Origin of the sequence: Opitutus sp. ER46 (assembly GCF_003054705.1) — a bacterium.
GTDB lineage: Bacteria > Verrucomicrobiota > Verrucomicrobiia > Opitutales > Opitutaceae > ER46.
In genome coordinates this window covers 519,044-749,729 of sequence record NZ_QAYX01000025.1, presented here as the reverse complement: position 1 = coordinate 749,729, position 230,686 = coordinate 519,044, and the positions used below count along the sequence as shown (strand labels likewise).

182 protein-coding genes, 2 tRNA genes and 1 other RNA gene (2 of these 185 cut by a window edge) are annotated in these 230,686 nt (G+C 66.3%); 115 read left to right on the top strand and 70 right to left on the bottom strand.

Annotation, left to right across the window (positions count from 1 at the left end; genetic code table 11):
- From DB354_RS21345 to DB354_RS21330, 4 genes are all read right to left on the bottom strand, one after another.
- On the bottom strand, positions 1-1,703 hold the 5' portion of the coding sequence (locus tag DB354_RS21345) for a CHASE domain-containing protein (protein WP_107837656.1). The gene continues 1,351 nt to the left of window position 1, outside the view; 1,703 of the gene's 3,054 nt are visible here — the first part of the coding sequence; the start codon lies at positions 1,701-1,703; its stop codon lies beyond the left edge, outside the window.
- Positions 1,704-1,810: 107 nt separating this feature from the next.
- A complete protein-coding gene (locus DB354_RS21340; RefSeq protein WP_107837655.1) occupies positions 1,811-3,760 on the bottom strand; it encodes a phospho-sugar mutase in 1,950 nt (649 codons plus the stop codon).
- A gap of 101 nt (positions 3,761-3,861) precedes the next feature.
- Positions 3,862-5,307, bottom strand: a complete 1,446-nt coding sequence (locus tag DB354_RS21335) for a UDPGP type 1 family protein (RefSeq protein WP_107837654.1) — start codon at positions 5,305-5,307, stop codon at positions 3,862-3,864.
- Positions 5,308-5,389: 82 nt separating this feature from the next.
- Positions 5,390-5,671 carry a septum formation initiator family protein gene (locus DB354_RS21330; protein ID WP_158277656.1) on the bottom strand — a complete coding sequence of 94 codons (282 nt, stop codon included), beginning with the start codon at positions 5,669-5,671 and terminating at the stop codon, positions 5,390-5,392.
- Between the two features lie 125 nt (positions 5,672-5,796).
- On the opposite strand from DB354_RS21330, the gene DB354_RS21325 reads away from it, so the two are divergent.
- Together DB354_RS21325 and DB354_RS21320 are read left to right on the top strand one after the other, a co-directional pair.
- Positions 5,797-6,612 (top strand): AAA family ATPase, encoded by an 816-nt coding sequence (locus DB354_RS21325; RefSeq protein ID WP_107837652.1) that lies wholly within the window; start codon positions 5,797-5,799, stop codon positions 6,610-6,612.
- 34 nt (positions 6,613-6,646) lie between these two features.
- Positions 6,647-7,369, top strand: coding sequence for a hypothetical protein (locus DB354_RS21320; RefSeq protein WP_107837651.1), 723 nt, complete (start codon positions 6,647-6,649; stop codon positions 7,367-7,369).
- Between the two features lie 9 nt (positions 7,370-7,378).
- Here the strand turns inward: DB354_RS21320 and DB354_RS21315 are convergent, their stop codons facing one another.
- The 6 genes from DB354_RS21315 to trpD all read right to left on the bottom strand — a co-directional run bounded on the left by DB354_RS21315 (position 7,379) and on the right by trpD (position 12,397).
- On the bottom strand, positions 7,379-7,741 hold the full coding sequence (locus DB354_RS21315) for a hypothetical protein (protein ID WP_107837650.1): 363 nt from the start codon (positions 7,739-7,741) through the stop codon (positions 7,379-7,381).
- Between the two features lie 210 nt (positions 7,742-7,951).
- Positions 7,952-8,506 carry a DUF2911 domain-containing protein gene (locus DB354_RS21310; protein ID WP_107837649.1) on the bottom strand — a complete coding sequence of 185 codons (555 nt, stop codon included), beginning with the start codon at positions 8,504-8,506 and terminating at the stop codon, positions 7,952-7,954.
- A gap of 83 nt (positions 8,507-8,589) precedes the next feature.
- The gene (locus tag DB354_RS21305) at positions 8,590-9,039 is read right to left on the bottom strand and encodes a response regulator (protein WP_107837648.1); all 450 of its coding nucleotides are present in this window, start codon (positions 9,037-9,039) and stop codon (positions 8,590-8,592) included.
- 408 nt (positions 9,040-9,447) lie between these two features.
- Positions 9,448-9,864 carry a nucleoside-diphosphate kinase gene (ndk, locus tag DB354_RS21300; RefSeq protein WP_107837647.1) on the bottom strand — a complete coding sequence of 139 codons (417 nt, stop codon included), beginning with the start codon at positions 9,862-9,864 and terminating at the stop codon, positions 9,448-9,450.
- A gap of 57 nt (positions 9,865-9,921) precedes the next feature.
- Positions 9,922-11,259: a phosphoglucosamine mutase gene (glmM, locus tag DB354_RS21295; protein ID WP_107837646.1), complete on the bottom strand. Its 1,338-nt coding sequence runs from the start codon at positions 11,257-11,259 to the stop codon at positions 9,922-9,924.
- A 91-nt stretch (positions 11,260-11,350) separates the two neighbouring features.
- The gene (gene trpD, locus DB354_RS21290) at positions 11,351-12,397 is read right to left on the bottom strand and encodes an anthranilate phosphoribosyltransferase (protein ID WP_107837645.1); all 1,047 of its coding nucleotides are present in this window, start codon (positions 12,395-12,397) and stop codon (positions 11,351-11,353) included.
- A 162-nt stretch (positions 12,398-12,559) separates the two neighbouring features.
- On the opposite strand from trpD, the gene DB354_RS21285 reads away from it, so the two are divergent.
- From DB354_RS21285 to rpe, 7 genes are all read left to right on the top strand, one after another.
- Positions 12,560-13,561 (top strand): undecaprenyl-diphosphate phosphatase, encoded by a 1,002-nt coding sequence (locus tag DB354_RS21285; protein WP_107837644.1) that lies wholly within the window; start codon positions 12,560-12,562, stop codon positions 13,559-13,561.
- 147 nt (positions 13,562-13,708) lie between these two features.
- A complete protein-coding gene (gene rpmF, locus DB354_RS21280; RefSeq protein ID WP_107837643.1) occupies positions 13,709-13,888 on the top strand; it encodes a 50S ribosomal protein L32 in 180 nt (59 codons plus the stop codon).
- Between the two features lie 33 nt (positions 13,889-13,921).
- On the top strand, positions 13,922-14,995 hold the full coding sequence (plsX, locus tag DB354_RS21275; protein WP_107837642.1) for a phosphate acyltransferase PlsX: 1,074 nt from the start codon (positions 13,922-13,924) through the stop codon (positions 14,993-14,995).
- A 45-nt stretch (positions 14,996-15,040) separates the two neighbouring features.
- Complete coding sequence (locus DB354_RS21270; RefSeq protein WP_107837641.1) at positions 15,041-16,033, top strand: beta-ketoacyl-ACP synthase III; 993 nt, start codon at positions 15,041-15,043, stop codon at positions 16,031-16,033.
- A gap of 101 nt (positions 16,034-16,134) precedes the next feature.
- Complete coding sequence (locus tag DB354_RS21265) at positions 16,135-17,196, top strand: tetratricopeptide repeat protein (RefSeq protein WP_107837640.1); 1,062 nt, start codon at positions 16,135-16,137, stop codon at positions 17,194-17,196.
- 126 nt (positions 17,197-17,322) lie between these two features.
- Positions 17,323-17,871, top strand: coding sequence for an LPS assembly lipoprotein LptE (gene lptE, locus DB354_RS21260; RefSeq protein ID WP_158277654.1), 549 nt, complete (start codon positions 17,323-17,325; stop codon positions 17,869-17,871).
- Between the two features lie 41 nt (positions 17,872-17,912).
- Complete coding sequence (gene rpe / locus DB354_RS21255; protein WP_107837638.1) at positions 17,913-18,587, top strand: ribulose-phosphate 3-epimerase; 675 nt, start codon at positions 17,913-17,915, stop codon at positions 18,585-18,587.
- Positions 18,588-18,635: 48 nt separating this feature from the next.
- Here the strand turns inward: rpe and DB354_RS21250 are convergent, their stop codons facing one another.
- Positions 18,636-20,294 carry an extracellular solute-binding protein gene (locus tag DB354_RS21250; RefSeq protein WP_107837637.1) on the bottom strand — a complete coding sequence of 553 codons (1,659 nt, stop codon included), beginning with the start codon at positions 20,292-20,294 and terminating at the stop codon, positions 18,636-18,638.
- Between the two features lie 11 nt (positions 20,295-20,305).
- The gene (locus tag DB354_RS21245) at positions 20,306-21,376 is read right to left on the bottom strand and encodes an ABC transporter ATP-binding protein (RefSeq protein WP_107837636.1); all 1,071 of its coding nucleotides are present in this window, start codon (positions 21,374-21,376) and stop codon (positions 20,306-20,308) included.
- Positions 21,377-21,584: 208 nt separating this feature from the next.
- On the opposite strand from DB354_RS21245, the gene DB354_RS21240 reads away from it, so the two are divergent.
- Both DB354_RS21240 and hpt read left to right on the top strand, forming a co-directional pair.
- Positions 21,585-21,965, top strand: a complete 381-nt coding sequence (locus DB354_RS21240; RefSeq protein WP_107837635.1) for a hypothetical protein — start codon at positions 21,585-21,587, stop codon at positions 21,963-21,965.
- 67 nt (positions 21,966-22,032) lie between these two features.
- Complete coding sequence (gene hpt, locus DB354_RS21235; protein ID WP_199226902.1) at positions 22,033-22,614, top strand: hypoxanthine phosphoribosyltransferase; 582 nt, start codon at positions 22,033-22,035, stop codon at positions 22,612-22,614.
- A 24-nt stretch (positions 22,615-22,638) separates the two neighbouring features.
- On the opposite strand, the gene uvrB is transcribed toward hpt, so the two are convergent.
- Both uvrB and DB354_RS21225 read right to left on the bottom strand, forming a co-directional pair.
- Complete coding sequence (gene uvrB / locus DB354_RS21230) at positions 22,639-24,675, bottom strand: excinuclease ABC subunit UvrB (RefSeq protein WP_107837634.1); 2,037 nt, start codon at positions 24,673-24,675, stop codon at positions 22,639-22,641.
- A gap of 100 nt (positions 24,676-24,775) precedes the next feature.
- The gene (locus DB354_RS21225) at positions 24,776-26,218 is read right to left on the bottom strand and encodes a hypothetical protein (RefSeq protein ID WP_107837633.1); all 1,443 of its coding nucleotides are present in this window, start codon (positions 26,216-26,218) and stop codon (positions 24,776-24,778) included.
- A 242-nt stretch (positions 26,219-26,460) separates the two neighbouring features.
- Here DB354_RS21225 and DB354_RS21220 point away from each other — a divergent pair, with 242 nt between their 5' ends.
- Entirely contained in the window at positions 26,461-28,686 is a 2,226-nt protein-coding gene (locus DB354_RS21220) for an NADP-dependent isocitrate dehydrogenase (RefSeq protein ID WP_107837632.1), read from the top strand.
- Positions 28,687-28,911: 225 nt separating this feature from the next.
- Here DB354_RS21220 and DB354_RS21215 read toward each other — a convergent pair whose 3' ends face one another.
- On the bottom strand, positions 28,912-30,831 hold the full coding sequence (locus DB354_RS21215) for an ATP-binding protein (RefSeq protein WP_107837631.1): 1,920 nt from the start codon (positions 30,829-30,831) through the stop codon (positions 28,912-28,914).
- Between the two features lie 629 nt (positions 30,832-31,460).
- Between DB354_RS21215 and DB354_RS21210 the strand changes: the two genes are divergently transcribed.
- Positions 31,461-32,564, top strand: coding sequence for a hypothetical protein (locus DB354_RS21210; RefSeq protein ID WP_107837630.1), 1,104 nt, complete (start codon positions 31,461-31,463; stop codon positions 32,562-32,564).
- 139 nt (positions 32,565-32,703) lie between these two features.
- On the opposite strand, the gene recN is transcribed toward DB354_RS21210, so the two are convergent.
- Complete coding sequence (gene recN / locus DB354_RS21205) at positions 32,704-34,365, bottom strand: DNA repair protein RecN (protein WP_107837788.1); 1,662 nt, start codon at positions 34,363-34,365, stop codon at positions 32,704-32,706.
- 425 nt (positions 34,366-34,790) lie between these two features.
- On the opposite strand from recN, the gene DB354_RS21200 reads away from it, so the two are divergent.
- From DB354_RS21200 to DB354_RS21180, 5 genes are all read left to right on the top strand, one after another.
- Positions 34,791-35,417 carry a TetR/AcrR family transcriptional regulator gene (locus DB354_RS21200; RefSeq protein WP_107837787.1) on the top strand — a complete coding sequence of 209 codons (627 nt, stop codon included), beginning with the start codon at positions 34,791-34,793 and terminating at the stop codon, positions 35,415-35,417.
- Positions 35,418-35,471: 54 nt separating this feature from the next.
- Positions 35,472-36,566, top strand: coding sequence for an HlyD family secretion protein (locus tag DB354_RS21195; protein WP_107837629.1), 1,095 nt, complete (start codon positions 35,472-35,474; stop codon positions 36,564-36,566).
- Between the two features lie 4 nt (positions 36,567-36,570).
- Entirely contained in the window at positions 36,571-38,109 is a 1,539-nt protein-coding gene (locus DB354_RS21190; protein WP_107837628.1) for a DHA2 family efflux MFS transporter permease subunit, read from the top strand.
- Positions 38,110-38,415: 306 nt separating this feature from the next.
- On the top strand, positions 38,416-39,579 hold the full coding sequence (locus DB354_RS21185) for a hypothetical protein (RefSeq protein WP_107837627.1): 1,164 nt from the start codon (positions 38,416-38,418) through the stop codon (positions 39,577-39,579).
- A 178-nt stretch (positions 39,580-39,757) separates the two neighbouring features.
- Complete coding sequence (locus tag DB354_RS21180; RefSeq protein WP_158277653.1) at positions 39,758-41,131, top strand: PRC-barrel domain-containing protein; 1,374 nt, start codon at positions 39,758-39,760, stop codon at positions 41,129-41,131.
- Positions 41,132-41,286: 155 nt separating this feature from the next.
- Here DB354_RS21180 and DB354_RS21175 read toward each other — a convergent pair.
- The 8 genes from DB354_RS21175 to DB354_RS21140 all read right to left on the bottom strand — a co-directional run bounded on the left by DB354_RS21175 (position 41,287) and on the right by DB354_RS21140 (position 50,169).
- A tRNA-Val gene (locus tag DB354_RS21175) sits at positions 41,287-41,363 on the bottom strand.
- A gap of 242 nt (positions 41,364-41,605) precedes the next feature.
- Positions 41,606-42,562: a riboflavin biosynthesis protein RibF gene (gene ribF, locus DB354_RS21170; protein WP_107837625.1), complete on the bottom strand. Its 957-nt coding sequence runs from the start codon at positions 42,560-42,562 to the stop codon at positions 41,606-41,608.
- A 54-nt stretch (positions 42,563-42,616) separates the two neighbouring features.
- Complete coding sequence (gene truB, locus DB354_RS21165; protein ID WP_107837624.1) at positions 42,617-43,342, bottom strand: tRNA pseudouridine(55) synthase TruB; 726 nt, start codon at positions 43,340-43,342, stop codon at positions 42,617-42,619.
- A gap of 78 nt (positions 43,343-43,420) precedes the next feature.
- On the bottom strand, positions 43,421-44,443 hold the full coding sequence (locus tag DB354_RS21160) for a bifunctional oligoribonuclease/PAP phosphatase NrnA (protein ID WP_233256722.1): 1,023 nt from the start codon (positions 44,441-44,443) through the stop codon (positions 43,421-43,423).
- A gap of 16 nt (positions 44,444-44,459) precedes the next feature.
- Positions 44,460-44,822 carry a 30S ribosome-binding factor RbfA gene (gene rbfA / locus DB354_RS21155; protein WP_107837622.1) on the bottom strand — a complete coding sequence of 121 codons (363 nt, stop codon included), beginning with the start codon at positions 44,820-44,822 and terminating at the stop codon, positions 44,460-44,462.
- Positions 44,823-44,897: 75 nt separating this feature from the next.
- A complete protein-coding gene (infB, locus tag DB354_RS21150; RefSeq protein ID WP_107837621.1) occupies positions 44,898-47,561 on the bottom strand; it encodes a translation initiation factor IF-2 in 2,664 nt (887 codons plus the stop codon).
- A gap of 27 nt (positions 47,562-47,588) precedes the next feature.
- Positions 47,589-48,812, bottom strand: coding sequence for a transcription termination factor NusA (gene nusA, locus DB354_RS21145; RefSeq protein ID WP_107837620.1), 1,224 nt, complete (start codon positions 48,810-48,812; stop codon positions 47,589-47,591).
- A gap of 136 nt (positions 48,813-48,948) precedes the next feature.
- Positions 48,949-50,169: a DUF2851 family protein gene (locus tag DB354_RS21140; RefSeq protein WP_107837619.1), complete on the bottom strand. Its 1,221-nt coding sequence runs from the start codon at positions 50,167-50,169 to the stop codon at positions 48,949-48,951.
- 167 nt (positions 50,170-50,336) lie between these two features.
- On the opposite strand from DB354_RS21140, the gene DB354_RS21135 reads away from it, so the two are divergent.
- The 3 genes from DB354_RS21135 to rimO all read left to right on the top strand — a co-directional run bounded on the left by DB354_RS21135 (position 50,337) and on the right by rimO (position 54,646).
- Entirely contained in the window at positions 50,337-51,647 is a 1,311-nt protein-coding gene (locus tag DB354_RS21135) for an SAM-dependent methyltransferase (RefSeq protein WP_107837618.1), read from the top strand.
- A gap of 183 nt (positions 51,648-51,830) precedes the next feature.
- Positions 51,831-52,961 (top strand): small ribosomal subunit Rsm22 family protein, encoded by a 1,131-nt coding sequence (locus DB354_RS21130; RefSeq protein ID WP_107837617.1) that lies wholly within the window; start codon positions 51,831-51,833, stop codon positions 52,959-52,961.
- A gap of 272 nt (positions 52,962-53,233) precedes the next feature.
- Complete coding sequence (gene rimO / locus DB354_RS21125) at positions 53,234-54,646, top strand: 30S ribosomal protein S12 methylthiotransferase RimO (RefSeq protein WP_107837616.1); 1,413 nt, start codon at positions 53,234-53,236, stop codon at positions 54,644-54,646.
- A gap of 278 nt (positions 54,647-54,924) precedes the next feature.
- Here the strand turns inward: rimO and DB354_RS21120 are convergent, their stop codons facing one another.
- A complete protein-coding gene (locus tag DB354_RS21120) occupies positions 54,925-55,674 on the bottom strand; it encodes a response regulator (RefSeq protein ID WP_107837615.1) in 750 nt (249 codons plus the stop codon).
- Between the two features lie 184 nt (positions 55,675-55,858).
- Here DB354_RS21120 and DB354_RS21115 point away from each other — a divergent pair, with 184 nt between their 5' ends.
- Both DB354_RS21115 and DB354_RS21110 read left to right on the top strand, forming a co-directional pair.
- Positions 55,859-57,844, top strand: a complete 1,986-nt coding sequence (locus DB354_RS21115; protein ID WP_107837614.1) for an ATP-binding protein — start codon at positions 55,859-55,861, stop codon at positions 57,842-57,844.
- Positions 57,845-58,009: 165 nt separating this feature from the next.
- On the top strand, positions 58,010-59,605 hold the full coding sequence (locus DB354_RS21110) for a response regulator (RefSeq protein WP_107837613.1): 1,596 nt from the start codon (positions 58,010-58,012) through the stop codon (positions 59,603-59,605).
- On the opposite strand, the gene mpl is transcribed toward DB354_RS21110, so the two are convergent.
- Both mpl and DB354_RS21100 read right to left on the bottom strand, forming a co-directional pair.
- Positions 59,556-61,031, bottom strand: a complete 1,476-nt coding sequence (mpl, locus tag DB354_RS21105; protein ID WP_107837786.1) for a UDP-N-acetylmuramate:L-alanyl-gamma-D-glutamyl-meso-diaminopimelate ligase — start codon at positions 61,029-61,031, stop codon at positions 59,556-59,558. The two genes, DB354_RS21110 and mpl, sit on opposite strands and share 50 nt — an antisense overlap.
- An 82-nt stretch (positions 61,032-61,113) precedes the next feature.
- Positions 61,114-62,964, bottom strand: coding sequence for an ATP-binding protein (locus DB354_RS21100; protein ID WP_107837612.1), 1,851 nt, complete (start codon positions 62,962-62,964; stop codon positions 61,114-61,116).
- A 384-nt stretch (positions 62,965-63,348) separates the two neighbouring features.
- Here DB354_RS21100 and DB354_RS21095 point away from each other — a divergent pair, with 384 nt between their 5' ends.
- The 4 genes from DB354_RS21095 to DB354_RS21080 are packed head-to-tail and all read left to right on the top strand — an operon-like array spanning position 63,349 to position 68,202.
- Complete coding sequence (locus DB354_RS21095; RefSeq protein ID WP_158277652.1) at positions 63,349-64,557, top strand: efflux RND transporter periplasmic adaptor subunit; 1,209 nt, start codon at positions 63,349-63,351, stop codon at positions 64,555-64,557.
- Between the two features lie 7 nt (positions 64,558-64,564).
- Positions 64,565-65,794, top strand: a complete 1,230-nt coding sequence (locus DB354_RS21090; protein WP_107837610.1) for an ABC transporter permease — start codon at positions 64,565-64,567, stop codon at positions 65,792-65,794.
- 49 nt (positions 65,795-65,843) lie between these two features.
- Entirely contained in the window at positions 65,844-67,301 is a 1,458-nt protein-coding gene (locus tag DB354_RS21085; RefSeq protein ID WP_158277651.1) for a hypothetical protein, read from the top strand.
- A 4-nt stretch (positions 67,302-67,305) separates the two neighbouring features.
- Positions 67,306-68,202, top strand: coding sequence for a sugar phosphate nucleotidyltransferase (locus DB354_RS21080; protein WP_107837608.1), 897 nt, complete (start codon positions 67,306-67,308; stop codon positions 68,200-68,202).
- 60 nt (positions 68,203-68,262) lie between these two features.
- On the opposite strand, the gene priA is transcribed toward DB354_RS21080, so the two are convergent.
- Positions 68,263-70,500: a primosomal protein N' gene (gene priA / locus DB354_RS21075; protein WP_107837607.1), complete on the bottom strand. Its 2,238-nt coding sequence runs from the start codon at positions 70,498-70,500 to the stop codon at positions 68,263-68,265.
- A 160-nt stretch (positions 70,501-70,660) separates the two neighbouring features.
- Here priA and DB354_RS21070 point away from each other — a divergent pair, with 160 nt between their 5' ends.
- Entirely contained in the window at positions 70,661-71,125 is a 465-nt protein-coding gene (locus tag DB354_RS21070) for a transcriptional repressor (protein WP_107837606.1), read from the top strand.
- Positions 71,126-71,133: 8 nt separating this feature from the next.
- Positions 71,134-71,511, top strand: coding sequence for a hypothetical protein (locus DB354_RS21065; protein WP_107837605.1), 378 nt, complete (start codon positions 71,134-71,136; stop codon positions 71,509-71,511).
- Between the two features lie 4 nt (positions 71,512-71,515).
- Here the strand turns inward: DB354_RS21065 and DB354_RS21060 are convergent, their stop codons facing one another.
- From DB354_RS21060 to hemW, 3 genes are all read right to left on the bottom strand, one after another.
- Positions 71,516-72,526, bottom strand: a complete 1,011-nt coding sequence (locus DB354_RS21060) for a M23 family metallopeptidase (protein WP_107837604.1) — start codon at positions 72,524-72,526, stop codon at positions 71,516-71,518.
- 5 nt (positions 72,527-72,531) lie between these two features.
- Positions 72,532-72,903: a hypothetical protein gene (locus DB354_RS21055; protein WP_146180361.1), complete on the bottom strand. Its 372-nt coding sequence runs from the start codon at positions 72,901-72,903 to the stop codon at positions 72,532-72,534.
- Positions 72,904-73,052: 149 nt separating this feature from the next.
- Positions 73,053-74,243 carry a radical SAM family heme chaperone HemW gene (hemW, locus tag DB354_RS21050; RefSeq protein ID WP_107837602.1) on the bottom strand — a complete coding sequence of 397 codons (1,191 nt, stop codon included), beginning with the start codon at positions 74,241-74,243 and terminating at the stop codon, positions 73,053-73,055.
- 43 nt (positions 74,244-74,286) lie between these two features.
- On the opposite strand from hemW, the gene DB354_RS22565 reads away from it, so the two are divergent.
- Entirely contained in the window at positions 74,287-75,207 is a 921-nt protein-coding gene (locus tag DB354_RS22565; RefSeq protein ID WP_107837601.1) for an IPT/TIG domain-containing protein, read from the top strand.
- Positions 75,208-75,283: 76 nt separating this feature from the next.
- Here the strand turns inward: DB354_RS22565 and DB354_RS21040 are convergent, their stop codons facing one another.
- A complete protein-coding gene (locus DB354_RS21040; protein ID WP_158277650.1) occupies positions 75,284-76,210 on the bottom strand; it encodes an endonuclease/exonuclease/phosphatase family protein in 927 nt (308 codons plus the stop codon).
- A gap of 74 nt (positions 76,211-76,284) precedes the next feature.
- On the bottom strand, positions 76,285-77,532 hold the full coding sequence (locus tag DB354_RS21035; protein WP_107837599.1) for a M48 family metallopeptidase: 1,248 nt from the start codon (positions 77,530-77,532) through the stop codon (positions 76,285-76,287).
- Positions 77,533-77,951: 419 nt separating this feature from the next.
- On the opposite strand from DB354_RS21035, the gene xseB reads away from it, so the two are divergent.
- From xseB to DB354_RS21015, 4 genes are all read left to right on the top strand, one after another.
- On the top strand, positions 77,952-78,230 hold the full coding sequence (xseB, locus tag DB354_RS21030; RefSeq protein ID WP_107837598.1) for an exodeoxyribonuclease VII small subunit: 279 nt from the start codon (positions 77,952-77,954) through the stop codon (positions 78,228-78,230).
- A gap of 20 nt (positions 78,231-78,250) precedes the next feature.
- Positions 78,251-80,185, top strand: coding sequence for a 1-deoxy-D-xylulose-5-phosphate synthase (gene dxs, locus DB354_RS21025; protein ID WP_107837597.1), 1,935 nt, complete (start codon positions 78,251-78,253; stop codon positions 80,183-80,185).
- A 295-nt stretch (positions 80,186-80,480) separates the two neighbouring features.
- Positions 80,481-81,980 (top strand): hypothetical protein, encoded by a 1,500-nt coding sequence (locus DB354_RS21020; protein WP_146180360.1) that lies wholly within the window; start codon positions 80,481-80,483, stop codon positions 81,978-81,980.
- A gap of 178 nt (positions 81,981-82,158) precedes the next feature.
- Positions 82,159-82,232 (top strand) — tRNA-Gly (locus DB354_RS21015).
- A gap of 14 nt (positions 82,233-82,246) precedes the next feature.
- Here DB354_RS21015 and recR read toward each other — a convergent pair.
- The 3 genes from recR to DB354_RS21000 form a co-directional block, all read right to left on the bottom strand.
- Positions 82,247-82,843 carry a recombination mediator RecR gene (recR, locus tag DB354_RS21010; protein WP_107837595.1) on the bottom strand — a complete coding sequence of 199 codons (597 nt, stop codon included), beginning with the start codon at positions 82,841-82,843 and terminating at the stop codon, positions 82,247-82,249.
- A 26-nt stretch (positions 82,844-82,869) separates the two neighbouring features.
- A complete protein-coding gene (locus DB354_RS21005; RefSeq protein ID WP_107837594.1) occupies positions 82,870-83,178 on the bottom strand; it encodes a YbaB/EbfC family nucleoid-associated protein in 309 nt (102 codons plus the stop codon).
- Positions 83,179-83,321: 143 nt separating this feature from the next.
- Complete coding sequence (locus DB354_RS21000; protein ID WP_107837593.1) at positions 83,322-84,344, bottom strand: NAD-dependent epimerase/dehydratase family protein; 1,023 nt, start codon at positions 84,342-84,344, stop codon at positions 83,322-83,324.
- 151 nt (positions 84,345-84,495) lie between these two features.
- Between DB354_RS21000 and DB354_RS20995 the strand changes: the two genes are divergently transcribed.
- The 30 genes from DB354_RS20995 to DB354_RS20850 all read left to right on the top strand — a co-directional run bounded on the left by DB354_RS20995 (position 84,496) and on the right by DB354_RS20850 (position 115,924).
- Positions 84,496-85,038: a DJ-1 family glyoxalase III gene (locus tag DB354_RS20995; RefSeq protein ID WP_107837592.1), complete on the top strand. Its 543-nt coding sequence runs from the start codon at positions 84,496-84,498 to the stop codon at positions 85,036-85,038.
- A 162-nt stretch (positions 85,039-85,200) separates the two neighbouring features.
- Complete coding sequence (locus DB354_RS20990; RefSeq protein ID WP_343205592.1) at positions 85,201-86,088, top strand: ABC transporter permease; 888 nt, start codon at positions 85,201-85,203, stop codon at positions 86,086-86,088.
- Positions 86,085-87,368 (top strand): ABC transporter ATP-binding protein, encoded by a 1,284-nt coding sequence (locus DB354_RS20985; RefSeq protein ID WP_107837590.1) that lies wholly within the window; start codon positions 86,085-86,087, stop codon positions 87,366-87,368. The genes DB354_RS20990 and DB354_RS20985 overlap by 4 nt, the downstream gene beginning before the upstream one ends.
- Entirely contained in the window at positions 87,361-88,095 is a 735-nt protein-coding gene (locus DB354_RS20980; protein WP_107837589.1) for a class I SAM-dependent methyltransferase, read from the top strand. The genes DB354_RS20985 and DB354_RS20980 overlap by 8 nt, the downstream gene beginning before the upstream one ends.
- Before the next feature lie 122 nt (positions 88,096-88,217).
- Positions 88,218-89,057 (top strand): GNAT family N-acetyltransferase, encoded by an 840-nt coding sequence (locus DB354_RS20975; protein ID WP_158277648.1) that lies wholly within the window; start codon positions 88,218-88,220, stop codon positions 89,055-89,057.
- A 55-nt stretch (positions 89,058-89,112) separates the two neighbouring features.
- Complete coding sequence (locus DB354_RS20970) at positions 89,113-90,270, top strand: DegT/DnrJ/EryC1/StrS family aminotransferase (RefSeq protein ID WP_107837587.1); 1,158 nt, start codon at positions 89,113-89,115, stop codon at positions 90,268-90,270.
- On the top strand, positions 90,260-91,492 hold the full coding sequence (locus DB354_RS20965; protein ID WP_107837586.1) for a glycosyltransferase: 1,233 nt from the start codon (positions 90,260-90,262) through the stop codon (positions 91,490-91,492). Before DB354_RS20970 ends, DB354_RS20965 begins: the two co-directional genes overlap by 11 nt.
- Complete coding sequence (locus DB354_RS20960) at positions 91,489-92,562, top strand: glycosyltransferase (RefSeq protein ID WP_107837585.1); 1,074 nt, start codon at positions 91,489-91,491, stop codon at positions 92,560-92,562. Before DB354_RS20965 ends, DB354_RS20960 begins: the two co-directional genes overlap by 4 nt.
- Positions 92,563-92,590: 28 nt before the next feature.
- Positions 92,591-93,496, top strand: a complete 906-nt coding sequence (locus DB354_RS20955) for a glycosyltransferase family 2 protein (RefSeq protein ID WP_107837584.1) — start codon at positions 92,591-92,593, stop codon at positions 93,494-93,496.
- Between the two features lie 25 nt (positions 93,497-93,521).
- On the top strand, positions 93,522-94,562 hold the full coding sequence (locus DB354_RS20950; protein WP_107837583.1) for a glycosyltransferase: 1,041 nt from the start codon (positions 93,522-93,524) through the stop codon (positions 94,560-94,562).
- Complete coding sequence (locus DB354_RS20945; RefSeq protein ID WP_107837582.1) at positions 94,559-95,461, top strand: hypothetical protein; 903 nt, start codon at positions 94,559-94,561, stop codon at positions 95,459-95,461. The genes DB354_RS20950 and DB354_RS20945 overlap by 4 nt, the downstream gene beginning before the upstream one ends.
- Positions 95,458-96,603 carry a hypothetical protein gene (locus DB354_RS20940; protein WP_107837581.1) on the top strand — a complete coding sequence of 382 codons (1,146 nt, stop codon included), beginning with the start codon at positions 95,458-95,460 and terminating at the stop codon, positions 96,601-96,603. Before DB354_RS20945 ends, DB354_RS20940 begins: the two co-directional genes overlap by 4 nt.
- A complete protein-coding gene (locus DB354_RS20935) occupies positions 96,600-97,607 on the top strand; it encodes a glycosyltransferase (protein ID WP_233256719.1) in 1,008 nt (335 codons plus the stop codon). The genes DB354_RS20940 and DB354_RS20935 overlap by 4 nt, the downstream gene beginning before the upstream one ends.
- Before the next feature lie 35 nt (positions 97,608-97,642).
- A complete protein-coding gene (locus tag DB354_RS20930; protein WP_107837579.1) occupies positions 97,643-97,828 on the top strand; it encodes a hypothetical protein in 186 nt (61 codons plus the stop codon).
- 8 nt (positions 97,829-97,836) lie between these two features.
- Positions 97,837-99,072 carry a glycosyltransferase gene (locus DB354_RS20925; RefSeq protein WP_107837578.1) on the top strand — a complete coding sequence of 412 codons (1,236 nt, stop codon included), beginning with the start codon at positions 97,837-97,839 and terminating at the stop codon, positions 99,070-99,072.
- Positions 99,073-99,124: 52 nt separating this feature from the next.
- Entirely contained in the window at positions 99,125-100,021 is an 897-nt protein-coding gene (locus DB354_RS20920; protein WP_146180358.1) for a glycosyltransferase family 2 protein, read from the top strand.
- Positions 100,018-100,569, top strand: a complete 552-nt coding sequence (locus tag DB354_RS22425) for an acyltransferase (RefSeq protein WP_158277647.1) — start codon at positions 100,018-100,020, stop codon at positions 100,567-100,569. The genes DB354_RS20920 and DB354_RS22425 overlap by 4 nt, the downstream gene beginning before the upstream one ends.
- A gap of 2 nt (positions 100,570-100,571) precedes the next feature.
- On the top strand, positions 100,572-101,468 hold the full coding sequence (locus tag DB354_RS20910; protein ID WP_107837576.1) for a glycosyltransferase: 897 nt from the start codon (positions 100,572-100,574) through the stop codon (positions 101,466-101,468).
- Between the two features lie 83 nt (positions 101,469-101,551).
- Positions 101,552-102,343: a hypothetical protein gene (locus DB354_RS20905; protein ID WP_107837575.1), complete on the top strand. Its 792-nt coding sequence runs from the start codon at positions 101,552-101,554 to the stop codon at positions 102,341-102,343.
- Between the two features lie 98 nt (positions 102,344-102,441).
- On the top strand, positions 102,442-103,617 hold the full coding sequence (locus DB354_RS20900) for a glycosyltransferase family 4 protein (RefSeq protein ID WP_158277646.1): 1,176 nt from the start codon (positions 102,442-102,444) through the stop codon (positions 103,615-103,617).
- Positions 103,614-105,014 (top strand): O-antigen polymerase, encoded by a 1,401-nt coding sequence (locus tag DB354_RS20895; RefSeq protein WP_146180357.1) that lies wholly within the window; start codon positions 103,614-103,616, stop codon positions 105,012-105,014. Before DB354_RS20900 ends, DB354_RS20895 begins: the two co-directional genes overlap by 4 nt.
- A complete protein-coding gene (locus DB354_RS22855; protein WP_107837572.1) occupies positions 105,014-106,114 on the top strand; it encodes a glycosyltransferase family 4 protein in 1,101 nt (366 codons plus the stop codon). The genes DB354_RS20895 and DB354_RS22855 overlap by 1 nt, the downstream gene beginning before the upstream one ends.
- Complete coding sequence (locus tag DB354_RS20885) at positions 106,095-107,240, top strand: glycosyltransferase family 4 protein (protein ID WP_158277645.1); 1,146 nt, start codon at positions 106,095-106,097, stop codon at positions 107,238-107,240. The genes DB354_RS22855 and DB354_RS20885 overlap by 20 nt, the downstream gene beginning before the upstream one ends.
- Before the next feature lie 98 nt (positions 107,241-107,338).
- Positions 107,339-108,268 carry a glycosyltransferase gene (locus DB354_RS20880; RefSeq protein ID WP_233256730.1) on the top strand — a complete coding sequence of 310 codons (930 nt, stop codon included), beginning with the start codon at positions 107,339-107,341 and terminating at the stop codon, positions 108,266-108,268.
- 5 nt (positions 108,269-108,273) lie between these two features.
- Positions 108,274-108,810, top strand: a complete 537-nt coding sequence (locus DB354_RS20875; RefSeq protein WP_107837569.1) for a putative colanic acid biosynthesis acetyltransferase — start codon at positions 108,274-108,276, stop codon at positions 108,808-108,810.
- A gap of 24 nt (positions 108,811-108,834) precedes the next feature.
- Positions 108,835-110,469 (top strand): exosortase/archaeosortase family protein, encoded by a 1,635-nt coding sequence (locus tag DB354_RS20870; RefSeq protein WP_107837568.1) that lies wholly within the window; start codon positions 108,835-108,837, stop codon positions 110,467-110,469.
- Positions 110,470-110,489: 20 nt separating this feature from the next.
- Entirely contained in the window at positions 110,490-111,887 is a 1,398-nt protein-coding gene (locus DB354_RS20865) for an O-antigen ligase family protein (RefSeq protein ID WP_158277643.1), read from the top strand.
- Complete coding sequence (locus DB354_RS20860) at positions 111,887-113,083, top strand: glycosyltransferase family 4 protein (protein ID WP_107837566.1); 1,197 nt, start codon at positions 111,887-111,889, stop codon at positions 113,081-113,083. The genes DB354_RS20865 and DB354_RS20860 overlap by 1 nt, the downstream gene beginning before the upstream one ends.
- A gap of 24 nt (positions 113,084-113,107) precedes the next feature.
- Positions 113,108-114,478, top strand: coding sequence for an exopolysaccharide biosynthesis polyprenyl glycosylphosphotransferase (locus DB354_RS20855; RefSeq protein WP_107837565.1), 1,371 nt, complete (start codon positions 113,108-113,110; stop codon positions 114,476-114,478).
- 6 nt (positions 114,479-114,484) lie between these two features.
- Complete coding sequence (locus DB354_RS20850) at positions 114,485-115,924, top strand: NAD(P)/FAD-dependent oxidoreductase (protein ID WP_107837564.1); 1,440 nt, start codon at positions 114,485-114,487, stop codon at positions 115,922-115,924.
- Positions 115,925-115,952: 28 nt separating this feature from the next.
- On the opposite strand, the gene DB354_RS20845 is transcribed toward DB354_RS20850, so the two are convergent.
- Entirely contained in the window at positions 115,953-116,966 is a 1,014-nt protein-coding gene (locus DB354_RS20845) for a hypothetical protein (RefSeq protein WP_107837563.1), read from the bottom strand.
- 313 nt (positions 116,967-117,279) lie between these two features.
- Complete coding sequence (gene hisA / locus DB354_RS20840) at positions 117,280-118,002, bottom strand: 1-(5-phosphoribosyl)-5-[(5-phosphoribosylamino)methylideneamino]imidazole-4-carboxamide isomerase (protein ID WP_107837784.1); 723 nt, start codon at positions 118,000-118,002, stop codon at positions 117,280-117,282.
- A gap of 64 nt (positions 118,003-118,066) precedes the next feature.
- On the opposite strand from hisA, the gene DB354_RS20835 reads away from it, so the two are divergent.
- Complete coding sequence (locus tag DB354_RS20835) at positions 118,067-119,137, top strand: M42 family metallopeptidase (protein ID WP_107837562.1); 1,071 nt, start codon at positions 118,067-118,069, stop codon at positions 119,135-119,137.
- A 62-nt stretch (positions 119,138-119,199) separates the two neighbouring features.
- Here the strand turns inward: DB354_RS20835 and DB354_RS22125 are convergent, their stop codons facing one another.
- From DB354_RS22125 to tig, 5 genes are all read right to left on the bottom strand, one after another.
- Positions 119,200-119,763 (bottom strand): hypothetical protein, encoded by a 564-nt coding sequence (locus DB354_RS22125; protein ID WP_146180355.1) that lies wholly within the window; start codon positions 119,761-119,763, stop codon positions 119,200-119,202.
- Between the two features lie 367 nt (positions 119,764-120,130).
- The gene (locus DB354_RS20830; RefSeq protein WP_107837561.1) at positions 120,131-123,271 is read right to left on the bottom strand and encodes a glycoside hydrolase family 2 TIM barrel-domain containing protein; all 3,141 of its coding nucleotides are present in this window, start codon (positions 123,269-123,271) and stop codon (positions 120,131-120,133) included.
- 125 nt (positions 123,272-123,396) lie between these two features.
- Positions 123,397-124,689 (bottom strand): ATP-dependent Clp protease ATP-binding subunit ClpX, encoded by a 1,293-nt coding sequence (gene clpX / locus DB354_RS20825; protein ID WP_107837560.1) that lies wholly within the window; start codon positions 124,687-124,689, stop codon positions 123,397-123,399.
- 65 nt (positions 124,690-124,754) lie between these two features.
- Entirely contained in the window at positions 124,755-125,378 is a 624-nt protein-coding gene (locus DB354_RS20820) for an ATP-dependent Clp protease proteolytic subunit (protein ID WP_107837559.1), read from the bottom strand.
- A 27-nt stretch (positions 125,379-125,405) separates the two neighbouring features.
- Positions 125,406-126,728: a trigger factor gene (tig, locus tag DB354_RS20815; protein WP_107837558.1), complete on the bottom strand. Its 1,323-nt coding sequence runs from the start codon at positions 126,726-126,728 to the stop codon at positions 125,406-125,408.
- 166 nt (positions 126,729-126,894) lie between these two features.
- Between tig and DB354_RS20810 the strand changes: the two genes are divergently transcribed.
- From DB354_RS20810 to DB354_RS20795, 4 genes are all read left to right on the top strand, one after another.
- The gene (locus DB354_RS20810; protein ID WP_107837557.1) at positions 126,895-127,533 is read left to right on the top strand and encodes a peptidase M22; all 639 of its coding nucleotides are present in this window, start codon (positions 126,895-126,897) and stop codon (positions 127,531-127,533) included.
- Positions 127,530-128,684, top strand: coding sequence for an alanine racemase (gene alr, locus DB354_RS20805; RefSeq protein WP_107837556.1), 1,155 nt, complete (start codon positions 127,530-127,532; stop codon positions 128,682-128,684). Before DB354_RS20810 ends, alr begins: the two co-directional genes overlap by 4 nt.
- A 90-nt stretch (positions 128,685-128,774) precedes the next feature.
- A complete protein-coding gene (locus DB354_RS20800) occupies positions 128,775-130,265 on the top strand; it encodes a DUF1800 domain-containing protein (protein ID WP_107837555.1) in 1,491 nt (496 codons plus the stop codon).
- A 14-nt stretch (positions 130,266-130,279) separates the two neighbouring features.
- A complete protein-coding gene (locus DB354_RS20795) occupies positions 130,280-131,557 on the top strand; it encodes a DUF1501 domain-containing protein (RefSeq protein ID WP_107837554.1) in 1,278 nt (425 codons plus the stop codon).
- Positions 131,558-131,581: 24 nt separating this feature from the next.
- Here the strand turns inward: DB354_RS20795 and DB354_RS20790 are convergent, their stop codons facing one another.
- From DB354_RS20790 to DB354_RS20765, 6 genes are all read right to left on the bottom strand, one after another.
- A complete protein-coding gene (locus DB354_RS20790; RefSeq protein WP_107837553.1) occupies positions 131,582-132,958 on the bottom strand; it encodes a UDP-glucose 6-dehydrogenase in 1,377 nt (458 codons plus the stop codon).
- Between the two features lie 215 nt (positions 132,959-133,173).
- On the bottom strand, positions 133,174-135,183 hold the full coding sequence (gene ftsH, locus DB354_RS20785) for an ATP-dependent zinc metalloprotease FtsH (protein WP_107837552.1): 2,010 nt from the start codon (positions 135,181-135,183) through the stop codon (positions 133,174-133,176).
- A 53-nt stretch (positions 135,184-135,236) separates the two neighbouring features.
- The gene (tilS, locus tag DB354_RS20780) at positions 135,237-136,292 is read right to left on the bottom strand and encodes a tRNA lysidine(34) synthetase TilS (RefSeq protein ID WP_107837551.1); all 1,056 of its coding nucleotides are present in this window, start codon (positions 136,290-136,292) and stop codon (positions 135,237-135,239) included.
- Positions 136,293-136,359: 67 nt separating this feature from the next.
- On the bottom strand, positions 136,360-137,631 hold the full coding sequence (serS, locus tag DB354_RS20775; protein WP_107837550.1) for a serine--tRNA ligase: 1,272 nt from the start codon (positions 137,629-137,631) through the stop codon (positions 136,360-136,362).
- A gap of 135 nt (positions 137,632-137,766) precedes the next feature.
- On the bottom strand, positions 137,767-138,729 hold the full coding sequence (locus DB354_RS20770; RefSeq protein ID WP_158277642.1) for a glycosyltransferase family 9 protein: 963 nt from the start codon (positions 138,727-138,729) through the stop codon (positions 137,767-137,769).
- 206 nt (positions 138,730-138,935) lie between these two features.
- Entirely contained in the window at positions 138,936-139,589 is a 654-nt protein-coding gene (locus DB354_RS20765) for a cation transporter (RefSeq protein WP_233256717.1), read from the bottom strand.
- Positions 139,590-140,107: 518 nt separating this feature from the next.
- Here DB354_RS20765 and DB354_RS20760 point away from each other — a divergent pair.
- The 4 genes from DB354_RS20760 to DB354_RS20745 are packed head-to-tail and all read left to right on the top strand — an operon-like array spanning position 140,108 to position 146,413.
- Positions 140,108-142,105, top strand: a complete 1,998-nt coding sequence (locus tag DB354_RS20760) for a TonB-dependent receptor (protein WP_146180354.1) — start codon at positions 140,108-140,110, stop codon at positions 142,103-142,105.
- Positions 142,106-142,122: 17 nt separating this feature from the next.
- Positions 142,123-142,686: a YfiR family protein gene (locus DB354_RS20755; protein WP_107837547.1), complete on the top strand. Its 564-nt coding sequence runs from the start codon at positions 142,123-142,125 to the stop codon at positions 142,684-142,686.
- Positions 142,687-142,688: 2 nt separating this feature from the next.
- Positions 142,689-144,689, top strand: coding sequence for a CHASE sensor domain-containing protein (locus tag DB354_RS20750; RefSeq protein ID WP_107837546.1), 2,001 nt, complete (start codon positions 142,689-142,691; stop codon positions 144,687-144,689).
- A complete protein-coding gene (locus DB354_RS20745) occupies positions 144,686-146,413 on the top strand; it encodes a response regulator (RefSeq protein ID WP_107837545.1) in 1,728 nt (575 codons plus the stop codon). Before DB354_RS20750 ends, DB354_RS20745 begins: the two co-directional genes overlap by 4 nt.
- A gap of 10 nt (positions 146,414-146,423) precedes the next feature.
- Here the strand turns inward: DB354_RS20745 and nudC are convergent, their stop codons facing one another.
- Complete coding sequence (gene nudC / locus DB354_RS20740) at positions 146,424-147,245, bottom strand: NAD(+) diphosphatase (protein WP_107837544.1); 822 nt, start codon at positions 147,243-147,245, stop codon at positions 146,424-146,426.
- 152 nt (positions 147,246-147,397) lie between these two features.
- Between nudC and DB354_RS20735 the strand changes: the two genes are divergently transcribed.
- The 5 genes from DB354_RS20735 to DB354_RS20715 all read left to right on the top strand — a co-directional run bounded on the left by DB354_RS20735 (position 147,398) and on the right by DB354_RS20715 (position 156,311).
- Positions 147,398-149,800: a serine hydrolase gene (locus tag DB354_RS20735; RefSeq protein WP_107837782.1), complete on the top strand. Its 2,403-nt coding sequence runs from the start codon at positions 147,398-147,400 to the stop codon at positions 149,798-149,800.
- 42 nt (positions 149,801-149,842) lie between these two features.
- Positions 149,843-151,381 carry a hypothetical protein gene (locus tag DB354_RS20730; RefSeq protein ID WP_107837543.1) on the top strand — a complete coding sequence of 513 codons (1,539 nt, stop codon included), beginning with the start codon at positions 149,843-149,845 and terminating at the stop codon, positions 151,379-151,381.
- A 67-nt stretch (positions 151,382-151,448) separates the two neighbouring features.
- Positions 151,449-153,500: a dihydrofolate reductase gene (locus tag DB354_RS20725; protein ID WP_107837542.1), complete on the top strand. Its 2,052-nt coding sequence runs from the start codon at positions 151,449-151,451 to the stop codon at positions 153,498-153,500.
- Positions 153,501-153,622: 122 nt separating this feature from the next.
- On the top strand, positions 153,623-154,318 hold the full coding sequence (locus DB354_RS20720; RefSeq protein ID WP_107837541.1) for a response regulator: 696 nt from the start codon (positions 153,623-153,625) through the stop codon (positions 154,316-154,318).
- Positions 154,319-154,661: 343 nt separating this feature from the next.
- Positions 154,662-156,311, top strand: coding sequence for a methyl-accepting chemotaxis protein (locus tag DB354_RS20715; RefSeq protein ID WP_233256716.1), 1,650 nt, complete (start codon positions 154,662-154,664; stop codon positions 156,309-156,311).
- A gap of 148 nt (positions 156,312-156,459) precedes the next feature.
- On the opposite strand, the gene DB354_RS20710 is transcribed toward DB354_RS20715, so the two are convergent.
- Complete coding sequence (locus DB354_RS20710) at positions 156,460-156,696, bottom strand: hypothetical protein (RefSeq protein WP_107837540.1); 237 nt, start codon at positions 156,694-156,696, stop codon at positions 156,460-156,462.
- Between the two features lie 166 nt (positions 156,697-156,862).
- Between DB354_RS20710 and DB354_RS20705 the strand changes: the two genes are divergently transcribed.
- Positions 156,863-157,777 (top strand): Gfo/Idh/MocA family oxidoreductase, encoded by a 915-nt coding sequence (locus tag DB354_RS20705; protein ID WP_107837539.1) that lies wholly within the window; start codon positions 156,863-156,865, stop codon positions 157,775-157,777.
- Between the two features lie 56 nt (positions 157,778-157,833).
- Here DB354_RS20705 and DB354_RS22120 read toward each other — a convergent pair whose 3' ends face one another.
- Complete coding sequence (locus DB354_RS22120; RefSeq protein WP_146180353.1) at positions 157,834-158,109, bottom strand: hypothetical protein; 276 nt, start codon at positions 158,107-158,109, stop codon at positions 157,834-157,836.
- A 588-nt stretch (positions 158,110-158,697) separates the two neighbouring features.
- Between DB354_RS22120 and DB354_RS20690 the strand changes: the two genes are divergently transcribed.
- From DB354_RS20690 to DB354_RS20680, 3 genes are all read left to right on the top strand, one after another.
- A complete protein-coding gene (locus DB354_RS20690; protein WP_107837536.1) occupies positions 158,698-160,245 on the top strand; it encodes an adenylosuccinate synthetase in 1,548 nt (515 codons plus the stop codon).
- A 100-nt stretch (positions 160,246-160,345) separates the two neighbouring features.
- The gene (locus DB354_RS20685; protein ID WP_107837535.1) at positions 160,346-161,080 is read left to right on the top strand and encodes a tRNA-uridine aminocarboxypropyltransferase; all 735 of its coding nucleotides are present in this window, start codon (positions 160,346-160,348) and stop codon (positions 161,078-161,080) included.
- Positions 161,081-161,398: 318 nt separating this feature from the next.
- Complete coding sequence (locus DB354_RS20680) at positions 161,399-162,880, top strand: MFS transporter (RefSeq protein WP_233256715.1); 1,482 nt, start codon at positions 161,399-161,401, stop codon at positions 162,878-162,880.
- 200 nt (positions 162,881-163,080) lie between these two features.
- On the opposite strand, the gene DB354_RS20675 is transcribed toward DB354_RS20680, so the two are convergent.
- Positions 163,081-164,466 carry a trehalase family glycosidase gene (locus DB354_RS20675; protein ID WP_107837534.1) on the bottom strand — a complete coding sequence of 462 codons (1,386 nt, stop codon included), beginning with the start codon at positions 164,464-164,466 and terminating at the stop codon, positions 163,081-163,083.
- Positions 164,467-164,785: 319 nt separating this feature from the next.
- Positions 164,786-166,222, bottom strand: a complete 1,437-nt coding sequence (locus DB354_RS20670; protein ID WP_107837533.1) for an FAD-linked oxidase C-terminal domain-containing protein — start codon at positions 166,220-166,222, stop codon at positions 164,786-164,788.
- A 172-nt stretch (positions 166,223-166,394) separates the two neighbouring features.
- Here DB354_RS20670 and DB354_RS20665 point away from each other — a divergent pair, with 172 nt between their 5' ends.
- Positions 166,395-167,375, top strand: coding sequence for a phosphoglycerate dehydrogenase (locus tag DB354_RS20665; protein WP_107837532.1), 981 nt, complete (start codon positions 166,395-166,397; stop codon positions 167,373-167,375).
- A gap of 120 nt (positions 167,376-167,495) precedes the next feature.
- Positions 167,496-168,590 carry an Ldh family oxidoreductase gene (locus tag DB354_RS20660; RefSeq protein ID WP_107837531.1) on the top strand — a complete coding sequence of 365 codons (1,095 nt, stop codon included), beginning with the start codon at positions 167,496-167,498 and terminating at the stop codon, positions 168,588-168,590.
- A gap of 175 nt (positions 168,591-168,765) precedes the next feature.
- Here the strand turns inward: DB354_RS20660 and DB354_RS20655 are convergent, their stop codons facing one another.
- Entirely contained in the window at positions 168,766-169,458 is a 693-nt protein-coding gene (locus DB354_RS20655) for an ERCC4 domain-containing protein (RefSeq protein ID WP_107837530.1), read from the bottom strand.
- Between the two features lie 351 nt (positions 169,459-169,809).
- Between DB354_RS20655 and DB354_RS20650 the strand changes: the two genes are divergently transcribed.
- Entirely contained in the window at positions 169,810-171,933 is a 2,124-nt protein-coding gene (locus DB354_RS20650) for a hypothetical protein (RefSeq protein WP_107837529.1), read from the top strand.
- 57 nt (positions 171,934-171,990) lie between these two features.
- Here the strand turns inward: DB354_RS20650 and DB354_RS20645 are convergent, their stop codons facing one another.
- The gene (locus DB354_RS20645; RefSeq protein ID WP_107837528.1) at positions 171,991-173,058 is read right to left on the bottom strand and encodes a LacI family DNA-binding transcriptional regulator; all 1,068 of its coding nucleotides are present in this window, start codon (positions 173,056-173,058) and stop codon (positions 171,991-171,993) included.
- A gap of 287 nt (positions 173,059-173,345) precedes the next feature.
- Here DB354_RS20645 and DB354_RS20640 point away from each other — a divergent pair, with 287 nt between their 5' ends.
- Both DB354_RS20640 and DB354_RS20635 read left to right on the top strand, forming a co-directional pair.
- Positions 173,346-175,610, top strand: a complete 2,265-nt coding sequence (locus DB354_RS20640) for a tetratricopeptide repeat protein (protein WP_158277641.1) — start codon at positions 173,346-173,348, stop codon at positions 175,608-175,610.
- Between the two features lie 314 nt (positions 175,611-175,924).
- A complete protein-coding gene (locus DB354_RS20635; protein ID WP_158277640.1) occupies positions 175,925-179,161 on the top strand; it encodes a TonB-dependent receptor plug domain-containing protein in 3,237 nt (1,078 codons plus the stop codon).
- 106 nt (positions 179,162-179,267) lie between these two features.
- On the opposite strand, the gene DB354_RS20630 is transcribed toward DB354_RS20635, so the two are convergent.
- Positions 179,268-179,675, bottom strand: a complete 408-nt coding sequence (locus tag DB354_RS20630) for a response regulator (protein WP_107837525.1) — start codon at positions 179,673-179,675, stop codon at positions 179,268-179,270.
- Between the two features lie 185 nt (positions 179,676-179,860).
- Positions 179,861-181,303: a glycogen synthase GlgA gene (gene glgA / locus DB354_RS20625; RefSeq protein WP_107837779.1), complete on the bottom strand. Its 1,443-nt coding sequence runs from the start codon at positions 181,301-181,303 to the stop codon at positions 179,861-179,863.
- Positions 181,304-181,381: 78 nt separating this feature from the next.
- Here glgA and DB354_RS20620 point away from each other — a divergent pair, with 78 nt between their 5' ends.
- The 4 genes from DB354_RS20620 (at position 181,382) to DB354_RS20605 (ending at position 187,670) form a co-directional block, all read left to right on the top strand.
- The gene (locus DB354_RS20620) at positions 181,382-183,619 is read left to right on the top strand and encodes an RNB domain-containing ribonuclease (RefSeq protein ID WP_107837524.1); all 2,238 of its coding nucleotides are present in this window, start codon (positions 181,382-181,384) and stop codon (positions 183,617-183,619) included.
- Positions 183,620-183,862: 243 nt separating this feature from the next.
- Positions 183,863-184,396, top strand: coding sequence for a DUF5069 domain-containing protein (locus DB354_RS20615; RefSeq protein ID WP_107837523.1), 534 nt, complete (start codon positions 183,863-183,865; stop codon positions 184,394-184,396).
- Between the two features lie 515 nt (positions 184,397-184,911).
- Positions 184,912-185,448: a (2Fe-2S)-binding protein gene (locus tag DB354_RS20610; protein ID WP_107837522.1), complete on the top strand. Its 537-nt coding sequence runs from the start codon at positions 184,912-184,914 to the stop codon at positions 185,446-185,448.
- Positions 185,445-187,670, top strand: a complete 2,226-nt coding sequence (locus DB354_RS20605; RefSeq protein ID WP_107837521.1) for a molybdopterin cofactor-binding domain-containing protein — start codon at positions 185,445-185,447, stop codon at positions 187,668-187,670. The genes DB354_RS20610 and DB354_RS20605 overlap by 4 nt, the downstream gene beginning before the upstream one ends.
- Before the next feature lie 434 nt (positions 187,671-188,104).
- On the opposite strand, the gene DB354_RS20600 is transcribed toward DB354_RS20605, so the two are convergent.
- On the bottom strand, positions 188,105-188,428 hold the full coding sequence (locus tag DB354_RS20600) for a nucleotide pyrophosphohydrolase (RefSeq protein WP_107837520.1): 324 nt from the start codon (positions 188,426-188,428) through the stop codon (positions 188,105-188,107).
- Positions 188,429-188,530: 102 nt separating this feature from the next.
- Here DB354_RS20600 and DB354_RS20595 point away from each other — a divergent pair, with 102 nt between their 5' ends.
- Positions 188,531-189,001, top strand: a complete 471-nt coding sequence (locus DB354_RS20595) for a hypothetical protein (RefSeq protein ID WP_146180352.1) — start codon at positions 188,531-188,533, stop codon at positions 188,999-189,001.
- Positions 189,002-189,016: 15 nt separating this feature from the next.
- On the opposite strand, the gene DB354_RS20590 is transcribed toward DB354_RS20595, so the two are convergent.
- The 4 genes from DB354_RS20590 to ssrS form a co-directional block, all read right to left on the bottom strand.
- Positions 189,017-190,618 carry a glucosyltransferase domain-containing protein gene (locus DB354_RS20590; RefSeq protein ID WP_146180351.1) on the bottom strand — a complete coding sequence of 534 codons (1,602 nt, stop codon included), beginning with the start codon at positions 190,616-190,618 and terminating at the stop codon, positions 189,017-189,019.
- A 238-nt stretch (positions 190,619-190,856) separates the two neighbouring features.
- Positions 190,857-193,046 carry a DNA polymerase domain-containing protein gene (locus DB354_RS20585; protein WP_107837517.1) on the bottom strand — a complete coding sequence of 730 codons (2,190 nt, stop codon included), beginning with the start codon at positions 193,044-193,046 and terminating at the stop codon, positions 190,857-190,859.
- A gap of 148 nt (positions 193,047-193,194) precedes the next feature.
- Positions 193,195-193,542 carry a hypothetical protein gene (locus DB354_RS20580; protein ID WP_107837516.1) on the bottom strand — a complete coding sequence of 116 codons (348 nt, stop codon included), beginning with the start codon at positions 193,540-193,542 and terminating at the stop codon, positions 193,195-193,197.
- A gap of 58 nt (positions 193,543-193,600) precedes the next feature.
- Positions 193,601-193,779, bottom strand: a non-coding RNA gene (gene ssrS / locus DB354_RS20575) — 6S RNA.
- A 184-nt stretch (positions 193,780-193,963) separates the two neighbouring features.
- Between ssrS and coxB the strand changes: the two genes are divergently transcribed.
- The 10 genes from coxB to DB354_RS20525 all read left to right on the top strand — a co-directional run bounded on the left by coxB (position 193,964) and on the right by DB354_RS20525 (position 206,203).
- On the top strand, positions 193,964-194,896 hold the full coding sequence (coxB, locus tag DB354_RS20570) for a cytochrome c oxidase subunit II (protein ID WP_107837515.1): 933 nt from the start codon (positions 193,964-193,966) through the stop codon (positions 194,894-194,896).
- A gap of 28 nt (positions 194,897-194,924) precedes the next feature.
- The gene (gene ctaD, locus DB354_RS20565; protein WP_107837514.1) at positions 194,925-197,138 is read left to right on the top strand and encodes a cytochrome c oxidase subunit I; all 2,214 of its coding nucleotides are present in this window, start codon (positions 194,925-194,927) and stop codon (positions 197,136-197,138) included.
- Complete coding sequence (locus tag DB354_RS20560) at positions 197,135-197,944, top strand: cytochrome c oxidase assembly protein (protein WP_107837513.1); 810 nt, start codon at positions 197,135-197,137, stop codon at positions 197,942-197,944. The genes ctaD and DB354_RS20560 overlap by 4 nt, the downstream gene beginning before the upstream one ends.
- A gap of 47 nt (positions 197,945-197,991) precedes the next feature.
- Entirely contained in the window at positions 197,992-198,219 is a 228-nt protein-coding gene (locus DB354_RS20555) for a hypothetical protein (RefSeq protein WP_146180350.1), read from the top strand.
- Entirely contained in the window at positions 198,197-198,742 is a 546-nt protein-coding gene (locus tag DB354_RS20550) for a ubiquinol-cytochrome c reductase iron-sulfur subunit (RefSeq protein ID WP_107837511.1), read from the top strand. The genes DB354_RS20555 and DB354_RS20550 overlap by 23 nt, the downstream gene beginning before the upstream one ends.
- Positions 198,743-198,767: 25 nt before the next feature.
- The gene (locus DB354_RS20545; RefSeq protein WP_107837510.1) at positions 198,768-200,243 is read left to right on the top strand and encodes a cytochrome b N-terminal domain-containing protein; all 1,476 of its coding nucleotides are present in this window, start codon (positions 198,768-198,770) and stop codon (positions 200,241-200,243) included.
- A 75-nt stretch (positions 200,244-200,318) separates the two neighbouring features.
- Entirely contained in the window at positions 200,319-200,852 is a 534-nt protein-coding gene (locus tag DB354_RS20540; protein WP_107837509.1) for a BON domain-containing protein, read from the top strand.
- 178 nt (positions 200,853-201,030) lie between these two features.
- Positions 201,031-203,829: a DNA topoisomerase III gene (locus DB354_RS20535; protein ID WP_107837508.1), complete on the top strand. Its 2,799-nt coding sequence runs from the start codon at positions 201,031-201,033 to the stop codon at positions 203,827-203,829.
- 207 nt (positions 203,830-204,036) lie between these two features.
- Positions 204,037-205,065 carry a hypothetical protein gene (locus tag DB354_RS20530; protein WP_107837507.1) on the top strand — a complete coding sequence of 343 codons (1,029 nt, stop codon included), beginning with the start codon at positions 204,037-204,039 and terminating at the stop codon, positions 205,063-205,065.
- 187 nt (positions 205,066-205,252) lie between these two features.
- Positions 205,253-206,203, top strand: a complete 951-nt coding sequence (locus DB354_RS20525; RefSeq protein ID WP_107837506.1) for a ketose-bisphosphate aldolase — start codon at positions 205,253-205,255, stop codon at positions 206,201-206,203.
- A gap of 205 nt (positions 206,204-206,408) precedes the next feature.
- Here the strand turns inward: DB354_RS20525 and DB354_RS20520 are convergent, their stop codons facing one another.
- Together DB354_RS20520 and DB354_RS20515 are read right to left on the bottom strand one after the other, a co-directional pair.
- Positions 206,409-206,984, bottom strand: coding sequence for a GNAT family N-acetyltransferase (locus DB354_RS20520; protein ID WP_107837505.1), 576 nt, complete (start codon positions 206,982-206,984; stop codon positions 206,409-206,411).
- Positions 206,985-207,515: 531 nt separating this feature from the next.
- The gene (locus DB354_RS20515; RefSeq protein ID WP_146180349.1) at positions 207,516-209,591 is read right to left on the bottom strand and encodes a hypothetical protein; all 2,076 of its coding nucleotides are present in this window, start codon (positions 209,589-209,591) and stop codon (positions 207,516-207,518) included.
- A 135-nt stretch (positions 209,592-209,726) separates the two neighbouring features.
- Between DB354_RS20515 and cysS the strand changes: the two genes are divergently transcribed.
- On the top strand, positions 209,727-211,106 hold the full coding sequence (cysS, locus tag DB354_RS20510) for a cysteine--tRNA ligase (RefSeq protein ID WP_107837503.1): 1,380 nt from the start codon (positions 209,727-209,729) through the stop codon (positions 211,104-211,106).
- Positions 211,107-211,145: 39 nt separating this feature from the next.
- Here cysS and DB354_RS20505 read toward each other — a convergent pair whose 3' ends face one another.
- On the bottom strand, positions 211,146-211,913 hold the full coding sequence (locus tag DB354_RS20505; protein WP_158277639.1) for an arginase family protein: 768 nt from the start codon (positions 211,911-211,913) through the stop codon (positions 211,146-211,148).
- A 256-nt stretch (positions 211,914-212,169) separates the two neighbouring features.
- Between DB354_RS20505 and thrS the strand changes: the two genes are divergently transcribed.
- Positions 212,170-214,083 carry a threonine--tRNA ligase gene (gene thrS, locus DB354_RS20500; protein WP_107837502.1) on the top strand — a complete coding sequence of 638 codons (1,914 nt, stop codon included), beginning with the start codon at positions 212,170-212,172 and terminating at the stop codon, positions 214,081-214,083.
- 130 nt (positions 214,084-214,213) lie between these two features.
- On the opposite strand, the gene DB354_RS20495 is transcribed toward thrS, so the two are convergent.
- On the bottom strand, positions 214,214-215,767 hold the full coding sequence (locus DB354_RS20495) for a hypothetical protein (RefSeq protein ID WP_146180348.1): 1,554 nt from the start codon (positions 215,765-215,767) through the stop codon (positions 214,214-214,216).
- A 182-nt stretch (positions 215,768-215,949) separates the two neighbouring features.
- Here DB354_RS20495 and DB354_RS20490 point away from each other — a divergent pair, with 182 nt between their 5' ends.
- The 8 genes from DB354_RS20490 (at position 215,950) to DB354_RS20455 (ending at position 223,531) form a co-directional block, all read left to right on the top strand.
- Positions 215,950-216,564, top strand: a complete 615-nt coding sequence (locus DB354_RS20490; protein ID WP_107837500.1) for a peptidylprolyl isomerase — start codon at positions 215,950-215,952, stop codon at positions 216,562-216,564.
- A 352-nt stretch (positions 216,565-216,916) separates the two neighbouring features.
- Positions 216,917-217,900 carry an ABC transporter ATP-binding protein gene (locus tag DB354_RS20485; RefSeq protein ID WP_158277638.1) on the top strand — a complete coding sequence of 328 codons (984 nt, stop codon included), beginning with the start codon at positions 216,917-216,919 and terminating at the stop codon, positions 217,898-217,900.
- A complete protein-coding gene (locus DB354_RS20480) occupies positions 217,884-218,882 on the top strand; it encodes a hypothetical protein (protein WP_107837498.1) in 999 nt (332 codons plus the stop codon). The genes DB354_RS20485 and DB354_RS20480 overlap by 17 nt, the downstream gene beginning before the upstream one ends.
- A gap of 20 nt (positions 218,883-218,902) precedes the next feature.
- Entirely contained in the window at positions 218,903-219,871 is a 969-nt protein-coding gene (locus DB354_RS20475) for an ABC transporter ATP-binding protein (protein WP_146180347.1), read from the top strand.
- On the top strand, positions 219,868-220,668 hold the full coding sequence (locus tag DB354_RS20470; RefSeq protein WP_107837496.1) for an ABC transporter permease subunit: 801 nt from the start codon (positions 219,868-219,870) through the stop codon (positions 220,666-220,668). The genes DB354_RS20475 and DB354_RS20470 overlap by 4 nt, the downstream gene beginning before the upstream one ends.
- 56 nt (positions 220,669-220,724) lie before the next feature.
- Positions 220,725-222,260 (top strand): hypothetical protein, encoded by a 1,536-nt coding sequence (locus DB354_RS20465; protein ID WP_107837495.1) that lies wholly within the window; start codon positions 220,725-220,727, stop codon positions 222,258-222,260.
- A gap of 54 nt (positions 222,261-222,314) precedes the next feature.
- Positions 222,315-222,914 carry a sigma-70 family RNA polymerase sigma factor gene (locus DB354_RS20460; protein WP_158277637.1) on the top strand — a complete coding sequence of 200 codons (600 nt, stop codon included), beginning with the start codon at positions 222,315-222,317 and terminating at the stop codon, positions 222,912-222,914.
- On the top strand, positions 222,911-223,531 hold the full coding sequence (locus DB354_RS20455) for a hypothetical protein (RefSeq protein ID WP_146180346.1): 621 nt from the start codon (positions 222,911-222,913) through the stop codon (positions 223,529-223,531). The genes DB354_RS20460 and DB354_RS20455 overlap by 4 nt, the downstream gene beginning before the upstream one ends.
- A gap of 206 nt (positions 223,532-223,737) precedes the next feature.
- Here DB354_RS20455 and DB354_RS20450 read toward each other — a convergent pair whose 3' ends face one another.
- Positions 223,738-224,046 carry a helix-turn-helix transcriptional regulator gene (locus tag DB354_RS20450; protein WP_107837492.1) on the bottom strand — a complete coding sequence of 103 codons (309 nt, stop codon included), beginning with the start codon at positions 224,044-224,046 and terminating at the stop codon, positions 223,738-223,740.
- A gap of 257 nt (positions 224,047-224,303) precedes the next feature.
- Between DB354_RS20450 and alaS the strand changes: the two genes are divergently transcribed.
- Positions 224,304-227,024 (top strand): alanine--tRNA ligase, encoded by a 2,721-nt coding sequence (gene alaS, locus DB354_RS20445; protein ID WP_107837491.1) that lies wholly within the window; start codon positions 224,304-224,306, stop codon positions 227,022-227,024.
- Between the two features lie 259 nt (positions 227,025-227,283).
- Here alaS and DB354_RS20440 read toward each other — a convergent pair whose 3' ends face one another.
- Positions 227,284-227,859 (bottom strand): protein-L-isoaspartate(D-aspartate) O-methyltransferase, encoded by a 576-nt coding sequence (locus DB354_RS20440; RefSeq protein WP_199226901.1) that lies wholly within the window; start codon positions 227,857-227,859, stop codon positions 227,284-227,286.
- Positions 227,860-228,307: 448 nt separating this feature from the next.
- Between DB354_RS20440 and DB354_RS20435 the strand changes: the two genes are divergently transcribed.
- Both DB354_RS20435 and ispH read left to right on the top strand, forming a co-directional pair.
- Positions 228,308-228,559 carry a hypothetical protein gene (locus DB354_RS20435; protein ID WP_107837489.1) on the top strand — a complete coding sequence of 84 codons (252 nt, stop codon included), beginning with the start codon at positions 228,308-228,310 and terminating at the stop codon, positions 228,557-228,559.
- Positions 228,560-228,655: 96 nt separating this feature from the next.
- A complete protein-coding gene (gene ispH, locus DB354_RS20430; RefSeq protein WP_233256712.1) occupies positions 228,656-230,380 on the top strand; it encodes a 4-hydroxy-3-methylbut-2-enyl diphosphate reductase in 1,725 nt (574 codons plus the stop codon).
- A gap of 210 nt (positions 230,381-230,590) precedes the next feature.
- Here ispH and DB354_RS20425 read toward each other — a convergent pair whose 3' ends face one another.
- Positions 230,591-230,686: the end of an MFS transporter gene (locus tag DB354_RS20425; RefSeq protein WP_107837488.1), read on the bottom strand. 1,242 nt of this gene lie beyond the right edge of the window; only the last 96 of its 1,338 coding nucleotides appear in the window; its start codon lies beyond the right edge, outside the window; it ends in the stop codon at positions 230,591-230,593.

The following is a 230,686-nucleotide window of genomic DNA, read 5'->3' as shown; positions in this document are numbered from 1 at the left end:
GCGTCGCCCTCCACGGCGTGCTCGATCGTCTGCCGGTCGATCTGCGGGGACACGACCGGCACCCCCATGCGCGCCGCGGCGGCGAGGTTGTGCTGGCCGCCGATCGGCAGTGCCAGCAGGTCGAGATTGGCGTGCAGCTCCCGCTCGATCGCCTCGTCGACATGGGCCACCGCGGTTGCCCGGAGCTTGCCGTCCTCCGCCCGAAACAGCACCGCGAGGTCGGCCACCCGGGGCACCGCCAGGTGTACGATGCCGCGCGTGGTCGTCTCAAAATCCATCGAGGAGATCAGCAGTTGCCCGCAGTCGGCCACGAAGCGCGCCGCCTCCTCCGCGCGCTTGTGCACCGTCAGGTCGGAGGTGAGCGCGTACACGCCCACGATGTGGCCGGCCGGTCCGCGGTGGGGCACGTAGATTGTGCCGAGATAGCGCGCCCCGGCGCCGGGGATCCGCTGCCAACGCTCGAACGACACGCCCTCTCCCGCCAGCGCCCGGCGCAGGTGGGTCTCAACTTCCTGGTTGCCTTCGAGCCCCACCGCATCGCCGACGCGCCGTCCAACCAGCGCCCCGGGCGACACGCCAAACCAGTCCGCGTAGCGCCGGTTGCAGACGCGCAGGATGCGGTTCTGGTCGATGTACGACACGAGCGCGGGCACCGCGTCGACGAGCAGCGCCAGTTCCCCTTCGCGTTCCCGCGTCTCGGCCTCGCTCCGGTGGGCCTCGCGCCGCGCGCGCTCCAGCCCCCGCACCAGGAACGCCACCCCGCCAGCGGCGATGAAGCCCGCCAGGGTCACGGCGAGCGGCGCCAGCAAAATACCGCGCTCCGAGGTGTAGACGAGCGTCCACGGCCGGTCCGCCATCCACAGTGTGCGGACGCGCGACACGCGCAGCCAGTCCGCGGCCGCACCCGTGCGATACAGCAAGTTATCCGGGGTGGGCATGCCGTCGTACACCGCGACGCCGCCGCGCGTGCCGCCGGGGCCGAGGAGCGCATTGATGAAGTCGCCCGCCCGGATTGGCGAATAGGCGTAGCCCGCCAGCCGTTCGCGGCGCGCGGTGACGGTCGCGGGCAATCCGCCGCCGAGGTAGAAGGGAACGTAAATCAGGAAGCCGGCCTGCTTGGCCGTGTCGATCTCCTGCACCAGCGTCACCTTCCCGGTCGCGGCCGGCTGCCCGGTATCCCGCGCGCGATCCATCGCGGTGCGACGCACGACATCGGTGTGCATGTCGTAGCCGAGCGCCGCCCGGTTGCGGACGTTGTCCGGCTCGAGGTAGACGATCGTGTGGTACTCCGGCCGAGGGTCCATCGGCCAGATGCGGAAGTCCGCCCGACCCTCCGCGCGCCGGCGCGCCGCGAAACCCGCCGCCTCGGCCGGCGCCAGCCGCAGCGTGTAGCCGACGCCCTGGAGTCCGGGATAGTTGCGGGCGACATCCACCTGGCTGAAGTAGCGCGCAAACTTGTCGGGCGTGATCCAGCCCTCGGTGCTGAAGAAACCCGCCGCGCCCCGGAGGAGCGCGAGGTACGCCCAGAGCCGCGAGTCGATCTTGGCGCCCAGGTCGGCGGCGTATTCGTCGGCCCGATAGGTGAGCGCCGCCCGCGCCCGCAGGTGCAGCACGGTCCCCGCCAGCAGGCTGAGCCCGCAGCCGACGATCAGGACCCGTCGCGGCAGGCGGGAGCCGAGGAAGGGGAAGCGCGCCGTGGACATGGCTGTCGTCGCCTAGACTCGGCCCCCGGGGCGCGGTTCACGGGGTGCAGACCCCGCGGCGGCGGCGGGAGCAGGCCGCGCCCCCGGTCCGCGTGCCGCCGGGGAGATCATCCCTCTGCGCGGGCCCGCGCATCGGCTTCGATGGCGTGGTTGAGCTGGTCGAGGGTGGCGCGCACCCGGGCTTTCACCGCCGGCAGTTCCGCCACGGACGAAACGTTCTCCTGCGCAAAGATGTAGAACTTCATCTTCGGTTCGGTGCCGCTGCCGCGGGCGGCGAAGCTGTAACCGTTGGCAAGGGTAACGAAGTAGAGATCCTGCGCCGGCACCTTCTCGCCATCGGCATCGATGATCGTCTCGCGCCCGAAGTCCTGGAAGCGGGTGACGCCCACGTCACCGAAAGTCTTCGGCGGCTGGCTGCGGTACGTCTCGAGGATGCGCTTGATCTTCGCGCTGCCGCTGGCGCCCTCGTAGTAGATGTTGATCACGCCCTCGAGGAAGAATCCGTAGCGGACGTACAGCTCGTCGAGGTACTCCGGCACGGTCAGGCCGCGGCCCTTCACCCAGGCACAGACCTCGGCGAACATGAGACAGGCCGAGTTACCGTCCTTGTCCCGGAGGAAGTCGTTCGGCAGGTAGCCGTAGCTCTCCTCGGTGCCGAACGCGTAGAAGGTACTGTGCAGCTGGAGCAGCCGCGCCCGCTCGCGGAACGGCGTGGCGTCGTAGTCGAAGTCCGGCCCCATGGCGGCCCGGAGCTTGTCCTCGTACCCGCGCATCTTCGCGGCGATCCACTTGAAGCCCGTGAGGGTGTTGATGACCTTCACGCCGTGGCCGCGGCCGACCGCGTCCTGGAGCTGGGTGGTGACGAAGGTCTTGATGATCGCGACGTGACGGGAACCGTCGCGCGGAATCCAGCCGAGCTCCTTGTACTTCATCAGCCGATACTCGGCGAGCAGCGCGCCGATCTGGTTGCCGGTAAGCAGTTCCATCCGGCCGTCGCGCGTGCGGACCGCGCAGCCCATGCGATCCGCATCGGGATCGGTGGCGAGCACGACATCGGCGCCGTTCTTTTCCGCGAGGGCGACCGCGCGGGCGAGCGCCGCGGCGTTCTCCGGGTTCGGGGACTTCACGGTCGGGAAGCGCGCGTCGAAATCGAGCTGCTCCGACACGGGATTGACGGTGCAGCCGGCGTGCAGCAACAGCGGCAGCGAATGAACCGCGCCGGTGCCGTGGATGTTGGTGAAGACGACGGAGAGCTTGGTCTTCCGGAAGACCTCGGGGTCGAGCGCCGCCTGCGCCGCGACGGCAAGGTAGGCGTCGTCCGCGTCGCGGCCGAGCGTGGTCACGCCGTCGAGCTTCACGTTGAGAAACGCCCCCAGCTCCGCGAGCGGGACCGCATTGACCTCCTGCACAATGCCGCGGTCATGCGGCGGCACGACCTGCGCGCCGTCATCGAAGTAGGCCTTGAAGCCGTTGTCGTGGGAGGGATTGTGGCTCGCCGTGATGACCACGCCCGTGTGGGCCTTGAGCCAGCGCACAGAAAAGCTGAGCTGCGGCGTCGGGCGCGGGCCGTCGAAGATCCAGGCCTGCCCGCCGAGCTGCGTCCACGTCGAGGCGGCGAGCTCGCAGAAGCGGCGCGAGAAGTGGCGCACGTCGTGCGCGATGACGAGGCGCGGGGCCACCTTGCTGCCCTGGCGCTCGAGGTGGGCCCGGGTGTAGCGGAAAAGGCCGATCGTGGCGCGGATCAGGGTGAAATCGTTGAGCATGTTGCTCCCGATCGCCGCGTGTTCCGGCGAACCTTTGGCGTCGACCTGGCCCGTCTCGGCGCTCGCCGGCCGCGCACCGATGGTACGCCCGCGCATGCCGCCGGTCCCAAACTCGAGATACCGATAGAACCGATCGTTCAGTTCCGGCCACGCCTCCGCCGCGACGAGTTCCTCGATGCTGGCTTCGGCCCAGCGGGGCAGCTTGGCGCCCAGGAAGGCGTGGAGGTTTTCGACGGCTCCGGGCAGCAGTTGTCCTGCGCGCCCGGCGGTGGAGATCCGATCATGCGTGGTCATGGGTAAGGCAAGGAGGGTGGAGTTGGAACCGGGCCGGCACGGTCGCGGCGGAGCCTCCGGGCTCACGCCGCGCGCGACGGAGAAGGCAGCTTAGCGGGCGATCACTCGAGGTACAGCCCTTCGGTGATCGCGGGCTTGGCGGCCAGCTTGCGCCACGCGTCCGCGAAGGAGTCCTCGTCGTAGCCGAACAGCGGGGACACCTCGAGGCTCACCGCGGGGAGGCCGGTGGCATCGGTGGTGACCGTGGCGGCGTTGGCCTTCAGCCAGCGGGCGAACTGCCGCAGCTGGTCGTCGCGACAGGTCTTGGGTGAGTCCACGCCCTCGGCGTTCTTCACCGGGGAGAAGTCGTCCTCGCGGCGGGTTTCGATGATCACGGGTTGGCGCGCGAACGGCAGCGCATCGAAGACGAACATCTCGAACTTCACGCCGTTCGGCTTCTCAGGTTTCACGGGCCGGCCCGTGGCATCGAGCGTCGGGATCTTTTTGTCGGCGCGATGGAAGGGCAGCGTCGGCGCGTTGCCCTCGGCCACCCCCGGCTGCACCCGCGCCATGCGCCGGACGAACTCGCGATCGAGGAGGTGAATCGCGATGCTGCCGGCCAGGTAGCGGAGCTGGCCATCGGGTCCCTTCTCACGCTGCATCGCCAGCGGCAGATCGGAATACTCGATCACGACGCGCCGACCCTGTTGCACGCAGAAGTGCCCGACCTTTTCCTCCGGGAACGCTTTCGGCACCATCTTGCTCGACATCTCGGATGCGCCGAGCACGTGCCAGCCGATGAACGCCGGGTCGATGATCCGGATCAGCGGGTTGTCGACCTGGAAGTAGCTCAGGATGTCGACGCCCTCCCGCTGCATGAGATCGAGCGCGCCGCTGCGCTCAAGCGCGCGCAACGAGCCGCCATGGCCGTCCGGCGAAAGCGCGATCGTCCCCTTCCCTTCGAGCAGGATCTTGCCGTCAAAACCCACCGCCGGCATCCGGCCCTGGCGGAAGAAATGCACGTGGTCGCGGTCGAGGCCGAAGCACTGGTTGGCGGTGAAGAACGCCTCGGTCGCGGCATGGTTCACGTGGCTGGTCATGATGAACCAGTGCAGCGGCTTGCCGTAGCGGACGCCGGCCGCCCGGATCTTCTCGGCAAACACCTGGAACAACGTCTTCCGGCGCACGGGCGTCACCGGGAACGTGCCCTTGGGCCCGTCGTAACCCAGCCGGGTGCCCTGCCCGCCCGCGACGGTGAAGGCCGCAACCCGGCCGGCCCGCAAGGCGGCCTCGCCCGCCGCTTTCGCCTTCGCCCAAGCCGCGGCATCGCCGCCGTGCTCGGGCCGCTTCTCGTAGGGCGCCGGCGTGAGGCCTTCCAGATTCACGCCCGCCGCCGCGCCTTTCGCCAGCAGCGTGCGGCTCAGCCGCTCGACTTCCGCGAGGTCAATCTCCGCGGCCTCGGCCAGCAGTTGTCGCTGCGCCTCCGGGCTCAGTTCGTCGAAATAGGCGAACACCTGGCCCTGGCCGGCCTGCTGAAACTTCTCAATCAACGGATGATTCGTAGCCATGGATGAATGCGAAAATGGTCAGGCGGCGGCGGAATTGGTTCGGCGCCACCGCCGCAAAAGGACGCCGGGGCCGCCCGCCCGTTCAGTCCGGAAAGCGGAAGATCGTCTCCCCCGGTTTGCCGTACATGTGGCGCCGCCGCAGCGTCCGCTCGACGAACTCAGGATCGGACTTCAAGCGCTCGAGAATCGTTTCCTGCTCCTTGAGCCGCGCCTGCGCCTCCACCAGTTCCTGCCTTTTCAGCAGCTCGATCTCCTTGAGCCGCCGCAACTGGGCGCGGGCGTCGACGTACACCGCGCCGCCGGTCACGCTGAGTGCGGCGAGCACAACGGCATAGGCGGTGATGATGATGCGGCGGAGGTTCACAAAGGCGCTGGAGATGAACCAACAGGCCCGCCCGCGAGTAAAGGGAATTTCAAAGCCGCCCGCCGGGGCGCCCGGGCGTGTTTTGGCGTGCGTTTGCCCCCCGACGCCGCCAGCGTCGCGCTTTCATGTATCAGAGCTTTTACGGCTTCCGCGAGATGCCCTTCAACATCACGCCGGATCCGCGATTTCTCTACCTCAGCCCAACCCACCAGGAAGCCCTCCAACACCTGAAATACGGGGTGCAGGAGAAGAAGGGCTTCATCGTCCTCGTGGGCGAGGTTGGCTGTGGCAAGACCACGCTCTGCCGCCGCTTTCTCAACGAGATCGATCCCGCGCACTACGACACGGCCCTGATTCTCAATCCGCGGGTCACCGAGACGCAGATGCTCAAGGCAATCCTCACCGAACTCGGTGAGACGAAGCTCGCCCGCAGCCAGGTCGACCTCGTCGCCCAGATGAACCGCGTGCTCCTGGAACGGATCGAGAAGGCTCGCGATATCGTGCTGATCATCGACGAAGCCCAGAATCTCAGCTTTCACGTCCTCGAGCAGATCCGCCTCCTCTCCAACCTCGAGACCGACAAGCAGAAGCTCCTGCAGATCGTCCTCATGGGTCAGCCGGAGTTCAAGGAGGTGCTCGCCCGCGACGAGTTGCGGCAGCTTCGCCAGCGCATTCTCGTGCATTACGAGTTGCATCCGCTCTCCGCGAACGACGTCGCGCACTACGTGCGGCACCGGCTCGCCCTCGCGGGCAGCGAAGGCCGGCCGTACTTCACCCGCTGGGCGCTGCGGATGGTCTTCCGCTACAGCGGCGGGATTCCGCGCATCGTGAACAACCTTTGTGACCGCGCGCTGCTCGCGGCCTTCATCCGTGGCTCGGACGAGGTCAGTTTCTGGGACGTCCGGCGCGCCGCCAAAGACATGGCCAACCTCACCGATTGACGCCATCCTGCTTCCACCGTCCGATTACCTCGCGATGAGTCTGATCAATGAAGCGCTGAAGAAGGCCCAACGGCTTCGCCACGAGGGGCCAACCGGGGACACCGCCGGCGCGGGTGGCCCCATCGCCAAGCGTCCACAACCCAAGAGCGCCACCTCCATCTTTCTCATCGCCAGCGGCGCCGTCATCCTCGTGGTCGCGTCGATGGTGCTCACCGCGCTCTGGCTGACGCGCCCCGCTTCGAAGCCCGCGGCCGCCCCGGTGGCAGCCAAGGCCGACCCCAAACCCGCCGCGGCCCCTTCCGTCGTGCTCCCCAAGTTGCCGGCACCCGTCGCACCGGGCACCACATCCGAGCCAGTCGTGACCGCGCCCAAGGCGGCTCAACCCGAGGCTCCGCAAGCCGTCGCCACCACCCCGCCACCCGCGGCGACGGGCCCGGCGTCCGCCTCACCCACGACGGCCACCAGCACCCCTGCCTCGGTTGCAGCCGCACCCGATGCGCTTCCCTTGACGCCCGCGCCCGCACCGGCGGCGAAAGCCCCGGCGCGGCCCGACGAGCGCGTCCATCAGTTCATCGATACGCTGCGCGTGACCGGCATTCGTTCCTCCGGCGCCGAGAGCAAGGTTCTGATGAACGACCGCGTTTACCGGGTGAACGACATCGTCGACCGGACACTCAATCTGCGGCTGACGAAAGTTTCGACCGACAGCCTCACCTTCACCGACGCGAACGGTATCGCGTACGTGAAGTACTTCTAGCGCTGCGACTCAGAGTCGGCGGAAGCGGGGGTTCAACTTGTGGCGGAGTTCCTGCACCGCGATCGCGCGGCGGTAGGCATCGGTCAGGCTCGGATGCACCGTCTGGAACGGCCGCCCAAGTTTGACCGCCACGTGCGTGATCATCACGCGGTGCTTCGTCCACAGCTCGTCGATCTGCAGCCGGCAGGCGTCGAGAAAGTCGTCGACATAGTCGACGAACAGGACGCGCTCCCGGGGTGCGGTGGCGCCCCCGCGGCGGCCAAGGAGGACATAGAACCCGCTCTGGGAAGGGCGGAAAACGTCACCGAGCTTCCGCTTCGGCACGACCCTGAAACCGGGAATTCTCGTGGAGACGAGGGCGGTCGTATTCATCGCAGGGAAAGGATGGCGGGCGCGCGGTCCATGGCGACCTCAACCCAGCGCACAAAACGAGGAAAAAACCATGGGGAAAATCCGGCGGCGAAGCAGCCACGTGCGCCCGCGATGGCAACTCCTTTCGCCGGAAACTTATTCACGCGTAATTCACCGCGCCGAGGGCGAACCGAACCGGAGGAGGCCGCGCCCCAACCCGGAATGGCGGCGCTACTTTCGCACCCGGAACGGCACGGAATACTGCACCTTCTCCCAACTGAAGGAGAGCACCCCGCCCGCCGTCGAACCGTTGTCGATCGCGATGGTAAACTGGTCCACAGGCGTCGCCAGTTCCTGCCGTTGGAGCGGCACGCGCGCGATCTCGGTCGCGCGGTCGTAGGGGTCGACGCCCCATTGCCCGATCTCGCGGTTGATGAGCAACTCGGCGGAGCCGTCGGCCGCCGGCAACATGAACAGCGTGTACGCCCCCGCCGGAATCTCGGCCTGGCCGAGCAGGAGCGGCTGCTGGGTGATGAAGAGCGTCGCCTCGTCGGCGCCGAGTCGCCAGATCTTCCCGAACGGCACCAAGCCGCCCCAGATCTTGCGCGGCGCGTTCGTCTGGGGATGCCGCGTGTACGGGCGCCCATAAACGATCGTCACCCGATTGTTCTGCACCAGGCGGCTGATCGTCTCGTGCGGACTCTTGCGCGCCTGTTGCGCCGACAGGGGCGCGGTCAGGCCGAACGCGAGGACGACGGTCGCCAGGACAAGAACGATTCGCTTCATACGGGGTGGCGGGAGTGTCGAAACCGGGCTGCGACCGGGCGAGCAAAAACCAGCAGGGACGATTGCCGCCGCCAATCTGGTCCTTAGGTCGGGCCGGGCTCGTTGGGCGGCACGTTGAGCCGGAGCCAGTAGTTGCGCAACTCCACCGCGAGTTCACGCAGTGCGTTCACCGTCGTCGGCTTGACCAGGTACGAATTTGCACCGGCGCGGTAGGCGGCCGCGATGTCCCTGGGCTCGGACGACGAGGTAAAGACGATCACGATCAACGAGTGCAGGACCGGATGCGTCCGGATCCAGCGCAGCACCTCGAGGCCGGAGACCAGGGGCAGCTTAAGATCGAGCAGCACGAGCGCAGGGAGCGGCACGGTGCGCTTTTTCGCGTCGATGGCGTTCGTGAGGTACTCCATCGCCAGGGCGCCGTGCGACACACGGTGAACCGGGTTTAGAAACTGCGCCTTGCGGAAGGCGTTCTCGAGCAGCACGACCGAGTCCTCCTCGTCCTCGACGACCAGAATGGTGGGGGCATTCGTCATCGCGGCGGAGCTTCGGGTCGCGGGATTGGAACCGCAAGGCTTTGCTCCCGCGGCCACGGGCACGCCACGGCGAGGGATCACCCCCGCTTCCGACGGCGGTGTCGCGGCCATGGCGCTAGCGCCGGATCAAGGCGGAGGCCGGGATCCCGGACCCTCCGCGGGCGGGCACCGTGGCCTCCCGCCAAACCGTGAGGCCCGCGGCCAGCACCGCGAGAATCGCAAGCATGGTGAACGCCAGCTTCATCAAGCTGCCATGGTAGGGCGCAGGCTGAATCATCCTGTGGCCAAGATAGCGTTGCCCCACGTCATTTGCCATGGGGTAACGACCTAATCCCGCCCCGGGGTGCCGCCTGAGGCGACCGCCAACCGGGGCAGCGCAGGCGCGCCGGAACGCGCGCGGGGGATGCCTTACTCGAAGATCTCGCCGGCCTTGAAGAACCGCGCGAGTTCGACCTTGCCGTTCTCCACGCTGTCGGAGGCGTGCACGATGTTGCGCATCATGTCGGTGCCGAAGTCGCCGCGGATCGTGCCCTTGGCGGCCTTCTTCGAATCCGTCGGCCCGAGCAGATCGCGGACGCGCTGGACGATGTTCTCGCCGCGCAGCGCCATCATGATCACGGGACGGGAAGCCATGAACTGCTCGATCTCCGGGTAGAACGGCTTGCTGGCGACGTGGGCGTAGTGCTCGCGCAGGACCGCCGGATCAAGGCGGGCCATCTTGCAGCCGATCACGTCGAAGCCTGCGGCCTCGAACCGGCTGAGCACACTGCCGACCACGCGCTTCTGCATGCAGTCGGGCTTAAAGATAATGAAGGTCTTTTCCATAAAGCGGCGGAACCTAGGTTGCTTCGTGGGATTGGAAAGCCCGGATTGCAGATTTTCCTACACCACGGCGAGTTCGGCGCGGGCGGCAGCTTCCAGCCGGTTGATGCCCTCCCGCACCACCTGCTCGGTCGGCCCCTCCACCAAGAGGCGAAGCTTGGCTTCGGTGCCGGACCAGCGCACGAGCACGCGACCGTTTACGCCGAGCTCCTTTTCCAGCGTGGCGGTCGCCGAGCGAACGCCCGGGAGCTGCTCGAGCGGCTTCTTCTCGCGGACTTTCAGGGCCATGGTCGCCTGCGGAAATTTTACCAGCACCCGGCGCAGGTCCGACAGCGGCAGCCCGGTGCTGACCATGACTTCGATCACCTTGAGCGCCGCCACCAAGCCGTCCCCCGTGGGAGAGTACTGCGGGCAGATGATGTGGCCGGACGATTCGCCGCCCAGGCTGGCGCCCTCCGCGAGCATGCGCTCGATGACGTAGCGGTCGCCGACGGAGGTCCGCAGGACGCGGCCGCCGGCCGCGCTTACAACGGCGTCCACCCCCAGGTTGCTCTGCACCGTGACCACCAGGGTGCGTTTCTCGAGTTTGCGGCAACGAAGCGCATGAAGCGCCAGGATCGCGAGGATCTCGTCCCCGTCGAGGATCGCCCCCCGCTCGTCGCATAGCACGCAGCGGTCACCATCGCCGTCGTGGGCGATACCGATGCGGGCATTCTCCGCCGCGACACGGGCCGCCAACGCCGCGGGGTGCTCGCTCCCCACGCCAAGATTGATGTTCCGGCCATCGGGCGCGTCGCCGATTCCGAGAACCTCCGCCCCGAGCCCGCGCAACACGCGGGGCGACGTGCCGCAGGTGGCGCCGTTGGCGGTATCGAGCACGATCCGCCAACCGGCCAAAGCTCCCGAAGGAAGCACCGCCGTCATCGCGCTGACGTAGTCGGATACCGCATCGAGCGTGGGCAAAGGCGCGGGCAGCCCCGCCACCGTTTCCGGCAGCGCCGCCTCGATCGCACTCTCGTCGGCATCGGTCAGTTTCACGCCGCGCGGTCCGAAAAACTTGATGCCGTTGTCCTCGGCCGGATTGTGCGAGGCCGTGATCACCACGCCGAGCGCGGCCTTCTGGCGGACGACGGATCGGGCGACCGCCGGAGTGGGCAGCACGCCCAGCGAGACGGGTTCGGCCCCGGCGGAACGCAGGCCGCGGGCAACGGCCGCCTCGAGCGCCGCACCCGACGCGCGGGTGTCGCGGCCAATCAGCACGCGGAGCGGACCCGTGCAGCCAGTCTGGCGCAGCCATGTCGCCGCCGCGCAGCCGAGACGGGCCGCAAAGGTCTCATTGACGACGGGGCCACCATAGGGTCCACGCACGCCATCGGTGCCGAAGAATTTTCGGTTCATGTAAAGGGAGAGAAGGACGCCCGCGTGGTGCAGCCGCGAAGCCCCGGTCCGGGACGCGGCAGTCGGCGGGTAACCGGGCGGGAGCGCACGTTCACGAGCGGAAGAACTCCCGGGTGTCGGCAATCTTCTGCTTCACCGCGCCGCCCAGGAGGAGCTCACGGGCGAGTCCGATGCCGTCCCGCACACTCGGCTGCCGGCCGACGATCCACATCGAGACAGCCGCGTTGAGCGCCACGGTGTCCGCGAGCCCGGCGGGACCACGGCCATCGAGCAGCGCTTCGACGATGCCGAGATTGGTGGCGACATCACCGCCCACCAGATCGGAGAACGGCGACACCTTCAGGCCGAAATCCGGGGCATTCCATTCCCCGTCGACCGCCTCAAGCCGGCCGAAGCCCCGCACCCGGTTGGGCGATGCGGTCGTGAGCTCATCGATGCCGCGATCGAGTCCGAGGACGCCGTGCACCGCGATGCCGGCCTTGGCGCCGAGCGCCTGCAACGCTCCCGCCAGCTTCGGCACGAGCGCCGCCGAATAGGCGCCGAGCAGCACGTGCGCCGGGCGCCCCGGGTTGATCAGCGTCCCGAGAATATTGAACACGGTCCGCTGCCCGCGCGCCGCGAGTGCCTTCCGAACCGGCGCGATGTGGCGGAACGTGGGGTGGTACGCCGGGGCGTAGAAAAAGACAAAACCCAGTTCCTGCAGCGCCCGCTGCAGCTTCTCCGGCGCCGCCTCAAGATCGACGCCCAAGCCGGCGAGCAGATCGGCGCTCCCGCATTTCGACGTCACACCGCGATTGCCATGCTTCATCACGGGCACGCCCGCGGCGGCCAGAACGAGCACGACCACGCTCGAGACGTTGAAGCCGCCCGCGTGATCTCCCCCCGTGCCGACAATGTCGATCGCCAGCTCAGACCAGGCGCCGACGCCCGGATCAATCGCCCGCTTGCGGAATGCCGCCGCGAACGCCGCGATCTCGCCCGGGGTCTCTCCTTTTTTCGCCAGCGTCTCCAGAAACTCGGCCTTCAATCCGTCCGGAATCTCGCCCGCCGCCAGCGCCGCAGCAGCAATCTCCACCTGGTCGGCCGTGAGTTCGCGGCCCAACCCCAACTGCGCAGTCATCTCCGGAAGCGTGGACATGCGTTCGCAATAGGCACGATCCCCGCCCGGGTGAGCAAGTCAGAATCCTGTCTGAAACGCGTGACGGTCCGGCATTCATCCCCCGGTCCGAATCCCCGGATTGGGGACCACACCCACCACAAAAGTCGTTGCCCGATCCCGACAAAGCTGAAACCAAGCCGCGTGCGAACTCTCCTGCGCCTCACTCTCGCCGTGTGGATCACCTCCCTCGCCTGCGCGCAACCCGCAGAATCCGCCAAAGCCCCGCCGGTCGCCGCGCCCGCCGCCGAACTCGCGTTGAGCGACGCCATCATCCTTGGCGTCATTGAGGGCGTCACCGAGTACCTGCCCGTTTCCTCCACCGGTCACCTCATCATTGCCAACCGTTTCCTCGGCCTGGAGTCCGACGCCCCGCTGCTCGGACGCGATGGCGAGCCGCTGTGGTACAAGAAGCCCTCCGCCAAACACCCCGCGGGAGAACCGCTGTCCGTAAAGCTGGCGGCCGACACCTTCACCGTCGTGATCCAGTTCGGTGCCATCGCGGCCGTCGCCCTGCTCTACTGGGCGCAGATTGCCGCCATGATTCGCGGATTGCTGGGCCGCGATCCCGCCGGGCTTCGACTCCTGCTCGCGGTGACACTGGGGTTTATCCCGACCGGGGCGATCGGCTTCCTCCTGCGCGACCACCTCGAGAAGCTGTTTTCGGTGGGGGCCGTGATCATCGCCCAAGTCGTCGGCGCCGGCTTGATGTTCGCCGCCGAAGCCTGGCGAAAGCGTCGTGAAGCGTCTCAAGTTAAGACGGTTACAGAGGTATCGCCCAAGGCTGCCGTTGGCATCGGCCTCCTGCAGTGCCTTTCGATGTGGCCGGGCACCAGCCGGTCGATGACCACCATCGTCGGCGGATATTTTGCGGGGCTCGATCCACGCCGGGCGGCAGAGTTCAGCTTCCTGCTTGGCTTCGTCAGCCTCAGTGCCGCCTCCATCTACAAGAGCGCGCGCAGTGGCGCCGCGATGATCGAGGTTTTCGGGTGGGCCCACGTGCTCGTCGGTTGCGTCGTCGCCACCGTCACAGCCGTGATCTGCGTCCGATTCCTCGTCCAGTGGCTCACCCGGCATGGGCTTGGCCTCTTTGCCTGGTACCGGCTTGGTGTTGCCGCCGTCCTGGCGTTCATCTTTTACCGCTGATCGCGACGGCCGCGGGCACCGCAAGCTGAGCCGTTTGCGCCCGGCAACGAAGGCGCTTGACGCGTCCGAAGCCCACCCTTTACTCCGACCCTTTCAATCGAACCGGCGGGCGTCCAACAACCGGCGCACGCGTAACCTTTTTCTCCCATGGCCAATCCGAAACGCAAACAGTCCAAACGTCGCAGCGCCAATCGTCGTGCTGCCAACGCCTTCAAGGCGCCTGAGTTCGCTAAGGATCCGACCGATGGCAGCACCTTCCGCCCTCACCGCGTGAACCCGAAGAACGGGATGTACCGCGGCCGCCAGGTGCTCAACGTCTCGGTCTGAGGCTAACGCCTCGCCCCCACGCCATCCCTCGCGATGGTCACCCATTCCGCTTCCGCGGGCCGCATTGCTGTCGACGCAATGGGCGGAGATCTCGGCCCTGCCGAGGTCGTTGCTGCCGTTAAGCTTGCGGTCACCCAGTACCACTCGCTCAACCCGATCACGATCGTAGGAGACCAGGGGATACTTGATCCGCTCCTCCGCGATTGCGGGCTGCATCGACACCCGCGCATTGCGGTCCTTCACGCTTCGGAGGTCGTCACGATGGACGACAAGCCCGTCGCCGCGCTGAAGAAGAAGAAGGACTCGTCGATGGTGCGCGCGATCGAGCTGGTGAAAAACCACGAGGCAAGCGCCGTCGTGAGCTGCGGCAACACCGGCGCCCTCATGGCGACCGGCACCATCCGGCTCCGGCCGATGGAAGGCGTCGCTCGTCCGGCGCTCGGCGCCATCTGCCCCCGCGAGGGCGGCCATTTCGTCCTCATCGACGCCGGCGCCAACCCCGAGGCCCGCCCCGAACACCTCGTCCACAACGCGATTCTCGGCAGCCACTACTGCCGCGTCATGCTCGGGGTTAAGTCGCCTCGCGTCGGCCTCATGACCATCGGGACCGAAGAGGGCAAAGGGAACGCCCTCATCACCGAGACCAACGACATGTTGCGTCGGGTGAACGACTTGGTAAACTACACCGGCCCGATCGAGGGCTTCAACGTTTTCACCCGGCACGACGAGTTTGAGCCGGTGGATGTCGTGATCTGCGACGGTTTCGTCGGCAACATCATGCTCAAGAGCTGGGAGTCGCTGGTGAAGTTCTTCAAGTCGGTCCTCAAGGAAGAACTCGGCGCCAACCCGCTCCGCGCCACCGGTGCGCTGCTCTCCCAGGGCGCTTTCAACGCCCTCAAGGAACGCGTCAATCCCGAGCGTTACAGCGGCGCCCCGCTGCTCGGCCTCAACGGCAACATTCTCAAGGCCCACGGTTCCTCCAACCGGCGCGCGATCAAGTCCGCCATCCACGCCGCTCACGAGATCCTCAAGGCCGACATGAACCAGCGCATCGAGGCGGACATCGCCCGCGTCAACGAGCGCCTGGGACCTGCTTGCGTCGCGTGACGGTGGGGCTGCACCGGCCCCCGCCCCGCCCTTCTGTTTCCCCGCATGCCACACCGCCCAACTGTCGTGCTCGGCACCGGCTCCTACGCCCCGGCCCGAGTCATGACCAACGATGACCTGTCCAGGATCGTCGAAACCTCAGACGAGTGGATCCAGTCCCGCAGCGGCATCCGCGAGCGCCGCATCGCCGCTGACGACGAACTCTCCTCGGACCTCGCCGTCCGCGCCGCCCAGAGCGCGCTGGAAAACGCGGGGCTCACCGCTGCCGACATTGATCTCCTGATCATTGCCACCGTCACGCCCGACCTGCCCATGCCGGCCACGGCCTGCATCGTGCAGCACAAGCTCGGCATCCCCACCCACGCCGCCTGTTTCGACCTCAACGCCGCCTGCAGCGGCTTCCTCTACGCCCTCGACACCGCCAGCGCGATGATCAGCTCCGGACGGCGCCAGAAGGCGCTCGTCATCGGCGTGGAAAAGCTCTCCTCCGTCGTCGACTGGAAGGACCGCACCACCTGCGTGCTCTTCGGCGACGGCGCCGGCGCCGTGGTGCTCGGCGCCGGGGATGACCCCACGCGCGGCGTGCTCGGCGTGAACCTCGGCGCCGATGGTTCCAACACCGACCTGCTCTACATCCCAAGGGCCGTCCCCGCCACGCCAGCCAACGCGGCGAGCCCTGAGCAGCCGACGAGTTGCATCCGGATGAAAGGCAAGGAGGTATTCAAGATCGCGGTTCGGGCCATGGACGAATCCGCCCGCGATATTTTGGAACAACACAAAGTCACCGCTGATCAGATTTCGCTCGTTATCCCGCATCAGGCGAATCTCCGCATCATTGCCGCCATTTCCGAGTACCTCGAGCTCCCCATGGACCGCTTCTTCGTCAACGTGGACCGCTACGGCAACACCTCCGCCGCCTCGATCCCGCTCGCGCTCGACGAAGCCCGGCGCGCCGGCCGGATCCAGCCCGGCCAGTTGATCCTGCTGGTCGCATTCGGGGCGGGCTTGACCTACGGAAGTGCCCTGATTCGCTGGTGAGCCCTTTTGCGAGTGAACGTTGAGCGAGACGTCTTCCCCTGCGCCGAGCTTTCCTTCGTTCTTCCGACCCTCAACTTCACTTTCCTCTTCACCTTTCCTCGATGCGTTGTCTTACCGGCCGCCCCGTGCGCCTAGTTTCGATCCTGTTCTCCTTTCTCTGCCTCCTGACCGCCGCGGTGCGCGCAGACTTGGTCTGGAGCGCTGAAACCGGCTGGCGCGTGGAGGGCGGCGCCCTTTCCGGACTCGCCGGCGCCGAGGGGCGCAAGGCGCTGGACTTGATGAACAAGGCCCGCCGCAACGAAGAGGGCGGTCACCTTCGCTCGGCCATCAAGGCCTACAACAACGTCAGCAAGCGGTACCCGAATTCCATTTACGCTCCCGAGGCGCTCTACCGCGTCGGCCAGCTCGAGCTCAAGCGACACGGCTACGTGAAGGCGTTCGACGCCTACCAGCAGGTGCTTTCGCGTTATCCGAATACCCGCCGGTTCAACGAGATCGTGGGTGAGCAGTACCGCATCGCCAGCGCTCTTCTCGACGGCGCCCGCGGTCGCATTCTCTGGGGGCTCCTACCCGGCTTCCGCCAGCGCGAGAAGTCGATCGAGTTCTTCGAGACCGTCGTCGGCAACGCGCCGTACAGCGACTACGCCCCCCTCTCGCTGATGAACGTCGCCCGCGGCTACATCTACCTGAAGGAGTCCGCCGCCGCAATCGACGCCCTCGACCGGTTGATCAACAATTACCCCCACAGCGTCCTCACCCCCGACGCCTACATGAAGATCGCGCAGACCTACTCGCAGCTCGTGGATGGCCCGTACTACGACCAGGCGGCCACCAAGGAAGCGATCACGTACTTCACCGATTACATGCTCCTCTACCCCGGCGATAACAACATCGGGAACGCAGAACAGGGGCTCGACGGGATGAAGACCATGCTCGCGGAGAGCAAAATCAAGATCGGCGACTTCTACTTCTACAAACGAAGCAATTTCAAAGCCGCCCGGGTTTTCTACAACGAGGCGATCACCGCCTACCCCGAATCCAAGATCGCGAACAGCGCCAAGGCCAAGCTCGCCGAACTCGAGGTGGTCGCCGCCAAGAATGCCCCGCCCGCCGAGGGCGCCGCTCCCGCCCCCGCCAAGAAGAAGCGTTTCTGGTTCTTCTAACCCTTTCTCCAGCGGGCGTTCTCGCCCGCTTTTTTGTTTGTCACGCCGCGCCCTAACCGCGAATCCAGCAGCCTCATGACTCCGCGTCGGCAACCCGGTCAGACCCTCTCCTCATCCGCGTTTTTCGTGACGACGCTACGCATGTTGCTGCACCGGGCCCGCGCGTCTGCCGTGGTCCTTCCCGCCCTCGCGGTGCTCCTCACCATTGGCCTGTTCACCGGCTGCTCCCACTACCGGCTCGGCACCGGCGCCACGCCTCCGTTCCGCACCCTTTACGTCGAACCGGTCGCCAACACGACCCTCGTTCCCCAGGCTCGCGAGATCGTCAGCGCCCGCCTGCGCGAGGCTTTCATCCGCGACGGACGCATCGCGATCGCGAACTCGCCCGGCGAAGCCGATGCCACTCTCATCGTCGTCATCACCGGCTACAACCGCACCGTCGCCGCCGTGCGCGAGGGCGACACCGGCCTCGCCCGCAAATTCGACCTGACCCTCGGCGTCGACTGCACGCTCCGCCAGCGCGACGGCACCGTCCTCTTCGAGCGTCGCCACATCACCGCCACGCGCGCCTCCTTCACGGACCGCGGACAACTTCAGTCCGAACTCCAGACGCTCCCGTATCTCGCTGACGCCCTTTCGGACAAGATCACCCACGCCGCCCTCGACGTCTGGTGATCCGCCGTCCGCCGCGGCCATCCGCTTTCCCTGCTTCTGTCATGGCATCGCTTCCCGCCCCGCTCCTCGCCCCGTCTCTGCTCGCCGGCGATCACGCCAACCTCGCCGCCAGCGCCCAGCTTGTCGCCAACGCCGGACTGAGCTGGCTGCACTGCGATATCATGGACGGGCACTTCGTTCCCAACCTCTCCTTCAGCCCGGAGACGCTGGCCGCGCTGCGCCGTGCCGGGAACAAGCTCTACTTCGACACCCACCTGATGCTCGATGAGCCTCACCGCTACATCGAGGCGTTCGCCAAGGCCGGCGCCAATCTCATCAGCATCCACATCGAGCCTGCCTACGATCACGCGGCGACGCTCGCCCGCATCCGCAGTCTCGGCTGCCAGTGCGGCATCGTGCTGAATCCCGGCACCCCGGCCACCGCCATCGAACCTTTCCTGAGCCTGGTTGACCTGGTTCTCGTCATGACGGTCCAGCCCGGCTTCGGCGGCCAGTCGTTCCGCCGCGACATGCTCCCCAAGATCCAGCAGATCGACACCTGGCGCCGCGCCCGCGCACTCGGGTTTCGCCTCGAGGTCGACGGCGGCATCGATCTGGCCACCGGCCGCGAGTGTCACGCCGCCGGCGCCGACACGTTTGTTGCCGGCACGTCCTTCTTCCGCGCCGCCGACAAGCCAGCCTTCGTCGCTGGCTTCGCCAGCCTCCCCGTCCGCTGATCCGCCCCCGAGGCCTTCCGGCCGGCGTGGCGTCGATTCGCCGCGCCGTCAGCGGCCCTCGGCCACGCGTCGCGCCTCCGCGTACTGCGCCCGGAAATGCGCGCCGAGTTCGCTGGCCAGCCGCACCTCCTCGACGCGGTCGCGGGCATTGAGCCGGCGACGGATCTCCGTCTCCGCCCGCTCATAGTCCACGGCCGCCACATCCTGCAGCACGGACAGCGCGCGAGCGCGCGCCGGCTCCGGCGCCTGCTGAATCGCGCGCCAGGCAGCGACGAGTTCGGCATGCGTATCCTGACACAGGACACGGGTGATGAATCCGATTTCGCGAAACAGCGCCCCCGTCCACACCGGTCGATAGACGAACACCTGCGAAGTCCCGTATGGCGCATCCTCCGGATCGCTGCGCCACGGTTTCCAATCCTCGTGTGCATAGAAATCGCGCCGCACCGGCATTCGCCGCAGCGCGTACCGCTCCGGTCCGCCGGGTGTGCCGACCCGAAAGGACCAGACCTTCTGCCCCTCCGGCGAGAGCACGAACTCCATGAACCGCATCGCCACCTCGCGGTGCGGCGCGCCGCGCAGCAACCCAATCGGGTCCGTCGTGGCGGCCGAGCCGGCCACCGGGGTCACATAGCCCACGCGTTCCTGGTCACCGCGCCGCCGCGTCGCCTCCTGCTGCTGCCGCCCGTAAAAATCGATGCACAGCCCGGCGGCGCAGTCGCCGTTCGCCACGTCCAGCGGCGGTTTCTGCGAGCTGTCGGTGAAGTACCGGGCGTTCGCGCCGAGTCGCTGGATCAGGCGTAGTCCGGCAGTCCAGCCTTCCCGCACCGCCCGGCGTTCACGCCCTTCCGCGGAAAGCTCGGGCGCCTCGCGGGCCAGCGTCGTCAACCGCTGCTGCATCTGCTGCTGCAGGATCGCCTCAAATGCCTCGCACACCGACCCGCTCTTCGTGGGATCCGCCAAACCGATTTCCCCAACCAGGCGCGCATCCGCCAGGTCCGGCCATTGCGTTGGCTCCCGCTCCAAGCCCAGCCGCCGCCAGCTATCCCGGTTGAAAATGATGCCGTACGAGCTCAGGACCACGCCGTACCAGCGGCCGTCCGCATCCCAAAACGGCGCTCCGCCATGCACCCGCGGGATCACCTCCTCGCCAAACCATCCCGGCTGCCGCGCCCGCATCCCGCCATCCACCAGCCGTCCCGCCCGCGCCTCCTTGTCGAACTGGTACGCGTCGCCACCGAAAAAGAGGTCGATGCCGCAACTGACGTCCGACGCCAGAAACGCCGTGCGCGCCGCCCGCGCCTCGGCAGAGGCATCTGCCGGCAACCGCGCCGACTGGAAGGTCGCCTGCACCTCCGCACTCCAGTTCTTCCCCTGCGGTCCGGTCCAGGCGTTGCGAAACGCATTCACGTAGGCGGTTTCGAGTAGACGCGAGATGTCGCTCGTCCCGCCGACGACGCGCCAGTCGATGGTCACCGTCCGTCCCGTGCGCGCCCGGTACCACACCGGAAACGCCCGGCCAAACTCGTAACGGATCGCCTCGTTGTGCGGCGAGATGATGACCACGGTGTCCTGCGCCGCCGCGCCCCGCCCGCGCGGGGGACGCAGCGCAAACGGCAGCGCGAGCAGCGCCAGCAGCGCGGCGATAATGAGCCAGCGCCCGAGGCCCGCCCCACCCGGCCCGCCCTTTGCGTTGCCGCCTGCCATGGCTCGCGCCCTCAGTTCAGCAGCACCACCACGTCCTCCGGCGCCGCGCTCGCATAGACGTCCTGTCGCGCACCCGCCTCGAGAAAACGGGGATTCAGTTCCAGGACCTTCAGCGTCTGCCGCGGCACCACGAGTTCGTATTGCGCCAGTTCGCCCAGATACACCGCCGCGCCAATCCGTCCCACGACGGTGTTCAACGCCGCCGGGGTACGCTCCAGCCGCCAGCACTCCGGGCGGACCGACAACGTCACCGCGGTCCCGCTGGCGGGGGCCTCCGCGCCTTGTCCCAGCACGCCGCGGAACTCGCCGAGTTCCGTATCCACGATCGCGTGACCACCCTCGCTCCGCCGATACCGGCCGGGGATGAAGTCCGTTTCGCCGATGAACGCCGCCACCGTGCGACAACTGGGCCGGCGATACACGTCCCGGGGCGATCCCACCTGCAGGACCCGGCCCCGCTCGAGGATCGCCATGCGGTCCGAAACCGAGAGCGCCTCCTTCTGGTCGTGCGTCACATACACGGTCGTCAGGTTGTACTCCTTGCAGACCCGGCGAATCTCCGCGCGCATGTCGAGCCGCAGCTTGGCGTCCAGGTTGGACAGGGGCTCGTCCAGCAGCAGGCACCGCGGCCGGATCACCAGCGCCCGGGCCAGCGCCACGCGCTGTTGCTGCCCGCCTGAAAGCTGATTTGGCCGGCGTTCCTCGAAGCCCGCCATGTGTACCGATTCAAGCGCCTCTGCGACCCGACGCTTGATCTCGTCCCGCCCCACCCGCCGCTCCTCCAGGCCGAAAGCCACATTCTGCGCCACCGTCAGGTGTGGCCAGAGAGCGTAGCTCTGGAACATCATTCCCGTATTCCGCTTGTGTGGAGCAAGTTCCGTGACATTCTCGTCCGCGAACCAAATTGTACCTTCGTCCGGGGTATGAAACCCCGCGAGGCTGCGCAGCAGCGTGGTTTTGCCGCATCCGCTGGGACCCAGCAGGAAGAACAACTCTCCCGCCTCGATCTCCAGATCGAGGTGGTCCAGAGCGACAACCGCGCCGAACCTTTTGGTGAGTTGCTGGATGCGAATGGAGGTCATCGCCGGCCGGTGGCGGCCGAGGCAAGATTCCACCACCGCCCGAGTCAAAGGCATTCTCCCCCAGCGCCCTCCCACAGTCGGGCCTGCCGACGGCTCCGGATTGCCGGCGCATGCATAACCGTAATGACACACGATGTTTCCAACTACGTATCTTCCCCCTTTACATTAGGGAATATTACCTAGTACCTATCCCTAGCCTGCCCCCCTGATGCAAACCCTGGTCGAGTTGTATTGCGCGCGACATCGCTGCACCGCCGACGAGTTCCGGCGCCGGCTTTTCTGGGAGATGCTGCCTCCGCACACGCGCTGGCTCGCGGCACTGCTCGGTGGCTACAACGCAGATTGCTTCGATGCCGATCGCGATTTCATCGCGGCCTTGTCGGCCCTGCACTCCTATGGCGGGCTCCACGAGGAACTTCGCGACTTCGCCCTCGATGCCCGCAATGAAACCTGGCTCCGGCGGCACCTAAAGGTCCGCATGTCGTGCCGGCGCGTGAAACAATTCGCCAAACTCTACCTGCCCGACGCCCGCGATTCCATCGCGCCTTTCCCCGCGTCGCCTGAGCCGCCGACTCCCGCCTCCGGTTGAATCCGATCGTTTGCGCGAACCGATAGATCGGGTTGCGTCCCCCGCCGCGGTTTGTCTCCCTCGGCGCATGCCTGCTGCCAAGAAGACTGCCATGCATCCCGACCTTGCCGAGGTGTTGCTCACCGAAGCCCAGATCAAGGCGCGGGTGCGAGCCGTCGCCCAGGAGTTGAAGGCGGTGTACGGTGAGGGCGAATTCACCATCATCTCCCTGATCAACGGCGCCGTCATGTTCACCGCCGATCTCATGCGCGAGATCGACAACCCCATCCGCCTCGACTGCATCCGCGTCTCGAGTTACGGCAGCAAGACCAAGTCCATCGGCTCGCCGCAGGTCATCTACAGCCTGACGCTCGACATCAAGGACCGGCATGTGCTCGTGATCGATGACATCCTCGACACCGGCAAGACCCTCTCGCTCGTCAGCAAGCTCGTCCGCGACCTGAAGCCCGCCAGCCTCCGCACCTGCGTCCTCCTCGACAAAAAGGAACGTCGCGAGGTCAAGATCGAGGCCGACTTCGTCGGCTTCGACATTCCGAACAAGTTCGTCGTCGGCTACGGCCTCGATTTTGCCGAGCGCTACCGCAACCTGCCCTGCATCGGCGTCCTGAAGCCGGAGCGCCAGAACGCCGCCTCCTGGTCGGCGAGCTAAGCGACCGCCCCGCCGGCGCGGGCCCTACCGCCGCGCCGCCCGACTCCGCCCGGGTTTCCCTCCGCGATACTTCGCCGGCTTCGGCGGGGTGACCGCCTTGCGGTAATCCCCGCTCTTCAGCGCGTTGATCTGGTCGCGCAACACGGCCGCGCGCTCGAACTCCAGGCGCCCTGCAGCCTCCTGCATCTCGTCCTCGAGCTCCGCGATCACGCGCGCGACATCGTCGACGTTTTCCGCGACCGCCGGCTCCTCGTCGCCGGTCCCCGTGCCGTCGTAGACATGCAGGCTCGCCTGCGCCGCCCGCTTCACGCTCCGCGGCGTGATTCCGTGTTCCTGGTTGTACGCGAGCTGTTTCTCCCGCCGGTACTTCACCGTCTCCACTGTCCGCCGAATCGATTCGGTGATCTGGTCCGCGTAGAAGATCACGCGGCCCTTCTCATGACGCGCCGCGCGCCCCGCCGTCTGGATCAGGCTCGTCTCGCTGCGCAGGAACCCCTCCTTGTCCGCATCGAGAATCGCGACCAGCGCCACTTCCGGCAGGTCCAGCCCCTCGCGCAGGAGGTTGATCCCAACCAACACGTCGAAGTTGCCCAGCCGCAGGTTGCGCAGGATCTCCACCCGCTCGATCGCATCGATATCCGAGTGCAGGTACTCCACGCGAATCTTCGCCTCGCGCAGATAACTGGTCAGGTCTTCCGACAACCGCTTCGTCAGCGTCGTCACCAGCACGCGCTCCCCCGCCTGCGCCGCGGCCTTGATCTCGCCGATCAGATTCTCGACCTGCCCCTTGGTGGACCGGATCACGATCTCGGGATCCAACAGCCCGGTCGGGCGGATCAACTGTTCGGCGACCACCGCGGAGCGCTTCATTTCGAACTCCGCCGGCGTCGCCGACACGTACAGCGTCTGCCCCGTGACGGCATCGAACTCGTCGAAGCTCTGCGGTCGGTTGTCCAACGCCGAGGGCAGCCGGAAGCCAAAGTTGACCAGCGTCTCCTTGCGCGCCCGGTCGCCGTTGTACATGCCGCCGATCTGCGGCACCGTCGCGTGGCTCTCGTCGATCATCAGCAGGAAGTCCTGCGGGAAGAAATCGATCAGGCAGAACGGCCGCTCTCCCGGCTGCCGCCCCGTCAGGTGCCGCGAGTAGTTTTCAATGCCGCTGCAGAATCCCATCTCCTGCAGCATCTCCAGATCGTAGTTCGTCCGCATCCGGATCCGCTGCGCCTCCAGGTACTGTCCCTTTCCCTCAAAGTACGCGACGCGCTCGTCCAGCTCCCGCTTGATCGCGGCGATCGCCGGCTCGAGTTTGCCACGGCTCGTGACGTACTGGTTTGCCGGATAGAGATCGAACTGGTCCAGCGCCCGCCGCACTTCGCCCGTCAGGGGATCGAACTCGCTCAACGCCTCGATCTCATCGCCGAAGAATTCAATCCGCAGCCCGTGCTCCAGGTACGCCGGCATCACGTCCACCACGTCGCCCCGCACCCGGAAGCGCCCCGGTTTCAGCTCGTAGTCGTTTCGCTCATAGATGTTGTCCACGAGCTTCTCCAGGAACCGCTGCCGGCTCAGCACTCCGCCGCGGCGCAGCGGAATCCGCATCTCCGAAAACTCCTGCGGCGAGCCCAGGCCGTAGATGCAGGATACGCTCGCCACCACGATGACGTCGCGCCGCGACACCAGCGAACTCGTCGCCGAGATGCGCAGCCGCTCGATCTCCTCGTTGATCGAGGAATCCTTCTCGATGAACGTGTCGCTCGAGGGAATGTACGCCTCGGGCTGGTAGTAATCGTAGTAGCTGACGAAGTACTCGACCGCGTTCTCCGGGAAGAAATTCTTGAACTCCGAGTACAACTGCGCCGCCAGGGTCTTGTTGTGGGAGATGATCAGCGTCGGCCGCTCACACCGCGCGATCACGTTCGCCATGGTGAACGTCTTGCCGGAGCCGGTGACGCCCAGCAGCGTCTGGTGCCGGTTGCCCGCCTGGATGGACGCCACGAGCTTCTCGATCGCCTGCGGCTGATCGCCCATCGGTTGATACTCTGAATTCAGTTTGAAAAGCATGGTCCTGGCTCCGCGCCTCCCGGGCGGAAAACCAGTAATCAGGCCCAATTCCGGCGACATGCAACCGCCGACTCGGCGCCCCCCCCGGCGGCCAAACGCGCTACAGCCCGAACACCTTCAACACCGCGCCCCAGACCGCCGCCCAGATCCCGCGCGCCTGCTTCGCCTCTCCTTCCGTCGCCACCTGCTGGCACAGGAAGATGCCGCGGCCGGAAAACAGGTCGTCAAAGAGCGGATTCTTCCCGCGATAGTAGCTCCAGAACGTCTCCGCCCGCGCCGGCTGGTAGTCGAGGTTCGGCGTGAAGCCCACGGTCGCGTCCTGGTTCGTGCGGCGCGCCGGCGTCGCCTCGCCGGCGCGATTGAGCAGGTTCTCTGCGCGAATGCCGCGGCTGCCCGCCAGAATCAGCCGGCATGGTCCGACGAACTCGAAGAACCGGAACTGGAGCGTCACCCACGCCTGGAACCGCAGCAGTTGCCAGCGTCGCCGGATCACCAGCCGGTCTCCGGCCGCCGTGATCGCTCCCGCGAGGAAGCTGGGCCGCAGCACGAGCGACGCCCCCTCCGGCAACGTCACCACCGCAAGCTCCGTGTGCGGGTCCGCCTGATACGAAAGCGTCACGCGCTGCTCTCCCGCCGCACCCCGCCGGTTCGCCAGTTCGATCAGTTCCGTCAACCCCGTCGCCACGCAGGTCAGCGGGATCCGCCAATCGAGCAGGAAACGCGTCTTCCGCTGGAGGCCCTCGTCCGAGGCCTGAAGAAAGCTCTCCTTCACCCACAACCTTTCGCCGGGGTGCAACGTGAGCTCCGCCGCGACCCGGTTCGCCCCGATCTCCGGCATCACCGCCATCGTCTGCGCCAGCCGCACCGGACGTCCCCGCACGATCGGCCCCGCCACGAGATAGTACATCGCCAGCTTGCCCAGCGACGGCCCCAGGAAATATGCGCCCAGCACGAACGCCACCCACCAGCGCAGCGGCCAGCGCAGCCAGCCCCGCCCCACCTCGTAGTTCCACGTGGCCTCCACCACGTGCATGAACTGCGAGCGTTTCGCCTCGACCTGCCGCAACTGCACCTCGAGGCGGCCCAACGCGATCTCCAGCCCGTCCCGCGTCCAGGTTTTGTGCGTAAACTCCTCCTGCAGGTGTCCGATGCGCGCCACCATCTCGGCCCGCTGCGCCGTGACGCTCGCCAGGCGCGCATCGTTCTTCTGCTGCCGCTCGCGATCCCCGACCACGCGGTCCCACGTGCTGTCGAGCTCCTTCAGCCCGGCGATCACCTTGTCCGCCTGCTGGATTTTCTGCTGCTCGGCCGTGATCGCCGTTCCGATCTCCGCCAGTTCGCGGTGCACGTCGGCCAGCGCCGCCCGCAGCTTCGTGCGCTCGCCCGTGATCAGCCCCAGCGTGTCCTTCCGCCACACTTCCAGGTCCACCTTGTCCCGCAGGAACAGCCACAACCCGCACGCGCCGAGCAGCACGCCGACCATCAGCGCGCCGGTCGCGAGCTTCTGCGCCACCCACTGCAGGAACTTGAACACCCTCAGCATCGCCGCCGACCGTGGCAGTTTTTCGCGCCCTCGGGCAGCGCAAAATCCAGCCCCACCCCGCGCTTGCGTCGCCAACGCGTGCTTCCGCGAATCCCGTCCGCGACTTGCGCGCCGCGCCGGAATCCATCCCTTACGTCTTTCCAGCCGCCATCGCTCGTCCGGATCTTCCGCCCGCCTTTCGCCTTGGACCGTCCGGGAGGCGCAGCTTAGCTGGCACGTCCCCTTTTTACTGGACCACCACCATGCCTGAGATTCCCACCATCATCTACACGAAGACTGACGAGGCGCCCGCGCTGGCCACCGTTTCCCTGCTGCCCATCGTGCAGGCGTTTACGAAGCACGCCGGGATCCGCGTGACGACCCGCGACATCTCGCTCGCCGCGCGCATCCTCGCGCAGTTCCCCGAGCGACTGACGCCCGCGCAGCGCGTGGAGGATGATCTGGCCTATCTCGGCGGGCTCACGCTCCAGCCCGACGCCAACCTCATCAAGCTGCCCAACATCAGCGCCTCCGTGCCGCAGCTGAAGGAAGCCATCGCCGAGCTGCAGGCCCACGGTTACGCCCTGCCCGACTACCCCGAGGCCCCGGCCACCGACGCCGAACGCGAGATCAAGGCCCGCTACGACAAGGTGAAGGGCTCCGCCGTCAATCCGGTCCTCCGCGAGGGCAACTCCGACCGCCGCGCCCCCAAGGCCGTCAAGGACTACGCCCGCAAGCACCCGCACTCGATGGGCGCCTGGTCGCCCGCGTCGCGCACGCGCGTCGCCACCATGGCCCAGGACGACTTCTACGCCAACGAACAGTCCGTCACGCTCGGCGCGGCCGCCAGCGCCCGCATCGAGTTCGTCGCCGCCGACGGCTCCGTCCGGGTGCTCAAGGACAAGCTCCCGCTCAAGGCCGGCGAGATCCTCGATGCGACCGTCATGCGCCTCCGCGCCCTGGATGCGTTCTACGCCGAGCAGATCGCGCGCGCCAAAGCCGACGGCGTCCTGTTCTCCCTGCATCTGAAGGCCACCATGATGAAGGTCTCCGACCCCATCCTGTTCGGCCAGGCGGTGCGCGTGTTCTTCCGCGACGTGCTCCAGCGCCATGGCGCCACTTTCGCCCGCCTTGGCGTCGACCTGAACAACGGTCTCGGCGACCTCGTCGACAAGCTCCGCCAACTGCCGGACGCCGAACGCAGCGTCATCGAGGCCGATCTCAAGGCGGCCTTTGCCGCCGGCCCCGGCGTCGCCATGGTCAACTCGGACCAGGGCATCACCAATCTCCACGTGCCAAGCGACGTCATCGTCGACGCCTCCATGCCCGCCATGATTCGCGCCGGCGGCAAGATGTACGACGCGCAGGGCAAGCTCCAGGACACCCTCGCCGTCATCCCCGACAGCTCCTACGCGGGCGTGTACGCCGCGACGATCGACTTCTGCCGGCAGCATGGCGCATTCGATCCGCGCACCATGGGTTCCGTCCCCAACGTCGGCCTCATGGCGCAGGCGGCCGAGGAGTACGGTTCGCACAACAAGACGTTCCAGATCGCCGCGCGCGGCACTGTTCGCGTCGTGGACGAGACCGGCAAGGTTCTCCTCCAGCACGCCGTTGAGGCAGGCGACGTCTGGCGCGCCTGCCAGACGAAGGACGCCCCGGTGCAGGACTGGGTGAAGCTCGCCGTCAACCGCGCCCGCCTCTCCGCCACGCCCGCCGTCTTCTGGCTGGATGAAAATCGCGCCCATGACCGCGAGATCATCGCCAAGGTGAAACGCTTCCTCGGCCAGCTCGACACGACCGGGCTCGACCTGCGCATTCTCGCCCCCGCCGCCGCCTGCACGTTCACCCTCGAGCGGCTCAAGGCCGGACAGGACACGATCAGCGTCACCGGCAACGTGCTCCGCGATTACCTGACCGACCTGTTCCCGATCCTCGAGGTCGGCACCAGCGCCAAGATGCTGTCGATCGTCCCGCTCATGAACGGCGGCGGCCTCTTCGAAACCGGCGCGGGCGGTTCCGCCCCCAAGCACGTCGAGCAGTTCCTCTCCGAGAACTACCTGCGCTGGGACAGCCTCGGCGAATTTTTTGCCCTCGCCGCCTCACTCGAGCACCTTGGCATCACGTTCAAGCACGTCCGCGCCAAGGTCCTCGCCGAAACGCTCGATGCCGCCAACGGCAAGTTCCTCGAGCACGACCGCTCGCCCGGCCGCAAGCTGGGCACGATCGACAATCGGGGCAGCCACTTCTACCTCGCGCTCTATTGGGCGCAGGAGCTCGCGGCCCAAAACAAGGACGCGGAACTGCAGCGCCTCTTCCGGCCCGTCGCCGAGCAGCTTGCCGCCCAGGAGAAGCAGATCGTCGCCGAGCTGCTCGCCGTCCAGGGCAAGCCGGCCGACATCGGTGGCTACTACCAGCCAAACGAGGCGAAGGCCGCCGCCGCCCTCCGTCCGAGCGCGACACTCAATCGCATCATCGACGGAATCTGAGCGCCCCGCCGCCGCCCGACCGCTACTCTCGATCTCCTCCGGGCGGCCTCACGGCCGCCCTTTTTCGTGCCCGCGCGCTCCCTCCGCGCCCGCCCGCCGGAGCCGCTCGCATTCATTCCATAGTGTGAACTCGCACGGTCGCGGCCTGCGCTTCGCGTTCTCCCGGTCGCTCCGGAATCCGGCGCGATGCCTGAAATGGGGTGAGAAAGCCCGGCGCTGGCGGGGTCAGACGACCGGCGGCTTGGTCTGCCCCGCCTCCTTGCCCGGCGTCACGCCGTACTCCGCCACGGCGGCGCGCAGGGCGCGGGCGAGTTCCCCGAGTTTCACCGGCTTGGCCAGAAAGTCCGTCATTCCCGCGTCGCGGCAGCGGATTCGTTCCTCCGGGAAGGCGGCCGCGGTGAGCGCGATGATGGGACGCGCCGCCGCGAGGCGTTCGTACGCGTCGGCGGAATTCGACCAGGTGCGAATCCGGCGCGTCGTCTCCCACCCGTCCAGCTGCGGCATGTGGCAATCCATCAGAATCACATCCGGCAGCTGACCCGAGCGCAGGGTCGTCAGCACCTCCTCACCGTCGCACGCGACGGTGTAGGCGCAGCCAAGCTGCTCCAGTTGCCGCCCCAGGACGAAGCGGTTCACCGCGTTGTCCTCCCCGATCAATATGCGGAGATTCAGCGGGCGCATCGCCAGTCCGGTCACCTCGCCGACTGGTTCCGGAAGCGCCGCCAGCGACATCAGCGGGAGCGTGAAGCTGAAGGTCGAGCCTTTGCCCGGCGCCGTCTCCACCTCGAGCTTGCCGCCCATCATGCCGACCAGGCGCGCACTGATCGCCAGGCCCAGGCCGGTCCCGCCATAGCGCCGCGTGGTCGAGGAGTCCGCCTGCGTGAAACGTTCAAACACCCGTGCCGCGGTCGCGGCGTCCATCCCGATGCCGCTATCCCGCACCTCGAACCGGACCGGCGTCGGCTCCGCCGCGGGCGCCGCCGTCGACACCACCACCTCCGCGCGGCCATATCGCGGGGTGAACTTCACCGCGTTCGAGACCAGGTTCAGCAGGACCTGCCGCAGGCGGTAGCTATCGCCGTCGAAATACGCCGGCAGTTCCGGCCCCAGCTCGTACCGCAGCGTCACCTGGTTGGCCGCCGCCCGCTGCGCCATCAGGCCCACGGTGTCCGCCACCACCGCCTTCAGCGCAAAGGGGTGCCGCTCCAGCCGGACCTGTCCGGCCTCGATCTTCGAAAAATCCAGGATGTCGCTGAGGAGCTTCAGCAGCAGGTCGCCCGACTCCGAGATCAGTCGACTCTGCTCCCGCGCGTCCTCGCTGAGGTCGGGCCGGCGCATCAGCAGGTCCGCCGAGCCAATGATCCCGTTCAGGGGCGTGCGGATCTCGTGGCTCATGTTGGCCAGGAACTCGCTCTTCGCCCGGGAGGCCTGCTGCGCCTGCTCCGTCGCGCGCGCGAGATCCCGCGTCCGTTCCGCCACCCGCTGCTCCAGGTTCTCGTTCGCCCGCCGCGATTCCGCCAGCGACAGCTCACTCCGCCGTTGCGCGGCTTCGATCATGTGCATCAGGGCCAGACCGAGACCGCTGAGCAGCCCCAACGCCAGGAGCGAGTCCCGCAACAACACCGCCGCCGCGTACCGGTCCGCCAGCGTCGCGATGTTCGGCCGCAACACCACGAGGTGGAACGCCACCTGCGCCGCGGCGATGACCATCACGCAACCCGTGGCCACCTGTCGTGAGGCGAACACCACGGCAAACAGCAGGAACACGATGTTGTAGGCGACCGCCTGAAAGCCGACCGCCAACGGGTTCAGCGCCGGCAGGAAGCTGCCTCCCACCAGCATCACGGCGTTTGGCACCGTCGCCGCACAGATCGCCAGGACGTTGCCCGCCTTCTCCAGCTCGCCGCGCAGCACCGCGCGCACGCACCAGAGGCACGGCGCCACCATCGCGAGATTCAACCCGATCCGCAGCCCCGGCCAGGGCGGTTGCGTCCAGAGCGTCTTGGCAACGTTCAACGGCACGAATCCCAGCCCGAGCAGGACCGCAAACAGCAATAGCTTCGCCTTGAGTGCGGTGAAATACGGTCGCCCCTGATACGCCGTGTCGAGGCGACGACGCAGGAAGTTGGGTAGCTGGATGGCCATGTGGGAGCCGGGCCGCAGATAAGGACGCAAACTTTCGCCCGGCGCCAGTGCAAAGGTCCGCCCGGCCACTGCGACACGGGGCCCGTGTCACTCCGGCCAGACTTAGTGCTGATCCGGTGCCCCCCGGTCACCGACGGCCGAATACTACGTACGGTTTGCGGCCGGCGGGCCCCGGACGCGAACCGCGCAACGGAGCATGGGGAATCCGGCTCCTGATCACCGCCAGTTTTCCCCCAAGCTGCGCGCCACCGCGAACCACCCACGCAGGTGGGTGGTCAGGTGCCCGATCAGTCCAGGCCCGCCTGGCTCTCGCGGGCCGGACCGGGTCACCGGCTTCGACGCGTCACATCCCACGCAACGCTCGAAAAATCCGAATCATGAAGACAACCCATACTCTGATCACGTGCGGCACCGCCGCACTTTTCGCGGCCGCCCTCGGCCTGCAGGCACAAAGTGGCGGATCAGGCGGATCCGGTGGCGGATCCGCCGGCTCGGGTGGCTCCAGCGGCGCCTCCGGCACGGCGGGCAGTGGCGCGGCCACCTCCGCCAACGCGCCATCCACCACCTCGCCAACCGCGGGCGCTGGTTCCAGCCAGCCGTACGGCTCAAGCTCTTCCCCTGGTAGCTCAATGAGTTCCCCCGGCGCCTCCTCGACCGCCTCGCGCGGGCTCGGCCAGGCCAGTCCTTCAGGCGTCGGCGGTTACGGCCAATCCGGCAGCACCAACCCGGCCACCCCGTCGTCCACGCCCAACGCGTCCTCATCGCCGGGTTCCAGCGGCTACAGCTCCGACGCGTGGACCACCCCGCGCGGCACGGGCGCCGGCGCCTCGAGCTCGTCGAGCAGCGCCAGTTCCTCGTCGTTCGGGACCGCCACCACCGACACGATTCCAGGCGCCACGACGAACTCCCTCCCCGGCGCCACGAACCGTCCGGGCAGCACCGGCCAGATGACCGGCCGCACCGCCGCCGACAGCGGCAGCGTGGCCTCGTCGACCACGACCGAGAGCGATACGCAGGTCACGTCGGTCGTGCATCAGCTCGACGCGCAGGGCCCGGCCATCGTTGAACGCATCACGACCCAGGTCGGCGCCATCGCCGGCTCGTCGGCGAACGTGCGCAACCTGGTCGAGTCGCTGCACCACGGCACGCCGGTCACGTTGACAACCCAGGTGGAGGGACAGACGAAAACCGCCACGTTCACGCCCGTTGGCACGCCGCTCTCGTACGGTGAGGCCGCGATCGCGGTGGCGCTGGCCGCCGAGCAACTGCGTAATGCGGGAGTCACTACCGCGACACCCGAGCAGTGGCAGGCCGCCCTGATCGGAGGTTCCGCCGGTTCCTCCAGCAGCACGATGACCGGAACGAACAGCACGAGCGCCAGCAGCCGCAGCTCCACCGGCACCGCGCCCTCTCCCGGCACCATGTTCCCCGGCATTCTCACGCTCCGCGCCCAGGGCCAGGGCTGGGGTCAGATTGCCCAGACCACCAACGTCCGCCTCGGCCAGGTCGTGAACTTCCTCAATCCGGGCGCCCCGACCGCGACGGGGTTGTCCTCCGCGGAGATGAACCGCAGCCGCACGTCGCCGGGCTCGACTTCGCCCAGCGCCCCGTCGCCCTCGGAGTCAACGCAGGCCACGCCGTCGATGCAGGACCCCGATGCGCTGCGCGACCACCGCAAAACCCCCGACAAGGAGCCAATGCCCGAAGAGCCCACGACGCCCCCGGAACGCTGAAGCGTCCGTCAGAAGCCGGAAACCGGAGGCCGGAAGCCGGAGGCCGGAGGCCAGAAAAGGCAGACGGATCAGCCCGATGTAACTCCGTCTTCCGTGGCCGGCCTCCGGCTTCCGACCTCCGACCTCCGGCTTCCGGCCCTCACCGCCCGAGCAGTTCCTCGGCGTGCGCCTGGGCGCTCTTCGCGGTACGGTCGCCGAGCATGCGGGCCAGCTCGCTGACGCGCGCCTTGCGGCTCGCCTGGATCGCCTCGATCTCAACCACCGCGCGGTCCTTCGACTGGTCCTTGGTCACGACGAGATGACACGTGGCCTGCGCTGCCACCTGCGGCAGATGCGTGACGCACAGGACCTGGTGATTTTGCGCGATGCCGGCCATCTTCTCCCCCACCACCCGGCCGATCTCACCGCCGACGTTGGCGTCGACTTCGTCGAACACCAGCAGAGGCACATCGTCGAGGTCGGCGAGCACGGTTTTCAGCGCCAACATCACGCGCGCCAGTTCACCGCTGGACGCGATCCGCTGCAGCGGGAGCGCCGCCTCACCCACATTGGGCGAGAAGAGAAACTCAACCTCGCAATCGCCCGCCGGCCCCAGCTGCGACAGCGGCACGATCTTCACCTGAAAATCGGCCTTCTTGAACCCGAGCTGCGCGATTCCCTTGGCCGCAGTCCTCGCAAGTTCCTTTGCCGCCTTCTCACGGCGGGCACGCAGTTCCTGCGCCGCCTTCCGCGCCGCCCGCTCCGCCGTCGCGATCTCCTGGTCGAGCCGTGCAAGTGTGCCTTCCAGATCGCCCTGCACCTCGAGCCGGCGGCGCATGTCGTCGCGCGCGGCGATCACTGCCGCCACGTCGCGGCCATGACGCCGCTTGAGTTCGAGCCACGTGTTCATCCGCGCCGTGATGGTCTCCGCCTGTTCCGGGTCGAACTGCAACTGTTGGCCCAGGGACGAGAACTCGGCGCCCAGGTCGTTCAATTCCACCGAGACCGACGCGAGTCGGTCCGCCAGCGGCTTGCTCGCGGCGTCGATGCCTTCGAGCTGGCGCGCCACGCGGAGCAGCTCCGCCACGCGCGTTTCGACACCATCCTCGCCCGCCAGCCCGTCGGACAGCGTCGACGCCAGGTCGATCAGCTCCTGCGCCCGATTCATCCGCTGAAAATCACGCTCCAAGCTGTCGATGGCCTCATCGGTCAGCTCCAGCTCCTCGATCTTGGCGAGCTGGGCCCGCAAAAACTCCACCTGGTCCGGCGACAGCTTCGTCTCCTCGGTGATGCGCTGACGCTCCGCGACACGCTCCCGCCAGCGGCGATACTGTTCCTGGTAGGCCGCGACTTCGGCGCCAGCCCGGGCAAACAGGTCCAGCAACTCCAGCTGGCAGTTCGTCTTGAGCAGCCGGCGCGGCTCGCTCGGACCGTGGAAATCGATCCAGTGCTCGCCCAACCGCTGCAGTGCCGCGAGGGTCGTGAGGCTGCCGTTGACGCTGATGCGGGGAGCCCTTTCGCGCGGGAGGCTGCGTTTGAGAATCACGAGCCCGTCCTCCGAGGGCGGAAGCTCCAGGCTGGCGAGGACGGCGTCGATCTTCCGCGGCGACTCGAAGTACAGCGACGCCTCGACCTCACAGGCCGGCGCGCCCTGGCGAATGACCGTCTTGTCCGCCCGCTCCCCCGCCAGCAGACTCAAGGCCCCGAGCAGGATGCTCTTGCCCGCACCGGTCTCGCCGGTCACCGCGGTGAACCCCGCCTCGAAATCGAGCGACACTTCCTCAAGCAGCGCGAGATTACGGATCCGGAGGGTCTGGAGCATGCGAGCGATGAGGCCAAAATCCGGCGCGCTTTCAAGCGCCGCGGCAACCAAAGCCGCCCGAGCGTGGTCGCGGCGGGATGGGCCGCGCGGTCGCGTTGCTGTAATGGACTCTGGATACCAACTGGATTCCGGCTGCGACCTCTGCGCGCCACGTTTTTGATTCCCCAACACTCGCGCATTTGCCCGTCATTTGGTCGTTTACGTGATTTCTAGTGCCTTTGCTCACCCGCCTGCCACTCCCCGGAGGCGTGCCGCCCTCGGACCCGCGCACGGCGGGCCCCCACCCCGCCACGCGCAGGTTTCAGACCGTCAGCGTTTTCAGGACCGACCGCCCCCGCCCAACCTCCGGCTTATAGCTGAGCCGCCGCCAAGAATTCTCTCGTGGCCGCTTGCGGCCGCGGGCATCGATGCAAGTGTTCACTTGCATGCCTGCCTCCATCCATCGTCCTGCCTCGCCCGCCGACACCCGCAACCGGCTCATTGCCGCCGCGGCGCGGGTGTTCGCCCGCCAGGGGCTCGCAGGGGCGACAACGCGCGCGATCGCCGAGGAGGCCGGGGTCAATGAGGTCACCTTGTTCCGCCACTTTCAGTCCAAGGACGGCGTGCTGGCCGCGGTCATCGGCCAGAATTTTGGCGACGACCAGCCGGAGCCCGATGTCGCGCCGCCGGCCACGGCCGATCTGCGCGCCGACCTTTTGGCGCACGCCCGCCGCTACGAAAAGCTGCTCAAGCATAACCTGCCGCTCGTGCGCACCATGCTCGGCGAGATCCAGCACCGCCACCGCGACCAGGAAAAACAGGTCTTCCGCGGGATCTTCGCCCCGGTGAAAACCGCCCTGCTCGCCCGGCTCGAGGCGGCGCAAGCCGCCGGCGAACTCCGCCCGGACCTGCCATCCACGCTGCTGGCCGACCTGTTCGCCGGCATGATCTTCACCGGCGTGCTGCGGCGCGCGAACGCCGACCACCGTCTGGAGTACAGCGCCCAGCGTTATCTCGAGGCTGCCGTCGACCTGGTCGCACACGGCGCCTCCTTGCCGGCCACGCGCGGCTAAACGCCCGCCGCGGGCCCCTCCCGGTCCGGCCACCGCCCACCGCCTTCCCTTTCCATGTCTACGCACGCTCCCACTTCCAAATCACCCGCCCGCTCGCGCGGCTCGCGCCTGCGCCGGCGGATCCTGCTCGTCGCTGGACCGGTCGTCCTGCTTGCCGGCGGACTCTTCGCCTATCTGCACGGCGGCCGCGTCGTCACCAGCGACAACGCCTACGTACGCGCCGACAAGCTCACGGTCACCGCCGAGATCGCCGGCGCGGTGAAAGAGGTCTCCGTCCGCGACAACCAGCACGTCACGCCGGGACAGGTCCTCTTCCGGCTCGACGACGAGCCCTACCGCATCGCCGTCACCCAGGCCCGCGCCCAGCTGAGCGCCGTGCGCCTCGAGCTCGCCACCCTCCGCGGCAGCTACCGCCAGAAGCTCGCCGCCATCGACGAGGCGCGCGAACAGGCCGCCTTTGCCCAGCGCGAGCTCCAGCGCCAGGAAGCCCTGAGCGCCACCCACGTCGCGCCCGACGCCGACGTCGACCGCGCCCGCCACGCGCTCGACGCCGCCACGCGCCGCATCGCTGTCCTCGAACGCGACGCCGCCACCACGCTCGCCTCCCTCGGCGGCGCGGACGCCGCCGATGAACAGAATCCCCGCGTGCTCGCCGCCCAAGCCCAGCTCGCCAAGGCCGAGCGTGACCTGCGGCACACCGTCGTCGTCGCCCCAATCGCCGGCGTCGTCGCCAACGTCAGCAATCTGCCCGTCGGCCGCTACCTCCAGCCCGCCCAGGCGGCCTTCGCCCTCGTGGCCACCGACCACGTCTGGATCGAGGCCAACCTCAAGGAGACCGAGCTCACGTATTTGAAATCCGGTGACCCGGTCGACATCGAGGTCGACACCTACCCGCATTTTCACTGGCAGGGCCACGTCGCCGACGTCGGTCCGGCCACGGGCGCGGAGTTCGCCCTGATCCCGACGCAGAACGCCTCGGGCAACTGGGTGAAGACCGTGCAGCGGATCCCCGTCCGCGTGCGCCTCGACACCTCCGATCCCGCCCACCCGCTGCGCGCGGGCATGAGCGCGGAAGTCAGCATCGACACCGGCCACCTGCGTTCGCTGCACGACCTGACGCAGCTGTTCGGCGCCGACCGTCGCGGCTGAGCCGATGCACGCCGCCGCTCCCGCCAGCGCCGCACCCTCGCACCGCGGCGCCATCACGCTCTGCGTGATGCTCGCGACCATCATGCAAGCGCTCGACACCACGATCGCCAACGTGGCGCTGCCTTACATGCAGAGCAGCCTCTCGGCGTCGCAGGACCAGATCAACCTGGTGCTCACGTCGTACATCGTGTCGGCCGCAATCATGATGCCGGCGACCGGCTGGCTCTCGGCGCGGCTCGGCCGCAAGAACCTGTTCCTGGTTTCGGTCGTCGGCTTCACCCTCGCCTCCGTGCTGTGCGGCCTGGCGATGTCGCTCGGGCAGATGGTGTTCTACCGCCTCCTGCAGGGCGTCTTCGGCGCCACGCTCGTGCCGCTCTCGCAGGCCGTCCTGCTGGACGAGTATCCGCGCGAAAAACACGGCGCCGCCATGGCGATGTGGGGCGTGGGCGTGATGGTGGGCCCGATCCTGGGGCCGACCCTCGGCGGCTGGCTGACCGAGACCTACAACTGGCGCTGGGTGTTCTACATCAACCTGCCGGTCGGCATCCTCACCTTCCTCGGGCTCTCGGCCTACCTGCACCGCGGCGAACCCAAGCGCGGGTTGTACTTCGACTGGTTCGGCTTCCTCACGCTCGCGCTGGCAATCGGCTCGCTGCAGATGCTGCTCGACCGCGGGGAACAGCTCGAGTGGTTCGACTCCCCCGAGATCGTGATCGAGGCCGCGCTGTCGGTCCTCGGCGCCTACCTGTTCGTGACGCACAGCCTGACCGCCGAACGCCCCTTCCTCGACATGCGGCTCTTCCGCGACCGGAACTTCGTCACGGGCATGGTCTTCATCTTCGTCGTCGGCATCATTCTCCTGGCCACGCTCGCCCTCCTCACGCCGTTCCTGCAATCGCTCCTGCAGTACCCGGTGATGCGCGCCGGCATGCTCCTGGCGCCGCGCGGCATGGGCACCATGCTCGCGATGATGCTCGTCGGGCGCCTGGTGACGCGCGTCGACCCGCGCGGACTCGTGGCGGTCGGGCTGCTGCTCACCGCGCTCGCGCTCTGGCAGATGAGCCGGTTCTCACTCGACGTGACGTCCACCATGTTGATCACGAGCGGCGTAATCCAGGGTCTCGGGCTGGGCTTCCTCTTCGTGCCCTTGAGCACGATGACGTTCGCCACGCTGCCCGCCGACCTCCGGACCGCCGGCACCGCGCTCTACAGCCTGTCGCGCAACCTCGGGTCGAGCATCGGCATCTCGGTCGTGATCTTTCTCCTGGGCCAATACGCCCGGCAATCGCACGCCACGCTGGCGGAGCATATCTCGCCCTTCCGGCTGCCCATGCAGCAGCTGCCGGCCACGCTCGATGTTACGACCGACACCGGCCGCGCACTGCTGGACCGGCTCGTCACGCAGCAGGCGACCCTCCTGGCTTACCTCGCTGATTTTCGCGTGATGCTCGTCGTCGCGCTCGCCGCGCTGCCGCTGGTGCTGCTGATGCGCCATCCGAACCATCGTTCGGGCGACACCGAACTCAGCGCCGCGATCGAATAGCGTCGTCGCAGGGTTGCCGTCGGTGTGGGCCCCGCTGCGTCCACGGGCGCCAACAGCGGAAGCAGACCAGCCCCGCGGCAAGGGATGCTGCCTGAGATAACTAGCCAAATCTGGCTAGTTATCGCCTGTAACTAGCCAGATTTGGCTAGTTATCTCCGTTTCGGTACCCACCGAACGGGCGCCGGCCGCCGTGTTCAGAGCTCGTGAATCGCGCAGGTGGCCTCGCCTTTCGCGTCGTCGGCACCCGCTATGGCCGCCAAGAGTTCCGGCGTCGCGGCCTAGGTTGGGCCGCGCCGTTCCCAGCTCATGCGTCCTCTTCGTCGAGTCCTGCTCCTCTGCGCGCTGCTCGCGCCCTGCCTCGGGCGGGCGGACGTCGCGCTCGGCGATTCGGAGGCCCAGGTTCTGGCGGAGCTCGGCGCGCCCACGGGCTCGATCGTCGCGGGCCCGCGCAAACGGCTCACCTTTCCCCAGGGCGCGATCACGTTTCGCGACGGCAAGGTCGCCGAGTTCGACCGGGCCATGGCGGAGTGGCTCGAGCGCCGGCGCCGGGGCGAGCCGTCCAGTACTCCCGCGACCGCGCCGGAGTCCCCGGAGCCGTTGTCGAACTCCGCCCTGCTTGCGCCCGCCGCCACGCGACGCGGCGCCCGCCCCGAACCGCTGCTCCAGCCGCTGGGCGCGCCGGCTGTCGGCATCGTGCCGCAGCTCCGGCTCACCACCCGGCTCCACTCGAATCTCGCCGGCTACTTCACGGGCGACGCCCGTCGCGCCTGGGCAGCCTATGCGGCGCAAGACAAGACCGAACCCGTCGAGCCCGCCCTCGCCCTGGAGTACGCGCCCGGAACCCAGGCGGCGTTCCTGTACGTGCCGCCCGCCTACACGGGCCGGGAGGCGTTTGGTGTCTGCGTCGACGTGCGTCCCGTGGCGGCCGGCGGCTTTCCCCGCGAGTACGCCGCGGTCTGCGATGAGCGCCGGCTGATCTGGGTTTCGCCCTATCGCGCCGGCAACGACGCGCATTCGGTGCGCCGCTGCCTCCTCGCCCTCGATGCGCTCACGACCGTCCGGCAGCTCTATCGGATCGACGAGCGCCGCATCTACGCCGGCGGCTTCTCGGGCGGAGCCATGATCGCCGCCGAGCTGGCGCTCCTCTTTCCCGAACTGTTCCGCGGGGCCGTCATCCGCAGTCGCGGCGTTTACCTTCTGCCCGTACGCACCGCGGACCATCGCCGCTGGGCCAGCGAGCTCCCGTTCCTGGCGGAGCCGCAACTCCGGCTGCTCGCCGGCAGCGGCCTGCGCATCGCGTTCGTGAGCGGCACGCGCGACCCGAATTTCGTCCATGTGCAGCGCTCGGTCACCCAATGGAATGAGCTCGGGTTCGCGACGAAGGGGTTTGAGGTTCCCGAGCTCGGCCACGATGAGACGCCGGCGGCCACGTTCGCCGAGGCCCTTCGCTGGCTCGACGGCAGCCCGTAACCGGGTTCCCGGCGCGGCCCAACTCGCGTAACCTTCGAGAGCGCAGTCGCCCGGCGGAATTCTCGCGGCGCGGCCGGCACCAAGCCGCCGAGCGCCTGACGATGGCAACGCCAGCGGCCGGCGCGGTCCCCAGCGGGAGAGCATGGGGTGCCCAGCCATGGTCCGCGGCGCTCGAATCATGAAAACTCCCTCCGTTTCCCTCGTCGGCAGTCTCGCCGCGGCCGCCCTGGCGGTCTTCGTCGCGTCCGCTGCCGCCCAGTCCTCCACCCCACCTTCGTCTTCGCCGCCGTCGTCGTCTGCCTCGCCTCAGGCGCAGGGTCCGACCTCCGGCCGGTCACCGTCCGCAGTACCTGCCGATCCTGCCGCCGACGGCCAGGTTCGTCCCAATGACGCGCCGCTCACGGCCGCCGAGCGGGTAAGCCCGGCGGATCCCGCCTTTCAACCGACCAACCAGTCGCTCCGCGTCGCCAGCGACGACGACCGCAAGTGGTCCGCCGACAAGCTCGCCGGCCGCAAGGTCCGCAGCCGGGACGGCGACGAAATCGGCACGTTGAAGGACTTCCTCATCGAACCGGTCTCCGGCAAGGTGCGTTTCGCGGTGATCTCCACCGGCGGCGCCCTCGGCATCGGCGACACGCTCCATCGCGTGCCGTTCGAACAGTTGAAACCCGCCTCGAATCCCGACGACGGCTACACCCTGCCCCTCGCGCGCGCCGACCTCGACCGACTGCCGAAGATCGATGAGGAGCAGTTCGAGGAGGACAAAGTTGTTTCCGCCGACGGCGCCGCGCGTTCGCCGTACGACGCGGTGGTCCGCGCCACGAAGCTCAAGGACCGCAACGTGCAGGCCGGCGGCAACGTGATCGGCAACATCGAGGGCGTGCTCGTGCCCCAACACGGCAGCACCGCCGCCCTGCTGATGAAGACCGAGAACAGCGATCCGACCGACCCGGTCTTCGCGGTCTCGCTTGAGCGGGTGACCATTCCAACCGGCACCAAGGCCGCGCTCGTCGCCGATCTGCCGCCCGGCGACCTGCGGAAGCTCACCTTCGCGAGCCGCACCTACACCGGACGAATCTCGACCGCCCCCGATGCCGCGACCCTCGTGGAAAGCAATCCCACCGCTCCGTCCCCGCTCGGCGCGCCATCTGCCTCCAATGGGAGTCGCGCGCAGGACTCGAGCGCGTCAGCGGCCGCGTCAACCGCCAGCGGCCACACCGCCGCCGCGGGTAGCGTGGCGTCCACCACGCCCCACAACAGCGCCGCGGCCGACCTCGGCACGCAAACGCCCGGGCTCACTCCGACCGGCCAGACCAGCGCCGACCAGACACCGCCCGGAGAGCCCTCCCTCATCAAGAGCGTCCAAGCCGTGCGGCAGGCCCTCGACTCTGATCCCGAACTCGCACGCGTCGACGTCACCGTCGCGCCCGAAGACGGGAAGGTCTTCCTCCGCGGCCACGCGCCCAACGAGTCCGTGCGCGACGCCATCGTGAAGAAGGCCCAAGCCGCCGCCCACGGCGCCGACGTCGAATCGCGCCTGCGACTGCAGTAAGCCCGCGCCGATCGCCTCCGGGGACAGGGCCATCTCCACCGGGGGAAATCAGGCAAATCCACCGGTCGCGATGACGATTTTCCAACGTCGCGGCGACGCGTAACCCAGAAAACAGCAAAGCCGCTAACCTATTTATGTTAGCGGCTTTAGGCGAATGGTGGACCCTACTGGACTCGAACCAGTGACCTTTTCCATGTCAAGGAAACGCTCTAACCAACTGAGCTAAGGGTCCGGGAGAATTTGAGCTGGCAACTAAGCACGAGCAGGCCGGGGCTCCGCAAGGAAAATTTCCTCAGGAATTCGCGGCGGATATTGCCCCAAATCTGCGCTCGGAAATCAGCGCCAACAGTCCGCTAAAGCCGCGTTGCCCGGCGACGCGACGCTCTCCCGGGACGCCTCGGCTCCTTGGTCCCGGCTCCGGCGGCGCATCCGGTCGGCCCGCGCATCCGCGGGACACCCGCCCGCAAGTCGTCGTTACGCCGGCCGCGGCGCTAGCAGGCGCTCCGCCTCCGTACGATCCGCGGTGATCTGGGCGCGCAGCGCATCGAGCCCGGCAAACTTCATCTCGGGCCGGAGAAAATGCCGCCACTCGACCGTGATGCGGTCGCCGGCATCGTACGGACACGCGCCGAGCAGATGGACTTCGAGCTTGGGTTCCGTCGCGTTTTCGACGGTGGGTCGCAGGCCGTAATTGGCGACGCCGGGCAACCGCGCTTTGCCGTCCGGGCCGACCACCTCCACCGCATACACGCCGAAGCGCGGCCGCAGCTCCGGTGACCACGTGAGGTTGAGCGTGGGAAAGCCGAGTGTACGCCCGAGCCGCTTGCCGGTCGCCACCACGCCGCGCGCGAAGTAGCGGTAGCCGAGCAAGGCGTTGGCGGCCTCGATTTCGCCCGCCGTCAGGTGCGAGCGGATACGGGTGCTGCTCGCCGGCTCGTCATTCACCGTCAGGCGCCGTGCGGTGTGCACCTCCAGGCGCAGCGCCGCGCCAGAGCGCGCCAGCAACTCCGCGTTGCCGCGGCGGCGATGCCCAAACTGGAAGTTCTCGCCCACGTAAACCGCCACCAGCGACGGCAGTCGCTGCTGCAGCCACGGCAGAAATGCCTCGGCCTCGAGCTGGGCAAACTCCGTCGTGAACCGCTCGGTGATGACGGCGTCGATCCCGATCGTCGCGAGGACCTCCGCTTTCGTGGCGGGATCCTGGATCAGGCGGGTTGGGTCCTGCGGACGAAACAGCGCGCTGGGGTGCGGCCAGAAGGTGAGCACAGCGGCCACGCCACCGGTCGCGCGCGCGGCGCGCACAGCCGGGCCGATCACGGCGCGATGGCCGAGGTGCACGCCGTCGAACATGCCAATGGCGAGATGCAATGGGCCAGCCGGCAGCCGGGCGTCGCCCACTCCCTCAAATTGCAGCGGCAGGTTCGTTTGCATCCAAGCCTCTCTCCGGCGGCAGAAACGCGTGGCTCCGCGGCGGACCCTTGCGCGCTAGAGCACGAAGCTCGGCACCGCGTCGCGCGGCGCGATCAGGCGCGCCTCGATCTCGGCGGGCTTCATGGCCTGCAGTTGCTCAAGCGTGACGGCCTGCGACACGTGAAACTTGGACGTCGCGGTGCGCCGCAGGGCCGCGAGATGCGCGCCACAGCCGAGCTTCTGGCCCAGGTCGTGCGCGAGCGTCCGGACGTACGTGCCCTTGGTGCAGCTCAGCCTGAAGTCGAACTGCGGCAGCGCGAACCGGGTGATCTCCCAGTTCATCACGCGGATGAAGCGCGGCTCGCGGACGACCTCCTCGCCCTTGCGGGCGGATTTGTAGAGCGGCACGCCGTCGATCTTGATGGCCGAGTACATCGGTGGCGTCTGGTACTGGTCGCCCAGGAAACCCTTGATCGCGGCCTGCACCTCCGCCTGCGTGAGCGGCGGCACCGGGCGCGTCTCCATCATCTCGCCGTCGGCATCCTGCGTGTCGGTCACCTTGCCGAGCTCGACCGTGCCCTCGTACTCCTTGTCGAGGCTGATCAGGTACTGGGAAATGCGCGTGGCCTTTCCAACCAGGATGATCAACAGCCCGGTGGCCATGGGATCGAGCGTGCCGGCATGGCCGACGCGCTTCATCTTCAGGATCCCGCGCAGCCGGGCGACCACGTCGTGCGACGTGTGATCGCGCGGCTTGTCGATGAGGAGGATACCTTCGAGTTCTTTGGGTTGGACGAGCATTCCGATCTGCGGAGTAGGACTGACGTGGACGTGAAAGACGGGGGAGGCCGCGGCCCGCTCCGGGTCGCGGCGCGGCGCTCAGTGGCCCGGCGCCTTCTTCGCGGCGTCGACGGCCGCCAGCCGTTCGGCGAACGCGGCGACGAGCCGGGCGTAGAAGTTCTCGGTGTTCTGCTTGAGGTTGAGGCCGGCGGCGCACGCGTGGCCGCCGCCGTTGAACTTGGCCGCGACGAGATCGAGGCGGTACGCCGGATCCTTGGCCCGGAGGCTCGCCTTGAACGTGCCGTCCGCGCGCTCCTCGATCAGGGCGCCAATATCCACGCCGTCGATACTACGCGCGTAATCGACCAGCCCCTCGGTGTCCTCCGTGTTGGAGCCGGTGGACTCGAAGATCCCGGCGGGGAGGATGCCCACGCAGACGCGGCGGTTGCACTCGAGCCGGAGCGACGCGAGGAAGTGCTGCAGCAGCTTGAGCTTCCCCTCCGTCTCGCGCTCGTAGAGTTGGTAGCCGGCGTCGGCCGGATGCGCGCCGCGGGCGACCAGTTCGCCGGCCAGCACGAAGCAGCGGCGCGTGGTCGAGTTGAACCGGAACTGGCCGGTGTCGGTCATGATCCCCGTGAACAATGCCTGGGCGGTCTGGGCGTCGATCGTCAGCCCGAGGTCGAGAAAGATGCCGGCCAGGATCTCGCAGGTCGCCGCGGCCGCGCTGTCCACGAGGCTGAACGGCGCGAACCCCACGTTGGAAAGGTGGTGGTCGATGGCGGCGACCGGCGCCGGGTAGCGGCCCTTGAGCCGATCGCCGGCGCGGGCATGATCGGCACAGTCGACGAAGATCGCCGCGCGCTGCTCGGGCGAATGGAGCACGTCGTCGGTCCGGTAGAAGGTCATTCCCTGGGCGAGGAACTGCAGCCGGCGCGGGATCGGGTCGGGGTTGACGCAGATCACGTCGAAACCGCGGCTGCGCAGGACGCGCGCCAGCGCCACCTGCGAGCCGATGCAGTCGCCGTCGGGACGCGCGTGGCCGATGACCACGAGCTTCTGGCCCGCCAGGCTGGCGAGCAGACGGTCGAACTCCTGGGAAAGCGGGGGGAAGAATTTTTCCACGATGCGCGTCAAGGCCTCATTCCTCCGGCGACGGCTTGGGCCGCGGATGCTCGATCTCATCGAGCACCTGCAGGATGCGCGCGCCGCGGCTGGCCGAGCGGTCGAGCACGTACTCGAACTTCGGCAGGTATTTCAGGACGATGTGGCGGGCGACCTCGTCGCGGATCTCCGGCGCCTTCTGCCGCAGCCAGGCCAGCTTGGCCTCGGCCACCTCGTCGGAGCCGACGATCGAAACGAAGACGCGGGCGTCCCGCAGGTCGGGAGCGACCCGGACCTCGGTGATGGTGATGGCGACGGCCTCGCTCTGGTAGCGTTTGCGCAGGATGTCGCTGATCTCGCGCTGGACGAGTTCGTTCACCCGAAGCGTGCGGTTGGACATGGGAATGGGTCGCGGCGGGCGGGCCGGGCTCGGAAGGCTGGCCGCCCGAGACTCCCGCCCGCCCTCCCCGCTGCGTTACAGGGAGGCTCTGACCTTTTGGATGTCGAACGACTCGATGACGTCGCCCGGCTGGTAGCCGTTGAACTCGTCGAGCTTCATGCCGCATTCGAGGCCGGCGCGGACTTCGTTCGCGTCGTCCTTGAAGCGCTTGAGCGTGGCGATCTTGCCCTCGTGCACGATCTCGCGACCGCGGCGCAGGCGCGCCGTGGCGTTGCGGATGATCTTGCCCTCGGTGACGAGACAGCCCGCGACAAAACCCTTGGCGAGCGGGAACACCTGGCGCACTTCGGCGGCGCCGGTCTTGATTTCCTTGGTGTCGGGCTCGAGCAGGTCGGCCATCATCTCGCGGACCTTGTCGCCGAGTTCGTAGATGATCTCGTACGTCTCGATGCGCACGCTGTGATGCTTCGCGAGCGGGGTGACGCCGTTCTCGAGGCGGGTGTTAAAACCGATGATGACGGCGCCGGCGGCGCTGGCCATGAGGACGTCGTTCTTGGTGACGAGCCCGACCTCGATCGAGACGATCTCCAGCGAGACCTTGGTGCTCTTGATGCCCTCGAGGACGTTGCGCACGGCCTCGGAGGAGCCAAACACGTCGGTCTTGATGATGACCTTGAGGGTCTTCTGCTGGGTCGCGGCGATGTTGGCGAAGAGCCGTTCGACGGAGACTTCCTTCGGCGCGGCGGCCGCGGTGGTGGCCTCCTTCTTGAGGCGCAACTGCTCCTCTTCGGCGAACTTCTCGGCTTCGCGGGCGTTCTTCACGACCCGGAACGAGGTGCCGCTATCCGGCGTACCACTCCAGCCGATGACGCGCACCGGGGTGGCGGGACCGGCTTCCTTCACGTTGGCGCCCTTGTCGTCGAACATGGCGCGGACCTTGGCGTAATTGGGACCGCAGACGATCGCGTCGCCCACGCGGAGGGTGCCGCGCTGAACGATGACGGTCGCGAGCGGGCCGCGGCCAAAGTCGATCTCGGACTCGATGATGATGCCGCTGGCTTCCGCCTTCGGATTGGCCTTCAGCTCGAGGACGTCGGCCTGGAGAAGAATCATCTCGAGCAGGTCGTTGATGCCGGTGCCCTTGATGGCGGAAACCGGCACGGTGATGGTCTCACCACCCCAGTCTTCCGGCGCGATGCCGCGTTGCTGCATCTGGGCCTTCACCTGGTCGAGGTTGGCACCCTTCACGTCCATCTTGTTGACGGCGACGATCAGGGCGAAGCGCTCGGCGTGCTGTTCCTTTTCGGCGAGCGCGATCTTCAGCGCCTCCTCGGTCTGCGGCATGAAGCCGTCATCCGCGGCGACGACGAGAATGGCGACGTCGGTGGCGCTGGCGCCGCGCGCACGCATCTTGGTGAACGCAGCGTGGCCAGGAGTATCGAGGAAGGTGATCTTCCGGTTGTTGTACTCGATCTGGTAGGCGCCGATGTGCTGGGTGATGCCACCCGCCTCGCCGGCGGCGACATTGGCCTTGCGGATCGCGTCGAGGAGAGAGGTCTTGCCGTGGTCGACGTGACCGAGGATGCAGACCACCGGGGGACGGGTGACGAGGTTCTTCTCCTCGTTCTCCTCGACCGGCGCCTTCTTCTCCTTCTTCTCCTTCGCGGCCTGCTGCGCCGCGGCATCACCGCGGTGCTTGATCTCGAGCATGAAGCCGTACTTCTCGGCGACTTTCTGCGCGACGGGCTCCTCGATGGTGGAGTTCATCGCGGCAAAACCGACGAGCTGGTTGAGCTCGGAAATCAGCTTGAACGGCTTGAGCCCGAGCGCGACGGCGAAGTCACGGACGACGATCGGCGGCTTGAGATGGAGAACCTTGATCTCGCCGGGGGCCGCGGGCGTGGCGGCGGACTGGGCCTGCGGCATCGTCACGGCCGGCGCGGCGCCAGGGAGCGGCGGCGGCTTGGGCGCGGCCACCGGGACATGGCGCGGCGGCAGGGGCGGCGGCATGGCGGGAGCCTTGGGCGGCGCAGAATGGACCGGCGGCGGAGGCGGCGGCGCAGAAACGGGACGATGGACCATGGGGGCCGCGACCGGAGGAGGCGCGGAGTGAACGGGAGGGATGCTGGGCGCCGGCTTCACGCTCGGGATCGCCGGCGGCGTCGGCGGCGTCGGCGGAGCCGAGTGCACCGAAGCAGGAGCATGCGCGGACGGCGCGGGCGGCGTGCGCGGAATGGGCGGCAGCGCCGGCGGACGCGTCACCGGAGGCGGCGCGGAAACCGGGCGCGGCGTCGGCGGCGGCGCCGAAACGGGACGCGGGGCAGAGACGGGGGCCGGAGCCGGCGCGGAGGCCGGGGCCGGGGCGACAGCAGCGGCGGCGGCAGCCGCGGCAGCCTTGGCGGCGGCGACCTTCGCGGCCGCTTCACGCTCGAGATCCTGCACCGACTTCACGCGCACACCGGAGGGTAGGACAACCTTCGGCGCGCCGGGCGTTTCAGCGCGGTCGGTGCCGGCCGGAGTTTCGTCGGTACGCGGAGCGATGGGCGCCTCAGCGTGGGCCGGAGCGGCCGACCGCTTCGACGCGAACTCCTCGCGCAGCGCCGACGCACTGATGTTGTCCACGGTGCTTGAGACAGACTTCACATCCGGAGCGATGATTTTGCGCTCTTTGAGCAGCGCCAGCAGCTCCTTGTTCTCCAGGCCGAGTTCTTCGGCCAGCTTGTGAATACGAATGCTCATGCAGCGGTAAACTTCTGTGAGGTAGGGTTATTGGCGGACGCGGGTGATGATGTCGGCGGCCTCTTCAGCCGTGAACCCGGCGCCTTCGAGGTCGCTCGGCTCGACGCCTTCAAACAATTCGAGCGAGACGAAGCCGGCCTTGACCAACCGGAGCGCCTGCTCCTCGGGAATGCCAAGTTGCGCGACCAGCTTGCGCTTGGCGTCGCCCTCGGGATCCGCACCAACGGCCTTGAACTCCTCGATGTCGAGGCGCCAGCCGATCAGGCGGGAGGTGAGGCGGGCATTCTGGCCCTTGCGGCCGATCGCGACGGCGAGGTCGTCAGTGGCGACCTTGAGGAGGATGCGATGGGTCTTTTCGTCGAGGATGATCTCGCGCGGGACGGCGGGCTTGAGGGCCTCGATGATCATCTCTCGCGGGTCCGCAAAGTACTTGATGATGTCGATCTTCTCGCCGCCGAGTTCGCGCACGATCGTCTTCACGCGCGCACCGCGGGCGCCGACGCACGCGCCGACCGGGTCGACCTTCGGATCGCCACTCGTAACCGCAATCTTGGTACGATAACCGGGTTCGCGGGCGAAAGCCTCGATCTTGACCGTCCCATCAGCCACTTCGGTGACTTCGAGTTCGAACAGGCGGCGGACAAACTTCGGGCTGGCGCGGCTGAGGATGATCTCCGGACCACGCGGCGTGTTCTGGATTTCCATGAGCAGACAGCGGATACGCTCGCCGGGCTGATACTCCTCGCCCGGGACCTGCTCCTTGCCGGGCATGACGGCCTCAGCCTTGCCCAAATCAATGTACAAGTCGTTGCGTTCCCGACGCCGCACGGTGCCGGTCACGATGTTGCCGACCTGATCCTTGAAATCGTCGTAGATTCGGTCCTTTTCGAACTGACGCAGCCGCTGCATCACCGCCTGTCGGGCGGTTTGTGCGGCGATTCGGCCCAGCGTCGACGGATCGACTTCCTTCTCCAAAATTTCCCCGAGTACCGCGCCTGCCTTAAGGGCCTGCGCCTTTTCTAGGTGAATCTCTGTCTTGGGGTTACTAACCGAATCAACCACCTTGAGCACCGCCCACGCCTTTAGCTGACCGTTCTTCGGGTTAATCTCGATCTTGAGCTCCTGGCCCGAGTTAACGCCTTTCTGGGCCGCCGTCTTAAGGGCATTCGTAATCGTGGCGATCATGTCGGCACGCGGGATGCCCTTCTCCTTCTCCATGTACTCCAGGACGGAAAGTATTTCGCTGCTCATAGATGATGCTCGATAGGGAAAAAAAAAGCGGGCCGCATGGCCCACTTCTTGGAAAGTGAGTGGTTTTGAGTCGGCGAACGTATCTTCTGGTGCGAAATATTGTCAAGCCCGCCGCCCTGACGTTTCGGGATAGAAATCAGCGTCGGACTTCACGCTCGATCAGCCACCCAAGCAGCCCTTGCGCAAGGCCATGGCAAAACGGCTGGACCCGTCCGTCACACACGCCGAGCTGGCGCAAACCAGCGGCTACAAAGGGAGGTACGTCACCGCCAAACCAGTGGAACCACCAGCCACGGCGGTCGTCAGACCGTGACCTTGCTGCGAGCAGCGGCAGAAACGCGTCACACACCAGGTTGTCCAGCCGGCTTCCGCCCACGGCATCCGCTCCGACTTCTTCCGCCAGCTGATCCCTTACTGCCGGCAGTCGGTGCAGTCGCCGCTGCGTGCGTGTCTCTCCGGCGGCCGGAATCGCGGGAAGCATCTCACCCCAACGCGCCAGTTCCGCCGGCCACGAGGGTTTGGCGGCCACCCAGGCCGCATATTGCCGGAGGCGCGCCCGCGGCTGATTTGCCGGCCGCACGCCTTGCACGCTCCAGGCATCGGCTTCAATGGCGAGCACCTCCTCCATCCCTACCCGCCCTGCGGCCCAATCGGCCAGCGGCCAACGCGCGGCAACCCGGAGCATCGGCGCGCGGTTGTAACGATACCCAAGCACCTCAAGCGCGGCGTGATGACAGGAAGCCTCCCACCCAAGGCGCTGCAGCCGCAGTCCCGCAAAATGCACCTTCTGTCGCCAGCGGCCCGCGGCATAGAGTTCCAGCAACGTCCTCAGGTCGGCGGGCGCATGGACCGCGAGTTCGTTCGTCAGTCGCGCGGCCGGTCGGTTTGCCAACAACTCCACCGCCTCTTCCGCCGCGTACTCCTCAAGGTCGTGGTGCAGCAGCGGGAGCAGCGCCAGCATCGGAATCTCTGCCCCACCGGCGCCGCGCGTCACGTAGCCCCGCTCCGGCGGGAACAGGACGACGTGCAACAACACTCCCGCATACGCCGGGTCGCGCGCATGCGCGTGGGCGTCCCAGTCCGACGCCCGCAGGTGCAGTTCGACGTCGCCCACCACCTCGGGACCGTCCGCGAATCGCAGCCGGGCTAGCTTGAAGTCCGGCCCGCCCAGCAGGTTCCAGCGTCCCGGGTGCACGACCTGCACCCGCCGGCCGTCCACCGTGCGCGCCGCGCGCACATCAAAGTCACGCCGCAGCCAGATCTTCTGCAGCAGCTTCTCCGGAAACGAAAAGGCGCCATACAGGCCCTGGATCTCAGCGAGGCCGCCGGCAACGGATTCGATCAGTGGGTTGTGCACGCCCTACGGGCTAGTTCACGCGGAGCTTCAAGACAAGCTACGATTGCTTATAATTATTTTCCTTTACCATAAACGAGACGCCGTTCGCGCGCGTTGCACGGTCGCCTCCGTTCCACCGCCCCGAGATGCGGGTTGCGCCGGCGTCCGCTTTTTGCGGCACTCGCGGCATGAACGTCCCCGCCCGCGACCGGTTTCTCGAACTCCTGCGCACCGCGCTGCAGGAGGGCTCGCTGGTCAAGCTCACGCTGGGCAAACACCGCGGTGCCGATGCCACGCTGCGCAACCTGTTCGTGCGCCCGGTCCAGCTAAAATCCGGGACCCACCTCGCGTTCGTCTGGCGCCACGCCACGCGCGACATCACCAAGAACGTCGCCCCCGCCGCCGCCCTGGCCCAGCTCGAGCCACTCCTCGGCCGCGACTTTCTCGACGCTCACCTTTTCACTCAGACGCAGTCGGCGCAGTTGGAGACTCAGCCCGATGGCTCCGCCCGCCTCCGCGTCCAAGCCACCGCCGCCTCGCCCGGCCACGGCGCGCCCGCAGGTGCGCCGACTGCCGGCGCGCACGACGCCGCCCGGCATTATCTCATTCCCCCCAATGCCCCCTGGCTGCGCGGGCTCGGGGTCATGAATGACCGCGGCCAGCCGCGCGAGGGCATGGCCGACAAGCACCGGCAGATCCAGAAGTTCGCCGAGCTGCTGTCGCACCTGGTGGCGGAGGCATTCCCCGCATCCGACGTCTCGTCCGCCTCCGGCGCCGACGCGCCCGACGCCACCGCCGCGTTGGCCGCGCCCTCCCCTGCCACGCCACTGCACGTCGCCGACATGGGCAGCGGCAAGGGGTATCTCACCTTTGCCGTCGCGGCGCTCCTCGGCAACCGGGCACGAGTCCAGGGCATCGAGGCGCGTCCCGAACTCGTCGCGCTCTGCAACCGCATCGCCCAGGCCGAGGGCATGGGCGAACATCTCTCCTTTGCCGCCGGCCACATCGCCGACACCCCGCTGCCGCACTGCGATATCCTGATCGCACTGCACGCGTGCGACACGGCGACCGACGACGCCCTCGCCCGCGGGATTCAGGCGGGCGCACGGCTGATCGTCGTCTCGCCGTGCTGCCAGAAGGAACTTCGTCGGCAATTGCAGGCGCCGCCGGTCCTCGCCGACGCGCTCCGCCACGGCATCTTCCAGGAACGCCAGGCCGAGTTCGTCACGGACGCGCTGCGGGCCCAGTTGCTCGAATACGCCGGCTATCGCACCAAGGTCTTCGAGTTCATCTCCACCGAGCACACCGCGAAAAACCTGATGATCGCAGCCGTCCGCACCGTCACGCCCGGCGCCGACCCGGAGACTGCCGCCCGCCTGCGCGCCTTTGCCGCTTTCTACGGTATTCGCCAACAAGCGCTCGCCAGTCACCTCGGCGTGAGCCTCCTTCCCGAGCGGCCCTTCGTGCCGCCGCTCCCCGGCGAGACCTCCGACGCCTAAAGCCCTCGCGCGCGTTCCAGCGTCCAAGGAACCTCCGTCCGCGGCGACGCGGCCCTTGTCACCGCACTTGCCTCCACCCAACTGCCGCGCTTACCGATGCACCGCGATGCCTCGATCCTGCACCCTCCGCCTCCGTCTCCCTCTGCGCTTCCGCGCGGGGCGCTCTGAACCACGTCCGGCGTCATGACCTGGGACGATATCGACTGGTCGATTCTCGATCGGCTGCGGGGCACATTTCTTTCCGGCACCCCGACCGGCGGCCCCTACTGGCAATCGCCGGAAGACCTCGCCAACTACGACTTCACCTATGGCGAGCGCATTGGCTGGAAGTGGGACCAGGTGCTGCGCGAACTGCGCCTGCGCGGCTGGCGTCCGCAAGGCCGCACCGTCCTGGACTGGGGCTGCGGCAGCGGCATCGCCGGCCGCCGCGTCATCGCCGCGCTGGGAGCCGAGTCGTTCGATGCCCTGACGCTTTGGGATCACTCGCCCGTGGCCTGCGACTACGCCGCGGACGCGGCGCGGCACGCGTTTCCGAGGCTCAGCGTCCATCAGGCAACGCCCGGCTACTTCAGCGGCACCGAGCGCATCGGGCTCCTGCTGCTCAGCCATGTGCTCAATGAGCTGCCGGCGGCCGCGCGCGACGAACTGCGCCTGCTGTGCGTGCGCGCCGACGCCATCCTCTGGGTCGAGCCCGGCACGCACGACGTGAGCCGGCAACTCGGCGGTTTCCGCGAACAACTTCGGGGCAGCGGCTTTCGCGTCATCGCGCCCTGCACCCACGAAAACGAGTGCCCGATGTTCGCGCTCGGACGCGAACGCGACTGGTGCCATTTCTTCGCCCCGCCGCCAGCCGAGATCTTCGCCGACTCCAATTGGGTGAAGTTCGGCCACCGCGCCGGAATTGACCTGCGCAGCTTGCCCTACGCCTTCCTCGCGCTCGACCGACATCAGGCACCCGCCGTGCCGCCGGTGTCGGACCCGCGCGGCGTCGAGCTGGCCACGCTCGATCCCAACGCGCCCGAGGCAGCCGCCGTTCGCGCTGAGGCCGCAGCTGCAGGCTCCGAACACCCCGGCGGCGCCGCCGGCTCCGCACTCGCGCCCGAAGACCTGTCGCGCGTGATCGGCCGGGTGGAGCATTTCAAACCCTACGCCCGGCTCCTCAATTGCGACGCCACCGGACTCAACGAACTCGAGCTGCCGAAACGCGCCGACCCCGCGCTCTTCAAGCAACTCGAACGCACCAAGGCCCCGCTCGTTTATCGCTGGCGCCGGGAAGGCAAACGTATCCTCGGCGGCTCGCCGCTCGCCGGATGAGCCTCTGGCTGGGCGCTTGACTCACCCCGCCGGCTCTGAAACATCGCCCGTTCACTCTCTCAATTCCTATGGGCCAACAATCCAACAAGATCATCAAACGTAGCCGCCGTGCCGCCTATCTGAAGCGCAAGAAGGAGCGTATCAAGGCGGCCAAGAAGAAGTAAGCGCGCGTTTCTTTCGATCTGACCGCCGCGGCCCCGATCTGTCGGGGCCGTTTTTGCATCGGTCGCCTCCCTTCGCGTCGGCCCCTCGGCGCGCCGCCTGTTTCCCACATGATCAAGGTTAGTCTCATCTCGCTCGGCTGCGCCAAGAACCTCGTCGACAGCGAAATCATGGTCGGCCACCTCCACCAGGCTGGCATGACCGTCGTGCCCGAGGCCGAAAAGGCCGACGTCGTCATCGTCAACACCTGCTCGTTCATCGACTCCTCCAAGGAGGAATCGATCTCGCACATCCTCCAGGTCCACGAGAGCCGCGGACTCAAGAAGCGCCGCCACGACCAGAAGCTCATCGTGGCCGGCTGCATGTCCCAGCGTTTCGCGAAGGACCTGCCTCACGCCATGCCGGAAGTCGACGCCTTCATCGGGCTCGATCAGGTCACGCAGGTCGCGCCCATCATCGAGGAGATCTACGCGAAGGAGCGCGGCCGCAACGAGTCGCCGGCGACCTTCATCGCGGGACGCTCCACGTACATTCCGGATTACGACACGCCGCGCTTCCGGCTCACGCCGCGGCATTTCGCCTACATCAAGATCGCCGAGGGCTGTAATCACCCCTGCACCTTCTGCATCATCCCGCAGATCCGCGGCCGCCACCGCAGCCGCACCGTCGAAAGCGTCGTCGCCGAGGCGCGCCAGCTCGTCCGCGAGGGCGTGAAGGAGATCAACCTGATCTCCCAGGACACGACGTTCTTCGGCATGGACACCTGGGAGCAGCGGCCCAATCCGCGCACCCCGGTCGACTCCTCCCGCGGCACCGCCCTCACCACCCTGCTGCGCCAGCTCAACGCGATCGAGGGCGATTTCTGGATCCGCCTGCTCTACACGCACCCGGCCCACTGGAGTGATGAACTCATCCGCACGATCGCCGAGTGCCCCAAGGTTGCCCGCTATATCGACATTCCGCTGCAGCACATCAGCGACCACATGCTCGGGCTGATGCAGCGCGAAACCTCCTCCGCGTACATCCGCGATCTTGTGAAACGCATCCGCGCCGGCATTCCGGGCATCGCGGTGCGCACCACCTTCATCGTCGGTTTCCCCGGCGAGACCGACGCCGACGTCGACGAGCTCTGCGCCTTCATCGAGGAAACCCGGTTCGAACGGCTCGGCGTCTTCCGCTATTCCCAGGAGGAAGGCACGCGCGCCGCCAAGATGGAGGGCCAGATTGCCAAGAAGACCAAGGAAGCGCGCTGGCATCGCGTGATGAAGCTGCAGCAGGAAATCGCCGCCCGCGTCAGCGAATCCGCCGTCGGCCGCACGCTGAAGGTCCTCGTCGAGGAACCCGGCGTCGCCCGGGGCGAAGCCGATGCGCCGGATATCGACGGCCGCGTGTATGTGCCCATCACGGTCCCAGTCGGTGAGTTCGCCCAGGTGAAGATCACCGGCTACGAGAACTACGATCTCCTCGCGCTTCCTGCCGGCACCGAACCCGTCACCCGCAAGGTCGCGCGTCAGGCGCAATAACGCTGGGGCGCGCCCCGGCGCCCCCCAGCCGCGACGTGCCTGCGGTCCGCCGCCACCGCACGCGTCGCCGGATCGATCCCGGGCCGGGCGTGCCGGCGAGTATCTGGACATTATCCCGCCAGTATCCGGACATTATTCGGCAAGTATCCGGACATTATCGCAACACACTCTGTTCAGGGCGCTTATAATTGCACCCCTCGTCCCCTTCATATCCTGCGACGACCAAAATGGCGCGGCCGTTTTGATTAGCAGCCTGTCGGACCTCGTCCGCCAAGCAGCTACCCGATTGTGTCGAGCATCTCCCGCAGCCGATCGATGTCCGGCTGCAGCGTATCGCCGAGGTGCTGGGTCTTGCGCAGCCCAGCCTCGATCTCCGTCGAAGCAGTCTTCGTCCGATAAGGAGCCAGCGCCGCCTCGGCGTCTTGGAGGCGAGCGGCAACCGCGGCGGCGCCCAGCGATGCCAGCATTTGTTTGAGCGCCGACGCTCTCACCGCCAACGCGGACAGTCTTGCATGGTCAGTCGCTCGCCGGGCATCGGCGGCCCACATGTCCGCGAGCCGCACGTAGTGGCCCAGGAGTTCACGGTGGGCGTCTTGGTCGATCCCGTACCGCTGCCGCGCCGCGGGCAGGTCGCGTAGGACCGGGATCGACGTCGGCGACGGGCGGCAAACCAGCGCGACCTTCTCCAGCACCGTGCCGCGCGTAAAGGGCTTCACCAGGAAGTTGCTGATGCCGCGCGCCGCCACGGCGGCGACCGTCGTGCGGTCAGTGTTTCCCGTGCAGATGATCACCGGCAGCGCCGAGAACCGCGGGTCCTTCCGCACCCGGGTCAGCCAATCCACTCCGTTCATGCCGGGCATGGCCAGATCGAGGATCGCGAGCTTGATATCGGGATGCGCCTCCAGCGTCTCCCACGCCTTGGCGCCATCTTCCACGGGCAACGGGTCATAGCCCGCCTGCGCCGAACCGAGAATGTCGACCATCAGCGCGCGTGAAACGGGGTCATCTTCGGCGATCAGTATCTTCATGGCGGCGTAAGCGGCTTCGGTAGCGCAGTTGACCCCATCCCGCCACAAGATTCCCAGCTCAATTCCAGGGCGGCAACGGTCATCATATTCGCGCTTTTCTCCCCGGCCTTTGCGTCGATAAAACAACTGGCGCGGCCCGGCCGCCGCTCCTCACTCCACCCTCCAGGCGGCCGCGCCCCGGCGCATGCCTCTGCTCCCCATCGTCAAATACCGGCTCGATTTTCTCGCCTTCGCCGTTCTGGCGCTGGCGGGCCTCTGGCTCTGCCGTCACATCCTGCGGGAGCGCGGCGCCGGCATGCGTTTCCCTCGCACGGTGGAAATCATCACCCTGGTGCTGGTGATCCTCGGCGGACTCCTCGCGGATATCTCGGCACGCCGGCAGAAGAACTTCCTCATCTCGATCTTCGCCGGCTTCGGTCCGTCCTACGCCGACGGGATCAGCCGCCTCGGCCACGCCCGCATCACCGTCAACACCCCGCCAGATGACCCGACCTACCTCGCGCTCATCGCGGCGGAAAGGAACTGGCTTCGCCTGAATCCGCTGATCGCCGACATCTACACCGTGCGCCTGGGGGAGGACGGCAAGGTCCGGTTCATCGTCGACTCCGAGACGGACTACGACGGCAACGGCCGGATCGACGGTGAACGCGAGCAGCGCACCGCCATCGGCGAAGTCTTCCCTGATGTCACCCCGGCCTTCCTTGAGGCGTTTGCCGGCCGACCCGCGTTCGATACCACCCTCGTCCCCGATCGCTGGGGCGTGTGGGTCACCTCATTGACCCCGATCTTTGACGAGTCCGGCAAGGTGGAGGCCGTCGTGGGCATCGACTACCCCGGCGCCGCCTGGCTCAGCAGCATCGCGGCGCGGCGCGCCCTGATGCTCACCACGATCCTGTTCGTCATCGGGCTCATGCAGTCGGCCGCCGCCCTCCTCTCGCTCATGCGGGGCGAGATCGCCAACCGCGCGTCGGCGCAGGCCGCGCTCCAGGAGGCCAAGGCCGAGGCGGAGCGCGCCAACCGCGCCAAAGGCGAATACCTCGCCGTGATGAGCCACGAGATTCGCACGCCCCTCAACGCCATCACCGGCTATGCCAGCATGCTCGAGGACAGTCCCCTTGACGCGATCCAGCAGCGCTACGTGCAGACGGTCCGTCGCGGCGCCACCTGCCTGGTCGACCTGCTGAACAACATCCTGGACTACTCCCGGATCGAGGAAGGGAAGCTCGACCTCGAAGAGGCGCCGTGCGCCCCGGCGGAAATCGCCCGCGAAGTGGTCGACCTGCTCGCCGCCAACGCGCACGAGAAGAACGTTTCCCTCGTGTTCCGCGACGAGCTCGGCGGCCCCCTCGTCATCCTCGCCGACCACGCCCGCCTGCGGCAGGTCGCGATGAACCTCGTCGGCAACGCCGTGAAGTTCACCGCCACGGGCAGCGTCGTCGTCACGGCAACGTGGACGCAGGGTTCGTCGGTCCCGCCGAGCGGTATCCTGACGCTCACCGTGACCGACACCGGCCCGGGCATCGCCCCCGACATCCTTCCGCATCTGTTTCAGATGTTCGCCCAGGGCAGCACCAGCGTCGCCCGTCGCCACGGCGGTTCCGGCCTCGGCCTCGCCATCTCCCGCCGCCTCGTCGAGATGATGCACGGCAAGATCAACGTGCAGAGCCAACTGGGCGTCGGCAGCGAATTCACCGTCACGATCCCGGCGCGCAGCGTTCCGCCTCCCGCCGACGCCGAGCCGGCACCGCCGGCGCCGGCCCCAAGCATCGGTGACCCGAAGGAACTCCACTTCCTCGTCGTCGATGATGATCGCGTTAATCGCGAGGTGCTCCGTGCCATGCTCGCCTCCGGTGGTCACACCTGCGACCTCGCGAGTTCGGGCACCGAAGCCGTCTCCCTCGCCGGCCGCAACCACTACGACGCCATCCTCATGGATATTGCCATGCCCGACATGGACGGGCTGGCGGCCACGCAGCAGATCCGGGCCAATCATCCGGAGCGCCATACGCCCATCGTCGCCGTCACCGCCGGCACCGGGAAATACGACCGCGAGCGCTGTGAAGCCGCGGGCATGGATGATTTCATACCCAAGCCCATCAGTCGCCCCGTCCTGCTTTCGAAGCTCGCCGACCTCTGCGCGCCCAAGACGCCGCCGCCCGGCAGCGCCTGAGCCCGCGAGCCGCGCGCCAGGGTCCCGTCGTCACTCGGTGTGGACGTGCGACACGGCCGGCCCGGTGGTACTACGTACTGCGTTTTCGGTACGCGCATCGGGACTACTACGATGCTGCAGGGAGTTGGCAGGAGCGGGTGAGTCCATGAATGTCCATGCGGCAACATGGACAACCCCACCCAAGTCCTGAACGTGTTCCTGCAGTTCCGAGGCGATGCGCTCGTCTTCGTGTTGCTCGCCGGCATTGCCCTGGTGCTTTTCCACCGGCGCACGGTATTGGCGAACCTTCCCTTGGTCGCGCCTCGCCACACACGATTCGCACTCATGGGCCTCACGATCGGCGCGGTGCTCGCAAGTGAGCTGATCGCCGTGTTCGCCACCGGGAGCAGCGGCTGGCTCGTCCTGGGGGCACGCCTGACGCTCTTCGTCTTCACCGGCCTCGCGATCGCACTGCTCCTGCGGCAGGCGCTGCTGGTCGCGCGTTTCCGCCGCCGGATGCGCATGCACTTCACGCATGAGCGGATCCATCGCGCCCTGCGGGACTCGGCCGAGCAGGCGAGCCGGGCGAAGAGCGACTTCCTGGTGATGATCAGCCACGAGATTCGCACCCCCCTCAGCGCGCTGATCTCCTCGGCCGAGCTGCTGCACAAGCTGCCCCTCGCGGCCAACGAACACGCCCACGTTGCGACCATCCTCACCGAAGGGCATCGCCTCGCCCGTGCCGTGAACGAGGTCCTCGACCTTCGCCGCATCGAGGAGGGCAGCCTGGTCCTCGAGTGCGCACCCTTTTCCCCCGCGGACCTCGTGCGCGATGTCTCCCGCCTCTTTCAGGTGTCCGCCGAAGAACGCGGGCTTCAACTCCGCTTCGGTTGCGACGCCCCGTCGGGGACCCTCGTATCCGGCGACGCCCGCCGGCTGCGCCAGATCCTCGTCAACCTCGTGGACAATGCGCTGAAGTTCACGCCGCGCGGCGAGGTGGCGCTCAGCGTATCCGTCCTCCCGCCCGACGGCCGCGACGCCCCCGCCCACCTGTTGGTCCGCGTTCGCGACACCGGCATCGGCCTCACGCCCGAACAACAGGCCTGCCTCTTCACCCCCGCTCCGCCGACGCCCGGACGCCCCGAGAGTATCCCCTATGGGGCCGGACTCCTCATTGTCCGGCGCCTCATCGCCCTCATGGCGGGCGAACTCACCATCCACAGCCGCCCCCACGCGGGTTCCGAGTTTGTCCTCAGCATTCCGGTCCGGACGGTCGAGAGCCCGGAACGGCGCGCAGACGAAAACACCGCGCCCGCTGGCGACGGGCGGAAGCGCGTGCTCATCGTCGACGACACGTCGGCCAACCGCGCGCTGTTGCAGATGTTCATCGAACGGCTCGGCCACATTGCCGACCATGCCGCTTCCGGTGACGAGGCGGTGGAATTGGCCGCCCGGACCAGATACGACGCGATCCTGATGGACCTGAACATGCCCGGGCTCGACGGGCTCGCCGCGACCCGGCGGATCCGCGCAGCGGAATCGGGCGGCCGGCCCACCGTCATCATAGCCGTGACCGCCATGCTGGAGCACGGCACGCGCGAGCGGTGCCTGGCCGCCGGCATGAACGAGCACTTCGAAAAGCCGGTCGACCTGCGGCGGCTGGCGCGCACGTTGAACGAGCTGATGGGGGTCCATCCCCCCGCGTCCGCCCAGCCTGTCCCGGCGGGCGATGTCAGCTCCGCGTCGCCGTTCCCTTCGCCGCCGCCACAAAACGGCCGATGATGCCGTCGAAGGAGCCGTTGCTGAAGAACACCACGAGGCGGCGGCAGTCGGTCGCTCCCGCGCCCAGCGCGTTCGCGACAAGCTGATCCGCCAGCGCGGCGTTCGTCGCGGCGAAACACGCGGTCCGTCCACGCTGCCGCAGCACCGTCGCCACCTCCGCGGGATCAAAGCGCTCGCCCGGCGCGAGCTTGTCCGCCCGGCTGACTGCGCCGAGGTAAACCTCATCCGCCAGCGCCAGCGCCTCCTGGAAGGCGGGCTGCAGCGCTTTCGTTCGCGCCGTGTTGCTCCGGGGCTCGAACGCTGCCGTCAGCGTGCATCCCGGGAACCGCGCGCGCAGCGAGCGCAGGGTCTCCGCCAGCGCCGTCGGGTGATGGCCGAAATCCTCGACCACCGTCAGCGCGTCGGACTGCCACAGGATTTCCTGCCGGCGCCGCACGCCGCGGAAACGGGGCAGCGCGTCGAGCGCAAGCGCAGTCGGCTTCGCGCCCACGGCTCCGGCCGGCGCCCCGGCCTCCGCCGGCGCCAAGGCCAGCCCGGCGGCCGTCGCGGCCATCGCCGCGTTGCGCGCGTTGAAGATGCCGGGCAGCGACCAGCGCACCGCCCCCCAGGGCTCGCCTCGCCAACGCAGGGCGAAGCTCGCTCCCGCCGACGACTCATTGAAATCCACGATGCGCACGTCGCACTCCTCTCCGAGCCCGACGCGCACCACCCGCGTCCACGGGATTGGCCCCAGCGCCCGGAGGTTGGGGTCGTCGCCGTTCATCACCACGCAGCCGTTCCGCGGCACGATGCGCACCAGGTGGGAGAATGTGCGCTGGATGTCGGCGACGTCGCGGAAGATGTCCGCGTGATCGAACTCGAGGTTGTTCAGCACCGCGATCCGCGGCGCGTAGTGGATGAACTTGCTGCGCTTGTCGAAGAACGCGCTGTCGTACTCGTCCCCCTCGATCACAAACGGGTCCACTGCGGCGCCCAGATGGGCCCCGACGGGCGGATCCTGCGGCACGCCGCCGATCAGGAAACCGGGATCCCGCCCGGCCGCCCGCAGCAGATAGGCCGTGAGCGCGGTGGTCGTGGTCTTCCCGTGGGTCCCGCAAATCACGAGGTTGCGCCGGTGCCGCAGAATGGAGTCGTGCAACAGCGCCGGCAGCGAGGTGAACGGCAGCGCGCGCGTGTCGAGCAGCCACTCCACCTCGGGATTGCCGCGGGACATCGCGTTGCCGATCACGACGAGGTCGGGCGCCAGCTGCTGCAGCCGCGCCGGGGCGTACCCCTCGTGCAGGGCGATCCCCGCCTGCGCCAGCACCGTGCTCATCGGCGGGTACACCCCAGTGTCGGCCCCGAGGACCTCGTGCCCGGCCGCCCGCGCCAGCAGCGCCGCGTTGCCCATCGCCGTTCCGCAGATGCCCATGAAATAGATCTTCATCGCCAGAGGCACCCGAGCGTGCGTTCCGCCGGCGTCACGGCGAGCGGAAATCGGCCCGGCGCCACGGCCGGTGCCCGCGGGCCTACGACACCATCGACGCCGGCTCCACCGGCCGCACCACCGCCGCCAACCCCAGCGTGAAATAGAACGTCGCACCTCCCCCCTCCACCGCGTCGGCCCAAATGCGACCGGCGTGCTTCTCGATGACGCGCTGCACCGTGTTCAACCCCACTCCGAGTCCCTCGAACTGGGAGTCGGTGTGCAACCGCTCGAACGCGTGAAAGAGTTTGGGAGCCAGCGTCGCATCGAAACCTGCCCCGTTGTCCCGAATGTAGTACACCGCCTCGCCCGCGGCGCTCACCTGCTCCCCGAACTCGATCCGTGCGGGGTCCTTGCGCGCGCTGAATTTCCACGCGTTGCCGAGCAGGTTATCCAGCGCGATCCGCAACAGCCGCTCGTCCCCGACGGCCATCAGGTTGGGGGCGATGGTCATCTCGGCATGGCGCCCCGGATCCGTCTGCCGCAGGACCGCCACCGTCTCCTCTGCGATGGCGCTGAGATTAACCGGCGCCACCTTCAGCTCCGCGCGCGAAATCCGCGCCATGCTGATGAACGCGTCAATCAGGCGGTTCATCCGCTCCGAGGCTTTCAGCACCCGGCCAATCCGCTCCCGCGCCGCCGGCAGATCCGGCGCCTCGAGTTCCTCCAGCGCAATCTCCGCGAAGCCCTGGATCGCCCGCACCGGCGCCTTCAAGTCATGGGAGACCGAATACGAGAAGCTTTCCAGCTCCTGGTTCGCCAATTGCAGCTCCTTCGTCCGCTGCCGCACCCGCGCCTCCAGTTGCGCGCGCGCCGTCCGCCGCTCGGTGACATCCAGCGTGAAACCCACGCCGCGCTGAACCACCCCGCCCGGGCCGCGAATGAACCGGCCCCGAACGAGCAGATACCGCACCCGGTTCGGCTGGCCGTTTTGCAGAATGCGAAAGTCCGCCGCGAACTCGCCCCCGGTCTGCCGCGCCGTGCGCAACGCGTCCACCAGTGGCTCGCGGTCCCCCGGATGCACGCACCGTTGGAACACGTCGGTCGTAACCGGCGTTCCTTCCGGCAGACCGAAGAGCTCGTAGCTCCGCTCATTCCACACCACCGCCCCCGTTGCCAGGTCCCAGTCCCAGGTGCCGATCTGGGCCGACTCCACCGCCAGCCGCAGCCGCTCGGCGCTGCGGGCCAGGTCAGCCTCGTTTTCCTCGATCCGGGCCAGCATCGCATTGAAGGCTTCGGCCAGTTCGCCGACCTCATCATCGGCCTCTTTGCGGACCCGCACGCTGTAGTCCGCCTTCGTCCGCACCCGCGCCGCCGCCTGCAGGAGCGCGTGCACCGGGGCGACGATCCGGTCGTTGAGCCAGCCCACCAGCAGGTAGGCGAGCAGCCCCGAGAACCCCGTGGTCAGGCACAGCACCAGCGCATAGACGGCGAGCCGCAACTGCACGGATCGCCGGTCTGCCGCGACGGTCAGCGTGCCGAAGCGGGTTGTGTCCGCCACCGGGACCGTGATGCGCAGGACGCCGCCGGCGATCGTCGTCCCCACCGCCGGCGCCAAGGCGGGCGGCGCGTACCCCGTCGCATCCCGCGCCACAAACTGGGCCAGTTGCCGGCCGCGTTGATCGTACAACCCCGCCGCCAGGACAGTCGGCTCGCTTTCCAGCGCCGCCAGGAGCCGCGTGGCATCCTCGCGATTCTCAAACGCCACCGCCGCCACGCTATTCCGCGCGGTGATCGTGGTAAGCGTCGTCAGGTGCGCGTGCTGCATCCGCCCATACGACACCCACTCGTAGGCACCGAGCGCCACCGCCGTGGCGAGCAACGCCACCCCGCTGCAGGTCATCGCCAGCCAGGTCAGCTTCTGGCGCAGCGACATCTGCGACAGAACCCTCATGGCTCCCCCGACAGTCGCAAGAGCTGCGCCCGGGCCTCGAGCCCGGAGGCGCGGAGGTTCTCGGCCGACACCTTGAGCCGTGGTGCCGGCGCCCCCGGCAGGAACTCCACATGGCCGCCCTGCGCCATGAAGTTTGGCGCGGGAGGAACAGAACCTGGCGCGGTCCCGCACCCCGCGTCGGAGGCGCAGTTGTTGGGTGATGGGAAGCACGTGGGAGGGTCAGGGTGAGCCGGCCCTCCCGTCGGTCAAGGAACCGGCCCTGGGGAAATCCCTGCTTTTCGCATCCGGCCGGCGCCCCGGTGCTTCTGCAAGCGCGCCCGTTCGTCCCGCAAGCCGCATATAAATTCGTCGTTTCCAATGACGTTCCGCGTCGTCTTATCGGGCATGGGTCAGCGGTCCAAGCTTCCTTCCCCGGTTCGTTTTGCGTCTCGGGCCATCCTCGTTCTCGCCCTTCTCGCCGGCCTCGGCTGGGGCGGCCGCGTCGTGTGGCGCCAGATCAGCCCGGGGCTTTTCGGCAACAAACGCGCCGAGCGCATCCCCACCGCCCGCGTGAAATCCGCCACCATCGCCGAGGAAATCGTCACCGTCGGGCGTGTCCGTGCCGTGTTTTCGACGGAACTGCGGTCCGAGATCAACGGCCGGATCGTCAAGATCCCCGGCGTCGACGGCCAGCGCGTCGCGCGCAACGAGGAACTGCTCAAGCTCGACCAGCAGGACATCGTGACGCAGCTCCAGGAGGCCGAGCGCAACATTGAGGCGGGCCGGCTGCGGGCCCAGAAGGCACGCAGCGACTTCACCCGGACCAGCGAACTGCGGAAGCAGGGCCTCGTCACGACCAAGGACTTCGACGACAGCCGCACCGCCCTCTCGCTCGCGGAGAACGACTCCGCCATCTACGACGCGCGCGCGGCCAACCTGCGCGACAAGCTCACCAAGACTGTGATTCGCGCGCCCCACGAGGGCACCCTGCTCCTGCGCGACCTCACCGAGGGTCAGGTCATCACCGGTGTCGGCGCCCAGAACGGCGGCTCCATCCTGGGCGAGGTGGCCGATCTCACCTCGCTCATGGTCCGCACCAACGTGAATGAGATCGACGTCGCCCGCCTCAAGGTCGGCGCCCCCGCCAATGTCCGCATCGATCCGCTCCGCAACCTGATGCTCAGCGGCACGGTGCGGCGCATCGCCACCAGCGCCACCGAGAGCCCCATCGACCGCACGCGCGTGTTCCCCGTCGACGTCGTCCTCGACACAGTCGACCCACGGCTCCGCCCGGGCATGTCCGCGACCGTGACGTTCACGCTCTCCCGCGTCGACGGCACGCCCTCGATTCCACTCTCCGCCGTGTTCACGACCGCCGAATCCGTGCGCTATGTGTTCGTGCGCACGCCGACCGGGTTCACCGCCCGTCCGGTCGACATCGGGATCGCCGACCTCCGGCGCGTCCAGGTGCTCGACGGCCTGGCGCTCGACGACGAGGTCGCTCTGACCCGGCCGCTCGATTTTGACGGCGAGATTCCCGCGGTCGGTCCGGGGGGCGCCACCACCGCCGGCACCCCGACGCGAAAAGCCAACGCCCGCCGCGGCGGCAGCTGATCCCGCCATGCGTATGTTGTTCATGGGCGTCGCAAGCGGCGTCCGCGAGGTTCTCGCCCACAAGCTCCGCTCCTTTCTCACCTTGTTCGGCATCGTTCTGGGCGCCGCCGCGCTCGTCGGCATGCTCGGCGTGGTCAAGGGCCTGCTGCGCGGCTGGGAAACGATGATCTATGAGACCGGCGGCATCGAACGGATCACCGTCAACGCCGCCGCGCCGCCGGAAAGCCAGCGCGAGATCGCCCCGCTTTCGCCGGGCCGCACGTTGCGTGACGTCGACGCCATCCTCGAGGCCGTGCCGCTGGCGCGGCGCGTCACCGCCGAGGTGAACATCCGCGGCACGCGGCTCTATTTCCAGGGCCGCGCCCTGTGGCAGAACATCCGGGGCGTGCTCCCGGCGACGTTCGCCATGGATCGTTTCGAGGCGGCGCAGGGCCGCCTCATCGGCGACCTGGACCTCGCGAACCAGAACCAGGTTGTCGTGCTCGGCGCCCGCGTCGCCGACCAGCTCATCCCCCGCGGGCTCGATCCGGTCGGCCGCGTCATCACCATCAACGGCCAGCCGTTCACCGTGATCGGCGTGCTGCCCGACTATCGCTTCAGCATGGGCGGCGGCCGGTTCAACACGAAGAACCAGTCGATCTTCGTCCCGCTTACCACCGCCCAGACCCTCTTCCGCATCGACGAAAACGTCGACACGATCGCCATCCAGCTCGGCGACGTGGCCGACATGCCCGTCGCGCTCGAGCAGGTCACCAACGTCCTGATGCACACCCATCGCGGCGTGCAGGACGTCCGGCTCGAGACCCGCGAGGACCTCCTCCAGCGGTTCGAGGAGACGCGCAACAGCTACATCTACTCGCTCGGCGGCGTCGCCGCCATCGGGCTGATCGTGGGCGGCATCGGCATCATGAACGTGATGCTCGCCTCGATCAGCGAACGCGTGCGCGAGATCGGCGTGCGCCGCGCCCTCGGCGCCAAGCGCGGCGACATCGTTTCCCAGATCCTGGCGGAGTCGCTCACCATCGCCGTCGCCGGCGGCGTCTTCGGCATCGTCGCCAGCATCGGGCTCATCCTGATCCTGCAACACGTGGTGGTGGACGCCAACCGGCCGGAGCTTTCGCCCGCCGCGCTCGCGATCGGCGTCGCGTTCAGCGGCCTCGTTGGCGTGCTCGCCGGTCTCTATCCGGCCTACCGCGCCTCCCAGCTCAGCCCGGTGGAAGCCCTACGCACAGATTGAGTTGCCGGGCCTAGGGCCGGCGCCTTTGCTCGCGGCGTCCATGCCGCCAATGCCCCCCGCGTCCCTTCCCGAGTTGCCTTTTGAAGTCGCGCAGTTCGAACGCCTGCTGAGCAAGCCGAACAGCGACACCACTGGATTCGCCGGCTTCTTCAACAGCGGCGAGATCTGGGTCGCGCGCGTACCCGCCCGGCTCGATGTGATGGGGGGCATCGCCGACTATTCCGGCGCCAACGTGTGCGAGGCCGTCCTCGGCCGCGGTGTCCTTGTGGCGCTCCAGCCGCGCACCGACCGTACGCTGCGCATCCGCACGCTCCAGCTGGGCAGCCGCAGCCTGCCGGTGGAGACGCGTATCCCGATGGAGTATTTTGGATCCGGAGACGGGCTCGGCGACTACGCCGGCATCCGTGAGCTCTGTCAGGCGAACCCGCTCGCCTCCTGGGCCGCCTACGCCGGCGGCAGTATCTTCACCATGCTCAAGGAGGAAGGCGTGAAGCTGCAGTACGGTTTCAGCATGCTGCTCCTGAGCGCCGTCCCGATGAACGTCGGCATCGGCAGCTCCGCCACCATCGAGGTTGGCACCCTCGCCTGTCTCAACGCCTACCTCGGTCTGCGCCTCGATGCCGGCCGCATTGCCCGCCTCGGGCAGATGGCCGAGAACCACGTCGTGGGCGCGCCCTGCGGCATCATGGACCAGCTCACGATCACGGTCGGCCGGAAGGGCCGGATGACCCACCTGCTCTGCCGGCCAGGCAGCGTCGTCGGCGAGATCGAGATTCCCGCCGGCACGGGCTTCGTCGGCATCAACTCCCTGGTGCGCCACTCCGTCGGCGGCAACCCGTACGGCGACACCCGCATCGGCGCGTTCATGGGCAAGCGCATCATCAACGCCCTTCGCGCGCGCACCGGCCGCGGCGGGCTCGACTATCTCACCCAGCTCACGCCCGACGAGTTCAATACCGAGTACCTGCCGCACCTGCCCGAGAGCCTCGTCGGTTCGGAATTTCTCGCGAAGTACCGCACGCACGACGATCCCGTGACGACCATCCAGCCCGACGCCACCTACCGCGTCGTCGGCCCGACGCGCCATCCCATCGAGGAGAACGAGCGGGTGCTGCGCTTCATGGAGGCGCTCAATGCCGCGAACCAGGGGGACGCCGCCGCCCTCGTCACCGCGGGCGAGTGCATGTACGGCGCCCACGCCAGCTATCGCGACAACTGCCGGCTCTCAACGGCCGAGGTCGATTTCCTGGTCGAGGCCGTCCGGAAGCGCGGCGCCGAGGCCGGGCTTTTCGGGGCCAAGATCACCGGCGGCGGCACCGGCGGCACCGTCGCCGTCTTCGGCCGGACCGACGCGCTGAAGCTTCACCTCCCGCAAATCGCGCTCGAGTACTCGCGCCGCGTGGGCGCCATGCCGGACATCTTCGACGGCAGTTCGCCGGGCGCAGTGGAGTTTGGCGCACGCCGGTACCTCTTCGGCGCCACGGGCTGGGCCGGCTCTCAAGTCTGACGCCATGGCCTCCCCTTTCGTCCGCAAAGCCGTCATCCCCGTCGCTGGTCTCGGCACCCGCCACTTCCCCGCCTCGCACGCGGTGAAGAAGGAACTGTTCCCCGTTGTGGGCGCCGACGGCATCGCCCGCGCCCTCTTTCACTACCACCTGCTCGAGCTCGCCGGCGCCGGCATCGAGGAGATCTGCATTATCGTGCAGCCGGGCGAGGACGCGATGATCCGCGCCTACCTCGAGGGACCTGGGGACGCGTATCTTCGCCGGCTGGAAAAATACCCAGCCCTGCTGCGCGAGGCGGAGCAGATGCGGGACTTCAACCGCCGCGTCAGCTTCGCGGTCCAGACCGCGCAGGAAGGCTATGGTCACGCGGTCTACCAGACGCGCGACTTTGCGGCCGGCCAGCCGGTCCTGCTCTGCTTGGGAGACCATCTTTTTCGCGGCCGTGGCGCTTCGCCGTATGCGAAACTCGCCGCCTCCGGGAGGCTCGCCCAAGGCAAGTCCGTCTCCGCTGTGAACCGGATCTCAGCCGGCGAACTCAAGGGCTACGGCACCATCGCGGGGCGCCGCCGCCGCGAGGATCCGCGGCTGATCGACGTCTCCCTCATCATCGAGAAGCCCTCCCCCGCGATCGCCCGCGAACGGCTGCACGTCGACGGCCTGCCCGCCGAAATCTGGCTGGGCTGGTTCGGCATGCACCTCCTGGCCCCCTCCATTTACGACGTGCTCGGCGAGATGATCCGCGACGACGTGCGGGACAACGGCGAGTTCCAGCTCACCCGTGCCCAGGAGATCCAGCGGCAGCGCGAAGGCTATCTCGCCCTCGAGATGACCGACGCCCAGCGGTTCGACTTCGGCGTGCCGGACGACTTCGTCCGGAGCGTGCAGGAGTTTCGGCAACCCTGAGGCGAGGTCTCACCTCTAGCCGGTCTTGCGCGCTCCGGTGCCCGCGCCGCCTGCAACCGCTTACGCCAGATTCGCCGGGTCGACGTCCAACACCTGCGTGATGTCGTCCGGCCACGTAAACTCGCTGCGGAGGCGCGCGAGTTCCGGCACCACTTTCGTGACGGCGTTGGTGAAGTACCAAACCTGCCACCGGTACTCGTCCTTGATCTTCTCGATCGGCGACGCCGACGGCCCGCGCACGTCGACGCGATCACCGACCGTTTTCTCAACCAGCCGCGCCCACTGCTCGGCGAAGAACTTCAGCTTCTCCGGGTTCGGCCCGCGGAACAGGTGGTGAATGAGATGCCGGTACGGCGGGTACTTGAAGTCGCGTCGCACCTTGAGCTCAACCGCGGCAAAGCCGGCGAAGTCGGCGTGGCGTGAATACTGGATCGCGTCCGCCTGCGGCGTGAACGTCTGCACGATCACTTCGCCGGCGCGGTCCCCGCGCCCCGCCCGCCCCGCCACCTGCACCAGCAACTGGAACGTCCGCTCGTTCGCGCGAAAATCCGGGACGTGCATGGAGATGTCGGCGTCGACGAGTCCCACCAGCGTCACATTGGGAAAATCGAGCCCCTTGCCGATCATCTGCGTGCCCACGAGGACATCGATCTTGCCGGCGCGAAAGTCGGCCAGCACCTCCCGGAAACGGTTCTTCTTGGACATCGTGTCGGTGTCCATCCGCTCGACGCGAGCACGCGGGAGCACGCGTTTCACCGCCTCCTCGACGCGCTGGGTGCCAAGGCCGCGCCAGCGAATGTCGGGCGCACCGCACTGCGGGCAGCGGATAGGCGCGGCGCGCTGCTCCCCGCAAAGGTGGCAGCGTAGCGTCTCGTCCGACCGATGATAGGTCATCGTGATGCTGCAGTGCGGGCACTCCTCCACGTGCCCGCACTGCTTGCACAGCATCGAAGACGAGTAGCCCCGGCGGTTGATGAAGAGGATCGTCTGTTCGCGCCGCTCAAAGCGCTCGTGCATGGCGGAGACCAGCTTGCCGGAAAGCGCCGGCAGGGTCCGCTGCTTCGCGGCCTCGATGCGCAGATCCACGATGTCGATGAACGGCAGTTTCCGGTCGTCGATCCGCTGCGTGAGCTGCAGCAACCGGTACTTGCCCGCCTCGGCGTTGGCGAAGCTTTCGAGCGACGGCGTGGCCGAGCCGAGCAGGCAGACGGCGTTGGCGAGCTTCGCGCGCATGACCGCCACGTCTCGGCCGTGATAGCGCGGCGTCTCGTCCTGCTTGTACGCCGGCTCGTGCTCCTCATCGACCACGATGAGCCGCAGATCATGCACCGGCGCGAAGATGGCCGAGCGCGCCCCGACCACCACGCGCGCTTCGCCGGTGGCGAGCGCCAGCCAGCCATCGAGCCGTTCACCCTCGCTCAGCGAACTGTGCCAGACGACGCAACGGTGCCCGGGCGCGATCGCCTCGAGCCGCGAGCGGAGCCGGGCCACCGTCTGCGGCGTCAACGCCACCTCGGGCACCAGGAAAACCACGCCGCCGCCGGCCTTCAGCGTCTCGTCGATCGCCCGCAGGTAAACCTCGGTTTTGCCGGAACCCGTCACGCCGTGCAGAAGCGACACGCTGAACTTGTTCTCCGCCACGCTCGCGCGCAGTGCCTCGAACGCCCGCTGCTGCTCCACGTTGAGCACGTGCGGCTGCGCCGCCACCAGTTCGCCCGACTCGCGGTCGTCGGAATAGGCCACGCGCTCGATGCGGCGGGTCTCCTCGCGAATGAGCCCACGCTTGATGAGACCGTTGACGACGGCGGCGCCTAGATCCAGCCGCGCCAGGACCAGCCCCTTGGGCGGGGAGCGAAACTGCTCCACAAGAAAGCGGTAGAGTCGCGCCTGCTGCGGCGCCCGCCGCTCCAGCTCCGCGAGTTCGTCCGGCGCGAGCCGCCGCGCGAGCGCGAGGAGCTTTTCCTCCTTGAGCCCCGCGCCCCGCCGCACTGCCGCCGGGATCATCGCCTCGATGATCGCGTCAATCCCGCATGCGTAGTAGGTCGCCATCCAGCGCGCCAGGCGCAGGAGCTCGCCGGTCAGCGCCGGAAAGGGATAAACCACCTGCGCAATCGCCTTCAGCCGCTCGACCGGAAAATCCGGGGGCGCGCCCACCTCGCCCACGATTCCGAGGCGCAGGCTGTTTACGATCGGGATGCGTACGAGCGAGCCCACGGCCACGCTCTCCCGCAGCGTGTCCGGCACGCGGTAGTGCAGCAGCTTGTCAAAGCCGGCGAGCGGATGGACCCCGACGATCATGGGCGCTGATCGAGTCCGGCGGCGCGGAGCGGCGCAACGGCATAATTCCCCACCCTGCGCGTGGCGGTAACGCGGTGACGGCCAATCGCCTACCTGGCGCGGTCGTAGGTGCGCCGCCTAACCGGTTGACACGCCGCCGCTCCATCAAAACATCTGCGGGGTGAGCATCCCGGCCGCCCGCGAAAAATTCAGATCCTTCCTGACTCAGAAAGGACTGCGCGCGACCAATCAGCGGCTGGCCATCTTCGACGCCGCCTTCGCCCAGCGGGAGCATTTCACCGCTGAACAGTTGCTCGACTACGCCCGCGAGATCGACGACTCGGTGTCGCGCGCCACGGTGTACCGCACGCTGCCGATCATGACCGAGAGCGCACTGCTGCGCGAAGTGGACATCGGTTCGGGCGAGAAATTCTACCGGCCCAACCGCGAAGGTGCCGGTTCCCAGGTGGCGCAAGTCGTGTGTCTCGATTGCGACAAGATTTTCGAGATCAGTGCGCCGTTCATGCAGTGGTACGGCAGCACCGTCTCCTCCAAACTCGGACTCACCCCGGTCTCCCAGCGGTTACAGGTCAGCGCACGTTGCGACCAGTTTCAGAAGACGGGCGTCTGCCCGCGCCGCGGCTGAGCACCTCGATGGCGAGAACCCGTTCCCAGCACGATCCGGAGTTCGAAATCCGGTTCTTCGAGTCGGTCCTGCGGCGCGACCGCGGCTACACCGCCGTCGTCGAGATTCTCGCCGGACTCTATACGAAGCAGGGGCGCATCGCGGACGGGCTGCGCATGGATCGCCGCCTGGTGAAACTGCAGCCTGAGAACGCGACGGCCCACTATAACCTCGCGTGCAGTCTGGCCCTCTCGAAGCAGAACCGCGCCGCATTGCGGGCGCTCCAGCATGCCATCGATCTCGGCTACGACGACTTCGACTGGATGCAGCAGGACCCCGATCTCGACGCGCTCAAGGAGCGCCCCGAGTTCATCGCCCTCCTCGAGCAGCTGAAACCGCAGAGCTGACCGGCTATTTCCGGCCGAAGAGCTGCTGCAGCACGGTGTCCAGGTCCTGCGCCGTGATCCACTGGCCCCGACGCTGCGCGACCAGCGCCTTGCTCCGCTCGCGCTTCTCGATCCCCGCGTCGACCTCCATGATCAGCGGCTTGTCGCGCGGCAGGCCCAGCGCCTCGGTCGCACTGAGCGGCGTCCAGGCATAGGGAATCCCGGTCCAGTTGAACGTGATCTCCCAGCCGCCGATCGGCCCCAGCGGCATGGGCCGTGTGAGCAGCGCCGGATAGCGGGTGATGAAGTCCGGCGTCAGCGGGGTGCCAATACGCAGGCGCACGGCCGGCACCTGCCGGGCAAACACGTCATGCATGTTGTTCACGCGACCGGCCCGCCAGTCGTTGAAGACCGCGAGCGGGTCGATGCCCATCAGGTTCATGCCGTTCCACACCCCGTGCTCGTTGCGGCTGCCGTAGCCCTTCAGGTCGTACCACCGCTGGAACCGCTGGGTGACCATCAGGCCGAACTCGAAGTGCAGGTGCGCGCGATCACGTGGGAACGGACGCTCCGCGCTGTAGCCAAGCGTGCCGAGCACCGTCCCGGCCTTGACCTGGTCGCCGACCTTGAGCCCCGGCGCGATCCGCGAGAGGTGCGCATAGAGCGAATACACCGCCGGCGACTGCTCCGGGTGCTCCAGCACGACGTAGCGCCCGTAGCTGCTGTTGCCCGGATGCACGCTGATGTGCCGGACCACACCGTCGAGCGCCGCGTAGACGTCGTCCTTCGGCTCTCCGCGCCGGTCGCGCGCGACGCACGCGATGTCGATGCCCTCGTGAAACTGGTTGCCGCCGCTGCGCACGCCGCCGAACCCGCCCGAGGCGGGATCGCCCGAGCCGGCGTGCTGCAGGAAGGCGTCCGGCGAGCGACCATCGGTCCAACCGTGATTGGGCGACGGCCAGACGAGTTGCATCCGCTGCGCGTACAGCGAGGTGGCGAAGAGCAGAGCGAACAGCCCGGTAAGTAAGCGACTCATGCGGTTCAACGGCAGCGCTGTAGAGCCGCGACCAGGCGCGGCAGTTCCGTATCCGGTATTTCCATAAACATGACCAGGCGCCCCCCCGCGGTTGCCTCCCCGAGCCGCACCGCGCCCAGCGGACGACCATCGGCCACGAACACCAACCGGCGGCCGCGCGCCGTGACCGAGAGCTCGGCGAGCTCCCGCGCCGCCGTCGGCACCAGCTGAAACGACACGCCCGTCCCGAGTTCGAGCGGCGCCACCTCGGCGTTGAGGATGTCCCACGCGGTGAACACCGGCCGGGGCCCCACCCCTACCCGCACCGCGCTGAGCGGCAGGACAACCTGCGTCTCGGCCGTCGCGTCAGGCGCCTCGATGAGGAACGCTGGGGACATGGCGGACGCGACTCGGCCGGCCATGGAGGCAGGCGGCTCAGCCGGCGCGGCCGAGCCCGCCGGGCCCCGGGAAGCTGCGGTCGGCAACGGGCCGAGGCTGCGGCACGACACGAGGACGGCCGAGGCCAACACGATGATCCAGCCGTGCCTCATACGGCCGGAGCGAGGCTCTGGAAGGCTGCCATCAATTCGCTGCCCACGGAATCCGCCACCAATCGTCCGCGATCGGTCAGGCGCACCACCGAACCCACGCGCTCGGCGAGATTGTTCTCCACCAACAACCGAAGCACCTCCTCCACCGCCGGCCATGGCGTCGCGGGAGCCACGTGCTGCCAAACCGCCACGTCCACGCCCGCGTTCATGCGCAGGCCGAAAATGAGCGCATCCTCGGCGCGCAACTCGGGGGTGACCTCGACGCGGTCTTCGGTGACGCGTTCGCCACGGGCGAGATGCTCGTGCCATTTCTCGAGGTCGGACACGTTGCCACCGCGCACGCCGGCATGTTGCGACGCGGCTGAGGGCCCCAGCCCCACCCATTCGTGCATGCGCCACGTATTGAGGTTGTGAACGCATGCGTGTCCGGGCCGCGCGAAATTCGAGACCTCGTATTGCGCGAAGCCGGCCTCCGCCAACTGGGCCCAAGTCGAACGATAGAGTCGCTCCTCGTTCTCCGGATCCAGCTTCACCCGGCCCTGCGACAGCTTGATCCAGAGCTTCGTATCTTCCTCAAATGTCAGGCAATAAGTCGACAGGTGGTCCGGCGCGCGCGACACCGCCTCGCGGATGTCCGCTGTCCACTCCTCCGCGGTCTGGCCGGGCAGCGCGAACATGAGGTCCAGGTTGACGCTCGGGAAGCCGGCGGCGCGGATACGTTCGTAGGCGCGGTCAATTTGCGCCACCGTGTGCCGCCGCCCCAGCGCTTCCAACAACGCCGGCTGAAAGCTCTGCACCCCCATTGAAACGCGCGTCACTCCCGCCTCCCGGAGGACCGCCAGGCGGGCATCGGTCACCGATCCCGGGGCCAACTCCACCGTCCATTCGGCCGGGCGACCGCCGCAGCGGGCCCGGACGATCTCCGCGAGCCGGGCCAGGTCCGGCGCCGCCAGCAGCCCGGGCGTGCCCCCGCCCCAGAAGACCGTGCTCACCGGCCGATCCCAGCGCACGAGATCCGCCTCCCGTTCCACACCTTCAAGGAACCTCTTCACGTCCGAGGCCGTCGGAACCGTCTGATAAAACCCGCAGAAATCGCACGTGGACGCGCAGAAAGGTACATGCACGTACAGCCCGAGCGCCCATGGGCCCGAGTCAGCTTTAGCTTGCTCTGTGTCTGCGTGAATCATTACTAACGCGGTTCATTTCCGCCCGGTTTTTACTTCGCAACCAATGCAAACCACCCGAATTTCTCCCGCGAGAAAAATCCTGTTTTGGCTCGTTGCCGCCCTCGGCCTCGGCCTTCTCACGGGCTGCGAGACTGTCACGCTGACGAACCTTACCCCGCCGGCGATCGACGAGAACCCCTCGCAGATCTACACGTTCACCCTGCGAGTTACGCCGCGCACCAACACCGTGCTCGCGAGCAGCATCTCGCCCAAGATCGTCATCGATCGCCGCAACTTTGCGCTGCGGAAGAGCGCGTTGGGCGAGAATCTGTGGGAATTTGAGTACCAGCTCCCGCCCGGCGTGGAGACGATCCCGTACTACTTCCTCGTCAACTACAGCGTCGAGGGGAACGCCACCGTCACCCCGCAGGAAGCCTACACCGACCTGCAGCGCGCCACGATCGTCCGCCGCAAGGTGGTCTCGCTCGTCGCGAACCGCGGTCCGGTCGGCGCACGCGTCAGCGTCCTCGGCCGCGGCTTCTCCGCCAGCGACGTGATCCTGGTCAACGGCACCCCGGCCCGCACGGTCTTCGAGTCGCCGACTTCGCTCAGCTTCTTCGTCCCGGCCATCGAGCCCAACCGCAATTACGGCGTCACGCTCCAGAGTCCCTTGGGCAACTCCCCGGTTGGCACCTTCCACGTCGACGCCGGCAGCGTCTCGGTCTTCCCGATGTCGCTCAACCTCCGCAGCGGCCAGCGTGAACAGCTCACATTCACGCTGCCCATGCCCGCCCCGGCTGGCGGCACGCTCCTCGATGTCACGACCGACATTCCGGACAGCGTGATCATGCCCGAGGTGATCGTCCCCGAGGGTCAGGCGAGCGTCAGCATCACCGTCGAGGGCGGCAAGCCCGGCAACGGCACGCTGTACCTCAAGGGCTTCGGCGCCGGCGAAGTGACCGTCCCGGTCACTGTCAGCCGCTAAGCCAAACGTCACACTTTGTTTTCCCTCGAGGGCGCTGGCCAAATGGGCCGGCGCCCTTTTTTTGCGCCCGGGCTGACTAACGCGCGACCGCTGCCGTTGGCGCGGTGAGATGGAGCTGAACCACCACCGGCCGGTGGTCGCTGGCCTCGCGCACTCCCGGGCCATCGTGGATCCGCCCCGTCCCCTCGACCACCGCAGGCAGCAGCGCGGGCGCCACGAGGATGTGGTCCACGCGCGAGTAGGTGTCCTCGCGTTGCCAGCAGTGCGTCCAAGTCTCGCCCCGCGAGTCGGCCGCTGGCAAGAGCACGGAAATCGTGGTCTCGCCACGTTGCCGCAACCGGGCAATCGGCTTGCTGGCCTTCGTATCGTTGCAGTCGCCCAGGACCAGGAAGCGGGCCGCCGCCGGGTTTGGGAACCGTTTCAAAATCATATCGCGAATCGCCGTCGCCTCCGCGGTGCGGCGCAGCGTGCTCAGCGGATCGTCCTCGCGGTCGGTGTAGCGGCTCTTCAGGTGGACGCCGAACACCGTGAGGTCGCCAGCCTCGGTCCGGATCGTCACGCACAGGAGCCCGCGCTTCACGGTCTCGCGCCCGCCGAAATACGGGAAACTCAGGTCGGTGATGGTCTCCGCCGACGTGAACGGCCGGCGGGAAAGCACCGCCACCTGACGCTCGGTGTCGGCGGCGCGTGCAAGATACGCATGCGGGTAGTCGCAGCCCTCCGCGCGAAGATCACGCCGCAGCTCCTCGAGATGGGCGGCGCTGCCCATTTCCTGGAGTACGAGCACGTCTGCCCGCAGCGCGCGGATCACCTGGCGGAGGGCAGTCTTCTCTGCTTCCGGCTTCGGGTAGTCGGGCCGGAACCCCGCCGCGGTCATCCGGTTCGCCGGACCGTAGTTCTCCACATTGTACGTGGCGATGCGCAGCGACTCGGCGCGCAGCCCGGGTTCGACCGCCAGCACCGCGAACACCAGCGCGAGGACAAGCGTGCGTGGACCGGCCATGCCCGTCCAGGCACGGTTGCCGCGACGAGGCTGGGCGCGTCTGTCGCGGAAATGCATGACCAAACGCGCCGCGTTCAGGCCGCGCTGCGCAGGGCGCGTTCGCGCTCCACCAGCGTCGGATGCGAGTAGAAGAACGCGCTGAAGAGCGGGTGCGGGGTAAGGTTGGTAAGGTTCTTTTGCGCCAGCTTCCGGAGCGCACTCACCATCGGGTTTGCACCGCCCATCGCCTCACGCGCGAAGGCGTCGGCCTGATACTCGTATTTGCGCATCAGCAGGTTCGCGACCGGGGTGAACCAGAAGGTCACGAGCCCGCTCAGCAGCGCGAACAGCAGGAAAGACGGCGCGATTTCCCCCGCGGGGAAGCCGAACGCCTGGTTGAACCACGGCTGTCCGGCGAGCCAGGCGAGCACGCCGAAGCCGACGAAGAGCGACACGGCGGACATCGCGATCATCTTGGGCACGTGGCCGCGACGGTAGTGCCCGATCTCGTGCGCCAGGACGGCTTCGAGTTCCTCCGGCGTAAGCTGGGCCACGAGCGTGTCGAAGAGGACGATGCGTCGGAATCGGCCGAAGCCGGTGAAATAGGCGTTGGAGTGACCGGAACGCTTGGAGCCATCGATTACCTCAATCGTTTTGGCACGGAAACCGGTGCGTTCGCCGAGCACGAGGAGCCGGTCGCGCAGTTCACCCGGCGGCAGTGGCGTGAGCTTGTTGAAGAGCGGCAGGATCAGCTTCGGGTAGAGCACCAGCATCAGGAGTTGCACGCCAAGCACCAGTGCGAAGCCCCACAGCCACCACGCGCCTCCCATCCAACGCACCAGGGTCAGCAATGCCCAGACCAGCGGAAAACCGATCACACAGGCAAGCAGCCCGCCCTTGATTTTGTCCGCCACCCAGAGACCGGGTGTGCTCTTGTTGAACCCAAACTTCTGCTCGAGGCGGAACTGGTCCCACCACTCGAACGGCAACGAAGGAATCGAAAGCAGGATGCCAGCGCAGAGAATGAACAGTGCCTGCGCCCAAGCCGCACCCGGGGCGCCCAGGCCGATGACCAGATGGTAGAGCGGCGGGAGGACGCCCCCAAACAGCACCAGGGCCAGAACCAGCGTATCGAACACTTCCGTCAACATCCCGAATCGCGACTTCTCGAGCGTGTAGATGCTGGACTTCGCGTACGTCTCGGCGTCCATGACCGCCGCCACCGCCTCGGGCGGACGTCCCGCATGCCGACGGACCTCCGCGGCGTTGAGGGACATGAGGATCAGATCAGCGACCAGTCGGAGGACAATGAGTCCCGCGACGACCCAGGCGACGAGAGGCATGGCGTCACTGCATGCAAAACGCCGGAGCGCGCCAACCTAAAACCTCGGGGCGCGGTCGGAGAGGCGCGGCAGACCGTCGGTCGGTTCGTGGACCCGACGCGCGGAACGCGTGAGGCGGCGCCGGCCCAGCCGGGAGGATCACGCGCGCACGCGGCTCCGGGGGATGCGCGGCTACGCCACTTCGAGCCAACCAGTTGCACCGTCCCGCACCAGGTGGTGAGGCTGCCACGCCGCGCAAATGGCTGAATGGCGCGAGGTAACTGGGGAAGCGAGGGGGCGAAAGGTGGCTAAACCGGGCCCAGCGGGCGCATGGATATGCCGACGGTTGCGACCGCGCCTGAGGTAGAAATATGACGGGCATCTTGCCCGACCGGAAGGCTCCTGCGGCGGTCCGAAAGGCAGGCGGGCCTAGGCTTGAAATGGCCGACCTCCACCGCAACGTTAGCCCGACTGTGGAAGCCCAAGACACCCAACTCCCGTTCGAGACGGCCCTCGAGAAGCTCGAATCCATCGTGGAGTCCATGGAATCCGGCGAGGTGCCGCTCGCGGAGCTGTTGGCCAAATTTGAAGAAGGCAACCGGCTGCTCAAGGTCTGCGAAACGCGATTGAAGGACGCGGAACTCAAGATCGAGCAGCTGAAAAAGCAGAAGGATGGGTCCGTCGCGTTCGAGAAGTTCGAAACCGAGCGCGACGCCTGAGCTCCCCTGCCTGCCTCCTGATGAACAATCCCGTCCCCACTTCGGCCCGGTTGCTCGACTCCATCCACAGCCCGGCCGATCTCCGCGGCCTGCCTCCGGTCCAACTTCCACAGCTCGCCCAGGAAATCCGCGAGGAACTGATCGCGGTGACATCGCGCAACGGCGGCCACATCGGGCCCAACCTCGGCGTGGTGGAGCTGACGATCGCATTGCACCGCGTGTTCGATACGCCGACGGACCAGATCGTGTTCGACGTCGGCCACCAGGGCTACGTGCACAAGCTGCTTACCGGCCGCGGCGGCGAGACGTTTCGCGGCCTGCGCCAGACGGGTGGCGCGAGCGGGTTCACTTATCGGCCGGAGAGTCCGCACGATGCCTTTGGCGCCGGGCACGCGGGCACCGCCCTCTCCGCCGCGCTGGGCATGGCCACGGCGCGGGACGTGCGCGGCACCAGCGAGCACGTGGTGGCGGTCTGCGGGGACGCGGCGTTCACCTGCGGCGTGACGCTTGAGGCGCTCAACAACGTCGTGAGCTGCACGAAGCGGCTCGTCGTCATCCTGAACGACAACGAGTGGTCCATCGCGAAGAACGTCGGCGCGATCGCCCGGTATCTGAACCGGATCAGCACGAGTCCGACTTACAACAAGCTCCACCACGACGTGGAGAACTTCTTCAAGAGCTTCCCGGGCGGCGTGGAGATGAACCGGCTGTACCAGAAGTGGAAGCGGGAGACGAAGGACTTCATCGTCGAGTCGTCGCTGTTCGAGAAATTCGGGCTGCGCTATCTCGGGCCGGTGGACGGACACGATTTCGAGGCTCTGCACAAGAATCTGCTGTTTGCGAAGGCGTGCGACGTCCCAGTCGTCATCCACGTGCTGACCAAGAAGGGGCGCGGACTCCCGGCGGCCGTCGCGCATCCGGAGAAGTTCCACGGCGCGGCGCCCTACGATCCGGTCACCGGCGAGAACCGGAAGTCGTCGGCCGGCAGTCCGCCCAACTACCAGGACGTGTTTGGCCAGGCGCTCACGCGTTTCGCGAGGGCCAATCCCGCGATCATCGGCATCACCGGTGCGATGCCCAGCGGCACCGGACTCTCGCACCTGGCGACCGCCCTGCCCCAGCAGTTTTTCGACGTCGGCATTGCGGAAGAACACGCGGTGCTGTTCGCCGCCGGCATGGCCACGAAGGGGCTGCGCCCGGTGTGCGCGATCTACTCGACGTTCATGCAGCGCGCCTACGATCAGGTGATCCACGATGTGGCGCTGCAGAACCTGCCCGTGACCTTCTGCATGGACCGCGCGGGACTGTCGCCGAACGACGGCCCGACGCACCACGGCCTGTTCGATCTGTCGTTCCTCCGCTGCGTACCCAATGCGGTGGTGATGCAGCCGAAAGACGAGGACGAGCTCGTGGATATGTTGCACACCAGCCTGCAGCTGCCGGGGCCCGGCTTCATCCGCTACCCGCGCGGGGCCGGCACCGGCGCGAAGATCAAGGAGCAGCCCGGCGTGCTGCCCGTCGGCCACGCCGAAGTGCTGCGCGAAGGCTCGAACATCATGATCTGGGCGCTCGGTAACATGGTGCCGGACGCGCTGCGGCTCGCCGAGCAGCTCGCGCTCGAGGAGAACCTCTCGGTGGGCGTCGTGAACGCGCGTTTCGTGAAGCCGCTCGACCGCACCCTCCTCCTGAGCCACGCCGCGTGTATTCCGCTGCTGGTGACGATGGAGGACCACGTGCTCGCCGGCGGCTTTGGCAGTGCCGTGCTCGAGGCGCTGCAGGAAGGAGACTGCCCCACGACCGTGGAACGCATCGGCTGGCCGGACAAGTTCGTGGAACACGGCAGCAGCGTGGAAATCCTCCGCGCCGCCTACGGCCTCTCGCCCGAGGCGATCCGCCACCGCATCCTTTCCCGCTGGCGCAACCTCCACGCCGAACAAGTCGAAGCCGACGTGTAGGCCCCGGCGGCCGCGGGGCGGCGAATGCACTCGTAGTCGGCCTCGGCAACGACGGCGAAAGCATCGGATTCGGTCGGTGCCCTCGCACGTCGGAGTGCGAGCCTTGAGCCAGTAGACACGCCCAAGTCGTGCGGCGACCGCCGGGCAATGAAGTAGAGCCGTGCGCCGGATTCAGCCGGCCGCGCCGTTTGCCGCGTTGGTTCGGCCATTGATTTTCATGGCCTTGCGCAGAAGGATGCGTCGCCCGCTTGCCCCGAACGCCATGGCTGTTGAAACGCCTTCCCCTACACCCCGCATGGATCCGTCCGATGCAAGGAATCCATCGCCAAACGCCATGTCAGCGTGGCGACGCTTCTGCCACGGCCCCTGGCCGATAGTGCTCCTAATTGCCGCCGCCACCCTGCTGCGGCTGCGCGATACCCTTCACAACCGCTCGCTGTGGCTCGATGAGGCGTCACTCGCCTGCAACTTTCTCGATCGGTCCCTCGCCCAGCTCTTGGAGCCGCTGGCGTTCAACCAGGCGGCGCCTCCAGCCTTCCTCCTTGGCACGAAATGGGTGGTCGACTCATTTGGAATCCATGAGTGGACGCTTCGGCTGATACCGCTTGGCGCCGGACTCTTGATCGCTCCGCTGTTTTACGTGCTCGCATCGCGCTACCTCGGCCGCGCCGGAACGCTGTTCTCACTGGCCCTCGTCGCCAGTTCGAGCGCGCTCATTTTCTACTCGAACGAGTTCAAGCCCTATGGGTGCGACGCCCTCGTATCGATCGCCATCATACTTTCACTTCAACGCCTCGTGGAGACGGGAGCCAATACCTGGAGAGGGCTCCTGATCCCGGCGCTGTTGGCGATCATCTCCCCATGGCTGTCCTTCCCATCTGTCTTTGTCTTCGCCGCGACCCTCACGGCGGGAGGCTTCAGGGCAATCGCGGCCAAGAACTCGCAGGGATTCTTCGTTTTGGCCGTCATCGCCGCGACGGCCGCTGGGAGTTGCGCGCTTTGTTACCTGTCTTTTGCCCGTCGCAATTACGCGATCCCCGGCATGGTGGACTATTGGCTCGCGCACGGCGCATTCATGCCAGTGCCTCCCCGTTCGGCCGCTGACCTCACGTGGTACACCTCACAGGTGTTCGGTTTCTTTGAGGACGTTGGCGGACTTCACTCCTCCCGGAATCTCATGCTGGCGCTCGCGGTGATCGGGATGCTGAGGTTCGTCCGCCAACGGCTTTGGTGGATAACGGCCAGTTGTGCCGGCCCGCTGCTCCTCGCCGCACTCGCGTCCGGCCTTCACGCCTACCCCTTCCAAGGACGCCTGCTGCTTTTCAGCGTCCCGGGAGCCGTGCTGCTGTGCGGCGCGGGCATCGACGCGATCCACGAAGCGACTCGAACCCACCGCTACGTTCTCGGGGTTCTGGTTGCCGTCGCGTTGTTCTCACCGGTTGCCTACACGGTACGAACGGCGATCCGTGGGACGGAAGTCGAAGAAGTCCGCCCCTTGCTCGAACAGATCACGCGAACGACGAAACCGGATGTGCCGGTCGTCGTGCTCGGCGCCGAAACGCCGTACCGGTATTACGCCGCGAAACTCCCGTTGCCGGTAGCCGTGTTTCTGCCACACGACGACACCCTGGCTTCCCGGCTCCAGAGACTCCCTGCCCGCGCTGCCTGGTTGCTCATGTCACACCTTGACGACGCCACCGAGAGGGCCGCGCGCGCCGCGGTTGCCGATGCCGGATGGAAGACCATCCGCGAACATCGCCGAACAGGCGCCTTCCTGCTGGAACTCAGCCGTTGAACCACCTCCGCTTGCCCCACCCTGCAACGACAAACTCACTCCGAGCACCGCGGAGCCACGACTACCGCTGAGGCACACCGGCCTGCATTTCGGCCGCCAGCCCATTCCCTCAACGCAGCGATCCCCATTTTCCGGTTGTCAACGCCCCCGAGATTGGCCTCCTTCTTGCCCGTCCCTTGCGGGCGTAGTTCATCGGTAGAACGTGTGCTTCCCAAGCATGAGAGGCGGGTTCGATTCCCGCCGCCCGCACCAAGCTTGACCCGATTTCAAGAGTAGGTCCGTCGACCTTCGAGGGCGCTCTTCAGGGTGACCGAATCGGCGTACAGGACGCCGCCACCGCTGGGCAGGCCGAAGCCGATGCGAGTCACATCGACCTTTCGATCGGCTGGCAGGTGTTGGGTGATGTAGTGGCAGGTGGCCTCGCCCTCAACTTCGTTGGACAATGCCAGGATCAGCTCCGTGATTTCACCGGATTGCAGTCGGCGTTCAAGCGAAGCGAGATTCAGATCCTCGGGGCCGACGCCGTGGATCGGAGAGAGCTTGCCGTGCAGGACGTGGTAGACGCCGCGATACGCCCCGCTCCGCTCGATCGCGACAAGGTCGGGCACCTGCTCCACCACACAGACGAGCGAGCGCTCTCGCTTCTCGTCCGCACAAATCTCGCAGAGTTCGCCTTCAGCGAGATTGCCACAGCGCTCGCAACGACGGACCGAGCGCGCCGCCTCCTCCAACGCCGTAACGAGCGCCGGAAGCCGGGCCGGTTTCTCGACCAGCAGGTGCAATGCAATCCGCTCGGCCGAACGAAAGCCGACGCCCGGAAGCTGCTTCAGCGTCTTCTGCAGGCGTTCGAACGCGGGCGTCATGAGGTGAGCAGGCGGCTCGGCCCGCGTCACATGAATCCGGGCATCTGGAAGGCGCCGGTGACTTTCTGCATCTCGGCCTCGTTGTACTCCTTCGACTGCTTGGCCGCGTCCTGGATGGCCGCGAGCACCGTCTCGGCCACCAGCTTGGAGTCTTCCTTCAAGAACTCAGGATCCAGCGTCAGTCCGAGAAACTTGCCCGTGCCGTTGATCTTCACCTTCACGGCGCCGCCACCGCTCGTGACTTCGAACTCCTTTGCCTCGAGTTGGGTTTGGAGCGCCTCGATGCCGCGCTGCATTTTCTGAGCCTGCTTTACGAGTTTTCCGAGACCGGCCATAGGTGAAAGGGTTTGGGCTGACGAATGAGTTAACTCCGGAGACTAATCAGCATCGGCTCCCTGCAAGCGAATTCTCCCGGCGGCAGGGAAGCTCATCTCGACAAGCGGCGCCACGACGGGACGCCACCGCCGGCACCCATGCTTCAGGAGACGGCTGACGTGGCACCGCCGTCACGCAGGATTGCCTGATACCCTTCGCGGTAGCTTGGAAAGCGCGGACGCCAGCCAAGGATTGCCTTTAGCTTGGCGTTGCTGATCAGACGATCCGGCGTAAGCCGGGTGCGCCCTGCAGCTGCAGTTCCTGAGAAGCGTGGCATCGGACAGCCGAGTTGAGCGGCCAACCACGTGACGACCTCCGCCTTTCGGGTCGGCTGGTCGTCAGCCACGTTGAACGCTTGGTTGCGAACGTCCACCGGTGCGCCAAAGCACTCCAGGATCGCGGACGCGATATCGTCGCGATGCGCCAGATTGAGGTGCGTCTCACCAGACCCAGACGCCTCGCCGGAACGCACCTGATCGAGCAGCCCATGTCGCGACGGCCCGTAGATTCCGGCGAGTCGCAGCACGAACCAGCGGCCGCACGCGTCGCCCGCCTGCACGAGTTCACGTTCGGTCGCGCGAAGAATCTCCCTCCGGTCTACCGCGAACAGCCTCGCTTCCATCGCGCTGTTCGCGGCGGTGCCAACAACCGCTGGGTGTCGGGCGACGGCGATCGGATCAAGAGCAGTCTCCTCCACGCGCCGTCCACCACCGTCAGAATAGACCGAGGTGCTGCTCGTGTAGACAATCGTCTCCACGCCGCCAACCGCCCTGGCCCAGCGTAACAGTGACTGCATGCCGTTCAGGTAGGACCGCCGGTATCCGTCCACCCCGCCCCCGCCGGAACTCACACAGTTCAGTACAAAGTCCGGCGCGGATCTGAGTTCACGATGCCAGGAATCCGACGCCAGATCGGCCACGATCGGCTTCACGCCGGCGGCCCCAAGCGTGGACGCCGTGGCCGCATTGCGCGTAAGCGCGACGACCTCGAGGCCGAGCCTCAGAGCCTCGATCGCCACCACCGAGCCAACGTACCCGCAGCCCGTCACAAAGAGCGATCGTCCGCGGAGACTGGAGATCGTCTCCGCCGACAGCGGGAGGTGCGAAGCTTGCGCGGATTCAGCCATAGGGAGCCTCAGAGCATGTGCAACGGGCGGAATCCCTCAACCGGAGCCTCAACAAACCGCTTGCGCATGCGCCCCCACCTTGGGACGCCGGCCGGCATTCCGAGCCCAGAATGTCCTTCTCAACCCGAACCCGAGAGCTTGAACTACCTCCATGGCTACCCAAGTGCTCGCGATCTTCGCCGAGGGATTTGAGGAGATTGAGGCGCTGGCTCCAATCGATCTGTTGCGCCGCGCCGGCGCCGACGTCACCACCGCGGCGTTAGGTGACAACATCCACGTGACCGGGCGATGTGGCGTTACGCTGCATGCCGACACCACGCTCGCAGCGGTCGAGACGAAGACCTTCGACCTGCTCTTCCTTCCCGGAGGTCCGGGAGTGAAGCACCTGCGCGCCGATCCGCGGGTGGCTGATCTGATTCAGCGTCATGATGCCGCGGGCAAGTGGCTCGCGGCAATCTGCGCGGCACCGACGACGCTAAACGATGCGGGGCTTCTGCTGGGCCGTCGCTACACAGCTCACTTCTCAGTGGCGAACGAGTTGCCCGCGATTCTGGCCGATGAGCGGGTGGTGGCAGATGGTAGAATTCTCACCTCCCGCGGAGCAGGGACGGCGATCGATTTCGGCCTGATGCTCGTTGAGAAGCTGTTCTCACCCGAGAAGGCTGCGGAAATCGGCCGCGCGATTTGCGCGTGATGCGGCGGCGCCGAACGGGCATGCAAGTCGGCGGCCAGTTTCGGCTTCTCCTTCCTAGGGGAAAGTCCCTATAACCCCGATCGGTGGCCATCCGATGCCCAACCACTCGCGATAATCGCTTCCATCAGAAGTGATGGGGCGAAGCTTTTTACTGACAACCAATTGATTACGAAAGCACCAGCCGAACGTATCAAGCCCCTTGAGGTAGTCATTGCACCATCAAAGGGCTGGTTGAGGGTCCCTTGGCGAGAGCTGTGGGCCTACCGAGACCTTTTCTGGCAGTTCGTGCGGCGAGATTTCTCGGTCAAGTACCGCCAAACCCTCCTTGGTCCCCTGTGGTTTGTGCTTCAACCGCTGATGATGACCGCCGTGTTCACGGTCGTGTTTGGCCGTCTCGCACGCTTGCCGACGGATCACACTCCACCGGTTCTCTTCTATTTGTGCGGCCTGCTCTCCTGGACCTACTTCGCACAGACGATGCCAGCCGTATCGGCGACTTTCACAGGCAATGCGCATCTCTTTGAGAAGATTTACTTTCCGCGGCTCACGGTCCCCTTGTCCCAACTCGTCGGCAATTTTGTGGCGCTAGGCATCCAATTTGGCACGTTCGCGGCGCTCTGGGGCTTCTATTGGGTCACGAGTCCCGAGCCGATCCAAATGAGCCTGCCGTGGTACGCAGCCATCCCGGTCGTGCTCTTCTCCCAACTCCAGATTATGTTCCTGGCGTTTGGCGTTGGTCTGAATCTCGCCGCGGCGACCGGTAAGTACCGCGACCTCCAGCATGTGCTGCCCGTGCTGGTGCAACTCTGGTTCTACGCCACCCCTGTCGTGTACCCGCTGTCCATGATCTCGCGCGAAGCCAACTGGCGCTGGGTTGCGACGCTGAACCCCATGACCGCGCCGGTGGAGGGATTCAAACTGGCGCTTCTGGGTGAAAGCTCGTGGACACTCCCCCTCGCCCTGGGCGCGTGGGTCACGACGCTCATCTTCCTGCTCCTCGGGTTGTCCGCCTTTTCCCGAGCTGAGCGCACCGTCATCGACGTCACATGAGCCGCCCCATCATCGAAGTCGAAGGCCTGTCGAAAAAATACCGCCTCGGCGTGGTCGGGGCGACGACGCTGCGCGACGACATCGGACGCATGTGGTTGCGCCTGCGTGGCGCCACTCCACCGCCCGATGAAGGTGAGTTCTGGGCGCTCCGCGACGTGTCATTCTCGGTGCAGCCCGGCGAGGTGGTCGGCATCATTGGCCGGAACGGCGCGGGCAAGTCGACGCTGCTGAAGATTCTCTCGCGCATCACCGAGCCGACGAGCGGGCGGGCCACCCTCCGCGGCCGCGTCGCTTCGCTCCTGGAAGTCGGCACCGGCTTCCACCCCGATCTCACCGGCCGCGAGAACGTGTACCTGAACGGCTCGATCCTCGGCATGAAGCGCGCTGAAATCAGCACCCACTTCGACGAAATTGTCGCCTTCGCCGACGTCGCCAAGTTCATCGACACGCCGGTGAAGCACTATTCGAGCGGGATGCGCGTGCGTTTGGCCTTTGCGGTGGCCGCCTTTCTCGACGCGCAGGTGCTGATCATCGATGAAGTCCTGGCAGTCGGTGATGCTGCCTTTCAGGAACGGTGCATGGGCAAGCTCGACGACGATGCGAGAGCAGGCCGCACAATTCTGGTGGTCAGCCACAACAGCGCGATGATGCAGCACCTCTGCACGAAGTGCATCCACCTCCTCAGAGGTCAGGTGAAGCAGGTCGGCACGCCGGCCGACATCATTGCGGAACACCTCGCGGAGGCTCGCCCGGAGGCCGGCGTGGCGCTGAGGACCTGGCACGACCGCAGCGGTACCGGCGAAGCCCTGGTCACCGAGCTTGCCGTCCTCGGGCCGGACGCAAAACCGCTGACCAGCGTGCCGTTCGGCGGCACGCTCAACATCCGGCTCAAGGGCGAATGCCGCGCCGTGCTCAACAACGTCATGGTTGGCGTTGTCATCCACAACGCCGCCGGTGAGCCCCTACTGGATCTGCAATCTGCCCATCGCGGCCTTCGCCTCGATCGCGTACAAGGGGACTTCGTGATTGAAGGCAAATTCGAGAACATCGGCCTCTATCCGGGCAAATATCTCCTGAGTCCCTGGATCACCGCCGGCGCCGAGAATCGTTCCGTCGATTTTGCCCGGATGTGCACCGCCATCCGCGTCATCCCCCAGCCCGGCCGGTTCGGCGACCTGAAACTCGACGGGCGCTGGGGAAAGTACTGGGTGGACTCGACCTGGCGGGTTCTGTCACACGACGCGTCGGTCACTGACGACGTCCCCCTCCCCCATGCCTGACGAAAAGGGACTTTTCCAGACCACGGGGAAATCCTGGTCCGAACGAGCCTCTCTCGGAGAACTCGACGCGGTCCTCACCGGCTGCGGCAATCACGGGCGGAACGCCTACCTGCATGCCACCCAACTTTGGGCGGCGCGCTACATCGAGCGATGTCTGCCGGGGCCTTCCGTGGTGGTCGACTTCGGCTGCGGCACCGGACGCTTCCTCCGGTTCTTTGCTGGCCGCGGGCATCAAGTGCTCGGCACCGAAATCACACCGGAGATGCTGGAACAGCTGCGCCAGCTTGGCCTGCCATCCGGCAGCACGACGACGCTGACTGACGGGATTCATATACCCGTCGCACCTGCCAGCGTCGACTTGATCTGGGTCTGCTCGGTCCTCCGTTACAGCCTCAACGTGCCCACTCCCGTCTATGCGGACATCGCTCGGGAGATGCACCGGGCGCTCCGACCGGGAGGCATGGTGGCGAACGTCGAGATGTATGTGGAGCAACCGGCCTCGGACTTTACGCGCGACTTCGAGGCGGCCGGTTTCACGACCAAAATCCAGCGGGTCATCAACCGCCATAGTGGACGGATCGAGCGATTCGTGCAGCGACGTCGTCTTCCTTTCGCCTCCATCAGACTGATTGCCCGTTGGACCGCACGGGCGCGCTTCCACTTCGACCGGGCCGCCAGCGCCCGGCCGGGAATCCGCGACTACTTCTTTGTCTGGCGGAAGTCATGAATTCGGGTGCGGCTCGTACCGCCTTTTCGACCGCCGCCTTTGCCGAAATCTGGGCTCAGCGGCATCCCTCATCTGCTCAGGTGATCAAAATGCAGTGGGCACTTCACTCGGGTCCCAGCACGATGCACGGCATTCTGACGACGCCGGACGGCGGGGTGGCGCATGGCGCTTTTGGCCCTGACGGTTTGTTCGCGCATCCGTCGAACGGGATTCCGTCCCCGCGATCGCTTGCACAAGCCGCCTACGATGTACTCGAGGCTCACGGGCTTGGGTACCTGCTCTGGCACGTGCGGTTCGATCACGGCGAACTGGCCGCAGTCCTCCACCGCGCCGGCTTTTCCAGCACGCCTTACGCGACACACGTCCTGAGCCTGGGCCAATCCCATGCGGACCTCTTCGCGGCATATCGGAAGACCCGACGTAACGAAATCCGACAATCGCAGAAGAAGGGCTGTATCATCCGGGAAGCCACCACGTACGACGACGTACTCCAGTACTGTGCCGTCCACGCCAAGCTGGCCCAGCAGAAGGAGGGCTTTCGGGTCAAGTACCCCGCCGAGCTGATCTTTGGCCTCCTGCAGCTCCCGCAGCCGGCCACGCTGTCGCTGGCGGAGGTAAGCGGGCAAGTCGTCGCGGGAGCGTTGTTCATTCCGGACGGCGACTCCGTCTTCTATTGGCACGGCGCGGCAGACCGCGACTTCTCGGACTACTTTCCGACCGGGGCACTGGTCGACCACGGCATCCAGGCGGCTGTCGCCCGGGGAGCGAAATCGCTGAACTTCGGTGCCTCGGGATCGGACTCGCTCCGCGACTTCAAGGCGTCCTTTGGCGCGAAGCCCGCCTCCAATTGGACCTTCACGATCGGCCGCCGCGAATCTCTGCGCACTAGGCTCGGGCGGTCCTTGCGGCGCCTCTTCCAGCCGACCCGCCCCGTTTCGCCGCTCCTGATCGTCGCCTGCTGAGGCGAGTCCCGGCCCCGGGAGTCCCGCAACTCCGCGCACCTCCAGTTTGCCCCCCATGCGCAGTCAATACCTGGTCTTCGGACAACCGCTCATTGAAGAAGCGGAAATCGCGGAAGTCGTCGCCAGCCTTCGGTCCGCCTGGCTTGGCACCGGGCCCAAGGTGGCGGAATTCGAGCGGCGCGTGGCCGCCTACAAGGGGGTCAAATATGCCGTGGCCGTGAACTCATGCACCGCCGGGCTCCACCTCGCGTGTCTCGCGTGCGGTCTGCAGCCCGGAGATGAGGTGATCGCGCCGGCAATGACCTTCTGCGCGACCATTAACGCCATCATCCATGCCGGAGCCACCCCGGTGCTCGCGGATGTCGACCGTGACACCTTCAATCTCGATCCCGCCGACGTCCGTCGGAAAATCACGTCACGGACGAAGGCCATCATGCCGGTCCATTTTGCAGGCCGGGCCTGCGACATGGAGGCGCTGGTCGCACTGGCCGCGGAGCACGGGCTGAAGATCATCGAGGACTGCGCGCACGCGATCGAGACCGAGTATGCCGGCCGAAAAGCAGGCACGTTCGGCACCTGTGGTGTCCTCAGCTTCTACTCCACAAAGAACATCGTCACCGGTGAAGGCGGCATGGTCCTCACCGACGATCCGGCCATCGCCGCACGGCTCAAGATGCTCGCACTCCACGGCATGTCTCAGGACGCCTGGAAGCGCTTCTCCGACGATGGCTACAAGCACTACGATGTCGTCGAGATCGGCTTTAAGTACAACATGATGGATCTGCAGGCGGCCATCGGGCTGCATCAGATCCAGCGCGTCGAGGCATATTGGCGGCGCCGACAAGAAATCTGGGACGCCTACAACCGGGCTTTTGCAGACTTGCCAGCCGCGCGTCCGGCCCCCCTTCCCGCCAACAGCCGGCACGCGCTGCACCTCTATACACTCCTGATCGACGAGGTCCGGGCACCTGTGACCAGGGACCAATTCATGACCGCACTGCACCGCCGCAATATCGGGACGGGAGTGCACTACCGGGCCATTCCGGTGCTCAGCGTCTATCAGCAGCGCTTCGGCTGGAGGCCGGATGACTTTCCCCGGGCCCACGCGATCGGATGCTCGACCGTCTCCCTCCCGATCTCCGCAAAGCTTGCCGATGGTGACGTGGAAGACGTGATTACGGCGGTCCGCGACGTTCTGCTGCATGGGCAGTGATCTTCAGTCAGAAACGATGATCCGTGACGCGCGGGCGAGCGCGGCCACGCGGCGGCTCAACATTCTTCACCTGGTAGAAACCTATCTCCCGCTCACCGAGAACTGGATCTACCCGCAGGTGCGCGCCGTACCGGGTTGCAGGGGGACGGTGGCCTGTCGGCAGCTGGTCGCGCCAGAGCGATTTCCCCTCGAACCACGACGACTGATCCAGTCACCACCACCCTGGGGAGCTCGTACCGTTCTTCCGAGGCTGATCAATTCCCTCGCCTTCCGTCTCGGGCGTGCAGACGGCTTTGTCGAACTGCTCGCGCGGTGGCGACCGATGCATGTGCTGCATGCGCATTTTGGAATGTGCGGCTGGGAGTGGCTTCCTCTTGCTGCACGGTCCAGACGTCCGCTGGTGACATCGTTCTACGGCTACGACGCTTGGAATGTACCGACGCAGTTTCCGGAATGGCGCGAGCGGTACCGGCAGCTCTTCGCGGCCGGAACGCTCTTTCTCGTCGAGGGGTCCGCGATGCGCGATCGACTGCAGCACTTGGGTTGCCCGGCCGAGAAAATCCACATCCATCATATCGGCGTCGACCTGGCCGATTTGCCGTTCGCCCGTCGTGACTTCACGCGTTCGATGAAGATCGTGATGGTCGGCCGCTTTACGGAAAAGAAGGGCCTGGAGGATGGCCTGTTGGCGTGTGCCCAGGCCGCCTCCCGGGGAGTCGATCTGCGCGTCACGATCGTGGGCGGCGCGCCGGATGCGGACCGCGCCGGCCAGAAGATCGGCGCGACCCTGCAGGCGATCGCCGCCCAGCCGAGTTTGCGCGATCGCGTCCGGTTTGCCGGTTTTCTGCCATTGGCGGAGACCCGGCAGCTGTTGCAGCAGCACGACATCTTTCTCTGTCCATCCCGCCACGCCGCGAACGGTGATGCCGAAGGCGGATCGCCCGTGATCTTGACGGAAGCAATGGCAGCGGGACTGGTCTGCGTCGGGACCGACCACTGCGACATCCCCGAACTGATCATTCCGGAACGCACGGGCTACCGGTGCCCAGAGCGGGACGTAGCGGCCCTTGCCCACTTGCTGGAGGCCGCGCATCAGGTCGGCGCGGGCAACTCCGCGATTGCCGCCGCCGGGCGTGCGCACGTGGAGGCAGAGTATTCGCTGGCCACCCAGCTGGCCGAAAAGCGACGGCTGTACGAGCGAGTCGCGGCAGCACACCCATGAGACTCGTGCTCGCCAACTACGGCTACAGCCTCGGGCACTGTGGAGGCGGCGAAGCCCACATCGAGGCCTTCATTCGCGAGGCGAGGCAAGCCGGGCACACGCTTGCCGGCTGGCCCGAGTTGCGGCACCCGGAGGTTACGCGCCTCCCGACGTCCACGCTCGGCATCGCGCTTCGCCTGCGGCGAGCCGACGTCCTCTACACCCGGCTTCAGAACTCGCCGCCGGTGCCCAAGTATACTCGTTGGTTCAGTCGCTGGGGCAAACGGCTGGCCGGCAATCCGCTGCTGGTCTGGGAATTCAACACCGTGCCTGAGCAGGGAGCGTATATCGGCCTGGACCCGGCCACCATCGCTTACGATCGGAGGATGTTCCGACAGTTGGCTCCGCAATGCGACCTCGCCGTTTGCGTCAGCCAGAAGATTGCCGACTACGTGGTCACCGAGCTCGATCTGCCGCGGGCAGTCGTGATCTCCAATGGCGCATATCCACGCGAACGGCAGGTGACGCCCGCGGACAGCAATCGCCTGGACGTGGTCTGGGCCGGGAGCGCATATATCGGCTGGAATGACTTCGACCTCCTGCTCGCCGGCGCCCGCCTGCTGCAGCAAGCCGGAGATCCGGTTCACTTCCATCTCGTCGGCCCCGGCACCGAAACACTTCGCGACGTGCCGGCCAACGTCAGGGCGCACGGCCCGATGGCCCATCACGAGACCACCGCACTTTTCGATCGGATGGGGGCCGCCGTCTGTCTGTACCGACCGGGGCCCGCTGATTTCAGCTCGCCGCTCAAATTCTTCGACTACTCGGCTTCCGGCATACCCACCGTCAGCACGCCCCATCCCCAGATGGACGCGCTTCACGCCGAAGCCGGCACCACAGAACTGGTCGTTTCCAGCCGCTCTCCCCAGCAGCTGGCCGAGCAACTGCGCCAATTGTTGCGGTTGCCGGATCGGCGTCGGGGCCACGGTCTGGCCCTGCAGAGCCTCGTTACGCACACCTACAATTGGCCGACGCTCATGGCCCGCCTGTTCGCGCACCTCCAGCAGGCTCTAGCCCGGCGCCGCGGTTGATGCCATTCGTCGCTCCCATTCCGTCGCGATGAGTCTAGGTCCCCTCACGCTCGCGATTCCCAACCTGAACGGTGGTTCCTTTCTCGCGGCGACGTTGGATTCGCTCGCCGCCAACCGCCCTCACGTGTGCTGGCATTTTCAGGACGGAGGTTCGACCGACGGTTCGCTGGACCTCGCCCGGAGCCAGGCCCAGGCCGGCGATCACGTTGTCTCCGCCAGCGATCACGGCCAGGCCGATGCCCTCAACCGCGCGTTCGCGACGATGGGTGGCGAGGTGATCGGCTTTCTCAACTCCGACGATCTTCTCTCAGCCGGTGCGGCCGCCAACGTCGTCCAGTTCTTCGAGCAGCATCCCGAGATCGACCTGGTGTACGGCGAGGTCGAGTGGATCGATGCCGCGGGAGCTGTAACCGGACACCATGCCGGGGCGATCACCTCGCTGGAAGAAATTCTCGATATTTACCGAGTCTGGTGGGCCGGAAGGCAGTGGGTGCAGCCCGAAGTTTTCTTTCGCCGCACCCTGTGGGAGCGAGTTGGGCCCTTCGATCCCCGTTATCAGCTCGCGTTCGATTTCGATTTTTGGGTGCGCTGCTTTCTCGCCGGAGCCCGCACCGCGCGCATCCCCCGTGCGCTCGCCCGGTTCCGATTGCATGCAGGACAGAAGTCACGAGCCGCTGAAACGGCTGCCCGTGAAATACGCGACAGCGTGGAAAACCATCTCGCGGGCGCTCCAATTGCCGCGTCGCTGCGGCGGAGTCTCTCCCGGCGGATCGACTATGACCGCTATCGGCTCCGCGAGGCTCGCTACACCGGTTCGAGCCCAACTTTCGCGCACTATCTGTTGACCCACCCCACCGCGCTGCTGGTCCGTGAAGTCCGGCAGCGCATTGGCCTCTCTTGTTCCAAGCGGTTCCGCCCTGCGCGCCCGAACTGAACGCCATCACCGCAGTCGCGTTCCCATGAAGGCCACCATCGGCATCCCGATCTACAACGGCGTCTATCACGTAAAGAATCTGGTGTTCGCATTGCGGGCGACGATTCCACCCGAGGTGGCGGAAATCTGCATCTATGACGATGGCAGCCCTGACCGTCAGGCGGTCGCCGCACTCCCGGAGTTCTGCGAGCAATTCGGAGTCCGCCTGAATCGCGGCGAGTCGAACCTTGGCGTCCCTGGCGCATGGAATCGGCTGGTGGCTGCCGCCCAGACCGAGGTCGTGCTGCTGCTCAATGATGATGTCTTGCCCACGGCCCCTGGATGGCTCGACGACGTTCTGTCGGTCTTTGAGCTGAATCCCTCAGTGGCGATAGCCTACTGGTGCCAACGACGCGTTTCGGCACAGACCGGAGCGGATGCGGGATTGACGGCGGATTCACGGTGGCTCGTCAACCATCAGGCGGGGCACCCGCTGCTTCGTCCCAACTTCTGCGGCGCCTTCTTTGCGCTCCGAAAGTCATTCTGGTCGAGCGTGCGTCAACCCGACGGGTCCACCGGTTTCTGGGAGGACCTGCGTGCCTACGGCGAGGAGATCGATCTGAGCACCGCGTGCCATCACGCCGGCCGCCACATTCTCCAATTGCCGCTCCTCTGGGAGCATATTGGTTCGCAGACGTTTCGATCCAACCCGGCGCTGCGCCGTCGCGAGATTTTGAGCGCGTTCTTGCCCGAGGAGGAGTTTACCGCCTCGAACCGCCCGCCGAATCCGGGTTGGCTGCGAACGCAATGGCGACGACTGTTGGGTCGGGACAAGCCGGCGGTGACGAAGCTCGAGTACAGCATCGCGATGGTACGGAAGAAGTGGCGCTCGCATGAGATTCTCGGTCATCCGAGCGACTTCTATTTTTCGCGCCTATTGCAGAATGGTTTTCCCGAGGCGCTGCGCTCTGCCCACGAAAACCGCAAGATTCTCCTTCCGCCCAGCCTCAGTTATCGCCGCGGCGGCGAGACCTTCGCGACCCCGCTCGAGGAGCTTTTGGCCGACGATACGGCGAACCTGACATGAGGCCCGGTCGACTACTCTATCTGCTGCGCCGTGAACTCAACCGCGGCCCCGCCGGCGCCTGGGCCTATCACGTTCTCCGTCGGCGGATCTGGCACTGGCGCAACCCGCAGCCCGATGCCCCGCCCGCAGACATTCCCGTCCATGTCGTCTTCGGCGCCGAGCACGTCGATCTGCTCGCATGGATGTTGGCTTCGTGGACGGTACAAACCGGACGCAACTGGCACGTCATCCTGCACGACGACGGCACCGCACCGGCCGACATCGCGGCGCGGCTGAGGACGCTCGGGCTACAGGCCACGCTCGTTTCCAGATCCGGGGCCGATGCACACCTCGCCCCTGTCCTCGCCGCACGTCCTCTGTGCCGCGCCTATCGCGCCCAATACCCGCTCGGGCTCAAGTGCTTTGACATACCGGTGCTCGAGACCGCATCGCGATTGATCATCCTTGATCCCGACGTCCTCTTTTTTCGCCAACCGACCCAGGTGCTCGAGTGGGTCGACCGGGCTCAGGAGGAAAGCTGCTGGTTCAACGAAGACGTCGCCGAGGCGAGCAACGTCTCCGCCCAAGAGGCGCAGGACACGCTGGGCGTACAGCTTTGGCCCCGGGTAAACAGCGGACTCTGCCTCCTCACACGAGCCGCCATGGACCTCGATTTTTGTGAATGCGCGATGCGCGAAACGAGCCTCAGGACGGGCCATTTTTGGCGCGTCGAGCAGACTCTCTTTGCGCTCGCCGCCTCCCGCCACGCCCGCGGCGGTCTGTTGCCGGTGACCTACGAGGTGTCGCTGCGGCGCCACGCCCGCAGCGACGCCATCTCGCGTCACTACGTCGGCGCCGTCCGCGAACGTTTCTGGGCCGAGGGAGTCCGTCACTTGATCCACCTACCGGGGCTGCGATGACCAAAGTGATGGCATTGCCCGACTGGCGGGCTGGCAACGACTACCAAACCCTGCTCGACGGCGCTTTGCGCGCGCACAAGTTCGACACCCTCTATCCCGAGGGCACGCGGCGCGTGTTCCCTCTCGCCCGAATGGATTACCGCGGGGCCGCGCTCATCCATCTTCATTGGCCCGAGGCCTTCTTTCCCCGGCGGCATGACGGGCTCGACCGTCTGCGGGTGTGGCGGTTCCCGCTCGATCTCCATCTCGCCACGCGGACCCGACCGTTTGTCTACACGGCCCACAATCTGTTCCCTCACGGCCGAACCTCGGAGCTTGCCCTCCCCGCGGTGTATCGCTGGATGCTCCGCCGCGCGTCCGTGGTGATCGCGCACTCAAGCGCCAGTCTCGCGGCGCTCGCGCACATGGCGCCCGGGATTCGTCGGCTCCGGTTGATCCCCCACGGAGACCTCGCCGCTTGTTTCCCGTTTCTGCCAACCAAGTCGGACGCTCGGCGGCAGCTCGGAATCTCGTCCGGGCATCGCCTCGTTCTGATGTTCGGCCGCGTCGAGCCCTACAAGGGGGTACTTGAGGCCATGGAGGCCTGGTCTCGGCATCGGTTTCCAGCCAGCCTCTGGGTGTGTGGCGCCGCCTCGTCGGCAGCGTTTGCCGAACGCGTGAGGGAAACGGCCGATCGCTGCGGTGCGGTGCTCGACCTCCGTAATCTCCCTCCCAGCGAACTCGCGGTGCGCATCGCCGCCTGTGACGCCGTCCTTTTCAACTACACCTCCGTATTCACCTCCGGCGCCGCCTGTCTGGCCCGATCCCTCGGCAAGCCGATCCTCCTCCCGGATCGGCTCGTCACGATCGATCTGGATGAGCCGTCGGCGAACGTGTTCCGGTTTACCGACCTGAATCCCGCCTTTGGAGCGGTGCTGGCGCGGGCCCTCGACACACCGGCCGACACCGCTGGTGCGTCCGCATGGCGCGCCGCCACCTCCTGGCAGGTCGTCGCCGCCAAGACGGCGGCTGCCTACCGGGAGGCCCTGGGCTCCGGGTTATCGGGATCGTCGACAGACGAGGCACGCGCGATCGATGATCTCCGCTGCTCGATCCCAAGCGGCGGCAAACCAGGTCAGGCTTCTCCAGTCCGTCCAGCATGAATGACGGAATCCTCCTTCCTGCAGGAGAAACCATGCGCGTTTCCATCCTCATCCCCTGTTTCAATAGCGAACGCTGGGTCGCGTCGGCCGTCGAGAGCGCGCTGGCGCAGAGCTGGCCCGATAAAGAAATCGTCGTGGTCGATGACGGGTCGACGGATAGCAGCCGGGAGGTTCTTCAGCGGTTCGGCGATCAGATTCGTCTGGTCACCGGTCCCCACCGGGGCGGAAACGCCGCGCGCAATCACCTGCTTGGCCTCGCTACCGGCGAATGGATCCAATACCTGGATGCCGACGACTACCTGCTGCCCGACAAGATCGAACTACAGGTGAAGTCCCTTCAGGACGAGCCCTCGGCCGATATCATATACAGTGCGCCGCTCGTGGAACAGTGGGCGAATGGCGAGGCCCCGGCGGAGCTTGAATCGCGGCCACTGCAACCTCCCCATGACCCGTGGATCCACCTGGCCCGCTGGAGCCTTCCCCAGACGGGAGGAACCCTCTGGCGAAAACAGACTCTGGTGCAGGTTGGCGGCTGGGACGAGTCGCTCGAATGTTGTCAGGAGCACGATCTGTACTTCCGGCTGCTGCAGGCCGGCGCGCGCTTTCAGCACTGTCCTGCCAGCCGCGCCGTCTACCGGCTCTGGAGCGGAAATACAGTGTCACGCCGCCATCCACGACGACTGATGGAAGCCAGACTGGCGCTCCTGGACCGGATGCAGGATGCCCTAACGGGCCGCCACGCGCTCACGCCGGGCCGCCTCACGGCCATCAACTCCACCCGTTTCGAGATTGCCCGCCTGTTGTGGGCGCTGTCGCCCGAGCGGGCCGAAGCGGTGATGCAACTCGTCACGACCAGCCAGCCGTCATTTACGCCGTGCGGTGCCGCCGCGCCCCTGATGTACCGCCTCCTGTATCGTCTGGTTGGCTTCCGTGCGGCGGAACGCCTGGCGGCCTGGAAACGCCGCGGAACCACCCCCATTCATCCCGATTCGACGCAACCATGAGGCGACATCGGCCGATCGTATTCTGTGCATACGGGATGAACACGTGGCCGGCATTCGGCGCCTCCCAACAGGACCTTCAGCGGCTCCTGGCGGAATTCGACTACTCTGCCGGTGTGTTTGACGTGCCCGCCAATCGCGTCCGTCCCGCCGACGAACGCGCTTGGAGGTCGCCGTACGCCAACCTGGTCCTTCACCCGATGAGCCGGAATCGGCAGGCCTGAAACGCGCGATGCGCATCTTCACCGCAGTCCGACATTCAAACGATCCCCGTCACTTCTACGGTGGATTGTGGAGCGGCCTCTTTCATCCCGCGTTGCACGCGCTCGGTCACCAGCTGGTGGAATCCCAGACCGATTTACTCCCGACCAGCCGGTTCATGGAGATCGCCGCTGGCTTTACCCGCGAAGAACTGGAAGCCAGGGCCCGAACGACCCAAGCGGTGCTGGATGAGGTCCGCGACGCTCTCCGCACCGGGCCGATCGACCTATTCCTGTGCTACTTCTACAACGCCCATTTTGACCCCGCCGGTTTTGCGGAGCTTCGTCGCCTGGGCATTCCTTCCGTCAATTTCTACTGCAATAGCATCCCTCAGTTTGATCTCGTGGCCGCCATTGCGGCACAGGTGGATTTTTCGTGGCACTCCGAACGCGATGCGCGGGACCGGTATCTCGCGGTGGGGGGCAGGCCGGTCTGGGTCCAGCTGGCGGTGAATCCGCCCGACCAAGAGCCGCCCGTGAGCCGGCCACGACAACCCAGGGCTTGCTTCGTCGGCCAGCGCTATGCCGACCGCGACCGGTGGATTGCCGGGCTCCTCGCGGCTGGCGTCACGGTCGACACCTACGGGTCGGGCTGGGGCGACGAGTCCCCCTTGCCCGCATCACCGTCACCGTCCTCCCCGGGCCGCTATCTCGGACGTCCCCAGCTCCGCGCGGGCTCGATGCGGAGCTACTGGCACGTCGTCACGGACGAGATCACCAGGACAGGACTGCTGCGCGGAGCCGCCCGCCTCTATCGGCAATGGAACTATCGCCGCGAATCGCAACGCATCAGCCCGCTGCTACGTTCATGTGCGCGCGGACGGGCCGACGTCGTAGCCGCCGTCTTCGCTGACTACGAAGTCGTCCTGAACTTCAGCAACGTGTGGTCCGACGGGCGGCCTGGCTCCCGGCTGGTTCCCCATGTCCGACTACGCGACTTTGAGGCGCCGATGGCGCGGACCTGCTACTTGACCGGTCATTCCGATGAGATCGCCGCGTGCTACGACGTCGGACGGGAAATTGAGACTTATCGCACCCCCGAGGAATTGGCGGACAAGGTTCGATACTATCTCAGCCATCCCGACCAGGCGGAACGAATGCGCGAGGCGGGATACCGGCGCGCACGCCGCGATCACACCTGGGGCCAGCGTTTCCCGGACCTTTTCCGCCAGATTGGCCTGACCCGCCCTGCGCAAGGTCGGACCTGACGTGTTTCTCAGCGATCCTGAATCCATTCCAGCCGACTCCGAAGTGCCACCGGTGAGCACCACCCTCCCGTCATACTCCCTCGTCATCGCCACGATGGACCGTCCGGCTTCGCTCGACGCAGCCCTCGCCAGTCTGTCGGTGCAGACCTGCGCACCGGCCCGCGTCATTGTTGTGGATGCGTCGGAAAGCGAGGCCTCGAGAGCCGTCTGCGCGAAATGGCAGTCGCAGCTGCAGGTCCAGTGGATCCGGGCCGAGCTGATGAGTGCCGCTCAGCAACGCAACCAGGGAGCTGCGGCGGTCACGACTCCGATCATCGGCTTCATGGACGATGATGTGGTCCTGCCGGCCGATACACTGGCAAAACTGCTGGAACCGTTTTCTCGCGACACGACCGGCGGCGTTGCGGGGCGGATTTCCGGGCTCAGTCATCCGCCGCCGCGCGGGTTGCTGTGGTGCTACTACCGCCTGCAGGCCGGATACTCCCATCCGCACTACGGTGGCCGAGTGATCGGTCCCGCGATCAACCTCATCCCAGCCTTCGAAGCGGAGTCCTCCGCCTGGGTGCGCTCCGATTGGCTGAACAGCACACTGGTGCTCTATCGCCGGGAGCTCTTCGAGCGCGAACGCTTCCCGCTCTTCGAGGGCTACAGCTTTCTTGAAGATGCGCACCTCTCCTACCGGGTGGGACGCACGCATCGCCTCTATTTTCACCGAGATGCCATCTATGAGCACCACAGCCAGTGCTCGCGCGCCAAAGCCGACCCGCGACGCCTCGCTCACATGATTGTGCAGCACCAATATCGGATGGCTCGCGATGTCATGCGGATCGGGAGAACTAAGCTCGCGCTCAAGCTTGCCCTGCACCGTCTCTTTCAAACCGTGGTTGTCGTCCGGCGTGGAGGCCCCGACCTCTGGCCAACCATCCGCGGCATCTGGGATCGCTTATGATTGCACGACTCATTGCGGGTCTCGCCTCCCGCGCTCGCCGTCTGGCGCTGCAGTGCCGCGGGGTCCGATTTGAAGGCCCGGCCTGGCTGCGAAACATTGAGGTGCCGCACCAGCCGAAGCGGATTCGCCTCGCCGCCGGCGTTGCCCTCGACCGAGGTGTCACCCTGCTGGTTTCGGGTCCCAAGGGATCGAACATCGCGATCCGGATCGGACGAAACGTTTACATCAACCGCCACACGATCATTGATTCCAGCGATCGCATCGAGATCGGCAATGACTGCATGATCGGCCCGTTCTGCTACCTGACCGATCACGACCACTCTCCGGGCCCCGACGGCACGCCCGCCAGCGGGCTTCTGGTCAGCCGTCCGGTTGTCATCGAGGCCGGGGCATGGATTGGCGCTCATGTGACCGTGCTCAAGGGGGTCCGAATCGGCCAAGGCGCGATCGTCGGAGCGGGAAGCGTGCTGACCAGGGACGTTCCGCCGTTCACCACCGTCGTCGGCAATCCTGCCCACGTGCTGCCGGCGCGCACCCGCCACACCTGACCATGCGCCTTGCGATTACGATCGCCACCCGCAATCGGCGTGAGTTGCTGGCCCAAACCTGCGCCCAGATCGCGCGGCTCGATCCACCACCCGATGAACTGTGGATCTGCGCCGACGGCTGCGATGACGATACCGTGGCATGGACGCGTCAGCATGCGCCTGCAGCCCATCTGATCGTCCATCCCCATTCGCGCCACTCGATCCGGTCCCGCGACGAAATGATCCGGGCGGCGGAGGTAGACGTGATCGTGGGACTCGATGACGACAGCTACCCGTTGGATCTCGATTTCGTGGCCCGGGTGAAAGCTCGATTCTCCGGTTGGTCCCGCTGCGCCGTCCTCTCGTTCGCGCAACGAACCGACGAGTTTCCAGCCACCCTCATGGCAACAGACTTCGGCCCCACGGCCCTGGTCGGCAGCTACGTCAACGCGGCGAGTGCCATACGCCGCACCGTGTACTTGGAACTCGGCGGAGTACCGCTGGAATTCGAGCACATGGGCGACGAAACCGACTTTAGCCTGCGCTGCATCGCCGCCGGATGGGAGGTTGTCCACGATCCCACGACCGTCATCCGGCATCACTGGACCCCCGTGGCGCGCAGCGAGTGGAGGAATCACTGGCGGCATTCGCGCAACGAATTCTGGAGCATCCTTCTGCGCTGCCCCCTCCCGTGGGCCCCCTTCATTGCGCTGCGCCGTGCTGTCGGGCAGTTCTGCTACGCCTGCCGCCGCGGACCGGGTTGGGCGGTAAGGGAGCCATTGTGGTGGTCGGCCGGATTGGCAGGCATGCCGGCGATGATGGCGCAACGCTGCCCGGTCCGTTGGCCCAGTTACCGTCGCTGGCTGCACCTGATGCGACAACCCGAGGCACGAGTGGACCATGGGACGAGCCGCACCTAACCCGCATCCTGGTCCACCCCGAGCGCATCGCCCGATCCGCCCTCGACGGACGAAGGGTTCGTCACTGAATCATCACCGACGTCATGTCCAATGACCTGAAATTCCGAATCGGTCGGCTCGTCGCGGCGGTGCAGCGGAATCGTCCCTATCGCCTTCGCCGCGCCATTGGACGCTTCGACCCGATTCGCAGTGGGTCGGGGAGCACCACGCTGCTCATCATGGTCGAAGCCAGGAAATTCTGGGACGCCATGTGGAGCGCATGGAGTTGGATGCGCTTTCTCGAAGGCCGATGCCGACTGCAAATCGCGGTCGACGGCGAGTTTTCAACCGCGCAGTGCAGTCTTCTTCAGCGCCAATTTCCCGGTCTACAAATCGACTTCTGCCCTGCGCTGCGTGGGGATGGTGGGCGTCTGGCGGAGTACTGTCGGCAGCACCAGTTTGGGCGAAAGGTGGCCGCCATCCTGAACGCGTCCGTAGACGGAAATGTTCTCTATTCGGATTCAGACGTCCTCGCGTTGCGTGAGCCCAGCGAGGTCATGGCTGCCGTGTCGTCCGGAACGGCAATGCACATCGTCGATTCCTGGCCCCAGTTTGACCCGACCTTGCTGGCGCGAACCGCCCAACTTGGTCTGCCGCACATCCCTGATCTGAACTCCGGACTGATGGTGATCCCGCGGAATGCATCTTATTCCCAATTTCTCACTGCCGTCATCGATGACTGGGCCATGTCGGACCAAAGCCGGTTCGCCGAACAGACTCTGTTTAGTGTGCTGCTCCGGCATCTCGGCGCACGTCCATTGCCCCCGGCGCACTACACCTGCTCTTTCAAAGGGGCTTGGTACTGGGAGCGGGAGATCTCGTATGCCGTCGTGTAGGTTCGGCACTATTGTGGACCCGTGCGCCATCAAATGTATCAAAAGGGGCTCCCCTTTTTATACGCGCAGGCGCAACTCCGGGCATGACTCTTGGGCCAATGCATTCGTCCGCCGGCAACGCTGCCTTGATCAGCCTCAGCGCGACCAATCCTTGCCATCTCTACGATCTGGCCACGGCGCTGCACGCCTTGAGCAGGTTGAGCCGCTACTACTCAGGTTATCCGGGCTGGCGCCTCCATCCGCCGGCGGCGTTCCCCCTGCACGTCCATTCGGGGCGGACCCTGGTCACCTACGGCCTCTTGCGTCTTTCGCCGGCGATTCGGCCTTCATCTCCTCGTCTGTTCCGCTGGCAGGACGCGGGCTTCGACCGCGCCGTCGCACATGACCTGACTAGCGATGGCGCGGCGATGCTCCACGCCCTGCCTGGCCAGGCGCAGGCCACGTTCACCGCGGCGCGCGCACGAGGGACGAAAACAGTTTTGAACCACGCCAGCGGGCCAGTGCGCCAGCAACTTGAGTTGACGGCAGAGGAGTATTCCAGGGTCGGCCTGGACCACCGCGACTATCATACCTTCGACGCCTCCTATTTTCGTCAGGAAGAGCAGGAGTACGCCCTTGCGGACTGGCATTGCGTCGCGTCCTCCGTTGTGCGCCAACAACTCGTCCAGTGCGGAGTCTCCCCAACCCGCATATGGACAGTACCGTATGCAGCAGCACCGCACCTATTTCACCCGCCCCGGACCCGGGAAAATCGAGATGAACACCAGATCGTGTTCGCGGGGCAGTATACACTCCGGAAAGGTCTGCGCATCGCGTTTTCCGCGATTGAAGAGGTACGGGCAACGCATCCCGTCACTTTCGCTCTGTACGGACGTCGCTCCCCCGAGGCCGAAAGCACGCTCGCGAGGGTCGCGAGCAAGCCATGGGTGCGCCTCAACGGACCATTACCTCAACCTCGATTGGCCGAAGTATTTCGCCACGCCGGTATGTTGGTGCTGCCCTCATGGGAAGAAGCGTTCGGGTTGGTCGTCGTTCAGGCCCTCGCCTGTGGCTTGCCGTGCATTGTCAGCGACCGGGTCGGCGCCTCTGACCTCATCATTCATCGGCAGAACGGCTCCATCTTTCCGGCGGGTGATGCTGCCGCCATGGCTCTTGAGATCGCATGGTGGATCGAGAACCGGCGCCGATTCCAGACGCCTCCACACACGTGGGCGAGTTCGGCTGAACGGCTCGTAACCCTAACCGAAGCCGCGTTGAAGACCCCGTCGCCATGACCAGAGCCGCGCCGAAACCTGAGTTCGCCGCGACGCTGACGTTCGTGATTGGCGCAGTTGCGACTGAATTTCTTGCCCATGGGGATACTCCCTCGGCCTTGGCGCATGAGTACGCGATCGGCGTCGGCATCAGCTTTCTCGCCAGTCTGCTTCTCGACTACCGGGGCAACTACCGAAACCTCGTTCGGGCTGATGTCATGGCGATCAGCTCTCTCTACTTTCTCACCCTCTTCGAGTTTCTTGCCCCTCAGCCGCAGTTCGACGATCTTGTCACCCTTGATCAGACCCGTTCAGCACTCGTCGCATGCTTGTGGGGTTTTACGGGACTTGCCGTCGGGCGGCACTTCGCGCCGTCCACGCCTGGCAGTTTGACCGAGTTGCTCCAGCGTCCCGCACCGCCGCGGTTTCTGATAACGCTATTCAGTATCGCACTGTTCGGCGGCTTCCTGCACATGCTTTTGGCCGTCAACTTCAACGTCTTTGAACTCGTCGATCAGTTCATGGCCCCCCGCTTTAGTCAGCCCTGGGGTCGCGGCAAATTCGGCGACTGGAAAGCGCTGCTGGGGGAACTCGGCATGATTCTCTATTTGGTGCCCCCGCTGGCGGGCATCGTTCTCGCCAAGCGGGCCGAATACTCGGCGACCCATAAGCTGTATATCAGCGCCGGCTTCGCCTTCACCCTATTCTACGGCTTTACTTCGGGCACCCGGAACGTCATCGCCGCATACCTGGCCACATTCCTGGTCGCCTACGCATTCACGAGCCCACCGAACCGGAAACGTGAGCTAATCTGGGTCGGTGGCATCACGGCAGCGCTCATGCTCGTCGCGACCGTGGTGATGCTCGAGTTCCGCAACATCGGGTTCAGAAACTACCTTCAAGGATACAATGAGATCCGTAAATCAAAGGAGGACGCGAACCTATTCGTAGATTACAATCTATATGTTATCGGTAAGCTCACGGATATATTTCCCAAACATCATGACTATCTCGGGCTGGAGATACCATACCTGGCCATCATCCGCCCCATCCCTCGCGCCGCATGGCCGGGCAAGCCGGAGGGCCTCAGTCTGTCGATTGAGGATGCCGTCGGCGTCGAAGGGCTCACCCTCGCATCCTCGTTCGTAGGCGAAGCGTACATCAGCGGCGGCAATATTGGAGTACTCGTCGCCGGAGTCATCCTTGCCTCGGTGGCCGCTTGGTGGAACAAACTCGCTCATTCCGACAATTCCGGTTTCGGCAATCTCGTTTTCGCCTCCGGCTTCTTCGCCATGGTGATTTCAATGCGAAGCCTGTTTGTGTTTACGACCGCGATCTTGCCCACCGTCGCCGCCCTTGTCCTGGGAAACTGGCTCATCGCGAAGCGACGGCGCCCGCGGACGCCTCCGCCCACCTGATGCAGGTCGTATTCGCTAGTGTCGTTCCGTCGCCGTACCAACGTGACCTGTTTCGCGCGCTTGCGCTCCGGCAAATCGTCGGGGTCAAGATCCATTACTTGGAGCGTGCTGCACCCGACTCGCCGTGGCCGGAGGTCGATTTGGAGCCGTGGGAGGACATCCTTCCGGGTCTCACGTTCGGCCGTGGTCGTGTGCGTTCGCACATCAACTTCCGCATGCCGGCACCGCGGCCAAATGAGCTGTGGGTGGTGAATGGGGCGATCACGGACGTGACCACCCAGCGACTTATCCGGTCTTTGCGGCCTCCTTGGCTGTTTTGGGGCGAGCTTCCGTCTCAGCCGAAGTCCGCCTGGCACCGCCGTCTCCAGCGGTGCCTTTATGCCCCCTTGAGGCGGGCATCTGCTATTGTCGCCGTGGGGGAACGTGCTCGTCGCGCCTACGAGACAATCGCTCCCGGGGTCACCATCTATAATCAGGCATATACGTGTGACCTGCGCCGGTTCGCGGATGCGTCTGCGACCAAGCGCCCAGGGGGCGAGCCGGTCTTTCTCTTCTGCGGACAAATGATCTCCCGCAAGGGGATCGACCTTCTTCTTCAGGCCTTCTCGCAATTGGTTGCAGCCGGCGCCTCTGCGCGGCTCGAGTTGGTCGGACGCGAGGGGGAGCTTCCCGCACTGATGGAGCAGCTGCCTCCCGCCGTCCGTTCACGCATCGTCTACACGGGCTTCCTTCCCCCCGCCGATCTTCCCGCGGTGTTTGCCCGTGCTGATATATTCATCCTTCCGAGTCGCCATGACGGTTGGGGCGTCGTCATCAACCAAGCGCTCGGCGCAGGGCTTCCCGTGATCGCCAGCGAGGGCGTCGGTGCGGCGCAGGACTTGGTGCAACACGACTGGAACGGTCTCGTTGTCCCGACGGGCGACATCACTGCCCTTAGCAGCGCAATGTGGGCGCTGGCATCGGATCCCGAGCGGCGGCGAAAAATGTCCGAAAACGCCATGGCGTCCTCCCATGCGCTCGCTCCAGAACATGCCGCCGCCTTCTGGGAAGAACTCGCCGTACGACATCTTTCCGTGCGCCATGCGCATCCTACTCGCTAGCTCCAGCTCGGGATCACGCGGCGGCGGCGAGATCTTCCTGCTCTATCTGGGGGAGGCGCTGCGGATGCGCGGGCATGTGGTGGGCTTGTGGGCATCCACCCATCCCAAAATGGACGAACTGGCAGCCCGGTTTCGTGATATCGGTGATGTTGTCCGCACCGGCTACACCAACACCTACGATCGTTGGGACCGGGGTGCGTTCCAGGTGCCAGGTCGGCACGCCGCCCGCGCGCTCGCCGAAGCATGGATGAGCTGGCGGCCCGATCTGGTGCACCTCAACAAGCAGAATCTTGAGGACGCTCCGGACTTTCTAGCTGCCGCTCCCCTGCTCCCCGTGCCGCACGTCTGCACCATCCATATCACCCAGACCGCCGCCTTTCTCCGTGCGCGGTTCGCCTGGTGGCGGGATCTCGCGGCGCGTCGGGCCCTGCGCCACTACCGTGGCCCACTCATTGCGGTGGCTGACACGCGCGGCCGCGAATTGCGGGCTTTCGTGGGCAACTCCAAGGACGTACGCGTGGTCCTGAACGGGATTCACCCAATGAACCCAACCGGTGTATCCCGGGCCCAGCTACGTGCCGGACAAGGTATCGCAGAGGATGACTTTGCGGTCGCCGCCCTGGGCCGACTCGAGTCGCAGAAGCAGCCGCTCCGGTTTCTCGCCCACGCGGCGGAGATCCGCCGCCTCGAACCGCATGCGATCTTCCACTGGCTCGGTGCGGGGCGCATGGATGCCGATTGGGACCGCGAAGTCCAGCGGCTCGGCCTCGGCGTCGCGGCGAAACGGTGCGGGTGGAGCCCCGATGCCCAGGGCAAGCTGCCGGCGTACGACCTTTTTCTCCATACCGCCGGCTATGAGGGGCTTCCTTTGGCCCTACTCGAGGCCATGGACGCAGGGCTCGCCTGTGCCGTTGAATCAGGCGTCTACGGCCAACTCCCCGTGGCGCTGCAGCATTGCGCCATCTGCATCGACAACTCGACCGATTGGCGGCGTCTCCTCTCCGACCGGGTGTCCTTGTCTCGCCTTGGCGCCAAGGCCCAGACTCTCGTCCGCAACGAGTTCTCTACCGCCACCATGGCGCGTGCATACGAGGAGATCTACAGCTCCTTGAGACCTGTCCCTTGAACGTTCTATTTGTCCAGCCGCCAGCCGCCCATCGCGTAGGAGGTATTGACACCGCACTCTCGGGTCTGGCCCAGGCGGTCGCACCTGCGGACGTCCACGTGGAACGTGTCGAGACGCTTCATGCCGACGCGGCTGCCCACGCTGATCTCGTGCACTTCCACGGTCTTTGGGAACGCGCACACATTTCTGCACGGCGGCGGTGCGTCGCTGCCAATACGCCCTTTCTCATCTCTCCCCACGGCATGCTGGAGCCCTGGGCGTTCCAACACCGCGGCTGGAAGAAGTGGCCGTACTTTCATCTGATCGAGCGCCCGTCGTTCAAGGCCGCCAAGGCGATCCTGGCCACCAGCGACGCCGAGGCGACGCAGCTCGCGCGCTGGTTTCCCCGGCCACAGATTCGCGTCCTGTCACTCGGTGGCGATTTGCCTCCGTCGGGCAATCGGGACACGGCCCGCGGCGGAATAGGCGTCCGACCGGAGGAACTTGTGATCCTTTTTCTTTCGCGCTGCCACGAGAAGAAAGGGCTGCACTTGCTTATCGATGCCCTTCCAGCCGCCGCCCGCGCCGCCGGCAGGTCCGTTCGGCTTCTGGTCGTGGGCGATGGCGATCCGGCGTACGTAAATCCGCTGCGTTCCGCCACCACGCGGTGGACGGGAAACCTGCGGTGCACGTGGGCTGGTGCATGCTGGGGGCAAGAAAAGTGGCGCTACCTCCACGCCGCGGACCTGCTCTGTCTGCCTTCGTTTTCCGAGAACTTTGGGCTCGCGGTTCTCGAAGCGCTGTTCGCCGGGACGCCCGTGCTCACCACGACCGGCACCCCTTGGGCGTCGCTTCGGGGAGCCCTGCCGGTTGAAACCATCCCGCCGACCACAAAAGACCTTCAGACCGCGCTCGCCCGCTTTCTCATTCAACCGCCGCCCACTGACGCCGTCCGACAGAACACGCGGTCCCTTGCCCAAGCTATGTTTGGCTGGCCAGCGCTTGCGCCGCGGTATGTCGCCCTGTATCGCGAACTGGCCCGCGCCTGAATTCCATGCCGATCGACATCGCCCAGCATCTTCAGAACCACAACTACTCCCCCAGCATCCAGCTGCGGCGTGTGGCATGGACGGTCGTCGGACTGCTTTTTCGGTTCACGCCGTGGTTCTGTCACGGGTTCCGCAATACGTTGCTCCGGGGGGCAGGGGCGACAATTGGTCGTGGCGTTCGCATCCACCCCACGGTCCGGATCACGTTCCCCTGGAACCTGAAGGTCGCTGACCATGTGGTGATCGGAGCTCACACGCAGCTGTACGCCCTCGCGCCAATTCTGATCGAGCATGACGTCCTCATCTCCCATGGCGCGCACTTGTGCGCCGGATCCCACGACTACACGCAGGCCAATCTTCCGATTGCCCACGCACCGGTGCGCGTCGAGTCCGGGACCTGGATCGCCGTCGAGGCCTTCATTGGTCCTGGGGTGACGATCGGCACGGGATCCGTGGTGGGCGCACGCGCTGTGGTGATGCGGACCATGCCGGCAAAGAGCCTGGTGGCCGGAAACCCCGCACGCGTAATCCGGCCCTTGTAGTCACGCACGTTCGTAGAATCACGCATGCTGCGCCCTGCACAGGAAAAGGAGACCGCCGCTGACGCCAGACGGCGTCCATCGGTGGTTTCGGCCGCCTTCAGCACGATCGGCAAAGCCTCTTGGCCAGAACGCACCGCACTCGCGATCGGCGTTGCGGCCATCGGTTGTGTCACGGGTTATCTGCTCCCGTTCTGGCGCGAGATTCCGGAGCTATCGCACGGCTGGTTCGCGGCGCCGTGTGCGCTTGCGCTGCTGTGGCAGTCACGTCGCGAGCGCGCTTGGGACGCGTCCTGGCCCAAGCCTCTCGCCGGAGTCACCCGCTGGATCGTCGCCACCTGCGGGGCTGCTCTGGCGCTCATCACCGGTCTGGCGGCCCTCGCCCAGGGGCCGACGCACGCCCAACCCGCGTTTCTCACCGGCGTCACCCTGTGCTGCATCCTCATCTCAACCGCCCTCATGCTGTCGCGCTCCCCGACGCAACTGCTGCGGTGCAATGGAGCCAGCGTGGCGGCCGCGATCCTGTGGCTCGCGGTCGTCCCCCTGCCGAGTGGCAGTCTCGCGAACCTCACGCACGCCCTGCAGAACACCATCACCGCCGTATCCGTGCAGCTGCTGCACTTTCTCGGCTTCGCCGCGGTCCGCCATGGCAATGTCATCCAGTTGCCGAACGCCTTGGTCGGCGTAGAGGAAGCCTGCAGCGGTATCCGCAGTCTGACCGCCTGTCTCTTTGCCGGCATCGTGCTCGGGGCGTTCATGCTGCAGCGCAACCGCCGCCGGCTGGCCATCGTGGTATTTGCCGGCGCGCTCGCGCTGCTAATGAATTTGGGTCGCTCGCTGCTCCTTTGCCTGCTCGCCGCCCGCGGCACGGAGATCCGGGGACTCTGGCACGACGCAAGCGGCTACGCGGTTCTCAGCCTGACGGTCGCCGTTCTATTTGTCGCGTGCCTGCTGCTCGAGCGACCTGTCGCAGCCGCTCCGTCGAACGAGCATCGCCCTCTGCAACAGGCGCGCTTCTGGTTCTTGCCGCACGGCCTCCTGGTCGGCGCCACGGCGCTGAGTCTCGCGGTTGTCCTGCTCAAGGTGATGCCCAGCAGCGCAAGCGAACGCCCGCCGCCCAACCTCGCGGGGCTGCTCTCCATCGATTCGCCCGGGTGGCGCCACCACGCCGATCCATCGATCCAGACCTACCGGGCGGCACTGGGCACCGATTGGCTGCATCAAGAAACGTACATCCGCCACGGAACCCAGATCACGTTCTACATGGCCTTTTGGCCGAGCCGACAATCGACCTTCGGTTCCGTCGCGCTGCACACGCCCGACATCTGCCTGCCCGGCAGCGGCTGGGACGCCCGCCCGGCCCCAGCGGCGGCGGCAACCTACCCGATTCCGGATCCCCTGCGCTTCTGCTTCGAGAAGGACGGTTTCCCGCAGCACATGTGGTTCTGGCACATCTTCGACAATCGTCTCGTGGGTGAACGCGCCGGGCTCTACCCGTGGCAGCTTGCGCCAACCCTGCTCAAGCACGGCGTTCACGCGCGCGCGCCGCAGTGGGTGATCCGCATTTCCAGCAACGTTCCGCTCGAAAGCCTGTCGGGCGAACCCCTGTTGACCGAATTCTTCAAGCGGCTCAGCGCCGCGGGACTCTCGCCCCGGGAGTAGCCATGCAGAGGCACGCTGGCATGCTCGTTTCCCCTTCGTCGACGCTAGGTCGCATCGCGGTCGTTCACGCGCTGGTCCTCAGCAGCTTTCTCTCCTGGCGGTTTGGGGGAATGGAGGCAACCACCCGGATGATCAGCGCCTGGCTCGCGCTGCCGGCCCCCTTCATCAGCGCACTGGCCCTGCGGCAGGCAGATGCCGCCTTCCGCCGGCAACTCGCCTGGATTCTGGTGCCGCTCGCATTGCTTACGACGCTTGTCCTGATCAGCGCAGCCAATCCGCACATGCGAATGATCTACGCCGAAGGCGAGCCTCTCGGACTCGTCGGCCGCGAGGATTACCTTCACTACCTGCCTTCCACGGCCTGGCCGAGGCACACGCTGGAGGACTTCTTGCTGAACGCCGGCTATGTTCTCGCCGGACTCAATGTCCTGATCACTCGCCCGAGCCGCCGTGTGCAGATAGCCGCCCTCACCTGCGTCACCCTCAATGCGGCCGCGCTCGCCTGCACGGGCACCGTCTTCAAGTTGTTGCACGCAACCGAGATTCTCGGCCGGTATCCTTCCCCAAACACGAACTTCTTCGCCACGTTCGTCTACTACAACCACTGGGGAGCCTTCGCGGTCCTCGGCGCCGCAGCTGGTGGTGCGCTCGCGCTCTATCATCTGCAGCAAGCCGGCCAACGACCGTGGCACAGCACGCCCGCCCCGCTTTTCGTCGTTCTCACCGTTCTCATCCTGGCCTCGATCCCGGTCAGCGGCGGACGCGCCTCACTCGCCGCCGGCCTCATCATTGCCCTCGGCCTCGCGCTCCGGTTCGTGCCGCGCCAGCTTCACTTGAGTGCCCGGCTGCGGCGGTCCGCGATCACGGTTGCTGCCGCACTGCTGGTCCTCACCGGCGCCACCCTGTGGCTCGCCCGCGATCGAATCCACTTCTGGAGCAACAAAACCGCCGGCCAGTATCAGGAAATCCAGTCGGGCGGCATCGGCGATGCGCGGCTGGCGGTGTATCGGCAAACCTGGGACCTGTTTCTCGAAAAGCCCGTCTACGGTTGGGGGTGGCAGAGCTTTCGCTACGCGTTCCGAAGCGTCCAGTCGTTCGACTACAAGATGGAGAATGAGCAGCGGGAAGCGTCGGTGTTCCTCGACGCGCATAACGACTGGCTGCAACGCCTGGCGGAGCTGGGGCTGGTTGGCGCAACGCTCTCGGTCGCCACGCTCGTTGGGCTCGCCCGCCTGGCGCTACGCCAACACTGGCTGCTGAGCCCGAGCGCCGAGATTGTCATCGGACTCGTGGGGCTGGCGGCACTGGCCTGCGTCGACTTCCCCTTCGCCTGTCCTGCCATCGTCGTCACCGGCTGGATGCTATTGTCCGTCGCTGCCGGGATTGCCCATCAGCGAAGCGAGCGTTTCCCCGCCTGATGGCCCTCGTCTTCGTCAATCGTTTCTATTGGCCCGCCACGCCGGCAACGGGGCAGTTGCTCACGGACCTGGCCAGCCACATGGCGGCCCAAGGTTGGTCGGTAACCGTGATCACGAGCACCCCGACTGGCCACCCGCTGCCGGCATTCGAATGTCACGAGGGCGTGTCCATCGTGCGCACTCACGGGCTCTGCGGCACGCGGCGGGGATTGGTGGCGAAGGCCGTCGCGTTCTCCACTTTCGCACTCGCGGCCACCGTCCAACTCTGGCGCCACACCCGCCGTGGAGATGTGGTGGTCGCCCTGACCGACCCCCCACTGATCGGCGTGCTCGCGCAATGGGTGGCGCGAACTCGCGGCGCCCGGCTCGTCCACTGGGTGCATGACATCTATCCGGAAATCGCCGTGGCCCTGTCACGCTCGCGATTACCAGACGCGTTGCGTCCCTGGCGCAACGCCGCCTGGCGAGGGGCAGACCATTGCGTGACCCTTGGGCAGGACATGGCGGACGTGCTGCGGTCCGCCGGCGTTAGTCCGTCCCGGCTCTCGGTCATTCCCAATTGGGCCCCGGTCGGTGTGTCCGCCCTGCCGCGAAACGCACCCGAAAGGCTGGCCCTCCGCCGCGAGTGGAACCTCGAAGACCAGTTTGTGGTGGGCTATTCGGGCAATCTGGGCCGCGTGCACGATCTCGATCCAATCGTGGCGGCAGCAGCCCTCCTCAAGGATGACCCGACCATCGCGTTCGTCTTCGTGGGCGATGGCCCCCAACACGCAGCGCTCCGCGACCGCGTGCAGTCGGCAAAGCTCGACAACGTCCGGTTCCGCCCAACCCAACCTCGCGATCGGCTCAGCGCGAGCCTTGGCATCGCCGATCTTCACCTCGTCACACTCCGCCCCGGTTGCGAGCGCTTCGTCTTTCCCAGCAAGTTGTACGGCATAGCCGCCGCCGGTCGACCGGTCCTGTTCGTCGGCCCGCCCGATTGCGAGATCGCCCGCCAGGTCGCCGCGTCCGGAATCGGAGCTGCCGTCGACGGCAGCCGCGTGGCTGACATCGCCGCGGAGATACGGCGCTTTGCGGCATCCCCGCCCCTGGTCGCACAAAGCGGGGCCGCCGCGATCCGTTTTGCTGAGCAGACCGGCGCCAACAAGGCGCTCGCCCAATGGCATTCACTGCTCGCCCCGCTGGCACGTTCGTGACCACTCTCCCCTGTTCCAGCTGAGATGACCGCCCGCATCACCGCGCTATCCCTCATCGCGCTCGACGTCCTGACGTCGGTGGTCGTCTTCAATCTCCTGAGCTACGCCCGCGGTGTGATCGAACCAGGGGCATTTCTCCTCGTTCCGCTTCTCGCTCCCGTCAGCGCCCTGTTGATCGCGATCTACCTCGTACAGGGCTACCGCTCGCGAACGGACATGCTGAGCGTGGATTACGCCAGCCAGCATGCCATCGCCGTTCTCATCGCGATGGTTGCCACGCTCCTCCTCACGTACGTGGTACTTCCAGGCGATATCGACCTGCAGAACAGCCGTGCGGTCATCGCGCTGAGTTTCTTCGCGCTGATGCTCTTCACCCTGGGATACCGCCGCCTGATATATCTGCGATCGCTCGGCGCCCACGCCGGACGAAGCCTGGTCTTCGTTGGCGATGCCCAAAGCTTTGGGATGTTCCAGGAAGAATGCCGCAAGATGGACGTCCATCGGCCCATCATTTGTCCAGACTCTGCCCTGATTTCCGCGCGCGCGGCCCCCGCGTCTGGAAGTACAAATGCACCTAGTCTGGCGGCGCTCCTGGAGGAGATCCGACGCGGCAACATCGAGGTCGAGGCGATTGTCCTCCGCGAGTCGGCCCACGATCTTCCCCCCTCGCTCTCTCAGCAATTGGTCCAACTCTACTTTGCCGGCGTCCCCACCTATACCCTCGAGCTCTTCCACGAGGTCTACTGGCAGAAGATACCTCTCTATCGCCTGAACCAAACCTGGCTCTTCCAAGAGGGTTTTCAGATCGCGCGCGAACCGGTGTTCGAGCGGATCAAGCGGGCGTGCGACATCGTTTTCTCATTCTTTGCCCTCCTGGTCTCATCCCCGGTGATCCTCCTCTCCGCCCTTGCCATCTGGATCGAAGACCGGGGTTCGCCGCTCTTCGCACAAACGCGCATCGGCAAGAACCACGTGCCGTTTCGCATCTACAAGTTGCGGACCATGCGCCCCACCGCTGGCGGCGCGCGCTACACGGCGCCGGGGGACAGCAGGATCACGGTCGTCGGGCGCTGGCTGCGGCTCACGCGCATCGACGAATTTCCTCAGCTCTGGAACGTGCTCCGAGGCGAAATGAGTCTGATTGGCCCGCGCGCCGAATGGGACAAACTCGTCGTGGATTACGAACGGCAGATTCCCTGTTACTATTTCCGACACCTCGTGCGTCCCGGGATCACGGGCTGGGCGCAGGTGAATTACCCTTACGGCGCCAGCATCGAGGACACGTTGCGAAAGCTGGAATACGACCTCTATTACATCCGCCATTTCTCGTTCCGCCTCGATGCCACGATCGTCTTGAAGACGATCCACACGATGCTGTTCGGGAAGGGGCAGTAATCCGGAATGAAATCATACGACTTTATCGCCATTGGCGGGGGGAGCGCGGGATTCAATGCAGCGCGCGTCGCCGTCGCGCTCGGGCTGAGGACGGCCATCATCGATGGCGCCCGCGAACTCGGTGGGCTGTGCATCCTGCGCGGCTGCATGCCTTCGAAGACGCTCCTTTACAGCGCGGAGGTGCTGCATCTCGCCCAGAAGGGGGCGATTTTCGGACTCAAGACCCGGGGGCAGGTGGACATGAAAGCGGTCCACGCGCGAAAGCTGAAAATCATCGGGGAGTTCGCCGAGTACCGGTTGAAGGCCCTCGAATCGGGTAAGTTCGACCTGATCCGCAGCCATGCCCGATTTGTGGGTCCGCACACGGTCGAGCTATCCACCGGCGAACGTATCCGCAGTCGGCATTTCCTGATCGGCACCGGTTCGAAGGTGAGCACGCCAGCCGTTCCAGGGCTGAGAGAAGCTCCCTTCTGGACGAGCGACGACATTCTCGACCTCGATTTCGTCCCCAAGAGCGTGATTGTGCTCGGCGGAGGCATCGTCGCTTGTGAACTCGCTCAATTTCTCAATCGCATCGGCAGTCGCGTCACCCAAGTCCAGCGGAGTTCCCACATCCTGCGCGATCACTCGCCCGAGGCGGCCGTGGTCGTGGAGCAAGCCCTTCGCGACGAAGGCATCGAGCTTTTCACCGCGACCCAACTGCAACAGGTGAAACACGCCGCTGGACGCGGCTTCACCATCGAGTTCATGCACGAGGGCAAGGTCGTTCGCCGGCAGGCGGAGCGGCTCTTCAATGCGCTCGGACGCGAGCCCAACGTGGCCGGGCTTGATCTCGGCGCCGCCGGCGTCGCCGCGCGGCCGAACGGTCAGATCATCACCGACCAATGGCAGCAGACGAGCCAGCCTCACATCTACGCGGCGGGGGACTGCGCCGGTCCGGTCGAGATCGTCCACATCGCCATTCAACAAGGCGAACTCGCGGCGCGCCATGCCGCCGGCGTTGGTGACCTCAAGCCCGTCGACTACTCGCTCCTTCTGAACGTCGTGTTTACCGATCCCCAACTCGCGACGATCGGCCGGAGTGAACGCGAGCTGGAGCAGGAGCGGACGCCGTTTCTCAAGGCGAGCTATCCGTTCAACGACCACGGCAAGTCCATCCTCATGGATGCCAATTACGGGCATGTGAAGGTTCTGGCCGCACCCAAGTCCGGGCGACTGCTCGGCGCTGAGATCGTCGGCAAGGATGCGGGCGAACTGATCCACAGTTTCAGCGGTCCGCTGGCGATGCGCGCGACCGTCTTCGATCTGCTGCGCGCTCCGTGGTATCACCCGACGCTCGCCGAGATCATCACCTACCCGCTCGAGGAGATCGCCGACACGATTGGCGCCGCTCCCGTCAAGGTGGCGCCCAAACGCCGCCGGCGCCACCCTGGCCGTCGCGCCTGAGTCGAGCAAAGCGGGTCGGTTTACGCCTTCAGGCGTAGCAGTAGTAGGAGTGCAACACGGCAAGCCCGAGCAGGCTTCCGCCGGTTACGCGGACCAGAAGCCACGGTCCGCACCTGATCCATGGCGCGAGAACCAGAATCAACAGCGGCAGCGCCATTGCCGGATATCGACTGGAGAATTGTCGGGTAACGGCCCCAGCCGCAACGCAGAGCCCGAACACTGCGCCCGCGGATCCCCACAAGACTCGATCTCTCGAGTTCCAAAGAGCAGCGGCCAACGCCCCGACAAACATGCCTGCCGCGGCGATAAACCCGACATTCACAACGCGGTTCATGATGGCGGCGAACTGGTCGCCCGGGAAGAAACGCTGCACCGAGGTGAGAGTTGTCGGCGCTGCAAACTGCAGAACGAACTGCGCCAACCCCGTCGCCATTCCGGCAACCAGCGCCACGGACCGGTGCCGCCAAAGAAATCCCGGCGCGATGATCAGCGTAACCACGCCCGTAATCGCGAACGCCAATCCCAGATGGGCAATGGAGTACCCAGCACTCATGCTGCGCTGCGCTGGCGGCAAAAGACCTCCCCAGATCCCGAACACCAGACAGATCGGCACCAATGCCGCTATCGTGACGCCAATGACCAGCCTCCAGCCCGAACGCCTCAGTGGCGCAAGCATCGCGAGTCCAGGCACGGCTGCCAGATAGGACTGTCTCGTCGTCGTCGCTACCACCAGGCCCAAGGCGTACAGAATCGCCCAGCGCCACGGAATATCGCCCTCGCTGGCGTGCTTTGACCAACCGATTGCCCCGGCAGCAGCCAACGAGATACCGCATAGCCCCAATGCCTCCGTAATCGCCATGCCTGCACAAACCCACGCCATCGGCACGGCCAGCGCCGTGCCGGCCAGCACCCCAGATTGCCCCATCGACACCAAACAATATCCCGTGAGTGCAACCGTCCCCGCCAACAACAGCAGATTTGGGACCCTAATCCACGGCACGTCGAGAGCTCCGGTCCCGCCCGAGATGATATAGTTCATCATTGCATGGAGAGGACCAGGAGCAACCGATCGCTGCCCGACGAGCCAGTCATGAAAGCAATGGGAACGCGCCAACGCCTGCGCAGATTCCAAATGATACACTTCGTCCCAGAACGGTCCTCTGGACCGCGTAAGTGTGTACAGCGTCAGCACGGCGAACGCGGCCGCGAACCATAGTAGGTACGCGCGATACCATTTGGTCGGCTGCGTCTTGGTATCGGGCATTCGCCCATCAGGCACGCATGGGCGATTAGGCGGCGCAACCGCAAATCGGCCCGCCCGCATTCAGGTATGCCGGGGCCTCTGAGGCTAAAGCTCAGCGAATCCTCAGCAGGTCGGGCAAGGAGACGCGTTTTTCGTAAAGCGCCTTGCCGACGATGACGCCATCCAGGTTAGCGTGACGTCGCGCGAGCTCCGCGAGCTTCACGACGTCCTCGCGCCGGCTCACGCCACCGCTGGCAATCACGCGGAATCGTCCCGCTCGCAGCATCGCTTCCTGGGCGGGGAAATTCGGGCCGGTGAGCATTCCGTCCGTGCTGATATCCGTGTGGATCAGCGTCCGCACGCCCAGCGCGTCCATCCGCTGCGCCAGCGCAATCGCCGTCAACTCCGCCGTCGCCACCCACCCCTTCACGGCCACCTTGCCGTTCTTGGCATCGATTCCGACTGCCACCTTTTCCCCCAAAGCCTGCACGAGTTCACCCACGAAGGTCTCGCTTTCCGCCGCCCGCGTGCCGATCACGACCCGCGAGACGCCAAAGCCCAGCGCCCGTTCCACGGCCGTCCGTGTGCGCAGGCCGCCGCCGAGCTGGACCTTCATGCCCAGTGCGGCGATCGCCCGCACCGCTTCGAGATTCTGCGGTTCGCCCGCGAAGGCGCCGTCAAGGTCCACCACGTGCACCCACTCACTCCCCGCCTGCTTGAACTCGGCGGCTACGTCCGCCGGATGCTCGGCATAGACCGTCTCCTGGTCCGCGCGGCCCTGCGTGAGCCGCACACAGCGGCCGGATTTGATGTCGATCGCGGGATAGATGGTCATGCGTTTTTCGAATTCCGGTTTGCGATTTTCGGTTTCAGGCTCACCCGAAAGCAAACGTTCATTTATGACGAAGCCCTATTCCGTTCCGCCCTTCCTCTCTGAGCTGCTCCACGCGCGCTCGCCTTCGGGCGCCGAGAACGAGGCCCAGGCCGTCTTCGATCGTCACGTGAAGTCCGCCGCCGACGCTTATGCCAAGGACGCCCTCGGCAACCGGCTGGCGACCCTCAACCCCAAGGGCGACCCCGTCCTCATGCTCGCGGGGCACATGGACGAGTTGGGGCTCATCATCACGTACGTGAACAAGGAGGGATTCCTCTACTTCGACACGATTGGCGGGCACGACCTCAGCGTCATCTCCGGCCGCCGTGTCGTCATTCAGACCGCCAACGGCCCGGTGAAAGGTGTCACCGGCAAGCGCGCCATCCACCTCATGGACGACGAGGATCGCAAGCGCGTCCCCAAGAAGCACGAGATCTGGATCGATATCGGCGCACGCTCGAAGGACGAGGCCCTCGAGCGGATCAGCATCGGTGACGTCGCCACCTACGACCACGAACTCGAGCTCATCCACGGCAGTATCGGCACCGCCCGTGCCTTCGACAACAAGGTCGGCGCCTACATCGTTGGCGAAACGCTCGTCCGCCTCGCGAAGGAAAAGAAGCGACTCGCCGCCAGGCTGGTCAGCGTCGCCACCTCCCAGGAAGAGATTGGCACGCGCGGGGCCACAACCGCCACGTACCTCGTCAACCCGCATATCGCCGTCGCGATCGATGTTGGCCACGCCACCGACCATCCCGACTGCGACAACCGCAAGTTCGGCGAGACGAAACTTGGCGGCGGCCCAATCATCTGCCGCGGTCCCAACATCAACCCCAAGGTCTATGCCTGGCTGGTCGAAGCCGCCAAGAAGGCGAAGATCCCCTACCAACTCGAGGCAGATCCGAGGCCGACCGGCACCGATGCCCGCGCCATCCAAATGGGACGCGGCGGTGTCGCCACGGGGCTGGTCAGCATTCCCCTGCGCTACATGCACACGCCGAGCGAACTCGTCGATCTCGAGGACGTGGAGCGCTGCGTGAAATTGCTGGTGGAGTTCGCCCGCGGCCTCGAGTCGGGCGACTACGCCCACTTCTGAGCGGTTCTCTTCCGGACAGCAAAAGGCCGGCGAGTCGTCGCCGGCCTTATTGTTTGGCCCGATCACCAGCGCCATCGCTGGTGCTGCGTTCCAGAACGTCGCCGCAAAGGGGGGGCACGATGATGCCAGCGGAGATCGTCGGTGTACGGCAGTTCCGCCGCGTCAGCTCCGCTCGATGTCCATGGGTCCTGTCCGGTCCGCGCATTGCGCTCGGAAACGGGAGCCACCGCGTAGGGCGATCCTGCCGCGATCGCCCGGCACGCCGCCTCGATGTCCTTCAATTTGGCGCGTCCGAGATCAAGCAGCCCGGAGATTGGCAACGATTGCACCGCCGTCAGGGTCGCCGCACTCGGTTCAGACGCCAGAACCAGCACCCGCGGCCCTGCCGCTTCGTTGCTCGTCCACACTCCCAGCAGCGTCAGGACGTCGAACTCAAAGCCATGGACACACGCGATGAGAAGCTCGATGCCTCCGCTCGCTAGCACCGAGGCGCCGCAGGCTGGGTCGGCTTCACAATACACGCGAGCCGACGGAAACGCCCGGCTCAACGCCCGCGCGAGCTTTGCGCCCCGGGCCTTGTTCCTCTCCAGCACCAGAATTCGTTGAAGTTGGTATTCGGAAGCCATTTTCGCGCCCTCTCCTCGCCAGGACGGTCCTGACGCGGCCGAGAGTACGTAACGACACCCAAGCGGGAAGTGCCCGGATTACCGGAATTCCGGTATTCTTGATCCTCGCCATGAACGCCGCCGGCGAGCATCGGGCTCAGCCCAGCCGCGCCTTCTCCCTCCGCGTGGGCCTACCGAGCTCGTGCGAACGACCAGCCCTTGAGGACCGGTGCAATTATATCCAACTATGCGAGAATAGCTTATGGGATAATGTCCAGATACTCCAGAATAATGTCCAGATACTCGACCACCGCCGGCCCAGGCGCCCGGTTCCAGCGCACAGCCACAACCGGCACCGTGCGGATCGCCAGCCGCGCTTCAACTGAGCTCAGTTTTCCCCGAACTGGAAGATGCACGTGCCCTCGTAGCGCCCGGCCCCGATCGCGTACTGGCTCTGCGGCCCAGCTCGCTCCGGCGGCTTTCCTTTCGAGCCAATCGCCGGGATCGCGTGCAGGAGGGATATCTCGCCAGGCGGGAAGTCGGCGGTGGTCGTTGCCGCACTGATGCGCGGTGTGCCAACGCGCAGGTAGACATCCCCGCTGCTCGTCGACACCGCCATCGCTCCGGCCGCGGTCGCAAATTGGGTCCAGTACGGTTCGGCGAAGTATCCTTCAAACTCCGGGTACTCCCAACTCTCCCCCGGCTGGACAACGTGTGGCCGGTGCTCGTGCACGCCCAGGGTCGTTCCTTTCAGCCGATTCTGCCAGACCCGGTGTGGCCCGCGACCGAGCCATCGGAAGCCCGCGAGCTCATTTTCGGGACAATCGAAAGTCACACCGTGGAACGAAAACCGCCCGTTCACATTGTAGCTGTAGTCCAGCCGCAGCGTGCCGTCGGAGCGTATGGTCCACCGCACGCGTCCCATTCCGCTGGGGCCGCCTGCCGCTTCGAGCCAGGCCACGGCGCCCGCGCTGCCCGGTTCGACGCCTTCGCCCGTGGTCACCACGGCCGGCTGCGTCACCGACACTGGGAATCGTTCCGCGGAATACCCCACGCGGAATGTCCGAAGCGTCACAGGCCGCGGGTCATAGCGCCGCAGGTTGCTGAGCCGAACCGCCGCCACCAACTGGGGCGCAAACTCGAACCTTGCTCCGTCCTGCGGCCGCCGCGTCGCATCGAAGATCGTCTCCCAATGCTCGCCATCCGCGGAAACCTCGATGGTCGCGCCGAGAACCGCATCAGCCCCGCGCAGCTCCACGAGCTCAATCTCGACGCAGCTCGCCAACCCCGGTTGGGCGAGACGGTGCGTCCCTTCGGCAAGGGTCCGATCTACCTCCGTGAACGGCAGCCACGTCGGCTCTGTGCCGTTCGCTTGCCGCGCAAACACGAGCCGCGGCCCTTGTGACAAGGGAAACGTCTTCCCGCCCCGCCGCACATCGCGCAGCATCCCCGTGCGCGCGTCGAACCGAGCCGTCACTCCGGCCGCCTTCAGTTCGATCATGTCGTCGTGCTTCGTCACCGAGGCGGGTTCCGCCGCCGGCTGTACCGCCGCCATGCTTCCGGCGAGGGTCTTTCCGCGCTCGCTCAAACGAGGCGTCGCCCACGTCCACGTCCACAGCGCGTCTCCCCGCGGTGAAAACGCCGTCACGGCCAGTGCGTCCGCCTCGGCCCACGATGCCGGCAGCGCCAGCCGCATCTGTCCCCGCGACTGCGGCGCGACATCCGGCCCCGGCATCTCACCCCGCGCCACCACAACCTGGGCGGTCGTGGCCGACGGCGCCTTCAAATCGAAGCGCCGCAGCTCCCACGCAAACCGGCACTGCTTCAACGAAGTGAAGTCGTAACGATTTTTCACCGTGAGCGTACCGTCGAAGCCGGCATCGAGTCTCGGCGCGTCAATTTGCACCGGGGACCAAATCTCCCGCACGGCAAAGAAGCTGCCTTCCTTCTCGTGATTTGGCCCGACGATGCCATCGGGCGCGAACGTGCTGAACACATCGATCTTCCCGCCGCGATCAGTCCGCACCACGCCTTCATCCGCGAACACCCAGATGAAGGCCCCGGCGCCCACCGGTGATGCGACAATCGCATTCCAGTAGTCCTCGAGTCCCGCTCCGGCCCCGCCGTCATACATGGCGTGGAGCACTTCGGTCGGCATGACGAGATCGCGTCCACGCAGCAGGCCTTCGAGCACATCAAAATTCGGATAGTGCTTCGTGTTCACGCCCGCGTGCAGCTCCCAAGGATGCAGCACCGGCCGGCGCTGCGGGTCATACAACGCGAACTCGCCGTCGAGGTCACGATTCCACCCACCTTCATTGCCGTTATCCCAAAACAGGATGCTCGGGTGATTCACATCCCGCTCCACCAGCGAGCGCACGAGTAGCCGCCCAACCGCCGTGCCATGGGCCTTCTGCCAGCCGCTGAGCTCATCCAGCACATAAAGTCCGAGTTCATCGCACGCGTTCAGGAAGGCCTCGTCGGGCGGATAGTGCGACATCCGCACGGCGTTCATATTCATCTCCCGGATCAGGCGCACGTCCGCGTAACAGTCTTCTGGATTCAACGCCCTTCCCGTCGCCGGCCGGAAGCTGTGCCGGTTCACGCCTTTCAGGCGTACGCGCTGGCCGTTCACATAGAGTCCGTCGCCCTCGCGCACTTCAAAGGTCCGAAATCCGAAGCGTTGCTCGAGCGTGTGCACGACTTCGACGCCTCGGCGCAGCGCCAGCCGCAGCGTGTACAAAACGGGGGACTCCGCCGACCACGGCTGCACCGCCGGCACTTGTCCCGTCACCCGCACGCGTCCCGCCCCGCCGGCCGGGATCCGTGTGCTCAGCAGCGGTCCAGCGACCCGGCCCGCGCCATCGACGATCTCTGCCTCGACCCGATCCGCATCCCGCACCGCCCCCAGCGTCACATCCATGTTGATCGCGCCATCGGCCTGCGCGTCGACGGCCACGTGGTCGATCCACTGCGTCGGCGCCGACTCGATCCAAACCGGGCGATAGATTCCCCCAAAGACCCAGTAATCGCCCCCGCGCTCGGCCTTCTCCGTGTCCTCATTGGCCGACACCTTTGCCACATCCACCTCAAGGACGTTCTCGCCGCCGGCGCCAAACCGGACCAGCGGCGTCACCTCAAAACGAAACCGGTTGAACCCGCCTTGATGGATCGGTCCGGCCTGGCGTCCATTCACGGTAACCACGGCGTCGGTCATCACGCCATCGAAGACGAGCCAGAGGCGCCGCCCCTCCCACTCTGCCGGCAGCTGAAACCGGGTCCGGTACAGGCCGTGCTCGTCCGACTTCACCTTTTGTTGGCCGTAGTGATACGAGCCAAAACCGTGCAACTCCCAGTTGGATGGCACCGGAATCGTCGCCTTCTCCCCCGCCCGTCGCCCCCCCGTGACGGTGAACTCCCAAGTCACGGCGTCCTTTGGCCCTCGCCCGGAAAGGTACTGCCGCTGCGTAATCGGTTCAGACGCGCCGCGCGCCGCGGCCGAAATCAGGGCGGCAGATGCAGCTAGCATCCACGCCCAGCGAAGGCATTGGGGTGTCATTGGAGTACCCCAAGGCACCCTCTACGACCACACGTGTGAAGCCCAAAGGAGTCGGACGGTCCTTGCCGGCACCAACCCGCCGCGCCCAGCGACGCTCAGGCGGCGTCCTGCTTCGGCTCTGGCTTCGTCGTCCGACGCAACGTCGGCCGACGCCGGCCCGCCACCACGGCTGCATCCACAATGACATCGGTGACGTCGTCGCGCTGCGGCAACTCGTACATCACCTCGAGCATCAAAGTCTCCATGATCGAGCGGAGGGCGCGGGCGCCCGTCTTCAACTCGATGCCCTTCTGGGCGATCGCCTTCACGGCATCGGGCGTGAACTTCAGGCGCACACCGTCCATGGCGAAGAGCTTCGAATACTGCTTCACCATCGCGTTCTTTGTCCGCAGCAGAATCTTCTCGAGGTCCTCGACCTTCAGCTGATCCAGCACGGAAACCACCGGCAGCCGGCCGATGAACTCCGGAATCATGCCGAAGCGGATCAGGTCCTCGGGCGCGAGGGCCTTCATCATCTCCTCGGGGTGCATCGACTGGTCCTGCTGCGCCTGGATGGACGAGAAGCCCATGCTCCGCTGGCCAAGCCGGCGCTGCACGATGTTGTCCAACCCCACAAACGCCCCGCCGCAGATGAACAGGATGTTCGTCGTGTTGATCTGAATGTACTCTTGGTTCGGATGCTTGCGGCCGCCCTGCGGGGGCACGTTGCACACCGTACCTTCAAGAATTTTCAGGAGTGCCTGCTGCACGCCTTCACCGGAAACATCGCGCGTGATCGAGACATTCTCGGTCTTGCGGCCGATCTTGTCGATTTCGTCGATGTAAATGATCCCGCACTCGGCCTTCTTGACGTCGTAATTGGCGGCCTGGAGGAGCCGCAGCACGACATTCTCAACGTCTTCGCCGACATAGCCGGCCTCGGTGAGCGTGGTCGCGTCCGAGATGGCGAACGGCACATCGAGAATCTTCGCGAGCGTACGCGCCAGCAGCGTCTTGCCCGAGCCCGTCGGGCCCACGAGGAGGATGTTGCTCTTCTCGACCTCAACGTCGCTGAACTCCGGGGCAACCGCCGCCGAATCCTTCGACTGACCCGAGTCGAACATCAGCCGCTTGTAGTGATTGTAGACGGCGACCGAGAGAACCTTCTTGGCGTGATCCTGGCCGATGACGTAGTCATCAAGCGTCTTCTTGATCTCGGCTGGCTTCACGAGCCGAACGGTCGGTTTCGCCTCCACGGAGGGGGCCTTGACCTCGCGATCGATGATCGTCTTGCAGACGTTCACGCACGAATCGCAGATATACACCCCCGGCCCGGCGATGATCTTCTTCACCTCCGCCTGCGACTTACCGCAAAACGAGCACAGGGTCATGCGGGCGGATTTTGCCATGGCCGATAGAGTGAATCGAGCGCGACGTGAGTCGAGGCTGGAGTTGCCTTACCCTAGCCCCTAAATCAGGCAGCCGCGGTCTGAACCGAGAGAGTCTGTGCTTCGCGTGTCGAAGAGACGACGTGGTCCACCAGACCGTAATCCTTGGCCTCTTGGGCGCTGAGGTAATAGTCGCGGTCGGAGTCCTTCTCGACCTGTTCCGGAGTCTTGCCGGTGTGCCGGGCAATGGCCTCATTCAAGGTCTTGCGCCAGCGCAGGATCTCACGGGCCGCGATCGCGATGTCGGCGGCCTGGCCACCCGCACCGCCGCTCGGCTGGTGGATCATCACCCGGCTGTTCGGCAGGGCAAAACGCTTCCCCTTCGTGCCGGCCGCCAGGAGCACTGTGCTCATGCTGGCAGCCATGCCGATGCAGTAGGTGACGATGTCACACTGCAGGAAGTTCATCGTGTCATAGATCGCCATCCCGCCCGTCACCACCCCGCCCGGCGAGTTGATGTACAGATGGATATCCTTTTTCGGATCCTCCATCTGCAGGAACAACATCTGGGCAATCACCACGTTCGCCACCCCATCATCGATCGGCGAACCGATGAAGATGATGCGGTCCTTCAGCAGCCGCGAATAGATGTCCATCGACCGCTCTCCGCGGCCGGTGTTTTCGAGGACAATGGGAACGTAGTAGCTCACGTGGTGACGAGGATTTAGCTAAGCCGGTTAGGCCTTCGGCTGGAGCGTCGTGACCTTAGCCTTGGAGACCAGAAAATCAACCGCCTTGTCGAAAATGATCGACTGCTGCACCGAACGCAGCTGGTCGCGGTCGTTCGAAAGGGTCTTCGCCAGCTTCTCCGGCTTCTGCCCCGAGCGCATCGACTCACGATAGAGGTACTCGTTGATATCGTCGTTGGTGACGGTGATCTTCTCCTTCTCCGCGATCTTCGCCAGGATCATCTGGACCTTCACGCGGGCCGCGGCCGCCTTCTTGGCACCGTCGAAGAGCTCCTTCTTGCCCTTCTCGAACTCCTCGGCCGGAACGCCGCGACGCATGTTCTCTTCGATGAAATTGCGGAGGACGTGCTGGGTCTCGGAATCGACCAGCGACTCGGGCACCTCGACATTCACCTTCGCCGCGAGCTGGTCAGTCACTTGGCGGCGCTGCGCCGAACGATTCTGGTATTCCTTCTGCATCTTCAGGTTCGCTTGAACCTTCGTCTGCAACGCCGCGAGATCCGCGACCTGCTGGGACTTGAAGAACTCCTCATTGAGCTCCGGGAGCACGCGCTCACGGATCTCCTGCACTTCGATCGCATAGCTCGCAACCTTGCCGGCGAGCGCCGGAGCCGCGGCGAACTCCGCCGGGAAGGTGATGCTGACGGTCTTCTTGTCGCCCGCCGCCACCCCCGCCAACTGCTGGCCGAGGCCCGGCAGCACGCCTTCGTGCTCACCCTGCACCTCTTCCCAAGTCTGCGGCACCTTGGCGTAAAGCTGTTTGTCCGGCGCGATCTCCGAAATCGGCTTGCCATCGATCGTGCCTTCGTAGGCGAGCTTCACGTAGTCGCCCTTCTGGGCGGCGCGCTCCGCCTTGCGGAAATCCGCGCGCTCGGAACGCAGTCCTTCGATCACGTTCGCCACCTCGGCGTCCGTCGGCTCAACCGGGGCCACTTCCGTCGGCAACTCCGTGTACTCCGGCAACTCGAACTCCGGGCGGATATCCACCGTCACCGTGATCGTGGCGGCTTCGCCCATCGCAATTTTCCCTTCCTCGACGTTCACGATGTTCATCACATCGAGTTTCTCCTTCTCGAGCCCGCTTCGGTACGCCCTTGCGACGACCTTCTGCTTGAACTCGTCCGCGATCTCCTTGCCAAAACGCTTCGCCACCATGGCGAGCGGAGCCTTGCCGGGACGGAAGCCGGGGAGACGCGCGAACTTCGCGATTTCGGCGACGACGGCGCTGTGCTCGGCGTCAACTTCGCTCGGATCGAGCGTGACCACGAGGCTCTTACGGGTGGCTGAGACGTTATTCAGTTGGACGTTCACGGTAAAAGGCGGGCGGGTTGTAGACAGAGAATCGGGCACGCTACGAGATGCCTCCGCTCGGTCAATGCCCGATTCGTGCGTCCAATTGGCGTCTCGTTCCTCGCCCGCGCGGGGCGTCAGTGGATGCTTGCGCGGCACCCTCCAGCGGCCTTTCGTCGCGAGACACATGCCCAGTCTCGGCCAGCTCCTCGCCTCGCGGCGATCCGCGCTTCTGCTCGATGCGGCATCGTCCCGGATCCAGGTGGGCTGGCTCAAGGGCGACGCCGACCTCGACCGCTGGACCTCGACCGACGAAGAGGCCGGGACCGGATTATTTCGTTGCTTGGATACCCTCGGCGTCAGCCCCACGGAGCCGGAGGTTTACCTCTACTGCGAGGGGCCAGGATCGATTCTTGGCATTCGCACGGTGGCCATGGCGCTTCGCACGTGGTGCGTGCTGCAGCCCAAGCCCGTGTTTGCCTATACCAGCCTCGCCCTGGTCGCCCATGCCGCCAAGCGGCCCGGGGCCACGGTGATCGCCGATGCCCGCCGCGAGAGCTGGCACACATTTCGCCTCGGCGCCTCGCTCCAGCGTGTTCCCACCTCGGGCCTCCCGGGCGAACTGATCATGCCCGACCGTTTTCGTCATTGGTCAGCCCTGCCGGCCGGCGTTCAGCTCACCCCGTATGCCGTCCCCGATCTGCTTCGGGACGCCGGAGACGCCGATCTCTTTCATCCCTCGGAAACGCCCGACGCGTTTCTGCACGAGGATCCGAGCTACGTCACGTGGACGCCCCAGATTCATCGTGCGCCCACTTCCTCATGAGCACTGTCGCTGCCGCATCGCGCATCCTGCGCTGCTGGGCCGAAATCGACCTCGCCGCGCTCGAGCGTAACCTGAAACTGATCCGTGCCTCGCTTCCGCCGCACATCCGCTACGTGTCGGTGGTCAAGGCCGATGCCTACGGCCACGGGCTCCACAGCGCCGCCGCCCATCTGATGCACGCCGGGGCGGATCTCTTCGCCGTCGCCAACGTCACTGAAGCCGCCGCGCTGCGCGAACTCGGTCCCGGTTGGCCGATCCTGATCCTCAGCCCTTTGCTGCCGGGTGAGGAGACCAGCCTGATGGACAGCGACGCGGCCGCGACCATTTCGACCGCCGAGGAAGTCGACCGCTTTGAACAGGCTGCCAAGGCCGCCGGCCGCACCATCACCGTCCACCTGAAGATCGACACCGGCATGGGCCGCGTCGGGGTGTGGCACGAGGAAGCACCCGCGCTCTACGCCAAGGTCACCGCCGCCGAACACGTGCGGCTCGCTGGCGTGTTCACGCATTTCGCCAGTCCCGACGACGACGTCGAGTTCACGGCCGAACAGCGACGACGCTTCCTGCGAGCGCTCCAGCGCTGCCCCGGCCTGGATCCGAGCAAGCTCTTCGTTCACGCCGACAACAGCGCCGGGATCGAAACGATGCCGGGCTCAAGTCCGTTCAACGCCGTCCGCATCGGCCTCCTGCAGTTCGGCGTCCTGCCCCACCCCAACTCGATGCTTGGTCAGGTGCGCACCGAGCCCGTGTTCAGCTTCCACACGCGAGTCGGACTCGTGAAGCGCCTTCCCGGCGGCACCACCGTCAGCTACGGGCGCACCCATACGCTGCAGCGCGATGCCACCATCGCCGTCCTCTGTGCCGGCTACGCCGATGGCATGCCACGGGCGGCGAGCAACCGCGCCCACGTCCTCATTCACGGCCGTCGCTGTCCCGTGCTTGGCCGCATCACCATGGACCAGACCATCGTCGATGTGTCGGCCGTGCCCGGCGTCGCGTGCGGCGACGAAGCCGTTCTCGTCGGCCGCCAGGATGAGGAGGAAATCTCCCTCGCCGAGTTCAGCCGCGCCGCGGACACGATCCCGTGGGAGACGCTCACATCCGTGACCAAGCGCGTGCCACGCTTGTACAAGACCGCGCTCGGGTTCTGAGGCTAACCCAACGGGGTTCGCTTCCCCTCGGGAATTTCCCGATCGAGAAACGTGAAACCGGGGGAGTCGGCGCGCCGTCTCCGGCCACGCATGGCCTTTTCGTTCCCACCCGAGAAAGCCTGGCTGCCGCTTCCCCCCACTCATTGGCAGCCGGGAACCGCCCGTCACCTGCTGCGACGCGCGGGCTGGACCGCCACACCGGACGAGGTTGCCCGCGCCGTTAGCGAAGGGCTCGCCGCGACTCTGGACCGCCTCTTCCCCGATTCCGCGCCGCGCCTGAGCGCCCCGGCCTCAGTCACCGAGCTCGCCGCCGCCGAGCCGGAGCTGCGCCGCGCCGCCCGCGAAAAGCAAGGCGAGGAGCGCCAACGTCTCCAGCGCGAGCTCCGCGACCGGCAGCGCAATGCGGTGCGCGATCTCACCATCCAGTGGCTCACGTACGCCGCCACCCCGGCGCAATCTGCCGCGGCCAAATGGGTTCTCTTCCTGAGCGACGTGTACGTCGTGTCCGCCGACAAGGTGAACAATCCGGCCCTGTTGCACGAGCACTTCGACATTCTGACGCACGACGGTTTCGGCGCCGCCCCCGCTCTGACAAAGGCCGTGTCGCGTTCGCCCGCGATGGAGCTCTATCTCGATCTCAACCAGAGCCGGCGCAAGGCCCCCAACGAGAACTTCGCCCGCGAGCTCTTCGAACTCTTTGTCCTCGGCGAGGGCCACTACAGCGAGCAGGACATCAAGGAGGCCGCCCGGGCCTTCACCGGATATCGCATCGACCGCGAGCGCGAGTTTCACTTCGTCCCCGCCCAGCACGATCCCGGCCGCAAGACGGTCTTCGGCCACGTGGGGCCGCACACGGGTGACGACGTCATCGACCTCGCCTACCGCCAGCCCGCCGCTTCCGCGTTCCTTCCCGCCGAGATGATGCGGTTCTACCTGAGCAACGACCCCATCCCCTCCGAGCACCTCACGGCCCTGGGCGACGAGTGGCGGCGACATGACTTCAATCTCCGGTGGCTCACCCATCGCTTTTTCGGCAGTCAGTTTTTCTATGCCGCGGAGTTCCGCGCCAACTACATCAAGAGCCCGATCCAATTCTATCTCGGGCTCCTCCAGGATCTCGGTCTCGACGTACCGCCCATCCCTCGCATGACGATAAATCCCCTGCGTCAGATGGGCCAGCTCCTGTTCTATCCGCCCAACGTTCGTGGCTGGGTCGGCGGCAAGACGTGGATAAACTCCGCCACGATCGCCGCCCGCCGCCAGTTCGTTGAATCGGTGTTCGCGGGCATCAAGGAGTCGGTCCTCAACGCCGACGAACTCATGGACCTCAAGGCCGCCCGGGCCGCCGGCGCGTCCCGCTTCTCCGTCACCGACGACGCGTTTGCCTCGCTGTCGAAACTTCCACCGGCTGACTCCGCCGCCGAACTCACCGAGCGGTTTCTCGCCGCCCCCGCCGCGTCCGCCTTGCGCGAAGTCCTCGCCGGGTACATCTCAGCGGGCGCCTCAGCCCCGAACCGCCCCCCTGCCGTGCGCCGCGCCGCCGCCATCCTCCTCCAGTCGCCCAGCTATCAGCTCTGCTGAAGCCCTTTCCCGCCATGCCCACAAACCCGTCCACGCCCTTCCTCCCGACCACCCGGCGCGAGTTTCTCGGGCTCTCCGCCAAAGGGCTGGGGCTCCTCGCTTTCAGCCAGTTCGCGCCGCGGTTTCTCGTGCAGTCCACGCTCGCGCAGACGCCCGCGCCGGAGAAGGACCGTTCGATCCTCGTCCTGGTCCAGCTCGCCGGCGGCAACGATGGTCTGAATACACTCATTCCATTCGAAGACGCCGACTACTACCGGCTGCGCCCAACGCTCGGGATTCCGAAGGCGAATGTCCTCCGCCTCAACGATACCCACGGGCTGCATCCATCCATGACCGCCCTGCACGCGCTCTTTGGCGAGGGTCAGTTGAGCGTCATCCAGAACGTCGGCTATCCGAATCCCAACCGAAGCCACTTCCGCTCGACCGAGATCTGGGAGACTGCCTGCGACCCCAACGAGGTGCTCTCGTCCGGCTGGGTCGGACGCTTCCTCGACAACGCCTGCGCTGGCACTCCGGCCGACGCCCACGATCCGCTCGCCGTGCACATCACCACCAATGGCGTGCCGCAGTCTTTCACCAGCGAACATCCCCATCCGACCTTCGGCCTGCTGCCCGGCGCCGGCAACCGGAAGGACAACGAGGAAACGCGTCGCCTCCTCGAACAACTCGCCGGCACCGACGCTTCCGGCGCCTCCGAGAACACCACGTTCCTGCAGCAGACGTTCATGGACACTCTCGTCACCGAGACGAAAGTGCAGCGCGTCATCGGTCGGTACCGTCCCGCTCATCCGTATCCGGGCACGCCATTCGCCGCCTCGCTGCGAAATGTCGCCGCCCTCATCGCGGGCGGATTGCCGACTCGCGTTTATTTCGTGTCGCTCAGCGGGTTCGACACCCACTCCAACCAACTCACCCAGCAGGCCAACTTGCTCACGCAGTTGTCCGACGCACTCGCCGCCTTCCAACGCGATCTCAAGGCACACGCCCTGGATCAGCAGGTTCTCACGATGACGTTCTCTGAGTTCGGTCGTCGCCCGAGCGAGAACGAGAGCCGTGGCACCGACCACGGCACCGCGGCGCCGCTGTTCGTGCTCGGACCGCGCGTGCAGGGCGGCCTCCAGGGCACGGCGCCGTCACTCAAGCTCGCGCCCAACCAGGATCTCACTTTCAGCACCGACTTCCGCCAAGTGTACGCAACCGTGCTGGATCGCTGGCTGGGATGCCCCGCGCAAACTGTGCTCGGCGGCGTCTACCAGCCGATCGGATTCTTGGCCGGCGCCCGCGCGAGCTGACTTCGTTCCGCCGCCTCCGCCCGGCTATTTGCCGACGGCGTGGGTGCGGAAACCGAGCGTCTGCAGCTTGGCACAATCAAGGATGTTGCGGCCATCGAACACTGAGGCCGGCTGGCACATGCGCGCGAAGATCTTTGCGTAGTCCAGCGTCTTGAACTCGTCCCATTCGGTCAGCACCGCGATCGCGTGCGCATCCACCGCCGCGTCGTAGGGCGATGCGGCCACCGTCAAACGCGTTTCGGCGCCATGCCCGGCCGCCGTGCCATCCTTGCCCAGGATTTCGGCGCGGATCTCACGTTCCGGCACTTTCGGGTCGTAAACCGTGACTCGCGCCTGTTCGGCCAGAAGGTCCCGGCAAACCGCGATCGCCGGAGATTCACGCGTGTCGTTGGTATCCTTTTTGAAGGCGAACCCATACACGGCGATTCTCTTGTCCGCGACGGTGTTGAACAGAGATGCCACGATGCGCTCCGCGAACCGGTGTTTCTGCCAGTCGTTCATCTTCACCACCCACTCCCAGTACGCCGCCACTTCGGGCAGCCGGAAGTGTTCACAGAGGTACACGAGATTCAGGATGTCCTTCTGAAAACACGAGCCGCCGAACCCCACCGAGGCCTTCAGGAATTTCGGGCCAATCCGGCTGTCCTTGCCGATCGCATTGGCCACCTCATCGACGTCCGCCCCCGTCGCCTCGCACAGCGCGGAGATGGAGTTGATCGAGGAAATCCGCTGCGCCAGGAACGCGTTGGCCACCAGCTTCGACAGTTCAGATGACCAGAGATTCGTCGTGATGATGCGCTCCCGCGGCACCCAGTGCGCATAGACGTCCACCAACGCCTGCAACGCCGCCTCGCCACCCGGGGTGTGCTCGCCGCCGATCAGGACGCGATCCGGCGCCAGGAGATCCTTGATCGCCGTTCCTTCCGCCAGGAACTCCGGGTTCGAGAGCACCTCAAATGTGTGGCCGCTCGAATTCGCGCGGAGGATCTCCTTGATCGTCTCCGCCGTCTTCACCGGGATCGTCGACTTCTCGACGATGATCTTCGGGCCATTCGCGTGCTCCGCGATCGTCCGGGCCACCGACTCGATGAAGCGCAGGTCCGCGGCGCGTCCCGCGCCGATGCCGTACGTCTTCGTCGGCGTGTTCACCGCCACGAAGATGATGTCGGCCACCTTGATGGAGCCCGCCACGTCGGTCGAAAAATGCAGATTCTTGCCGCGCCGCTCCTTCACCACTTCGTCGAGCCCCGGCTCATAGATGGGGAGCGTGTCCGAGTTCCAAGCCGCGATGCGGGCGGCATTCATGTCCACGACGCGGACCTCGATCGATGGCGCCTTGAGCGCGATCATGGCCATGGTGGGCCCGCCAACGTATCCGGCGCCGATGCAGCAAATCTTCATGTGGGTTAAAGGGCCGCAGATTTACGGGCCGGATGGGTCATTCCAAGACAGATTTTGCGATCTTCGAGCCGGGCAATCCTCCACCATCACTTTGACCGACAAGCCTATCGGGAAACTTTCCATGAGGCGCGGGCGCCCAGGGCCGTGCCATTACGCACCAAAAAAGAGACGCGACCTGGTAGGTCGCGTCTCGAAAACGGGGATTGTACGGGCGCTCAGGCCGGATTCGGCGCCGTGGCCGGTCCGATCGATTCCGGAGCGGATGACTTTTCCGGCGTCTTCCGGGACGGCTTCGAGTCGGTCTTCGGCGGAACCGGCGGGACGATCGGGGACCGAATCTCGCCGAACTGGAGGATCTCCAGCACATGCTTGCCGTCGATGGTCTCGAACTCCAGCAGCGCCTCGGCGATCTTTTCGAGGGCCGAACGGCGTTCGCTGATCACCTGCTTCGCCCGCTGGTACTGCTCATCGATGATCCGATGAATCTGCTCGTCGATGTGACGCGCCGTCTCTTCGGAAATGAGTTCGTTGCGGGTAATTTCGCGCCCGAGGAAGACGGTGTCATGATGGTCCCCATACGCCACCGGGCCAAGCGGGCTCATGCCCCAGTCACAAACCATCAGGCGAGCGAGCTTGGTGATCTGTTTGATGTCGCCCGACGCTCCGCTCGAGATGTCGCCAAGCACCAGTTCTTCCGCAATCCGGCCACCGAGCCCCATCGCGATCTGATTCAGCATGCGGCGATAGGAGTGCGTCAGCGTGTCCTTCTTCGGAATAAACATGGTGCTGCCGAGGCTGCGACCACGCGGGATGATTGTCACCTTGTGCACCGGCATGTGGCCGTCATCGAGCACGGCCTGAACCAGCGCATGCCCCGCCTCGTGGTACGCGGTGAGCTTCTTCTCCTCATCGTCCATCAGGCGGCGACGCTCACGACCGAACTGCACCTTCTCGCGGGCATCGTCCACGTCCTGCATTTCCACCTTCTTCTTACTGCGACGCGCAGCGAGGAGAGCGGCTTCGTTCAGGAGGTTCGCAAGTTCCGCGCCCGAGAGGCCAGGCGTGCCGCGGGCGATCACGGAAAGGTCAACGTTCTCCGCGAGGCTCACCTTCTTGGCGTGCACGCGCAGGATTTGCTCGCGGCCCACCAAGTCAGGGAGATCGACGTAGATCTGGCGGTCGAATCGGCCCGGCCGCAGCAGCGCGCTGTCGAGCACGTCAGGGCGATTCGTCGCCGCGATGATGATGACGCCTTCGGTGGTATCGAAGCCGTCCATCTCCACGAGCAGCGAGTTCAGCGTCTGCTCGCGTTCGTCGTTGCCGCCGCCCAAGCCGGCGCCGCGCTGGCGGCCCACGGCGTCGATTTCATCAATGAAGATGATGCACGGCGCGCTCTTGCGGCCCTGCTCGAACATGTCGCGGACGCGGCTCGCGCCGACGCCGACAAACATTTCCACGAAGTCCGAGCCCGAGATGCTGAAGAACGGCACGTCGGCCTCGCCTGCCACGGCCTTCGCGAGCAACGTCTTGCCGGTACCCGGAGGGCCAACCATCAGGATGCCCTTCGGAATCCGACCGCCCATCTTCGTGAACTTCTTCGGGTCCTTGAGAAACTCGACGACTTCGGAGACTTCTTCCTTCGCCTCATCGCAACCGGCAACGTCGGCAAAGGTGATTTTGTCCCGATCTCGCGTCAGCAGCTTCGCCCGGCTCTTGCCGAAGCTCAGCGCCCCGCGGCCCGCCTGCCGCAGCTGGCGGACAAAGAGGAAATAGAGCAGGCCGATGATGATGATGAACGGGATGACCTGCGCCGCGATCGAGGTGAGCAGCGTCTGGGTGGGCTGCGGCTGGAAGGCGTTCGTCTTCGTCAGCCGCTCGTAAGTGGTGTCAGTCACGCGGTCGGCCACGCGGAACGGCTGCCACGGGCTGGTGGCGTCCTTTCGGCTCTCACCGGTGATGACCATCCAGTCTCGTCCACTGCTCGGATCCGGACGAATGATCGCCGGCTTCTTCGCGTCGCGATTGATATTCCCGGCTTCCGCTCGTGCGACAACTTCCTGCACCGTCAACGTTTCCGGTGCGCTCGTCGACATCGGCGTGTAGTAGAGCAACGCCAGGACGGCCGCCACCAAGACCAGCCAGAAGATCAGCATCTTGGGTTGAAAGCGATCCGGCGGCAGGTTCTTCAGGCTGCGACGAGACTTCTTGTTATCAGGGTCAGGCATTGCGGGTCGTTTTTTTGACTGAGCGGCTACCGTGATGGTTCCGGGGGGATAAGTCAATTGACGCGCCTCTGGAAATTGGCCGAGGGCTTTCCAGTCATAAGCATCAATCGACCGGCGCGGATCACCCCAAAGCTCTCCCGCCCAAGGCTCTGCCTCGTCGGATCGCCCCGCTCGACCGCCGCCAGCAGGGCATCGAACGCCTGCCTGGAGAGATCGGCCCCCGGCAAAACTCGCCCCAGCCAACGATGAAGCGCGCGACGGACCACTGCCCGCGGCCTGCCGGCGAGACGCCGCAGCAGCAGGTCCCCGTTGCGCCCAAACACCGCCAACTCGTCAACCCAGCGTTCAAGCGCCGCGTCGTCTTCCGCCAGCAATTCACGCGAGCGCGCCGCGCCCGCCACCGCATCCCGCCGCGCCGCTTTCTCCCAACGCGGCAGCACGTCCCGCCGGATGCGATTCCGAAAATAGGCTCCGCCCGCATTGCTTTCATCCTCCCGCCATCCCGCCCCCGCCGCCTCCAACACGGCCAACACCTCCTTCTTCCGCAGACCGAGCAGCGGCCGCAGGTGAACCCGCCCAGCCGGCATCGGCTGCACCGGCCGCGGCGCCGACAAGCCCCCCGCCCCGCTCCCGCGCGCAAGCCGCATCAGCAGCGACTCCGCGACGTCATCCTGGTGGTGTCCGAGCCACAGCACGCGCGAGTGTCGCGCAAAGAACGCGAGCCGCGCCGATCTAGCCTCCGCCTCGCTCGGGCTTCGAACGCGCGACCCGTTCGGCCGCTCCCACGCCTCGACGGTCAACGGCACGCCCAACGCCGCGCACAACCGGCGGCAGAAGCCCCGGTCCGCCCGCGATGACGGGCCCCGCAGCCGGTGATCAAAATGCAGCGCCCGCAGGCGGCTTCGTCGCTCCGGCCAGTGCGCCCAAAGCAGGAGCAGAAGCAGGACCGAATCACCGCCCCCCGACACGCCCACCGTCCAGTTTCCCCGCGCCGCCGGCGTCTCCGTCCAGCGAAGTACAGACGTCTCCAGCCGGCCGCGCGGGACTGCCGCCGCGACCGTCGCCGCAATCGTTTTCCACGAGTTGGTCCGGCGGCGCGGCGGTGGCATGGGCGTGGGGACGCCGAGAGACCCTTCGCCGCGCCGCCGGGATCACCAGCGGCGACGGCACCTGAGGTCAGGCAAACGTCAGATACTCCTTGCCGAAGTACGGCACGAGCGCCGCCGGAATCTTCACCCGACCATCCTCCTGGAGATTATTCTCCAGCAGGGCGGCGAGCACCCGCGGCACCGCGAGACCTGAGCCGTTCAGGGTGTGCACGAGCTCCGGCTTGCCGGTCTCCTTCGCCCGATAGCGGATCTGCGCCCGACGGGCCTGGAAGGTCTCAAAGTTCGAGCAACTGGAAACCTCGAGCCAGCGTTTTTGGCCGGCCGACCAAACCTCCAGGTCGTATTTCTTCGCCTGGGCAAAGCCCAGGTCGCCGCCGCACATCAGGAGCACGCGGTACGGGAGGTCGAGCTTCTGCAGGATCCGCTCCGCGTCGGTCCGCAGTTTGTCGAGTTCCTCGTAGCTCGTCGCCGGGTGCACCCACTTTAGCAGTTCGACCTTGTCGAACTGGTGCAGCCGGTTCAGCCCGCGGACGTCCTTGCCGTAGCTTCCCGCCTCGCGGCGGAAACACGGCGTGTACGCGCACCGGTACACCGGCAGCGCCTCTTCCTCGAGGATCTCGTCGCGGAAGAAATTCGTCAGCGGCACTTCCGCCGTGGGCACCGCGTAAAGGTGGTCGGGCGTGGTCTCGTACATCTGCCCTTCCTTGTCTGGGAGCTGCCCCGTCGCCGTCGCGCTCGCCGCGTTCACGAAGATCGGCGGGTTCACCTCCACGTAGCCGGCCTTAGCATTCTCATCCAGGAAGAAGTGCAGCAGCGCCCGCACGATGCGGGCGCCATCGCCCACGTAGAACGGAAAACCGGCGCCGGTCACCTTCGCGCCGCGCCCAAAATCGAACAGCTTGTCGAAGCCCGGGATTTCCCAATGCGCCTTCGCATGCGGCCGTGGAGCATTCTGGTCTCCGTGCGTCGCATAAACCACGTTCTGCTCCGGCGTCTTGCCCTCGGGCACGCTCGCGTGGGGCAGGTTCGGCAGCGACAGCATCGCCTGCCGGAACTTCTCCTCGAGTTCTTTCAGCTGGACCTCGCGCTCCTTCACCTGCGCCGAGACCGCCTTCATTTCCTTCACCTTCTCGAGAAACTCCGGCGTGCCCTTCGGCAGCTTGGCCATGGCGGTATTCGCCGCCTTCTGGCTGGCGCGCAGCGATTCCACTTCCTGGAGCTGCGTGCGCCACGCCGTGTCGATCGCCAGCACGGCGTCGACATCCACATCCAGGTGCTTCTTGGCAATCGCCGCCCGGACGACGTCAGGAGTTTCACGAAGGAGCTTCGGATCGAGCATAAACGCGCGAGTGTGCACCCCGCTCCATCAGTGCCAAGTAGCAAGTGGCGGCCTTCCTTGGCGCGCCGCCACCGTCGCCGGTAACCGCCCACGCATCGTCCGCCATCGCGCAGGCGCTCCCCACAGACGCGCCGCTCAGTTCGTCGCGAATCGTTTGCGGGCGCGCTGAAACCGCTGGTACACGTCCTTCGCCGAAAGCATTCGCAGGTCACCCACCGGCGCCTGCACGACGACGTTCGTCGGCGAACGCAGCGGATACGGGCCGTACAGCCGCGGGTCCGTCGGCCCAAAGATCGCCAGCACCCGCACACCGAGCGCCGCCGCGAGGTGCATCGGACCGCTGTCGTTCGCGATCACCCACTCGGCCCGCTTGATCAACGCTGGCAGCGAAACGAGGCTGGTGTTGCCCGTCAGATTCAGAAACTGCGATGCCGGATACGCGCCGCGGTCGTGGACGTAGTTGCTGCCGGCCCAGATCACCTTCCGCTGCTTGTCGTCGCGCAGGATCAACTCGGTGAGCTGCTTGAAACCGCCCCAGCACTTCTCGGCCCGGCGGCTATCGACAAACATCAGGATCGGCTTTCCGCCTCCGCGCCCCTGCGCGAACTTCAGGTCCAGGCTGTCGATCTCGCGGAACTTCAGCGTGCCCTCCAACTGCGGCTTCGCGCCCAGTACGGGGCAAAACTGGAGCAGGATATCGAGCGCATGGCTGCGCTTGCCGTCCGGCGGCAGCGGCACCTTCTCGTTATAGAACACGCCCGACCATTCCCGGGCATCCGACCGCCCCACTTTATGCTCCGCGATCGTCCGCGAGGTCATCAGGCCGGTCCGCAGCAGGCCTTGCATGTCGAAGACGTAGTCAAACTTCGTCTTCCGCAGCTCCTTCGTCAGGCGGATAAACCCCTTTGCCCCGGCGTTGCGCTCGAAGACGTACACCTGGTCGATCGCCGCGCAGGCCCGCACGATCGGTTCAAAGATTTCCCGAACCACCCAGGAGATTCGCAGCCCGCTGACTTGCGCCTTCAGCGAGGTGGCGACCTGAAGACCTTGGACGATGTCGCCGAGCGACGAGGGTTTGATGATGAGCAGCTCAGTCATGAACGTTCGGGAACTTGACGGACGGACCGGAGGGTTTGCGCGCGTACGTTCACGAGGTTTCCCCACTGAAATCAAATGCCAAATCCCTGCTCCGCCGCTTTTAACCCTAACTCGACGATTTTCGCGGCGGAACTGGCTCCTGCTCACCAACCAGCAATCGTTCCGCCTCCACGCCGTCGCCCCGCGCCTTCGCCACCCTCCCCGCCTCAATCTCGCCTCTCGGCTTCGTGCCTCTCGCACTCCCGTCCACTGCAACCTCCACCTTCGCATCCTCGCTTTTCGCCTGCCTCCGCGTCGCGTCGGGTATCCGCCAAAATGGCCAACCCGCCGTAGACCACGACACCAGCAATCGCCGCCCCGACCACCAGGTCGGGCCAACGCGACCCGAGTCCCGCCACGAGCGCGCCCGCCACCATCACTCCGACGTTCGCGATCACATCGCTGCGCGAGAATATCCAGCTCGCGCGCATGTGCACCTCTCCGTCGCGGTGTTTCTGAAGGAGGAACAGGCAGTACGCGTTCGCCGCCAGCGCGACCAGCGAGACAGCCATCATCAGCACCGACGTCGGCTCGCTGCCCCACCACCCCCGCCGGATGGCATCGAGCAGAATACAGACCGCGAGCCCGACCTGAAAGAGACCACTCCACCGCGCCGCCCGGCGCTTCAATGCCGCGCTGCGCCCCACCGCGTACAGCCCCAGTCCATAGACCATCGCGTCTGCCAGCATGTCCAGCGAGTCGGCAATGACGCCCGATGAGTCTGCGCATACCCCCACCACCATCTCGACGACGAACATCACGGCATTGATGGCCAGCAACCGGACCAACACCCGCCGCTGGTCCTCGTTCTCTGCCTCCATACGACAATCGCAGCTCACCGCGCCATCCCGCACCGGCCCCGCCGGGGTGGCAAGGCCGGGTTTGCCGCTGCCGCCCCGGCAGTCTCCCTCCGCGCACCCCATCGTCTTCTCCAACTGTCCGAGCAGATCACCCCCGTTTTCCTGCCATCCTGCGGCAGCGCGTGCCGATATCTCGGCGAATCCATGTCCTCCAGCTCGGCTCGCCGCCAAGCTCCTTTCTCCACTACCACCGCGGCGTCAGCCCCCCGGCTCACCTTGAGCCAGCTCGCCGGGGCGGCGCTATGCCCCCGCCCCGCCCTGCCTCGGCGACGTCGGCGGGTATTACTACGGTTGTCCGCCCCCTCGACATGACCGGGCCGTCGCCTCAGCCTGAAAGCCGCGGTGCGCCTGCCGTCCGACCTCGTCGGACCGCGTGCCTGCCTTGTCCGATGACAATCCTCGCTCGCTCTTCCGAACGAAACGCACCGTCGCGCTGCCCCGCCGTCCCCGCCCGGCACGCCGGCTTGCCTCGCCTCGCCTTGGCCGCAGCCGCCCTCGCCTTGGGCGGCGCCTCCGCCTTCGCCACCGCCAGTTCCGATGAGCTCGCCGAGCTTTCGCTCGAGCAGCTCATGTCCGTGAAGATCGCCTCCGTGTCCGGGGCCTCGAAGTTCGAGCAAAAGGTCACCCGCGCCCCCTCGTCCGTCACCATCGTGACCGCCGATGAGATCGCCAACTTCGGCCACCGTACCCTCGGCGAAGTCCTCGCCAGCGTGCGCGGGCTCTACGTCTCGAACGACAGCAATTACATTTACCTCGGCATCCGCGGCTTCCTGCGGCCCGGCGATTACGACAGCCGCAAGCTCGTCCTCATCGACGGGCACCGCATGAACGAAAACATCTTTGACTCGACCGAACTCAGCCAGGGCACCCTGGACGTCGGGCTCATCGACCGCGTCGAGATCATCCGCGGACCGAGTTCCTCGGTCTACGGCAGCAGTGCGTTCAACGGCGTGCTCAACATCGTCACCCGCCGCGGCCGGCAACTCGACGGGGGTGAGATCTCCACCGAGTTCGGCAGCTTCGGTGCCACCAAGGCCCGCGTGAGCTACGGCAAGCTGTTCAAGAACGAGCTGGAACTGCTCATCTCCGCGACCCGGTACCAGAGCGACGGTCGCGGTGCCATCTACTACCCGGAGTTCGACCAGCGGATCAGCGACAATCCTCGCGCCCGCAACGACGGTGTCGCCCAGAACGCCGACAGCGAAGACGCGAAAAAGCTCTTCGGCAGCATCAAGTACCGCGACCTCACCGTCACCGCCTATTACGCCGCCCGCGACAAGCAGGTACCCACGGCCTCGTTCGACACCCTCTTCAATGATCCTCGCGAGACAACTTACGACGCCCGCGGTTATGTCGACGTTCGCTACGACCGCGAGGTCACCCCTCAACTCCATCTGCAAGGCCGCGCCGCGTACGACTCGTATGCCTACCGGGGCGACTATCCGTTTCCATCCGAACCGGGCGCCGCGTCGCCCACCTATGTCAATCACGACGACACGCTCGGCGAATGGCTGAGCCTGGAGGGCCAGGCGACCGCCACCCTCGCCGGCAAGCACACGTTCCTCGCCGGCGCCGAGGTGCGCCAGAACCTGCATCAGAACCAGTATTCCTACGACCTCGTCGAACCGCGCATCTACAACGTCGCCGATGAGCGCGACAGCCGCATCTTCGGCGCCTACGCCCAGGGCGAGATCGCCCTGCACCGCGACGTCCTGCTCAACGCCGGCCTGCGCTACGATCATTATACGGACAGCTTCGGCGGGACGTTCAACCCGCGCGTTGCGCTGATCTACGATCCTGTCGCAGGCACCACGATCAAGGCGCTCTATGGCACCGCTTATCGCGCCCCCAATCCGTATGAACGTTTCTATTACCCGCCGCCTGCACCCATTGAGCTGCGCCCGGAGAAGATCCATTCCTACGAACTGGCGCTCGATCAGTATTTCGCCGGCGACTCCCGCGCCAGTGTCTCCGTCTATCGCTACAGCGTCCACGACCTGATTTCCCAGGTCCCTCTCCCTGCCGGCGATTTCTACTTCGACAACATGCGGCTTTACTCCGCCACCGGGGTGGAACTCGAGTTCGAGGGCCGCTCCGCCCACGGGACCCACCTGCGCACCAGCTACGCGTTCGAACGCGGCCGCGACCACGTCAACGATCGGGAGATGTCCAACTCCCCCCGCCACCTCGCCAAACTCAATCTCGCCCAGCCCCTGCTCCACGACCGCCTCACAGCCGGCCTTGAACTCCAGTACATGGGCAGCGTCCGCACTTACACCGGCACCGCCACGGACGACTTCCTCCTCACGAATCTTACCTTCCGGCTGCTCCACCTGCCCGGCGGTCTCGAACTCTCCGCCAGCATCTACAACCTGTTCGATACCGCCTACGGCTACGTGGGCGCCGAGGAGCACGCGCAGAGGACCATCCCGCAAAAAGGCCGGAACTTCCGGTTGAAGGCCACCCTTCGCTTCTGACCCGCCTCCGTCGGCCCATGCCTCCCGCATTCCCCATTTTCAGAATCGTTCGGCGGTCGCTCGTCACGACCCGCTGGCTCGTTCTGTTCTGGCTTGGCACGGCCGCGGGTTTCGGCGCCGAGGTTGCCCACGAACACCAAATCAAGGCCGCCTTCCTCTACAATTTCACCCGCTTCGTCGAGTGGCCGCCCTCCCGCTTCGCGACGCCCGATACTCCCATCACCATCGGCGTGATGGGCAGCGAACGCATGGTCCGGGAACTCGAACGGATCGTCGCCCACCGCCAGGTAAATGGCCGCGCCATCGCCGTTGTCCCGGTCACCACGGCCGCGGAAGCCCGCCTCGTCCATATCCTCTTCGTCGCCGCCGAATCGGAAATCCGGCTGGAGGAGAAACTCCCGGCCGGCGTGCTCACCGTGGGTGAGACCGAACGCTTTGCCGCCCTCGACGGCATGATTACTTTCATCACGGAACAGGACCGCGTGCGGTTCATGATCAACCTCGCCGCCGCAAACCACGCTGAACTGAAACTGAGTTCGCAGTTGCTCAAACTCGCGAGCACCGTCCGCCGGGAGCCCTGATCATGCGCCAACTGCACGACCTCCCCATCCGGCGGAAACTGGCCCTCATCGACATGGCCACGACCGCGGCCGCCGTGCTCCTCGCCTGCGGCATCCTGATCTTCTACGAACAGTTCACGTTCCGGAAGACGATGGTCCATGATCTCTCGATCACCGCGCAGATGATCGCGACCAACACCGCGTCCGCCCTTTCCTTCGACGACGCCCTCGCCGCCCGCGAGATTCTCCAGGCGCTCACCGCGCAACCGCATATCATGGCGGCCTGTGTCTTCACGCCCGGTGGTCGCGTCTTCGCCGAATATCAGCGGCGGCGGACCGCGACGCCCGACTGGCCGGCTCCCAAGACCGCCGGCGCCACGTTCGACGACGCCTCCCTTCGGCTCTTTCATCCCATCACGCTCGGCGGCGAGGTGATTGGCACGCTCTATGTGCAGTCCGACCTCGTCGAGGTCAGCACCCGCTGGCGGCGCTACCTGGTGGTGGGCCTGGCCATTCTTGCCGGAGCGATGCTCGTCTCCTTTCTCCTGGGCTCGCGCCTGCAGCGCATGATCTCCGGGCCGGTCTCGCTCCTCAGCGACGCCATCGCCAAGGTCACCGCCGGTCAGCAGACCTCGACCCGCGTCACCAAACTCGGCAACGACGAACTCGGGCGCCTGACGGACGGCTTCAACCACATGTTGGCCCGCATCGAGGCGCGCGAGTCCGACCTCCGGAAGGCCCAGGCCGAACTCGAACGCCGCGTCCAGGAACGCACCCGGGAACTCTCCATCCAGATCAGCGAACGCGAACGCACCGAGGAAGAACGCGACCGCTTCTTCACCCTTTCGCTCGACCTTTTCTGCATCGCCGAGTTCGACGGCACGCTCCGCCGCACCAATCCCGCGTTCGCCATCTTCGGCTACGACCCGGCCCGGCTCGAGGGGCTCAACTATCTCGACTTCGTCGCCCCGGAGGACGTCGAGGCGTCCCGGGAGAACCTGCGCAAGCTCGCCGATGGCGAGCCCATCCTGAATCGTGAACTCCGCATGAGCTGCGCCGACGGCGTCATCCGCTGGTTCGCGTGGACCGCCATCGCCGCGCCCGGCGAGGGCATCTTCTTCGCCTGCGGCCGCGACGTCACCGACCAGAAACGCGCCGAGACCGAGCGGGAGCAGCTCCACCGGAAGCTCCTCGAAACCTCCCGCCGCGCCGGCATGGCCGAGGTCGCCACCAGCGTCCTGCACAACGTCGGCAACGTCCTTAACAGCGTCAACGTCTCCGCCACGGTCCTCGACGACAAGATTCGCGACTCCCGCATCGAACTCGTCACCGAACTGAGCGCCCTCTTTCAGGAACACGCCCACGATCTCGCCGACTTTCTCACCCGCGATCCGCGTGGCCGCGAGATTCCCCAGTTTGTCCAGATGCTCGCCTCCCACCTCGCCGAGGTTTGCAGCGGCGTCACCCGGGAGCTCGAGTCGCTGCGGAAGAACGTCGACCACATCAAGGAGATCGTCGCGATGCAGCAGAACTACGCGCGCGTCTCCGGCGTCATCGAGAACGTCAGCGTCATCGACCTGGTCGAAGACGCCGTCCAGATGAACGCGGGGGGCCTGCAGCGCCACGCCATCCACCTCCACCGTAACTTCACCGCCCGGCCCCGCGTCAGCGTCGACAAACACAAGGTCCTGCAGATTCTCGTAAACATCATCCGCAACGCGAAGTACGCGTGCACCGAGTCCGGCCGGCCCGACCGCCACGTCACCATCGACGTTGCCACCACGCCGCAAACCATCCGGATCGCCGTCACCGACAACGGCGTCGGCATCCTGCCGGAGAACCGCACCCGAATCTTCAGCCACGGCTTCACCACGCGCCAGGGCGGTCATGGCTTCGGCCTGCACAGCGGCGCCATCGCCGCCAAAGAACTCGGCGGCGCCATCGAAGTACACAGTGATGGACCCGGGCAGGGCGCCCGGTTTACCCTCGTTCTCCCCTACGAGCCCCAGGACCAACCAACATGAGCAAGGAGATCATCGGACGAAACCACCGCATCCTCGTCGTCGACGACACTCGCGCGATTCATGAGGATTTCCGAAAGATCCTGGCGCAACCCTCCGCGCCCGGCGATCCCCTCGCCGCGGCTGCCTCCTCCATTTTCCGCACGGCGAAACCCACCCTAGCCCGCCTCCCCAGCTTCGAACTCGAGTCCGCCTTCCAGGGCGAGGAAGCCCTCGCCGTCGTCACGCGCGCGCTCGCCGGCGGACGCCCGTTTGCCGTCGCCTTCGTCGACGTCCGCATGCCCCCCGGCTGGGATGGGGTCGAGACGGTCAACAAACTCTGGTCCGTGCAGCCCGATCTTCAGGTCGTCCTCTGCACCGCCTATTCCGACTACTCCTGGAGCGAACTCGGCGACCGACTCGTGCATTCCGACCAGTTGCTCCTCCTCAAGAAGCCGTTTGACCCCATCGAGGTGCAGCAAATGGCCGCCGCCCTGACCGAGAAATGGCGGCTGACCCAGCAGTCGCGCCTCAAGATCGTCGATCTCGAGGAAAGGGTGCGCGAACGCACCGCGGAGCTCGAGCGCGCCCAGGCCGAGCTTGCCCAGTCCCGCAAAATGCAGGCGGTCGGCCAGCTCGCCGGGGGCATCGCGCATGACTACAACAACATCGTCACCGCCACGATCATCCAGCTGACGATGCTCCGGCAGCACCCCGACGTCACCCCCGCGATCAAGGCCATCGTCGCCGACCTGGAATCGATGGAACAGCGTGCCGCCAGCCTCACCCGCCAACTGCTCACCTTCAGCCGGCGGCAGGTTATGCACGTTGCCGTCATCGATCTGAATGTCGTCATCGAGCATCTCCTGAAGATGCTCCGGCGCCTCCTCGACGAGTGCATCTCCGTAAACTTCCAGCCCGCCCCGTCTCCCATGTGGATCGAGGGCGATGTGGGCATGATTGAACAGGTCATCACCAATCTGTGCGTCAACGCCCGCGACGCGATGAAGCCGCGCGGCGGCCGCCTCACCATCGCCGTCGCCCCGCACCAGCTCGAACCCGGCAACCTCGCTGCGCGCCGCAATCTGCCGCCCGGCCCCTACGTGAAGCTCACGATCGAGGACACCGGCTGCGGCATGGACGCCGAGACGCTCCAGCGCATCTACGAGCCGTTCTTCACCACGAAGGATGTCGGCCAGGGCACCGGCCTCGGCCTCGCCACGGTCTACGGCATCGTGCAGCAGCACCGCGGCTGGAGCGACGTCCGCAGCCAGGTCGGCCAGGGCACCACGTTCGACGTCTTCTTCCCCGCGGCGACCGCCCCCGCGACCGCGCCCGCCGCCGCCAGACCACCGGCGCCGGCCCAGCCGAGCAGCGCCTGCATCCTCATGGTCGAGGACGAGGAGATGGTCCGGCAGATCGTTTCCCGCGCCCTCAAGCACAAGGGCTACCGCGTGCTTCAGGCCGTCGACGGCGAAGCCGCGCTCGAGGTTTGGAAGCAGCACGGCGCCGAGGTCGACCTGCTGTTTTCCGACATGGTCATGCCCAATGGCGTGACCGGGCTCGATCTTGCCAAACGCTTCCGGGGCGAGCGGCCCGACCTGAAGGTTCTCATCACCAGCGGCTACAGCGTCGACCTCGCCATCTCCGACCCCGGGCAACACGGCGACTTCGCGTACTTGGGCAAGCCCTACGATATCGCGGACCTGCTCGCGCTGCTCGAGAAGACCATCGCCCCCGGGCCCTGACGCCGGCGGCTCAGGCCCCGTTCCGCCCCCAGCAGTCGATGATCTGCCGGGCCACCGTGCCCGTCCGGGGAATCTCCGGCAGCGCCTCCCTGCGGTACCACCCAGCCTCGGTGATCTCCTTTCCGTCCACCTTGATGTCCCCGGCCACCCAGCGGGCCGTGAACCCTATCATCAGTGAGTTCGGGAAAGGCCACGGCTGGCTCGTGATGTAGCGCAGGTCATCGATCTCAATCCCGACTTCCTCCCGCACCTCACGGATTGTCGCCTGCTCCAGCGTCTCGCCGGCATCCAGAAACCCCGCCAGCAGGCTGAACATTCCCGGCCGGAAATTCCGATTGTGCGCCAGCAGCAACTCGGACCCACGCGTCACCGCCACGATGATCGCCGGTGAGACGGAAGGAAAATACAGCGCCTGGCACCGCGGGCACCGCCTCGCCCGCTCCTCAGCCACGTCCACCATCGGCGCGCCGCATGCGCCGCAAAACTGATGGCGGCGATCCCACCAGAGCAACTGCCGCGCACAACTCATCGCCTGCGTCTGGCCGGGCGTCAGCAACCCCAGTAACGCGCGGGTGTCGTGCCACTGCCAACCCGCCGGCGCCTCCGCCTCCGCCCGCGCCACCGCCATCGTCCAGCAGGCTGCGCCTTCCACCTTCCCGAGATGCAGCGGCTTGCCCGCAACCTCCGTCCAGCCCGCCAACTCGGCAAAGCTCGGCAGCGTCACGGCCTCCACCATCTCAGGACGCGCCAACAGGCGGTCGCCTTGAACGACCAGGCACAAATCAGCCGATGCTGGCGCCGCTCCTGGCGCATAGTGATGAACAAAGGGCATGCGGCCAGACGCTAGACGCGCCCGGCCAAGCTCTGCACGCCCGTTCCTTGCGCGCGAGCGCCCCCCAAAAGTGCTACTCCGCCACCGCCACCGGGTTGCGCTCGCCCCGCGCGCGGGATTTGCCACGATCCGCGCCCATGTTTCGCCGCCTCATGCTCCGAATCGCTTCCGTGGCGCGCCGCCTCCTGCCGCCGCTTCTGCCAGCTCACCGCCCGCTCCGTCCACTCTCACTTTCACTCTCACTTTCACTTTTCTTCTCCTCCACCAGCCACGCCGCGTTCGCGCCTGACAAGCTCTCCGCCATCGACACCGCAGTCGGCGCCGCGATCGCCGCCCACGAGATACCCGGCGCCGTCGTCTGGATCGAGCACGGCGAGGACCACTACACCAAGGCGTATGGCGACCGCGCCGTCTCTCCCGTCCGCGAGCCCGCCACGCTCGACACCATCTATGACGCCGCCTCGCTCACCAAGCCCATCGCCACCACCACGGCCATTCTCCAGTTGGTCGAACAGGGCCGGCTCGCACTCGATGCCCCGGTCGCGCGCTACTGGCCCGAGTTCGGCGCCCACGGCAAGGACGCCGTCACCGTGCGCCAGCTCCTCACCCATATGTCCGGCCTCCGGCCCGACCTCTCGTTGCGCGATGCTTGGTCCGGAACTGACACCGCACTCTCCCTGACCACCGAGGAACGTCTGCAGCACCCGCCTGGCACCCGCTTCGTTTACAGCGACATCAATTTTATCGTGCTCGGAGAACTGGTCCGCCGGGCCAGCGGACAACCGCTCGCGGCCTACGTCGCCGAGCACGTCTGCCAACCGCTCGGCCTGCGCGACACCGGCTTCCTGCCGCCTGCCGCGCAACGCCCGCGCATCGCCCCCACCCAACTCACCGCCGGCGTGATGCTGCGCGGCGTCGTCCACGACCCAACCGCCCGCCGCATGGATGGCGTCGCCGGCCATGCCGGCCTCTTCACCACCGCCGCCGACCTCGCGCGTTTCTGCCGCATGCTGCTTGGCGGCGGCGCGCTTGAGGGCGTCCGTATCCTGAAACCAGAGACTGTCGCCGCCCTGTCGCTCGGTCAGCCGGAAGCTCAGGGCCTGCGCGGGCTCGGCTGGGACGTCAATTCGCCGTACGCCAGCGTCCGCGGACGCTGGTTCCCCGCCGGACGCTCATACGGCCACACCGGCTGGACGGGCACCAGCGTCTGGATCGATCCCGTCTCCCGCACCTTCGTCATCGTCCTCACGAACCGCGTCCACCCCGACGGCAAGGGCAACGTCATTCCGCTCCGCCAGACGATCTCCACCCTCGCCGCCGAGGCCATCGGCCTCGACGCATCGGCCGTGCGCAACGGCATCGACGTCCTGGAACGCGACAACTTCGCCGCCCTCCGCGGCCTGCGCGTCGGGCTCATCACCAACCAGAGCGGTCGCGACCGCGCCGGCCGCTCCACCATCGACCTTCTGCACACGGCGCCCGGCGTCCGGCTCGTGGCGCTGTTCAGCCCCGAACACGGCATCCGCGGCGAGGCCGACGCCACCGTGCAGGATGCGCGCGACCAGAAGACCGGGCTCCCCATCTACAGTCTCTATGGTCCTTCCCCGGCGCGCGCGCCGGGGACGTCCGACGCCGAACACGACCTCGCGGTCATCCGCGCCCGCGCGCCCCGCGCCGAACAACTCGAGTCGGTCGACGCGCTCGTGTTCGACATCCAGGACATCGGCGCGCGCTTCTACACCTACGCCTCTACCCTCGGCGCGTCCCTCGAAGCGGCCGCTCGCGCGCACAAGAAGTTCTTTGTGCTCGACCGCGTAAATCCCATCAACGGCCGCGACGTCGAGGGCCCCGTGCTTACGCTCCCGCCGAGCTTCATCGGTTTCCACTCCGTCCCTGTCCGCCACGGGATGACCGTCGGCGAACTCGCCCGTCTCTTCAACGCCGAGCGCGGTTGTCCCGCCGATCTCATTGTCGTGCCTTGCGAGCACTGGCGGCGCAGCACCTGGTTCGACGACACCGGTCTCGCCTGGGTTAACCCGTCGCCCTCGATGCGCTCTCTCGCCGCCGCCACGCTTTACCCCGGCCTCTGTCTGCTCGAGCGCACCGCCCTCTCCATGGGCCGGGGCACCGCCACCCCGTTCGAACAGGTGGGCGCGCCCTACATCGATGGGGCGGCTCTCGCCCGGGAACTCACCGACCAGGCCCTGCCCGGCGTTCGCTTCGAGCCGGTCCGTTTCACGCCCTCCATGGCGTTCTATCCCGGTCCCGAGAGCACTCTGAAGTACCGCGGGCAGGAGTGCGGCGGCGTGCGCGTGATCCTCACCGACCGCAACCAGGCCGCCGTCGTCGATGTCGGCGTCGTCCTGGCGCTCACCCTGCAGCGACTGTATCCGGAACACTTTGACGTGGCGCCCATGGCACGCTTCGTCGGCGACCCTGCCATCCTCGCCCTCATCCGCGCGGATCGGCCGCTGCCGGAGATCAAGGCCGCATGGGTCCGGGGGCTCGACGCGTTTCGCTCCCGCCGCCAAACCCATCTGCTCTATCGCGACTAGCCCGCGCCCACGCGGCCCTCACTTTCCCCTTCTTTCTTCCCCATGAATCCGCATTTCAACTCGGGCGACTGGCTCGTGATCGTCGTCTACTTGGCCGGCATTGTCGCGCTCGGCGTCTGGTTCGGCAAAGACCAGCGCAACACGCGCGACTACTTCCTCGGCAGCCGCAACATTCCCTGGTGGAGCGTCGGCGTGTCCATCGTCGCCGCGGAAACCAGCGCGCTCACCATCATCGGCGTCCCCGCCATCGCGTTCGGCGGCAACATCGGGTTCATCCAGATGATCATCGGCTACGTGATCGCCCGCGTGATCCTGGCGATCGTGATGGTCCCCCACTACATGAGCGGCGAGATCTACTCGCCCTACCAGCTGCTGGAACAGCATCTCGGGGCCGGTCCGCGGCGCCTCGCCGGCGCGTTCTTCCTCTTCCTTGAAACCATGGCCGCCGGCGTGCGCGTGTACGTGGCCTGCATTCCGATCCGCCTCCTGCTCGGCGAGCAGGTCTGCAGCTTCGGCGGGCTCCTCGATCCCATCCTCGGCGCCATCGTCCTGTTTGTCGGCCTCTCCCTCCTCTACACCTACATCGGCGGTGTGAAGGCCGTGATCTGGACCGACGCCGTGCAGTTCGCCCTGTTCCTCGCCGGCGGCCTCTTCGCGCTCTACTACATTCCAACGCGCATCGAGGGCGGGCTCGACGCCGTCATCGCGCAGGCCAGCGCCTCCGGCAAACTCGCCTGGTTCAACCCGCACTTCACGTTCTCCGCTCCGTTTAACATCTGGATGGGTGTGCTCGGCGGCACCGTCCTCGTGCTCTCCACCCACGGAGCCGAACAGCTCATCGTCCAGCGCGTGCTCGTCTGTCGCAACGTGACGGACGGACGCCGCGCCCTCTTTCTCAGCGCCGTCCTGATCTTTCCGCTCTTCTTCATCTTCCTGCTCGTGGGCGTCATGCTCTGGGTTTTCTACCAGAGCCACCCCTTCCTGATGCCGGTCCCGGAATCGCGCCCGGGGATCAAGTCCGACGACTTCATCTTCCCGATCTTCATGATGACCGAGGTGCCACACGTGCTTAAGGGCTTTCTCATCGTCGCCATCCTTTCCGCCGCGATGTCGTCGATCAGCTCCGCCATCACTGCCCTCGCCTCGGTTTCCACCATGGACTTCGTGAAGCAGATGCTGCGCGACCGCTCCGAGGCGTTCTTCCTTCGCTTCAGCAAGTACTCGACGGTCTTCTGGGCGCTCGCCCTGGTCGGCGTCGCCTGGCTCACCCGCGAGGTGCAGTTCGTGCTCAACGCCGCCTTCTCCCTCCGCGGGCTCACCAGCGGTGCCCTCCTCGGCGGCCTCATCCTCGCGTTGTTCTTCCGCGGCGTCGGCGCGCGCGCCACGATGATCGGCATGGTGGCCTCGCTCCTCACCATGAACGTCCTCTACTGGCCGCCCAACATTCCCGCGATCAAGCCTTGGTGGCTCGCGACCTTCGGGGGCGAGGTATTCTGGCCCTGGTTCACGCTCATCGGCACCGTCGTCACGCTCGCCACCGCCGCCGTGTTTCGCCCCCGACGCGCACCTGAAAGGCGTTAGCAGTTTCGCCGCACGCCGCGGCCTTTTCGGACTGGCCAGCCCGCGCAAAGGTTCGAAGTCTGGCCCGATGCGTATTGCTCCCGCCCTCGGTGCGATGCTCGCCGGCATCGCGTTCTCCTCCGCTGTCTCGGCCGCCGCCCCCAGCGCCGACCCCGCCGTGGCCCCGTTCGAATTCAAGGCCGACCGCTTCGCCGACATCCAGGTCCTGCGCTACCAGGTGCCTGGTTTCGAGCAGCTCTCCCTCCGCCAGAAGAGACTGGCGTACTACCTCACCCAGGCCGGACTCGCCGGGCGCGATATCTTCTGGGACCAGAAGTACCGCCACAACCTCCTCGTCCGAAAGACCCTCGAGGGCATCCTTACCTCCTACTCCGGCCCTCGCTCCGGCCCGGAATGGGAGGCGTTCACCACGTACGCCAAGCGCGTGTTCTTCGCCAGCGGCATCCACCACCACTACGGCAACGCCAAGATGCTGCCGGAGTTCTCCCCGGCCTACCTCGCCAGTCTGATCGCCAAGTCCGACGCCGCGCAGCTTCCCCTCGCCGGCAAGTCCGTGACCGCCTTCGCCGAAGACCTCACGCCCATCCTTTTCGACCCCAAGACCGACGCGAAATCCACGAACCTCGACGCCGGCATCGACAACGTTCTCGGCTCCGCGAACAACTTCTACCGCGGCGTCACCGCCGCCGAGGTTGAGGCCTACTACGCGGAAAAGACCCGCACCGGCAACCCGCGCCTGTCCTACGGCCTCAACTCCCAGCTCGCCAAGATCGACGGCCAGCTGGTGGAACGCACCTGGAAGGTCGGTGGCATGTACGGCCCCGCGATCGAACAGATCGTCGGCTGGCTGCAGAAGGCCGCCACCGTCGCGGAGAACGACCTCCAGAAGCAGACCATCGAACATTTGATCCGGTTCTATCAGACCGGTGACATCAATGATTTCGACCAGAGCTGCATCGCCTGGGTGAAGGACACCCAGTCGCGCGTCGACTTCGTCAACGGCTTCATCGAGGTCTACGTCGACTCCCTCCAGAAGCGCGGCTCGTACGAGTCGGTCGTCAGCATGCGTGACGAGGTCGCAACCAAGCGGATTGCGGCTATTTCCGATCAGGCCCAGTGGTTCGAGGACCACGCGCCCATCATGAAGGCCCACAAGAAGGCCAGCGTGAAAGGCATCTCCGCCAAGGTCATCACCGTCATCGGCGAGACCGGCGACGCCGCCCCCTCCACTCCGATCGGCATCAACCTCCCCAACGCCGAATGGATCCGAGAGCAGCACGGCTCGAAATCCGTCTCCCTCAGCAACATCACCGCGTCCTACAACGACGTGCAGTCCAAGAGCCCCGTCACGGCCGAGTTTGGCTCCAGCCCCGAGGTCATCACCCGCCTCAAGCAGTGGTCGGCTCTCGCCAGCGATCTGCACACCGACATGCACGAGGTCATCGGGCATGCTTCCGGCCAGATCAACCCCGGCGTCGGCACCACCGACCAGACGCTCAAGAACTACGCCGGCACCCTCGAGGAGGCACGTGCCGACCTCGTTGCGCTCTACTACATCATGGATCCCAAGCTCGTGGAGATCGGCGTGATGCCATCCCTCGCCGTCGGCCAGGCGGGCTACGACAAGTACGTCATGAATGCGCTGATCACCCAGCTCTACCGCATTCAGCCAGGCCACAACCTTGAGGAGGCCCACATGCGGAATCGCCAATTGGTGGCCGCTTGGGCGTATGAGAAAGGTCGCGCTGAAAACGTCATCGAGCGCTTCTCGCGCGACGGCAAAACCTTCGTCCGCATCAACGACTATGCCCGGCTGCGCGCGCTCTTCGGCGACCTCCTGCGCGAGATCCAGCGCATCAAATCCGAGGGCGACTTCGAAGCGGGCAAGGCCCTCGTCGAGAACTACGGCGTTAAGGTCGACCAGGCGCTCCTCACCGAAGTGCACCATCGCTACGCCCCCCTGAACATCGCCCCCTACATGGGCTTCATTCAGCCGAAGCTCTTACCCGTCCAGAAGGGCGACGAAATCGTCGATGTGCGCGTTGAATACCCGACCGACTTTCTCAGCCAGATGCTGGAATACGGTCGCGAACACGCCTTCCTCCCCGTAGAGAACTGATCCGTAGCCATCCGGCCGCCGCACCCGCGCGCGGCCGGGCGCGCGCTCCCGCCGCGCGAACTTTCCGCCCGCCCCCAGCTCCGTTTACGCGGAAATGTCCGATAGCTTTTATCTCTGCCCCGATGAATCCTCTCGATGAAGCGCACGTGCTCGTAGTCGACGACGACGCCGACTGCGGTCGCTCCATGGCCCGATGGCTGGAGTCGACCGGCTTCCGCGTTTCACTGGCCAACGGACCGACCGAGGCGGACTCGTTCCTTGCCGTCGGCGCGTTCGATGCCGTCCTCAGCGACGTACGCATGCCCGGCAACACGCAACTCGAGTGGATCGACCGCGTGCTCCGCAAACCCGCGATTCCTCCGGTCATCCTCATCACCGGCAATCCCGAGCTGCCCACCGCGATCCGCGCCGCGAATCTCCCGATCGCCGCATACCTGGTCAAGCCGCCCGATCTCGCGGAGTTGAAGATCTTGCTCCAGCGCGCCGTCCAACTCCACCGGCAGAAGCTCGGTCTGGAGGCACTCGTGCGCGACCTCGAAGCGATGCACCGCAACGACGCCAACCTCGACCCGCGCGAACGCGTTGTCCTCGAGGAAATGTGCCGCGTCGGCACCGCCCTCGCCGCCGAGCGCCGCCACGGACTCATTGCTCGCATTGCGCCCTCGGCCGACGCCTGGCGCTTCGCCGTGGCCGACGCCGTCGCCGTGCTGGAAAAGACCAAGCAGAATTTCCGCTCCAAGGAGCTCGGCGCCCTGCGTCAGCGGCTCTCCAGCCTGCTGAGCACCCCCTCCACCCCTGATTCCGCCCCTGAGGGGTAACAGGCCGTAATACTACGGCATCGAGAATTCGCGGCTTAAGTCACCGGCCACCGCGCCGATAACACCGCCAGCGTTGCGGTGCGCCTCCCCGGTGCGACCGCCTGATTCGGTCGGGCTTCGGGCCCGAAAGGATAAGGAGCGACGCGAGCGGGTCCCGTTTTGGGATCCCGCGTCAACCCAGCTCCATGTCCCGCTTCGTCTGCTTCTCCTGCCTTGGTCGCACCCCGTGCGTCCGCGCCAACACCCCGGCGCGGCAGGACTGATCCCTATGCCTTCGCCGGTCGCAACGACCGGCCCTCTTTCACCACCCAACGCCTACCACCGCCTCCACACGCATCCCGCCATGAACTCTTGGACCATCGGAAAACGCATCACCCTCGGTTACGTCGCCGTCCTCATCGCCACCGTCGCAATCGGCCTCTTCGCCCTCAGCCGGCTCTCCGTCATCTCCGTCCAGTCGGATAACATCACCCACAGCACGCTTCCACAAGTGACGGCCGCAGGTGAAATCCTGAGCAACACGCTTCAGGCGAACGCATCCCTCCTGCGTCACATCCTCAACACCGACCCCACCGTCGCGTCGAAGATCGAGGGCGACATGGGCGAGATCGTTGCTGCCAACAACAAACTCTACCAGGTCGTTGAAAACGGCGCCACCTCTCCGGCAAGCCAGGCGATCATCAAGCGCATGGTCAGCGCTCGCGAACTCTACATCAAGGCCCGCAACGGCGCCCTTGAGTTCAGCCGCGTCAACAAGAACGCCGAGGCATACGCCGCGTATGAAGGGTCCGTCCGGCCCGCGTACGTCGCCCTCCGAGACTCGCTGCGCGAACTAGTCGCCCATTACACATCCGAAGGCGACCAGGCCAGCACCGCGATCAACGGCGCGATCACCGCATCCGAACGCTTTATCCTGATCGGTATCGTCGCTGCCGTGGTTCTCGCCGGCGGGTTCGGCTTCATCATCATCCGCGGCACCAACCGCGTGCTCACCAACGCCACGCAGGCCCTCGATGAGGGCGCCGTCCAGGTCACGTCTGCCGCCGGCCAGGTCTCCAGCGCCAGTCAGTCGCTCGCCGAAGGCGCCAGCGAACAGGCCGCGAGCCTCGAGGAGACCAGTTCCTCGCTCGAGGAGATGTCCTCGATGACCAAGCGCAACGCCGACAACGCCAATCACGCCAAGGAACTCTCCGCTCAGACCCGCCAGGCTGCCGATACCGGCACGTCCGACATGGACGAGATGAAGGCGGCCATGACTGCCATCCAGGAATCGTCCGCCGGGGTCTCCAAGATCATCAAGACCATCGACGAGATCGCGTTCCAGACGAACATCCTCGCGCTCAACGCCGCCGTCGAAGCCGCCCGTGCCGGCGAGGCCGGCGCCGGCTTCGCGGTCGTGGCCGATGAGGTCCGCAACCTCGCCCAGCGCTCCGCCCAATCCGCCAAGGAGACCACCGCCAAGATCGAGGACGCCGTCTCCAAGTCCGAACGCGGCGTCGCCATCTCGGCCAAGGTCGCACAGTCCCTCGCCGAGATCGCCGAGAAGACCCGCAAGGTCGACGCCATCGTCGCCGAGATCGCCACGGCCTCCAACGAGCAGAGCCAGGGCATCGACCAGCTCAACACCGCGGTCGGCCAGATGGACCAGGTAACACAATCCAACGCCAGCAACGCCGAGGAAACCGCCTCCGCCGCCGAGGAACTGAACGCCCAGGCCGTCTCCCTCCAGGAGTCGGTCGCGGACCTCCGCAAGCTCGTTGGTGGCGGCGCTCGCCCGGTCCAGACTCTCACCTCCGCTGCCGCCCGACGCTCCGCCAAACCCGCCCGGAATGTTGCCGCCTCCCCCGCGATCGGGAAGCACGAGTCGGCCGCGCCCAGCCGCAAGGCCAGCGCGCCCGATCACGCCATCACGCCGGAAATTCAGCTCAATGGCAACGGCCGCGCCCACACCAACGGCCATGCCGGCGCCGAGCTGAATTTCAAGGACCTGTGAGCATCACTTAGTTACCTCTTCCCCGTCGGTTCTTAAAACCTGTGCGACGTTCGGTCCCGCGACCGGCGTCGCACTCGCAATTTTTGGTGGCCATCGCAAGCGGCGCAGCCCCTGCCCGAACCGGGCGGACCCGTCCGCCTGGTTTCTGTCAGTTGGGAAAGCCCCAGGTGCCCGGCGATTCCAGCACAGTCTCGAGCTTCGCCAACACGCCCGGCAGGTCCCGCTCGGCGTTCTCCAACTGCCGCGCGTACTCGGCGTCGCTGATCAGTCGGTCCATCATCCCGCTCGTCTCCGCCTCGCGGATCGCCTGCCGCATGCGCCGGCCCCGCTCGCCCCCCACCTTCTTGGCGATCGCCAGTAACAGGTCTCGTCGGGTCTTGGCCATGGGCGCGGGAGGCGGGGTCGGAGAGTGCGGAGCGGAACGCGCCAACTTCTAGCCGGCATCGGCATCGTTGGAATCACAAACTTCCGCCCGAGCCCCAGTGGCTGCGCCGTCGACTACCCTCACTTCAGGGTTCAAATCACCGGCCGGATCGGGCACTGCTGGTGTCGTGCCGCCTCTCGCCGCCCCCGCCCCACTCCGCGTCGGTCTCATCGGTCTCGATACGTCGCACGTCGTCGAGTTCACCCGGCTCCTTAACGACGCCGCTCATCCCGAACACGTCCCCGGGGCCCACGTGGTCGCGGCCGTCCACAGCGGCAGCCCCGACATGCCGGAGAAGAGTTGGGCCCGCATCCCCGGTTTCGCCCACACCCTCGCCACCGCCTTCGGCGTGCAGCTCTGCGGCGCGATCGCCGATCTTCTGCCACTCGTCGACGCCGTCATGATCGAAAACGTCGACGGGCGAAAACACCTCGAGGTCGCCCGCGCGGTTCTCCCCGCCGGCAAGCCGGTGTTCATCGACAAACCCCTCGCTGCCTCGCTCGCCGACGGCGCCGAGATCATCCGGCTCGCGCGCGACAATCAGGTGCCGTGTTTTAGCGCCTCCACCCTCCGCTACGCCCCCGAGGTCACCGCTCTTGCCACGCCCGACGTGCGCACGGTCTTGGGCATCACGCCGTGCGACTACGAACCGCACCACCCCGACCTTTTCTGGTATGGCGTCCACGGTGTCGAAACCCTCTACGCCGTGCTTGGTGCCGGCTGCGAATCCGTCTCCCGTACTCACACGGCCGACACCGACGTCGTTACGGGCCGCTGGAGCGATGGACGCATCGGCCTCTTCTGCGGCCATCGCGGCACCTCCGCCGGTCACGGTTGCCAGGTGTTGCGTCCTTCCGGTTGGAGCGGCGGCCCTGTCGTACCGCGCTACGCACCTCTGGTTCGCGAGATCGTGCGCTTCTTCCAAAGCGGAGTTTCGCCCGTGGGCGCCGACGAGATGCTCGAGGTGCTCGCCTTCATGAGCGCCGCCGAGGAGAGCCAGCGCCGTGGCGGCGCGGCCGTCGCGATCGCCCCGCTCACGTAGACACAAAGAACGCGGCCCCGCAGTGGGGCCGCGCCGGAAGTGAGAACGCCGCGCGCTTACGGCGTGGGCGTGGTGCTGCTCGTCGAGGTCGCGTTGCCTGTGCCCGTCGTCGCATTGCCTGCGGCCGAAGCGCCCGTCGAACCCGCCGAATTCATGCTCGAGCCGCTCGTGCCCGTCGTGCTGGAGCTGGTGGACGCGCCCGTATCCGTCGTGGACGTGGAGCTTGAGCCATACTGGTCAGTGTTGCTGCGAGTGCCCTTGTTGCAGCCGGCCATGCCCAGCGCGAGGGCAGCGATTGCGGCGGCGGTAAACGTGATTTTTTGTGTCTTCATAGGTTGGTTTCCCAAGTTGCGGTGATGAGCGAACTGCCCTGCACGCCCTTGCCCCGGGAGGAGGATAACCGTCGGCCAGCGGCCGGCTGTCATGCAAAGCGGTCCGTTGCCCGTCCAGTGCACGAGCCACCGTCCGGACACGGCGTAGAGTAGCGTTCCCGCGCCCGGAGTGTCGGCGTCCTTCCCCGATTCCCGGATAGTCCAAAGCCCTCCCCCGCCCCTCCGTCCGATTCCCTACTCTTTCTCATACTCTTCCTCTTTCTCTTACTCCCCACCGTTCTCATTCGCGTTCTCGGCCTCGGCCGGCTGCCGCCGGCCGAGCCGCCGCAATCCGACAGATCCGACCGATCCGATGGATCCGACCGATCAGTCCGATCGCACTGATCCGCCCACCCGATCGGATCGCCCGTCACCTCGCTCGCTCCCGCAGCCCCCTTCAGTCTTCCGCCTTCGTTCCTTCAGCCTTCCCCATTTCCGGCTTATGCCGCTGCGCGGCATAAGCCGGAAATGGGTTGCGCTCGCCCCGGCTCTCGCGTTTTCCCTCTTCGGCAACAGGGGCTAATTCGACCTCGGTTGCCGCTACGCACCATGTCCTTGCTCCCGTTCTCCAGCCAGCTCATCGCCGACGTCGGCATCTCTTTCGGCGACGAAGGCAAAGGTCGGCTCATCCCTGAAGTGGCCGACGAACTCCGCGGCACCCGCGCCCCCGTTTCCGTGGTGCTCAAGGTCAACGGCGGCGCCAACTCCGGCCACACCGCCGGCGGCATCAAACTCAACCTCCTGCCCGCCGGGGTCGTCGTCCAGGACGCACCCCACCTGTGCATCGGCAGCGGCGTCGTCGCCGACCCGCGCAAGATCAGCTGGGAAATGCTCCCGCTGGAAAAAAAGGGCTACGCCATCGCCTCCCGCCTCCTCATCGACGAGCGTGCGCTGGTCTCCGACCTCACCCATCGGCTTCTCGACCTCGCATGGGAGGACTACCGCGTGAGCATTCTCGCCGAGGAGCCGCGCGGCTCGACGGGCCGCGGCATCACGCCGTCGTATCTCGACGAGGTTGGCCAGTGGCAGATCACCTACTCCGATTTCCTCGCCGGCCCCAACTACTTCGCCCGCAAGCTCGCCGCCCGCGCCGACCGCGCCTGCCGCACCATCCAGCACGTCTGCCGCGTCAGCGCCGAAGCCTGGCACAACTGCTTCGACAAGCTCACCGCCGCCGAGCTGCGCGCCAACGCCGACGCCATCGAGCTCGGCGTGTTCTCCAAGGACGAGTTCGACTTCACCCGCTTCCGCGGCAACGCCCCGTTCACGCTCAACCTCGACGCCCTCACCGAGACCTACTGGGCCGCCGGCACCGCCCTCGCCCGCAACATCGGCGAGGTCCGCGAACTCATCCTCCGCGAGCTCCGCGCCGGCCACACCATCATCGGCGAGTTCGGCCAGGCCTACTGGCTCGACAAGCGGCACGGCTTCTCTCCCAACGTCACCGCCTCGCACACGTTCACCCCGGAGTTCTTCGAGAGCGCCGGCATCCCCGTGCAACGCATCCACGCGTTCGGCGTCGCCAAGGCCTACGACACCAAGGTCGGCACCCACACGTTCATCACCCAGATGGACGACGCCCACCCGCTTGCCGTGAAGCTCAAGCAGATCGAGTTCGGCACCAGCACCGGCCGCCAGCGCATGGTCGGCTGGTACGACGCCGTCGAAAAGGGCGACGCCCTCCGCTACGGCGGCTACCAGGACTTCATGATCAACAAGCTCGACGCGCTCACCCACTCCGGTGACTGGCAGGGCAACCTGCAGGTTTGCGTCGCGTACGAGTCCGCCGACGGCCGCCGCTTCACGCACGTGCCGCGCAACGAAGCGGTCCGCAAGACCCTCCGCCCTGTGTACGTCAACTACCCAGGCTGGGCCGAGGACGTTTCCAAGGTCCGCCATTTCAGCGCCCTCCCGCACAATGCGCAGCGCTACGTCGGCGCCATGGTGAAGTCCGTCCTCGACGTCGCCTTCGCCGGCCAGCCACTCCCGCCGGCCAACCAGTTGCCCAACCTCCGCTACCTCGGCGTCGGCCCTCAGCCGTCCCAGATCATCAAGGACGTGCCGTCGACGATGGAACTGGTCCAGCTCGCCCGCTGAGTCGCCGCCCCGTCGCGCCGCTTCTCGTCCGCGGCGCGCCGGCCCGGTCTCCACACCGCCGCCGACGCGTCGTGTCCTCCGCCGCCTCTCGCCTCTGCTGATGTCGCGCGAAACCTGCTACCGCTGCTTCTGGCCGAAGCCGCTCTGCTGGTGCAGCTCCATCACGGCGATGCCGACGCGCACGCGCTTCGTGTTCCTGATGCATCCCAAGGAATACAAGCAGGAGAAGGCCGCCACCGGCCGGCTCACCCACCTGTGCCTCGCCAACAGCGACGTGCACATGGGCATCGGCTTCGACGACCACGCGCCCGTGCAGGAGATCCTCCGCGATCCGCACAACCTCTGCGTCCTGCTCTACCCCGGCCCCGCCGCGCTCAACCTTTCCCACACCGCGCCCGACTCCCCCGCCCTCGCCCCCTGGCGCGAGCAGCTTCAGCACCGCCAGCTCGTCGTCCTCCTCCTCGACGCCACCTGGGCGCTCGGCCGCAAGATGCTCAAGCTCAGCCCGTCGCTCCAGCGCCTGCCTCGCGTCATGTTCACCCCCTCCGCCCCAAGCCGGTTCGTCATCAAGCAGCAGCCGGCCGAGGGCTGCCTCTCCACGCTCGAGGCCGTCCACGAGCTCCTCGTCGCCCTCGAACGCGCCGGGCTCGACGCCTACCCGCTTCCCGATCAACTGCTCGGGCTCTTCGCCCGCATGCAGGACTTCCAGATCCGCTGCGCCACGGATCCCAACCGCCCGGGCTACCGCCGCTCCGGCTATCGCGCCCCCGGCGACCGCAAGGCCTTCCACGGCCAAAGCGCCCTCCGCCGCGCCCGTCTCTTCCCCGGCCCCTAGCGCGCCAGCGCGCGCAGAAGTCAGATGCCGGTTGTCAGATGTCAGAAGTCAGAGGTCAGACGTCAGCCGGACCCGGACACCGGTGCGTTCAGGACATCCTATACAAATTCCTCGGTTCTGAGAACTGGCATCTGCCCCTCCGACATCCCGGCCCTCTAGGTTCCGGCTTCCGTCGACTTCCGTCCTCCGCGTCCTCCGGCCTCGGTCCTCCGGCTTCCGACCTCTGGCTTCCGTCCTCTGGCTTCCGTCCTCCGGCCTCTGGCCTCCGACCCTGCCCCTGGAGTTGCGCCCGCGGACCCGGCCCATAGCTGTGCTCGGATGCAACGCGACACGAACGAGGGCGGAGGCGCGCCGATGACCGACCAGTCCCGGCGCTACCTGCCCTGGCTGGTCGCCGTGGCGCTGTTCATGGAGAACCTCGACGCCACCATCGTGAACACCGCGGTGCCCACGATGGCGGAGAGCTTCCACGTCGAGCCGCTCAGCCTCAAAGCCGTCCTCACCAGCTACACGCTGAGCCTCGCCGTGTTCATCCCCATCAGCGGGTGGGCCGCCGACCGCTTCGGCACGCGCAGCGTCTTCCGCTGGGCCGTCGCGCTCTTCCTGCTCGGCTCCATCGGCTGCGGCCTCGCCCTCAACGTTCCGCTGCTCGTCACCGCCCGCATTGTCCAGGGCATCGGCGGCGCCATGATGACGCCCGTCGGCCGCCTCGCCCTCGTCCGTGCGTTTCCCCGCTCCGAGATGCTGCGCACGATGAACTACGTCGTCATCCCCGCGCTCATCGGCCCGCTGCTGGGCCCGTTCACCGGCGGGCTCATCGTGCACTTCATGCCGTGGCGCGTGATTTTCTTCCTCAACATCCCGCTCGCGCTCGTCGGCCTCTGGCTGATCCGCCGCCACATGCCGGACTTCCGCGACGCCTCCGCTCCCCCTCTCGACCGCACTGGGTTCCTGCTCTTCGGCGCCGGCATCGCCCTGCTCTCCTACGTGCTCGAGGTGTTCGGCGAACATCGCATGGCGGGCGGCCCCATCAGCATGCTCCTCGCCGCCTCCCTCCTGCTGCTCGCGCTTTACGGTTGGCACTCGCGCCGCGCCCACCATCCCGTCCTGCAACTCCGGCTGTTCCGCATCCGCACCTTCCGGCTCTCCGTCGCCGGCGGCTTCGTCACCCGGCTCGGGATCGGCGGCATGCCGTTCCTCCTGCCCCTCCTCTACCAGATTGGCCTCGGCTTCCCGGCCTGGAAGGCCGGACTCCTCACCATGCCCCAGGCCGCCGCCGCCATCGGCATGAAGATCATCAGCCGCCCCATCCTCGCCCGACTCGGTCATCGCGTCGTCCTGATCACCAACACCGTCCTCCTCGGGCTCACCATCACGGTCTTCACCCAGATCGACCGTCACACCGCGATCTGGCATATTCTCCTGCTCAGCCTCGCCCAGGGCTTCTTCTCCTCCCTGCAGTTCACGAGCATGAACTCGCTCGTGTTCGCCGACGTTGCCGATCGCAATGCCAGCAAGGCCAGCAGCATCTCCAGCACCGCCCAGCAGCTGTCGCTGAGCTTCGGCGTCGCCTTCGGCTCGCTCCTCGCCGGCTGGTTCCTCGGCGGCGTCGACCAGTCGCAGTGGCAGCAGACGATTCCCGCCCTGCACAAGGCCTTCTTCACGATGGGCGCCCTCACCATTCTTTCATCGCTCACGTTCTGGAATCTCGACGCCAACGACGGCAACAATGTGAGCAACCGCACCCCGCGCCCCCGCCCGCGCCACCAGGTCCGCGCCGACGGCCGCGCCTACATCTAGCAGCCGGATTTCGGCCCCCGCCGGCCAAAATTCGACTACCCTCGCGCCTGGCCGCTTCGCCCGCCCCCGCCTGGTCGGCGCTCCAGCCCGCCCCCGACCTGCCCCCAAAAAAAACATAAGTCCTGCCCCGCAAAATGGCGCCGCCATTTTGCTTAGCCGGATTTCGGCCCCCAGGTCGAAATCCGGCTCCGAAAGCCGGCTCAGAACTCGCGCACCACCGGCTTGCCCTCGAGCCAGGCGGCCATGTTCAGCACGAGGAAATTCCAGTTTTGGAAGCCGCGGTTGAGCACCGGCTCGCCGCTCTCCGGCAGGTAGTATTCGTGCAGTGCGCCAAAGCGTTCGAAGTCGCGCCCCAAGAGCCGCACCGTCCTCTCCGCCAGTTCGCGCGCGTCGGACTCAAACCCATAGTCCACCAGCCCGCGCCATACGAGGTAGTTGGATACACCCCAGATCGGGCCGGTCCACAGCGAGGGATTCCCTGACGCCCGCACGTTGTACATCTTCTCCAGCGGCGAGAGCGTGCGCACGCCGTACGGGGCATTGAAACGGCGCGTGTCCCGGTAGTGCTGCTGCACGATCCGCTGCGCCTGCTCCGGCGTGGCGATGCCCGCCCACAGCGCGAGAAACCCCGACCACACATCGAGCCGCTGGATCAGGCAGTCGTACTCGCGTGGGTTCCCGGCATGCAGCGGGAGTTTGCGGTCGGCGCTGAACGGGTGGCCGTCGTACGGCAGCAGATTCAGGTCGACGCTGTAGAAGAACCCGTCGCGCTCGTCCCAGCAGTGCCGCTGGATCGCCGCCTTCAGTTCGTCCGCATCGCGCTGATACAGCACCGCGATCTCCTCCTGCTTCAGGCAGCGCGCGAGGTACACCAGCGCCTTGAGTTCCTTGTACATGAGGCAGTTCAGGTAGATCGAGCCCGAGCTCTTCGCCGGCCGCATGAACGTCGCCGGGTCGTTGTCCACCCCGATTGCCTCGTCATTGTTCCAGAAGTACAGCCCGGTTGGCGCGTGCCGCTGGTGGTGTCGGTACTTGTCCACGAATGCCTGCAGGAAGAAGAAGCGCTCACGCAACCACTCCGCGTCGCCCTGGTTCAACTGCACGAGAAACGCCGCGTGCTGCGCCAGGCAGGGCTTGTGCATGTTCGTGTCGTAGATCGCCACGTCCGCCTTGAGCGTCTTCCGGTCCGGCGAATTCCGCTTCAGCAGGATCGGAATCCAGCCGTCCATGCCCCCGTAGTTGAGAAAGTTCAGCACGCAGCCCTGCTCGTAGGCCAGCGCCTTGGTCCGCTCTTCCGCCGTGCCGCGTTCGAGCATGATCTGCCGCAGCGCGACATTGCTGAGCCACGAATCCCAGTCCCATAGGATGTCGCCGTATTGCTTGCTGCCGGGCGTGAGGAAGGGCGCGACAAACGCCCCGCCCTTCTCCCGAAACATCCCTTGGTAATCCCGATAGATGCTTTCCCGGATGATCGGCACGTACCGCGCCACGTCGTCCTTTGACTGCCCGCCCGGCTCCGCCGCATAGCCACTCGCGAGCGCCGCCGCGAAACCAACGAACACCAGCCAGGAGATTCTCCGCATCATAGGGGTAAGAGATGCTCGACACGACAGCGCCCCCGCCGCCCCGTGTCACCCCGTTTCTCCGCCCTTAGCCCTCGTTCTCGTTCTCGGCGCCGCGTCAGCGCGGCGCCTCATACCGTCCAACATCATCCCCCAGGAATCACTCCGCCCGTCCGCCGCCTGGAGCTTTCTCTTACTCTTCCTCTTTCTCTTTCTCCGGCATCAGGCGCGCTTCGCGCGCGCGGGCTAGACTGCCATCGCCTCCGCTGATTCAGAGAGCACGAGCGGGAGAACGAGGAAGAGGAAGATCAAGAGTAAGAGTAAGACCAATACGCTGCCCCGGTCACTTGTGATCCCACGGCAGGTGAACCTCCAGCCGGGGGTGTTTCCACACTTCAAACACCTCAAACATCTTGCCGGGATTCAGCACGCCGCGGGGATCGAGCGCATCTTTCACCGCCTTCATCGCCTTCACCTGCGCCGGCGAATGCTGGATTCGCAGGAAGGGCGTCTTCGCGAGACCGATGCCATGCTCGCCCGAGATCGAGCCCTCCAGCGCGACCACCGTCTCCATGAGCTTCTGCACCGTCTTCTCCGCCACCCGGCACTCCGCCGGGATGGCTTTGTGATACATGATGTTCACGTGCAGGTTGCCGTCGGCGAGATGCCCAAACGTCGGAATGTGCAGCCCCGACTCGCGCTTCAGTCGTGTGAGGAACTGCGCGAATCGCACGTAGTTCTTCATCGGAACGACAATGTCCTCGTTCAGCTTGGCGTCACCGAGCTCGAACATCGCGCCCGAACACTTGCGGCGCACCGCCCAGAGTTGCTCCGCCTCCTCGCGGTCCTTCGCCGCGCGAAACGCCGTCGCCTGCTCCTGCGCCCACGCCAGCGCCGCCTCCCGCTGCTCCGCGACATCCGACACCGATCCGGTGAACTCGAGCAGGATGACCGGCCGGCCCGCCTGCCCGGCAAAGATGTCCCGCCCTGTCGCCCGCTCCGCACACAGCACGCTCTCGCGGTCCAGGAACTCGCAGATCGCCGGCTGCACGCGCGCCCGGAATAGCGCCAGCGCCGCCCGCAGCGCGACCGTCTCGTCGCGGAACGAGGTCAGCAGCGTCCACCGGTCCGCCGGCGCCGGAATCAGCTTCAGCACCGCTCCCGTGATCACGCCGAGCATGCCTTCGCTGCCAATCCACAGGTCGCGCAGGTTGAACCCCGCCGAGAACTTCTTCGTCGCCGTGCCCCACTCCACGAACTCCCCGGTCGGCAGGAACCCCCGCAGTGCCACGACAAAATCCCGCGTGACGCCATACTTGCCGCCGTGCATGCCGCCGGCATTGCAGGCGATGTTCCCGCCGATCGTGCAGTACTCCTTCGACGACGGATCCGGCGGATAAAACCACCCAGCCGCCGCCGCCGCGCGCTGGATGTCCGCGATCTTCGCGCCCGCGCCCGCATGCAGGAGTCCCGCCTCCGCGTCGACCCGCAGCTTGTTCAGCGCCAGCGTGTCGAGCACCCACCCGCCGCGCACCGGCGTCGCCGCCCCGGTCAGCGTCGTCCCGCGACCCCGCGTCGTCACCGGCACGCCGTGGCGATTCGCCAGCGCGAGCAGGATGCCGACGTCGGCTTCCTTGCGGACCTTGATCACGGCCTGGGGACGAAAGGGAATCTTGGCGCTGTCGAATGAAGCCTCGCGCAGCGAGTCCTCGTCGGTGCGGACAACGCGCGGTCCGAGCTTCTTCAGCAATTGGGCGGTGGCGACGGCAAACGGCTTCATGCGCAGCAGGCACGGCTAGCCGAGCGGGCGGTCGCGGCAACGCAAATTCCCGGGCACCACGCGGTCGGGCGCCACGCCACCGGCCAAATGGCCGGCGCGCCGGCTCCTGCCAAAGTTTCGCCTTCCTTCACGCGGACACGTGTGCGAGAAGCGACGCCTTCGCTTTTCTCCCATGACAAAAATCCTCCTCACCACGACCTCTTTCCAGGATACCCCGGGCGAGCACCATAAGTTGCTGGCCGAGACCGGCTGGGAAGTCATCACCGCCCGCGGCCCGCTGAACGAGGCCGACACGCTGGCGCTCGTTGGCGACGTCGACGGCTACATCTGCGGCGACGACATGATCACGCGCCAGGTCCTCGAGAAGGCCCGCCCCAAGCTCAAGGTGCTGTCGAAGTACGGCATCGGCGTGGACAAGATCGACGTGAAGTCCTGCACCGAGTTCGGCCTGCCCCTGCTCTTCACGCCGGGCGTCAACCACACCACCGTCGCCGAGCACACCTTCCTCCTCCTGCTCGCCCTTGAGAAGAACCTCCTCTTCCACACCGACTCGACCCGCGCCAACACGTGGAAGCGCAAGACGGGCCACGAGTTGCTCGACAAGACGATCGGCATCATCGGGCTCGGCCGCATCGGCAAGGAAGTCGCCATCCGCGCCAACGCCTTCGGCATGCGCCCGATCGGCTTCGACGTCTATTGGGACGAGAAGTTCGCCGCCGCGCACAACGTCCAGCGCGCCGCTTCGCTCGATGAGATCTACGCGAAGTCGGATTACATTTCGCTGCACACCAATCTGACGCCGGAGACGCGCGACATGATCAGCGCGAAGTCGATTGCGAAGATGAAGAAGGGCGTGCTGATCCTGAACTGCGCCCGCGGCGAGATCGTGCACACCTCCGATATGGTCGAGGCGCTTAAGTCCGGGCAGGTCGGCGGCTACGGCTGCGACGTGCTCGATCAGGAACCGCCCGCGCCGAACCACCCGCTCCTGAAGCTCCCGAACGTCGTCTGCACGCCGCACATCGGCTCGCGCACGCACGAGAGCGTCCAGCGCCAAGCCGTCGCCGCGGTCACCAACCTCATCCGCGCCATGCGCGGCGAGAAGCCCCTCGCCCAGGTCAACCCCGAGGTTCCCGTCAAGAAGGTCGTCTGACGCTTTCCGGGCGGCGCGTCCACTCACCCGCCGCCCTCCGTTCGGGTCACTCCCATCGTTCGTCCGCACTTCGCGTCCGCCCCTCACTCTCTCAGTCCCTCACTCCCTTTTCCCTCCCTTATGTCCGAAACCTTCTACGTCGTCCCTGAAGCGCAGCACAACGCGCTCGTTGAAGCCGCGTACAAGAAGCGTGGTTACTCCGGCCAGGAGGCCGCCGCTGCCGCTCGTTTCTGTGCCGAAGCCACCCGCCATGGCATCCGCACCCACAACGCGATCAAGGCACTCCACCTCGATCACCTGTTCGGCTCCGGCGCCGGCGGCTGCAAGCCCAAGGCCAAGATCGAAAAGGTGAAGACCCGCTTCCGCGGCGCCCAGGTCTGGAACGCCAACCGGAAACTCGGGCAGGCCACCGGCTACGCCGCGATCGAGACCGCCATCAAGCTGGCCGACCGCTACGGCGTCGGCATGGTCTCCGTCGACAACGCCTTCCATTACCTCTGGGGTGGCGGCTACGTGATGGAGGCCGCCCGCCGCGGCTACATCGCCTACACCAACTGCACCGCCGCGCTCTCCGAGGTCGTGCCATTCGGCGGCAAGTACCCGACGCTCGGCACCAACCCGCACTCGTGGGGCTTCCCGACCGCCGCCGCGATCGGCTACCCGATCGTGATCGATTGGGCCACGTCCGTCGTCGCCATGGGTCGCGTCCAGCAGCTCGCCCGTGAAGGCAAGCAGTTGCCCCCGAACGCCGCCGTCGACGAAAACGGCACGCCCACGACCGATCCGACCAAGGCGAAATACCTCCTGCCCTTCGGCGGCCACAAGGGCTACGGGCTCTCGCTCATGAACGAGCTCATCGCCGGCTTCATCGGCGGCTCGCTCCCGACGCTCCGCAACCGCTGGGACAAGGTCGGGGATGACAAGGGCACGTGCTGCTTCTTCTTCCAAGTGTGGCATCCGGACGCGATGAACGCCGGCGCCTTCGCCAAGGGCCGCAACCAGTCCGAGAACGTGAAAGCCGTCATCGGCGACATCCTCGGTCACGGCAACGACGCCTGCATGCTCCCCGGCCAGCCGGAAGCCCAGGCCGCCGCCCGCAGCGCGAGCAACGGCGGTCTCCTCTTCTCCGAAGCCGAGATCAACGCCTTCAACGAAGTCGCCGCCGAGATCCGCCAGCCCAAATGGGAGATCCCGACCCTCAAGGTCGCGGTCTGATCTCCATCGCTCGTCCCGCTTTTTTCCACGCCGGCCCTCAAATCGGGGGGCCGGCGTTTTCGTCTCCAGGTTCTCGTTCTCGTTCTCGTTCTCGTTCTCGTTCTCGTTCTCGTTCTCGTTCTCGTTCTCGGCCGGCTCACGCCGGCCGTCCATCAGATCGATCTCCCGAAGCGCTCTACTCCAATATCCACCGCATGCGCGCCGCGGTCGCTTTGCCCATGCCCGGCACCGCGGCCAGTTCCTCCGCCGTCGCCGCCGCCACCCGCTGCACCGACCCAAACGCATCGAGCAGCTTCTCCGCCCTTTCCACGCCCACGCCGGGCAAACCCTGGAGAACGAACAGTTGCCGCGCCCGGCGACCCTTCGGCCGGTAGCCGTGCCGCTCGAAGACCCCGCTCGCACACCGCATCGCCTGGCGCCCCAATTGCACCAGCAGGCGCCCGGTCTCAGCGGCGTCTTGCGATCGCAGCACGGGAACCCCGAACAGCACCGTGCCTGTGATCAGCGCCCCCTGCAGGGCCTCACGCCGGACGCCTGTCTGCCCCATCGTCGCCGCCGTTCCCTCCAGAATCACCACCGGTTGGCAGCCCACGCCCATGTCCTCGGCACAATCAACCGGTTCGCCATGCGATCTGAGCGCCGACAATGCCGCCACCTGCCGGAACCAGCGGCCGTCCACCACTGAGATCGCGAAATCACCGAGCGTTTTTCGCTCTACGATATGGCTTCCCGCCACGAGATAGTCGCCCACCCGCAACCGCTCAACGCGCAGCTCCACATCGTCCCGGACTTCCAGCTCCTCCAATACTCCGCTTCTCCTCTCCCGATCATCCGCCACCACCCGCACCTTCCCGTCATGTTCGCTCATGACAGGACCCTATGTTTCCATTTCTTTCCGCCAATCCTTTTTTACTGTTCTCTCTGCCCCGCATCGTGTTTCTGCATTCACGCCCCACCTCTTCCGTATCGCTTCCCTCATCGATATCCGCCCCGCTCGTGTCCCATTCTCACCCTTCGCTTTCCCCGCTCTCCGCCGCTCACCCGTTTCCAACCACGCAGCTTTCCCTACCATCCCTGCCCCCTTTGTCGGTTTTCGCGCCGCGAAAACCGCTCGGACCGTCTGAACTTACGCCATTCGCCCGCGTCTTTCCCAGCGGCAACTTTCCCCGCCGACAGCCGACTGGCTGACCGTCGCTTTCATTTCCGCCGTTCCCTCCCGATGAACCGCCGCCTCCTCCTGCTCGCCTCCGCCTGCCTCCTTGCTCCGCTCGCCAGCCCCGCCGCCCTGGACCGCGAGGGTATTGTTCGCCGCCACACTGTCCGCGTCACCGAGGTCAACCCAGAGAGCCCGCTCAGCGTTGGCAATGGCGACTTCGCCTTTACCGTCGACGCCACGGGCCTGCAGACCTTCGAGACGCTCTACCACGAGAAGGGCATCCCGCTCGAGACGCTCTCCACCTGGGCCTGGCACTCGTTCCCCAACCCCGAGGGCCTCACGCTCAACGACGCCATGGTATCGTACGATTTCCACGGCCGCTCGATCCCGTTTGCCGGCAAGCAGAACAGCCCCGCCGGAGCCTATTTCCGCGAGAACCCCCATCCGATCCCGCTCGGCCAGATCAGCCTGCTCTACCAGGGCCGGCTCGTGCGGCCCGACGAGATCAGTGCCATCGACCAGACGCTCAATCTCTGGACCGGCCTCGTGCGCAGCCGCTACACGCTCGCGGGCCAGCCCGTCACGGTCGAGACAGTTGCGGACGCCACCCAGAGCATCGTCGGCATTCGCATCATTTCCCCGCTCGCCCGGCGCGGCGAGTTGGCCGTCCGCGTACGCTTCGCCTACTCCTACAAGCCCGGCGGCCGCAACAAGCCGCCGCTGGTCTGGGACCAGCCCGACAAACACCAGACCGTCATCGCCCACCGCAGCGCCAATTCCGCCGTCCTCGCCCGCACCCTCGACGCGAGCCACTACGCCACGACGCTCAACTGGCTCGGCGCTGCCAAGCTCGAGGAGACGGCCCCGCATGAATTCCGGCTCACGCCCGATGCCACCGACACCCTCTCCTTCACCTGCGCCTTCACGCCGTCCGCGCCAGCCGGCGACACCGGCAGCACGTACGAGTCGATCCACGCCTCCAGCATCAAGGGCTGGGCCGATTACTGGACGCAGGGCGGCATGATCGATCTCTCCGCGAGCACCGATCCGCGCGCCGCCGAGCTCGAGCGTCGCGTCATTCTCTCCCAGTACCTGATGCGCGTGAACTACGCCGGCGCCTTCCCGCCCGCCGAGGACGGCCTCACCAACATCACCTGGTTCGGAAAGCACAACTCGGAGATGTACTACTGGCACGCGGCGCAGTTCTACGTCTGGGGCCGCACCCACCTGCTCGAGAAGGGCCTCGCCTGGTACCAGCAGATCCTCCCGCTGGCGCTGGCCGACGCAAAATCTCAGGGCTTCGAGGGCGCCCGCTGGCCCAAGATGGCCGGCATCGACGGCCGCCCGTCACCAGGTTCGATCAATCCTTTCATCATCTGGAATCAGCCCAACCCGATCGCGCTCTGCGAACTCGTCTATCGCGCGCGGCCCGATCGCATGACGCTGCAGAAATACCAGGACATCGTTTTCGAGTCCGCCCGGTTCCTCGCCTCGTTTGCCCAACTTGATCCCCAGACCCAGCGCTACGTGCTCGGACCTCCGGTGAAAAACGTCAGCGAGGACTCCGGTGAGAACAAAACCCGCAACCCCACCTTTGAGCTCGCCTACTGGTACTACGGCCTGAAGGTCGCCCAGACTTGGCGCGAACGCCTCGGTCTCAAGCCCGAGCCGCTCTGGGCCGACATCCTCGCGCGGCTCACGCCGCTGCCGGTGAAGGACGGCAAGTACCTTGAGATCGAGACCTTCCCCGAACTCTACGCGCGCGAGAAAAACCTGCCGACCTCCATGCTCATGGCCCTCGGCTTCATGCCCAAGGTCGACGTCGTCGACCTCGAGACACTCCGCCGCACGTTCCACGAGGTAAACCGCCGCAACGGCGTTGATCACTGGAGCAGCTGGCAGGTTGGCCAGGCCGCCCTCACTGCCGCCCGCCTCGGCGAGCCCGAGACCGCGGTCCACATCGTCACGATGAAGACCCCCACCAACCGTTTCATGAACGCCGGCCACGTGCGCCGGCCGAAAGAACCCGCCGGTTGCCCCGCCTACCTGCCCGTCAACGCCTCCGTCCTCCTCGCAGTCGGCCTCATGGCCGCAGGCTGGGATGGCGCGCCTGATGTCGCCGCCCCCGGTTTCCCGCAGGATGGCAAGTGGGTCGTCAAGGCCGAGGGGCTGAACAAGATGCCCTGAACCGGACGATCGACGCCGCCCATGCGCGGCGCCACCGGTCCTCTACGCAAGCCGCGGCTACCTGGCCGCGGCTTCTTTTTTCACCCGGCGGGCGTCGACACGCTTCGGCAGCGTCGGTCCGTTCACCCAGCGCGCGGGCACCGTCAGGTTGCACGGCACATCCGGGATGCCGTACTCGTTCCGATGGAGCTGGCTGACCACGGTTTCAATGCCGCGTACGCCGATGTGGTAAGGCTGCTGGTCGATGCCGGCGCAGGGGATGGAGTTGATGCTCACGTTGAGGCAACAGAACCCGTGCGTGCGCGGCACGTCCGCTCCGCACTCCCTCATCCACTCCACGATCTCCGCCCGGTGCCCGAGGACGACATCCGGCCGGGTCCGCTTGAACCAGCGCTTGAAACCGTCGGCCGTGATCTCCGGGACGACCAGCGGCGGCACCGACTCAAACTCGTCGCGCAGTTGCACCGCCGCCAGAAATGCCCCCGCCCATCGATGCTGCAGACGCAGGCTCTCCTGGGCCTGAAGCACCAGCCCGGGCCGCTTATAGCCGAGCTCCGCCAGTTGCCCCATCGCCGTGCTCATCGCGCGCGGATGGTCGGGGCAAACCGAGTGCAGGGCCGGCGCATCGATCAGGTAGTCCGTGTATACTCCGGTGTAGTTGGCCCAATTCAGATGGCTGAAGTCGGGGCGGCCCCAGGCCGGCATGATCAGCACGCCGCGAATGCCGCGGGATTGCAGGATCGTATCCAAGCGGTGCACCGACACGCCCTGCTCGCCGACGAGGAACCGCTCCAGGATGAACCCCAGCCCCTGCGCGCGGTCGCTCGCGCCCTTCAACAAGTCTCGCCAGTACGGCCCCGGAAACCGCGGCCGTGACGGCTCCTCCAGGCTCACCACCGCCAGCACGCCGTGAAATGCGGTCAGCCGGGTGCGGCGCAGCTCACTCAGGATCGAGCTCGCCAGCGGGTTGACCCGGTAGCCCGCCGCGCTCGCCGCCGCCTGCACCCGCTGCCGCGTCTCCGCATTCACCCGCGGATGGTTGCGCAGCGCCTCGGAGACCGACGTCCGGGAGAGATTCAACTGCCGGGCGAGACTGCGGATGGTCGGTCTGGGTTCGTTGCTCATTGGCGGGGAGATGGAAGCGGAGCTGGCGTGGCTGAAGGGGACGGTTTCGGCGAAAGGCCGCCGGACCGGGAGCCGTATGACACGGGCGTCCGGCGTGCTAGACGGCGCGAAAATGGAAAACGATCGCGCGATATTCTGACGGAACGAATGCGCTCGCGTCGATCCTCGGTTACATCACCGCTCGGTAGAGTGGTGGACGGGTGAGAAGCACATGATCAGCCGAACGCCAGATGCGTGGTAATATGTTTACTCGGTTTCGCTCGACGCCTTGCTTGTCCGCTCACCCGATGCCCGAAGCAGCCAAACCCTCGCTCGCTGCAACCCCGTGGCGCCAATCCGATTCCACCGCCGGCGGTACGCGTCGGCGGCAACTGGCATGGGCGATCGGCGGCATCGTTCTCGTCGCGGTCATGGCCTACGCGAACAGCTTCCACGGCGAGTTCGTGTACGATGATAAGGCGTCAATCCTCTACAATGCGTCGATTCGTCACTTTGCCGACGTGTTCTCACCGCCCGGCGATGCCGCGACAGTGAGCGGCCGCCCGATCCTCAATTTCACGTTCGCAGTGGACTACGCCATCGGGGGAATCGACGTACGCGGATACCACGTCACGAATCTTGTCATCCATGTTCTCGCGGCATTGACGCTGTTCGGGCTGGTACGGCGCACGTTGGGCTGGCTGCCTGCGAACGCGGCGCCGCGCCTTCTCGCCCTCCCGACGGCGACGGCGGTGGCCGCACTCTGGGTAGTGCATCCGCTTCAAACAGAAGCCGTGACCTACATTGTGCAACGGGCGGAGTCGCTGATGACGCTTTTCTATTTCGGAACGTTATACGCCTTCTTGCGCAGCGTCGATTCGCCGCGTCGGCGGGCGTGGCAGGCGGTCGCCATCGCCTCGTGCACACTCGGGATGGCCACAAAGGAGAACATGGTATCCGCGCCCTTGCTCGTTCTGCTGCTCGATCGGGCATTCGTCGCGGGCTCCCTGGGCGCAGCCTGGTGGGCGCGGCGGGGCTTCTATCTTGCGCTGGCTGCGACTTGGGGCGTCGCGCTCCTCCTGCTGGTCAGTACGGGCGGCAATCGCAACGGCTCGGCAGGATTCGACGTGGGCACCGGCTTCTTTGCCTATGGGGCGACGCAGTTTCCGGCATTGGTGCGTTATGCGGCGCTCGCGTTCTGGCCGTACCCGCTCGTGTTCGACTACGGCGTGTTCTTCGTGCGCGACGTAACCAGTATCGTGGCGCCAATTCTGGGCGTGACAGCGTTCCTCGTGGTGACCGCTTGGGCGCTGCTGCGGCGTCCGCGGATCGGGACGCCATTAGCGGCCGCGCTGGCCGTGCTCATGCCGACCTCGCTCGTTCCCGGGACCACGCAGATGATCGTCGAGCACCGGATGTACCTGCCGCTGGCTGCGCTGCTGGCATTGGGGGTGCCGGCGGCCCTGGCGCTCCATCGGCGGACAACCTTCATCGCGGCAGCGATCGCCGTAGGCGCGCTCGCGCTGCTCACCGCCGCACGGAACCGCGACTACCGTACCGAACTCTCGCTGTGGACTGACACCGTCGCCAAGCGGCCGGGCAGCGCCGCCGCTCATGGCGGCCTGGGCGCAGCGCTCAAGGAAGCGGGGCGCAACAAGGAAGCGGTATTGGCGTACAGACGGGCGCTGGCGCTGAATCCAAACCACGTGCCGTCGCTCTCCAATCTCGGCCTTTCGTTTACGGAAGACGGCAAACCCGCCGAGGGAATTCCCTATCTCGAGCGCGCTGCCCGGCTCAATCCGCGCAATGCGCAAGTGCACATTAACCTCGGGGTCACGCTGGATCTCCTCGGCCGTTCCCAGGAAGCGCTGCCCCACTATGCGCTGGCCGTGGCGCTGAATCCGATGCTGGCGGCAGCGCACGACGACTACGGCGATGCACTCGCGCGGGCGGGGCGGCTCGAGGAAGGGATGAAGGAACTGCGCGTGGCGCTAGCGCTCGATCCGACCTGCCAAGCGTCGTTCAACCTCGCTGCGGCGCTGATGCGCGCTGGACGGCACGAGGAGGCATTGGCAATGTTCGCGAGCGGAGCGGCACTCCGGCCGAACGACCCCGGCCCACACCTGAGCTGGGCGAATTTTCTCGCCAGTCACGATCACGTCACTGAGGCGCTGTCCGAATACGAAGTCGTCCTCCGGTTGCGGCCCGATCACGCCGACGCGCACTACGGGTATGCGACGGCGCTCGCCAAGCTCAGCCGCTACCGCGATGCCATCCCGCACTATCAGGCGGCGCTGCGCGCGCGGCCGGCTTACGCCGAAGCGTACAACAACTTGGGCAACACCTACCTGGCGCTCAACGAGCTTCCCTCTGCGGTCACGCAATACGAAGAGGGCTTGAAGTTGCGGCCCGACAACGCGAACGCGCACTACAACCTCGGACTAGCTTTGGCACGCAGCGGGCGCATACGAGACGCGAAAGAGCACTTCGCAGCGGCCGTACGGCTGGCCCCGGATTTCGCGGATGCCCGCGACAAACTCAACCGCGCGCGGGCCCAACTCGGCGATCCCTGAACAAGCGATTATCATACTGCGGCTTGCGTACCGCCCGCTGCTGAGCGGCCAGTCGCCTCGTTAGCGGGTACGTCCCGGGCCACACCGCGACGGTGCGGAACTAGGCCCGAGTTGTTCGCCCTTGCCTGCCCCAGATTCACCGCTGGCCGACAGGAAACGTCTGAGAATTCGGACGGAACGAATCCGTCGGCGTCGATCAGAAAATCGCGGAACGTACCTTGACCATGCTTTCGGTGCCCGCCGTCCAGACGCCTACCCCAAGTCGCCCCGCCCCCGGGAACGCCGACGGCAGCGAACCTCCTCTGTCTACAACCATGAAACCTCAACATCTCGTGTCATCGCGCACCTTGCTGTGGCTACCGCTCGCCACACTGGCAATCGCGAATCCGCTTCTGCGCGCCCAGTCCGTAACGACCGAACCAGTCGCGGCAGGCAGTGCTGCCCGGAAGGAAGACGTCATCGAGCTTTCTCCCTTCCAAGTCACCGAGACACGTGACCGCGGCTATCAAGCCACCACGGCAGTGTCCGGCACGCGCCTGAACACTAATCTGTCCGATCTTGCGGCATCGCTCTCCGTCGTGACGAAGCAGCAGATCGAGGACACGGCTTCGACCGACATCAACGACATCTTCAAATACGAACTCAGTACAGAAGGCACCTCACAGTGGACAAACTTCACCGTCGACCGCGGTGTTGTCACGGACAAGGTCGCATCCGACCCCGCCGGGTCGACGCGCATGCGTGGCCTCACCTCGGCCAATATCGCGCTGAACGGGTTTGGAGTGAGTCTGCCGCTCGATACTTATGACGTCGAGTCGATCGAGATTTCCCGCGGTCCTAATTCGACTGTATTCGGCCTCGGCAACACCGGCGGTGGTATCAACATCATCAAAGGCCACGCGAACACGACGCGCGATGTTACTTCCTTCGCTACGCGTGGAGATAGTTACGACGGCTATCGCGGCAATTTTGACATCAATCGAGTTCTCATTCGCAACAAACTCGCAGTCCGCATCTATGGGCTGTACGAGGATAAGGGTTACGTCCGCAAGCCATCGGATGATATCACCCGTCGTCTGGAGGCCGCAATGACGTATCGCCCATTCCGCAATACATCCATATACGCAAGCTTCGAGTCGTACCGGAATACCAATAATCGGCCGAACTCAATCACCCCGCGTGACATGGTCTCTGACTGGGTAAACAGCGGCAAACCGACTTGGGATCCCGTCAATCAGACGGTCCACCTCGCCAATGGAACGGCGATCACTGGGGTGACAACCGCGAAGGAATCCACCATGCTGCCGTATGGCTTGGCCGTCAGCGACTCTAGTTTCCAAGGCACGCCAAACAACTATATTAATCCGGACGGCTCCATCGGCATGCTGGAAATCGCCCGCATGCCCGGCAGTACCGGAACGGGTCCAGCGAATACCGCCGGGACCGCGCGCTTGCTGTACAGCGGCAATTACTACCTCAGAAACTCCTCCGCTTACCCGCTTTACCAACCGCTCGGCGTTAGCGACAAGAGCATCTACGACTGGACATCGGTAAATCTCCAGGCACCCAATTTTCAACGAGTAAGCGGCGAAACGTCACAGGGCCAGATCGAGCAGGTCATCCTGAATACGGCGCGCAACTCGCTCGCGGCACAGGCAGCCTGGTTGTACGAACGCATCTCGACCTATGATCGCCGCTTTCTTGGCACAGGTGGCTCGGCCCTGGCGCCCTACATCGATGTCAACGAGACACGGCTCGATGGCACGCGTAATCCCTATTTCCTGCGCACTTACTTGATGGGCTATTCACCAAGTACGACTTTGAGTCGCAACAATACGGAGAGCTATCGTGCGACGCTCGCTTATCAGCTCGACCTGAGCCATGAAAGGAGTTGGCTGCGGTGGCTCGGAAAGAACCGCTTCACCGGCTTCGCCGAATATCGCGGTAACCAAGGCGGCAGTCTTGGTTATCAAGACGCGGCTGTCTCGACCAGTGCGTGGATGGGCACCGTGACCAGCCGCAATGCGAACGCGTACAAGACGTATGCTCGCTATTATGTCGGTGACGCCAACGGCCAGAATGTCGACAGCGCTCCCGCCGCCAACCTGGCCGCCCCATACTCCCTGCCGCTTCGTTATTATAATGCCGTTACCGGCCAGTGGGTAACAGAATCCACGACATACGATTTGTATTACCGCGCCAATCGTCCGACCAAACGCATACTCGGTACGTCTGGCGGCGTGTGGCAGGGATATTTCTTTCAGGACCGGATCATTCCCCTCGTAGGATACCGGCGTGATTCCAACCGCACTCGCGAGGCGGACACAGCGATTAGTCCCACCGCCGCGACCGATGGCTATTACGACATGACCCCATTGTACCGCTATACGGCGAACAATTGGGTGATGCGCAAAGGCCAAACCCACAACGAGGGTGTCGTCGTGAAGCCGTTCCGCTGGCTCGATCTCAGCTATAATCAATCGAATAGCTTCAGTCCCGGGTCGACCACCTACGACGTGTGGGGGCAGCCACTGCCCGATCCGAAGGGTAAGTCGAAGGACTATGGTTTCTCGCTGCATCTTTTCGACGACAAGCTCACGATCACGGCAAAACAGTACGAGACCGTCGACATCGGCCGTGCGACCAGTGAGCTGAATACCATCGTCCAACGCGCAATGCGTATGGATCGGCGGAGCTCTTCCGGCGATCCCGGCCTGACCGATTGGTATATTACCCAACTACGAACCCTGCATGCGGACTGGACTGACGCTCAGTTGGAGGCGCAATCGCTTAAGGACACGGGGGCCGATTACGCCTTTCTCCGCAGCCATATCAATAGTGGCCACGGCGATGCGAGCGACTCATACTCGCGCGGCAAAGAAATCGAGATAACCTACAATCCCACGCGTTACTGGCGCATGAAGCTGACAGGCTCAAAAGAAACGCCCATTAACGGCCAGATGTCGCCCGCCGTCCAGGACTACATCAATAGCCGCTGGGCTACCTGGACGACCATCAAAGATCCCGTCAGCGGCGAACTTTGGTGGACGACTGCGTGGTCGAACGGCACGATACCGCGCGATTTTTATACGAATAATGTCAATGCGAACCTCAAACTCGCGATCGCCCTTCAAGGTAAACGCCGCACGCAAACGCGTGAGTACCACCTCTCCTATCTGACGAGCTTCAGCTTGGCCGCGATTTCGGAAAACCGCTGGATCAAACCCATCGATATTGGTGGCTCGGTCCGCTGGGAAGACAAAGCCTCCATCGGCTATCTCGCCGGGGCGGCGGACTCCGACGGGATTGTTCGCCAGTACGATCCAAACAAGCCGGTGTGGCAGAGCGGCAATACCTACTGTGACCTCTGGACGAAATACCGCCTGAACTTCTTCCGCGGCAAGGTCCGTTGCACGCTGCAGTTGAACGTGAACAACGTCTTCGAAAACGGTCGCCTCCAGGCCGTTGCCATCAACCCTGACGGCACTCCATGGGCCTACCGCATCATCGACCCACGTCAGTTTATTCTCAGCGCGAAGTTCGATCTTTGATCGTTGGCATTTCGTTCGAGACAAGCCCCCGTCCCTCTGGCGGGGGCTTTTTCATGCTCTGTTCTCTCCGGACTGCCGTGAGAGTCGGACGTGATCCGGTCAGACTTTATACAAAAGATGGCGGTGCTTGCTCTTGTCCACATCCCGTCACCCGCTGCACCGTGTCGATCAGCTGGCGCACCGTGAAGGGCTTCGGCAGTTGCGCCTCCGCCCCCAGCGTTCCGCCCATGGCCAGCAATTGCTCGGCCGTGAAAAAGTCTCCTCCGCCCGACATCACGATCACGTGCGTCCCTTTCTTCGCCTTCCGCGCCGCCATGATCACCTGCACGCCGTCCGCATCCGGCATCACCACGTCCGTGATCACCAGGTCAAAGACCCGCGATTCCAGGAGCTTCATGGCCTGCAGCCCTCCCGCCGCGGCCGTCACGTGGTGGCCTCGGGACTCCAGACACCGGATCACCACGTCACGCGTGGCATCGAGATCATCTACGACGAGAATGGAAAGTGGCTTCATTTAGGGACGGGGAAGTCTACCGCGCGGTCGAATCCCATGTTCCGGGGAAAAGGGGCAACCCGCTTCCGAAGCCCGTGGCCGGGCGCCGATGGCGAATTGCGCCCAACGATTTCGTCTCCGCCGCCGTTTACGAGCGGGATTCTGCTAAAACTTAGTAAAGTTGTTAGCCTCTATCCTGCTGCGGCTTACATTGCCTCTTCATATAAACGCTCGTACGCACCCGATGCGGCCTTCCAGCTGAAATCACGCGCCATCCCGTGCTTCTGCACCGCCGCCAAGCGCGGCTTGTCTGCATATAGCCGCAACGCCCGGTGCAACGCCTGCCGCAGGCTCGCCACCGTCGGCTCGCACATGATCCCCGTTCCAACATCCGCGTGCTCATCCGCGTCGATCACCGTGTCCGCCAAGCCGCCCACCCGGCTCACCACCGGGATCGTGCCATAGACCTGCGAATACATCTGATTCAGCCCGCACGGCTCGAACAGCGAAGGCATCAGAAAGAAGTCTGCCCCCGCCTCGATCAGGTGGCTCATCGACTCGTCGTGCTTCGACGACAAAGCCACCTTCTTCGGCGTCGCCGCCGCTAGTTCCTCGAGCTCGGTCTCCATCCGCTTGTCGCCCGATCCCAGCACCACCAGCCTGCAGTCCTGCTTCAGGAAGAAGTCCCGGTTCGCCAGCAGCAGATCCACGCCCTTCTGCTCCGTCAGCCGGCAGACGATGCCGAAGACCGGACCCTTGAAGTCCGGCGCGAATCCCGCCCGCTTCAGCAGCTCGGCCCGGCACACCTGCTTGCCCGACATGTTCGTCTGCGAGTAGCGCGCCGGCAGCAGCGCATCCGTCGCCGGATTCCAGATCGCCGTGTCCACGCCGTTCAACAAGCCCACAAGATCGTCCGTGCGCGTCTGCACCACGCCTTCCAGCCCGCAGCCAAACTCCGCCGTCTGGATCTCCTTCGCATATCGCGGGCTCACCGTCGTCACCCGGTCCGCGAAAAGGATGCCGCCCTTCATCAGGTTGATCTGTGAGTAGTACTCCAGGCCGTCGATGTGGAAGAGTTCATCGGGCAGGTTCGTCCGCGCAAAGACCTTCGCCGGAAACACGCCCTGAAACGCGATGTTGTGGATCGTGAAGATCGTCTTCAGCGCCAGCGTCAGGTGCTGCCGCCGCTCCGCTTCGCGCAGCAACAGCGGCAACAGCGCCGCCTGCCAGTCGTGGCTGTGCACAATGTCCGCCTGCAGCTCCGCCAGCCGTAACGTTTCCACGACGCCTTTGCAGAAGAAGATAAACCGATCCGCGTTGTCCTCGTAGTCCCGCTCGCCATTCCCGTACGCCCCGCGGCGGTCAAAGTATTCCTCGCGGCAGATCAGATACACGTTCAGGTTCTTCCGCGGCGAAAACACTCGCACATCGCCGGACAAATACGCCGGCCCCATTTCAATTTTCAGCCGCAGCTTCCGCTCCGCGCCGAGCGCGTCCTTGTGCTCCAGCACCGCCCGATATCCCGGCAGAAAAACCGACACTTCATGACCGTTGTCCGCCAGCGAACCGCTCAACGCCCCCACCGCATCCGCCAGTCCTCCGGTTTTCATGTAGGGGAACAACTCACTGGCCGCGTGGACGATTTTCATCGCGCACAAGTTGACGGCCATCTTTCGTAACGCCAACTCGGAAAGCAGTTTTCCCACTTCAGCTCCCCTCCTCACATCATGACTTTACGCGAACGCGTGCTCGAGCTTCTCGAGCAACCGACCTACACCCCCGCCAACGAATTCGAGCTCGCCCGCCGCCTCGGCGTCCCGAAAAAGCAGCGCGCCGTCCTCGGCCAGGAAATCCGCCGCCTCGTCTCCGGCGGCCAGCTCGTCCGCGTCCAGGGTGACCGGCTCCAACTCCGCGGCTCCGAGGGCGAGATCACCGGCCGGATCATCTTCCGCGCCGGCGGCTCCGCCGTCGTCCTCCCCGACAACGTCACCGGCACCAATACCAACGACGTAGATTCCCTGCAGATCGCGCCCGATGAGACCGACGTTGCCCTCCACGGCGACCGCGTCGTCGCCCGCATCCTTCCCGGCGTCGCCACGCGCCGCCCCGGCGAGACCGCCGGTCGCGTGATCCGCGTCCTCGCCCGCGGCCGCGCCACCATCGTCGGCAACCTCCAGCGCCAGGGCCGCCAGTTCATCGTCCAGCCCGACGATCCCCGCTACTTCCGCGAGATTCTCGTCGCCGATCCCGCCCGCGCCGGCCTCAAGCCCGTGCCCGCCCCCGGCGACAAGGTCGTCGTCGCCCTCAACGAGTGGAAGCGTCGCACCGACCCGCTCACCGGCACCGTCACCGAACGGCTCGGCCGCACCCACGAGCCCCGCGCCGAACTCCTCGGCGTCTTCGAGAAGTTCAACCTCGACCCAAAGTTCCCCGAAACCGTGGAACGCGAGGCCGCCACCCTTCCCGAGCGCGTCCTCCCGCGCGAGCTCGTCAACCGGCTCGACTACCGCGAGGTCCCGACCTTCACCATCGATCCGGACGACGCCAAGGACTTCGACGACGCGCTTTCCATCGAAGCCCTCGGCGAGGGCGAGACCCGCGTCGGCATCCACATCGCCGACGTCTCCGCCTACGTCCGCTCCGGCACCGCCCTCGACCGCGAAGCCCAGCGCCGCGGCAACTCCACCTACCTCGTCGGCACCGTCATCCCGATGCTGCCGGAAAAGCTCTCCAACGGGCTTTGCTCCCTCGTCGAGGGCCAGGACCGGCTCTGCAAAGCCGTCTTCCTGACGTTCGCCCGCAACGGCGCCCTCCAGCACACCGCCTGCGCCAACACCGTCATCCGTTCCCGCAAGCGGCTCACCTACAAGCAGGCGTTCGCCCTCCTCTTCGAGAACGATCTCAACCGCGTCCGCGCCCTCCCCCTCCCCGCCAAGCACCAGACGGGCTCCACCGGTCGCGCCCTCCGCGACCTGAGTCAGCGCGAACTCACCGACCTTCAGTCCTGGATCCGCACGCTCTGGCGCATCGCCTCCCGCCTGCGCCGCGACCGCATGGCCCACGGCAGCCTCGATCTCGACATGCCCGAGACGAAAATTTTCGTCGACGAAAAGGGCTACGCCGACCGGCTCGAGAAGATCGAACACGACGAGAGCCACCAGCTCATCGAGGAGTTCATGCTCGCCGCCAACGAGGCCGTTGCCCGTCTCACGCGCACGCACCGAATGCCGTCCCTCTACCGCGTTCACGACGAGCCCGATCCAGAAAAACTCGGCGAATACCGCGAGACCCTCGAAACCTTCAACGTGCGGGTCGGCGACCTCACCCGCCGCCCCGAGTTGGTCAAGGTTCTCGACCTCCTCCGCGACCACCCGCAGGGCTACACGCTCCGCACCCAGCTCCTCCGCAGCCTCAAGAAGGCCGCCTACCGGGCGTCTCCCGATGGCCACTTCGGACTCAACAAGAAGGACTACACGCATTTCACGTCTCCGATTCGCCGCTACGCCGACCTCGTCGTCCACCGCGTGTTCGACCACTACCTGGTCAAGCATCAGGGCTACCCCGCCTCGCCCGACCGCGCCGGCTACTCGCTCTCCCAGCTCGAAAGCATGGGCGAACACCTCAGCCTCGCCGAAATCAACAGCGCCGAGGCCGAGCGCGAGAGCGTGAAGATCAAGCTGCTCGAATTCTTCGAGCGCGAAACCCAGCGCAAGCCGCGCACGCGCTTCGACGCCATCATCACCGACGTCCGCCGCAACGGCCTCTTCATCGAGCTCACCGAGTCGATGACGTTCGGCTTCATCTCCACGTCCGTCCTGCCCGACGATTACTACGTTCTCAATCAGGCCGGCACCCAGCTCTCCGGTCGCCGAACCAAGCTCAAGTTCGAGCTCAACGGCCGCCTCCCTGTCGTCGTCGATCGCGTCGACCGCTTCAAGCGGCTCATCGATTTTCGCCCCGCCTGAGCCGCCTCGCGCGCCCCACACGTTCGCGTGCATCGCTCCCGTCCATGGGGCCGCCCCTTCGCGCAACCCCCTTGCGCCAGCTTCTGTGCGCAACGCGCCGCCGCGTCACGCGTCAGGCCGCAGGCAAGATCATGACCAGGAACGGCCACGCCCGGCTCGATGAGTAATGATTCTTATCGAGAGGATTTGCAAAGCACCCAGCCGGGCTCCTTTCTTTCCCGTTCCTGTCCCGCACAACGACCCATGAAGCACTACGACTTTGCTGCGCGCTTCCACGCGCTGTACAACCAGGCCGTCACGCGCCACTTGGCCGGCCATCGTGACCCGCTCACCATGTTCTCGGCCGACGAGTTGGCGTTCCTGCGGGACAACGGGATCACCGCCCAGCACGTGTTCGACTACGCGGAGGACCACAATAAGTACAACGGTGAGCCCGGCTTCGACATCGCGCTCTCGATCGAGCTGATCCGTCGCGACTACTTCCTCAACGTCCAACACGGCCAGCCCTCGACCACCGTCCTCGACGAGAACGCCCTGCCCGCCAAAACCGAGACCACCCGTGGCATCGAGTGGCTGCCCCGCATCATCCCGAAGGCCCGCGCCAAGCTGCGCGGCGAGCTGCCCGCCTCCCTGATGTTCTGCTGCGGCGGCGACCGGAAGTTTTTCAAGGAGCACGACATCTACCCGGCCGAATTTCTGGCCCTCATCTGGCGCGCCGAATTCAACAACGCCGCCATCACCGACTGGGTCGTGAAGCGCACCGCCACGCGCGCCTGATCGGCGCGCGCTCGAGGCGGTAAGCAGTAAGCTTTAGGCGGAAAGCCTCCCGTTTCGCGCCCGCCTTTCGCGGTCTCCAACCCTCCGCGGTTTGCGCCTGCAATCTGCCAGCTTTCCCACCTGCACGGTTTCCCCGCCGGCAACGTCTTACGATCTGCGTTCCGACCTGGAACTCCGCCCCGGAAAGCCTCCCGTTTTCGCGTCCCTTCGCGCTTTTCGCGGTTCCACCTCCCGGCCTTCCGTGGCTCGGAACCTGCAACCTGCCCACGTCGCGCGCGCCCGCCCACCCCAGGTTTTCGCGCCGCTTCGCGCCTTTCGCGGTTCTCCCCCTCTGCGGTTCGGAACCTGCAACCTTCAAACCCGCAATCTGCCAACGTCGCGCGCGCCGTTCAGCGCGCCCCCATGTCCTGCTTGGACTTCGCGGGCTGTCGGCCAAACGCGAGGCGCCTCCGGCTCGCGTTTGACCGCCAGCCCGCGCTTCGTACGTTCCGCGGCCCTTCCCGGGTCCCACACCCATGAAATACGCCGTGAACGTCAACGGCACGTCCCGCACCGTGGACGTCGCGCCTGACACTCCCCTCCTCTGGGTCCTCCGTGACCACCTCGAACTCGTCGGCACCAAGTACGGCTGCGGTATCGGCCAATGCGGCGCCTGCACCGTCCACCTCAACGGCGTCCCCGCCCGCGCCTGCCTCACCCCGATCTCCACGGTCGGCCGCATGGCGGTGACCACCATCGAGGGACTCGATCCGCGTGGCACCCACCCGCTGCAGCAGGCCTGGACCGAACTCGACGTGCCGCAGTGCGGCTACTGCCAGGCCGGCCAGATCATGACCGCGGCCGCCCTGCTCAAAAACAACCCGCAGCCCAGCGACGACGAGATCGACGGCGCCATGGCCGGCAATCTCTGCCGCTGCGCGACCTACCTCCGCATCCGCGCGGGCATCAAACGCGCCGCCGAGCTCGCCCGCCCTCCCAACTCTGCTGCGGTTGCCGCCGCGACGAACACGATCGCAGCCACCGTCCATCCCACCCAGGAGGCCGCTCGATGAACACCGCCACGCCTCTCCTCGTCGACCGTCGGGGCTTTCTCAAACTCTCCGCCGCCGCCGGCGGTGGACTCCTGCTCGGTCTCTCCTTCTCCTCCGCCGCCAACGCTCCCGCCACCATCACCAACGCGTCCGCCGACGGCGCCGATGTCTTCTCCCCGCACGCCCTCCTCCGCATCACTCCACAGGGCGTCGTCACCATAATCTCCAAGCAGCCCGACATGGGCCAGGGCGTAAAAACGTCCCTGCCCATGATCATCGCCGAGGAACTCGAGGTGGACTGGAAGGACGTCGTCATCGAGCAGGGTGACCTGAATCCCGCCTATGGCGGTCAGTCCGCCGGCGGCAGCACCTCCACGCCGAACAACTACAGCGAGTTTCACCGGATCGGTGCCACCGCCCGCACGCTCCTCGTCCAGGCCGCAGCCGTCACCTGGTCGGTTCCCGCCGGCGAGTGCAACGCCGCCCACGGCGCCGTCCACCATCGCGCCACCGGCCGTTCCCTCCGCTACGGCGAGCTCGTCGCCCGCGCCGCCGCGCTCCCCATTCCTCCCGCTCCCGAGGTCACGCTCAAGGACCCGAAAGACTTCCGCCTCCTTGGCACGCGAATCACGGGCGTCGACAATCCCGCCGTCGTCACCGGCCAGCCGCTCTACGGCCTCGACGTCCGGCGCCCGGGCATGCTCCACGCGGTGTTCGAGAAATGCCCCGCCTTCGGCGGCAAGGTCACTCGCGCCAATTTCGACGCGATCAAGCGGCTGCCCGGCGTGCGCGACGCCTTCATCGTCGAGGGCACCGAGAACCTCAATGGACTCCTTCCCGGCGTCGCCATCGTCGCCGACTCGACCTGGGCCGCCTTCTCCGCCCGCCGCCAGCTCAAGGTTACGTGGGACGAGGGCAAGGTCGCCAACCAGAGCTGGGAGTCCTTCGTGGCCGAGGCCCGCGAAAAGGCCGCCGCGCCCGGAGGCCAGGTCCTGCGCCGCGATGGCAACGTCGTCGCCGCCCTCGGCCGCGCCGCTCACACCGTCGAGGCCGAGTACCTGTATCCGTTCATATCACACGCGACACTCGAGCCGCAGAACTGCACCGCGCACTTCCACGACGGCGTCATGGAGCTCTGGGCGCCCACCCAGAATCCGGGCGCCGGCGCCGACCTCGTCAGCCGCACGCTCGGCCTCCTGCGCGACAAGATTATTCTCCATATCACCCGCTCCGGCGGCGGCTTTGGCCGCCGGCTCTACTCCGAGCCCATCGTGGAAGCCGCAGCCATCGCGCACCGCGTCTCCGCCCCCGTGAAACTCACGTGGTCGCGAGAGGACGACCTCCGCTACGGTCCGTTTCGCCCCGGTGGCATCCACTTTCTCAAGGGCGGCGTCGATGCCCGTGGACGCATTACCGCGTGGAAAAATCACTTCTTCACCTTCGGCAACGGCGCGCGCCCGGGCAGTGGTGGCAGCCTCAACCCCGACGAGTTTCCCGGCCGCTGGCTCGAAAACTATCTCGCCGAGCAGACCATCTTCGACACCGGCTGGCCGATGGCGCCGTGGCGGGCGCCGGGAAGCTGCGTCTTCGCGTGGGTCATCCAGAGCTTCATCGACGAACTCGCCCACGCCGGGGGCCGTGATCCGCTCGAGTTGCGACTCGAGTTGCTCGGCGAACGCGACGAGGTGCCTAACGGCGGCTCGCGCGGCGGCGCCTACAGCGTCGCCCGCATGCGCAACGTGATGAATCTCGCCGCCGCCAAGGCCGACTGGGGCCGCCGCCGTTTCGAGCGCGGCCAGGGCGCCGGCATCGCGTTCCACTTCAGCCACCGCGGCTACTTCGCCGAAGTTGCCGAGGTCACCGTCTCACGGGAGGGACGGCTAAAAGTCGACCGCGTCGTCGTCACCGGCGATGTCGGCGCCCAGATCGTCAACCTCAGCGGCGCCGAACACCAGGTGCAGGGCTCCGTCATCGATGGGCTCAGCGCGCTCATGTTCCAGGAGCTCGCCATCGAGCGCGGCCGCTGCGTACAGACCAACTTCCACGAGTACCCGATGCTCCGCATGCCTGACACACCAGCGAAGATCGAGGTGCACTTCCTGAAATCCGACCACCCGACCACCGGCCTCGGCGAACCCGCGCTTCCGCCTCTCGCTCCCGCCGTCTGCAACGCCATCTTCGCCGCCACCGGCAAACGCGTCCGCCAACTCCCTCTGTCCCGCACCGACCTGAGCTGGGCGTGAAAAGAAGGGAGTGAGGGGCAATTTCAGCTCTTTCTCTTCCTCTTCCTCTTTCTCTTACTCTCAGGCGGGATCAAGGGGCCACCCCACCAGGGGGTCTCCCCTTTCACTTTCACTCTCACTTTCCCTCCGAAGGTCGTCTTCGCTCTTCGTCACGGAGTACACTGAGGCCGGAGGAGGACACGGAGGAAGACCCGGAAAAACCGCGACATCCTCATTCTCGTCCGCGTTCTCGATCACGCCTCATCTCGGCATCGCGATCGCAAGACCGAGGACACCGAGGGGACGACCGCAACAATTATAAGGCGCCAAAGGACGGCGACTTCCGGGATAATGTCCGGATACTCAGGAATAGTGTCCGGATACTCCCCCCATAACGTCCGGATACTTTCGCGAAAACTCTGCTGCGCTTTCGCACGACCCGACGTCCGCCGATCTCAACTTCCCTTTTCAGTTTTGGCGTTAGCCAAAACTGCCATCAGCTGCGTGAACTCCCGCTCGAGGTCCACGTCGTACAGCCGCGCCAGCACCAGCACCGACCAAAGGCAGTCCGCCAACTCGTGCCCCAGCTTGGCGTCCACCGCGTCCACGCGCCGAAGGCCGTTCTTCGCCATCACGAGCCGCATGAGATCGCCAACGTCCACGACGAAGCCCTGCATGATCTCCTCGCGCGTCCATTCGCGGCCGCAATTCGCGCGCTCCCGCGCCGCAAACCGCGCCCGAATCTCCATCGCCCGTTCCGTCATCTGCTGCAGTTCCATGCCGGCGAGCGTGCCGCTGCGCCCCGCGCTTCCAAGGCGTAAACGTCACGCCGCGGCGCCGCGCTTGTGCGCGGCCCGAACCTCGTCGAAGCTCCCGGCGCCATGATCACCTCCCGCCGCGACTACATCCTGCGCATCATCGACGAGGTCGGCCGCCTCGTTGCCCGCATCGTGTTCAAGCGCACGACCGGCGCGGACCAGGAGGCGCTCGAACTGGTGGTCCAGGGTTTCGAGCGGCTGTTCAACCTCCAGCGCCACCAGCTCTTCCAGTTCACGCCGGAGCAACAGCTCACGATGCTCACGCTCGACGAGCCGCCGGAGATCGCGCGGGACAAGCTCCTGCTCTACTCCGCCCTCAGCACCGAGGCGGGCCGCTCCTACGCCCGCATGGGCAACGCGCCCATGGCCCGCGCCACGTTCGCCAACGCCCTCCGCTTCGCACTCCACGCTCGCCGCTTTGCCTCCCCCGCCCCGATCCCCGACTACGTCACCACCCCCGAGGAATTGCGCGAACTCATGGGCCCCGGCCCGCTCGATCCCGACATCGAGGAACTGCTCCGGGAACAGGCCTAGCTGTCGGCGTTCCGGTTACCGCTCACGCGCCGCCGCCGGGCGATACCCCCGCACGCGGTGCAGGTCGATGACGACGTCGTACGTCCGGCCCGGGGGCAGCTGATGGCCGCATTCGAAGCGGTAGCGTTCGTTCACGTCCGGCATTCCCGGATACCTGGCCCGCATGATGTGCTTCAGGATCTCCTTCGGCGCCCAGTAGGAGTCCGTCGTCAACGAGCCAAACTCGTCGCCATAGCGGCTCACCGCCGCGTGTTCATCGGCGTGCGGCGTGAGCACAAACACGCTCGGCCGGAGCGCCGGATCGATCCGCGCCGCGCCTGCTTCGAGCAGGTTCAGCTCCAGCCCCTGCGGCCACGCGACCAGCCCGAAGCTCTGCCGCGCCGCCAGCCCCGCGCCGACGAGCAGCATCACGGCCAGTACGCCCCGCGCCGCCCGCCGGCCCCCGAGTTCCGATAGGGCCGCCGCCAGGAGCACCACGCCACCCGCCGCCAACGCGAAGATCACGCGATACGCGGGCCAGCGGTCCGCCACCGCCAGGTTCACCACCACCGTGCCCGCCGCCGCCAACCCGGCCACCGCGACGCCGCTCCATCCCGCGCGCCATCCGCGCCGCGCCAGCCCTGCGGCGATCGCCGCGCCCGTGAGGAGTGCGGTCCACCCCACCGCCGGCGCGCCGCCCTGCCGATTCAGCACGATCGTCGCGAGCGCGTTCTGCAGCGGACGCCCCGCCAGCCACGCCAGCTTGCCGGGGATATCGGCCTCCACCGCCACGCGTTTCGACTCCGGCAGCCAGCCTGCTGCAAACACCGCGAGCATGAGTCCAAACGCCAGCGCCAGCCCGGTTCCCGCCACCACGCCATGCCCCGCCAGCCAACGCCAGGTCTCCTGCGGCCGCCCGGCGCGCGTCACCGCCACCGCCACCATTGCCACGCAGTAAAACTGCGCGCTCGGCTGATAGGTCAGCGCGCTCGCCGCCATCAAGACCACCGCGCCTCCGAGCGCCCACGCCCGTCCCTCCCGCCGCCCCAACCCGCGCTCCGCCCACGCAAAAGCCGCGAGCGCCAGCAGCACCGCCCCCGCCAGCGGCCACGCCACCGCCCAACTCGCGATCAGCTGCGCACTCGGGAGCACCACGATCAGCGCCGCCACGAGCATCGCCTCCACCGCCGCCCACCCGGCCCGCCGAAGCAGGACGAACAGCGTCGCCGTCACCACTCCCAGCAGCAGCGTGCCCGTCAGCCGCAACCAGCGCAGGTCGTCGATGCCATCCGCCAACCGGAACGAATGCTCCTGCAGCCACCCAAGCAGTGGCCGCGCCTGCGCCGCACAAAATTGAAACACCTTGCCCGACTCCTCCCGCGCCTCCCGCAGCACCGCGTAATCATCACGAAACCCGTACCGGTGGAACACCGCCGGCGCGTACACGCCGAGCGGAAACAGGAGCAACCCGACCAGCAACCAGCCGCGCCACGCCCGCTGCGTTGGTCGGCGGCGCTCCGCCTCGGCGTCGCACCCGCCGCGCGACACCGCCGCGGTCGCGGCGCCGGAAGGCCACCACCCGCGGCGCCACAGCTCCGCCCTCCCCATCCTCGACCAGCGAGCCAGCCGCGTTTGCATCCGCCGCTAGACCGCGCGCGCGGTCGCCGGTGCGTCCCCCCGCGCACGGTCACGCAATACGTGACACTTCCGCGTCACCGCCCTGCGGCCCACTGTCACGCAATACGTGACAGTTTTTCGCGCCGTTCCCTCGTGGGCCGGTCGCCAGTGTCACGTATTGCGTGACACTTCCAGCGCGCGCGGCCCCCGGGCCAGTGTCACGTATTGTGTGACAGTTTTCGCTGCCGCGGGGCGCGCGTCAGAACCCGAGTTCGCCCTGCACGCCGTGCGGCTCCTCGGGCTTCACGCCGAGGTACGGCCCGTACCGCGTCAGCCAGTCGTCCAGCTTCGCGAGATAATACTCCGCGTCGTACGGCGCGGCCTCGGGATCGAACAGCGACAGCGCCCGCGCACGCTGCCAGTCGCTGCCGCGGCCCTGATTGATCGCGGAAATGTAGTACACCACGCGGTCGCCCATGCGCGGCCGCGGCGACAACTTCAGTGCCGCCTCTGCCGACGCCCGCCGCGGCTTCCCGCCCTCCGCGATAAACCGCTCGTACGCCTCGAGGTTCTGACTCAGCGACTCGCTCTTGGCCAACGCCTCCACGGGAAGCGCGCGGCGCCGCAACTTCTGCCGATACTCCTCGGCCAGCGCGAGCGGCGACTCCTTTGCCGCGCCCAGCAGGTACGCGATCATCTCGTCCGTCAGCTTCTTCAGGTAAGGTTCGGTGCCGCGCGAACGCAGCGCGCTGCCGCGCAGGATGATCTTCTCTCCGTCGAACAGCGCGTAGTTCTTCGCCTTGTAGCAGAACATCGCCGGATACCGGCCGTCGAACTCGAGCTCGATACCCTCCGGCAGGATCGGCACCACCTTCGCCAGCAGCGCGTCCGGGTCGTCAAAGTACCGGTCGGAGGACAGGTAGATGCCGTCCGTATCCGCCTCGAGCAGTGTGCAGCCGTGCTTCGCAAACTCGTCGATCAACGCCTGCAGCAGCTCCCGCCCGCGACGCGTCACCTCCGCCGCGAGTTCGCCATCGCCAAACCGCGCCCCGGAGAAACCCAGGTACCCGTAGAACGAGTTGATCAGGATCTTGAAGCTCGCCTGCCGCGCCTGCGCCTCCGCCCGCTCCTCCGGCTGCGGCGCCGTGCGCGCCAGCAGCTTGTACTTCAACCGGTACTCGCGCAGCTGGCGCAACAGCGGGATGAACACGCCGAGCGTGTCGTTGCGCGGATTGCGGCCGATGTGGAGCAGCAGGCTGGGATACAGCGACGCCACGTCGAAGTGCAGCACGTGCCGGTAAACGCCTTCCTGGAAACTCCGCGTATAACCTCCCTCAAAGGGCTTCACCTCCGGCGGCAGCGGACACGCCTGCCGGCCGTGGTAGTACTCCTCGAGAAAGAGCAGATCGATCTTCGAGGTTGCCCCGCGCAGCGTCGCTTCTTGCAGCAGCGTCGGAAATGTCCGCGTTTGCTCGAAGTAAGTCGGCAGCAACTGGTCCGCGAGCCCCTGCGTTTCGCGCAGATCGTCCTCGAGGTAGGCGCAAAACCGGACGCGGTCCTGGGCGAACACGTGCTGGATCTGCCGACCCTCGATGTACGTGCGATCCGCCCCGTCCTCCGGCGTCACGCCAAAGTAGATCGCCGCCTCCTTCAGCCCGTAGGACGTCATCTCGCGCGTGGAGATGTCGTGCAATTGCACCAGCAGATAGGTGTCGATCACCGCGCGTCCGGCCAGGTCGCAGCGCACGAAATCGATCCACCGTTCCGCCACCTTCAGCCGGCTGCTCCGGAACCGCGCCTTCTGACCATAGCGTCCCCACGCACACGGCACGCGGTGCCGCCGGCACCGCTGCCGCAGGTACTCGAGGTCGAACTTGAAGAGGTTGTGCCCCTCGATGACGTCCGGATCCAGTTCCGCCAGCGCCTGGTTCAGCGACTCGAGCAACCGCTTCTCCGCCGCATCGGTTGCTTCCTCGAGCAACAGCAACCGAGGCTGACCACGAAAGCGCAGCCCGATGGCGAGCACGCGATCCTCCGCCCGCTCGGCGTCGGGGAAACCGCCGTCGGGTGACGCCACCTCGATGTCGAGTTGCAGCCGGCGCAGCTGCGCGAAACTCAGTTCCCGATATAGCCGCAAGCGGTGCTGCAGCAGATACTGGCTCTCGAACGGCCGGATCGCATCGAAGCCGATGCCGGAGCTGCGCGCCTGGCTCGCGTAGCGCTCGAACGCTCCGCGATCGTCCGCGTGCACCAGCCGGTTGTACGGTCCATCCCCCGCCAGCCGCTCCAACGAAAGTCCGACGAGATGCGCCTCCGGCGGGGTGTCGTTGAGCCAAGCGAAGGGCCGGAACGTATCCAGCCGCTCCTCGCGCCGACCGGCGGCGTCCTCCACCGTAAGGTGCACGCGACCGTCGTCATCGACCCATACGCCGCAGACGGATCCGTTCATGGGCGCTCGCCTCCCGCTGCCGGCGCGCCCCGCCCTTTCGCGTGGGCGCCCACCCGCATCGCTCCGCCGAATGCAGCCCGCGCGGGTGCCCGGCCAGCGCCACCTGAAGAGCTGAACCGGTGCCGCCGCACGTCTGCGTCTCCGCGCCTTACGGCTTCCAGTAGACCATCACCAGCGCGAGCGTGGCGATGCCGAGGATCACGCTGATCAACGCCCCGGCGCTGTTCCGCTTGCGGTAGCCGATGCCGGCGAGCGCCGACAGCGCCAGCCAGCAGACGAGCTTCACGATCACCCAGGTGGCCATCACGAAGCCGAACATCCCCTGCCACATGCGGATGCCCGTAACCAAGGCCAGCAGTGTCGCGATGCCGGTGATGATCATCACCCGCTTCCGGCTCTCAGGCTGGGCCGCAAACGCGTACACGGTGAACGCGAGCAGGACGACGAGGGACGCCACGTGCAGGACGTGGAGGAGATTCAGTTCGAACAACGACATGGTGTGGGGGATTGGCCGCACACCGTTTCCATTTTTCCCGCCTCTGCAAAGAGATAAATGACACTCCGCCTGTGCCGTATGCCCAAAGGCTCAAACCTTTTTAGATTTAGGTGGGCGCCTCCCCGCAGCTTCAGCCTTCCGATTTACGGCCTGGCATCTTCCGCGGGGGTTCAGCTCCCGTAATGTATCTAAGGCAAAGAGCAGTTATTGAAAGCACCTCGAACACTGCAGGGTGTCGCCAAAAAGGTAGTTTCGGCCCCACCTCCGTCAAACGGGAACACTGCTTATTCTTGGTATTTTTCCGGCGTCGCGGCCGCCGACACAATCGAGTGACAATCCTCGGGAATTTCCCGGGAAGGTTTTCGGGAAGTCCCTTGGGCCAAAGCGGTTGTTAGCCTGACCCCGGCACACACTGTGCCGCATGACCGGCTCCTCCGGCTCCATCTTCAGTCCCGTCTCCCCGCACGCCCAAGCCATCACCGACCTGTTCGTGATCTCGCTTTGGATCTGCGCGGTCATCTTCGCGATCGTCGCGGGACTCGTGGGTTACAGCTTGTTCCGCTACCGCTGGCGCGAGGGCACGCCCGAGCCAGAGCAGACCGCCGGCCACAAGAAGCTCGAGATTGTCTGGACCGTCATCCCCTTCCTCATCGTGCTCCTGCTCTTCGGCCTGACCGTCCGGGCCATGCAGCATTCCGACCCGCCCCCGAGCGGCAACCCGGACCTGATCGTTGTTGGCCACCAGTGGTGGTGGGAAGTCCGGGATCCCAAGAACGGCTTCGTCACGGCCAACGAGATCCACATTCCCGTCGGTCGGCCCATCTCCATCGAACTCGATGCCACCGATGTGCTCCACGAGTTCTGGGTGCCCCAGCTCACCCGCAAGATGACCACCGTCCCGGGCGCGCGAAACCATGTCTGGATGCAGGCCGACAAGCCCGGCGTCTATGAGGGCGTGTGTTCGGAGTTCTGCGGCACGCAACACGCCTGGATGCGCTTTCAGGTCGTAGCGGAATCGCCCGAGGACTACGCGGCCTGGGTCCGGCACCAGCAGTCCGCCGCCCGCCCGCCCGCCGGCGCCGCCGCCCGCGGCCAGCGGCTGTTCCGCGACATGACGTGCGTGAACTGCCACACGGTCCGCGACAGCGATCGCGCGCCCAACGCCGGTCCCGATCTCACGCATCTCGCCACGCGGCGTCAGATCGGCTCCGGCATCCTGCCCAACACGCCCGAAAACCTCCGCCGCTGGCTGTCGGATCCCCAGCAGGTGAAACCGGGCGTGAAGATGCCCAACTTCAAACTCACCGACGAGCAGCTCGATGACCTGCTTGCCTACCTGCACTCGCTGGAATGAACCCCGCGCTCCCACCGCCCCGCTCCGCATGAACATCGCGCGCACTTCTCCCATCGCCCCCGAGATCCTCAACGCCGAGGAGCACGCGCACTGGAAACTGGCCTGGCTCTCCACCGTCGACCACAAGCGCATCGGCATCCTGTACCTCCTGTTCGCGCTGTTGTTCTTCGTCGTCGGCGGACTCGAAGCCTTGTTCATCCGGCTCCAGCTCGCGGTGCCCAACAACACGCTGGTGGGCCCGGACACCTTCAACGCGCTGTTCACGATGCACGGCACGACGATGATCTTCCTCGTCGCGATGCCGGCGCTCTTCGGCCTGGCGAACTACTTTATTCCCCTCCAGATCGGCGCGCGCGACATGGCGTTTCCCCGCCTCAACGCCCTCAGCGCCTGGGTCATCCCGCTCGGGGCGGCCCTGATGCACTTCTCCATCTTCATCGGGCTCCCGAAGACCGGCTGGTTTGCGTACACGCCGCTCAGCGAGGCGCCGTACAGCACCGGACTCGGTGTGGACTACTGGATTCTCGGCCTCGTCGTCCTCGGCATCGGCTCCGTGGCCACCGCCGTGAACATCATCGCCACCGTGCTCTGCATGCGCGCGCCGGGCATGACGCTCCGCCGGCTGCCGCTCTTCACGTGGATCAACTTCGTCAACGCGTTCATCGTCCTATTCGCGCTGCCGATCCTGAACGTCGCCCTCGTGATGCTGCTGATGGACCGCCAGCTCGGCGCCCACTTCTTTTACGGCACCGGCGGCTCGCCGGTCCTGTGGCAGCACCTCTTCTGGGCGTTCGGCCACCCGGAGGTGTACATCCTCGCCCTGCCCGCCTTCGGCATCATTTCGGAGGTCATCCCGGTGTTCTCACGCAAGCCGATTTTCGGCTATGAGTTCGTGGCCGTCTCGTCCGTCGCGATCGCGCTGCTCAGCTTCGGCGTGTGGGCCCACCACATGTTCACCGTCGGCATGGGCCATGTCGCGGACACGTTCTTCGTCATCGCCTCGATGCTGATCGCCATCCCGACTGGCGTGAAGGTGCTCAATTGGAGCGCCACCATGTACAAGGGCCGGATCCACTTCACCGTGCCCATGCTGTACGCGATCGCGTTCGTGATCCAGTTCACCGCCGGCGGACTCAGCGGCGTCACGCACGCCCAGGCGGCCCTGGATTGGCAGACCAAGAACAGCTACTACCTCGTGGCCCATTTCCACTACGTCGCCGTCGGCGGCGTGGTCTTCGCCATCCTCGCCGGGCTGCACTACTGGTTTCCCAAAATCAGCGGCCGCATGCTCTCCGAGCGCCTCGGCAAGTGGGGTTTCTGGTTCATGGTGTTGGGCTTCAACGGCACGTTCGGCATCCAGCACTTCCTCGGCTTCGTCGGCATGCCGCGGCGCGTCTACACGTATCCGGATTTCCCCAACTGGGGCTGGATGAACCTGGTCTCGACCATCGGCGCCTGCCTCATGGGCGTGTCCGCCGTCCTGCTGGTCATCAACCTCGCCCGGGCCCTCCTGCGCGGCAAATCCGCCGGCGCCAACCCCTGGCAGGCCTGGACGCTCGAGTGGGCCACGCCTTCGCCGCCACCGCCGCACAACTTCGACGCCCTCCCACCGCTGCACAGCCGCCGCCCGTTGTGGGACGACGCCAATCCCACGCGTCCCGATCCGGTCGTCGGCCAGGACGCCATCGCCGTGCCCAACCGGGCGCACACCGGCGTGTGGACGCTCATCGCGTCCGAAGCCGGCTTCTTCGGCACGCTCCTGTTCGTCTTTCTCTACCTGAACATCCACCCGGCGCCCGGCCCGAACGCCTCGGTGCTCGAGCTGGGCCGGACGCTCGGGTTCAGCGTCTGCCTCTTCGCCAGCAGCTTCACCCTCTGGCGCGCGGAGGCCGCCGAGCGCGCCGGCTCCCGCGGCGGGACCGCCGGCCGGCTCGGCCTCACCGTCCTGCTCGGCGCGATCTTCCTCGGCGGCCAGGCCTACGAATATTGGGAGCTCTATCAGCATGGGGTCACGGTGAGCGTGAACAACTTCGCCGCCTCATTCTTCCTGCTCACCGGCTTCCATGGTTTCCATGTCTTCGCCGGCCTCGTCGCCCTGCTCATCATGCTGGGTCTCACGCTGGGGCGCGACTTCGGCAGTCGGCGCTCCCCGCTCGTGGCCATCGGCCTGTATTGGCATTTTGTGGACGTCGTCTGGGTTTTCGTGCTCCTGGCCGCCTACATTCTGCCGCGTTTCCTATGAGTCTCTTCACCTATTTCTTCCAGGGCTGGAACTGGAACCCGGCCGTTCTCGTCACGCTCCTCCTCGCCGGCGCCGTCTACGTCTGGCGCTTTGGTCGCCGTGGCCGCCCCGTCTGCTTCGTCGCCGCGCTGCTCGTCGTCGCAGTCGCCCTGCTGTCCCCGCTCAACCTGCTCGCGAACGGCGTCCTCTTCAGCGCGCACATGGCGCAGCACATTCTCCTGCTCCTGTTCGTCCCGGGCTTGGTGCTCCTCAGCCTGCCTGCCAGCGCCCCTGCCCGCCTCCGTCCTGAGCCCGCCGCCGCCGGCGCTCTTCGCCCCACCAGCCCCCTCGCCGTCCTCGGCTGGGTGCTGGGCGTGGGATCAATGTGGTTCTGGCACCTGCCGCAGGTCTGCAACCTCGCAGCCACGCGCCCGCCCATTCACGCGCTGCAGTCGCTCTCGTTGATCACGATGGGCGCGCTGTTCTGGTGGCCGATTCTGGCCCCCCGCTCCAGCCAACGCCTCAACCCCGGCTTTGGCGTGGGTTACCTGTTCACCGCGTGTCTCGGCTGCTCCGCCCTCGGCATCCTAATTACGCTTTCGCCCCTCGAGGTCTGCGCTGCGTTCACCGCGCCCACCACTGCTCCGAGCCTGTGGGCTGATCTCCGCGAGCGCCTGACCTTCCGCCGCGACCAGCAACTCGGCGGCCTCCTGATGTGGGTCCCCATGTGCCTCGTGTACGTCGCCGCCATCGTCCTCGAACTCACGCGCTGGCTCGGCTCCGGCCGCACCGCGCCTCACCTCCCCGCCCCCAAAGGCTCCGCATGAGCGCCGCCCCACGTCCGCCCCAACCGCCCGCGCCCCCCACTCCGCCGGTGCCCGGCCCTTCCGCTGCCGACGTGCCATCGGGCTGGACTCCGCTCCCGCTCGAGCATCTGCCGGCGCCGACCTTCTGGCCCGCCGGGCTCGCCCTCGCGATCACGTTCCTCTTCTGGGGCCTCATCTCGTCCTGGGTGATCCTCGTGATTGGACTCGGGCTGTTCGCCGTCTCCCTCGGCGGCTGGATCAAAGACATTCGCCATGAACGAAAACACCACTCCTGACCCCGCCCGCGCCGTCCCGACTCCCGGCGACGCCGAGTTGGCCAGCCGCCGGCAGTTCTTGTCGCGGATGTCGCTCACGCTGGGCGCCGCTTGCGCTGGCGTGGTGGGCGCGCCCGCCCTCGCGTTCACGGTCGCGCCGCTGTTCCGCCGCGCGCCGTACGCCTGGCGCACCGTGGGCCAGCCGAAGGATTTCGATGTCGGCAAGACCATCAACGTCACCTTCGAGGACCCGTCTCCGCTCCCCTGGGCCGGCGTCACCGCCCGCGCCGGCGCCTGGCTGCGGCGCGAGCCGAACGACACGTTCACCGCCTTCTCCGTCCACTGCACCCACCTGGGCTGCCCAGTCCGCTGGATGCCCGACGCCAACCTCTTCATGTGCCCGTGCCATGGCGGCGTCTATTACGCCGATGGCACGGTGGCCGCGGGCCCGCCCCCGCTGCCGCTGTTCCGCTACGATGTTCGCGTGCTCGCGGGCAACGTTCAGGTGAAGGCCGCGCCGATCCCGATCACCACGACCCTTTGAATCCCGCCCGCTTCCCCCTTCGTCCATGAGAGGCTTCTTCAACCGCACCTGGAACTGGGTCGACGACCGGCTCGGCTTGTCCGACCTGCTCGGGCCGTCGCTGAAGCACCTCGTGCCCCGCGACGCCAAGTGGTGGTACGTGTTCGGCAGCGCCACGCTCGCCGCCTTCATCGTCCAGATCGTCACCGGGGTCGCGCTCGCGTTCTCCTACGTGCCGTCCTCCTCGCAGGCGTTCGACACGCTACGCTTCATCAGCGACGAGGCGCCGTTCGGCAGCTTCCTCCGCGGCATGCACTACTTCGGCGCGTCCGCCATGGTGCTGATGGTCGGTGCCCACATGGCGCAGACCTTCCTTTTCGGCGCTTACAAGTACCCGCGGGAAATGAGCTGGGGCACCGGCGTGCTCCTGCTCGGGTTCACTTTGGTCATGGGGTTCACCGGACAACTGCTCCGTTGGGACCAGACCGCCGCCTGGTCGGTCGTGGTGGCCGCCGAGCAGGCCGGCCGGGTGCCTTTCGTCGGTGAATGGCTCGCCACGTTCATCCTGGGCGGCACCACGATCGGCGGTGCGACGCTCAGCCGGTTCTTCGCGATCCACGTGTTCGTGATCCCGGCCCTCATGTTCGCGTTCATCGGCCTCCATCTCTGGCTCGTCCTGCGTCACGGCATTTCCGAACCGCCCGTGCCCGGCAAGCCCGTCGATCCGCAGACCTACAAGCAGGAGTACCACGCGCAGCTCGAGCGCACCGGCGTGCCGTTCTGGCCCGACGGCGCGTGGCGCGACTTCGTCTTCGGCACCGCGATGATCGTGGTGATTGCGGTGCTCGCGCTCGTGTTCGGCCCACCGCCGATCGAGATGCCGCCCGATCCCAGCATCCTGCAGGCCGACCCGCGGCCAGACTGGTACCTGCTCTGGTATTTCGCGGTGCTCGCGCTGATTCCCGAACGCATCGAGGGCGTCGTCATGATCGCCGCGCCCGTGCTCATCGGCATCCTTCTCCTGCTGGCGCCAATCCTCGGCAACCGCGGCGAGCGGCACTGGTCGCGCCGTCCCTGGGCGATCGGCGTCGTGCTCGTTGCCGTCCTCATGATCGGCTCGCTCTGGATTCAGGGAGCCAAGGCTCCGTGGTCTCCCAACTTCGAGGCGAAGCCGCTGCCCTTGGCGGTCGTCGGCACCGACCGCGGGCTCGTCGCGGAGGGGGCCCGCCTGTTTCACCAGCGCGCCTGCCTCAACTGCCACCTCGTGGCCGGGCACGGCGGCCGCCGCGGCCCCGATCTCACCGTGGTTGCCGAGCGCCTCTCGCAGGCTGACCTCATCATCCGCATCGTCAACGGCGGCACCAACATGCCCGCCTATGGCAACACGCTCACGCCCGGTGAGCTGGACGCCATCGTCGCCTTCCTCGAGACGCGCCACCGCCTCAAGGGCCCGCCCTACGAGGCCCACGTCCCGAGCGACGTGCGCAATCCCCCGCGCGTGCCCGAGGCAAACCAGCCGTGACGTGGAACCAGCCACGCCGATGTTGTATCTGAAGCGCCGGCCCCCGCATCCTGCGGTCCGGCCCCTTCTTCCACCATGCGCTTCATCCTCGGTTTGATCTTCGGCGTCCTGATCGGCGCGGTCGGCATGCACGTCTATCTCGACCAACCGGTCGCGGCAGGTAACGCCACCGTCCGCGCCGGCACCGGCAACAGCAGTGTCACCGGCTCCGGCGCGCGCAATGCCGCCGACCGCGCGCTCCAGAAATCGCGCGCGGCGGCCTCCGACTTCTCCGATGCGCTCAGCGAGAAAATGCGCGAATGGCACCTCACGCCCGAGGAGATTCGCCAGGAGCTGTCCAAGAGCGGCCAGGTCGCCCGCGAAAACGCCGCCCGCGCGCGCGACAAGGTCTCCGACTTGCGCATCGTGGCGGTCATCAAGTCCAAGTACGTCCTCGACCGCGACCTCTCGGCCACCGCGCTCACCGTCGAGAGCACCGACGGCCGCGTCACGCTCGGCGGCCAGGTCGCCGCGGAGAATCTCGTCGGCAAGGCGGTGGCGCACGCGCTCGACACCGATGGCGTGCACCATGTGACGTCGAAGATCGTGGTCGCAGGCGCCGGCCGCTGAACGGCTTCGGAAGCCGCCTGAAGGCCGAAACCGCAGCCCCCAAGCGCGGCGTGGGGCGCCCCCCGAAACGGTCGGAGCCGTCTCGCGCGCCCGAAGCGGGCCGGCATGAGCATTCAGCGCCGCTCGCCAAAACAATTTCTTGCACTTCGTTGGTGCGCTGCGTAACCGCTCGCAACCCATGAAGTCACTTGTCATCGCCGAGAAGCCGTCCGTGGCGGCCGATCTCGCGCGCGCACTCGGGAAGATTCCCAAGAAGGCTGATCACTACGAGAACGACGATTACGTCATCTCGTACGCGCTCGGTCATGTCGTGGAACTCGAGATGCCCGAGGACATTGACAAGAAGAAGTACGGTTTCTGGCGGTTGGAGACGCTGCCGATCATTCCCGAGAAGTTTGGCCTCAAGCCCGTCGAGGATTCCAAGGACCGCTTCACCGCCCTGAAGAAGCTCATTGCCCGCAAGGACATCGACCAGGTCATCAACGCCTGCGACGCCGGGCGGGAGGGCGAGCTAATCTTCGCCTACCTGTATCAGCTTACCAAGTGCAAGTTGCCGGTGAAACGTGCCTGGATGCAGACGATGACCGCTGAGGGCATCCGCGAAGCCTTCCAGCACCTGCGCGAGGGCGAGAAGATGCGCGGGCTCGAGGCGGCGGCGCGCTGCCGCAGCGAAAGCGACTGGCTCATCGGCATCAACGGCACGCGCGCCCTCACCAAGCGCATGTTCGGCTCGCGTGCCGGCAACGTGGCCTCGGTTGGCCGCGTGCAGACCCCCACCCTCGCGATCGTGTACGCCCGCGAGCAGGAGATCCGGAACTTCAAGCCGCGCGATTACTGGCGCGTCACCGCCACCTTCGCGGTCGCCAAGGGCAGCTACGAGGGCGTGTATCAGCGTCCCAACTTCAAGCGCGCCGAGAATGACGACCAGGACCGCGTCGACCGCATTTGGGATAAAGCCATGGCCGACGCCGTGCTCGCCGCCTGCCAGGGGCAGCCGCTCGCGCAGGTCACCGAGGAGAAGAAGGCCAGCACGCAGGCGTCTCCGCGCCTCTACGACCTAACGACGCTCCAGCGCGAGGCTAACAACCGCTACGGCCTGCCCGCCCGCCGCACGCTCCAGATCGCGCAAGCACTGTACGAGCGGCACAAGATGATCACGTATCCGCGTACCGATTCCCGCGCGCTGCCCGAGGACTATATTCCCACGGTGCGCGAGACACTGCGCAACCTCCACGGCGGCCACCTGGAACCCTTCGCGCAACAGGTACTGGACTCCGGCTGGGTCGTGCCCAACCGCCGCATCTTCAACAACGCCCAAATTTCGGACCACTTCGCGATCATCCCCACGACCCACGAGGCCAAGCACCTCGAGGACATGGAGGCCAAGGTATTCGACATGATCGCCCGCCGCTTCGTCGCCGTGTTCTTTCCGGCGGCCGAGTTCGACATCACCACGCGCACCAGCACGGTCGGCGGCCACGAGTTCCGCACCGAGGGCAAGGTGCTCACCTCCCCCGGCTGGCTCGCCGTGTACGGCAAGACCACCGTCGAGGAGGGCTCCACCGATTCGAAGGCGCTGCCGGCGCTTTCCAGCGAGGACGGCTCGCCCGTGCGCGCCAAGACCATCGAGGCGACGCAACACGCCGAGCAGACCAAGCCGCCACCCCGCTACACGGAAGCCACGCTCCTCTCCGCCATGGAAGGTGCGGGCAAACTCGTCGACGACGAGGAACTCGCCGAAGCCATGAAGGAACGCGGTCTCGGCACCCCGGCGACCCGCGCCGACACGATCGACGGCCTGATCAATCAGAAGTACATGGATCGCAACCAGCGCGAGCTGGTGCCGAGCGCCAAGGCTGAGCAGCTCCTCCAGTTCATCGGCGCCGTGAAGGCCGAGGAACTCACCAAGCCCGACCTCACCGGCGAGTGGGAGTACAAGCTGCGCCAGATCGAGCACGGCAAGTTCACGCGCGAGCAGTTCATGGCGGAGATCGCCGCCACCACCAAGGGCATCGTCGAGCGCGTCAAGGGCTTCGAGGAGGATGAGTCCGCCGCGCCCGAGACCGACATCATTTCGCCGACCGACCAGAAGCCGATGCGCGAGATGCTCCGCGGCTACAAGTCCCAGGACGGCGTCCTCACCGTGTACAAGGTCATCGGCGGCCGCAAAATGGAGCCGCACGAGGTCAAGGAACTCGTCGAGAAGGGCGTCGTCGGTCCGCTCGACGGCTTCATCTCCGCCAAGACCCGCGCCCGCTTCGCCGCCACGCTTAAGCTCACCAAGGACGAGGAGGCCGGGAAGTACAAAGCCGAGTACGATTTCGGCGACAAACAGGACATCGGGACCCTCGAGCCCTTCTGGACGGATCCCGCGAGCGGCGCCGAGCTCTGCGAGAACGGTTCCAGCTACATTCTGCGCGAACGCGAGGGCGACGCCTGGAAACAGAGTTTCCGCGTCGGCCGCCTGATGTGCCAGAAGCCGATCCCGCGCGAAGCTGCCATCCAGCTCGTCACCACCGGCAAGACCGAGCTCATCAAGGGCTTCATCTCCAAGAAGGGCCGCCCGTTCGATGCCTTTCTCAAACGCGAGAACGCCCGCATCGCCTGGGAGTTTCCGCCCCGCGCCCCGAAGCTGGGCAAGGACGGCAAGCCCATCGCCCGCAAAGCCAAGACTCCCCCCGATCTCTCGCAGGCCACGGTCGTCGGTCGAAGCAAGATGCACAAGGACGCCGAGATTCTGGAAACGCCTGAGGCCTTCTACGTGCGCCGACCCGACCAGGACAACCGCGTGGTCATGACGCTCAAGAAGGAGCTCTGCGGCCGGAAGCTCTCGCTCGACGAACTCAAGCCGATGTTCGAGGAGGGCCGCTCCGGCCTGATCGAGGGCTTCATGTCGAAGCGCGGCCAGCCATTCGGCGCCTTCCTCGTGCTCTCGCCCACCGGCGCCAAAGCCGAGTTCGAGTTTCCCCCGCGGTAAGCGGCGGTCTCCGCCCGGCCTGCTCCCGCTCGTCGCTGCGGTTCGCCTCGGGGCGGCCGCGCGAGAGCGCTCGTATCAGAATCACCCCGGTCCACCGGGAGCCCCCCTCCCTCGCCCGCAGGTCCCGGCGCTTGGTCGCCTGCCGGCATCGGCGGCGCCGGATCCGCTGTTACTTGTCGGCGACAGTCGCGTCTAGCGCAGGCAACCGTGAACTACAAAACCTTCGTCACCGCCCTCCTCGTCCTGACCGTCGTCGGGGCTTCGGTGCTCGTCTGGCATCAGCGCCAGCAGATCCAGGAGCTTCGGCTCGCCGCCTTGGGTGAGACCGAGCGCGCCGATCTTCTCAAACGCATCCGCCGGCTCGAAGACGAGAACCGCGACCTGCGCACCAAACTCGCCGCGGCCCGCACCTCCCCGCGCGCCGCCGAAGGTGAAGGCGAACTCGCCAGCGCCCCCGACGCCGAAAACGCCGGCCCGCGCGCGTTCCGCGGCCGCGGCCCCCAGTTCGCAGCGCTCCGCGAGCTGATGGCGAAGCCGGAGGCCCAGGCCCTCCTCTCCGCGACCCAGAAGTCGATGCTGGATTCGCGCTACGCCGCACTCTTCAGGAAGCTGGGCCTGACGCCGGACCAGAGCAGCAAACTGAGTGCGCTCCTGCTCGATCGCCAGAGCACGATGCAGGACGTCCTCACCGCCGCGCGCGAGCAAGGACTCGATCTTCGCAACGATCGCGACAGCATCCGCAAACTCGTCGCCGACGCCCAGAGCACCGTCGACGCCAGCATCAAGTCCCTCCTCGGCGACACCGGCTACTCCCAACTCGTCAACTACGAGCAGACGCTCCCACAGCGAAACGTCGTCAACGCCCTGCAACAGCAGCTCATTTCCAGCGACAGCCCGCTCACCAGCAGCCAGGTCGAACAACTCGTCGATATTCTAGCCGCGTCGGCGTCGACTACCGCGGATGCAGCCGCGGACGCACCGCCCCCGCCTCGCGGTGATTTCGGCGGCCCCGGCGGCGGTATGCTCTTCGGCGGCGGTGGCGCAGGCGGGGTCGTCGGCCCCAGCTCGGCGGCCATCAGCTCCGCCGCCCTCGCCCAGGCCCAAACCGTTCTCTCGGCTTCGCAGCTCGCCGCCCTCCAGCAGCTCCAGCAGCAGCAACAGAACGCGCGTCAGCTCCAGCAACTCATCCGCGGCGCCGCCGGCTCCACTCGCGGTGGACGCGGCGGTGGGGGTTGATTCGTCGCCCGGATTCGCAGCCCGCAACGCCCATCGCGCAGCCGGCCCGCCCGGCCTCGCGGACCCGTTGGTTGAGCGCAGCTTCTGCGGCACAAGGTGCGCGTAGGGCTTCGCTAATAATGCATAGAGAAATGCCTTGCGGATAGGTTGGCCCGGGCGAAAGGTTCGACCCTGTCATTCTACGCCTATGATCGTAACCACTGCGCAGCTGTTCAAACACGCTTACGGCAAGTACGCTGTGGGCGCATACAACATCAATAACGCGGAGCAGGCCATGGGCCTGTTCAAGGGCTGCATCCAGTCCAAGGCCCCGTTCATCATCCAGATTTCCAAGGGCGCGCGGAAGTACACCGACAAGAAGATGCTCGAGGCCATCATTCGCGCCGCGAATGACATTTTCCCCGAGGCGATCTTCGCCGTTCACCTGGATCACGGTGACGAGGAAACCTGCTACGACTGCATCAACTCGGGCTTCTACAGCTCGGTGATGATCGATGCCTCGCACGAGACCTACGAGAAGAACATCGAGATCTCGAAGCGCGTCGTCGAAGCAGCCCACAAGAAGGGCATTTCGGTCGAAGCCGAACTCGGCCAGCTCGGCGGCGTCGAGGAAGACATCAAGGTCGAGGACGGCCATGCCACTCTCACCAATCCGGACGAGGCCAAGGATTTCGTCACCCGCACGGGTTGCGACTCCCTCGCCTGCGCGATCGGCACCAGCCACGGCGCCTACAAGTTCAAGGGCAAGCAGTCCCTCCACTTCGACGTGCTGAAGAAGATCCAGCACATCATGCCGGGCTACCCGCTCGTCATGCACGGCTCGTCCTCGGTGCCGCAGGATGAGGTCGCCCGCATCAACGCCGCCGGTGGCAAGCTCGGCAGCGCGGTCGGCGTCGACGTCAACGAGTACCTCCCGGCCGCCAAGCTGGGCGTCACCAAGATCAACATCGATACCGACGGCCGCCTGGTCTGGACCCGCGTTCACCGCGAGTTCTTCCGCGACAAGCCGCAGGAGTTCGATTTCCGCCCGCCGGGCAAGATCTTCATCGAGGAATACGCGAAGTTCATCGCGAGCCGGAATCACCTCCTCGGCAGCGAGGGCCAGCTCGAAGACCTCCGCAAGAACCTCGGCAAGTAATCGGAAGCTCCGCGTCCGATCCCTTTCACGGCCGCCTCTCGGGGCGGCCGTTTTTTTTGCGCCCGAATTCGGGAATCAAACCGCGTCCTGTCGGGCGGGCGCGCGGCAGACGCCCGGCCAATGCCCCAAGGCGTCAGTTCGGCGCCGTTGCGCTGGCCCTCCCTATAAGTCGCCCTCCCTACCCTGACGCGGGTGGCCGCGCAGGTTACGCGGCGGCAGCGGCCGCAGTCGGAAGCTCGCGGCCACAGAGTTCGCCCCGATCGAGAACGGCCGACCACGGGATTGGGCTGTGTCCGTCCAGACCGAGCGAAAAGACCAGCGTCTTCCAGTCTTCATCCGGGTGGGCCGGGTATTCCTCGGGAGTGAATCCACGGCGGAGGTAGAGCTGGGTGGCTTTGGCGTACTCCTGCTCGTCGGTCGTCCAAAGCCGGAGCGTGTGACGGCCCTCGGCGCGCATTGTGGAGATGATCCAGTCCAGCATCTTGGCGCCGCGTCCGAAGCCCCGGGAATCAGGCAAGAGTCCGAACCACGCGAGCCAGAGCTCGTCGGGCTGAGCCTGATAGCCGTAGAGAGTCGCGAGACCGCAAACAGGCCCGTGGCCGATGTGCGCGGTCCAGCAGCGAACGGAAGCCAAACGATGGGAGCCGAAGAAGCCGGCGTGCTCCGTCGGGGAGAGCGCGGCGGCCAGCGCGACTTGGTGTTCGCGCTCCCAAGGAAACAACTCAGCGGCGACCTGCTGCGTGGTACGCAGGCGCTCAGCATCGAGTGGCTGGAAGTTCATTTGCCCTCTACGTTAGCGTTAGGCGCTCCGGCGTCCGAGTGCGTCGACCCGCGCGGCCGAGGGTAAAAGAGAAGACTTATAAGTTGGGCTGAGTCAGAAAGTCTCGGGGATGGTGGGTCATTTCTGAGACATGGATATACAATATATTATTAATGAACTGCTTACAAGCCACCCGGCCGAGGTTCCTCCCGAAAGGTGCTAAAAGTTTGGCTTTTAAGTTGAGGGGGCCCGACCTCATGAGTCTTGACGCTCCTCGGGAAGCGCCGAACGAGAATTCCGCAATTACCTTTATATTAGTGTTTTATAAAACTCGCTTGACGACTTCCGCTCGCACAGGCGTTTCGGCCCGAAATTTGGGCTCTGAGAGTACAATCGCGCTGCGGGCTGGATCACGCCGCGGCCCGCTTGATCGCCCGTAACGCTCGCGCCGGCATCGCTTTCGCCCGCAGATCGCCGTCCCGCGCGGCCCCCCGCAACCAAAATGGCGCAGCCATTTTGTTAAGCAGCCTGCGGACGAAGTCCGAAAGGCTGCTAGCGGTCCGACAGCTTCCAAGCCCCTTTCCCGTGACACTCGGGACACTCCTTCGGCACCTTGATCGAGCCATCCTCACAGGCTACGCAGCGCACTTGGCCGTGATCGCACGTTGGGCAATCCTGCTTTACCACGCTGCCCTTCCCTTTGCCCGACCCGCCACAGGTGCTGCACGACACCGTCTTCCGGTCCTGCACCATCGTCCCCGAGCCGCCACACGCCGAACATGGCGGCGTGCCAGGCACATAGCTGAAGCCGATTCCCCCACACACGCTGCAGATCTGTTTTCCTTTGCCACCACACGTCGGACACGGGGCCGATTCCAGTACCTTGCCTTTGCCGCCGCAGGTTTCGCACGGGTGTGAGGCCGTCAGCTCCGCGTGACGCTTCGCCGCGGCCGGATCGCGTGAGGCCTGATAGAATTTCGCCGCCTGTCCAAACTGGCCAATGCGGTCCAAGTAGCGCGCCAGCAGCGCCTTCAACTCGATTACTCCCGGTCCCTCGACCGTCCTCGACTCCATGTAGCCACCGCCGCCCGAGACGCTCTCCTGGTCAAACATCGCCTGCACCGCCCCGGCCGCACGTTCCGGCATGTCTTCCATGAGTTCCTTCAACACTGGCACCGACACGGCTCGTTCGCCGCGCCCATATGCCCGACACGCCGCATCCCGCGCGAGGTCGGAGTTCTGCGCCGTGCCTTTCCCACGCAAGGCGCACCTCGCCACTTCGGCCTCGCCCGCGCCCGAGCCTTTGGCCGCCGCCCGCTGGTACTGCGCAAACGCCCGGCTGGGCCGTGCGCCCGGCGGATCGACCCGCTCGTAGAGTCGGCCCAGGAAAAGGAACGCCTCCGCCGGCGCCTCCGGCCGGTCGGTCACGCGCTCCAACACCCCGATCTTGTGCGACGGGTCCTTCGCGGCGCCGTGCTTGTCATAGAGGTCGAGCAGCATCGGCACGCCGTCGAACTCGCCGTCCGCCACCGCCGCCTCGAGCCATCGCTCCGCCTGCGCCGCGCGACCTTTGCTGTAGTCCTCCTTTGCCACCCAGGCCCGCGCCGCCTTGTCGCCCGCCGCCGCCGCCTCGGCGAGGTAGGGATACGCTTCGTCCGGTTGGTCCGGCCGCTGCCGCAGCAACGTGCGCCCCAGCGTCGCCCGAAACGGCTGCCGCGTCCGCACCTTCGCTTTCAGAATTGCCTGCATCTCCGCGGTGGCCGTGCCCCAGTCATTTCGCCGCTGCGCCTGCTGCGCCCGCCGCCACCGCGCAAGTGTCTCGCCATCCGGCTCCTCAAAATAGTCCAAGGCCGACGCCAGCGCCGACCACTCCGTCACCACGGGGTCGTCGGGCGCCGCCACCGCCGCCAGCAAGTCGACCTTCAGCATCAGTTGTGGCGTCACGTTGCTCGACCCCAGCCCCGCGATTTCCGCCCGCAGCGCCTGTTCATCCCGCTGCGCGATCTCCGCTTCATGCTCCCGGAACTCACGGTAAAGCGCCGGATTCTGCCGGCTGAACTCCGTCAGCGGCTCTTCATAGACTTCCCGCCGCAGCCGCTCGAACTCCGCCGGCGTCGGAAACTCCGGCGCCGACGCCGACGCCAGCGCCACCCTCGCCTCGTCCACCTTCCCCTTCGCCGTCAACTGCGCGACCGTCCGGCGCACCTGCGCAAAGCTCCTCGCCTCCGCCTCCCGGTCCACCTTCGCGAGCAGCGCCTCGAACCGCTTCGCCCGCTCCCGCGCCCAGGTCCGTCCCGGCTCCACCGTCTGGCCGTCGGCGTCGGCCCGCAAGCGCGCCGCCTTCGCCCGCACCGCCGCAAACTGGTCGCGGTAGACCTCCGCCGCGTCCTCGCGCATCGCCAGTTGCATGCGCACTTCCGCCCGCGCCGCATCCTGACTGCGCGCGCGCTGCCGCAGCCAAAGTCCCGTCGCCGCCAGCACCGCCACCGCCACCGTCGCAATGCCCACCTCCCGCATGCCAAAGCCAAACACCGTCCGACGCGCGACTGTCGGCGCGACGCGCCGTCCAGTCGCCGCCGGACCGGGACTACCCGGCGACGGAGGCAATCGATCTGGAGGAAATTCCATTTGGGCCCGACCTCGTCCTCATCGGCACAAAGCGCCCCCTCGTTAACGCTCATGCACCTGCCCGGCAAAAACCTCCAAAAACCAGGTTTCGCTCCACCGGAAAACCTGTTAGCTGCGTCCCTTCACCGCCGCGTCATGCCCATCCGACTCTTCGAATCCCAGTCCCGCGAGGTCCGCCCGCTCCAGCCGTCGCACGCCGACGGCGTCTTCCGTTTCTACAACTGCGGCCCCACGGTCTACGCTCCGGCCCACATCGGCAATTTTCGCACCTTCGTTGTGAACGACGTGATCCGCCGGCTCCTCGAACTCGAGTTTGGCGCCGACAAGGTGAAGCACGTCCGCAACCTCACCGACGTCGACGACAAGACCATCAAGCGGGCCCGCGACGAAAAACGCCCGCTCGCCGAGATCACCCAGCGGCTCACCGCCAAGTTCCACGCCGACTGCGCCGCGCTCAACTGCCTGCCCCCACACGTCGAGCCCACCGCCACCGGCCACATCGCCGAACAGGTCAACATGATCGACGTCCTCCTGCAGAAGGGGAACGCCTACCGCGCCGCCGATGGCTCCGTCTATTTCAAGGTCTCCTCCTTCCCCGGCTACGGCCGGCTGTCCCGCGTCAAGGAGCGCGAGCTCCAGCTCGGCAGCGCCCTCGCTGGCAAGTCCCAGGCGGCGGACGCCGATGAAAAGGAGGACGGCAGCGACTTCGCCCTTTGGAAGGCCTGGAAGCCGGACGACGGCGACGTGAAGTGGGACGGTCCCGCCGGCGCCGCCGCCGGTCGCCCCGGCTGGCACATCGAGTGCAGCGCGATGAGCAAGAAGCACCTCGGCGAGACCATCGACCTGCACACGGGCGGTGTCGACCTGCTGTTCCCACACCACGAGAACGAGATCGCCCAGAGCGAGTGCTGCAACGGCGTGACGTTCTCCCGGCACTGGTATCACAGCGAGCACCTGCTCGTGGACGGGAAGAAGATGAGCAAGTCCCTCGGCAACCTCTACACCCTCGACGACCTCGTCGCGAAGGGCGTGTCGCCGATGGCGCTGCGCTACGCCCTGCTCGCCGGCCATCCGCGCAAGCAGCTCAACTTCACGCTCGATTCGCTCCACGCCGCCGAGAAGGCCCTTGCCACCCTCCGCGCCTACCGCGCCACGCTGCCGGCGAGCGGCGGCGATCCCGCAACCTTCGCGCCGTTCTTCGCCGCCATGGAGGACGACCTGAACACGCCGGCCGCGCTCGGCGCCCTCTTCACCGTCGTCAACCGCGGCCCGGCCGGCGTCGACGCCGCCTCCTTCGATCGCGCGCTCTTCGCGCTCGGGCTCAACCTCGCCGCGCCCACCACGCCCAAGACCGAGGCGCCCGCCGAGGTAAAAGCCATCGCCGAACGCCGCTGGGCCGCCAAACAGGCCAAGGACTTCGCCACCGCCGACGCGCTCCGCAAGGAGATCGCCGCCACCGGTTGGACGATGCTCGATCGCAAGGACGGCTACTCGCTCGAAAAGGCCAAGGGCTGACCCGCGCCGCGGGCGTGCCCAGGGCCCTGCCTCCGCCCGCTAGTTCCGCGCCGTATCGAGCAGCAGGTCGAGCAGCGCCTCGTTCGTCCGCTCGTTGCGGCGGATGGCTTCGTGCACGTCCGCCCTCAGCAGCTCGACCGGGCTGGCCGCCAATTCGCCGCAAATATCCACGCCGCGAATCACGCGCTCCCGCACCAGTGCTCGCAGCAGCGGCCGTACCCCGTCCAGCGTCAGGCTGCCCTGGTCCCAGTTCGTCACCGCGACCGTTCGGTCAAACGCGTCCTTGTCGATGCTGAGATAGACGTCACCCGTTGGCACCAACGCCAGCAGTTGATCCGCCGTCGGCATCGCCTTGGCCGGAAACGCTGTCACGCGTCCGCGAAGCGCCGCCGGCAGGCGCGCCCCCGCCTCCTCCGGCACGCCAAGCAAGATCACCTGCTGTAGATTCGGGAGCGCGCGCACCGCATGCAGGATCCACGAGCCGCAGGAAACCAGTCCCGGGATCACACCTTCCGCACTGTCCGTATGGCGGTCGAAAACCACCAGCGTGAAGGGCCTCTCCAACCGCGATATGCAGGCCAGCGCCACGTAGTGATGGTCACCAGAACCGATCAGCGTGATGCCACCTGGCACCTCCGCCAACGCCCGACGGATCACACCAAACGCATCCACCGAGCAGTACAGGCTCGTCCCGCGCAACCGCCGGAGATCGACCGAGCGATGCTGGTACCGCGCCTGCAGCTCCGGCTGCTCCGCGTACACCGCGTCAAAACGGAGAAACCTCACCCGGCGATCGATCAGGCTCATGTGCGTGTCCTTTGCGTGACCGCCGATTCTAGCCCCGGTGTCAAAGCGCCGCACCCCGCCACGGCGCGCCCAACACCGCCGACTCGCCTCGTTCCTTCCTCCGGCGGTTTCCGAACCTGTAACCTTCCAACCTTGAACCTGGAACCGCAGCGCGCCGGCGCCGCGGCGCGCCGCCGGGTTGACACCCACGCGTTTTCCCGGCGCTCTACACGGTTCCGGCCCTGCAATCGTAGGCAGGCCACAATCACTACACATCATGGCTATGACTCCGCTTGAAGAAATTCGCCACTCGTGCTCCCACGTGCTGGCGACCGCGATTCTGCGCATCTTCCCCGATGCCAAGCTCGATATCGGCCCCCCGACGGACACCGGGTTCTATTACGATATCGATCTCGATCACAAACTCACCGCCGAGGACCTCACGAAGCTCGAGGCGGAGATGAAGAAGGTGATCGATGAGAACCAGCCGTTCCGCCGGACCGAGGTTTCGCGCGAGGAAGCAACGGAGATCATCAAGCGCATCGGCCAGGAGCGCTACAAGCTGGGCCGCCTGTCCGACATTCCGGAGGGCGAGAAGATCTCGTTCTACCAGAACGGCGACTTCATCGACCTCTGCGCCGGCACGCACGTCCGGTACACGAAGCAGATCAAGGCCTTCAAGCTGCTCTCCATTGCCGGCGCGTACCATCGCGGCGACGAGAAGAACAAGCAGCTCCAGCGCATCTACGGCACCGCCTTCGCCTCCAAGGACGAACTCGCCAACTACCTCACCCAGCAGGAACAGGCCAAGCTCCGCGACCACCGCAAACTCGGCCGCGAGCTGAAGCTCTTCCACATCGATGAGGACGTTGGCCAGGGCTTGATCCTCTGGACGCCCAACGGGGCCATCATCCGCCAGGAGCTGCAGACGTTCATCAGCGAGGAACTGCGCAAGCAGGGCTACTCGCAGGTGTTCACGCCGCACATCGGCAAGCTCGAGCTCTACAAGACCTCCGGCCACTTCCCGTACTACAAGGACTCTCAGTTCTCCCCGATCTTCGAGAACGACTCCCTGGCCAAGGCGCTGGGTGAAAACTGCTCCTGCGCCGAGGCGTTCGCCCGGCTCGACGCGGTCTCGAACAATCTCCGCGAACAGGTCAACAACCGCACCGGCCGCGAGGTGATCACCCCCGATCGCGTGCGGCCCGACGAGCAACTCCTCAACGGCTTCCTCCTGAAGCCGATGAACTGCCCGCACCACATCAAGATCTTCGCCTCGCAGCCGCACTCGTACCGCGACCTGCCGGTCCGCCTCGCGGAATTCGGCACCGTCTACCGGTGGGAGCAGAGCGGCGAGCTCAACGGCATGACGCGCGTCCGCGGCTTCACCCAGGACGACGCCCATCTGTTCTGCACCGAGGAACAGGTCGCCCAGGAGGTCCTCGGCTGCCTTTCCCTCGTGAAGATCGTGCTCAGCACGCTCGGCATGCAGGACTACCGCGTGCGCGTCGGCCTGCGGGATCCGGATTCCACGAAGTACACCGGCAACAAGGAGAACTGGGACAAAGCCGAAAACGCCTGCCGCGAGGCGGCGAAGACTCTCGGCGTGCCCTTCACTGAGGAGCCCGGCGAGGCCGCGTTCTACGGCCCGAAGATCGACTTCGTGGTCAAGGACGTCATCGGCCGCGAATGGCAGCTCGGCACCGTGCAGGTCGACTACAACCTGCCCATCCGGTTCGACCTGTCCTACATCGGCGCCGACAACCAGCCGCACCGCCCGGTCATGATCCACCGCGCGCCGTTCGGCTCCATGGAGCGCTTCTGCGGCGTGCTCATCGAGCACTTCGCCGGCGACTTCCCGGTCTGGCTCGCCCCCGAGCAGATTCGCCTGGTGCCGATCAGCGACAAGACGATGGACTACGCCCGCGGCCTCCTCAACCGGCTCCGCGCCGAAGGGCTCCGCGCCACGCTCGACGAGCACAGCGACAAGCTGGGCGCCAAGATCCGTCGCGCCGAGATCGACAAGGTCCCGTACACGATCGTCATCGGCCAGAAGGAGGCCGAGGCCAACAGCGTGTCCGTCCGCTCCCGCGCCCGCGGCGACGAGGGTGTGATGACCGCCGACGCCTACGTGGCCAAGGTCAAGGCCGAGGCCCAATCCCGTTCCCTGCCCGAAAAGAAAAAGGCATAAAGACCGGTCCGCAGCTACCACCTCTCACGGCCGCCGGATGCTCTCCGGCGGCCGTTTTCTTTGGGTCGAAAGCGCGTGCCGAATCCCCGACGAAAACCGTCCCGGACAGCGCCACGTCCGCGCCGGAAATTTACCGCGCCGCCGCGAGGCCGAGATCGTACACCGCAAACCCGAGCAGGCGCGCATCGGCTCGCGCCCCTTCCGTCACAGGCGCGGCCTCCGACGCCAGCTCCAACCGCAGCGTGCGTGTCGCCTGCACCGGCACCGTCACCGGGATCGCCTCGGTTCCCACCTCCCCGGCCCAGCGTTCCAGGCCGTTCACCCGCAGCGTAACCCGCCGCGGACTCAACGCGCGCAGTCGCAGCGTCAGCGTCGCCGCCGTCGGCGCGCCCGCCGTCGTCCGCATCGCGATCTCCCCGCCGCCCGCGGTCCACGTCCAGAAATGCCGCCCCGCCTCCTCGCGGCCGTACCAGCCGGAGCGCAGCTCCGCCACGTAGCCGAGGCCGCCCGCGCGGCCCGCCGTAAATTCGTTCGCGTGCCGAGGGACATGGACGAATGCCAGCACGCCGCTCAGCACCGTGAGGTTTGTGAGCACCACCCAATGCCAGCCGCTGCGCCGCCGTACGATCAGGACCGCCACCGCCAGCGACAGCGGCAGCAACACGCGCGTCGCCGCGCCCGGATTTCCCTCCCACACCGCGGTGCCAAAGCACGCCATCATCGCCAGGCCGCCCAACGCGCTTCGCCACCAGCGATCCTCCAGATCGCGATGCCGCAAGACATACGCCGCCTGGCTCAGGAGCGCGACGAACGAGATCGCGGTGCCGAACCGCAGCAGCCACCAGGGCTCCCGCGGATCGAGCCCGGTCACCACCTCTTTGAGTTTCCCAAACAGGCCGACCAGCGGCGCCGAAAAGTTGCCCCAGCCTTCGCCGGCATTGCCCACCGTGAGGGTCACGTACACGAGCCACACGGAGAGCGGCGCGCAAACGACCACCCCGGCGAACAGCAACTCGCGCCACCGTCGCGCCCGCACCGCCGCGGGCGGCACAAACGCGAGCGCGGTCGCGAGAATGCTCTCCCGCGCCAGCCCCGCCACGCCGAGCACCGCCGCGCCCCAGCGCCAACGTCCGCGCTCCGCCGCCGTCAAAGCCCAGGCGAAGAGCAGGGTCGCAAACGCATCCGTCAGCGCCAGTCGCACCGAGTGCAACACTCCCGCCGAGCAAAGAAAACCCGCCCATACCGCGAAGCTGCGCGCATCGTCCACGCGCAACAGCCGCCAGCCCACCAGCGCGAGCGCCAGCCACACCGCGATGTTCAGCGCGGCATAGGTGGGCGCGATCGCCGCCGGACGTCCTCCCGCCACGGTCCACGCCACAAAACTCGTGAGAATCCGCCGCGCTCGATACGGCAGATTCTGGATCGCCTGGGGCAATTCCCGATCGCGCAGCGAAGGATCAACCGCGATCTGCGCGTATGTCGCTCCATCGTAGCCATTGCTTCCCGCATAGACGAAAACGGCCCCCGATTTCACCGCCGACACCGCGACGCGCTCATCGCTTTCATCCATCTGAATGAACCGCGTGAATCCATAATACGGGTGCCAGAAGCGGCTCACCATGCCGAGAAACAGCACGGCGAGCGCCACACCCGCCCCGCGCAAAACCATCCGGCGAGAGAACATACTCAAGCCCCCCAAGCTCTCCGTTCGCCCCTCCCCCACTCAAGGCAATTTCAACGGTTTCCACCTCTCTTTCTCTTACTCATCCTCTTTCTCTTTCTCCTCAGAGCGGGATTGAGGGATTTCAGACCTTCAGCATCTTCCCTTTCAGCCCTTAAGCCTTTTCGCCCTTTAGCCCTTTCCCCATGCACTCCCGTGTTCTCCTCGCCGTGGTTCTCGGATTCAGCCTCCTGTTCACCGCGTGCGCCAAATCCGAAAAGCGCGGCAAGCTCGTGGCCGAGCCTTCGGTCGTCGCGGTCATCGAAACCGACAAAGGCGCGATCCACATCAACCTGCTCCCCACCGTCGCGCCCAAGACCGTGGAGAACTTCCGCCTGCTGTCCGAACGCGGCTTCTACGACGGGCTGACGTTCCACCGCATCGTGAAGGACTTCATGATCCAGGGCGGCGATCCGCTCGGCACCGGCTTCGGCGGCGAGAGCGCCTGGGGCGGCACGTTCGCCGACGAGATCGATCGCAAGTCTCCCCTCTACCGCACGGGCTACAAACGCGGCTCCGTCGCAATGGCCAACACCGGCCCCAACACCAACGCCTGCCAGTTCTTCATCGTGCAGCGGGATTACCCGCTGCCCGCCGACTACACCATCTTCGGCCAGGTCAGCCGCGGCATGGAAGTCGTCGACGCGCTGATGGACACGCCCACCGAGCGCGGCGTCGACGGTCGCATGACCAAACCCAAGACCCCTCTCGTCATCCGCAAGATCCGCGTCGAATCCGCCCCGACCCCGCCCCCTCGCTGACCGGTCTTTCTCTTGCTCTTCCTCTTTCTCTTACTCGCAAGGGATTGAGGGATTGAGGGATTGAGGGATTGAGGGATTGAGGGATTGAGGGATTGAGGGCCGTCCCCGGATATCGCAGCCGCCCTCCCATCGTTCTCGTTCTCGTTCCGCCGCCGCCCCCCACCGCCCTCCCCACCTCGGTCTCGCCGCCCGCCCTCTCGCCGTTGGCACGCTTGCCGCTCCCCGTTCCCGGGCCACTTCCCGGACTTCCTCTCCGCCCCGCTCGGTCGGCCGCCCTCGCCGTCCATACAATTTTGTAACCACCCCGCCCCGCTTGGTGTATGACCCCAGCACCTCGCCACCCGCCGCCACCTTGAACGCCCTTACCTCCCCTCCGCGCACCGCCCCGCCTCACCGTATCGATCCGCAACGCCCCATCATCGAGGTGCAGGGGCTCACCAAGCTTTTCGGCGCCCAGCGCGCGCTCGCCGACGTCAACCTCTCCGTGCCCGCCGGCAACATCGGCCTCCTCGGCCCCAATGGCGCCGGCAAGAGCACGCTCATCAAGTGTCTCCTGAATCTGGAGACGCCCACGTCCGGCACCGCCAAGGTCCTGGGCGTCGATATCCGCGCCAGCAATCGCGCCTCCCGCGAGCGCGTCGGCTACAGCCCGGAGCAGGATTGCCAGATCCCCGGCATGGCCGGCTGCGAGTACGTCACCTACTGTGGCCAGCTCTCCGGCATGCCCTTCCGCGTCGCCCGCCAGCGCACGCACGAGATTCTCGACCTCGTCGGCATGGGCCAGGAGCGCTACCGCCCGGTCGACACCTACTCCACGGGCATGAAGCAGCGCATCAAGCTCGCCCAGGCCCTGGTCCACGACCCCGACATCGTCTTCCTCGACGAGCCGACCAACGGCCTCGATCCGTCCGGCCGCGAACACATCCTCACGCTCATCGGCTCCCTGTGGCGCGAGCTCGGCGTCAGCGTCATCATGTCCTCCCACCTGCTCCACGACATCGAGCGGGTCTGCGACCGCGTCATCATCATCGGCCACGGGCGCGTCCTCGAACACGACACCATCGCCGCCCTCAAGAGTCGCCACCGGCGCATCGTCGAGGTCGCCCCCGCCAGCGAGCGCGACCGCTTCATCACCGCCCTCACCGCCGCCGGCCACCAGGTGACCGCCCTCTCCAACGGCCGCCTCCGCCTCCAGTCCGACTCCGACTCGATCGAGTGGCTGCTCGACCTCATGCGCCAGCAGGGCCTGCCGCCCGCCGAAATCGTCGCCAATCCCGACGCCCTCCACGAACTCTTCATCGCCGCCATCTCCGCCGACCATGGACGCAACCCTTGACCTCAGTCGCTGGCGCGAGACGCCGCGCGGCGTGGGCTATCGCCGCTGGAGCATTCTCCGGAGCGGCCTCGACCTGCTTCTGCGCAATCGTTTCTACCGGATCCTGCTCGGCGCCGCCTGGAGCTCCGGGCTCATGATTGCGGTGCTCGGATTCACGTTCAGCCAGGCCATTTCCAGCGGTGGCGTGCTCGAGAGCCTCGCCACCCGGCTCGGGCCACGCTTCGAAGCCATCGTCACCGCGCTCAGCGGCTTCGTTGCCCTCTACCCCGACATCTGCATCGGCGGCATCTTCGGCCTGATCTTCTGGGTGCATTCCTTTGTCGGCCTGTTCCTGGCGCTGCTCGCCCTCACCGGCATGATCCCGCGGCTCATCACCCACGACCGCGCCAGCAACGCGCTCGTCATCTACCTCGCCCGCCCGCTCACCACGACCGACTACCTGCTCGGCAAACTCGGGATGATCGTGGGCATGATCCTCCTCGTTTGGACCGGTCCCCTGCTCTTCGGGTGGCTCGTCAGCATGCTGTTCGCGACCAACACCGACTTCATCTGGTACTCGCTCGAGCCGCTGGGTCGCGCCCTGCTCTTCAACGGCATCAGCCTTGTCGCACTCGCCGCCATCGCGCTCGGGGTCTCCGCCCTCGGCAAGACGTCGCGCATGACCACGGGGGTGTGGATCGCGCTCTGGTTCGTCGCCAGTGCCCTCGCTGCGCCGCCGGGAGCGCCCGCGTGGCTCAAGCGCGCCAGCTTCACCCACGATCTCAAGCAGGTCCGGCAGGAGGTCCTGCGGATCGACACCGCGCTCACCCGCGCCGGCGCCGAGTTGCCGCTCCTTGACCGCCACTTTGCCGCCAACCTCAGCGCCGCCGGCCGCAGGGCCGCCGCCGAGGACGTCGGGGGCGCGCTCGCCGGCCTCGGCGTGTTCGTCGTCCTCTCCTCCTTCGTCTTCTTCCGCCGGCTCAAGCCCGAGGGCGACCGGTAACCGCCTGCCCCACCGTCCCCGTGACCACTCCTTCGTCCGTGCTCTCCCCCGCTCCCGCCGCCCCCGCGATCATTGAGGCCGAGAACCTCAGCCGGTTCTACGGCATGGTCCTCGGGCTGAACAACGTCAGCTTCCGTATCCAGCCCGGCCTGACGGGCATCGTCGGGCCCAATGGCGCCGGCAAGACCACGCTGTTCCGCCTGCTCCTCGGCCAGATCCGCCCCAGCTCGGGCTCGCTCCGCGTCTTCGGCGCCGCGCCGTGGAACAACCCCGCCGTGCAGTCGCGCATCGCATACTGCCCCGAAGGCGAACACGTCCCCGCCGGCCTGCGCCCGCTCGAGTGGCTCACCGGGCTCGGCATGATCTCGGGCCTCTCCGCCGCCGAGGCCGACGCCCGCGCGCGCCGCGCCCTCACCCGCGTGAAGCTCGGCGAGGAACACTGGCGCAAGCGCGTCACTGCCTATTCGAAGGGCATGAAGCAGCGCGTGAAGCTCGCCCAGTGCCTGCTCCATGATCCCGGCCTCGTCATCCTCGATGAGCCCATGAACGGGCTCGACCCGATGGGCCGCGAGGACGTCGCCGTCATCCTGCGCCAGCTCGCCCTCGAGGGCACCAGCGTCCTCATCTCCAGCCATATTCTCCACGACCTTGAGGCGCTCTGCGCCGACTTCCTCCTGCTCCGCTGGGGTCGCATCCCGCGCTCGCTCAACGAGGCCGCCTCCGCCGACGCCCGCGGCCGCTGGCCGGAATCGACCACCTTCCGCTGCGCCGATCCCGACCAGCTCGCCCGCTTTCTCTTCGCCAAGGAGCTCGTCCGCGGCTGCGACATCGTCGCCGAGAAGCAGACCCTCCACGTCCGCTGGCGCGACCCGCGGCAGTTCTACGGCGACTTTCACCAACTGCTGCTCGAGAGCGGCGTCGCCATCTACGAGGTCCAGGCCACAACCACGTTTCTCGAGAAAGCCATCGAACCCGCCGCCCACCCATGAGCGCCCCTGTCTCCATCTCCCCCCCCGCGACTGCGCCCGTCCCGTCGTTGGGCCGCGCTTTTCTCGGCGTCTGCCGGCTCACCGTTCCGCGGTTCTTCACCCCAACGCACCTCCTCGCCCTCGTCGGCGCGCTGGTGCTGGTTGGCTTCATCGCCTACGCGATGCTGGGCTCCAACGGCGGCGCACACGACTACGTCGGCTGGCTCGTCCAGGTGTACTTCACGTTCCTCGTGCCCGTCGTGGCATTCCTCACCGGCGGCGGCGTTATCCGCGACGAGATGAAGCCGGGGACGGTCGACTACGTGCTCACCCGCCCGGTACCGCGCCCGGCCTTCGTCGGCTTCAAGTACGTGGCCCACGTCCTGGGTACCCAGATCCAGTTTCTGCTCGCGCTCGGCGTCCTGTTTGCCGTCGGCACCTGGCGCCACGCCGAAGGCCTCACCGCCGCCCTGCCGCTGCTGCTCCTCGCCCAGGTGCTCGTCGTCTTCGCCTTCACCGCCTTCGGCTTCCTCTGCGGCGCGATCGTCGGGCGCTTCGTTGTCATCGGCGTCATCTACGGCGCCATCGTCGAGATCGGCGTCGGCCACATCCCCACGCAGATCAACCGGCTCTCCATGACGCAACAGGTGAAGTCCATGCTCCAGCCGGTCATCCCGACCGCCGAAGCCGCCAACATCGCGAGCGCCGCCAGCCCCCTGCTTACGACCGCCGCCCTCCTCGGATTTGCGCTCGTGACCCTCGCCGCCGCCGCCACGCTCTTTCACCTGCGCGAACTCAGCCGCGCGAATGAATCCTGAGCTTTTGTAACCCGCCCCCGGAATCCTGTGTATCACCGAGCAGACACCGCTCACTCATGAACAAGTTCACTTCACTCCTGCTCCTTTCCGCGCTCGCCACCGCGCCCGCCCTGCCCGGGGTCGCTGCCGTCAACCCCGCCATCATTCCCGCCGACGCCCGCTGGACCATCTACGCCGACCTGAACGCCCTTCGCGCCAGCAAGCTGGGCAAGGAACTCGTCACCGTCGCCGAACAGGCCCAGAAGGACGCCAAGATCGGCATCGATATCGCCAAGGTCATGGCGACCGTCGGCAGCGTCACCGCCTACGGCTCCAACTTCAGTCAGGACCCGAAGGCCCTCGACGGCACCCTCGTCCTCCAAGGTTCGGCCGACCTCCGCAAGATCGCCGAAAGCCTGCTGCTCCAGGCCACCATCGCCTCGCCCGACGTTGCGGCCGAAATCACCGACCTGCCTTTCCCGGCCTACAGCCTCAAGGCCCCGCCGCCGAAGGCGCCCGCCGCTCCCGCGAACGGCACTCCCGCCAACGGCGCTCCTGCCGCTGCGCCCAAGGTTCCCGCCGCCGAACCTCTCGGCGTGATCGTCGCGTTCCCGCCCGAGAACGTCGTCCTCGTCTCCAAGTCCCGCGCCCAGCTGCTCAAGGCACGCGAAGCGTTCCGCGGCTCCATCCCCACGATTGCCAAATCGTCCGACGCCCCGCTCAAGGAACTGCTCAAGGCTTCGGGTGACGCCTGCATCGTCGCCGCCAGCCTCGTCCCAACCGATATCGCCCTGCCGGAGAACCAGCCGCAGGCCCGCATCCTCAAGATGGCGAACTCGGGCGCGATCTCCCTCGGCGAACGCGGCGCCAACACCTTTGCCCACGCCACGCTCTACGCGTCCTCCGACGCCATGGCCGACAAGCTCATGAAGATTCTCGAGGGCATGACCGCCATGCTGTCGCTCGCCGAGACCAGCGACGCCAAGCTCTCCGAGTTCATCAACTCGGTGAAGGTCGAACGCGACTCGCGCTTCGTCACCCTCGACCTCAGCTACTCGAGCGACCGCCTGCTCGAGATGATCAAGAGCCTCTCGCAGAAGTCTGCGGCCCCCGAGCCGCGCAAGCCGTCCGGCAACCCGCTCGTCGTCGGCCTGCTCGTCGCCGAATGGAAGGCCGAGGCTTCCCCCGCCGCCGCCCAACCCGCGACTGCCGCCAACACCGCCCCCGACGCCAAGCCCGCGCCGCTGGCGACCACCACCGCGACCCGCACGCTCGAGAAGGTCACCCTCAAGAACGGCACCCGCATCACCCTCGCCCGCAACAGCCACGGCGACCGCCGCATCCGCTTCGAACGCGTCGAGATCGTCGCCACCGAGGGCGGCGCGCCGCTCCTGTTCCGCTCCGAGTTGATGCGCCGCGGCGGGCCCAATGAGAGCCACCAGATCTTGAGCTTCCCCGGCGTCGACGGGACCTACACGCTCAAGGTCACCTACGTGAACGACCCGACCGGCAAGGCCTCCTACGCCGTCAGCGTCCTCCACCCCGCCGCGCCCAAGCCCGAACCCTCTGCCGACGCCGCCCCGGCCACCCCGGCGACCGAGCCGAAATCCTGATCCGTGGCCTTCCACCCCGGCGCCGGTTCACTCCCGGCGCCGGTTTCCGTTATCTTGTCCACGCCTCCCGTCACTTCCTCCGACACCGCGCTCGCGCCGTCCGCGCGCCTGCCGGATCCCGCGACACCCGACCTCGCGGCCGAAGCCGCCCTGATCCGCGCCGCCGCCGGCGGTGACTCGCGCAGCTTCGGCGAGCTCGTCCGTACCCACCAGCGCCGCGTCTACAACTTTCTCCACCAGATGACGCGGCACCGCCAGGACGCCGAAGACCTCACGCAGCAAACGTTCATCAAGGCCTACCACAACCTCGGCCGTTTCGATCCGCAGCGCCCCCTCATCAACTGGCTGCTCACGATCGCCCGCCACTCCGCCATCAACCACTTTCGGGACACCAAGCGATGGAGCGAAATTCCAGAGGACACCGCCGGCGGCGGCCTGTCGCCCGCCCGCGCCGCCGAGGTCAGCGACCGCACCGCCAACCTCTGGGATCGCGCCCGCGCCGTCCTCTCCGCCCGCGAATTCGAGATCATGTGGCTCCGCTTCGGCGAAGAGCTGTCGACCGAGGAAACCGCGCGCGTCGTCGGTTTGACCCAAACTCACGTCAAGGTACTGGTGTTCCGAGCGCGCCGAACGCTCATGAAAGGAGAAGCATGAACCGCCCACCATCCCCCCGTCTTTCCTGCCGCCTCGTTCGTGCCTGGGTCTCCGTGTCGAGCGAGGCGCCTCCGCGCCACGGCACCGCCGCCCGCCACATCGAGCACTGCGCCGCCTGCCAGGCCCATTTCGCCCGAGCCGATGCCTTTACCGCGGCCCTGCGCCGCGACGCGTCCGCCCATCTGGCCGACGTCCCCGCCGGGCTCGACACCCGCATCATGCAGGCGGTCACCACCTCGGCCGTCCCCGCGCCCGCCCGCCGCAAGGTGCGTCACCTCCCGGGCCTCCTGGCCGGTGCCGCCGCGGGTTTCGTGGCCGTCATCGCCTTCATCCAGACCGTCGATCGTCCGGGGCCAATGGACCACGAGTTTACGGCTATGTCACCGGGCGGCGGCGCGGCCACCGCCGGCACCGGCAGCGCCTCCGGCGCGCTCAATCTCGAGTCGCTCACCGAACTCGCTGGCCCCGTGAAGTCAGCCCTGGCCACCGATCCGCTCCAGACCGAGGTCCAGTCGGTGTACGCCGACGCCCGCAAGGCGGTGCACTTCCTCGCGTTGAACTTCCTGCCGTCCGAGACCGCCTCCCAGCCACGCAACGGCTCCCGTCCCGACGCCTGAGCTGCACTGCAGCCCTCCCGGCGACGCTTGGCCGACTCCCGCGCCTCAAGGCCGCCTTGGGCGGCCATCCCCCGGCTTCAGTGCTTGGCTTTCGTAGCCATCACGTTTCGACGTTCCTCCCTTCGCGCCCCGGCCCCAATGGCGGCGGGCGGCCCTTTTCCTTCGCGTTCCGCCGCCGGCGTATCGCCGTGCCCGGAACGCTCGCTTCAGCGGCGCGGCTTCTTTGCCTTGGCGCCAGCACCACTTGCCTCGTTCGGCGAGGCCTCGGTGTGCTCGAGCATCGTGAAAAAGGCGGACAGCGAAACGCCGATACCGCCTACGATGCGCGAGATGCTGGAGAGTGACAGGTTGCGAGCGCCGCGCTCAACATCGGCCAAGTAGGTGCGATGCATGTCGGCACGCCAGGCCAGTTCCTCCTGTGAGAGGTCCAGACGTTGGCGGTACCGGCGAATGGTCGCTCCGAAGAGGCGCTTGAGCTCAGTCTCGTTGGTTTTGGATGGGGACTTTTTGGGCACGGGAAGGGCGCTATCCTAGCAGTGGGAACAATAGCCGATAAGTGACATGCACTTCCGCAAATCGCCAGGTACTCCGGGTCGATTTGCTGCCGCTGAGACCACCCTCCCCCGCCTTGGTTCGCGGCCGGCGGCGGATTTGCCGGTTCTCTGGGACGCGTCACCGCCAGAGCCGGGTCCCGGTGGCCCCGGCCCGCCGCCAAATCACGTCTTGCTAAGGCCCGGAGCCGCCTCTGTGCTCTCGCTTTCTTTGCCGCGACATGACCTCCGCTGAGATCCGCCAGTCGTTCCTCGATTTCTTCCAGAAGCATGGCCACACGATCGTGAAATCGTCGCCGTTGCTGCCGGAGTCTCCCGGCCTGCTGTTCACCAACGCAGGCATGAACCAGTTCGTGCCCATCTTTCTGGGCGAACGCAGCCCGGACGTGTCGCGCTGGGGTGACCGCGTGCTCGCGCCCGCCAAGGACACGCGCGCGTCTGACACGCAGAAATGCATCCGCGCTGGCGGCAAGCACAACGACCTGGAGGACGTCGGCTTCGACACCTACCACCACACGATGTTTGAGATGCTGGGGAACTGGTCCTTCGGCGATTACTTCAAACGCGAATCCCTCGAGTGGGGCTGGGAGCTGATCACCAAGGTTTGGGGCATCCCGGCCAAGCGGCTGTTTGCCACGGTGTACTCGCCCAACAAGGACAAGGGAGACCCGTCCGACTTCGACCAGGAGGCTTACGACATCTGGGCCGGCATCTTCACCCGCGCCGGCCTCGATCCCAAGGTCCACATCGTCTACGGCAACAAGAAGGATAATTTCTGGATGATGGGTGACACCGGCCCCTGCGGCCCGTGCTCCGAGATCCATTTCAACCTGCTGCCCTCCGACGACGAGGCGGCGGGCCGCAAGCTGGTCAACGCCGGCTCTCCGCGTTGCATCGAGATCTGGAATCACGTCTTCATCCAGTTCAACGCCAACGCCGACGGCTCCTTCTCCCCCCTCGCCGCCAAGCACGTCGACACAGGCATGGGCTTCGAGCGCGTCGCCGGCATCTACGCCACCACCGGCGGCTTCAAAAACTTCTCGGCGGATCCGTCGAACTACAACGCCGACGTCTTCGCGCCACTCTTCCGCCAGGTCGCCCAGCTCTCGGGCAAGACCTACCAGGGCACGGTCCCGACCAAGCGCGAGGGTCTCTCCGAACAGGAGAACATCGACGTCGCGTTCCGCGTCCTCGCCGACCACGCCCGCTGCGTTTCCTGCGCCATCGCCGACGGCATCCTGCCGGGTAACGAGGGTCGCAACTACGTCATCCGCCGCATCCTCCGCCGCGGCATTCTCTACGGCAAGAAGCTCGGCCTCCGCACCGGTTTCTTCGAACAGCTCGTGGCTCCGGTCGTTGAGTCACTGGGCCGTGTCTTCCCCGAGCTCCAGCAGCAGCAGGACATCGTCCGCCGCGTGATTCGCAGCGAGGAGGACAGCTTCGGCCACACCCTCGACCGTGGGCTCGCCATCTTCAACAAGGCTGCCGCCACCGGCGCCATCACCGGCGCCGCCGCATTCGAGCTCTACGACACCTACGGCTTCCCCCTGGACATGACACAGCTCCTCGCCACCGAGCGCGGGCTGACGGTCGACACCGAGGGCTTCGAGGCCGCCATGGAAAAGCAGCGTGAGCGCGCCCGCGCCGCGCAGAAGAAGGAAGTCATCGTCGCCGCCACCGAAGGCGACGCCTCCGCCTCCTACGAAGCCACCGTCTTCACCGGCTATCTCATCGACACCGACAACGCCGTCGAGGCCGTCGTCACCGATGTCGTGCCGAGCGGCGACGACACGTTCCTCGTGTTCGACCGCACCCCTTTCTACGCCGAAATGGGCGGCCAGGCGGGAGACACCGGCACCGCCGTCGTCGCCGGCCAGACCATCGCCATCGTCGATTGCGTGAAGGACAAGGCCGGCCGCCACCTGCACAAGGTCGACGCCGCCGCCAAGGCCCAGCTCGCAGGCGCCACCCTCCGCGGCGCCAAGGCCCGGCTCAGCATCGATCTCGCCCGCCGCCGCGCCATCTCCCGCCACCACTCGGCCGCCCACCTCATTCACTGGGCGCTGCGCAAGACCCTCGGCACCCACGTCCGCCAGGCCGGCACGTCCAAGACGCCCGAGCGCATGCGCTTCGACTTCTCCCATTTCGAGGCCCTCACGCCCGATCAACTCCACCAGATCGAGCGGATGGTAAATGAGAAGGTCATCGATAACGCCAAGGTCCAGTGCTACGAGACCGAGTTCGACAAGAAGCCGGCCGACACCCTCGCATTCTTCGGTGACAAATACGGCCGCATCGTCCGCGTCGTCGACATGGGCGGCTACAGCCGCGAGCTCTGCGGCGGCACGCACGTTTCCACCACCGGCGAAATCGGTCTCATCAAGATCGTCGCCGAAATGGCCATCGCCGCCGGCACCCGCCGCATCGAGGCCGTCGCCGGCACCGCCGCCTACGACTTCATCGCCCAGCGCGAAGCCGCCCTCGCCGCGGTCAACGCCCGCCTCAACGCCGGCCCGCAGGACGTCATGCAGAAGCTCGAGTCCGTGCTCGCGCACACCAAGGAGCTCGAGAAGCAGCTGAAGGCGTTCCAGCAGAAGGCCGCCGCCGGTCTCGCGGACGATCTCGCCGGCAAGGCCGTCGAGAAGGACGGCCTCAAGTTCGTCTCCGCCGTCGTCAGCGTCGAGAACCCCGAAGCCCTGCGTTCCCTCGGCGCCCAGGTGCTCGGCAAGCTCGGCGAGGGCGTGGTCAAGCTCGGCGCCGACTTTGGCGAAAAGGCCAGCGTCGCCGCCTTCTGCTCCCCCGCCGCGATCAAGTCCGGTCACCAGGCCGGCAAGATCATCCAGGAGCTTTGCGTAAAGCTCGGCGGCAAGGGCGGCGGCAAGCCCGACTTCGCCATGGGCGGCGGCAAGGACGTCGCCAAGCTGGCAGAGGTGCTGAAGTAACCGAGGCCGACGCTGGTTCTCGTTCTCGTTCTCGTTCTCGTTCTCGGCCGGCTGTCGCCGGCCTCCGTCTTCTGCTGCGCGCACCTACCGCGCAGCAGCACGAGTTCCTCGTTCGCTCACGTCGGCCGCAGGCGCGTCGTCTCACCGCACGAGGCCCGCGAGTTCCGCCGATCGCGCCCTTTCGAGAGAAAGAGTAAGAGTAAGACCGCCCCCCACACCGCGTCCCCCTCCGCCCCCACTTTCACTCTCACTTTCACTTTCACTTCGTCACGAGTGGCACAAACCGCACGCCGAACAGCGGTCGCTCCGTCACCCGCCCGTCGCAGTCCTTCGTCACTTTCACCAGCGTCTGATCGTCGGGATTCACGCCCACCGGAATCACCATCCTGCCGCCCGCTGCCAGCTGTGTCACAAGCGCCGGCGGGATCGTCGTCGGCGCCGCCGTCACGATGATCGCCTCGAAGGGCGCCGCCTCCGGCCAGCCCGCCGCGCCATCGCCCACGCGGTAGTGGATATTTCCATACCCCAGCCGGCGCAGCCGCACGCGCGCCGCGAGCGCCAGCTCCGGGATTCGCTCGATCGTGAACACCTCCGCCGCCAGCTCCGCCAGGATCGCCGTCTGGTAACCCGACCCCGTCCCCACCTCCAGCACCCGACTCTCCCGCCGCAGCTCGAGCTCACGCGTCATCTCCGCCACCAGCGTCGGCTGCGACGCCGTCTGCGCGTGTCCGATCGGCAGCGGCCGGTCCTCCCGCGCATGCCCCCGCTGCGCTTCCGGCAGGAACTCCTCGCGCCGCACCGCGCGCGCCGCCCGGGCCACGACATCTCTGGGCATCCAGCCAAACATGGCCCGGGAACCTACGCCCAAACGTTGTTTTTTGCGCCCGCAAAACCAACGTCCGTGCGGCCCTGGCCCGCCCATTGTGGTCGTCCGTCCGAGGTTCAAACCCGCAACGTGCGCACCTGGAACCTGTAACTTTGCCACCTTCCACCGCCTTCGCCTGCCGCCCACCCCAAGTTTTCGCGCTCTTCCGCGCCGTTCGCGGTTCTCCCCCGTCAGTGGTTCCCGTTCCCCCGTGGCTTCGAAACCTGCCACCTGCAACTCCCTCACCTGTAGCTCCGCCCCCTCTCGCGATTCTCCGTCCTTCCATCCCATTCGTGTTCATTCGTGTGCATTCGTAGTTACCCACCCCAATCCGTCCCGTTCTCCCGTCGCCACCCCACCTTCGGAATCCGCTGCCGCGGTTGCAAAACCCCTCCGACCGCCAACAATTCCGGCCATCATGGACGCCGACCTGCGCCCCATCATCGAAGATATTGCTGACCAAGCCGACGACTTCCTCGCCGAGGTGAGCGACCGCGCCCAGGCCCGCGCCGGCATCTCCGAGGTCATCACGATGGACTACCCGGACTTGTCGCCCGATGACCGCACCGAGGTAATCGCCGGCGTCATGAAGGTCCTCGAGGAGGAGGACTTCTTCGGCACCGAGTTCGTCGGCGACCCCTTCGAGAGCGACGACGACGACGAGAACTGACCGCAGCCATTTTGGCTGCCAGCCTGCCGGTTTCCACCGCCAGCTTGGCAGACGACTTGCCCCGCCGTGTCCGCTCGCGCAGCGTTTCCCGCTTCCATGTCCACGCTCAACGCTCCGCCCTCGCTCATCGCGCTGCTCGCGTTCAACGGCAGCAACCAACTCGCCGTCCGGAAGCTCGGCGGCAAGATGGGCCTGGCGTTCACTGGGACCGACCTCGCCATGGCCACTGCCCGGCTCGAGTCGTCTTTCAAGGAGCACACCGCCCCCGCCGAGTACTTCCAGACCGACGCCGGTGGCCGCCGCTACCGCGTATTCTTTGCCCAGGTGAACGGGCAGGCCGCCGACTCCGAGGTCGTTTTCACCTCCATCGAGTCGCTCGAACAACACCCCGAGTGGTTGCCTCCTTCCCTCGCCGGTGTGCTCCGCGACCTCGATCCTCACCTCGTCGAGATCCCGTACCTCCACCTCGGCGAGAACGATTTCATCTACAAGTTCCGCCCCGCCCAGGAGCGCAACATCGCCATCTACGCCCAGGACGCCGCCGCCCACGCGCTCTACCAGTCGCGCCTCTGCGCCGCCATCAAGGAGCTCGCCCGCCAGCACGAGCGCTCCGCCGCCGCTCCCGTCACTCTCGATTTCGGCGCCGTCCAATACGTCATCCCCAGCCACTTCGGCTTCTGCCTCGGCGTGAAGAACGCCATCGAGCGCGCGTACGAGACCCTCGCCGAGAATCCGGGCCGCCGCGTGTTCATGCTCTCCGAGCTGATCCACAATCCCTTCGTCAACGAGGACCTCCTGCGCCGCGGCCTCCGCTACCTGCAGACCGAAAAGGGCCTCCCGTACACCACCGCCGGTGGCGCCGCCTCCGCACCGGAACAACCCCTGCTGTGGGATACGCTCACCCCGGAGGACATCGTCATCATCCCCGCCTTCGGCGCGACCGATGAGGACAAGCGCCGCCTCGTCCGCAAGGGCATCTCCGTGTACCACTACGACGCCACCTGCATGCTGGTGGAGAAGGTCTGGAAGGCGGCCCGCGCCTACGGCCGCGAGGGCTTCACCGTCGTCATCCACGGCAAGCACGAGCACGAGGAAACCAAGGCCACGTTCTCCAACACGCGTCGCTACGCCCCGGCCGTCATCGTGCGCAACCTCGACGAGGCCCGCCAGCTCGGCGAAATCGTGGCGAGCACCGCCCCCGACCGCGCTGCCCGCTTCGAAAAGCTCTTCGCCGGCCGCCACACGCCGGGGTTCGATGTCGAGCGCCACCTCGAGCGCGTCGCGGTGGTCAACCAGACCACGCTGCTGATGAACGAGACGCTCGAGATCATCGAGCACCTCCGCAGCGTGTACCGGGAGAAGTTCAGCGACGAGACGCGCGTCGGCGGCACCAGCCGCCGCGACACGCTCTGCTACGCGACCCAGGTCAATCAGGACGCCCTCAGCCGCGCGCTCGCCGAACCGCTCGACGCCGCCTTCGTGATCGGCGGCAAGAACTCCTCCAATACCTACCAGCTCTACCGCCTCTGCGAGCAGTCCCTCGGCGACAAGGCGTTCTTCATCCAGTCCGAGTCGAGCATCGAGTCCCTCGCACAGGTGAAGCACTACGTGTACGTCGGCAAGGGCAGCGGCCGCTGCGAAAGCCGCCCGCTCTGGCCCACCGACGCTCCCGCGGGCGCTCCGAAACGCATCCTGATCACCGGCGGCGCCAGCTGCCCCGACGGCATCATCCAGCAGGTCATCACCCGCATCAACGCGTTCTTCCCGCCAGCGTCCCTCCGCTCCGTCGACGCCGTCTTAGCCAATCTGAAGCAGCCGTAGCCCGCGGCTGCCGCCGCCCCCCGGTCGCAGGTTGGAAAGTCGGAAGGTTGCAGGTTGGAGAGTTGGCAGGTTGCAGGTCCACGGCCCTTCTCGTTCTCGGCCGGCTCCCGCCGGCCGATCCACGTGATCAGACTGATCCGTCTGATCTGTCAGATCCGTCCGATCGATCCGCTCCACCGTCGATCGGACCAACCTGCAACCTTCGCACCTTCAACCAGCAACGCCTGCGCCTTGCGCGGGCTCCGCGCGCGGCTCGGCCGGCACAAAGGCCAGCGCCGCCGCGGCCAGGAGCATGAAGCCGCCGCC

Bases quoted from the DNA above. Each gene is read 5' to 3' on its own strand.
- DB354_RS21340 (WP_107837655.1), bottom strand. From the start codon at position 3,760: ATGACCACGCATGATCGGATCTCCACCGCCGGGCGCGCAGGACAACTG.
- DB354_RS21335 (WP_107837654.1), bottom strand. From the start codon at position 5,307: ATGGCTACGAATCATCCGTTGATTGAGAAGTTTCAGCAGGCCGGCCAG.
- DB354_RS21325 (WP_107837652.1), top strand. From the start codon at position 5,797: ATGTATCAGAGCTTTTACGGCTTCCGCGAGATGCCCTTCAACATCACG.
- DB354_RS21320 (WP_107837651.1), top strand. From the start codon at position 6,647: ATGAGTCTGATCAATGAAGCGCTGAAGAAGGCCCAACGGCTTCGCCAC.
- DB354_RS21315 (WP_107837650.1), bottom strand. From the start codon at position 7,741: ATGAATACGACCGCCCTCGTCTCCACGAGAATTCCCGGTTTCAGGGTC.
- DB354_RS21310 (WP_107837649.1), bottom strand. From the start codon at position 8,506: ATGAAGCGAATCGTTCTTGTCCTGGCGACCGTCGTCCTCGCGTTCGGC.
- DB354_RS21305 (WP_107837648.1), bottom strand. From the start codon at position 9,039: ATGACGAATGCCCCCACCATTCTGGTCGTCGAGGACGAGGAGGACTCG.
- ndk (WP_107837647.1), bottom strand. From the start codon at position 9,864: ATGGAAAAGACCTTCATTATCTTTAAGCCCGACTGCATGCAGAAGCGC.
- glmM (WP_107837646.1), bottom strand. From the start codon at position 11,259: ATGAACCGAAAATTCTTCGGCACCGATGGCGTGCGTGGACCCTATGGT.
- trpD (WP_107837645.1), bottom strand. From the start codon at position 12,397: ATGTCCACGCTTCCGGAGATGACTGCGCAGTTGGGGTTGGGCCGCGAA.
- rpmF (WP_107837643.1), top strand. From the start codon at position 13,709: ATGGCCAATCCGAAACGCAAACAGTCCAAACGTCGCAGCGCCAATCGT.
- plsX (WP_107837642.1), top strand. From the start codon at position 13,922: ATGGTCACCCATTCCGCTTCCGCGGGCCGCATTGCTGTCGACGCAATG.
- DB354_RS21270 (WP_107837641.1), top strand. From the start codon at position 15,041: ATGCCACACCGCCCAACTGTCGTGCTCGGCACCGGCTCCTACGCCCCG.
- DB354_RS21265 (WP_107837640.1), top strand. From the start codon at position 16,135: ATGCGTTGTCTTACCGGCCGCCCCGTGCGCCTAGTTTCGATCCTGTTC.
- rpe (WP_107837638.1), top strand. From the start codon at position 17,913: ATGGCATCGCTTCCCGCCCCGCTCCTCGCCCCGTCTCTGCTCGCCGGC.
- DB354_RS21250 (WP_107837637.1), bottom strand. From the start codon at position 20,294: ATGGCAGGCGGCAACGCAAAGGGCGGGCCGGGTGGGGCGGGCCTCGGG.
- DB354_RS21245 (WP_107837636.1), bottom strand. From the start codon at position 21,376: ATGACCTCCATTCGCATCCAGCAACTCACCAAAAGGTTCGGCGCGGTT.
- DB354_RS21240 (WP_107837635.1), top strand. From the start codon at position 21,585: ATGCAAACCCTGGTCGAGTTGTATTGCGCGCGACATCGCTGCACCGCC.
- hpt (WP_199226902.1), top strand. From the start codon at position 22,033: ATGCCTGCTGCCAAGAAGACTGCCATGCATCCCGACCTTGCCGAGGTG.
- uvrB (WP_107837634.1), bottom strand. From the start codon at position 24,675: ATGCTTTTCAAACTGAATTCAGAGTATCAACCGATGGGCGATCAGCCG.
- DB354_RS21225 (WP_107837633.1), bottom strand. From the start codon at position 26,218: ATGCTGAGGGTGTTCAAGTTCCTGCAGTGGGTGGCGCAGAAGCTCGCG.
- DB354_RS21220 (WP_107837632.1), top strand. From the start codon at position 26,461: ATGCCTGAGATTCCCACCATCATCTACACGAAGACTGACGAGGCGCCC.
- DB354_RS21215 (WP_107837631.1), bottom strand. From the start codon at position 30,831: ATGGCCATCCAGCTACCCAACTTCCTGCGTCGTCGCCTCGACACGGCG.
- DB354_RS21210 (WP_107837630.1), top strand. From the start codon at position 31,461: ATGAGTTCCCCCGGCGCCTCCTCGACCGCCTCGCGCGGGCTCGGCCAG.
- recN (WP_107837788.1), bottom strand. From the start codon at position 34,365: ATGCTCCAGACCCTCCGGATCCGTAATCTCGCGCTGCTTGAGGAAGTG.
- DB354_RS21200 (WP_107837787.1), top strand. From the start codon at position 34,791: ATGCCTGCCTCCATCCATCGTCCTGCCTCGCCCGCCGACACCCGCAAC.
- DB354_RS21195 (WP_107837629.1), top strand. From the start codon at position 35,472: ATGTCTACGCACGCTCCCACTTCCAAATCACCCGCCCGCTCGCGCGGC.
- DB354_RS21190 (WP_107837628.1), top strand. From the start codon at position 36,571: ATGCACGCCGCCGCTCCCGCCAGCGCCGCACCCTCGCACCGCGGCGCC.
- DB354_RS21185 (WP_107837627.1), top strand. From the start codon at position 38,416: ATGCGTCCTCTTCGTCGAGTCCTGCTCCTCTGCGCGCTGCTCGCGCCC.
- DB354_RS21180 (WP_158277653.1), top strand. From the start codon at position 39,758: ATGAAAACTCCCTCCGTTTCCCTCGTCGGCAGTCTCGCCGCGGCCGCC.
- ribF (WP_107837625.1), bottom strand. From the start codon at position 42,562: ATGCAAACGAACCTGCCGCTGCAATTTGAGGGAGTGGGCGACGCCCGG.
- truB (WP_107837624.1), bottom strand. From the start codon at position 43,342: ATGCTCGTCCAACCCAAAGAACTCGAAGGTATCCTCCTCATCGACAAG.
- rbfA (WP_107837622.1), bottom strand. From the start codon at position 44,822: ATGTCCAACCGCACGCTTCGGGTGAACGAACTCGTCCAGCGCGAGATC.
- infB (WP_107837621.1), bottom strand. From the start codon at position 47,561: ATGAGCATTCGTATTCACAAGCTGGCCGAAGAACTCGGCCTGGAGAAC.
- nusA (WP_107837620.1), bottom strand. From the start codon at position 48,812: ATGAGCAGCGAAATACTTTCCGTCCTGGAGTACATGGAGAAGGAGAAG.
- DB354_RS21135 (WP_107837618.1), top strand. From the start codon at position 50,337: ATGAACGTCCCCGCCCGCGACCGGTTTCTCGAACTCCTGCGCACCGCG.
- DB354_RS21130 (WP_107837617.1), top strand. From the start codon at position 51,831: ATGACCTGGGACGATATCGACTGGTCGATTCTCGATCGGCTGCGGGGC.
- rimO (WP_107837616.1), top strand. From the start codon at position 53,234: ATGATCAAGGTTAGTCTCATCTCGCTCGGCTGCGCCAAGAACCTCGTC.
- DB354_RS21120 (WP_107837615.1), bottom strand. From the start codon at position 55,674: ATGAAGATACTGATCGCCGAAGATGACCCCGTTTCACGCGCGCTGATG.
- DB354_RS21115 (WP_107837614.1), top strand. From the start codon at position 55,859: ATGCCTCTGCTCCCCATCGTCAAATACCGGCTCGATTTTCTCGCCTTC.
- DB354_RS21110 (WP_107837613.1), top strand. From the start codon at position 58,010: ATGGACAACCCCACCCAAGTCCTGAACGTGTTCCTGCAGTTCCGAGGC.
- mpl (WP_107837786.1), bottom strand. From the start codon at position 61,031: ATGAAGATCTATTTCATGGGCATCTGCGGAACGGCGATGGGCAACGCG.
- DB354_RS21100 (WP_107837612.1), bottom strand. From the start codon at position 62,964: ATGAGGGTTCTGTCGCAGATGTCGCTGCGCCAGAAGCTGACCTGGCTG.
- DB354_RS21095 (WP_158277652.1), top strand. From the start codon at position 63,349: ATGGGTCAGCGGTCCAAGCTTCCTTCCCCGGTTCGTTTTGCGTCTCGG.
- DB354_RS21090 (WP_107837610.1), top strand. From the start codon at position 64,565: ATGCGTATGTTGTTCATGGGCGTCGCAAGCGGCGTCCGCGAGGTTCTC.
- DB354_RS21085 (WP_158277651.1), top strand. From the start codon at position 65,844: ATGCCCCCCGCGTCCCTTCCCGAGTTGCCTTTTGAAGTCGCGCAGTTC.
- DB354_RS21080 (WP_107837608.1), top strand. From the start codon at position 67,306: ATGGCCTCCCCTTTCGTCCGCAAAGCCGTCATCCCCGTCGCTGGTCTC.
- priA (WP_107837607.1), bottom strand. From the start codon at position 70,500: ATGATCGTCGGGGTCCATCCGCTCGCCGGCTTTGACAAGCTGCTGCAC.
- DB354_RS21065 (WP_107837605.1), top strand. From the start codon at position 71,134: ATGGCGAGAACCCGTTCCCAGCACGATCCGGAGTTCGAAATCCGGTTC.
- DB354_RS21060 (WP_107837604.1), bottom strand. From the start codon at position 72,526: ATGAGTCGCTTACTTACCGGGCTGTTCGCTCTGCTCTTCGCCACCTCG.
- DB354_RS21055 (WP_146180361.1), bottom strand. From the start codon at position 72,903: ATGTCCCCAGCGTTCCTCATCGAGGCGCCTGACGCGACGGCCGAGACG.
- hemW (WP_107837602.1), bottom strand. From the start codon at position 74,243: ATGATTCACGCAGACACAGAGCAAGCTAAAGCTGACTCGGGCCCATGG.
- DB354_RS22565 (WP_107837601.1), top strand. From the start codon at position 74,287: ATGCAAACCACCCGAATTTCTCCCGCGAGAAAAATCCTGTTTTGGCTC.
- DB354_RS21040 (WP_158277650.1), bottom strand. From the start codon at position 76,210: ATGGCCGGTCCACGCACGCTTGTCCTCGCGCTGGTGTTCGCGGTGCTG.
- DB354_RS21035 (WP_107837599.1), bottom strand. From the start codon at position 77,532: ATGCCTCTCGTCGCCTGGGTCGTCGCGGGACTCATTGTCCTCCGACTG.
- xseB (WP_107837598.1), top strand. From the start codon at position 77,952: ATGGCCGACCTCCACCGCAACGTTAGCCCGACTGTGGAAGCCCAAGAC.
- dxs (WP_107837597.1), top strand. From the start codon at position 78,251: ATGAACAATCCCGTCCCCACTTCGGCCCGGTTGCTCGACTCCATCCAC.
- DB354_RS21020 (WP_146180360.1), top strand. From the start codon at position 80,481: ATGGATCCGTCCGATGCAAGGAATCCATCGCCAAACGCCATGTCAGCG.
- recR (WP_107837595.1), bottom strand. From the start codon at position 82,843: ATGACGCCCGCGTTCGAACGCCTGCAGAAGACGCTGAAGCAGCTTCCG.
- DB354_RS21005 (WP_107837594.1), bottom strand. From the start codon at position 83,178: ATGGCCGGTCTCGGAAAACTCGTAAAGCAGGCTCAGAAAATGCAGCGC.
- DB354_RS21000 (WP_107837593.1), bottom strand. From the start codon at position 84,344: ATGGCTGAATCCGCGCAAGCTTCGCACCTCCCGCTGTCGGCGGAGACG.
- DB354_RS20995 (WP_107837592.1), top strand. From the start codon at position 84,496: ATGGCTACCCAAGTGCTCGCGATCTTCGCCGAGGGATTTGAGGAGATT.
- DB354_RS20985 (WP_107837590.1), top strand. From the start codon at position 86,085: ATGAGCCGCCCCATCATCGAAGTCGAAGGCCTGTCGAAAAAATACCGC.
- DB354_RS20980 (WP_107837589.1), top strand. From the start codon at position 87,361: ATGCCTGACGAAAAGGGACTTTTCCAGACCACGGGGAAATCCTGGTCC.
- DB354_RS20975 (WP_158277648.1), top strand. From the start codon at position 88,218: ATGCACGGCATTCTGACGACGCCGGACGGCGGGGTGGCGCATGGCGCT.
- DB354_RS20970 (WP_107837587.1), top strand. From the start codon at position 89,113: ATGCGCAGTCAATACCTGGTCTTCGGACAACCGCTCATTGAAGAAGCG.
- DB354_RS20965 (WP_107837586.1), top strand. From the start codon at position 90,260: ATGGGCAGTGATCTTCAGTCAGAAACGATGATCCGTGACGCGCGGGCG.
- DB354_RS20960 (WP_107837585.1), top strand. From the start codon at position 91,489: ATGAGACTCGTGCTCGCCAACTACGGCTACAGCCTCGGGCACTGTGGA.
- DB354_RS20955 (WP_107837584.1), top strand. From the start codon at position 92,591: ATGAGTCTAGGTCCCCTCACGCTCGCGATTCCCAACCTGAACGGTGGT.
- DB354_RS20950 (WP_107837583.1), top strand. From the start codon at position 93,522: ATGAAGGCCACCATCGGCATCCCGATCTACAACGGCGTCTATCACGTA.
- DB354_RS20945 (WP_107837582.1), top strand. From the start codon at position 94,559: ATGAGGCCCGGTCGACTACTCTATCTGCTGCGCCGTGAACTCAACCGC.
- DB354_RS20940 (WP_107837581.1), top strand. From the start codon at position 95,458: ATGACCAAAGTGATGGCATTGCCCGACTGGCGGGCTGGCAACGACTAC.
- DB354_RS20935 (WP_233256719.1), top strand. From the start codon at position 96,600: ATGAATGACGGAATCCTCCTTCCTGCAGGAGAAACCATGCGCGTTTCC.
- DB354_RS20930 (WP_107837579.1), top strand. From the start codon at position 97,643: ATGAACACGTGGCCGGCATTCGGCGCCTCCCAACAGGACCTTCAGCGG.
- DB354_RS20925 (WP_107837578.1), top strand. From the start codon at position 97,837: ATGCGCATCTTCACCGCAGTCCGACATTCAAACGATCCCCGTCACTTC.
- DB354_RS22425 (WP_158277647.1), top strand. From the start codon at position 100,018: ATGATTGCACGACTCATTGCGGGTCTCGCCTCCCGCGCTCGCCGTCTG.
- DB354_RS20910 (WP_107837576.1), top strand. From the start codon at position 100,572: ATGCGCCTTGCGATTACGATCGCCACCCGCAATCGGCGTGAGTTGCTG.
- DB354_RS20905 (WP_107837575.1), top strand. From the start codon at position 101,552: ATGTCCAATGACCTGAAATTCCGAATCGGTCGGCTCGTCGCGGCGGTG.
- DB354_RS20900 (WP_158277646.1), top strand. From the start codon at position 102,442: ATGCATTCGTCCGCCGGCAACGCTGCCTTGATCAGCCTCAGCGCGACC.
- DB354_RS20895 (WP_146180357.1), top strand. From the start codon at position 103,614: ATGACCAGAGCCGCGCCGAAACCTGAGTTCGCCGCGACGCTGACGTTC.
- DB354_RS22855 (WP_107837572.1), top strand. From the start codon at position 105,014: ATGCAGGTCGTATTCGCTAGTGTCGTTCCGTCGCCGTACCAACGTGAC.
- DB354_RS20885 (WP_158277645.1), top strand. From the start codon at position 106,095: ATGCGCATCCTACTCGCTAGCTCCAGCTCGGGATCACGCGGCGGCGGC.
- DB354_RS20875 (WP_107837569.1), top strand. From the start codon at position 108,274: ATGCCGATCGACATCGCCCAGCATCTTCAGAACCACAACTACTCCCCC.
- DB354_RS20870 (WP_107837568.1), top strand. From the start codon at position 108,835: ATGCTGCGCCCTGCACAGGAAAAGGAGACCGCCGCTGACGCCAGACGG.
- DB354_RS20865 (WP_158277643.1), top strand. From the start codon at position 110,490: ATGCTCGTTTCCCCTTCGTCGACGCTAGGTCGCATCGCGGTCGTTCAC.
- DB354_RS20860 (WP_107837566.1), top strand. From the start codon at position 111,887: ATGGCCCTCGTCTTCGTCAATCGTTTCTATTGGCCCGCCACGCCGGCA.
- DB354_RS20855 (WP_107837565.1), top strand. From the start codon at position 113,108: ATGACCGCCCGCATCACCGCGCTATCCCTCATCGCGCTCGACGTCCTG.
- DB354_RS20850 (WP_107837564.1), top strand. From the start codon at position 114,485: ATGAAATCATACGACTTTATCGCCATTGGCGGGGGGAGCGCGGGATTC.
- DB354_RS20845 (WP_107837563.1), bottom strand. From the start codon at position 116,966: ATGATGAACTATATCATCTCGGGCGGGACCGGAGCTCTCGACGTGCCG.
- hisA (WP_107837784.1), bottom strand. From the start codon at position 118,002: ATGACCATCTATCCCGCGATCGACATCAAATCCGGCCGCTGTGTGCGG.
- DB354_RS20835 (WP_107837562.1), top strand. From the start codon at position 118,067: ATGACGAAGCCCTATTCCGTTCCGCCCTTCCTCTCTGAGCTGCTCCAC.
- DB354_RS22125 (WP_146180355.1), bottom strand. From the start codon at position 119,763: ATGGCTTCCGAATACCAACTTCAACGAATTCTGGTGCTGGAGAGGAAC.
- DB354_RS20830 (WP_107837561.1), bottom strand. From the start codon at position 123,271: ATGCTAGCTGCATCTGCCGCCCTGATTTCGGCCGCGGCGCGCGGCGCG.
- clpX (WP_107837560.1), bottom strand. From the start codon at position 124,689: ATGGCAAAATCCGCCCGCATGACCCTGTGCTCGTTTTGCGGTAAGTCG.
- DB354_RS20810 (WP_107837557.1), top strand. From the start codon at position 126,895: ATGCCCAGTCTCGGCCAGCTCCTCGCCTCGCGGCGATCCGCGCTTCTG.
- alr (WP_107837556.1), top strand. From the start codon at position 127,530: ATGAGCACTGTCGCTGCCGCATCGCGCATCCTGCGCTGCTGGGCCGAA.
- DB354_RS20800 (WP_107837555.1), top strand. From the start codon at position 128,775: ATGGCCTTTTCGTTCCCACCCGAGAAAGCCTGGCTGCCGCTTCCCCCC.
- DB354_RS20795 (WP_107837554.1), top strand. From the start codon at position 130,280: ATGCCCACAAACCCGTCCACGCCCTTCCTCCCGACCACCCGGCGCGAG.
- DB354_RS20790 (WP_107837553.1), bottom strand. From the start codon at position 132,958: ATGAAGATTTGCTGCATCGGCGCCGGATACGTTGGCGGGCCCACCATG.
- ftsH (WP_107837552.1), bottom strand. From the start codon at position 135,183: ATGCCTGACCCTGATAACAAGAAGTCTCGTCGCAGCCTGAAGAACCTG.
- tilS (WP_107837551.1), bottom strand. From the start codon at position 136,292: ATGCCACCGCCGCGCCGCCGGACCAACTCGTGGAAAACGATTGCGGCG.
- serS (WP_107837550.1), bottom strand. From the start codon at position 137,631: ATGCTCGATCCGAAGCTCCTTCGTGAAACTCCTGACGTCGTCCGGGCG.
- DB354_RS20770 (WP_158277642.1), bottom strand. From the start codon at position 138,729: ATGACTGAGCTGCTCATCATCAAACCCTCGTCGCTCGGCGACATCGTC.
- DB354_RS20765 (WP_233256717.1), bottom strand. From the start codon at position 139,589: ATGGAGGCAGAGAACGAGGACCAGCGGCGGGTGTTGGTCCGGTTGCTG.
- DB354_RS20755 (WP_107837547.1), top strand. From the start codon at position 142,123: ATGCCTCCCGCATTCCCCATTTTCAGAATCGTTCGGCGGTCGCTCGTC.
- DB354_RS20750 (WP_107837546.1), top strand. From the start codon at position 142,689: ATGCGCCAACTGCACGACCTCCCCATCCGGCGGAAACTGGCCCTCATC.
- DB354_RS20745 (WP_107837545.1), top strand. From the start codon at position 144,686: ATGAGCAAGGAGATCATCGGACGAAACCACCGCATCCTCGTCGTCGAC.
- nudC (WP_107837544.1), bottom strand. From the start codon at position 147,245: ATGCCCTTTGTTCATCACTATGCGCCAGGAGCGGCGCCAGCATCGGCT.
- DB354_RS20735 (WP_107837782.1), top strand. From the start codon at position 147,398: ATGCTCCGAATCGCTTCCGTGGCGCGCCGCCTCCTGCCGCCGCTTCTG.
- DB354_RS20730 (WP_107837543.1), top strand. From the start codon at position 149,843: ATGAATCCGCATTTCAACTCGGGCGACTGGCTCGTGATCGTCGTCTAC.
- DB354_RS20725 (WP_107837542.1), top strand. From the start codon at position 151,449: ATGCGTATTGCTCCCGCCCTCGGTGCGATGCTCGCCGGCATCGCGTTC.
- DB354_RS20720 (WP_107837541.1), top strand. From the start codon at position 153,623: ATGAATCCTCTCGATGAAGCGCACGTGCTCGTAGTCGACGACGACGCC.
- DB354_RS20715 (WP_233256716.1), top strand. From the start codon at position 154,662: ATGAACTCTTGGACCATCGGAAAACGCATCACCCTCGGTTACGTCGCC.
- DB354_RS20710 (WP_107837540.1), bottom strand. From the start codon at position 156,696: ATGGCCAAGACCCGACGAGACCTGTTACTGGCGATCGCCAAGAAGGTG.
- DB354_RS22120 (WP_146180353.1), bottom strand. From the start codon at position 158,109: ATGAAGACACAAAAAATCACGTTTACCGCCGCCGCAATCGCTGCCCTC.
- DB354_RS20690 (WP_107837536.1), top strand. From the start codon at position 158,698: ATGTCCTTGCTCCCGTTCTCCAGCCAGCTCATCGCCGACGTCGGCATC.
- DB354_RS20685 (WP_107837535.1), top strand. From the start codon at position 160,346: ATGTCGCGCGAAACCTGCTACCGCTGCTTCTGGCCGAAGCCGCTCTGC.
- DB354_RS20680 (WP_233256715.1), top strand. From the start codon at position 161,399: ATGCAACGCGACACGAACGAGGGCGGAGGCGCGCCGATGACCGACCAG.
- DB354_RS20675 (WP_107837534.1), bottom strand. From the start codon at position 164,466: ATGATGCGGAGAATCTCCTGGCTGGTGTTCGTTGGTTTCGCGGCGGCG.
- DB354_RS20670 (WP_107837533.1), bottom strand. From the start codon at position 166,222: ATGAAGCCGTTTGCCGTCGCCACCGCCCAATTGCTGAAGAAGCTCGGA.
- DB354_RS20665 (WP_107837532.1), top strand. From the start codon at position 166,395: ATGACAAAAATCCTCCTCACCACGACCTCTTTCCAGGATACCCCGGGC.
- DB354_RS20660 (WP_107837531.1), top strand. From the start codon at position 167,496: ATGTCCGAAACCTTCTACGTCGTCCCTGAAGCGCAGCACAACGCGCTC.
- DB354_RS20655 (WP_107837530.1), bottom strand. From the start codon at position 169,458: ATGAGCGAACATGACGGGAAGGTGCGGGTGGTGGCGGATGATCGGGAG.
- DB354_RS20650 (WP_107837529.1), top strand. From the start codon at position 169,810: ATGAACCGCCGCCTCCTCCTGCTCGCCTCCGCCTGCCTCCTTGCTCCG.
- DB354_RS20645 (WP_107837528.1), bottom strand. From the start codon at position 173,058: ATGAGCAACGAACCCAGACCGACCATCCGCAGTCTCGCCCGGCAGTTG.
- DB354_RS20640 (WP_158277641.1), top strand. From the start codon at position 173,346: ATGCCCGAAGCAGCCAAACCCTCGCTCGCTGCAACCCCGTGGCGCCAA.
- DB354_RS20635 (WP_158277640.1), top strand. From the start codon at position 175,925: ATGAAACCTCAACATCTCGTGTCATCGCGCACCTTGCTGTGGCTACCG.
- DB354_RS20630 (WP_107837525.1), bottom strand. From the start codon at position 179,675: ATGAAGCCACTTTCCATTCTCGTCGTAGATGATCTCGATGCCACGCGT.
- glgA (WP_107837779.1), bottom strand. From the start codon at position 181,303: ATGAAAATCGTCCACGCGGCCAGTGAGTTGTTCCCCTACATGAAAACC.
- DB354_RS20620 (WP_107837524.1), top strand. From the start codon at position 181,382: ATGACTTTACGCGAACGCGTGCTCGAGCTTCTCGAGCAACCGACCTAC.
- DB354_RS20615 (WP_107837523.1), top strand. From the start codon at position 183,863: ATGAAGCACTACGACTTTGCTGCGCGCTTCCACGCGCTGTACAACCAG.
- DB354_RS20610 (WP_107837522.1), top strand. From the start codon at position 184,912: ATGAAATACGCCGTGAACGTCAACGGCACGTCCCGCACCGTGGACGTC.
- DB354_RS20605 (WP_107837521.1), top strand. From the start codon at position 185,445: ATGAACACCGCCACGCCTCTCCTCGTCGACCGTCGGGGCTTTCTCAAA.
- DB354_RS20600 (WP_107837520.1), bottom strand. From the start codon at position 188,428: ATGGAACTGCAGCAGATGACGGAACGGGCGATGGAGATTCGGGCGCGG.
- DB354_RS20595 (WP_146180352.1), top strand. From the start codon at position 188,531: ATGATCACCTCCCGCCGCGACTACATCCTGCGCATCATCGACGAGGTC.
- DB354_RS20590 (WP_146180351.1), bottom strand. From the start codon at position 190,618: ATGCAAACGCGGCTGGCTCGCTGGTCGAGGATGGGGAGGGCGGAGCTG.
- DB354_RS20585 (WP_107837517.1), bottom strand. From the start codon at position 193,046: ATGAACGGATCCGTCTGCGGCGTATGGGTCGATGACGACGGTCGCGTG.
- DB354_RS20580 (WP_107837516.1), bottom strand. From the start codon at position 193,542: ATGTCGTTGTTCGAACTGAATCTCCTCCACGTCCTGCACGTGGCGTCC.
- coxB (WP_107837515.1), top strand. From the start codon at position 193,964: ATGACCGGCTCCTCCGGCTCCATCTTCAGTCCCGTCTCCCCGCACGCC.
- ctaD (WP_107837514.1), top strand. From the start codon at position 194,925: ATGAACATCGCGCGCACTTCTCCCATCGCCCCCGAGATCCTCAACGCC.
- DB354_RS20560 (WP_107837513.1), top strand. From the start codon at position 197,135: ATGAGTCTCTTCACCTATTTCTTCCAGGGCTGGAACTGGAACCCGGCC.
- DB354_RS20550 (WP_107837511.1), top strand. From the start codon at position 198,197: ATGAACGAAAACACCACTCCTGACCCCGCCCGCGCCGTCCCGACTCCC.
- DB354_RS20545 (WP_107837510.1), top strand. From the start codon at position 198,768: ATGAGAGGCTTCTTCAACCGCACCTGGAACTGGGTCGACGACCGGCTC.
- DB354_RS20540 (WP_107837509.1), top strand. From the start codon at position 200,319: ATGCGCTTCATCCTCGGTTTGATCTTCGGCGTCCTGATCGGCGCGGTC.
- DB354_RS20535 (WP_107837508.1), top strand. From the start codon at position 201,031: ATGAAGTCACTTGTCATCGCCGAGAAGCCGTCCGTGGCGGCCGATCTC.
- DB354_RS20525 (WP_107837506.1), top strand. From the start codon at position 205,253: ATGATCGTAACCACTGCGCAGCTGTTCAAACACGCTTACGGCAAGTAC.
- DB354_RS20520 (WP_107837505.1), bottom strand. From the start codon at position 206,984: ATGAACTTCCAGCCACTCGATGCTGAGCGCCTGCGTACCACGCAGCAG.
- DB354_RS20515 (WP_146180349.1), bottom strand. From the start codon at position 209,591: ATGGAATTTCCTCCAGATCGATTGCCTCCGTCGCCGGGTAGTCCCGGT.
- cysS (WP_107837503.1), top strand. From the start codon at position 209,727: ATGCCCATCCGACTCTTCGAATCCCAGTCCCGCGAGGTCCGCCCGCTC.
- DB354_RS20505 (WP_158277639.1), bottom strand. From the start codon at position 211,913: ATGAGCCTGATCGATCGCCGGGTGAGGTTTCTCCGTTTTGACGCGGTG.
- thrS (WP_107837502.1), top strand. From the start codon at position 212,170: ATGGCTATGACTCCGCTTGAAGAAATTCGCCACTCGTGCTCCCACGTG.
- DB354_RS20495 (WP_146180348.1), bottom strand. From the start codon at position 215,767: ATGTTCTCTCGCCGGATGGTTTTGCGCGGGGCGGGTGTGGCGCTCGCC.
- DB354_RS20490 (WP_107837500.1), top strand. From the start codon at position 215,950: ATGCACTCCCGTGTTCTCCTCGCCGTGGTTCTCGGATTCAGCCTCCTG.
- DB354_RS20480 (WP_107837498.1), top strand. From the start codon at position 217,884: ATGGACGCAACCCTTGACCTCAGTCGCTGGCGCGAGACGCCGCGCGGC.
- DB354_RS20470 (WP_107837496.1), top strand. From the start codon at position 219,868: ATGAGCGCCCCTGTCTCCATCTCCCCCCCCGCGACTGCGCCCGTCCCG.
- DB354_RS20465 (WP_107837495.1), top strand. From the start codon at position 220,725: ATGAACAAGTTCACTTCACTCCTGCTCCTTTCCGCGCTCGCCACCGCG.
- DB354_RS20455 (WP_146180346.1), top strand. From the start codon at position 222,911: ATGAACCGCCCACCATCCCCCCGTCTTTCCTGCCGCCTCGTTCGTGCC.
- alaS (WP_107837491.1), top strand. From the start codon at position 224,304: ATGACCTCCGCTGAGATCCGCCAGTCGTTCCTCGATTTCTTCCAGAAG.
- DB354_RS20440 (WP_199226901.1), bottom strand. From the start codon at position 227,859: ATGCCCAGAGATGTCGTGGCCCGGGCGGCGCGCGCGGTGCGGCGCGAG.
- DB354_RS20435 (WP_107837489.1), top strand. From the start codon at position 228,308: ATGGACGCCGACCTGCGCCCCATCATCGAAGATATTGCTGACCAAGCC.
- ispH (WP_233256712.1), top strand. From the start codon at position 228,656: ATGTCCACGCTCAACGCTCCGCCCTCGCTCATCGCGCTGCTCGCGTTC.